The sequence below is a fragment of the Burkholderia sp. MSMB1498 genome (genome assembly GCF_001526245.1).
In the GTDB taxonomy this organism is placed as follows: Bacteria; Pseudomonadota; Gammaproteobacteria; order Burkholderiales; family Burkholderiaceae; genus Burkholderia; species Burkholderia savannae.
In genome coordinates this window covers 55,913-246,913 of record NZ_LOYJ01000124.1, presented here as the reverse complement: position 1 = coordinate 246,913, position 191,001 = coordinate 55,913, and the positions used below count along the sequence as shown (strand labels likewise).

157 protein-coding genes, 1 tRNA gene and 7 pseudogenes (1 of these 165 running past the window's edge) are annotated in these 191,001 nt (G+C 67.5%); 90 read left to right on the top strand and 75 right to left on the bottom strand.

Annotation, left to right across the window (positions count from 1 at the left end; all coding sequences use genetic code 11):
- Window positions 1–245: 245 nt before the first annotated feature.
- A complete protein-coding gene (gene prpR / locus WS91_RS30040) occupies window positions 246–2,267 on the bottom strand; it encodes a propionate catabolism operon regulatory protein PrpR (protein ID WP_059671569.1) in 2,022 nt (673 codons plus the stop codon).
- A gap of 217 nt (window positions 2,268–2,484) precedes the next feature.
- Here prpR and prpB point away from each other — a divergent pair, with 217 nt between their 5' ends.
- From prpB to prpF, 4 genes are all read left to right on the top strand, one after another.
- Window positions 2,485–3,378 carry a methylisocitrate lyase gene (gene prpB, locus WS91_RS30035; RefSeq protein WP_038744230.1) on the top strand — a complete coding sequence of 298 codons (894 nt, stop codon included), beginning with the start codon at window positions 2,485–2,487 and terminating at the stop codon, window positions 3,376–3,378.
- A 63-nt stretch (window positions 3,379–3,441) separates the two neighbouring features.
- Entirely contained in the window at window positions 3,442–4,614 is a 1,173-nt protein-coding gene (gene prpC, locus WS91_RS30030) for a bifunctional 2-methylcitrate synthase/citrate synthase (RefSeq protein WP_059671560.1), read from the top strand.
- Between the two features lie 73 nt (window positions 4,615–4,687).
- On the top strand, window positions 4,688–7,282 hold the full coding sequence (acnD, locus tag WS91_RS30025; RefSeq protein WP_059671559.1) for a Fe/S-dependent 2-methylisocitrate dehydratase AcnD: 2,595 nt from the start codon (window positions 4,688–4,690) through the stop codon (window positions 7,280–7,282).
- Between the two features lie 156 nt (window positions 7,283–7,438).
- The gene (gene prpF / locus WS91_RS30020) at window positions 7,439–8,629 is read left to right on the top strand and encodes a 2-methylaconitate cis-trans isomerase PrpF (protein ID WP_059671558.1); all 1,191 of its coding nucleotides are present in this window, start codon (window positions 7,439–7,441) and stop codon (window positions 8,627–8,629) included.
- A gap of 574 nt (window positions 8,630–9,203) precedes the next feature.
- On the opposite strand, the gene WS91_RS30015 is transcribed toward prpF, so the two are convergent.
- Complete coding sequence (locus WS91_RS30015) at window positions 9,204–9,647, bottom strand: PaaI family thioesterase (RefSeq protein ID WP_038754684.1); 444 nt, start codon at window positions 9,645–9,647, stop codon at window positions 9,204–9,206.
- Between the two features lie 13 nt (window positions 9,648–9,660).
- Window positions 9,661–10,185 (bottom strand): hypothetical protein, encoded by a 525-nt coding sequence (locus WS91_RS36535; RefSeq protein ID WP_156432562.1) that lies wholly within the window; start codon window positions 10,183–10,185, stop codon window positions 9,661–9,663.
- A gap of 380 nt (window positions 10,186–10,565) precedes the next feature.
- Between WS91_RS36535 and WS91_RS30005 the strand changes: the two genes are divergently transcribed.
- The 5 genes from WS91_RS30005 to WS91_RS29985 all read left to right on the top strand — a co-directional run bounded on the left by WS91_RS30005 (window position 10,566) and on the right by WS91_RS29985 (window position 15,454).
- Window positions 10,566–10,757 carry a DUF1843 domain-containing protein gene (locus WS91_RS30005; protein ID WP_038754687.1) on the top strand — a complete coding sequence of 64 codons (192 nt, stop codon included), beginning with the start codon at window positions 10,566–10,568 and terminating at the stop codon, window positions 10,755–10,757.
- Window positions 10,758–10,847: 90 nt separating this feature from the next.
- Complete coding sequence (locus WS91_RS30000) at window positions 10,848–11,486, top strand: DUF1842 domain-containing protein (RefSeq protein ID WP_038754690.1); 639 nt, start codon at window positions 10,848–10,850, stop codon at window positions 11,484–11,486.
- A gap of 52 nt (window positions 11,487–11,538) precedes the next feature.
- Window positions 11,539–12,129: a DUF1842 domain-containing protein gene (locus WS91_RS29995; protein ID WP_038754693.1), complete on the top strand. Its 591-nt coding sequence runs from the start codon at window positions 11,539–11,541 to the stop codon at window positions 12,127–12,129.
- Between the two features lie 78 nt (window positions 12,130–12,207).
- Entirely contained in the window at window positions 12,208–13,671 is a 1,464-nt protein-coding gene (locus WS91_RS29990; RefSeq protein WP_038754696.1) for a GDL motif peptide-associated radical SAM/SPASM maturase, read from the top strand.
- 169 nt (window positions 13,672–13,840) lie between these two features.
- Window positions 13,841–15,454 carry a methyl-accepting chemotaxis protein gene (locus WS91_RS29985; protein ID WP_038754699.1) on the top strand — a complete coding sequence of 538 codons (1,614 nt, stop codon included), beginning with the start codon at window positions 13,841–13,843 and terminating at the stop codon, window positions 15,452–15,454.
- A 288-nt stretch (window positions 15,455–15,742) separates the two neighbouring features.
- On the opposite strand, the gene WS91_RS29980 is transcribed toward WS91_RS29985, so the two are convergent.
- Entirely contained in the window at window positions 15,743–17,365 is a 1,623-nt protein-coding gene (locus tag WS91_RS29980) for an MFS transporter (protein ID WP_226383185.1), read from the bottom strand.
- Window positions 17,366–17,496: 131 nt separating this feature from the next.
- On the opposite strand from WS91_RS29980, the gene WS91_RS29975 reads away from it, so the two are divergent.
- Window positions 17,497–18,378, top strand: a complete 882-nt coding sequence (locus WS91_RS29975; protein ID WP_059671556.1) for a LysR family transcriptional regulator — start codon at window positions 17,497–17,499, stop codon at window positions 18,376–18,378.
- 455 nt (window positions 18,379–18,833) lie between these two features.
- On the opposite strand, the gene WS91_RS29970 is transcribed toward WS91_RS29975, so the two are convergent.
- Window positions 18,834–19,937 (bottom strand): AGE family epimerase/isomerase, encoded by a 1,104-nt coding sequence (locus WS91_RS29970; RefSeq protein WP_038754705.1) that lies wholly within the window; start codon window positions 19,935–19,937, stop codon window positions 18,834–18,836.
- A 108-nt stretch (window positions 19,938–20,045) separates the two neighbouring features.
- Between WS91_RS29970 and WS91_RS29965 the strand changes: the two genes are divergently transcribed.
- The 3 genes from WS91_RS29965 to WS91_RS37035 all read left to right on the top strand — a co-directional run bounded on the left by WS91_RS29965 (window position 20,046) and on the right by WS91_RS37035 (window position 23,273).
- Window positions 20,046–20,741 (top strand): MgtC/SapB family protein, encoded by a 696-nt coding sequence (locus WS91_RS29965; RefSeq protein WP_038754708.1) that lies wholly within the window; start codon window positions 20,046–20,048, stop codon window positions 20,739–20,741.
- Between the two features lie 97 nt (window positions 20,742–20,838).
- Window positions 20,839–22,926, top strand: coding sequence for a hypothetical protein (locus tag WS91_RS29960; RefSeq protein WP_156432560.1), 2,088 nt, complete (start codon window positions 20,839–20,841; stop codon window positions 22,924–22,926).
- 191 nt (window positions 22,927–23,117) lie between these two features.
- On the top strand, window positions 23,118–23,273 hold the full coding sequence (locus tag WS91_RS37035; protein WP_162836180.1) for a hypothetical protein: 156 nt from the start codon (window positions 23,118–23,120) through the stop codon (window positions 23,271–23,273).
- A gap of 309 nt (window positions 23,274–23,582) precedes the next feature.
- Here the strand turns inward: WS91_RS37035 and WS91_RS29955 are convergent, their stop codons facing one another.
- A complete protein-coding gene (locus WS91_RS29955) occupies window positions 23,583–24,785 on the bottom strand; it encodes an MFS transporter (RefSeq protein WP_082758420.1) in 1,203 nt (400 codons plus the stop codon).
- 600 nt (window positions 24,786–25,385) lie between these two features.
- On the opposite strand from WS91_RS29955, the gene WS91_RS29945 reads away from it, so the two are divergent.
- Window positions 25,386–25,865, top strand: a complete 480-nt coding sequence (locus WS91_RS29945; RefSeq protein WP_038754713.1) for a GNAT family N-acetyltransferase — start codon at window positions 25,386–25,388, stop codon at window positions 25,863–25,865.
- Between the two features lie 216 nt (window positions 25,866–26,081).
- Here the strand turns inward: WS91_RS29945 and WS91_RS29940 are convergent, their stop codons facing one another.
- Both WS91_RS29940 and WS91_RS29935 read right to left on the bottom strand, forming a co-directional pair.
- Window positions 26,082–26,510, bottom strand: coding sequence for a DUF4087 domain-containing protein (locus WS91_RS29940; protein ID WP_052145207.1), 429 nt, complete (start codon window positions 26,508–26,510; stop codon window positions 26,082–26,084).
- Window positions 26,511–27,013: 503 nt separating this feature from the next.
- Window positions 27,014–30,202, bottom strand: coding sequence for a heavy metal translocating P-type ATPase (locus WS91_RS29935; RefSeq protein ID WP_082758415.1), 3,189 nt, complete (start codon window positions 30,200–30,202; stop codon window positions 27,014–27,016).
- Between the two features lie 634 nt (window positions 30,203–30,836).
- Here WS91_RS29935 and WS91_RS29930 point away from each other — a divergent pair.
- The 4 genes and pseudogenes from WS91_RS29930 to WS91_RS29920 form a co-directional block, all read left to right on the top strand.
- Window positions 30,837–31,721 (top strand): annotated as a pseudogene (locus WS91_RS29930) (lysozyme inhibitor LprI family protein); the annotation flags it as partial.
- 431 nt (window positions 31,722–32,152) lie between these two features.
- On the top strand, window positions 32,153–33,589 hold the full coding sequence (locus tag WS91_RS29925; protein ID WP_059671552.1) for a DUF1254 domain-containing protein: 1,437 nt from the start codon (window positions 32,153–32,155) through the stop codon (window positions 33,587–33,589).
- Window positions 33,586–33,744: a transcriptional regulator gene (locus WS91_RS37030; protein ID WP_161788684.1), complete on the top strand. Its 159-nt coding sequence runs from the start codon at window positions 33,586–33,588 to the stop codon at window positions 33,742–33,744. Before WS91_RS29925 ends, WS91_RS37030 begins: the two co-directional genes overlap by 4 nt.
- Window positions 33,744–37,751, top strand: a complete 4,008-nt coding sequence (locus WS91_RS29920) for a DUF748 domain-containing protein (protein WP_059671551.1) — start codon at window positions 33,744–33,746, stop codon at window positions 37,749–37,751. Before WS91_RS37030 ends, WS91_RS29920 begins: the two co-directional genes overlap by 1 nt.
- A gap of 130 nt (window positions 37,752–37,881) precedes the next feature.
- Here WS91_RS29920 and WS91_RS29915 read toward each other — a convergent pair whose 3' ends face one another.
- From WS91_RS29915 to WS91_RS29895, 4 genes are all read right to left on the bottom strand, one after another.
- Window positions 37,882–38,103, bottom strand: coding sequence for a hypothetical protein (locus WS91_RS29915; RefSeq protein WP_038752168.1), 222 nt, complete (start codon window positions 38,101–38,103; stop codon window positions 37,882–37,884).
- 224 nt (window positions 38,104–38,327) lie between these two features.
- Complete coding sequence (locus WS91_RS29910) at window positions 38,328–39,989, bottom strand: alkaline phosphatase family protein (RefSeq protein WP_059671550.1); 1,662 nt, start codon at window positions 39,987–39,989, stop codon at window positions 38,328–38,330.
- Between the two features lie 697 nt (window positions 39,990–40,686).
- Window positions 40,687–41,076 (bottom strand): VOC family protein, encoded by a 390-nt coding sequence (locus tag WS91_RS29900; protein WP_038752177.1) that lies wholly within the window; start codon window positions 41,074–41,076, stop codon window positions 40,687–40,689.
- Window positions 41,077–41,203: 127 nt separating this feature from the next.
- Entirely contained in the window at window positions 41,204–41,494 is a 291-nt protein-coding gene (locus tag WS91_RS29895) for a hypothetical protein (RefSeq protein ID WP_186448634.1), read from the bottom strand.
- A gap of 540 nt (window positions 41,495–42,034) precedes the next feature.
- Here WS91_RS29895 and WS91_RS29890 point away from each other — a divergent pair.
- From WS91_RS29890 to WS91_RS29880, 3 genes are all read left to right on the top strand, one after another.
- Entirely contained in the window at window positions 42,035–43,105 is a 1,071-nt protein-coding gene (locus WS91_RS29890; RefSeq protein ID WP_081989950.1) for a phytoene/squalene synthase family protein, read from the top strand.
- A 206-nt stretch (window positions 43,106–43,311) separates the two neighbouring features.
- Complete coding sequence (locus tag WS91_RS29885) at window positions 43,312–43,830, top strand: ASCH domain-containing protein (RefSeq protein ID WP_231752111.1); 519 nt, start codon at window positions 43,312–43,314, stop codon at window positions 43,828–43,830.
- A gap of 308 nt (window positions 43,831–44,138) precedes the next feature.
- Window positions 44,139–44,333, top strand: coding sequence for a YqaE/Pmp3 family membrane protein (locus tag WS91_RS29880; protein ID WP_009914210.1), 195 nt, complete (start codon window positions 44,139–44,141; stop codon window positions 44,331–44,333).
- A 383-nt stretch (window positions 44,334–44,716) separates the two neighbouring features.
- Here the strand turns inward: WS91_RS29880 and WS91_RS34995 are convergent, their stop codons facing one another.
- The 3 genes from WS91_RS34995 to WS91_RS29870 are packed head-to-tail and all read right to left on the bottom strand — an operon-like array spanning window position 44,717 to window position 47,314.
- Window positions 44,717–44,887, bottom strand: a complete 171-nt coding sequence (locus tag WS91_RS34995) for a hypothetical protein (protein ID WP_162836177.1) — start codon at window positions 44,885–44,887, stop codon at window positions 44,717–44,719.
- Window positions 44,859–45,866, bottom strand: a complete 1,008-nt coding sequence (cydB, locus tag WS91_RS29875) for a cytochrome d ubiquinol oxidase subunit II (RefSeq protein ID WP_038752184.1) — start codon at window positions 45,864–45,866, stop codon at window positions 44,859–44,861. Before cydB ends, WS91_RS34995 begins: the two co-directional genes overlap by 29 nt.
- A 35-nt stretch (window positions 45,867–45,901) precedes the next feature.
- On the bottom strand, window positions 45,902–47,314 hold the full coding sequence (locus tag WS91_RS29870; RefSeq protein ID WP_059646268.1) for a cytochrome ubiquinol oxidase subunit I: 1,413 nt from the start codon (window positions 47,312–47,314) through the stop codon (window positions 45,902–45,904).
- Window positions 47,315–47,601: 287 nt separating this feature from the next.
- Here WS91_RS29870 and WS91_RS29865 point away from each other — a divergent pair.
- Both WS91_RS29865 and ltaE read left to right on the top strand, forming a co-directional pair.
- A pseudogene (locus tag WS91_RS29865) lies at window positions 47,602–47,952 on the top strand (hypothetical protein); the annotation flags it as partial.
- A 263-nt stretch (window positions 47,953–48,215) separates the two neighbouring features.
- Window positions 48,216–49,229 carry a low-specificity L-threonine aldolase gene (ltaE, locus tag WS91_RS29860; protein ID WP_038752190.1) on the top strand — a complete coding sequence of 338 codons (1,014 nt, stop codon included), beginning with the start codon at window positions 48,216–48,218 and terminating at the stop codon, window positions 49,227–49,229.
- Here the strand turns inward: ltaE and WS91_RS29855 are convergent.
- Window positions 49,198–50,169: an HTH-type transcriptional regulator ArgP gene (locus WS91_RS29855; RefSeq protein WP_038752193.1), complete on the bottom strand. Its 972-nt coding sequence runs from the start codon at window positions 50,167–50,169 to the stop codon at window positions 49,198–49,200. The two genes, ltaE and WS91_RS29855, sit on opposite strands and share 32 nt — an antisense overlap.
- Window positions 50,170–50,345: 176 nt before the next feature.
- On the opposite strand from WS91_RS29855, the gene WS91_RS29850 reads away from it, so the two are divergent.
- Both WS91_RS29850 and WS91_RS29845 read left to right on the top strand, forming a co-directional pair.
- The gene (locus WS91_RS29850; RefSeq protein WP_059671547.1) at window positions 50,346–52,466 is read left to right on the top strand and encodes a penicillin-binding protein 1A; all 2,121 of its coding nucleotides are present in this window, start codon (window positions 50,346–50,348) and stop codon (window positions 52,464–52,466) included.
- A 12-nt stretch (window positions 52,467–52,478) separates the two neighbouring features.
- Window positions 52,479–53,087 carry a trimeric intracellular cation channel family protein gene (locus tag WS91_RS29845; RefSeq protein ID WP_038752199.1) on the top strand — a complete coding sequence of 203 codons (609 nt, stop codon included), beginning with the start codon at window positions 52,479–52,481 and terminating at the stop codon, window positions 53,085–53,087.
- A gap of 27 nt (window positions 53,088–53,114) precedes the next feature.
- Here WS91_RS29845 and WS91_RS29840 read toward each other — a convergent pair whose 3' ends face one another.
- The 7 genes from WS91_RS29840 to WS91_RS29810 all read right to left on the bottom strand — a co-directional run bounded on the left by WS91_RS29840 (window position 53,115) and on the right by WS91_RS29810 (window position 61,824).
- Window positions 53,115–53,933, bottom strand: coding sequence for a heme ABC transporter ATP-binding protein (locus WS91_RS29840; RefSeq protein ID WP_059671567.1), 819 nt, complete (start codon window positions 53,931–53,933; stop codon window positions 53,115–53,117).
- A 291-nt stretch (window positions 53,934–54,224) separates the two neighbouring features.
- The gene (locus WS91_RS29835) at window positions 54,225–55,349 is read right to left on the bottom strand and encodes a FecCD family ABC transporter permease (protein ID WP_059671546.1); all 1,125 of its coding nucleotides are present in this window, start codon (window positions 55,347–55,349) and stop codon (window positions 54,225–54,227) included.
- Window positions 55,350–55,591: 242 nt separating this feature from the next.
- Window positions 55,592–56,518: a heme/hemin ABC transporter substrate-binding protein gene (locus tag WS91_RS29830; protein ID WP_059671545.1), complete on the bottom strand. Its 927-nt coding sequence runs from the start codon at window positions 56,516–56,518 to the stop codon at window positions 55,592–55,594.
- Window positions 56,515–57,657: a hemin-degrading factor gene (locus WS91_RS29825; protein WP_038752209.1), complete on the bottom strand. Its 1,143-nt coding sequence runs from the start codon at window positions 57,655–57,657 to the stop codon at window positions 56,515–56,517. The genes WS91_RS29830 and WS91_RS29825 overlap by 4 nt, the downstream gene beginning before the upstream one ends.
- A 56-nt stretch (window positions 57,658–57,713) precedes the next feature.
- Complete coding sequence (locus WS91_RS29820) at window positions 57,714–59,978, bottom strand: TonB-dependent hemoglobin/transferrin/lactoferrin family receptor (protein ID WP_038752212.1); 2,265 nt, start codon at window positions 59,976–59,978, stop codon at window positions 57,714–57,716.
- 565 nt (window positions 59,979–60,543) lie between these two features.
- Complete coding sequence (locus WS91_RS29815; protein ID WP_038752215.1) at window positions 60,544–60,771, bottom strand: hypothetical protein; 228 nt, start codon at window positions 60,769–60,771, stop codon at window positions 60,544–60,546.
- 156 nt (window positions 60,772–60,927) lie between these two features.
- Window positions 60,928–61,824, bottom strand: a complete 897-nt coding sequence (locus tag WS91_RS29810; protein WP_038752218.1) for a LysR substrate-binding domain-containing protein — start codon at window positions 61,822–61,824, stop codon at window positions 60,928–60,930.
- A gap of 166 nt (window positions 61,825–61,990) precedes the next feature.
- Between WS91_RS29810 and WS91_RS29805 the strand changes: the two genes are divergently transcribed.
- From WS91_RS29805 to WS91_RS29780, 6 genes are all read left to right on the top strand, one after another.
- Window positions 61,991–62,839: an ABC transporter permease gene (locus WS91_RS29805; protein WP_038752221.1), complete on the top strand. Its 849-nt coding sequence runs from the start codon at window positions 61,991–61,993 to the stop codon at window positions 62,837–62,839.
- A 4-nt stretch (window positions 62,840–62,843) separates the two neighbouring features.
- On the top strand, window positions 62,844–63,887 hold the full coding sequence (locus WS91_RS29800) for an ABC transporter ATP-binding protein (protein ID WP_059671544.1): 1,044 nt from the start codon (window positions 62,844–62,846) through the stop codon (window positions 63,885–63,887).
- 25 nt (window positions 63,888–63,912) lie between these two features.
- Window positions 63,913–65,007, top strand: a complete 1,095-nt coding sequence (locus WS91_RS29795; RefSeq protein ID WP_059575508.1) for an extracellular solute-binding protein — start codon at window positions 63,913–63,915, stop codon at window positions 65,005–65,007.
- Window positions 65,008–65,017: 10 nt separating this feature from the next.
- Window positions 65,018–65,845 (top strand): ABC transporter permease, encoded by an 828-nt coding sequence (locus WS91_RS29790; protein ID WP_038752230.1) that lies wholly within the window; start codon window positions 65,018–65,020, stop codon window positions 65,843–65,845.
- Window positions 65,826–66,371: an LOG family protein gene (locus WS91_RS29785; protein ID WP_038752232.1), complete on the top strand. Its 546-nt coding sequence runs from the start codon at window positions 65,826–65,828 to the stop codon at window positions 66,369–66,371. The genes WS91_RS29790 and WS91_RS29785 overlap by 20 nt, the downstream gene beginning before the upstream one ends.
- A 234-nt stretch (window positions 66,372–66,605) precedes the next feature.
- Entirely contained in the window at window positions 66,606–67,805 is a 1,200-nt protein-coding gene (locus tag WS91_RS29780) for a porin (protein ID WP_059671543.1), read from the top strand.
- A 66-nt stretch (window positions 67,806–67,871) separates the two neighbouring features.
- Here WS91_RS29780 and WS91_RS29775 read toward each other — a convergent pair whose 3' ends face one another.
- The 3 genes from WS91_RS29775 to rpiB form a co-directional block, all read right to left on the bottom strand.
- On the bottom strand, window positions 67,872–69,980 hold the full coding sequence (locus WS91_RS29775; protein ID WP_231752110.1) for a S46 family peptidase: 2,109 nt from the start codon (window positions 69,978–69,980) through the stop codon (window positions 67,872–67,874).
- A gap of 381 nt (window positions 69,981–70,361) precedes the next feature.
- A complete protein-coding gene (locus tag WS91_RS29770) occupies window positions 70,362–71,324 on the bottom strand; it encodes a sugar-binding transcriptional regulator (protein WP_038753067.1) in 963 nt (320 codons plus the stop codon).
- 34 nt (window positions 71,325–71,358) lie between these two features.
- Entirely contained in the window at window positions 71,359–71,853 is a 495-nt protein-coding gene (rpiB, locus tag WS91_RS29765; protein WP_038753069.1) for a ribose 5-phosphate isomerase B, read from the bottom strand.
- Between the two features lie 239 nt (window positions 71,854–72,092).
- On the opposite strand from rpiB, the gene WS91_RS29760 reads away from it, so the two are divergent.
- From WS91_RS29760 to dhaL, 7 genes are read left to right on the top strand one after another with little or no spacing between them, the layout of a single operon-like run.
- Entirely contained in the window at window positions 72,093–73,610 is a 1,518-nt protein-coding gene (locus WS91_RS29760; RefSeq protein WP_059575502.1) for a sugar ABC transporter ATP-binding protein, read from the top strand.
- Window positions 73,607–74,596, top strand: a complete 990-nt coding sequence (locus WS91_RS29755) for an ABC transporter permease (protein ID WP_197422295.1) — start codon at window positions 73,607–73,609, stop codon at window positions 74,594–74,596. The genes WS91_RS29760 and WS91_RS29755 overlap by 4 nt, the downstream gene beginning before the upstream one ends.
- Window positions 74,597–74,631: 35 nt before the next feature.
- Window positions 74,632–75,660, top strand: coding sequence for a substrate-binding domain-containing protein (locus WS91_RS29750; RefSeq protein WP_059671541.1), 1,029 nt, complete (start codon window positions 74,632–74,634; stop codon window positions 75,658–75,660).
- Window positions 75,661–75,671: 11 nt separating this feature from the next.
- Window positions 75,672–76,442 carry an SDR family oxidoreductase gene (locus tag WS91_RS29745; protein WP_038753077.1) on the top strand — a complete coding sequence of 257 codons (771 nt, stop codon included), beginning with the start codon at window positions 75,672–75,674 and terminating at the stop codon, window positions 76,440–76,442.
- A gap of 57 nt (window positions 76,443–76,499) precedes the next feature.
- A complete protein-coding gene (locus WS91_RS29740; RefSeq protein ID WP_038753079.1) occupies window positions 76,500–77,636 on the top strand; it encodes an MDR/zinc-dependent alcohol dehydrogenase-like family protein in 1,137 nt (378 codons plus the stop codon).
- Between the two features lie 3 nt (window positions 77,637–77,639).
- The gene (locus tag WS91_RS29735) at window positions 77,640–78,644 is read left to right on the top strand and encodes a dihydroxyacetone kinase subunit DhaK (RefSeq protein WP_059671540.1); all 1,005 of its coding nucleotides are present in this window, start codon (window positions 77,640–77,642) and stop codon (window positions 78,642–78,644) included.
- On the top strand, window positions 78,641–79,300 hold the full coding sequence (gene dhaL, locus WS91_RS29730) for a dihydroxyacetone kinase subunit DhaL (RefSeq protein ID WP_059575498.1): 660 nt from the start codon (window positions 78,641–78,643) through the stop codon (window positions 79,298–79,300). The genes WS91_RS29735 and dhaL overlap by 4 nt, the downstream gene beginning before the upstream one ends.
- A 10-nt stretch (window positions 79,301–79,310) precedes the next feature.
- Here the strand turns inward: dhaL and aac(6') are convergent, their stop codons facing one another.
- From aac(6') to WS91_RS29710, 4 genes are all read right to left on the bottom strand, one after another.
- Window positions 79,311–79,802: an aminoglycoside 6'-N-acetyltransferase gene (aac(6'), locus tag WS91_RS29725; protein WP_059671539.1), complete on the bottom strand. Its 492-nt coding sequence runs from the start codon at window positions 79,800–79,802 to the stop codon at window positions 79,311–79,313.
- Window positions 79,799–80,182, bottom strand: a complete 384-nt coding sequence (locus WS91_RS29720) for a DUF6232 family protein (protein WP_059575493.1) — start codon at window positions 80,180–80,182, stop codon at window positions 79,799–79,801. Before WS91_RS29720 ends, aac(6') begins: the two co-directional genes overlap by 4 nt.
- A 417-nt stretch (window positions 80,183–80,599) precedes the next feature.
- Entirely contained in the window at window positions 80,600–80,860 is a 261-nt protein-coding gene (locus tag WS91_RS29715) for a DUF2866 domain-containing protein (protein WP_038753088.1), read from the bottom strand.
- Window positions 80,861–81,068: 208 nt separating this feature from the next.
- Entirely contained in the window at window positions 81,069–82,217 is a 1,149-nt protein-coding gene (locus WS91_RS29710) for a porin (protein WP_038753090.1), read from the bottom strand.
- A gap of 303 nt (window positions 82,218–82,520) precedes the next feature.
- Here WS91_RS29710 and WS91_RS29705 point away from each other — a divergent pair, with 303 nt between their 5' ends.
- Window positions 82,521–83,330 (top strand): MetQ/NlpA family ABC transporter substrate-binding protein, encoded by an 810-nt coding sequence (locus WS91_RS29705; protein WP_038753092.1) that lies wholly within the window; start codon window positions 82,521–82,523, stop codon window positions 83,328–83,330.
- Between the two features lie 188 nt (window positions 83,331–83,518).
- On the opposite strand, the gene WS91_RS29700 is transcribed toward WS91_RS29705, so the two are convergent.
- Complete coding sequence (locus WS91_RS29700) at window positions 83,519–84,634, bottom strand: succinylglutamate desuccinylase/aspartoacylase family protein (RefSeq protein ID WP_038753106.1); 1,116 nt, start codon at window positions 84,632–84,634, stop codon at window positions 83,519–83,521.
- 268 nt (window positions 84,635–84,902) lie between these two features.
- Between WS91_RS29700 and WS91_RS29695 the strand changes: the two genes are divergently transcribed.
- Window positions 84,903–87,023, top strand: a complete 2,121-nt coding sequence (locus WS91_RS29695; RefSeq protein WP_059671565.1) for an acyltransferase family protein — start codon at window positions 84,903–84,905, stop codon at window positions 87,021–87,023.
- Window positions 87,024–87,473: 450 nt separating this feature from the next.
- Here WS91_RS29695 and WS91_RS29690 read toward each other — a convergent pair whose 3' ends face one another.
- Together WS91_RS29690 and WS91_RS29685 are read right to left on the bottom strand one after the other, a co-directional pair.
- On the bottom strand, window positions 87,474–88,256 hold the full coding sequence (locus WS91_RS29690; protein ID WP_038753094.1) for an ABC transporter substrate-binding protein: 783 nt from the start codon (window positions 88,254–88,256) through the stop codon (window positions 87,474–87,476).
- Between the two features lie 236 nt (window positions 88,257–88,492).
- Window positions 88,493–89,392 (bottom strand): LysR family transcriptional regulator, encoded by a 900-nt coding sequence (locus WS91_RS29685; RefSeq protein ID WP_059671538.1) that lies wholly within the window; start codon window positions 89,390–89,392, stop codon window positions 88,493–88,495.
- Between the two features lie 134 nt (window positions 89,393–89,526).
- On the opposite strand from WS91_RS29685, the gene WS91_RS29680 reads away from it, so the two are divergent.
- Both WS91_RS29680 and WS91_RS29675 read left to right on the top strand, forming a co-directional pair.
- The gene (locus tag WS91_RS29680; RefSeq protein ID WP_038753109.1) at window positions 89,527–90,714 is read left to right on the top strand and encodes a M20 aminoacylase family protein; all 1,188 of its coding nucleotides are present in this window, start codon (window positions 89,527–89,529) and stop codon (window positions 90,712–90,714) included.
- A 915-nt stretch (window positions 90,715–91,629) separates the two neighbouring features.
- Window positions 91,630–92,970, top strand: coding sequence for an MFS transporter (locus WS91_RS29675; protein ID WP_059671537.1), 1,341 nt, complete (start codon window positions 91,630–91,632; stop codon window positions 92,968–92,970).
- A gap of 480 nt (window positions 92,971–93,450) precedes the next feature.
- On the opposite strand, the gene WS91_RS29670 is transcribed toward WS91_RS29675, so the two are convergent.
- Both WS91_RS29670 and WS91_RS29665 read right to left on the bottom strand, forming a co-directional pair.
- Window positions 93,451–94,170 (bottom strand): TetR/AcrR family transcriptional regulator, encoded by a 720-nt coding sequence (locus WS91_RS29670; protein WP_059575489.1) that lies wholly within the window; start codon window positions 94,168–94,170, stop codon window positions 93,451–93,453.
- Window positions 94,171–94,477: 307 nt separating this feature from the next.
- Complete coding sequence (locus tag WS91_RS29665) at window positions 94,478–95,263, bottom strand: IclR family transcriptional regulator (protein WP_038753102.1); 786 nt, start codon at window positions 95,261–95,263, stop codon at window positions 94,478–94,480.
- Window positions 95,264–95,510: 247 nt separating this feature from the next.
- Between WS91_RS29665 and pcaF the strand changes: the two genes are divergently transcribed.
- The 4 genes from pcaF to paaK all read left to right on the top strand — a co-directional run bounded on the left by pcaF (window position 95,511) and on the right by paaK (window position 99,476).
- Entirely contained in the window at window positions 95,511–96,713 is a 1,203-nt protein-coding gene (gene pcaF, locus WS91_RS29660) for a 3-oxoadipyl-CoA thiolase (protein WP_059579917.1), read from the top strand.
- A 170-nt stretch (window positions 96,714–96,883) separates the two neighbouring features.
- Window positions 96,884–97,675 (top strand): 2-(1,2-epoxy-1,2-dihydrophenyl)acetyl-CoA isomerase PaaG, encoded by a 792-nt coding sequence (gene paaG, locus WS91_RS29655; RefSeq protein ID WP_038746542.1) that lies wholly within the window; start codon window positions 96,884–96,886, stop codon window positions 97,673–97,675.
- Between the two features lie 73 nt (window positions 97,676–97,748).
- Entirely contained in the window at window positions 97,749–98,141 is a 393-nt protein-coding gene (paaI, locus tag WS91_RS29650) for a hydroxyphenylacetyl-CoA thioesterase PaaI (RefSeq protein WP_081989482.1), read from the top strand.
- 36 nt (window positions 98,142–98,177) lie between these two features.
- Window positions 98,178–99,476 (top strand): phenylacetate--CoA ligase PaaK, encoded by a 1,299-nt coding sequence (gene paaK / locus WS91_RS29645; protein WP_059671536.1) that lies wholly within the window; start codon window positions 98,178–98,180, stop codon window positions 99,474–99,476.
- A gap of 304 nt (window positions 99,477–99,780) precedes the next feature.
- Here the strand turns inward: paaK and mltA are convergent, their stop codons facing one another.
- A complete protein-coding gene (gene mltA / locus WS91_RS29640; protein ID WP_052145048.1) occupies window positions 99,781–100,899 on the bottom strand; it encodes a murein transglycosylase A in 1,119 nt (372 codons plus the stop codon).
- A gap of 28 nt (window positions 100,900–100,927) precedes the next feature.
- Between mltA and WS91_RS37670 the strand changes: the two genes are divergently transcribed.
- A complete protein-coding gene (locus WS91_RS37670; protein ID WP_038746530.1) occupies window positions 100,928–101,071 on the top strand; it encodes a hypothetical protein in 144 nt (47 codons plus the stop codon).
- Window positions 101,072–101,112: 41 nt separating this feature from the next.
- On the opposite strand, the gene apaG is transcribed toward WS91_RS37670, so the two are convergent.
- Entirely contained in the window at window positions 101,113–101,487 is a 375-nt protein-coding gene (gene apaG / locus WS91_RS29635; protein ID WP_038746527.1) for a Co2+/Mg2+ efflux protein ApaG, read from the bottom strand.
- On the opposite strand from apaG, the gene WS91_RS37665 reads away from it, so the two are divergent.
- The 9 genes from WS91_RS37665 (at window position 101,413) to WS91_RS29595 (ending at window position 108,907) form a co-directional block, all read left to right on the top strand.
- Window positions 101,413–101,622 (top strand): hypothetical protein, encoded by a 210-nt coding sequence (locus WS91_RS37665; protein ID WP_081989475.1) that lies wholly within the window; start codon window positions 101,413–101,415, stop codon window positions 101,620–101,622. The two genes, apaG and WS91_RS37665, sit on opposite strands and share 75 nt — an antisense overlap.
- A gap of 45 nt (window positions 101,623–101,667) precedes the next feature.
- A complete protein-coding gene (gene rpe, locus WS91_RS29630; protein ID WP_038746524.1) occupies window positions 101,668–102,354 on the top strand; it encodes a ribulose-phosphate 3-epimerase in 687 nt (228 codons plus the stop codon).
- Between the two features lie 5 nt (window positions 102,355–102,359).
- The gene (locus WS91_RS29625) at window positions 102,360–103,076 is read left to right on the top strand and encodes a phosphoglycolate phosphatase (protein ID WP_038746555.1); all 717 of its coding nucleotides are present in this window, start codon (window positions 102,360–102,362) and stop codon (window positions 103,074–103,076) included.
- Window positions 103,077–103,435: 359 nt separating this feature from the next.
- Window positions 103,436–104,929, top strand: coding sequence for an anthranilate synthase component I (gene trpE, locus WS91_RS29620; protein ID WP_038746522.1), 1,494 nt, complete (start codon window positions 103,436–103,438; stop codon window positions 104,927–104,929).
- A gap of 13 nt (window positions 104,930–104,942) precedes the next feature.
- Window positions 104,943–105,533, top strand: coding sequence for an aminodeoxychorismate/anthranilate synthase component II (locus tag WS91_RS29615; protein WP_038746520.1), 591 nt, complete (start codon window positions 104,943–104,945; stop codon window positions 105,531–105,533).
- A 17-nt stretch (window positions 105,534–105,550) separates the two neighbouring features.
- Window positions 105,551–106,582 carry an anthranilate phosphoribosyltransferase gene (trpD, locus tag WS91_RS29610; RefSeq protein ID WP_059581548.1) on the top strand — a complete coding sequence of 344 codons (1,032 nt, stop codon included), beginning with the start codon at window positions 105,551–105,553 and terminating at the stop codon, window positions 106,580–106,582.
- Window positions 106,583–106,632: 50 nt separating this feature from the next.
- Entirely contained in the window at window positions 106,633–107,418 is a 786-nt protein-coding gene (gene trpC / locus WS91_RS29605) for an indole-3-glycerol phosphate synthase TrpC (RefSeq protein ID WP_038746513.1), read from the top strand.
- 12 nt (window positions 107,419–107,430) lie between these two features.
- On the top strand, window positions 107,431–108,072 hold the full coding sequence (locus WS91_RS29600; RefSeq protein ID WP_059642409.1) for a CYTH domain-containing protein: 642 nt from the start codon (window positions 107,431–107,433) through the stop codon (window positions 108,070–108,072).
- Window positions 108,073–108,118: 46 nt separating this feature from the next.
- Window positions 108,119–108,907, top strand: coding sequence for a uracil-DNA glycosylase (locus WS91_RS29595; RefSeq protein ID WP_059581554.1), 789 nt, complete (start codon window positions 108,119–108,121; stop codon window positions 108,905–108,907).
- A 393-nt stretch (window positions 108,908–109,300) separates the two neighbouring features.
- On the opposite strand, the gene WS91_RS29590 is transcribed toward WS91_RS29595, so the two are convergent.
- The 4 genes from WS91_RS29590 to WS91_RS29575 all read right to left on the bottom strand — a co-directional run bounded on the left by WS91_RS29590 (window position 109,301) and on the right by WS91_RS29575 (window position 113,972).
- Window positions 109,301–109,897, bottom strand: a complete 597-nt coding sequence (locus WS91_RS29590; protein WP_059581671.1) for an FMN-dependent NADH-azoreductase — start codon at window positions 109,895–109,897, stop codon at window positions 109,301–109,303.
- Window positions 109,898–110,035: 138 nt separating this feature from the next.
- Entirely contained in the window at window positions 110,036–111,865 is a 1,830-nt protein-coding gene (locus tag WS91_RS29585; RefSeq protein WP_059581558.1) for a M61 family metallopeptidase, read from the bottom strand.
- Between the two features lie 91 nt (window positions 111,866–111,956).
- Entirely contained in the window at window positions 111,957–112,685 is a 729-nt protein-coding gene (locus WS91_RS29580; protein ID WP_059581562.1) for a DsbC family protein, read from the bottom strand.
- 105 nt (window positions 112,686–112,790) lie between these two features.
- Window positions 112,791–113,972 carry a UbiH/UbiF family hydroxylase gene (locus WS91_RS29575; protein ID WP_038746501.1) on the bottom strand — a complete coding sequence of 394 codons (1,182 nt, stop codon included), beginning with the start codon at window positions 113,970–113,972 and terminating at the stop codon, window positions 112,791–112,793.
- Window positions 113,973–114,273: 301 nt separating this feature from the next.
- On the opposite strand from WS91_RS29575, the gene WS91_RS37830 reads away from it, so the two are divergent.
- The 3 genes from WS91_RS37830 (at window position 114,274) to ychF (ending at window position 116,843) form a co-directional block, all read left to right on the top strand.
- Entirely contained in the window at window positions 114,274–114,396 is a 123-nt protein-coding gene (locus WS91_RS37830) for a hypothetical protein (protein WP_081989481.1), read from the top strand.
- A 529-nt stretch (window positions 114,397–114,925) separates the two neighbouring features.
- Window positions 114,926–115,291, top strand: a complete 366-nt coding sequence (locus tag WS91_RS29565) for a hypothetical protein (protein ID WP_038746496.1) — start codon at window positions 114,926–114,928, stop codon at window positions 115,289–115,291.
- A gap of 457 nt (window positions 115,292–115,748) precedes the next feature.
- Window positions 115,749–116,843 carry a redox-regulated ATPase YchF gene (gene ychF, locus WS91_RS29560; RefSeq protein WP_038746494.1) on the top strand — a complete coding sequence of 365 codons (1,095 nt, stop codon included), beginning with the start codon at window positions 115,749–115,751 and terminating at the stop codon, window positions 116,841–116,843.
- Window positions 116,844–117,008: 165 nt separating this feature from the next.
- On the opposite strand, the gene gabP is transcribed toward ychF, so the two are convergent.
- From gabP to WS91_RS29545, 4 genes and pseudogenes are all read right to left on the bottom strand, one after another.
- On the bottom strand, window positions 117,009–118,412 hold the full coding sequence (gene gabP / locus WS91_RS29555; RefSeq protein ID WP_059671534.1) for a GABA permease: 1,404 nt from the start codon (window positions 118,410–118,412) through the stop codon (window positions 117,009–117,011).
- A 538-nt stretch (window positions 118,413–118,950) separates the two neighbouring features.
- Window positions 118,951–119,288: pseudogene (locus tag WS91_RS37660) on the bottom strand (MmcQ/YjbR family DNA-binding protein).
- A gap of 3 nt (window positions 119,289–119,291) precedes the next feature.
- A pseudogene (locus WS91_RS37655) lies at window positions 119,292–119,423 on the bottom strand (MFS transporter); the annotation flags it as partial.
- Window positions 119,424–119,818: 395 nt separating this feature from the next.
- Window positions 119,819–120,805, bottom strand: a complete 987-nt coding sequence (locus WS91_RS29545) for a glycerophosphodiester phosphodiesterase family protein (RefSeq protein WP_059671533.1) — start codon at window positions 120,803–120,805, stop codon at window positions 119,819–119,821.
- Between the two features lie 134 nt (window positions 120,806–120,939).
- Here WS91_RS29545 and WS91_RS29540 point away from each other — a divergent pair, with 134 nt between their 5' ends.
- Both WS91_RS29540 and ettA read left to right on the top strand, forming a co-directional pair.
- Window positions 120,940–121,254 (top strand): DUF3761 domain-containing protein, encoded by a 315-nt coding sequence (locus tag WS91_RS29540; RefSeq protein WP_038746487.1) that lies wholly within the window; start codon window positions 120,940–120,942, stop codon window positions 121,252–121,254.
- 612 nt (window positions 121,255–121,866) lie between these two features.
- Window positions 121,867–123,534 carry an energy-dependent translational throttle protein EttA gene (ettA, locus tag WS91_RS29530; RefSeq protein ID WP_038746484.1) on the top strand — a complete coding sequence of 556 codons (1,668 nt, stop codon included), beginning with the start codon at window positions 121,867–121,869 and terminating at the stop codon, window positions 123,532–123,534.
- Between the two features lie 353 nt (window positions 123,535–123,887).
- Here ettA and WS91_RS29520 read toward each other — a convergent pair whose 3' ends face one another.
- The 4 genes from WS91_RS29520 to WS91_RS29505 all read right to left on the bottom strand — a co-directional run bounded on the left by WS91_RS29520 (window position 123,888) and on the right by WS91_RS29505 (window position 127,291).
- The gene (locus WS91_RS29520; protein WP_038746478.1) at window positions 123,888–124,511 is read right to left on the bottom strand and encodes an HAD family hydrolase; all 624 of its coding nucleotides are present in this window, start codon (window positions 124,509–124,511) and stop codon (window positions 123,888–123,890) included.
- Window positions 124,508–125,059 carry an isochorismatase family protein gene (locus tag WS91_RS29515; RefSeq protein ID WP_059671530.1) on the bottom strand — a complete coding sequence of 184 codons (552 nt, stop codon included), beginning with the start codon at window positions 125,057–125,059 and terminating at the stop codon, window positions 124,508–124,510. The genes WS91_RS29520 and WS91_RS29515 overlap by 4 nt, the downstream gene beginning before the upstream one ends.
- Before the next feature lie 144 nt (window positions 125,060–125,203).
- The gene (locus WS91_RS29510; RefSeq protein WP_059581580.1) at window positions 125,204–127,018 is read right to left on the bottom strand and encodes an aminopeptidase P family protein; all 1,815 of its coding nucleotides are present in this window, start codon (window positions 127,016–127,018) and stop codon (window positions 125,204–125,206) included.
- Window positions 127,019–127,036: 18 nt separating this feature from the next.
- Complete coding sequence (locus WS91_RS29505; RefSeq protein ID WP_038746469.1) at window positions 127,037–127,291, bottom strand: hypothetical protein; 255 nt, start codon at window positions 127,289–127,291, stop codon at window positions 127,037–127,039.
- A gap of 162 nt (window positions 127,292–127,453) precedes the next feature.
- On the opposite strand from WS91_RS29505, the gene WS91_RS36520 reads away from it, so the two are divergent.
- The 7 genes from WS91_RS36520 (at window position 127,454) to WS91_RS29470 (ending at window position 133,222) form a co-directional block, all read left to right on the top strand.
- Window positions 127,454–127,813, top strand: coding sequence for a hypothetical protein (locus WS91_RS36520; protein ID WP_156432556.1), 360 nt, complete (start codon window positions 127,454–127,456; stop codon window positions 127,811–127,813).
- Between the two features lie 28 nt (window positions 127,814–127,841).
- Window positions 127,842–129,140 carry a glutamyl-tRNA reductase gene (gene hemA / locus WS91_RS29495; RefSeq protein WP_038746464.1) on the top strand — a complete coding sequence of 433 codons (1,299 nt, stop codon included), beginning with the start codon at window positions 127,842–127,844 and terminating at the stop codon, window positions 129,138–129,140.
- A 66-nt stretch (window positions 129,141–129,206) separates the two neighbouring features.
- Entirely contained in the window at window positions 129,207–130,289 is a 1,083-nt protein-coding gene (prfA, locus tag WS91_RS29490) for a peptide chain release factor 1 (protein ID WP_038746461.1), read from the top strand.
- A gap of 22 nt (window positions 130,290–130,311) precedes the next feature.
- On the top strand, window positions 130,312–131,169 hold the full coding sequence (gene prmC / locus WS91_RS29485; RefSeq protein WP_038746459.1) for a peptide chain release factor N(5)-glutamine methyltransferase: 858 nt from the start codon (window positions 130,312–130,314) through the stop codon (window positions 131,167–131,169).
- A 79-nt stretch (window positions 131,170–131,248) separates the two neighbouring features.
- A complete protein-coding gene (gene grxD, locus WS91_RS29480) occupies window positions 131,249–131,557 on the top strand; it encodes a Grx4 family monothiol glutaredoxin (protein WP_004186955.1) in 309 nt (102 codons plus the stop codon).
- A gap of 13 nt (window positions 131,558–131,570) precedes the next feature.
- A complete protein-coding gene (locus tag WS91_RS29475; RefSeq protein ID WP_038746456.1) occupies window positions 131,571–132,167 on the top strand; it encodes a UbiX family flavin prenyltransferase in 597 nt (198 codons plus the stop codon).
- A gap of 266 nt (window positions 132,168–132,433) precedes the next feature.
- Complete coding sequence (locus tag WS91_RS29470) at window positions 132,434–133,222, top strand: DODA-type extradiol aromatic ring-opening family dioxygenase (protein ID WP_038746453.1); 789 nt, start codon at window positions 132,434–132,436, stop codon at window positions 133,220–133,222.
- Between the two features lie 165 nt (window positions 133,223–133,387).
- On the opposite strand, the gene WS91_RS29465 is transcribed toward WS91_RS29470, so the two are convergent.
- Window positions 133,388–134,989 carry an APC family permease gene (locus WS91_RS29465; RefSeq protein WP_059671529.1) on the bottom strand — a complete coding sequence of 534 codons (1,602 nt, stop codon included), beginning with the start codon at window positions 134,987–134,989 and terminating at the stop codon, window positions 133,388–133,390.
- A 431-nt stretch (window positions 134,990–135,420) separates the two neighbouring features.
- On the opposite strand from WS91_RS29465, the gene WS91_RS29460 reads away from it, so the two are divergent.
- Window positions 135,421–135,624 (top strand): cold-shock protein, encoded by a 204-nt coding sequence (locus WS91_RS29460; protein WP_038746448.1) that lies wholly within the window; start codon window positions 135,421–135,423, stop codon window positions 135,622–135,624.
- A gap of 214 nt (window positions 135,625–135,838) precedes the next feature.
- Here WS91_RS29460 and WS91_RS29455 read toward each other — a convergent pair whose 3' ends face one another.
- The 3 genes from WS91_RS29455 to WS91_RS29445 form a co-directional block, all read right to left on the bottom strand.
- Window positions 135,839–137,101 (bottom strand): Hsp70 family protein, encoded by a 1,263-nt coding sequence (locus tag WS91_RS29455; protein ID WP_059671528.1) that lies wholly within the window; start codon window positions 137,099–137,101, stop codon window positions 135,839–135,841.
- A gap of 624 nt (window positions 137,102–137,725) precedes the next feature.
- A complete protein-coding gene (locus WS91_RS29450) occupies window positions 137,726–138,331 on the bottom strand; it encodes a nitroreductase family protein (protein ID WP_038746441.1) in 606 nt (201 codons plus the stop codon).
- A gap of 230 nt (window positions 138,332–138,561) precedes the next feature.
- On the bottom strand, window positions 138,562–139,845 hold the full coding sequence (locus WS91_RS29445) for an MFS transporter (protein WP_038746439.1): 1,284 nt from the start codon (window positions 139,843–139,845) through the stop codon (window positions 138,562–138,564).
- Window positions 139,846–140,006: 161 nt separating this feature from the next.
- Between WS91_RS29445 and WS91_RS29440 the strand changes: the two genes are divergently transcribed.
- Window positions 140,007–140,636, top strand: coding sequence for a TetR/AcrR family transcriptional regulator (locus WS91_RS29440; RefSeq protein ID WP_059671527.1), 630 nt, complete (start codon window positions 140,007–140,009; stop codon window positions 140,634–140,636).
- Window positions 140,637–140,789: 153 nt separating this feature from the next.
- Entirely contained in the window at window positions 140,790–141,395 is a 606-nt protein-coding gene (locus WS91_RS29435) for a DUF1415 domain-containing protein (RefSeq protein WP_059671526.1), read from the top strand.
- A 75-nt stretch (window positions 141,396–141,470) separates the two neighbouring features.
- On the opposite strand, the gene WS91_RS29430 is transcribed toward WS91_RS29435, so the two are convergent.
- The 4 genes from WS91_RS29430 to WS91_RS29415 form a co-directional block, all read right to left on the bottom strand.
- On the bottom strand, window positions 141,471–142,364 hold the full coding sequence (locus tag WS91_RS29430; RefSeq protein WP_059671525.1) for a class I SAM-dependent methyltransferase: 894 nt from the start codon (window positions 142,362–142,364) through the stop codon (window positions 141,471–141,473).
- A 135-nt stretch (window positions 142,365–142,499) separates the two neighbouring features.
- Window positions 142,500–143,639 carry a methyltransferase gene (locus WS91_RS29425; RefSeq protein WP_059642501.1) on the bottom strand — a complete coding sequence of 380 codons (1,140 nt, stop codon included), beginning with the start codon at window positions 143,637–143,639 and terminating at the stop codon, window positions 142,500–142,502.
- Between the two features lie 202 nt (window positions 143,640–143,841).
- Window positions 143,842–144,960: an acyltransferase family protein gene (locus tag WS91_RS29420; protein ID WP_038746426.1), complete on the bottom strand. Its 1,119-nt coding sequence runs from the start codon at window positions 144,958–144,960 to the stop codon at window positions 143,842–143,844.
- A 444-nt stretch (window positions 144,961–145,404) separates the two neighbouring features.
- On the bottom strand, window positions 145,405–145,911 hold the full coding sequence (locus WS91_RS29415; RefSeq protein WP_059671564.1) for an LEA type 2 family protein: 507 nt from the start codon (window positions 145,909–145,911) through the stop codon (window positions 145,405–145,407).
- A 606-nt stretch (window positions 145,912–146,517) separates the two neighbouring features.
- On the opposite strand from WS91_RS29415, the gene WS91_RS29410 reads away from it, so the two are divergent.
- From WS91_RS29410 to WS91_RS29380, 6 genes are all read left to right on the top strand, one after another.
- The gene (locus tag WS91_RS29410) at window positions 146,518–148,677 is read left to right on the top strand and encodes a M1 family metallopeptidase (RefSeq protein ID WP_059581600.1); all 2,160 of its coding nucleotides are present in this window, start codon (window positions 146,518–146,520) and stop codon (window positions 148,675–148,677) included.
- Between the two features lie 1,042 nt (window positions 148,678–149,719).
- A complete protein-coding gene (locus tag WS91_RS29400; RefSeq protein ID WP_038746422.1) occupies window positions 149,720–149,956 on the top strand; it encodes a hypothetical protein in 237 nt (78 codons plus the stop codon).
- Window positions 149,957–150,060: 104 nt separating this feature from the next.
- Entirely contained in the window at window positions 150,061–150,291 is a 231-nt protein-coding gene (locus tag WS91_RS29395; RefSeq protein ID WP_059581603.1) for a hypothetical protein, read from the top strand.
- A 626-nt stretch (window positions 150,292–150,917) separates the two neighbouring features.
- The gene (locus WS91_RS29390) at window positions 150,918–152,186 is read left to right on the top strand and encodes an HlyD family secretion protein (RefSeq protein ID WP_059671524.1); all 1,269 of its coding nucleotides are present in this window, start codon (window positions 150,918–150,920) and stop codon (window positions 152,184–152,186) included.
- Window positions 152,187–152,200: 14 nt separating this feature from the next.
- Entirely contained in the window at window positions 152,201–154,438 is a 2,238-nt protein-coding gene (locus WS91_RS29385; protein WP_059671523.1) for a peptidase domain-containing ABC transporter, read from the top strand.
- On the top strand, window positions 154,435–155,883 hold the full coding sequence (locus WS91_RS29380) for a TolC family protein (protein WP_059671522.1): 1,449 nt from the start codon (window positions 154,435–154,437) through the stop codon (window positions 155,881–155,883). Before WS91_RS29385 ends, WS91_RS29380 begins: the two co-directional genes overlap by 4 nt.
- 202 nt (window positions 155,884–156,085) lie before the next feature.
- Here WS91_RS29380 and WS91_RS29375 read toward each other — a convergent pair whose 3' ends face one another.
- Window positions 156,086–157,063 carry a hypothetical protein gene (locus WS91_RS29375; RefSeq protein WP_059671521.1) on the bottom strand — a complete coding sequence of 326 codons (978 nt, stop codon included), beginning with the start codon at window positions 157,061–157,063 and terminating at the stop codon, window positions 156,086–156,088.
- A 125-nt stretch (window positions 157,064–157,188) separates the two neighbouring features.
- On the opposite strand from WS91_RS29375, the gene WS91_RS29370 reads away from it, so the two are divergent.
- From WS91_RS29370 to WS91_RS29355, 4 genes are all read left to right on the top strand, one after another.
- A complete protein-coding gene (locus tag WS91_RS29370; RefSeq protein WP_059581615.1) occupies window positions 157,189–158,040 on the top strand; it encodes a M15 family metallopeptidase in 852 nt (283 codons plus the stop codon).
- Between the two features lie 297 nt (window positions 158,041–158,337).
- Complete coding sequence (gene tssM, locus WS91_RS29365) at window positions 158,338–162,261, top strand: type VI secretion system membrane subunit TssM (RefSeq protein WP_038746402.1); 3,924 nt, start codon at window positions 158,338–158,340, stop codon at window positions 162,259–162,261.
- Window positions 162,258–163,247, top strand: coding sequence for a type VI secretion system-associated protein TagF (gene tagF, locus WS91_RS29360; protein ID WP_059581619.1), 990 nt, complete (start codon window positions 162,258–162,260; stop codon window positions 163,245–163,247). Before tssM ends, tagF begins: the two co-directional genes overlap by 4 nt.
- Window positions 163,248–163,251: 4 nt before the next feature.
- On the top strand, window positions 163,252–164,178 hold the full coding sequence (locus WS91_RS29355) for an OmpA family protein (RefSeq protein WP_038746397.1): 927 nt from the start codon (window positions 163,252–163,254) through the stop codon (window positions 164,176–164,178).
- A 192-nt stretch (window positions 164,179–164,370) separates the two neighbouring features.
- Here WS91_RS29355 and tssA read toward each other — a convergent pair whose 3' ends face one another.
- The 9 genes from tssA to WS91_RS29310 form a co-directional block, all read right to left on the bottom strand.
- Window positions 164,371–165,495: a type VI secretion system protein TssA gene (tssA, locus tag WS91_RS29350; protein ID WP_059581624.1), complete on the bottom strand. Its 1,125-nt coding sequence runs from the start codon at window positions 165,493–165,495 to the stop codon at window positions 164,371–164,373.
- An 85-nt stretch (window positions 165,496–165,580) separates the two neighbouring features.
- Complete coding sequence (gene tssH, locus WS91_RS29345; protein WP_059671520.1) at window positions 165,581–168,244, bottom strand: type VI secretion system ATPase TssH; 2,664 nt, start codon at window positions 168,242–168,244, stop codon at window positions 165,581–165,583.
- Between the two features lie 33 nt (window positions 168,245–168,277).
- Window positions 168,278–169,378, bottom strand: coding sequence for a type VI secretion system baseplate subunit TssG (tssG, locus tag WS91_RS29340; protein ID WP_059671519.1), 1,101 nt, complete (start codon window positions 169,376–169,378; stop codon window positions 168,278–168,280).
- Window positions 169,342–171,180 (bottom strand): type VI secretion system baseplate subunit TssF, encoded by a 1,839-nt coding sequence (gene tssF, locus WS91_RS29335; RefSeq protein ID WP_059581637.1) that lies wholly within the window; start codon window positions 171,178–171,180, stop codon window positions 169,342–169,344. Before tssF ends, tssG begins: the two co-directional genes overlap by 37 nt.
- Window positions 171,181–171,258: 78 nt before the next feature.
- Window positions 171,259–171,741 (bottom strand): type VI secretion system baseplate subunit TssE, encoded by a 483-nt coding sequence (gene tssE, locus WS91_RS29330; protein WP_059642470.1) that lies wholly within the window; start codon window positions 171,739–171,741, stop codon window positions 171,259–171,261.
- A gap of 57 nt (window positions 171,742–171,798) precedes the next feature.
- The gene (locus WS91_RS29325; RefSeq protein ID WP_038746378.1) at window positions 171,799–172,302 is read right to left on the bottom strand and encodes an Hcp family type VI secretion system effector; all 504 of its coding nucleotides are present in this window, start codon (window positions 172,300–172,302) and stop codon (window positions 171,799–171,801) included.
- Between the two features lie 72 nt (window positions 172,303–172,374).
- On the bottom strand, window positions 172,375–173,865 hold the full coding sequence (gene tssC / locus WS91_RS29320) for a type VI secretion system contractile sheath large subunit (RefSeq protein ID WP_038746376.1): 1,491 nt from the start codon (window positions 173,863–173,865) through the stop codon (window positions 172,375–172,377).
- Between the two features lie 16 nt (window positions 173,866–173,881).
- Entirely contained in the window at window positions 173,882–174,400 is a 519-nt protein-coding gene (tssB, locus tag WS91_RS29315; RefSeq protein ID WP_038746373.1) for a type VI secretion system contractile sheath small subunit, read from the bottom strand.
- 39 nt (window positions 174,401–174,439) lie between these two features.
- Window positions 174,440–175,111 (bottom strand): tetratricopeptide repeat protein, encoded by a 672-nt coding sequence (locus WS91_RS29310; protein WP_052145047.1) that lies wholly within the window; start codon window positions 175,109–175,111, stop codon window positions 174,440–174,442.
- 375 nt (window positions 175,112–175,486) lie between these two features.
- Here WS91_RS29310 and tssJ point away from each other — a divergent pair, with 375 nt between their 5' ends.
- From tssJ to WS91_RS29280, 6 genes are all read left to right on the top strand, one after another.
- The gene (gene tssJ, locus WS91_RS29305; protein ID WP_038746367.1) at window positions 175,487–176,101 is read left to right on the top strand and encodes a type VI secretion system lipoprotein TssJ; all 615 of its coding nucleotides are present in this window, start codon (window positions 175,487–175,489) and stop codon (window positions 176,099–176,101) included.
- Between the two features lie 108 nt (window positions 176,102–176,209).
- Entirely contained in the window at window positions 176,210–177,556 is a 1,347-nt protein-coding gene (tssK, locus tag WS91_RS29300; protein ID WP_059671518.1) for a type VI secretion system baseplate subunit TssK, read from the top strand.
- On the top strand, window positions 177,553–178,338 hold the full coding sequence (locus WS91_RS29295) for a DotU family type IV/VI secretion system protein (protein ID WP_038746362.1): 786 nt from the start codon (window positions 177,553–177,555) through the stop codon (window positions 178,336–178,338). The genes tssK and WS91_RS29295 overlap by 4 nt, the downstream gene beginning before the upstream one ends.
- Window positions 178,339–178,635: 297 nt before the next feature.
- On the top strand, window positions 178,636–178,968 hold the full coding sequence (locus WS91_RS37015) for a hypothetical protein (RefSeq protein WP_059581644.1): 333 nt from the start codon (window positions 178,636–178,638) through the stop codon (window positions 178,966–178,968).
- Window positions 178,969–179,387: 419 nt separating this feature from the next.
- Window positions 179,388–180,839, top strand: a complete 1,452-nt coding sequence (locus WS91_RS29285; protein ID WP_197419428.1) for an MBOAT family O-acyltransferase — start codon at window positions 179,388–179,390, stop codon at window positions 180,837–180,839.
- Between the two features lie 7 nt (window positions 180,840–180,846).
- Window positions 180,847–182,448 carry an alginate O-acetyltransferase AlgX-related protein gene (locus tag WS91_RS29280; RefSeq protein ID WP_156432552.1) on the top strand — a complete coding sequence of 534 codons (1,602 nt, stop codon included), beginning with the start codon at window positions 180,847–180,849 and terminating at the stop codon, window positions 182,446–182,448.
- Between the two features lie 237 nt (window positions 182,449–182,685).
- Here the strand turns inward: WS91_RS29280 and WS91_RS29275 are convergent.
- A pseudogene (locus WS91_RS29275) lies at window positions 182,686–183,306 on the bottom strand (integrase core domain-containing protein); the annotation flags it as partial.
- Window positions 183,307–183,404: 98 nt separating this feature from the next.
- On the opposite strand from WS91_RS29275, the pseudogene WS91_RS29270 reads away from it, so the two are divergent.
- Window positions 183,405–183,722, top strand: a pseudogene (locus WS91_RS29270) (phage virion morphogenesis protein); the annotation flags it as partial.
- 650 nt (window positions 183,723–184,372) lie between these two features.
- Window positions 184,373–185,803: a sensor domain-containing diguanylate cyclase gene (locus WS91_RS29265; protein WP_059671563.1), complete on the top strand. Its 1,431-nt coding sequence runs from the start codon at window positions 184,373–184,375 to the stop codon at window positions 185,801–185,803.
- 227 nt (window positions 185,804–186,030) lie between these two features.
- On the opposite strand, the pseudogene WS91_RS29260 reads toward WS91_RS29265, so the two are convergent.
- Window positions 186,031–186,369: pseudogene (locus WS91_RS29260) on the bottom strand (integrase core domain-containing protein); the annotation flags it as partial.
- Window positions 186,370–186,392: 23 nt separating this feature from the next.
- Between WS91_RS29260 and WS91_RS34925 the strand changes: the two are divergent.
- Entirely contained in the window at window positions 186,393–186,791 is a 399-nt protein-coding gene (locus tag WS91_RS34925; RefSeq protein WP_082717525.1) for a tyrosine-type recombinase/integrase, read from the top strand.
- Window positions 186,792–186,837: 46 nt separating this feature from the next.
- Here the strand turns inward: WS91_RS34925 and WS91_RS36510 are convergent, their stop codons facing one another.
- The 6 genes from WS91_RS36510 to WS91_RS29230 form a co-directional block, all read right to left on the bottom strand.
- Complete coding sequence (locus WS91_RS36510) at window positions 186,838–187,473, bottom strand: hypothetical protein (RefSeq protein ID WP_156432550.1); 636 nt, start codon at window positions 187,471–187,473, stop codon at window positions 186,838–186,840.
- 58 nt (window positions 187,474–187,531) lie between these two features.
- Window positions 187,532–188,650 carry a hypothetical protein gene (locus tag WS91_RS29250; protein WP_063889464.1) on the bottom strand — a complete coding sequence of 373 codons (1,119 nt, stop codon included), beginning with the start codon at window positions 188,648–188,650 and terminating at the stop codon, window positions 187,532–187,534.
- Window positions 188,647–189,684 carry a hypothetical protein gene (locus WS91_RS29245; protein WP_226377191.1) on the bottom strand — a complete coding sequence of 346 codons (1,038 nt, stop codon included), beginning with the start codon at window positions 189,682–189,684 and terminating at the stop codon, window positions 188,647–188,649. The genes WS91_RS29250 and WS91_RS29245 overlap by 4 nt, the downstream gene beginning before the upstream one ends.
- Before the next feature lie 108 nt (window positions 189,685–189,792).
- Window positions 189,793–189,868 (bottom strand) — tRNA-Thr (locus WS91_RS29240).
- A gap of 20 nt (window positions 189,869–189,888) precedes the next feature.
- Window positions 189,889–190,422 (bottom strand): ClpXP protease specificity-enhancing factor, encoded by a 534-nt coding sequence (locus WS91_RS29235; protein WP_038754999.1) that lies wholly within the window; start codon window positions 190,420–190,422, stop codon window positions 189,889–189,891.
- Between the two features lie 71 nt (window positions 190,423–190,493).
- A protein-coding gene (locus WS91_RS29230; protein ID WP_004185176.1) for a glutathione S-transferase N-terminal domain-containing protein crosses the window boundary here: on the bottom strand, window positions 190,494–191,001 show its 3' portion. Its footprint extends 104 nt past the window's final position; the window shows 508 of its 612 coding nt (coding positions 105–612); the start codon falls outside the window, past its right edge; its stop codon occupies window positions 190,494–190,496.

Genomic DNA, 191,001 nt, shown 5'->3' with positions numbered 1-191,001 from the left:
AGACGCGAGACGCGAGACGCGAGACGCGAGACGCGAGACGCGAGACGCGAGACGCGAGATGCAAGTCGCAAGTCGCAAGTCGCAAGTCGCGAGATGCGAGATGCGAGATGCGAGACGCAAACCGCAAACCGCAAACCGCAAACCGCAAACCGCAAACCGCAAACCGCAAACCGCAAACCGCAAGAACCGAAGCGAAAGCGCTTCGCCGCAAGTTCCCGGTTGCGCGTCACACGCCGCCGCCGCGCTTACCGCTGCCGCGCTTTCCCTTCGTCGGCGGCGAGCTTGCGCCACAGCGTCGTCTTGCTGATGCCGAGCATCGCGCACGCGCGATCGCGATCGCCGCCGCATGCGTCGAGCGCGGCGCGGATTTCGTCGGCTTCCGCGCGCCGGCGGCGTTGCACGAGCGTCAGGCCTTGCGCGGCGTCATCGTCGCCACCATCGCCTGCATCCGCGTTGCCGCCGCGCTCGCCTTGGCCGCCCGCCGCGAACGCGTCGCTCGCGAGCACCTCGGGCGCGATCGCGCGCAGCGTGTCCACGCTCGCCGCCGCGTCGCCGCGCTCGTCGGCATCGGCGAGCTCCACCGCGATCCGCTCGATCACGTTTTGCAGCTCGCGCACGTTGCCGGGCCATTGATAGCGGCTCAACGCCGCGTTCGCCGCCGCGAGCGCGCGCGCCGCGTCGTGCGCGTCGCGTAGCCTGTCCGCGAGCCGCGGCTCGCGTTGCGCGGCCTGCGCGAGCAGCGTCGCGGCGAGCGCGGGAATGTCGGCCGCGCGTTCGCGCAGCGGCGGCAGCCCGATGTTCAGGATGTTGAGCCGGTAATAGAGATCCGCGCGGAACGCGCCCGCCTCGACGGCCGCGAAGAGCGGCCGGTGCGTCGCCGCGACGACGCGTATGTCGATCGGGATCGGCTCGGTCGAGCCGACGCGCACGACCTCGCGCTCCTGCAGCACGCGCAGCAGCCGGCTTTGCAGCGACGGCGGCATCTCGCCGATTTCGTCGAGAAACAGCGTGCCGCGATGCGCGGCCTCGAAGAGCCCCGCCTTGCCGCCGCGCCGCGCGCCCGTGAACGCGCCTTCCTCGTAGCCGAACAGCTCGCTCTCGAGCAGCGCTTCCGGAAACGCGCCGCAGTTCACGGCGACGAACGGATACTTGCGGCGCGCGGACAGCGCATGCAGGCTCTGCGCGATCATCTCCTTGCCGGTGCCGCTTTCGCCGAGGATCAGCACGGTCGCGTCCGATTTCGCGTAGCGCCGCGCGAGATCGCGCGCGTGCGCGATCGCGGGCGACGCACCGACGACGTCGTCGAGCCGGTAGCGCGCGGTGAACTGCTGCGCGTGCTGATGCGAGCGCAGCGTGCGGTCGAGCCGCTCGACCGCGCGCGATTCCTGGAACGTCAGCACGCTGCCGGGCGCGCCGCCGCTCGCGGCGAGCGGCCCGCGATGCACGACGTAGCGCACGCCGCGCAAGGTCGCGAGCGTGTCGCCGTCGGCCGCGCGCAGCGTGCGCAGCTCGGGCGTCAGCTCGTGCAGCGCGCGGCCGACGGCGGCCGACGGCTCGACGCCGAGCGCGAGCGCGAGCCGCTCGTTGATCGCCTCGACGCGCCCGTCGCCGTCGAGCGCGACGACGCCGTCGCGCAGATGCTGCAGCAGGTTGTCGAGGCGCTCGCGGCGCAGCGCCTCGGCGTGCGTCGCGTGCGCGACCTCGAGCGCGGTGTTGACGGCCGCGCGCACCGACGCGTGCGAGTACACGAACACCGCGCCCATCCCGACGTTCGCGGCGAGATCGGTGACGAGCCCCGGCCCGACGACGGTCTCGATGCCGCGCTCGCGCATTTCGAGCACGCGCGTTTCCGCTTCCTGCGCGCTTTGGTACGACGCGAACACGACGTCGAGCCCGTACGCGGCCACGAAGCTGCGCACCTCGGGCGGCGTTTCGCCGTAGCTGACGAGCGCGATCCGGCTCGCGTCGCGCCGCGCGCGGGCGAGCGCGTGCATCACGTCGAAGCCGGTCGGATTGACGAGCACGACGGGCACGCGCACGCGCGCCTTCAGGTAGGTGCCGTTCGAGCCGGCCGCGACGATCGCGTCGGGCCGCTCGCCGCCCGCCGTCGCGAGCGCGGTGATCGCTTCCTCGTAGCCGCGCGCGACGATCCGCAGGTCGGCGCGCTCTTCGTATTCGTCGGCGATGTCGCGAAAGAGGGCGCGCAGCCGGCTGATGCCGACCGCCCAGACGCGCGGGCGCACGCCGGTTTCGGGTAGGGTGCTCATGATCGAGACCGAAAGGCCGGGCGCGCGCGGCGCTCGGCCGGATGGATGACGATTCGCATTATCGCGCGCTGATTTCAAATATGGAATTTCAATTTCGAAATTGAAATTGTCCGACATGAGCGGCGAGCGCGGATTGCGCGCAGAATCAGCAGCTTAGCGGCCGGCGATCGGCCTGGCCCGGACCTTGCTCTTGACGAGCATCTTTCAGGAGGAGTCGATGGGCAACCCACAACTGATCAGCGCCGGCGCGAAGTTCCGCGCGGCGGTCGCGGCCGAGCAGCCGCTGCAGGTGGTCGGCGCGATCACCGCGTACGCCGCGAAGATGGCCGAGGCGGTCGGCTTCAAGGCGGTGTATCTGTCGGGCGGCGGCGTCGCCGCGAACTCGCTCGGCATTCCCGATCTCGGCATCAGCACGATGGACGACGTGCTCGTCGACGCGAACCGGATCACCAACGCGACGAACCTGCCGCTTCTCGTCGACATCGATACCGGCTGGGGCGGCGCGTTCAACATCGCGCGCACGATCCGCTCGTTCATCAAGGCGGGCGTCGGCGCGGTGCACCTCGAGGATCAGGTCGGCCAGAAGCGCTGCGGCCACCGTCCGGGCAAGGAATGCGTGCCGACGGGCGAGATGGTCGACCGGATCAAGGCGGCCGTCGACGCGCGCACCGACGAGACCTTCGTGATCATGGCGCGCACCGACGCCGCGGCGGCCGAGGGCATCGACTCGGCGATCGAGCGCGCGATCGCGTACGTCGAGGCGGGCGCGGACATGATCTTCCCCGAGGCGATGAAGACGCTCGACGATTACCGCCGCTTCAAGGAAGCGGTGAAGGTGCCGATTCTCGCGAACCTGACCGAGTTCGGCTCGACGCCGCTCTTCACGCTCGACGAGCTGAAGAGCGCGAACGTCGACATCGCGCTGTACTGCTGCGGCGCGTATCGCGCGATGAACAAGGCCGCGCTGAACTTCTACGAGACGGTGCGCCGCGACGGCACGCAAAAGGCCGCGGTGCCGACGATGCAGACGCGCGCGGAGCTGTACGAGTATCTCGGCTACTACGCATACGAAGAGAAGCTGGACCAGCTCTTCAGCCAAGGCCGGAACTGAAGCGCGGATGCGCGCGAGCACCGAAGCAGGGAATCACGGATTCGAACCCAGGAGAGTATAAGGATGAGCGAGACGAAGGAAGCGGCGGCGACGAACGCCGCGGGCGGTTTCAAGCCGAAGAAGTCGGTTGCGCTGTCGGGCGTCGCGGCGGGCAACACGGCGCTGTGCACGGTCGGCAAGACCGGCAACGATCTGCATTACCGCGGCTACGACATTCTCGACATCGCCGGCTCGAGCGAATTCGAGGAGATCGCGCACCTGCTCGTGCACGAGACGCTGCCGAACGTCACCGAGCTGGCCGCGTACAAGGCGAAGCTGCGCGCGATGCGCGGGCTGCCCGCGAACGTGAAGGCGGCGCTCGAATGGGTGCCGGCGTCCGCGCATCCGATGGACGTGATGCGCACGGGCGTGTCGGTGCTCGGCACCGTGCTGCCCGAGAAGGACGATCACAACCTGCCGGGCGCGCGCGACATCGCGGACCGGCTGATGGCGTCGCTCGGCTCGATGCTGCTGTACTGGTATCACTATTCGCACAACGGCCGCCGGATCGAAACGGAAACCGACGACGATTCGATCGGCGGACACTTCCTGCACCTGCTGCACGGCAAGACGCCGTCGAAATCGTGGGTCGACGCGATGCACACGTCGCTGATCCTGTACGCGGAGCACGAGTTCAACGCGTCGACGTTCACGGGCCGCGTGATCGCCGGCACGGGCTCGGACATCTATTCGTCGATCACGGGCGCGATCGGCGCGCTGCGCGGGCCGAAGCACGGCGGCGCGAACGAGGTCGCGTACGAGATCCAGAACCGCTACCGCACGCCTGACGAAGCGGAAGCCGACATCCGCCGCCGCGTCGAGAACAAGGAAGTCGTGATCGGCTTCGGCCACCCCGTCTACACGATCTCCGATCCGCGCAACAAGGTGATCAAGGAAGTCGCGCGCAAGCTGTCGAAGGAAGCGGGCGACCTGAAGCTCTTCAACATCGCCGAGCGGCTCGAATCGGTGATGTGGGAGATCAAGAAGATGTTCCCGAACCTCGACTGGTTCAGCGCGGTGTCGTACCACATGATGGGCGTGCCGACCGCGATGTTCACGCCGCTCTTCGTGATCGCGCGCACGTCCGGCTGGAGCGCGCACATCATCGAGCAGCGAGTCGACAACAAGATCATCCGCCCGAGCGCGAACTACACCGGGCCGGAAGACCTGAAGTTCGTGCCGATCGAGAAGCGCTGATCGGCGGCATCCGGCGGCCGGGCGCGACGCCCGGCCGTTTCGCGACGATCGTTACCCAGTCTGTCCCCACGCAATGAACACTGCCAACCGCAAACCCCTGCCCGGCACGTCGCTCGATTATTTCGACGCGCGCGCCGCCGTCGACGCGATCAGCCCGGGCGCGTACGACACCCTGCCGTACACGTCGCGCGTGCTCGCGGAGAACCTCGTGCGCCGCTGCGACCCGGCGATCCTCGCCGATTCCCTGAAACAGCTCGTCGAGCGCAAGCGCGAACGCGATTTCCCGTGGTTCCCGGCGCGCGTCGTGTGCCACGACATCCTCGGCCAGACGGCGCTCGTCGATCTCGCGGGCCTGCGCGACGCGATCGCGGAGCGCGGCGGCGATCCGGCGAAGGTGAATCCGGTCGTGCCGGTGCAACTGATCGTCGATCACTCGCTCGCCGTCGAATGCGGCGGCTTCGATCCGGACGCGTTCGCGAAGAACCGCGCGATCGAGGATCGCCGCAACGAGGATCGCTTCCACTTCATCGAGTGGACGAAGAAGGCGTTCGAGAACGTCGACGTGATTCCGCCCGGCAACGGCATCATGCACCAGATCAACCTGGAGAAGATGTCGCCCGTGATCCAGGCGCACGACGGCGTCGCGTACCCGGACACCTGCGTCGGCACCGACAGCCACACGCCGCACGTCGACGCGCTCGGCGTGATCGCGATCGGCGTGGGTGGCCTCGAGGCGGAGAACGTGATGCTCGGCCGCGCGTCGTGGATGCGCCTGCCGGACATCGTCGGCGTCGAGCTGACGGGCAAGCGCCAGCCCGGCATCACCGCGACCGACGTCGTGCTCGCGCTCACCGAATTCCTGCGCAAGGAAAAGGTGGTCGGCGCGTATCTGGAATTCCGCGGCGAGGGCGCGAAGAGCCTCACGCTCGGCGATCGCGCGACGATCTCGAACATGGCGCCCGAATACGGCGCGACGGCCGCGATGTTCTTCATCGACGGGCAGACGATCGATTATCTGCGCCTGACGGGCCGCAGCGACGAGCAGGTGAAGCTCGTCGAAACCTACGCGAAGGCGGCGGGCCTGTGGGCCGATACGCTCGCCAACGCGCAATACGAGCGCACGCTGACGTTCGATCTGTCGAGCGTCGTGCGCAACATGGCCGGCCCGTCGAACCCGCACAAGCGGCTGCCGACGTCGGACCTCGCCGCGCGCGGGATCGCCGGCCAGTGGGAGGAGAAGGCGGGCGAGATGCCCGACGGCGCGGTGATCATCGCCGCGATCACGAGCTGCACGAACACGAGCAACCCGCGCAACGTGATCGCCGCGGCCCTGCTCGCGCGCAACGCGAACGCGCGCGGCCTTACGCGCAAGCCGTGGGTGAAGAGCTCGCTCGCGCCCGGCTCGAAGGCGGTCGAGCTGTATCTGGAAGAAGCGAACCTGCTGCCGGAACTCGAGAAGCTCGGCTTCGGCATCGTCGCGTTCGCGTGCACGACCTGCAACGGGATGTCCGGCGCGCTCGATCCGAAGATCCAGCAGGAGATCGTCGAGCGCGACCTGTACGCGACGGCCGTGCTGTCCGGCAACCGCAACTTCGACGGCCGCATCCATCCGTATGCGAAGCAGGCGTTCCTCGCGTCGCCGCCGCTCGTCGTCGCGTATGCGATCGCCGGCACGATCCGCTTCGACATCGAGAAGGACGCGCTCGGCCACGACCAGGACGGCAAGCCCGTCACGCTGAAGGACATCTGGCCGACCGACGAGGAGATCGACGCGATCGTCGCGTCGAGCGTGAAGCCCGAGCAGTTCCGCCGCGTCTACGAGCCGATGTTCGCGCGCGCGGCCGACGCCGGCGAGCGCGCGGCGCCGCTGTACGACTGGCGGCCGCGGAGCACGTACATCCGCCGCCCGCCGTACTGGGAAGGCGCGCTCGCGGGCGAGCGCACGCTGCAGGGCATGCGAGCGCTCGCCGTGCTCGGCGACAACATCACGACCGACCACCTGTCGCCGTCGAACGCGATCCTGCTGGACAGCGCGGCCGGCGAATACCTCGCGAAGATGGGTCTGCCGGAAGAAGACTTCAATTCGTACGCGACGCACCGGGGCGACCACCTGACCGCGCAGCGCGCGACCTTCGCGAACCCGACGCTGATCAACGAGATGGCGGTGGTCGACGGCGCGGTGAAGAAAGGCTCGCTCGCGCGCGTCGAGCCGGAAGGCAAGGTCATGCGGATGTGGGAAGCGATCGAGACTTACATGAATCGCAAGCAGCCGCTGATCGTCGTCGCCGGCGCCGACTACGGCCAGGGCTCGTCGCGCGACTGGGCGGCCAAGGGCGTGCGGCTCGCGGGCGTCGAGGCGATCGTCGCGGAAGGCTTCGAGCGCATCCACCGCACGAACCTGATCGGCATGGGCGTGCTGCCGCTCGAGTTCAAGCCGGGCACGAACCGCACGACGCTTCGCATCGACGGCACCGAGACGTTCGACGTGATCGGCGGGCGCACGCCGCGCGCGGATCTCACGCTCGTGATCCATCGCGGGAGCGGCGAGCGCGTCGAGGTGCCCGTCACGTGCCGGCTCGATACGGCCGAGGAAGTGTCGATCTACGACGCGGGCGGCGTGTTGCAGCGCTTCGCGCAGGACTTCCTCGAATCGTCGAAGGCGGCGTAACGGTGCGGTGACGCGCGTTGCCGGGCGATGCGGCGACGCGCCGCCTTGCGGGGCCGTTCGCCGCGCGCGGGCGGCCCCGGCCCACCTGCATTGCATGAGATCGGAGTCGGTGCCGAAGCACTCGCTCCGATCGATCGACACAGGACATCACGAACCATGGCTCACCTCCCTCAAATCAGGATTCCCGCGACGTACCTGCGCGGCGGCACCAGCAAGGGCATGTTCTTCCGCCTGCAGGATCTGCCCGAGGCCGCGCAAAAGCCCGGCGCCGCGCGCGATGCGCTGCTGATGCGCGTGATCGGCAGCCCCGACCCGTACGGCAAGCAGATCGACGGGATGGGCGGCGCGACGTCGAGCACCAGCAAGACGGTGATCGTCGCGAAGAGCGCGCGTCCCGATCACGACGTCGACTACCTGTTCGGCCAGGTGTCGATCGACAAGCCGTTCGTCGACTGGAGCGGCAACTGCGGCAACCTGTCGGCGGCGGTCGGCCCGTTCGCGATCGCGGGCGGGCTGATCGATCCGGCGCGCGTGCCGGAGAACGGCGTCGCGATCGTGCGGATCTGGCAGGCGAACATCGGCAAGACGATCGTCGCGCACGTGCCGGTCACGCGCGGCGCGGTGCAGGAGACGGGCGACTTCGAGCTCGACGGCGTCACGTTCCCGGCCGCCGAAGTGCAGCTCGAATTCATGGACCCGGCGGCCGACGAGGAGGGCGCGGGCGGCGCGATGTTCCCGACCGGGAATCTCGTCGACGATCTGGAGGTGCCCGGCGTCGGCACGCTGAAGGCGACGATGATCAACGCGGGCATTCCGACGATCTTCGTCGACGCGGCGACGATCGGCTACACCGGCGCCGAGCTTCAGGACGCGATCAACGGCGATGCGAAGGCGCTCGCGATGTTCGAGACGATCCGCGCGCACGGCGCGCTGCGCATGGGCCTCATCGCATCGCTCGACGAAATCGCGACGCGCCAGCACACGCCGAAGGTTGCGTTCGTCGCGAAGCCGGCCGACTACGTCGCGTCGAGCGGCAAGCGCGTCGCGGCCGCCGACGTCGATCTGCTCGTGCGCGCGCTGTCGATGGGCAAGCTGCATCACGCGATGATGGGCACGGCGGCCGTGGCCATCGGCACCGCGGCCGCGATTCCGGGTACGCTCGTGAATCTCGCGGCGGGCGGCGGCGAGCGTGAGGCCGTGCGCTTCGGGCATCCGTCGGGCACGTTGCGCGTCGGCGCGGAGGCGAAGCAGGCGGGCGGCGAGTGGGTCGTCACGAAGGCGATCATGAGCCGCAGCGCGCGCGTGCTGATGGAAGGCTTCGTGCGGGTGCCGGGCGACGCGTTCTGACGCTTCGGCGCTTGGACGGGGCGATGACCGGGCGTTCGGGTGGTTAGTCGTGGCGCTGTTTCGATGATCGGGTGCTTCGGCGTTTTGACGTTCCTGCTTTCCGATGCCCGGAAGCTCCGATGCTCGAAGCTCGAAGCTCGAAGCTCGAAGCTCGAAGCTCGAAGCTCGAAGCTCGAAGCTCGAAGCTCGAAGCTCGAAAGTTCCGGAGTTCCTTGAATTTAGTGCTTCAAAGCTTCGACGTGCGGGCGGTTCGCCATCCGGGCGCTTCCGCGTCCCGATGCTGCGGTGATCTGAAGCTTCCATGATTTGGCATCCCGACGATCGCGCATGGTGGTGATCCGGGATGCCGCTATTCCGATGTTCGGCGCGACCGCTTTGCAACGGCGGATTCGCTGCCGTACCGTGCGCCACCCAAGCCACCCAAGCCACCCAAGTCACCCAAGTCACCCAAGTCACCCAAGTCACCCAAGTCACCCAAGTCACCCAAGCCGCGTGCCGTCTTCCACGCTCGCCCCGCCGTTTCACGCGGCCGACGAGGCCGCTCGCCTCCCCGCACGCGCAGCTTGCCGACGCGCTACGCCTTTTCTTCGACCGCACCCGGCTCGCGCCCGTCCCCGACACGGTTGATCGTGCCCTGAGCGACCGCGACGAGCCGTTCGTGATCGCCGTCGATCACGAACACGTGGCACTGGCAGGTCGCCTGATTCCGTCCCGCGTAAATCAGCTTCGCGCGCGCGATCAGCGTGCCGACGACGGCCGGGCGCAGGTAATTGATCTTGTATTCGCTAGTGACGACGCGCGGACCGAGCGCGAGCGCGCCGGCGAACGTCAGCGCGTTGTCGGCGAGATAGCTGATGACGCCGCCGTGGACGAAGCCGTACTGCTGCCTGAGCTCGTCGCGGATCGGCAGGCGCAGCGATGCCTCGTCGCCGCCGATGTGCACGAGCTCGGTGCCGAGCAGCATGCTGAAGGGTTGCGCGCGCAGGGCGCCGCGCGCGTGGTCCACGATGTCGGTCATCGACGTTCCTTCGCTATCGATTGAATTGATACGTTGAACAATGCGGTGCGATGCGCGCGCCGCCGATGCAATCCGGCTCTTTGCGCTCCACTCTAGGAAGGGGGCGGGCGATACGCAAGGAAATTCGTCGTGCCGGCGCACTATTGGCGGGGTTCGTTCGCCGAATCGCGCCGAAGCCGTGCCGAATCGCGCCGAAGCCGCGTTTGGCGGCGCGAAACCGGGGCATGCTCGAAGGCGGCGGCTCCCGACAATGCTGCCGCGGCTGGCGGCTGGCGGCTGGCGGCTGGCGGCCGGCGGCCGGCGGCCGGCGAATGGCGGTTGGCGAATGGCGGCGCGCGGCGCGCGGCGTGCTGCGTGCGGTGCGATGCACGGCGCGCGGCTTGCGATGCGCGATGCGCCGGCGCATCGTCGGACCGATGCCGAGCGGGGCGTCGGTCGCTGCATCGATCGCCGGCAGTTCGCCGGCAGTTCGCCGGCGGATCGCGCGCCGAGCCCGCGCCGACCGCGCGATGCAACGCTCGAGCCGAGCGTTGCGCATGCCTGGCGCCGGGCCGCTCGCTCCGCAGGCTCGGCATTCGGCAGACCACTACCAGTTTTGGTAGATAGCGAAAGCGCGCAGGCGACCTAACCTTAGTACGCAGACCCGCCGACGACGCGCAAGCGTCCCGCCTGACGGGCGTACGGAGACAACCGCGTTACCGCCGCAGAACAACGACGCGCCTGTTCAGAAGGACAAGTAATGGCAAATCACGGGCGGCAAGCGGCACGGCGCGGGACGCCGTGTCGCCGCATGGCGAGAAACGCGTCATTCATCGACGAAACTCCCGATCCTGCAGAACCACGACAGCCAGACGCATATCGCCGGTTGCAGGAGAGGGCACGGGGCTGTCGGCCATCGTCATTTTCAACGAGGAAATCATGAGTCAAGCACACGGTCATCCGATCACGCCGTATGGCGTGGCGATCCATCAGGCGATCGCCGGCGGCGATCTCACGCAGATGAAGTCGCTGCGCAAGCAGGCACAGACGCTGCTGAGCGAACAGGGCAACCTGGCCACGGCGCTCGAGCTGCTCGAGATCGAAATCGCCAAGCTCGAACAACGGAAGTAGCCGCGAGAGCGCCGCTTCGGCGCGCCGTTTCGCCGCGGCGGCGTTTCAGTGTTTCGTCGTCGTTCAACCACCCGCATCAAGGAGGCTCACATGTCCGAAGATCTTCGTGTCGGTTTGTTTCCGGTTCGCTACATCGTCGGCACCGGGCTGCCCGGCGCGCCGCAGCTCGTGCTCAATCTGGTGGTCGACACGGTCGACCATAGCGTCGTCGGCACCGCGACGATCTCGCAGGCCGTGAATCCGCCGCTCAACTTCCGCGCGGACGTCTGGGGCACCTACGTGTTCCGGCTCGGCCCGCCGCCGCGTCGCGACGGCCGCGGCGCGATCGTGCAGATCTCGCTGCAGGGCAACCAGGGCGGGCCGCACTCGAATTCGATGATCACGTTCTTCGGCGAGCTGCTGCTCAAGGGCGACGGCAAGACGGGCGTCGCGTCGTATCGCTATTACTCGAACGGCACCTGGCACGAAGTCGAGAACGTACCGGTCAAGGCCGATCCGGAAGTCGTGCCGCTCGAGCCCGGCCCGGTCATTCGCGAATCGTCGCGCACCCCTTACGGGCCGGTGCCGCTGTACGGGGTGACGATCCAGTATGCGGCCGCGTCCGGCGATCTCGCGCACATGAAGACGCTCGCCGCCTACGCGCGCCAGCAGCTGGAAAGCCGCGACGACATCGCGTCCGCGCTCGGCGCGCTGAAGGCGGAAATCGCCAAGCTCGAAAGCCGGCAGTGAGCGGCGCGGGCTTGCATCGACATCGTTCGTACATCTTCGTGGAGCTAACGTCATGGCTACTACCGGTCTGTTTCCCGTCCAACTTCGCGTCGCGACGCCCAATCTCGGCGCGCCGGTCCTCTGGTTGTATCTGCTCGTCAACGAAGTCGAGAAGATCGTCTCGGGCTTCGCACGCATCACCCAGCCGATCTATCCGCCGCTGCATTTCCGCGCACGCGTCACCGGGCAGTTCCATCTGATGAGGATCGACCCGCTGTCGCCGCCGATGATCGCGCTGAGCGTCACGGGCAGCCCGAGCGGTCCGGTCGCGCCGCAGGTGGTGATTCTGGAGTTCAACGGCTTGCTGACCGAGGACTGGCAGTCGGGTACGGCGAATTATCGCTACCTGCACGAAGGGCGCTGGCATTCGATCGAGCACGCGATCGTGTCGAAAGACAACTCGCTGATCCCGCTCGATCCGCCGCACGAGCACGTGGGCGTGCTGTACGGAGTCAGCCTGCAGGAAGCGCGGGCGTCCGGCGATCTGAGCCGGATGAAGGGGCTCGCGCAGCAGGCGGAGCAGCAACTCGCCGACCACGACGCGATTGCCGCCGAGCTCGACAAGCTCGAAGCGGAAATCTCGCGCCTGGAAGCGCGCCGCTGAGCGCGGCCGCGCGACTTGCCGCACGCGCGGGGGTGTTCCGCGCGTGCGGCGGCCACTGCCCCACGAGGAGACATCGACATGAGCACACTGGACGCGCGCCCGGCCCGCTACCTGGTCGACCGCGACTATCAACGCTTCGTCCCGGTTCATGCCGTTTGGGAAATCACGCTCGCCTGCGATCTCAAATGCCTGCACTGCGGCTCGCGGGCCGGCCGCCGGCGGACGAACGAGCTGAGCACCGCCGAATGCCTCGAGGTGATCGACGCGCTCGCGCGGCTCGGCACGCGCGAGGTGTCGATGATCGGCGGCGAGGCGTATCTGCGCAAGGACTGGACGCAGCTGATCCGCGCGATCCGCTCGCACGGCATGTATTGCGCGATCCAGACGGGCGGCCGCAACCTGACGCCGAAGCGCCTCGCGCAAGCGGTCGAGGCCGGCCTGAACGGCGTGGGCGTGTCGCTCGACGGGCTCGCGCCGCTGCACGACAAGGTGCGCAACGTGCCGGGCGCGTTCGATCGCGCCGTCGACACGCTGCGCCGCGCGCGCGACGCGGGCCTCGCGGTGAGCGTCAACACGCAGATCGGCGCGCAGACGATGGCGGACCTGCCCGCGCTGATGGACACGATCATCGAGCTCGGCGCGACGCACTGGCAGATTCAGTTGACGGTCGCGATGGGCAACGCGGTCGACAACGACGAACTGCTGCTGCAGCCGTACCGGCTGGCCGAACTGATGCCGCTCCTCGCGAAGCTGTATACGGACGGCCTGAGCCGGGGCCTGCTGATGAACGTCGGCAACAACATCGGCTATTACGGCCCGTACGAGCATCTGTGGCGCGGCTTCGGCGACGAGCGCGTGCACTGGAGCGGCTGCGCGGCCGGCCAGACCGTGATCGCGCTCGAAGCGGACGGCACCGTGAAGGGATGCCCGTCGCTCGCGACGGTCGGCTTCTCGGGCGGCAACGTGCGCGACCTGTCGCTCGAGGACATCTGGCGCACGAGCGAAGGCATCCATTTCGGCCGGTTGCGCTCGGTCGACGATCTGTGGGGCTTTTGCCGCAGTTGCTATTACGCGGACGTATGCCGCGGCGGATGCACGTGGACGTCGCATTCGCTGCTCGGCAAGCCGGGCAACAATCCGTACTGCCACTATCGCGTGCTCGAGCTGCGGAAACAGGGCCTGCGCGAGCGGATCGCGAAGGTGCAGGACGCGGGCCCGGCGTCGTTCGCGGTGGGCCGCTTCGATCTCGTGACCGAGCGCATCGAAGACGGCGAGCCGGTGTCGAGCATCGTCCGCTCGGGGCAGGTGATCGAGCTCGCGTGGAAGAACAGGGGCAAGCGCTCGCCGGACGTCGGGCGCGTGCCGCCGAGGCTGAAGCTGTGCCGCAACTGCGACGGCTACGTGTACCCGAGCGAGCGCACCTGCCCGCATTGCGGCAGCGACATCGAAGCGGCCGCGCGAGCCTACGAGCAGGAGACGCAGCGCCGGCACGCGCTGATGCAGGATCTGGAGCGCCTGCTGGGCCTGCCGGCGTCGACGTAGGGCGGCCCGCGCGGGCGGGCTCGCCCGCGCCTCGTTCGGCTCGCTCGGCTTGTCCGGCGGGCCTCGAGCGATCGAAGAGTCCCTACGCCGCATGCGTGATCGCTCAAGTCCGCCGCCGAAATGCCGCTAAAGCCAAGGCAGTATCTCTTCTTGGCTCTAACGGAAATTCATGTTCAGCAAAATCAAGCTCGCATCCGGGCTGCTCGGCGTGCTCGTCGTGTTCTGCCTGTTTCTGATCGCGGTCGAGGGGCTCGGCTTCTGGTCGCTGTCCGCGTCGCGCAGCAACGTCGACGATTTGTCCAACGTCGCGATCAAGCAGGTCGATGCCGCGACCGTCGCGACCCAGCACATGCTCGACGCCCGCACCAACCTGTCCCGCGCCAGCACGCGGATGGTGAAGGGCGATCCGATGCCCACCGAGACGCTCCAGCACGTGCGCGACCAGCTCACGCTCGCCGATCGCGCGTTCGCCGACTTCACCGCCGCGCCGACGATCAGCGCCGAGAACACCGAGCGCGCGGCGGCGCTCACCGACCGCTACCGCAAGTACCACGCGGCGCTCGTCGATCTCGTGCGGTTCCTCGAAACCAACAACATGCAGGCGTTCTTCGACCAGCCGACGCAGGAGATCCAGGACACCTATCTCGGCGAACTGCGCACGTTCTCGGACTTCAGCGGCCGGACGAGCCAGCACGCGCTCGGCATGATCGACACCGGGATGCGCTGGTTCGAGACCGTCGGCGTGGTGCTGCTCGTGCTGATGCTCGCGTGCATCGCCGGGATCTACGTCGTCGCGCGGCGCGCGGTGGTCGCGCCGCTCGCGCAGGCGTGCGTGCACTTCGACCAGATGGCGCGCGGCCGTCTCGACGAGAAGGTGACGCCGCACGGCGTCCATGAAATCGAGCGCCTGCTGCGCGGGCTCGCCGACATGCAGGCGAGCGTCGCGGGGACCGTGCGCACCGTGCGCAACGCGTCGAACGCGATCCACCTCGGCGCGGCCGAGATCGCGAGCGGCAACGCGGATCTGTCCGCGCGCACGTCGAGCCAGGCCGCGTCGCTCGAGGAAACGGCGGCGAGCATGGAGGAGCTGACCGCAACCGTGCGGCAGAACAGCGACAGCGCGCGCGCGGCGAGCGCGCTCGCCGACGATGCGTTGCAGACGACGAAGAACGGCGGCGCGATCGTCGACGACGTGATCGACAAGATGCACGCGATCGCGCACAGCTCGGGCCGGATCGCCGAGATCATCGCGGTGATCGACGGCATCGCGTTCCAGACCAACATTCTCGCGTTGAACGCGGCCGTCGAGGCGGCGCGCGCGGGTGAGGAAGGGCGCGGCTTCGCAGTGGTCGCGGGCGAGGTGCGCTCGCTCGCGCAGCGCAGCGCGCAGTCGGCGAAGGAGATCAAGGCGCTGATCGAGGAATCGGTCGCGCAGATCGACGGCGGCTCCGAACTCGTCGAGCGGGCGGGCGAGGCGATGCGCTCGGTGTCGGCGTCGATCGGGCGGGTCGCGCAGACGATGACCGAGATCACGGCTGCATCGATCGAGCAGAGCGCGGGGATCGAGCAGGTGAATCAGGCCGTCACGCAGATGGAGCAGTTGACGCAGCAGAACGCGGCGCTTGTCGAGGAAGTCGCGGCGGCGGCCGGGTCGCTGAACGAGCAGACCGAGCAGTTGCAGCGGTCGGTTTCGGTGTTCGAGCTGGGCGACGCGCGCGGACGCCGGCCGGCCGGCGCCGCGACGCGCGCCGATGCGGCCGAGCCGCGGCTCGCGGGCGCGTAGCGTCGAGCGAGCCGGGCGCGAGGCGCGAGGCGCGAGGTGCGAGGCGCGAGGTGCGAGGCGCGAGGTGCGAGGTGCGAGGCGCGAGGTGCGAGGCGCGAGGTGCGAGGTGCGAGGTGCGAGGCGCGAGGTGCGAGGCGCGAGGTGCGAGGCGCGAGGTGCGAGGCGCGTGGTGCGAGGCGCGAGGTGCGTGGTGCGAGGCGCGTGGTGCGTGGTGCGTGGTGCGAGGCACGTGAGCGGCACGGGCCTTGCCTCATCCGTCGCTCCGCTCGGGCCGCGACAGCGGCGCGTTCACGCGGCCCGCTTCGGCGTCGCGCCGACGAGCAGCCGCACCGCGACGGCCGCCGCGAGCGCGAATGCGCCGCTCACGCACAGCGCGACCGAAAAGCCGCTCGCGAAGCCGGACGGCGCGATCCGCGCGAGCGCCGCGCCGGCATGCGGCGAGAGGCTGCGTAACGCCTGCGCGAGGTCGCCCGCGAGCAGGCTCGACATGAAGCGCGCGTCGAGCGCGCCGAGCAGGTCCGGCGTGTGCGCGACGCGTTCGGCGAGCGCCGCGTGGGTCCGCGCGGCGAGCACGGCGCCGAGCACGCCGACCGACGTCACGATCGCGGAAAAGCGCGTCGTGGTGCTGATGCCCGACGCCATCCCGGTCCGCTCCGGCGGCACGCACGCCATGATCGCCTTTTGCGTGTCGCCGTTCAGGATGCCCGCGCCGCATCCGGTGATCAGCATGCCGAGCGCGACGAGGCCGTAATGCGACGCGCCCGCGAACGCCGCGGTCGCGAAATTCCCGATGCCGATCAGCGCGAGCCCGCAGCCGAGCACGGTCGCGGCCGGCGCGCGCGCCGACAGCGCCGCGCCGAGCGACGGCCCGACGACCATCGCGAGCGCGAACGGCAGCATGCCGAGCCCCGCGTCGATCGCGGACATCCCGAAGCCGATCTGCAGATAGAGCGGCAGGAAAGTCATCATCACCTGCGCGCACGCCGCGTAGCCGAACATCGCGAGCAGCGCGCCGACGAAGCGCGGTTCGCCGAACAGCGCGAGGTCGATCATCGGGCGCCGCTGCCAGCGCTCGACGCCGACGAACGCCACGACGAGCGCCGCGCTCGCCGCGAAGCGCGCGAGCGTGCCGGGCGCCGACCAGCCGAGCGACGGCGCGTCGATCAGCGCCCAGATGCCGATCGCGAGCGCCGAGCCGAACAGCACGCTGCCCGGCACGTCGATGCGCTTCGCGTGCGGGTCGCGCGATTCGTCGATCGTCGCGCGAACCGCCACGGCGAGCGCGATGCACACCGGCAGGTTCAGCAGGAAGATCCAGCGCCACCCGATCCATTGCGCGATCGCGCCGCCGACGAGCGGCGCGATCGTCGTCGCGATCCCCATGCACATCCCCCAGATCGCCCATGCGCGCGCGCGGTCGCGGCCGTCGGGGAAGCGGTTGGCGATCACGGCGAGCGCCGACGTGAGCAGCATCGCGGCGCCGACGCCCTTGACCGCGCGCGCGACGTTGAGGAACACGGCCGACGGCGCGAGCCCGCAGCCGAGCGACGCGACGAAGAACACCGCGAGCCCGGCGAGCAGCACGCGCTTGCGGCCCGCGCGGTCGGCGAGGCCGCCCGCCGGCAGCAGGCACGCGGCGAACGCGGTCATGTACGCGCTCACCACCCATTCGATGTCCGCGAAGCTCGCGTGGAACGTGCGGGCGATCGACGGCAGCGACACCGCGACGACGTTGGTGTCGAGCACGATCAGCGAGCAGGTCGCGGAGGCGGTCGCGAGCGCGCGCCAGGCGGTGCTGCGGTGCGCGCGCGGGGGCGCGGCGGAGCCCGGCGCGGCAATGGGCGCGGGGGCGGGCGTGATCGCGGGCGTGGGTGCGGCGGGCGACCCCGGCACATGAAGGATGGGCTCCATCGGAGCGGATCGAGAAGGCGAATCGTGCATGCCGGACACCGTGACGCGAAGGGAGAACGGCATGTTAGGCTGGTCGCCTATTGCACGTCATTGATATAGAAATTCATCTTTATTGCATCGTGGAGCAATAAATGGATCGCCTCGAACTGCGTCACGTCCGCGCATTTCTCTGCGTCGCCCGGCATTTGCACTTCGCCCGCGCGGCGGACGAGCTCGACATCGCGCCGCCCGCGCTGACGCGGCTCATCCAGGACGCGGAGCGGCTGCTCGGCGTGCGGCTGTTTCATCGCACGCGGCGCTCGGTCGCGCTGAGCGCGGCGGGCGCCGTGTACGTCGGCCAGGCCGAGGCGGCGCTCGCGCATCTCGCGCGCGGCCGGGAGCTGGCGGCGCTCGCCGAGCGCGGCGAGATCGGGCGGATCGAGGTCGGGTACGTGTCGTCGGCGGCGTACTCGGGCGTGCTGCAACGCACGATCGGCGCGTTTCGCGACGCGCATGCGGGCATCAGCGTGGACGTGCGGGAGGTCTCGATGGGCGCCGTCGCCGCGCAACTCGACGCGGGCACGCTCGACGTCGCGTACGTGCGTCCGCCGCTGCCGTTGCCGGACGGCGTGCTGACGCACACCGTGCATCGCGACGTGTTCGTCGCGGCGTTGCCCGCGCATTCGCCGCTCGCGGCGGGCGAATCGATCCGGCCGGCCGCGCTCGCGGGCGAGCGCTTCGTCGTGCCCGAGCAGGCGCTCGGCACGCTCGAAGTCGCGCGCCGCGGGCGTTTCGAGCCGATCGTCGCTGCGCGGCCGGGCGCGCTTGTCGCGGTGTTGGCGTACGTGTCGGTCAGCGGATTCGTCGCGGTCGTGCCGCAGGCGCTCGTCGGCTGCGTCTCGCTGCCGGGCGTCGCGTATCGGCCGATCGAGGGCAAGCCGATTCCGTCGGAAGTCGCGCTCGCGTACCGGAAGCACGAGAAGGCGCCTGCCGTGCGCGCGTTCGTGCGGTACGTGCGGCAGGCGACGCTTTAGCGGAGAGCCGAGTCGTGCGCGGCGGGGGATTCGGCGGTTGGGGGGATTCGTTTTCCGGGGCTCGATGCCGCGAGCTTGGGGGGCTCGGTTGGGAGCTCGGTTGGGAGCGCGGAATTCGGAACTTGCGGCTTGATGGTCGAGACGTGGAGCACGGAGCGCGAAACTCGGGGTTCAGGTTTCCGAACCGGGAACTCGGGACTCGGAGCCGGGTCCGGAGCTCGATGCTCGATGCTCGATGCTCGATGCTCGATGCTCGATGCTCGATGCTCGATGCTCGATGCTCGATGCGAGAGGCGCATGAACACACCTGCAGGCTTTGCGATATGAAATCGCGACTGCGCCGACGCAAATGCGCGGGCGCGCACGGCGGCGCGGCACATCGGCCTCTCGCGCCGAGGCGCCTTCGCCGCGCCCCGCGCCCCGCGCCCCGCGCATCAAGCATCAAGCATCAAGCATCAAGCATCCGCAGGCAGCGATGCGTACGCGGTCGCGAGGTGATACGGCGTCGTCGACGGCATGTCCGCGCGCGACACGTCGCCCTGCGCGGTCTTGCACTCGTACCAGCCGCGCGGATGCAGGAATCGCTCGGCGAAGCGGGCGATCTGACGGGCGAGCGCGTCCGGCTCGCCGCCGTGCGTCGCGAGCGCGCGCAGATATTCGGTCTGCGCCCAGATGCGCTGCGTGCCGTCGATGCATGCGCCGTGCTCGTCGGTCGCCGCGCGGACGCCGCCCGTGCCCGGATCGACGCCGTGCCGCTGCGCGAACGCGTACGCACGCGCGAGCGCGTCGGGCAGGCCCGTCGCCGCGAGCCGCGCGCCCGCCGCGTTGACGAGATAGAACCATTCGAACTGATGGCCGGGCTCGAAACGATTGTCGGCGCTGCCGAGCGGCAGCTCCGCGACGCAGCCGGTACGCGGATCGACGAACGTGCGCTCGACCGCCTGCGCGGTGCGCAGCAGCGCGTCGTCGAACGCGGCGTCGCCGAACGCGCGGCTCGCGGCGAGCCAGCCTTCCGTCAGATGCATCAGCGGATTCTGCAGCGGGCCGCCTGCCGTCGCGGCGAAGTCCTCGCCGCGTGCCGAATCGAGCAGCGCGCTGCCGGGCGCCGGCGCGAAGCGCTCGCCGATCAGCGCCGCCGTGCGCTGCGCGACCTCGCGCGCGTCGCGATTGCCGAACGCCGCGAAGTACTCGGCGCACGCGAACACGACGAACGCGTGCGTATACAGATCCTTGGTGCGATCGAGCGGCGCGCCCTGCGCGTCGACGCTGAAAAACCAGCCGTCGTGGCGAGGATCGCGAAAGTGGCGGCACAATGCGGCGAAGAGCGCGTGCGCGTGCTCGGCGTCGCCCGCGTGCGAGAACACGAACAATTGACGCGCGCACGCCATCGCGCGATAGCGGGTGACGGGCAGCGGCGCGTGCGTGTCCGGCGCGACGGCCTCGAACGGCAGTTGCAGCGCCTGGTTGAAGCCGGGCCCGCGCCAGAGCGGCAAGACGACTTGCGCGAAGTGGCGGCGCAACTGAGCGGCCTGGCCGGAAGCGGAGACGGGTGCGGACATGGCGAATGACGACGCGGTTGACGGTGGAAGAACGCGGCCCCGGACATGCGGGCCGAGCGGCAAGGATAAAGCATGCGGCCCGCCGCCGTCGAAAAAAGGAGAGTGCGGATGCTGAACAACGTCGAACTCATCATGCGGCTGATTCTCGCGGCGGCGCTCGGCAGCGTCATCGGCATCGAGCGCGAGCGACTTTCGTGGGCGGCGGGGCTGCGCACGCACATGCTCGTGTGCGTCGGCTCGGCGCTCATCATGATCGTGTCGGCGTTCGGTTTCGCCGACGTGCTGGGCGAGGCGCACGTCGATCTCGATCCGTCCCGGATGGCCGCGCAGGTCGTCTCGGGGATCGGCTTTCTCGGCGCGGGGTCGATCCTGCTGCGCGGCGAGATCGTCCGCGGGCTGACGACGGCGGCGAGCCTGTGGTCGGTCGCGGCCGTCGGGCTCGCGGTGGGCGGCGGACTGTACGTGGCGGCGATCGCGGCGACCATCATCATTCTCGTGATCCTCGCCGGCATCAAGCCGCTCGAGCGGCGCTACCTGACCGTGCGCCAGCGCCGTCATCTCGTGCTGCTGGTCGAGCGCGGCACGCTGACGTTCGATTCGCTGCACGCGGCGCTCGGCGTCGACAGCGCGCGCGTCAAGCGCTTCATCGTCCAGCAGAGCGAGGATGCGGCGGACAGCGACGAAGTGACGATCGCGCTTAGCCGCGTATCGGACGGCGAATACGAGAGCATGTGCGCGCGGCTGCGGCAATTGCCGGGCGTGAGGGGCTTCACCGAGCAGAAGAGCGGCTTGCCGGACGATTGAGGCACGGGATCGCGCGGCGGGCGTGAGACAATGCGGCCTTCCCGAAATTGTTCGCAGCACATGCCCGGCGCGCGTGCGGCGCGCCGCTGAACGATCCATGACCGATTCCGCAGCATTCTCACGTACTCGTTCCTCCCGTTCGTCCACGACCAGGCGGCGGCCGCGCGCCGCGGCGGCGAACGGCCGCGTGCAATCGCGCGCGGCGGTGCGCTCCGGTCGTGACGCGGCCTCGAGCGAAGCGTTTCGCGACGAGCACACGCTCGATCTGTTCGGCGCCGCCGCCGCGGGAGCGCGCGCGCAGACGGACGATGCGGCTGCCGGTTCGGGGGGCGACGGGAAGCGCGATGCGCAGGGGCGTGCGCAGCAAAGCAGTTTTGAGGGCTTCGATTCGCCGCGCGGCGAGGCCGACTTGCGTGCGGGGCATGCGCGGGACGCGGAGGGAGCGGCTCGTGGCGGGATGGCGGGCGGCTCGGCTGCTGGCGTGACGGTCGTGGAGGCGGCGGCCGATGCCGTGGCGGCTGATGATCGGGCAGGGGCTCGCGCCGATGCTCAGGCCGATGCTCGTACCGATGCTCACGCTGACGCTCGTACCGATGATCAGGCCAACGCTTGGGCCAATGATCAGGCCAACGCTCAGGCCAACACTCAGGCCAACGACGGGACAGCCAGCGCTCCAGCCGACGAATCGGCGGACCAGACGAAAACGGGCGTGTCGATGGCCGAGCCTGCCGACGAGACATCGGACGACGCAACGCGGAGCGCGTCTGCCGCGCCGCCGATCGCAGAAACGGCGGATGCCGTCGTCATGCCGCGTGCGGCGGGCGCGGCGACGTCGAACGCCAAGGCGGAAAGCGCGCGTCGCGCGCGTGAGACGGTGCGCGACGCCGAAAGCGTCGGCGAACGGGCGGATCTGCTGGGCGGATTCGCTGACAGCACGACCGCACATACGCAAGACGGCGCGCACGAGCGCTCCGCCGCCGAGACGACGGGCGACCGCCCGCAAGACAAGACTTCGGCGCATGAAGCGACAAGCACCGCAGCGAGTTCCATCGAGGCCGCATCGGCCGATGCGGCCCCTGGGCGGCGCGATGCATCCACCGTCGACATATCGGCCCCGGTGGCGCCGAACGTCGGCGCTGACGACGCGGCGGCCGCCCGGCCGCCCCGTTCGCGCCGTTCGTCTTCGCGTCGCGCGAACGGCAAGAAGCAGGCGGCCGAAAGCGGCACGCCTGCGCGCCGCACGCCTGAAGGCGATGCAGCTCGCGGCCAGGCGAGCGGAGGTCGAACCGTCACAGGCGAAGCGGCTCGAAGCCAAGCGTCGGCGGAATCGGTGCGGCAGGAATCGGTGCGGCAGGAATCGGCCGAACACGGCCGGGCCGCCGAAGCGGCCGCGAAGAAGCGCGCGGCGGATCGCGCGCCAACGAACCCAAAGCGAGCCGATTCGATCCCGGCGAATTTGCAGCCGGCATCGCCGGTTGCGATTCGAACGGCAAGCGCCGCGGCGCGCAGCGACGCCGCCGCGTCGGATGACGCACAGGCGCCGTCGCAATTGTCGAACGCGCGGCACGCAAACGGCAATGCGACGCCTGCCGCGTACGCATTCGGGGCGACGAACGGCGCCGGCGGCGTCGGTAATAGCGTCAGCAACGACAATTCCGACAATCCCGGCAATCCGCCCCATCCCCCCGCGACTGTCGCGCATTCCGGATCGCCCGCGTCTGGCGGAGCGTCGGCGTCTCCCGCACCCGATCGCCAGACGGCCGAGCCGCACGCGGCTCCCGCGCCGTCGAATGCGCCCGCCGCGCCGCTCGACCTCGACGCCCAGTTGCGTCCGCTCGCCGACCGCGTCCGCGCGCTCCAATCGGAAACTATCGATCTGCGACGGGCGGCCGATACGGAGATGCGCCGGGTCAACCGTCTGCTGCTCGCGCTCGCGGTGGTCGTGCTCGCGGCGATCGCCGCGCTGATCGTGCAGGCGATCCAGTCATCGCGGCAGCGTGATGAATATGCTGCGTTGCAGCAACGCATCGACCGACTCGTCGCCGCTCAGGCGACCCAGGAGGCAACGATCGCGACGCTGACCCAGCGCCAGGACGAGCTCGGCGCGCAGCTGGAACGCTTGACGACCCATCCTTACGGCGTCGCGACGCCGGCCAGGCGGCCACACCGAGGCCGCGGCCACTGATTGGAAAGGGACGGCTGGCCGATGCGGCGCGATGCCGCGCGCATGTTGCGAGAACGCGACGCGCCGGTTCCATTTGTGCGGAAAACGAACATTCCGCAGAGATTTTGCTGCGACGCACTAGCGAAATCTAGGGAAAACCCCTAGAATTTATCTAAGGGAAAACCCTAGACGCTAGCTGACAGGAGTCGCAAATGAGCCTCATCTTCGCACTGCTTCAAAAGATCGAAGACCTTTTCGCGTCGCCGCATCTGCCGCTCGACGCCGACTATTCGTACAAAGCCCGCCACGCCGAATCGGAGCGGGTGCGCAAGTCGCACGTCGCTCAGATCGGCCTGATCCGTCGCTGATTGACGCCGTCGGCGAGGTCGCGGCCCGTTCGCGCGTTCGCCAGCCGGCGGATGAGAAGCCGCATCCGGTGAAATGGCGGCCCGCGCCGGCAGGCACGACGCGCCCGGTCACGGCGAATTCAACGAACCGCCGCTGCGCCGAAAGCCGGCGGCGCAGCGCGCCTTTGCGCCAGCCGCGATCGACCGGCGTCTTTCGTCGCGTGCATCGCCGATCGCGCCGTGATGCGGCCGACGATCGATCGACGACGGTGCGGCAGCGGCCGCGCCAGCCTCGGTTCGAACCGCCGCGCGCCGCTTCTCGCTTGCAGCTCACTCGCCGCCTTGGTGGAGCGCAGCCTCGCCGCGATAGACCCTGATCGCCATCGCGATCGCGGCGAGGCTGCACACGACGCCGACGACGAACACCGCCGACGTGTCGGCGAATTTCGCGACCACGCCGGCAAGCGGCGCTGACAGGCCGATCGCGATGTCGAAGCATGCGTCATAGAAGCCGATCGCCATCCCGAAGTCGTGCCGCGCGATACCGCGAATCGCGACGAGCGCGAGCAGCGGATAAATCATCGACACGCCGAAGCCGCTCAGCGCGGCGCCGAGCATCGACATCGACGGGCTCGTCGACTGCCAGATCAGCAGTTGCCCGACTGCCTCGATCGACAACATCCCCACCGCCATCACGGGCGAGCTGTTCCTGTCCGTGCTCGAGCCGAGCAGCAGCCGTGCGCTCACGTAGCCGATCCCGAACGCGGACAGCGCATATTCCGCGCCCGACCAGCCCTTCTCCATGTATGCGATCGCCACGAACGACGTGACGGTCACGTAGCCGACGGTCGCGAGCCCGAACACGAGGCCGGGCCGCCAGATTTTCCGGATCGTCCGCAACGCGCTGCCCTTGTGACCGGCGGGCGCGGCAAGGTGCGCGTTCGGCAGCCGCACCGCGATGAGCAGGCCGATCAACGGAATGACCGCGGTCGCGAGCGCGACGATCGTGAAGCCGAACATCTCGTTGAGCGCGGCGGCGAGTGCCGCCCCGGCCGAAATGCCGGCGAACATCGCGATGCCGATCCACGAGAGCGCCTTGCCCGCGTTGCTCGCGCCGAATATGCCGATCGGCCAGGTGCTGCCGCCCGTGAACAGCAGGCCCTGCGCGAAGCCCATCGCGATCCGGCCGACGACGACGAGCGCGAGGCCGAGCGCCGGCGTCGCCGCGAATTCGCTGCCGACGAAGTAGAACGCGCCCGACGCGAAGCTGCCGATCAGGCCGATCGTCACGGCGATCTTGGGGCCCTTGCGGTCGGCGGTGACGCCGGCGAAGTGCCGCGTAAGCAGCGTCGCGACGGATTCGACGCCCATCACGAGCCCGACGACCGTCATTCCGTATCCGAGCTTCGCGTTGACGAATGCGGGGACAGATCCGAGCGGCATACCCATCGCCATCAGGCCGAGAAAGACGACCACTGCTATCGGAACGAAGCGGCTCAGGCGGGCCGGCTGCACCTCCATACATTCGCTCATCGATGTTCCTGTCGGAAAAAAAGCGTCGAGAAAACGCTCGCCGTGAGCGATCGCCTTCCATAAACGGACGCGTTGTGCAATGTCGTCGTTGTCGTGCCGACGCGCGGAGCCCGGTTTCCGACGGATTGTATCCGCTGCGGCGATTTTGTTCCGACGATTGATTCGCGCGGTGGAACGCTGCCGGTGTGACGGTTGAATTCGCGACGTCGAGGCCGTTTCGTCGGCGGACGGGCGGACGGGCGAGGAAAAGCGAGATCGCGTGGGAACGGGGCTAGACGGCGAACGAAGCAGCGAGCGAAGCAGCGAACGAGACAGCGGGCGAGGCAGTGAACGAGGCGGCAAACAAGAGGGCGGACGTGGCCGTGGGCACGGCGGGCACGCGGATCGCGCGAAGCGATGGGCGGAGACGCCGCCGGCGCGTTCGGCAAAAATGGGAAACGGACGGCCGCGTACCGAGCGCGCAAATCGACGCGCTCGAACACGATCGAGCCGACAGCGCGAACGCACGCATCCGGCGGCTCGCGAGCGAATTCCGATTCGCGCAATCTCCCGCCGCCCGCTACACTGGGTGATACACCGGCATCTTCGAAGAGGTGCGGCATGCTCCAGATGCGCCCGATGACCCAGACGGAATTCCGCGAATACCGGGAACGCGCCGCGCGCGGCTATGCGCGGGATCTGATCGAATCCGGCCAGAGCGAGCCCGACGAAGCCGACGAGCGCGCGCTTGCCTGCATCGACACGCTGCTGCCCGATGGGCTCCTCACCGACGACCAGGTGTTGCTCACGCTGCGCGAATCCGGCGACGGCGTCGTGCTCGGCCACCTGTGGTATGGCGTCGTCGCGGAAGGGCCGCACCGGACGCTCTTCATCTACGATCTCGAAATCGAGCCCGCCTTTCGCCGCCAGGGCTGGGCGACGCGCGTGCTGCAGGCGCTCGAGGACGATGCGCGGCAATTGCGCGTGAGCGAGATCGGCTTGTCGGTGTTCAATCACAACACGGCCGCGCTCGCGCTGTACAGCGAGCTCGGCTTCGCCGCCGCGACGACGACGTTCGTCAAGTCGATCGAACCGCTTTGAGCGGGCGGTCGCGCGGCCGCCGCGTGCGCGTCGCGCGTGGCGTATCGCCGCGCCGCCATCGTAGATTGCGGATCGCACGAATGCCGCCGATGTTGCCGATGTCGCGGGGCGGCGGCGCGAGGGGCCTTCGTCCTCGATGCGATTCGCGCCGTTTCCGCATGCGTTTCGATATTCGCGCGCCGCTGGGCGATGCCGCGCGCGTTCCTGCTCCCGCGCTTATTCCGGCTCCTTGAGCCGCTTGTCGCGCCGGCACCTCGAGAGCGGCAGTTGCTTTGCTTTCAGCACCTTCACGATCCGGCGTTCCTGCTTGTCGGTGATCACGGTGAGGCACGCGCATGCATAGCCGTGTGGGCCGTTGGTCTCGACGTACTGCTTGCCCGCCATGTCGGGAATCAAATCCATTCCTTCGGCTTCGGGGCCGCCCATCGTGCCGAGCGTCCATGAGCCGGTGCGGTCGTCGAGCCACCAGTTCGCGGGCGTCGGGTTCTGGAGCCAGCCGCAGCGGATTTCGGCGTACGCGTATTGAGTGCCGGCCAGCGCGAGGACGAGCGCGGCGAGCAGATGGCTTGCGGCGCGGCGCGATCGCGAGGTCGTCGCGATCGCCGGCGCGTGCTTGGCGTTGCGGTGGGTAGGGGATAAGGTCATGCTGCGTGATGCGCGGTGCGTTCGTCGGTCGCCGTCGTTCTATCGATGGATGAAGTCTAGCGCAGCCGCGCACGCGGGCGTGTCGCGATTTGTCGCGAGCGGTCGTGGCGAGCGGTGTGCGGTGCGCTGACGTCGAATGCGGAGTGCTGACCGCTGAGCGCTGAGCGCTGAGCGCTGAGCGCTGAGCGCTGAGCGCTGACCGCCGACCGCCGACCGCCGACCGCCGACCGCCGACCGCCGACCGCCGACCGCCGACCGCCGACCGCCGACCGCTGAAACGTTCAAACGTTCAAACGCAAAAGTGCAGAACCGCTCAACCGCGCCTCTCGCTTCACGCGCGGATCGCGCCTCTTCACGCTCAGAGCCCGTTTGAAAATTGATGAAACGGCGAATTCCAGCTCATCTGGTCCACGCCTGCATTCCTTGCCGACGGGCTACTTTCAAGGCAGCGCTCTACATCAGTGTGGCTACGAGGGCGGAAATTTGCATTTCCAAACGGGCTCTCAGCGCGCGTCGCCTTTCCAGCGCCGCAGCAGCAGCGCGTTCGTCACGACGCTCACGCTCGAGAACGCCATCGCCGCGCCGGCGATCATCGGATTCAGCCAGCCGAGCGCCGCGAGCGGAATCCCGACCAGGTTGTAGACGAACGCCCAGAACAGGTTCTGCTGGATCTTCCGATACGTGCGGCGCGAGATGTCGACCGCATCCGCGACGAGCGCCGGATCGCCGCGCATCAACGTGACGCCCGCCGTGTGCATCGCAACGTCGGTGCCCGTCGCCATCGCGATGCCGACGTCGGCGGCAGCGAGCGCGGGCGCGTCGTTGATGCCGTCGCCGACCATCGCGACGACGCCGTCGCCCGCCGTCGCCTTCATCTGCGCGACGACGCGCGCCTTGTCGTCCGGCAGCACTTGCGCGTGGACTTCGTCGATGCCGAGTGCCGCCGCGACGGCCGCCGCGCTGCCCCGGTTGTCGCCCGTCACGAGCGCGCTCCTGATGCCGCGCGCCGCGAGCCGTTCGATCGCGCGGCGCGCGTGCGGCTTCACCGTGTCGCCGAACGCGACGAGCGCGAGCGCCTCGCGCGGCGCATCGGCGCGCATCAGCCACGACACCGTGTTGCCCGCCGCTTCGAGCTCCGCTGCGCGGCGCGCGACGTCGGCGGGCACGGCGATGCCGAGCTCGTCGCGCCAGCGCGTGCTGCCGAGCGCGAGCAGGCGGCCGTCGACGTGCGCCTCGACGCCGCGCCCCGCGACCGCGCGCGGCGTGTCGGTACGCGCGGCGGCGAGAGGCGAGCGGCGCGCGTCGGCGTCGGCGTCGAACGCGGCGACGACCGCGCGGGCGAGCGGATGCGCGCTGTCGCGCTGGACGGCGGCCGCGAGTGCGAGCGCGTCGGCGCGCGCAACGCCGATCGCGTCGAACGCGGTGACGGTCGGCTTGCCTTCCGTCAGCGTGCCCGTCTTGTCGAATGCGACGATGCTCGCACGCTGCGCGAGCTCGAGCGCCTGCGCATCCTTGATCAGCACGCCGTGCCGCGCGGCGACGCCCGTGCCCGCCATGATCGCGGCGGGCGTCGCGAGGCCGAGCGCGCACGGGCACGCGATCACGAGCACCGCGACCGCGTTGAGGATCGCCGTCTCGACGCCCGCGCCCGCGACGAGCCAGCCGGCGAACGTGACGAGCGCGATCGCGACGATCGCGGGCACGAACACCGCGCTCACGCGATCGACGAGGCGCTGGATCGGCGCTTTCTCGGCCTGCGCGGATTCGACGAGGCGGATGATGCGCGCGAGCGTCGTTTCGGCGCCGATCGCGGTCGTCGCGACGGTGAGCGCGCCTTCGCCGTTGATCGAGCCGGCGGTCACGCGGTCGCCCGGCTCCTTCGGCACGGGCAGGCTCTCGCCGGTGATCAGCGATTCGTCGACGTGCGTGATGCCCGCTTCGATCCGGCCGTCGACAGGCACGCGCTCGCCCGGCAGCACGCGCACGACGGTGCCGATGCGCACCTGCGCGAGCGGGACGTCGCGCTCGACGCCGCGCTCGACGATGCGCGCGCGATCGGGGCGCAGCGCGTTGAGCGCGCGGATCGCATCGGTGGTCTGCCGCTTCGCGCGCGCTTCGAGCCATTTGCCGAAGCGCACGAGCGTGACGATCACCGCGGACGCCTCGAAATACAGATGCGCGGTGTGGCCGGGATCGCGCAGCATCAGCCAGATGCTCAGGCCATACGCGGCTGACGTGCCGAGCGCGACGAGCAGGTCCATGTTGCCCGCGCGTGCCTTGAGCGCGTGCCACGCGGCGCGGTAGAAGCGCGCGCCGAAGCCGAACTGCACGATCGACGCGAGCACGAGCTGCAGCCAGGCGGGCAGCGCGGCGTCGATGCCGAACGGCGCGGCGAACATCGGCAGCGCGAGCGGCGCGGTCAGCACGGCGGATGCGATCACGAGCGCGCGCTCGCGGTGCGCCTCGGCGCGCTTGCGGTCTTCGGCGGCGGGCGGCGCGGGGCGGGTCGGGGCGGCCGGTGCAGCCGGTGCGGCTGCGGCGGAGGCCGCGGGCGCGGCGCTCACCGGCGATGCGCGATAGCCCGCTCGCTTTACCGCGTCGACGAGCTGAGCGGCGTCGAGATGCGCGTCGGCGTCGACCGTCGCTTTCTCGGTGGCGAGGTTGACCGTCGCGCGGGTGACGCCGGGAATGTGCGACAGCGCTTTTTCGACGCGGCCGGCGCATGACGCGCACGTCATGCCGTCGATGTCGAATTCGAACGTCGTGTGCGGTGCGGGGGAGGCGGCGGTTTCCTGCGGTGCGAATGCGGCTGCCGAGTCGCTGCTCACCGGCGATGCGCGATAGCCCGCTCGCTTTACCGCGTCGACGAGCTGAGCGGCGTCGAGATGCGCGTCGGCGTCGACCGTCGCTTTCTCGGTGGCGAGGTTGACCGTCGCGCGGGTGACGCCGGGGAGGTGCGACAGCGCTTTTTCGACGCGGCCGGCGCATGACGCGCACGTCATGCCGTCGATGTCGAATTCGAACGTCTTGGCCGCCGCGCCGTGCGTCGCGGGAGCGACGGTTGCAGTCGTTTCGTCGGTTGCGAGCGCCGTGGGCGACGCGGGCGAGTGCGCCGCGTCGTCGAGCAAGCATGCGGGCGGCGTCGGCGAAGCCTCCGCATGCGCGTTGCGCACCACGTCGGCGCGATACCCGGCCTGCTCGACGGCCGCGACGAGCGTTCGCGGATCGGCGTCGCGCGCGATGCCGACCGTCGCGCGCGCCGTCGCGAGATCCGCCGTCGCGGCCGTTACGCCGCGCACTTTCCGGAGCGCCTGCTCGACGCGTCGCGCGCAGCCGCCGCAAGTCATCCCGCCGACGGTCAGCGTCACGGTCGCCGTGCCCGTCGCGATGGCGTCGCCGTCGCCTGCTTGCGCGCCTTCGCGTTGCGTATCCGCATCCCGGCGCGCGGCGGGGGGCGTTGCGACCGTCGCGCGGTATCCGGCGGCGCCGAGCGCGTCGATGAGGCGGGGCGCGTCGACGGCGGGCGTCGCGTCGACGGTCGCCGTGCCGGCGTCGAGGTCCACGGTCGCGCCGGTCACGCCCGGCACCCGGGCGAGCGCCTTCTCGACGCGCGCCGTGCAGCCGCCGCAATGCATGCCTTCGACGAACAGCGTCGTCGTGACCGATGGGGCGGGAACGAGCAGGTTTGTCATCTGCCATCCGATTCGATGAGGCGGACGATGCCGCCGATGACCCGAAGTATCAACTTTCCCATGATGGGAAGGTCAAGCGTGCGGTGGCGGGCCGATGGCGGTCGCGCGGAGGCGGGCGGAGCGGGGCGATCTCGGCCGAGGACCGCCGCGCGGCGCTGCGGCGGACGTTCGGGCGGCGGGCGCGGCGCCGTGGCCTTGAGCGACGCCACGGCGTTTGGCCGCGTATCGGCGGAGGCACGGGGACGGTCGGGACATTCGGCTTGGGTCTTGCTGCCTGCAACCGCCAACCGCCAACCGCCAACCGCCAACCGCCAACCGCCGACTGCCGACTGCCGACTGCCGACTGCCGACTGCCGACTGCCTACTGCCTACTGCCTACTGCCGACTGCCTACTGCCACTGCCCCTTGCGTGCCCACCGCTCCCAATGTGCCTAATTCGCCCAACGTGCTGAATGCCAACCGCCAAACGCGCCAAATTTCCCCGACGCACCAGCTCGCTGCCGTTGTCGCCACCACCGCTATATCCGCCATCACTGCCGCTACCATTGCTAGCCGCTGCCGCTGCCGCTGCCGCTGCCGCTGCCGCTGCCGCTGCCGCTGCCGCTGCCACCGCCACCGCCACCGCCACCGAAGCGCACCTCGCGAACGTTCGCCGCATCGCCGAATCGAAGCACCGCAAGGAGGAACCATGTCGACGAATACGACACGACTGATGGCCGCGGCGCTCGGCGTCGCGCTGACGTTCGGCGCGCCGTTCGCGCGCGCCGCGAGCTTCGACTGCGCGCGCGCCGCGAGCGCCGCCGAACGCGCGATCTGCAAGACGCCCGCGCTCGGCGAGCTGGACGTCCGCATGGACGCGTACTACGCGATCCTGCATAACGCACGTCCGGCCGACGAGGGAATGGCGTACCGCGAGTTCCGCGACGCGCTGCGCGACGAGCAGGAGCATTGGCGGCGGCGCGTGCGCGACGCATGCGGCGCGCGGACCGATTGCCTGACGAGCGCGTACACGGCGCGCATCGCCGCGTTGCGCGATGTCGCCGGCGAGCGGCTCGTGCTGCGAATGACGGGCGCGAACGCGTCGCCGCCCGGCGCCGCCGACGCGACTTACGTGATCGACGGCGAATCCGTCAAGCTGACGCGCGGCGAATCGGTGCAGGCGGCCGCGCCGGGCTCGGCGACGAAACGTGTGACGGCACTCGTCGCGCAGAGCGCACCGGCGACGATCGCCGGCCGCGCGGTGACGGCCGTCCTGTTGAGCGACGATCCGGGCGGCAGCGGCCGATTCCTGTATGTCGCGACCGCGCAGCCGGACGGCGGCGGCGCGCCGGCCGTGCTGCTCGGCGATCGGCTGACGCCGGTGTCGGTGTCGATCGAGCGCGCGGCGACGGGCGGCGCGCTCGTCGTCGTCGAATATCTGGACCGCCCGGAGGGCGCGCCGTTCGCGCAGGCGCCGACGGTCAAGGTCGTGCGGCGCTTCATGCTCGAGCGAGGCCGGCTCGCCGAGCGGCGCGGCTAGCCGAGTGCGCGGCCGGCGCGCACGGACCGGCGCGCATGCGAGGCTCACGTCATTCGGGCATTCGACTTGCGGCGCATGGGCGGCCGATTCCACCCGAACCGCGATGCGCCGCCGCCCATCGTTGATCGTCGGCCGCAACGCGCCGCCGCCCATCCGCTTTCCGCTGCCGCAATCCCAAATAGTGACCACGCGCCGCCGCAACCGTGCCGCCATCGCGCCGCGCCCCGTCTCGCGCCGCGCCGAATCGCCCTATTGTGCGATCAGGCATTGTTTTTGCCGGTGCGACGAGAGTACGATACTGCCGATCAAAAAATAAAGAGCTGATCAAGCAACAGCCGGCCGGCACGCACGCTACGAGGAAACCACCGCGCCCTACGCGCCGGCCGCCGATCAACACGCGCGGCCCTGCCGCGCGTTCGCCGTGCCACCGAATGACAACAAACCGACGAGAATCCGCTGTTTCTCTGCGGCGCGCTTGCGCGTCGCTTGCCGCGCTGGCGCTGCTCGCCGCCTGCACGTCGACGCCCGAGGCGATCCAGCGCAAGACGGGCTGGATGCGCAGCGAGGTCGCGGATTCCTATATCTACGCTTACCCGCTCGTGCTGATGGACGCCGCGAAGGAGGCCGCGACGGCCGACGGCGCGCCGGGCGGCACGCCCGTCAACACGCTGCGCCACGCGCAGGCGCTGCCCGCGCCGGGCTCGGCGAATCCGCCGCTCGCGAGCGTCGACCTGCTCGATTCGTCCGCCTGGCTCGACGTCGCCGACGAACCGGTCGTCGTCGTGCTGCCCGACACGCGCGGCCGCTATTTCGACGCCCGCGCGCTCGACATGTGGACCAACGTGCTGTGGTCGACCGGCCCGTCGGCGAATCCGCGCTCGGGCGTGAGCCGCGCGCGCGCGGTCGCGTTCGTCGGCGCCGGCTGGGAAGGCGCGCTGCCCGAAGGCGTCACGCGCGTCGACGTGCCCGCGCGCAACGCCTGGCTCGACGTGCGGATTCAGACGAGCGGCGGGCGCGATCTCACCGCCGTCAAGAAGCTGCAGCGCGCGATCCGCGTCGTGCCGCTGTCCGTCTACACGGGCGATGCGCGCGGCGCGTCGCGCGCGGTGCACGCGGGCGCGGCGTCCGCCGATCCGGCGTCGGAGGCCGCTTCGCCCGTTGCGCGGGTCGCGGCGCTCGATCCGCCCGCGTTCTTCTCGCGCGTCGCGCGCGCGTTGCAGGACAACCCGCCGCCCGCCGCCGACGCGCACGCGCAGGAAATCCTCGCCGACATCGGCGTGACGGCGGGCGCGCCCGTGCAATGGAAGGGCGACAAGCTGATCGGCGCGGAGAACGGCACGGCCGAGGCGCGCGAGCGGCTCGCCGCGCTGCCGCCGAACGTGCTGGCCGCGAACGGCTGGAACTGGCTCGGCGACAGCGCCGGCCGCTACGGCCAGGACTACGCGCTGCGCGCGTACGCGGCGTCGACCCAATTCGGCGCGGCGACGCGCGACGACGAAACCGTCGCCGTCGTGAAGACCGACAGCGCGGGCCGGCCGCTCAACGGCGCGAATCGCTATGTGATCCGCTTCGCGCCGAACGCGTTGCCGCCCGCGCGCGCATTCTGGTCGCTCGCGCCGTACACGCCGGACGGCGCGCTGCCCGATCTCGGCCGCGCGCGCCGCTCGATCGGCGAGCGCGACCGGCTGCGCCGCAACCGCGACGGCTCGCTCGAGATCGTCGTGTCCGCGACGCCGCCCGGCAAGGGCTACGCGTCGAACTGGCTGCCCGCGCCGCGCGCCGATTTCGCGCTCGCGCTGCGGCTCTACGCGCCGAAGCGGCAAGCCGCCGACGGCACCTGGCAGCCGCCCGCCGTCGTTCGCAAGTGAACGTTCGCGCGCGCCGTCCGGTCATAAGGCCGGGCGCTGCGCGCGCCGACGCCCGTCTCCCACGCTGCGTCGCGAAAGGCGCAGCGCCTATACTGGCGAAAGCCGGACGCTCCCGTCCCGATTTCCTCGCTGCCGTTCCCACGGCGATTCAGTAATGGCATTCAACAAAGAAACCGTCCAATCGACCTTGCAGAAGCTCGGCGCGGCCGCCCGGTCGCGTCGCGCGAAGCGCGCCGGCATCGGCGTGCTGATTTTTCTCGCCGTGTTCGGGCTGCTGGGCTTCTTCGCGGCGCCGCCGCTGATCCGGCACGTCGCCGAGCAGCAACTGAGCCAGCAGCTCGACCGTCCCGCGACGATCGCGCGCATTGCATTCAATCCTTACACGCTGCGGCTCGAGGCCGACGGCGTCCATGTCGGCGAGCGCGGCGGGCAGGGCGATTTCGTCGACATCGGCAAGCTCGTCGTGCGCGCGTCGTGGTCCTCGCTCGCGCGCTTCGCGCCGATCGTCGACGAAGTGCGGCTCGATCAGCCGCGCCTGCGGATCGTTCGCTACGACGCGCAGCGCTTCAACTTCACCGATCTGGTCGACAAGTTCTCGAAGCCTTCGCCGCAGCCGTCGACGAAGCCGGCGCGCTTCTCGGTGTCGAACATCCAGGTCAACGACGGCCGCATCGATTTCGACGACCAGGTGCTGAACGCGAAGCACGTCGTCGACCAATGGTCGCTCGGCGTGCCGTTCATCGCGACGCTGCCGTCGAAGACCGGCATCTTCGTCGAGCCGAAGCTGCGCGCGCGCCTCGACGGCAGCCCGATCGCGCTCGACGGCAAGACGAAGCCGTTCGCGCAGTCGCGCGAATCGTCGATCAACCTGAAGTTCGACGGCCTCGACGTGCCGCGGCTGCTGTCCTATGCGCCGACGAAGCTGCCCGTCGACGTGCGCTCGGGCAAGCTGTCGAGCGACCTCGACGTCAATTTCTCGATGGCGGGCGAGACGCCGTCGCTGCGCGTGTCGGGCACGGTCGATCTGAACGACGCGCAGGTGACGAGCCCCGCGAACGAGCCGCTCTTCGCCGCGCATGCGGTGCACGTGGCGGCCGCGCAGCTCGAGCCGCTGCGCAACGTGCTGCATTTCGACGACATCCGGATCGATCAGCCGGTGGTGTCGCTCGCGCGCGACAAGGCGGGCGCGCTGAACGTGATGAAGCTGGCGGGCGGCCCGGCGGGCGCGCCGGCCGCGGCGAGCGCCGCCGCTGCCTCGTCGTCGGCGGCTGCGGCAAAATCCGCGGCGGCATCGGCATCGGCATCGGCATCGGCATCGGCTTCGGCTTCGGCATCGGCAGTGGCTTCAGTTTCAGCGGCGGCTTCAGCTTCGTCCGACCCGGCCGCTTCGGCGTCGTCCGCATCCGGCGCGGCTGCATCGGCCGCCGCGCCGGGTCCGGCCGCGTCGAGCGCGGCGAGCGCCGACAAGGAAAAGGCGCAGCCGCTCGACCTGACGATCAAGCGCTTCGCGATCAACGACGGCCAGTTGAACCTGAACGACGCGTCGCTCGCGACGCCTGCCGCGATCTCGCTCACGCACGTCGCGACGACGCTCGCCGATTTCACGCTGGCGGGCAAGACGCCCGCGCGCTACACGCTCGCGACCGACGTCGCGAGCGGCGGCTCGCTGAAGGCCGAAGGCGCGTTCAGCCTCGCCGCGCGGCAGGCCGACACGAAGCTCGTCGTCGACGCGCTCGCGCTGCCGGTGGTGCAGCCGTACCTCGCCGGCGCGACGTCCGCACGCGTGCTCGACGGCGCGCTCAGCACGTCGATCAACGCGAAGGCGGACTGGTCGAAGACGCCGCTCGACGCGCAGGTGAGCGACAGCGAGCTCGGCCTGAAGTCGCTGAAGATCGCGCTGCCGAACGCGAAGACGCCGGCCGTCGCGTTGCCCGACGCCAGCGTGAAGGTGACGAAGATCGACTTGGCCGCGCGCACCGCCGAGATCGCGAGCGTCGACGCGACGGGCCTCGCGCTCGACGTCGCGCGCCTGCAGAACGGCCAGATCGATCTCGCGTCACTCGTGGGCGAAAGCGGCAAGGCGGCGGGCGCGCGTGCCGCCGCGCGCGGCGCGCAGCCCGCCGCGCCCGCGTGGCGCTACCGGATCGACGAGCTGAACGTGAAGGACGCGAAGGCGAACTTCACCGACCGCTCGACGCCGCGCCCCGTGAAGCTCGCGTTCGCGCCGCTCGCGCTGAACGTCAAGCAGATCAGCGAGGACTTGTCGAAGCCGCTGCCCGTCAGGCTGACGACGACGCTGAACCGCAAGGGCTCGCTCGACGTGTCGGGCAACGTGACGGGCTCGCCGCTGAAGGTCGGCCTGAAGCTGAACGGCAACCGGCTCGACGCGGCCGCGTTCGAGCCGTACTTCGGCAGCATGCTGAACGCGACGGTCGCGAGCGCGCTCCTGAACGCGAAGGGCGATTTGAGCGTCGAGCAGGCGAAGCAGTCGATGAAGGCGTCGTATCGCGGCGACGCGGCGCTCGTCGACGTGCGGATGCTCGACAAGGTGACGTCCGATCCGTTCGCCGGCTGGCGCTCGCTCGCGCTCGCGAACCTGAAGGCGAACTACGACGACGTGCGCGGCACCGACGTCGAGGCGTCGCGCGTGACGTTCTCGAACTTTTACGGCCGCGTGCTGCTCGACGCGCAAGGCAAGCTGAACCTGCGCGAGGTCGTCGCGAAGGAAAGCGGGCCCGCGCAGTCGCTCACGCGTGACGCGAGCGGCAAGGAGCCGGTGCCGCTCACGCCGCAGGCGGCGCCGGAAGCGAAGGCGGCCGTCGCGGCGTCGGCGCTCGAGCCGGCGTCGGCGCCGATGCTCGCGTCGGCGGCCGCATCGGCGCCGGCCGCACCGGCCGCGGGCGCGTCGGCCGCCGCGGCAGCGCCCGCGTCGGGCACCGCCGTCGTGCGCGCGGCCGCGCCGCCGCAGCATCCGGTGCGGCTGCATTTCGGCCAACTGCTGTTGCAAAGCGGCCGCGTCACGTACACCGATAACTTCATCAAGCCGAACTACACGGCGAACCTCGTCGCGATCAAGGGCACGGTCGGTGCGTTCGGCACCGATTCGACGACGCCCGCGCCCGTCGACATCGCCGCGAATCTGGCGGCGAACGGCCCGATCACGATCAAGGGGACGGTGAATCCGCTGATCGAGAAGCCGGCGCTCGACCTGACCGCGACCGCGCACGACATCGAGCTGACCAACCTCACGCCGTACTCGGCGAAGTACGCGGGCTATCCGATCACGAAGGGCAAGCTGAACGTCGATCTGCACTACAAGCTCGACAACGATCAGCTGAGCGCGAACAACCACATCTTCATCGATCAGCTGACGTTCGGCGAGCACGTCGAGAACGACACCGCGACGAAGCTGCCCGTGCGGCTCGCGATCGCGCTCCTGAAGAACTCGCGCGGCGAGATCGACGTGAACGTTCCGGTGTCCGGATCGTTGTCGAACCCGGAGTTCAGCGTCGGCAGCCTGATCTGGCGCGCGGTGCTGAACCTGATCGCGAAGGCCGTCACGTCGCCGTTCACGCTGCTCGCGCACGCGTTCGGCGGCGACGGCGAGGAGCTCGGCTACGTCGAGTTCGAGCCGGGCCTGGCGACGCTGTCCGACGCGTCGCAGAAGAAGCTCGACACGATCTCGAAGATGCTCGCCGAGAAGCCCTCGATCCGCCTCGACCTGATCGGCCGCGTCGATCCGGACAAGGATCTGCCCGGCCTGCGCGCCGCGTACGTCGAGCGGCTCGTCAGGCAGCAGAAGCTGAGGGACGTGGTCGGCCAGGGCGAGAGCGTCGATCCGAGGGCGGTGAAGGTCGATCCCGCGGAATACACGAAGTACCTGACGAAGGCCTACAAGGCCGCCGACTTCAAGAAGCCGCGCAACATGATCGGCTTGACGAAGACGCTGCCCGACGACGACATGAAAAAGGCGCTCGCGGATCACGCGAGCGTCGACGATTCGAGCCTGCGCACGCTCGCGCAGGACCGCGCGGAGGCGGTTCGCCAGTATCTGGAGGGCAAGGTCGATTCGAGCCGGATGTTCATCGTCGCACCGAAGCTCGACGCGAAGGGCATCGAGGACAAGGGGGCGACGACGCGCGTCGATTTCGGCCTGAAGTGACGGCGCGCGACGCCGGCGCGATGCGCGCGGGCGGCGTCGATTCGACGAAGGCGGTGCGGCTCGGTGCGCGCCGCCTTTTTTGTTGTCGCCGTGCTCGCGCGCGGCCCTCGCGCGCGGCGGGCGCGCCGCGTCAGCGCGTCGCCGCGACCGGATCTCGCTTGTCGCGCTCCTTGCGCGCGGCGAGCGGAATGCGCGGATCGTCCCATTCGGTCAGCCACTCGACTTCCTTCGCGGTGAACACCTGACCGTAGTTGCGCAGCGTGTACTGCAGCGCGTCGATGATGTGATGACGAATGATCTCGGGCGTGCGCGCGTCGTCGAGCACGCATCGGAAGGCTTCCAGCGTGGCCATCGTGATGCTCCGGATAAGGACGATCTTCTTATCGCATGACAATAGTCCGCAGCCAACCTCGAAAAAAAATCGCCCGGCGGGCCGGACGTGCGGGCGTCGCGGCGGGCGTCGGGCGGCAAGCCGCCGCAGTGGGCGGGCGGCGGACGCGCTGATGTGCGCAGCGCGGTGTTCGGATTAGACGAACCGGGTGGTTCGGATCGGGCGGGCGCGCCGCTTCCGCGCTGTCAGCGATCGAGGCCGAGGCCCGGCAGCACGCGCGTGCCTTCGAGCGCGACCGCGTGCAGCAGGCGCGGCTCGAGGCCGAGCGAGCGCAGGATCGTCGGCGCGACTTGCGTCGTCAGCACCGGCGCGTCGATCGTGCGGCCCTGATGGAAGCCCGCGTACGACACGACGAGGCCGAGATGGCTGTCGTCCGGCGCGTTGCCGCCGTGCTCTTCATCCTTCTTCTTGCTCGACGTGTAGATCACGCCCGGGTTCGGCTGCACGACGATGTCGGGCGTGCGGCCCTGCGCCGGATTGCCGAAGCGCTCGGCGACGCTCGCGCCGGACAGGATGTACGCTTGCGGGCCGTCCGCGCAGATCCCCGGCGCGTTGCAGCCGAGGTTCGCCTTCAGCTTCGCGATGACCGCGTTCAACTGGCTCTGGTCGCGCAGCCAGACGAGGCCGACGTCGTCGGTCTGCACGAAGCCCGTGCCGACGAGGCCCGTGCCGTCGTTCAGGTTGCCCGACGCCGTGTTGTTCTGGCCGAAGTTGCCGTTCGGGTCGAGGAAGTTGTTCGCCTCGAGGAGCGCCGTCAGCGTGTCGCCGTTCTTCACGAGCTTCGTGTGATCGGCCGGCGACTGGCCGTGCTTCGCGGTGACGATCACGACGGTCGAATCGTACAGGCCGCGCTGCTTGAGCTCGGAGACGATGCGGCCGAGCGAGCCGTCGACGTACGCGATCGCGTTCGCGACATCCGGCCCCGGCGTGAAGCTCGCGTCGAGATAGCCGCCGCCCGATGCGACGGTCGCCTTCTGCGCGACCGACAGCGTCTGGAAGTTCGTGCCGAACACGGTCGGCACGGGCGCGGCCGCGGTGCCCGTGGAGTTCTTGCCGTCGATCTGGTTGACGATCGCCTGCACGTGATAGTTGTCGAACTTCTCGGTGTGCGTGTAGATGTCGGTGTAGTTGCTGTTCGTCGCCGGATCGATCGAGTTGATCTCGGTGCGCGCGAGGTCGTCGACGCCCTTGCCCGACGGGCCGTTCACCCAGTCGTAGCCCCACGCGTGCTTGTCGGCCCAAGCGGTGTGCGAGCCGCGGATGTGCTCCTTGACGACTTCGAACAGCGTGTTCGTCTTCACGTAATTGTGCGGGTAGACGCTCACGCACTGGCCGTTCACGCGCGCATGCGGGATCGCCTGCGGGTTGAATGCGCCGCCGCCGTCGAGATGCGTGAGCGCGCCGCCGTTCTGCGCGTCGATGCCGGTGGTCTCGTCGAACACGACGTTCCAGCCTTGCTTGCCCGAGCACGTCGTATCCGACGGCGCGTACAGCGTGCGGTCGTACGACACGTCGTAGAAGAGGCCCGCGCTCTTCGGCGAGCCGCCCGTCACGAGCGCGGCGAGGCCCGGGAACGAATCCGACAGGCCCGGCGTGTGCGCGTTCGTGTACGTGACGCCCGATTTCGCGAGCAGCGCGAGGTTCGGGCACGTGTTCGCGCCGACGCAGCGCGCGAGGTCCTGCTCGTGCAGGCCGTCGACGCTGACGAGCAGCACGTGCTTCGCGTCGAGAGGGCGGCGATCGTGATCACGATCCTGCGCGGTGGCGGCCGAAGCCGCGCTCGCGAACGCGAGCGCGCCGGCGCCGAGCCACGCGCCGATTTCGAAGGACTTACTGTTGAGTTTCATCGTTGACCTCGTCGTTAGGACTGGCATACCCACACCCGGGGCTGCAATCTGCACGCGGATTGCGAACGTGTCGTGACGCGCCGCTTTCGTTTGTCTGTCGACGCGCGGCACGACGCGCGGCGCAAGCGAGACGGGCAGGGCGGCGAAGTTGTGAGAATTTGTTTCCGGGCGGGCGGCGCATCGGCGGCCGGGAGGGCGTTCGGGATCGGTGCAATGGGGCGCGGCGGCGCATTCGAGCGCGCGGGCCGATGTGCCCGGGGAGATCGCGTCGCGCACGCCCGCTCTTTGCGACGAGCGGGCCGCCGTTCAGCGCCCGACGGATGCGGCTCGCGCCGGGCGTCGTCAGGGATCGGACGAGCGATCGATTGCGAAGGATGCTTGATCGATCGCGGCGGATGCGCCGCGACGCATGCGAAACTTCGTGTCGCGAGGCGCTTTCGGCGCGTTGTCCGTCGAGGTCATTGCATCGGAGCCGATCGGGAATGCACGGCATTGCGGCGAAGCGGCGCGCGGCCGGCGCATCCGTCGCAGACGGCGAACGGCGAACTATGTCACCGGGATGGATGCGTGCGCAACGATCGCATGTTGCGCGTCGCGCCTGTTGCGCCGATGTCGCGCAGCACGATGCCCGGCGCACCGCACGACGCACCGCACGACGCAACGCGCGCCGCGCGCAAACGCGATCGCGCGCGAGCGCTCAGCTCGGCTGCGAGTTTTGCAGGACGATCCGGTAGCCGTCCGGATCTTCAAACGTCACGCCTTCGCGATCCCAGTACGGATTTTCCGAAGGGAGCGGCACGGCGCCGTATGCACGCATGCGCTCGACGGCCTCGGTCCATGCGCCGCGATCGGGCAGATAGAAGACGAGCAGATGCTCGGCGGTCGGTGCGCGCGCAACCGTCACGCCATGCTGATGCGTGAATTCGATTTGCCACGGATAGCCGGCGCGGCCGACGATCGCGCCGTCGAAGCCTTCGTGATTCTCGAAGCGGGCGACGACGTCGAAGCCGAGCGCCTTTGTGTAGAAGCGGACGAGCGAGTCGATGTCGTTGGTCGGTCGGGCAACGCGCAGGACGGGTGGATTCATCACGGCACTCCTGTATTAGAGGATTCGACGAGAGCAAGGATGCGGAGCTGCGTTTTCAGCATAGGTCGAAAATGCGCCGCGGGCCCTGCATGACGTCACCGTGCGCGTCGCGCGACGCTCGCGGCGTTTACTTCGCGGTTTCGTCGAGGCCGCGCTGCAACAGTTCGGTCAACAATCCGGTCATCCCGTCCGGATGCGCTGCGGCCCGCTCGTTCAGGTGCGCGACGAGTTCGATGTTGAGCTTGCAGGCGAACGGCACCAGGCCCTGCGCCAGTTCGAGCCTGCGCCGCTCGCGGCGGTCGGGCGCGGCTTCGGAGCTCTTGCCGAAGCGCGCGGATGTCGACTGCTTCATCGCGTGCGTCAGCTTCAACGCCTTGTTTTTTTCGAGATCGGTTTTCTTCATGGCCATTGCGTTCACCTCTTGCGGGAAAGGATGCGATTGTACGCATTGCCGCGCGGCGCGGATATCGATTGCGGCCTCGTCGGGAGCTGCGTTGCGCGGATGCCGCGTGCGATGCGGCGGCGCGCTCCGGGCGCGGATGGGTGGCCTCGGGGTGGCGGCTCCGGTGCGTTCTTGCAGACGGGCGTGCGCGGCGTTGTGCGGGAACGTCGTTGCGACGATGGGCGCTGCGGCCTATCCTTCGCGTCGCTGCCGGAATTCGTTTCCGACAGTCGAACGCCCGCGACTCTGAGTTCGTCTGCGGCAAGCCGCGAGCCGCGAGCCGCGAGCCGCGAACCGCGAACCGCGAACCGCGAACCGCGAGCCGCGAGCCGCGAGCCGCGAACCGCGAACCGCGAACCACGAACCACGAACCACGGACTGATAACCGAGAACCGAGAACCGCAATCGGCGAACCGCAAGCGCTGAGCCGCGCGCCGATCGGCACGCACCGCCCGCTGTCCGCGAATCGCCCGGCGAGCCACGCGCGTTTGCCGATACAATGCGGCAGCAAATCGTATGACCGACCTGATCCGATCCATGGGCAATCCCTCCCGGGCCTTTCTGCTGGGCCCTCTGCTGAAGGGCGTCTCGCGCTCCTTCTATCTGACGCTGCGCGTGCTGCCGGAAGGCATGCGCGACCCGATCGGCCTCGCGTACCTGCTCGCGCGCGCGGCCGACACGATCGCCGACACGTCGCTGATCCCGCCCGCGCAGCGGCTCGAACTGCTGCTGTCGCTGCGCGCGCAGGTGAACGGCACGCCCGATCCGGGCGCGCTCGCGCGGATCGCGGGCGAAGTCGCGGGGCAGCAGATGCAGTCGGACGAGAAGACGCTGCTCGAATCGCTCGGCCCCGCGCTCGCGGTGCTGTCGCAACTGAGCGCGCCTGATCGCGATGCGGTGCGCGGCGTCGTGACGACGCTCACCGAAGGGATGGAGTTCGATCTGTGCACGTTCCCGGACGAATCGTCGGGGCGGATCGCCGCGCTGCGCGAATGGCCGGAGCTCGATCGCTACACGTATCTCGTCGCCGGCTGCGTCGGCGAGTTCTGGACGAAGATGACGTGCGCGCATTTGCCCGGCCTGCTGACCGAGCGCGAGGACACGATGGCCGCGCGCGGAATCCGCTTCGGCAAGGCGCTGCAGATGACCAACGTGCTGCGCGATTGCGGGAAGGATCTGCGGATCGGCCGCTGCTACCTGCCGCAGGCGATGCTCGACGAATACGGTTTGCGCGCGGGCGATCTGCTGCGGCCGGACGCGTCGCTGCGCGCGCGGGCGCTGATGCATGCGCTCGTGCGCAGGGCGCTCGAGCATTTTCGCGCGGGCATCGATTACACGTTCGCGATTCCGCGCCGCGCGCCGCGCTTGCGGCTCGCCTGCCTGTGGCCGATCGTGATCGGGCTGAAGACGCTGGCGCTGCTCGCGTCGAACGATGCGTGGCTCGATCCGGCGCGCGCGTCGAAGGTGCGGCGCGGCGATGTCTACCGGATCATCGCGTATTCGCTGCCGCTCGCGATGTCGAACGGGGCGCTGCGTGCGTGGCTCGACCGGCTGGTCGCGGATGTCGAGGCGCGGCTCGTGGCGTGAGGGCCGGCGCTCGCGCGAGCGCGTCCATGCTCGCGCTTCGCATCGCGCAACGAGAAAGAAGAGGGGGCGCGTGTTGCCGATTTTCAGCGTTCCGCAGCGGGTCTTGCTCGTTGCCCCGTCGCCCCGTTGCCCCGTCGCAGCTTGCCCGGTCCGTCCGCCGGACGTCGGTTCAACGCTCAGGCCCGGACATTCGTTTCGCACCTGTCATGCAATCGCATGCGATTCATGACGCCACATCGCGTCTCGCCTCATTCATGCCCGATACGCCCGCACTGCCCGAGTTGATTGCAGCGTTAAGCGAACGCGGAATCGACTTGTCCGGAGCCAACGTTCGAAATGGCGGCTATGGCGACTCGGAGGAGTCGTCCGCCATGCTCATTGCATTGATAGCGGCTAGGGTGAAGCGCTGCACGTCCAGCCTGCTGTGGTCGTGGGAATTTGACGGCGAACGCCTGCCGCGGGAAGGGGACATCGAAATCGTTCTGGATTTTCGCAATCGTCCCGTTCTGCTGCTACGGACGACGAAAGTCGAGATCGTGCCGTTCGAGAAAGTCTCCGGCGAGTTCGCGGCGGCAGAAGGAGAAGGCGACCGCTCGCTCGAATGCTGGCGCGTGGAGCACTGGCGGTTCTTCGGCAAGGAGTGTGAGCGCATAGGGCGGCAGCCTGTCGCGTCAATGCCGCTCGTTTGCGAGACATTCGATGTGATCGCCGATTTGGGGCGATAAGCGCGATTCGATTGCCGCGGGCCCGCAGGCAGACATGCGCCGGGTGGTTTCCATGGATCGTCGTTTCCGACCGAACACGGGCGATTTGCCCCGTGTCCTCGCGCGATCCGCGATGCGCCCTTTTAAGGACCGTTTAATTCCGAGTCTGCTATAACGATCGCGCGGCGGCCTCGCACGCTGGGCGGCCGCGCGAACGGCGGGCGATTCGGCGAACCGCGTTGCGCGTGCGACTTGAAATCCGGCGCCGAATCGCCACCTATGCGCCGATCGACTTCGATCATCGGCAATCCGACCAAGAGGAAATCACGATGCGTCTTCTGCTCGCCTTGCTGCTGCCCTGGCTGCAGTTCTTCACGATCGGCCGCCCGTTCGCGGGCATCATCTGCCTGATCCTGCAAATCACGTTGATCGGCTGGCTGCCCGCCGCGATCTGGTCGGTGTACGCGCTCAGCCAGTACAAGACCGACAAGAAGATCGAGGAGGCGCTCGGCCGGCGTTCGTGATCGCGCGGCGTGCGCGTTTTCGCGCATTGTCGCGAGGCGGAGTGCATAGCTTGGACAGCCGATAGGGCGGACGCGGCGCGCAATTTTCCGGCGCGTCGCGCCCGCCGCATCGTCATGTCACGGCTTCGATCGTCGATTGCACCGACGTTGCGCGATATGGTCGTCGCGGCGCATCGCGCGGCGGCGCGTTTATCGCGCGCTTATCGCGGCGGCATCGTTGTGGAAGCGCTTTGCATGGCGTCACCGCGTTGCATTGAGGCGCGGTGCGGCGGCGACGCATCACGGCAAGCATCGCCGCCGCGCTGCCTCGCAGCCCGAACGAGCCGCACGATGCACGATGCCCGACGCCGCATCGCGCGGCGTCCTCTCATTTCCGCTCCCGCTCACTTCACGGCGAACAGCGTCGCATACATGAACAGCTTGAACGCATAACCGAGCGTCACCGCGCCGGCGACGCCGCCCATCCACAGCAGTCCGAACCACATCCAGCCCGGCAGCCGCGTGCCGCGCGCGGCGGCGTGCGCTTCAGTGGTGGTAGTAATGCTGGTCTTCATGGCGGACCTTTCCACGGAACACCCAATAACCCATCGTCGTGTACGCGAGGATGATCGGGATGATGACGGCCGCGCCGATCAGCGTGAACATCTGGCTCGAACGCGGCGCGGCGGCTTCCCACAGCGTCACGCTTTGCGGAATCGCATACGGCCACAAGCTCACGAGCAGACCGACGTAGCCGAGGAACACGAGCGCGAGCGCGAGCACGAACGGCACGGTGTCGTGGCGCTCGCGCACCGCGCGGCGCATCAGCACCGCGCAGCCGGCGACGAGGAACGGCACCGGCAGCAGGCGCCAGAACAGGCCCGACGCGAACCAGCGCTGCGCGATGCTCGGGTCCTGCAGCGGCGTCCACAGGCTCACGACCGCGATGAAGCCGAGCAGCACGACGGTGAGCGGCCACACGACGCGATGCAGGCGGCGCTGCAGATCGCCTTCCGTCTTCGCGACGAGCCAGCAACAGCCGAGCAGCGCATAGGTTGCGATGAGGCCCAAGCCCGTCAGCAGGCTGAACGGCGTGAGCCAGCCGAACGCGTCGCCGGCAAAGCGGCCGCCGTCGACCGGAATGCCCTGCAGGAACGCGCCGAGCGCCACGCCCTGGAAGAACGTCGCGCCCGTCGAGCCGCCGATGAACGCGAGATCCCACAGGTGCTTCGTGCGGCGCGCCTTCGCGCGGATCTCGAACGACACGCCGCGAAAGATCAGGCACACGAGCATGAACACGAGCGGCAGATAAAGCGCCGAGAGCACGGTCGAATAGACGATCGGGAACACCGCGAAGAGCCCCGCGCCGCCGAGCACGAGCCACGTCTCGTTGCCGTCCCACACGGGCGCGACGGTGTTCATCATCAGGTCCCGCTCCTTTTCGGCGGGAAAGAACGGAAACACGATGCCGATGCCCAGATCGAAGCCGTCGAGCACGACGTACATGAACAGGCCGAGTGCGATGATCGCGGCCCAGATTACGGTGACATCCATTTGCTAACCTCGCTTGGCTTTTTGGCGCGCCGGCTTCACGCGGCGTCGATCAACTGGTTCGCGGCCGACAGCGGGCGGCGGGCGGTGCGGTCGGCTCGCGCGTCGTGCGCGTCGTCGGGCGTGTCGCCCGGCAGCGCGGGGCCCTTCTTCATCAGCTTCAGCATGTAGTACGCGCCCGTGCCGAACACGAGGAAGTAGACGACGACGAACGTCATCAGCGATACGCTGACCTGCTGCGTCGACAGCGGCGACACCGCGTGCGACGTGCGCATCACGCCGTACACGACCCACGGCTGGCGGCCCACTTCGGTCGTCACCCAGCCGGCGAGCAGCGAGACGAAGCCCGTCGGGCCCATCGCGAGCGCGAACTGGTGGAACCATTTCGCTTCGTAGAGGCGCCCGCGCCGGCGCAGCAGCCACGCGGCGGCGGCGAGGCCGATCATCGCGAAGCCGAGCCCGACCATCACGCGGAAGCTCCAGAACACGACGGTCGAATTCGGGCGATCCTCGGGCGGGAACGACTTCAGCCCGCGGATCTCGCCGTCCCAGCTATGCGTGAGGATCAGGCTGCCGAGGTGCGGGATCGACACCGCGTAGCGCGTCGTTTCCGCCTTCATGTCGGGGATGCCGAACAGGTTCAATGCGGTGCCGCCCTGCTCGGTTTCCCACAGGCCCTCGATCGCGGCGAGCTTCGCGGGCTGGTGGCGGAGCGTGTTGATGCCGTGCTGGTCGCCGATCACGGCCTGCAGCGGCGCGAGCACGAGCAAGAGCCACAGCGACATCGAGAACATCTTCTTCACGGCCTTGTCGCGGCGGCCCTTCAGCAGGTGCCACGCGGCCGTCGCGGCGACGACGAGCGCGGCGACGATGAACGCCGCGAGCGCCATGTGCGCGAGCCGGTACGGAAACGACGGGTTGAAGATGATCGCGAACCAGTCGGTCGGCACGACCTGGCCGTCGACGATCTCGAAGCCCTGCGGCGTCTGCATCCAGCTGTTCGACGCGAGAATCCAGAACGTCGAGATGATCGTGCCGATCGCGACCATCAGCGTCGCGCCGAAGTGCGCGCGCGGGCTCACGCGGTTCCAGCCGAACAGCATGATGCCGAGGAAGCCCGCTTCGAGGAAGAATGCGGTCATCACTTCGTACATCAGCAGCGGGCCGGTGACGGAGCCGGCGAAGCTCGAGAAGCCGGACCAGTTCGTGCCGAACTGATAGGCCATCACGACGCCGGACACGACGCCCATGCCGAACGCGACGGCGAAGATCTTCGACCAGAAGAGGCAAAGGTTTTTGTAGTACGCCTTGCCGGTCTTGAGCCATCGGTATTCGAGCACGGCGATGAAGCTCGCGAGCCCGATGCTCAGCGCGGGAAAGACGATATGGAAGGAGACGGTGAATGCGAACTGCACGCGGGCCAGATCGAGGGCCGAAATAGCGGTTTCCATGCGGGTAGACCGAAGCTGACGACACCCGCCGGCGGGGCTGCCGGCGGCCCCTGCGCCGCGCGTGCAAGGCCGCGGCTGAAGAGTCGGTTCGGAGTATGGCGCTGCATGTTGCGGTGCGAAATGCGCCAACTCGTCGCAGATGTCCAGCGCCGCCGCGCGGTTGGTCGACTTAAATCGTTGATTGGTATCAAGTTTGAAGCGCTTTTGTGTGATAGCGCGGGGCGCGTCGGGTTGATGCGCCTGCGGCAATTGACCGCGCTGCGATTGCGCGGCCGGCGCGGCGCGAGCGCGCCGACGGCGCGAACTGCCGGCAGTTCGCGTTCGGGCAGGTGGGCGGCGTGAGCGCGAACCAGGCGTCGACGGCGAGCGCGCTCGGCAGCGCGGCGCTCGGCACGGCGCTCGGCGCGGGAGCCGGCCTTCGCGCGGGCGGCGTGGTTGGCGCGGGCACCGCGCAGGGCTCGGCGTACGAAGTGCAGCGCCGCTACGACTATGCGTACATGCAATGCATGTACGCGGCGGGCGACCGCGTGCCGGTGCCGGGCGGCGCGCGGCGCGGCGGTTATGGCGACGGAGGCTACGGAGGCGGCGGCTACGCGCCGGACGCGCCGCCGCCGCCACCGCCGCCGGGTGCGTACTGAGCGGCGTGCGGCGGGATCTGAGCGGCTCCGGCCGTCGGCATGCGCTGCCTGCCGGAGGTCGCGCCGGGCGCGGCGGCGCCACGGCTCGGCGGGCGAGAAGGCCGGCTCTCGCGCCGACCTCGCCGCGCCGGTCGTTCGTTCGCCGCACGCCGTTTCGCGCCGCCGCGCTCAGCGGCGCGCGGACGATTTGCGTACACTCGGAGTATCGCATCGCCGCGCGCGAGCGCCGGCGCTTCTTCGACGAGACTCCGACGGGAACCCAGATGATCGATTTACGCAGCGATACCGTGACGCGCCCGAGCGCGCCGATGCTGGCCGCGATGACGGCCGCCGAAGTGGGCGACGACGTGTGGGGCGACGATCCGACCGTCGCGCGTCTGCAGGCCGCCGTCGCGGAGCGCGCGGGCAAGGAGGCGGCGCTGTTCTTTCCGAGCGGCACGCAGAGCAATCTCGCCGCGCTGATGTCGCATTGCGAGCGCGGCGACGAGTACATCGTCGGCCAGGCCGCGCACACGTACAAGTACGAAGGCGGCGGCGCGGCGGTGCTCGGCAGCATCCAGCCGCAGCCGATCGAGAACGCCGCTGACGGCACGCTGCCGCTCGAGAAGATCGCGGCCGCGATCAAGCCGATCGACGATCACTTCGCCCGCTCGCGCCTCTTCGCGCTCGAGAACACGATTGGCGGCAAGGTGTTGCCCGCGGGCTACGTCGACGAAGCGGTCGCGCTCGCGCGCAGCCGCGGGCTCTCGACGCATCTCGACGGCGCGCGCGTGTGCAACGCGGCCGTCGCGTCGGGCCGCCCGATCGCCGAGCTGTGCGCGCCGTTCGATTCGATTTCGATCTGCTTTTCGAAGGGGCTCGGCGCGCCGGTCGGCTCGGTGCTCGTCGGCAGCCGCGCGCTGATCGACCGCGCGCACCGCTGGCGCAAGGTGCTCGGCGGCGGCATGCGGCAGGCGGGTGTGCTCGCGGCCGCGTGCCTGTATGCGCTCGAGCACAACGTCGAGCGCCTCGCCGACGATCACGCGAACGCCGAGCGCCTCGCGCAGGGGCTCGCGCGGATCGAGCCGGTGAAGGTGCTGTCGCAGGCGACGAACATGGTGTTCGCGCAGATCCCCGAGGCCGATTGCGCGCCGCTCGAAGCGTGGCTGAAGGAGCGCGGCATCCTCACGCAGATGCTGTATTCGTCGCGCTTCGTCACGCACTGCGACGTGTCGCGCGACGACATCGACACGGCCGTCGCCGCGATCAGCGCGTACTTCGCGCGTTCGCGCGCCTGACGGACGCGGGCCGCGCGGTCGCGGCGGCCGTCGCCCCGGCGGCGTGCGGCGGCGCGAGCAGTTGCCGCGCGGCCTCGACGACCCGCGACGACAGCGATTCCATCTTCGGCGACTGCACCGTCCACGCGTGCCAGTACAGCGACACGTCGGTCGAATGCGCGGGCGCGAGATCGACGAGCCCTTGCTCGGCGGGCGAGCCGGGGCCGAGCAGCAGCTCGGGCACCATCGCATAGCCGAGCCCGTGCCGCACGGCCGCGAAGTGCGCGTGCGTGCCCGGCACGTAATGGCACGGAAACGCGCCGTCCGGCAGGCCGAGCTTGTCCCTCAGAAACGACGACTGCAGCGTGTCGCGCCGGCCGTGCGCGACGACGGGCGCGTCGCGCGCGCTCTCGCGCGTCAGGCCGTGCGGAAACCAGCGCGCGGCGAATTCCCGCGCGGCGATCAGCCGGTAGCGCATCGTGCCGAGCGGCTTCGCGAAGCAGCCGCGCATCGGCTTGCTCTGCGTCGTCACGCAGCCGATCGCCATCCCGCTTTCGAGCAGCGCGAACGTGTGATCCTGATCCTCGACGATCAGCTCGAACAGCATCCGCTCGCCCGCGAGCACCGACGTCAGCGCGGGCAGGAACCACGACCCGAGGCTGTCCGAATTGAGCGCGATCGCAACCGCGATCGTCGAGCCGCGCTCCGCGTCGAGATCGGCCTGCAGATCCGCCTGCAACAGCGCCATGCGGCGCAGGTGCTGCAGCACGCGCTGGCCGGCGGCCGTCGGCCGGCACGGCCGCGTGCGCAGCAGGAGCGGCGCGCCGAGGCTCGTCTCGAGCGCGCGCACGCGCTGCGTGACGGCCGACGCGGTCACGTGCAGCCGGGCCGCCGCCTGCTCGAAGCTGCCGGTATCGGCAACGGCGACGAGCGCCGCCGCCTGTTTCGGATCGATCGTCATCTATGAATCGCGTTGCGCCGGCGAAACCGGCTTCCTAAATAAAATTTAGCGTAATCAACTTAAGCTAAATATTGTACCGATGTCTGTGTCCTCCCCGGACAATGCGCGCGTGCGCATCGTGCACTGCAACATTCGCACGACGCCGCACGCCGCATCTGCAAAGGAAGGATTTCGACATGACCGATTACACGCCGAACACGTCGCGGCAGGCCGCGCCGACGCCACCGCAGGAGCCCGCGCCGCGGCGCCGCCGCTATTTCCGCACGCTCGCGGGCCTCGTGCTCGGCGCGGCGATCGCGGGCGGCGCGGTCGGCACGTGGACGCTGCAGCGCATCTGGACGCAGTTGCCGTCCGTCGAGCCGCTCTCCGTCTACCGGCCGGCGCTGCCGCTGCGGATCTTTTCGCGCGACGGCGAGTTGCTCGCCGAATACGGCGTCGAGCGCCGCGAGTTCGTGCCGCTCGAACGCATCCCGCCGCTCGTGCGCCACGCGCTGCTCGCCGCCGAGGACGCGCAGTTCTACACGCACGGCGCGGTCGACATCGGCGGCCTCGCGCGCGCGACGTTCGCGAACGTCGTCACCGGCCAGCCGGGGCAGGGCGGCAGCACGATCACGATGCAAGTCGCGCGCAATTTCTTTCTCACGCGCGACAAGGTGCTGAGCCGCAAGCTCGCCGAGATCCTGATGTCGTACAAGCTCGAGCGCGCGTACAGCAAGGACAAGCTGCTCGAGCTGTACATGAACGAGATCTATCTCGGCGAGCGCGCGTACGGATTCGCGGCCGCCGCGTCGGTCTACTTCGGCAAGCCGCTCGATGCGCTCACGCCCGGCGAGGCGGCCGTGCTCGCCGGCTTGCCGAAGGCGCCGTCCGCGTTCAATCCGGTCGTCAATCCGGCGCGCGCGACGACGCGCCGCAACTACGTGCTCGGCCGCATGCGCGCGCTCGGGTATCTCGACGAAGCCGCATACCGGCAGGCCGCCGGCGCGCCGATCGCGCTCGCGACCACGCCGCCGCCCGGCATCGTCGCCGCGCCGTACGTCGCGGAGCGCGCGCGGCGGATGATGGTCGAGCGTTTTCATGACGATGCATATACGCTCGGCCTCGACGTGACGACGACGATCGCGATGCGCGATCAGCGCGCGGCCGAGGCGGCGCTCGCGCGCGGCCTCACGCGCGGCGGCCGGCGCGACGCGAAGGACGCGCTCGAGGGCGCGCTCGTGTCGGTCGACGCGGCGACGGGCGACATCCTCGCGCTCGCGGGCGGCGCGGATTTCGCGCGCAATTCGTTCGACCACGCGCTGCAGGCGTACCGGCAGCCCGGCTCGAGCTTCAAGCCGTTCGTCTACTCGGCCGCGCTGGAAAAGGGCATGTTCCCCGGCGTGCTCGTCGACGACGCGCAACGCACGCTGTCGCGCGAGGAGACGGGCGCGAACCCGTGGCGGCCGCGCAATTTCGGCAACAACTACGAAGGCTTCATTCCGGTGCGGCGCGGGCTGATGCGCTCGAAGAACCTCGTCGCGGTCAGCCTGATGCAGGCCGCGCAGCCCGACTTCGTGCAGCAGCACGCGGCTCGCTTCGGCTTCGAGCCGCAACGCAATCCCGCGTCGCTGCCGCTCGCGCTCGGCGCGGGCGCGGCGACGCCGCTGCAGATCGCGAGCGCGTACGCGGTGTTCGCGAACGACGGCGTGCGCATGGAGCCGCGCCTGATCGAATCGGTCCGGCAGCGACACGGCGGCATGCTGTTCGACGCGCAGCCGGCAACCGGCGTGCGCGTCATTTCGGAGCGCAACGCATTCGTGATGGACGACATGCTGCGCGACGTCGTGCGTCACGGCACCGCGCGCCGCGCGCTCGCGCTGAATCGTTCCGACGCGGCGGGCAAGACCGGCACGTCGAACGGCTCGAAGGACGTCTGGTTCGGCGGCTATTCGTCGGGCGTCGTGTCGGTCGTGTGGATGGGCTACGACGCGCCGCGCAGCCTCGGCCGCGCGACGGGCTCGTCGCTCGCGCTGCCTGTGTGGGTCGACTACATGAAGACCGCGATCGGCGGCCGCAAGGCGATCGACCGGACGCCGCCCGCGGACGTCGTGCTCGTCGACGGCGATTTCGTCTACGCCGAAGCCGCGAGCGGCAAGTGCACGCCGCCGCTGCCGCCGTTCGTTCGCAGCCCGTTCGCGTGCGACGCGGTGCGCCGTGCGCCGGCGGACGCCGCCGCGCTGGCGGGCGCGTCGACGCCGCCCGCCGTCGACGCGGCTGAACGCGCGCGCGTGCTCGAACTGTTCCGCACGGAAGACTGAGCGAGGGCACGCATGCATACGCTCTACCTGATCGCGATCGTCGCGGAAGCGATGTCGGGCGCGCTGATGGGCATGCAGCGCGGGATGGACCGCTTCGGCCTCGCGCTCGTCGGCGCGGTGACGGCGCTGGGCGGCGGCACCGTGCGCGACGTGCTGCTCGGCCGTTATCCGCTCACCTGGGTCGCGCATCCCGAATACCTGCTGCTGACGCTCGCGGCGGCGACCTTCGCATCGATGACGGCGACGCACGTCGCGCGGCTGAAATCGCTGTTCACCACGGTCGACGCGCTCGGGCTCGCGGCGTTCTCGATCATCGGCTGCGACGTGGCGGCGACCGTCAACGACAGCCCGGTCGTGATCGTGCTCGCGGGCGCGATCACCGGCGTTTGCGGCGGGATGCTGCGCGACCTACTCTGCAACGAGATGCCGCTCGTGCTGCGCAAGGAGCTGTACGCGAGCATCGCGTTGCTGACGGGCGGGCTGTATGTCGGCATGACGACGATCGGCGTCGCGCAAGGCATCGCGACCGTCGTCGCGCTGATCGCGGGATTCTCGGTGCGGATGCTCGCCGTGCGCCGCGGCTGGCGGCTGAAGGCGTTTCACGCGGCGGACGCGGGCTGAGGCCCGCGCCGCATGCGCGCGGCCCGCTCATGCAGGCACGATGACGGGCGCGACGCCGTCGCCCGCGTCGACGAGGCGCACGCGAAAGCCGTAGCAACGCTCGATCGCATCGGGGCGCAATACGTCGGCGGGCGCGCCGTCGGCGACGATCGCGCCGTCCGCGAGCATCGCGATGCGATCCGCGTGGCGCGCGGCGAGATTCGGATCGTGGACGATCGTCAGCACGCCGATGTTCCAGTCGCGCGACAGGCGTCGGACCGTGTCGAGCAATTGATGCTGGTGCGCGAGATCGAGCGCGGCGGTCGGTTCGTCGAGCAGCAGGTAGCGCGGCGCGCGCGCCGTGTCGCCGGACGGCCAGAGCTGCGCGAGCACGCGCGCGAACTGCACGCGCGCGAGCTCGCCGCCCGACAGCGTCGTCACGTCGCGCGCGTCGAGCGCCGAAGCGCCCGCCAGCGCGAGCGCCTGTGACGCGATCTCGTTGTCCTCGCGCGCGGGCGCGCCGGTGCGGCGCGTGTGCGGATAGCGGCCGAGCAGCACGACGTCGAGCGCGCTGAACGCAAACGCGGGCTGCGACGCTTGCGGAAGCACGGCGCGCAGCCGCGCGAGACGCGGGGCGTCGATCCGGCCAAGCGGCTCGCCGTTCAGCGTGACGTCGCCGCGCACGGTCGCGCCGCGCGCGCCGCCGCCCGTCGACAAGTCCCCCGCGAGCACCTTGAGCAGCGTGCTCTTGCCCGCGCCGTTGCGCCCGAGCAGTGCGGTGACGCGGCCGGGCGCGATCCGGACCGACAGGTCGTGAAGGATCACGCCGCCGGCGCGTGCGACGTGAAGGCGATCGGCGATCAGCATGGCGTTCGATGCGGCGTCGAAGTGCGATTCGATATGCGATTCGATATGCGATTCGATATGCGATTCGATATGCGATTCGATATGCGATTCGATATGCGATTCGATATGCGATTCGATATGCGATTCGATATGCGATTCGATATGCGATTCGATATGCGATTCGATATGCGATTCGATATAGCCGATCGCAAAGCGGCGCGTAAGTTCACCTTCGAGATCATATCGATGTGACAAATCGACCGGCGCGCGAAGAGGCGTGCGACATGCCGACCATGAAATCTCATGCGCATCCTACGCCCCCAGTGCGCCGCGCCGCTTCCACAGCAGCGCGAGAAAGAACGGCGCGCCGATCAGCGCGGTCAGGATGCCGAGCGGAATCTCCGCCGGTGCGGCGAGCGTTCGCGCGGCGAGATCGGCGGTGACCGCGATCAGCGCGCCGAGGAGCGCCGCGCCCGGCATCGCGATTCGCTGATCGGGGCCGGCCGCGAGGCGCACGCAATGCGGCGCGACGAGCCCGATGAAGCCGATCGCGCCGGTGCACGACACGAGCGCGCCGACGCACATCGCGGTTCCGACGAGCACGCGCCGCTTCACGCGCTGCACCGGCACGCCAAGATGCAGCGCTTCGGTTTCGCCGAGTTGCAGCGCGTTCAGCGCGTGCCGCTCGCGCGCGAGCAGCGCGCAGCCGGCGAGCGCGAACGGCGCGACGGCGGCGATCGCGCGCCACTGCGCGCCGCCGACGCTGCCGAGGCTCCAGAACGTCAGCGAGCGCAATTGCGCGTCGTCGGCGACATACGTGAGTAGTCCGATCGCGGCGCCGGCGAGCGCGTTGATCGCGATGCCCGCGAGCAGCAGCAGCGGCAGCGCGAGCCGGCCGCGCGAGACGGCGAGCCGGTAGACGAGCGCCGCAACGGCGAGCGCGCCGCCGAATGCGGCGACGGGCAGGAAGCCGAGCGCAACCGGAGCGGCCGCGAGCGGGCCGAGCACGATCAACGCCGATGCGCCGAGCGCCGCGCCGCTTGATACGCCGATCAGGCCCGGATCGGCGAGCGGATTGCGAAACAGCGCCTGCATCGCGGCGCCCGCCGCGCCGAAGCCCGCGCCGACGAGCAGTGCGAGCACGACGCGCGGCGCACGGATGTCGAGCAGCACAGCGCGCGCCTGGCGCAGCGCGGCATCGCTCGCGAGCCGCGCATCGGTCGCGGCGAGCGTGTCGAGCAGTTGCGCGGGCGTGAGCCGGTACGCGCCGATGCAGAGCGCGGCGATCGACGCGGCGGCGAGTGCGGCGATCAACACGGCGAGCGTCCACGTCGCGCGCCGTCGGCGGAGCGCGGCGGCGATCGACGACGCGAACGTCGGCCTGTGCGCGGCGGCGCGCGCGGGGTCGACTGACGGAGAACGGGCGGCGATGGTCATCGTGAGATATCGAACCGGTGAGACGGCGAGCGCGTCGACGCGGGCGAGAAACGGCCGACGTCCGCCGCGTGCCGTGATGCGGCGGACGCTTCGTGGCGCGCGAGGCGTGGCGTTTCGATCGCGCCGCCCCGGGGGGCGCGCAAGTGCGGCGAAGACTTCAGGAAACCGAACGATTGCGTGCGATCGACGCGCGACGCGATGCGCCGCGGCGATCCGGCGCGGATGTCGTCGATCTCGCATGTTCAGGCGAGCGTGCTGTTCAGCCGGCGTTGCAGCGCGGCGACCGCCTGCGGCAGACGCGGCCCGAAGCCGAGCAGGAACAGCGCGTCGAGCGACACGACGCGCCGCGCGCGCCCGGCCGGCGTCGCCGCGAAGCCGGGCGCGGCGAGCAGCGCGTCGCGCCCGCCCGCCGCGTGCAGCCCCTCGTCCGAGATCAGCACGACGTCGGGCTCGGCCGCGACCAGCGCCTCGGCGGTCAGAGGCTTGTAGCGATCGAATCCCTGCATCGCGTTGTGCGCGCCCGCGTAGCGGATCATCGCGTCGGCGGCCGTCTGCTGGCCGGCGACGAGCGCCTGGTTGCCGGTGTGGTTGAGCACGAACAGCACGCGCGCGGGCGTATGCCGCGGCGTGCGAGGCGGCGCGGCGTCGACCGCCGCGCGTGCCGCGAGCCAGTCGCGATCGAAGCGCGCGAGCAGCATGTCGCCCGCGCCCTGCAGCGACAGCGCCTGCGCGATGCCGCGGATCTTGCGGCGCACCGATTCGACATCGTGCGCCTCGTCGAACGCCGTGACGGCCACGCCCGCGCGCGCGACCTGCGAGAGCGCGGCGGGCGGCCCCGCTTCCGCCGACGCGAGCACGAGATCCGGCCGAAGCGACAACAATCCTTCCGCGGACAACGCGCGCTGATAACCGATCTTCGGCAAGCGCCGCGCGGCTTCCGGATACGTGCACGTGGTGTCGGTGCCGACGAGTTCGTAGCGCGCGGTCCGCGCGCCGCCCAGCGCGTAGATCGTCTCGGCGAGCGCGCCGCCGATCGCGACGACGCGCTTGGGCGGCCCGCTCGCCGGCGTGCGCGCGAAAGCGCCCGCATGCGCGGCCGCGAACACGAGCGCGCCCGTGCCCGCGAGCCATGCGCGCCGGCGTGCATCGATGCGCGAAGACCGGCTCATCGCGCGACCTCGGCGTCGGTCGAGTCGGGCGCGCCGGCCACGTCCGTCGCGTGGGCCGCATCCGCGGCGTCGATCGTCGGCAGCGCGCGCACGAGATCGCGCCAGCCCGCGAGCTCCGGCTGTCCCGGCTTGCGCGCGCCGAACAGCATCGCGATGTTGTCGCCCGCCGCATCGAACAGCTCGACCGACGTGACGACGCCGTCGCTCGTCGGCTTTCTCACGGCCCAAGCGGACGCGACGAGATCCTCGCGCAGATGCAGGTTGAAATCCTCGTCGAGCACGTTGATCCACGAGCCCATCCGGCGGATGTTCGTCACGGTCCCGGTGTGGATCTGAATCATGCCGCGATTGCCGACGAACACCATGATCGGCAGCCGCGTCTGCGAGGCGCGCTCGAGCACGCGCCGCATCGCATCGGTCGCGACGCGATGCGCGCGCTTGTCGCCGGCTAGCCGCAACGCCTGCGTGCGCGCGACGCCGAAGCGGCGCACGATGCCATGGAACTGGTGCGTGTCGGTCATCGCGTCCCACGCGGCGCGCAGGCCCGCCGCGTCGATTTCGCCGTCTGGCCGCTCGACGAACGCGAGCGGCGCGGGCGCGGCCTCGAACGCGGGCGATTGCACCGGCATCCGCCAGCGCGACACGAACGCGTCGAACGCATCGTGATCGCTGTGCTTGCGCAAATAGACCTTGTGCACCGCGTCGCCTTGCGCATCGAAGAACTGCAGGCTCTTCATCACGCCGTGCGCGGTCGGCTCGTACACGGCGAAGCCCGCCGCCCAGTTGCGGTAGAAGATGCGCAAATCGATCGCGCCGAGCGCGAGCCCGACCGGGCCGTCGTGGCTCATCTGCTCGAACGCGCCGTCCTTCTCGTGCACGGCGGCCGCGTTGCGCGTGAGCGCCATCACGGCGCCCAAGCGCGGCATCTCCTCGAACAGCTCGACGAAGCTCGGCTCGAGCCGCACGACGCGCTCGCCCGCGAACGCCGCGAGCGCTTCGCCTTCGCTGATGCCGAGCAGGTGCGCGACATCGCGGTTGCGCAGCTTGCGGGTTTCTTTCAGATGCAGGAACGCATCGCGCAACTCGGCCGGCGCGAGCGCGCGGGGCGACGAAGAGGCGGGAGCGGCGGTGTTCATCATGACGGAGATCCTCGATTGCCGGACGGGCCGGATTGGGAAAAGGCGTGCGGGCCGCATCAGAAATCCACCTTCATGCTGACCGCGACGCTGCGGCCCGGAGCCGTGTATGCGTCGAGCACGTTCGAATCGGCGGCGATGCCGCGCACGTCCGACCAGTTCCAGTACTTGCGGTCGAACAGGTTGTGAATGCCGAGGTACGCGCTCACGTGCTTGTTGAAGCGATAGCCGCCGCGCACATCGACGACGAACGACGAAGGCGGCGTGAAGCACGTTTTCTTCTGGCACGCGGCCGACGACACGTCGCGGCCGCGCTTGGCCGCCTGGAACAGCAGGTCGGCCTGCGCGAACCAGCGCTCGCTCGGCTCGTAGCGCACGCCGAGCACGGCGGAGAACGGGTTGACCGTGTCGAGCGGCTCGCTCGCCGCGCCGTTGTCCTGCGTCGTGCCCTTCGTGAACGCCATCGCGGTCTTCAGCGTGAAGCCGTTCGGCATCACCCACTCGGCGCGCCCTTCGAAGCCGTGGATGCGGGCGTTCGCGAAGTTCACGTACTGGAACACGAGCGGATCGTTCGGCCGGCCGCTGCCGCCGATCGTGCGTTGCGAGATGAAGTCGCGATAGCGGCCGGCGAACGCGGCGACGCTGTAGCGCAGCGGCCCGTAACCCGTGCCGAGCGTGCCGCGCAGGCCGGCTTCGACGGTGTCGCTCGTCTCGGGCTTCAAGTTCGGATTCCCGATCGACGTATAGCCGTAGAGCGGATTCGAGAAGCTGTTGTTGACCTGATCGGGCATCGGCGTGCGGAAGCCGTGCGCATACTGCGCGTACGGAATCAGCGCGGGCGTCACTTCGTACAGCACCGCCACGCGCGGCGAGAGCTCGTGATCGCTCGAGCTGACCGTCTTGCCGGTGAAGAGCGGATCGCCCGACGTCGGGCTCAGCCGATATGCGTCCAAGCGCAGCCCCGGCGTGACGAGCAGCTTGCCGAAGCCGATCTGGTCCTGCACGAACGCGCCGAACAGCGTGTAGTCGGTATCCGGAAACGCCTTGTTCGGAAACGATTCGCCTGGGCTCGCGACCGTGCCGTCGCGCAGGCTCTTGATCCGGTCGATGCTGCCGTCGACGCCGTACAGCAGCTTGTGCGCGAGCGGTCCGGTCGAGAAGCCGCTTTCGGCGAACGCGGAGCCGCCGAACGCGCGCTCGCTGTAATGGTTCGAGCGTGAGCGCGACTGCAGCCGGCCGCCGCGCGTCTCGAACGAATCCTGATCCTGCGTCGATTCCTGATAGTAGAACTGAACGTGCGCGGTCTGGAACCAGCGTGCGGCGTCGTCGCGGAAGTCGTAATCGACGCTGAAGCGGTTGCGCTCGAGCTTGTCGTTCGCGGTGAGGCCGAGCGTCGTCGGCGGGTTGATCGCCGACAGCACGTTCGTGTCGACTCGGCGCCGCATCGTCTCGGCGGTGAACTTGAACGTGTCGCGCGATGTCGGCGTGATCGTCAGCTTGCCTAACAGCGATTCCGTGTAGACATCCTGAGGATTCGCGGTCGTGCGCTTCGTGCTCGCGGAATTGTCGCCGCCGTGCGTATCCACTTCGTGGCCGCGGCGGCCGGATGCGATCAGCATCCCCTGCACGCGATCGTTGCCCGCGGCCGCGGACACGGTTGCGCCGACGCTGCGGTCGACCGAGTCGTAGCTCGGCCGCAACGAGAAGTAGGTCTTCTTGCGATAGATCGACAGCAGGTCGGACGGGTCCTTCGTGATGAAGTTGACGGCGCCTGTCAGGCCGTCGCTGCCGTACAGCGACGACGCCGGGCCGCGCAGGATCTCGATGCGTCGGAGCGTATCGAGATCGGCGTAATCGCCGCGGCCCGCTTCGAGCGGGCCGAACGAAAACGCGCTCGGCAGCCGGATGCCGTCTTCCATCAGCAGCACGCGATTGCCTTCGAGGCCTCGGATGTTGATGCTCGAATCGCCGTCGCGGCCGCCGCCGAGCGCCGCCGTTGCCGGGCGGTACGCGGTGCGGCGCACGGTGACGCCCGGCTCGTAGCGCAGCGCGTCCTTGATGTTGTCGGCTTGCTGTTCTTCGAGGTCCGAATCGGTGATCACCGACACGCTCGCCGCGGTGCGGCTCGCAGCCGACGCGGTGCGCGTCGCGGTGACGGTGATCGGGTCGAGCGCGCGCGCGCCGGCGATCGCCGCATGCGGCGCGGACGCGGCGGACGGCGGCGCGGCGACGGCGGGTTCGGAGGCGGCGCCGGCGGCGCGCGCGGCTGCCGCGTAGATGCCGAAGGCGCCGAACAGCGCGGCGCGAAGCGGCCGCCGCGCCAACAGAGGTTGATGCACGGTTTGGTCTCCCAGTGACGTATGAGCCCGGAGGCTGGCTGGGTGACGCGTGCACCTGGCTGGCGCCCGCGCGCCGCGAACGGCGCGGGCAGGTTGAAAGGAAAGGTTCGTCGAAACGAACGCAGAGTGTAATTGAGAATCATTCGCAATTCAATTCGAGAAACGGCCTCGCTCATCATGCGGGAAGCCGGTCGATGTGGCGGGCGACGTCATGCCGTCATGTCTGCGAGCGCTTATTGTCCGCAACTAACGGTCTGCGCCGGTCAACGCCTTCGAGGATGAGCGCACGCGGGGCTGCATCCAGCGCGAGCGCTGAACGGCGCCCGCCTTCGGCGTGCATGCGCGCCTCTCGACGCGGCGAGCCGATGCGGTTTCGATGCGGTTTCGATGTAGTTTCGATGTGGCTTCGATGTGGTTTCGCAGCAGCGGCCGCGCAGGCGGCACAATCAGACGGCATCGGCGGCCGTCGCCTAATGGCCTTCCGCGTTTTCTACCGCGGCGGCTCGCGGCGATTCTCCGCGATTCGTGGCGGGGGCTGCGCGCGCGCCGATTACGCCATCGATTCGAGCCGGATCAGCAGCTTGCGCACGTGCGCGAGAAACGCCTCATGCGCTTCTCGATCGCGCGGCGAGTCGAGATGCGACGATTCCGCGAGCTGGATCTGCCGGTCGAACTCGTCGGCGAGCGCTCGGCGCGTGTCGACCGGAAGCGCGCGGATCAGCGAGACGAGCAGCAATTCCTGAGCGTGAAGCATGCCGGACAGCGCCTGGACGTTCATGCCGACCTCCGTCGAAGAAAGCGAGGCGGCGCCGCGGGATCGCGGGCCGCTCACCTTTTCATACTAGGTCCGCCGCGCGCAAAAGCCGAGCGGCGCGCGCATTCGTCGCGACAAGGCGCCCGCGATGTGCGCGCGCACGAAACAATCCGGAGCGCATCACGTGCGTGCGCACTCGCCGAGCATCCATGCGCGCAAGCGCCGCAACGACTCGCTCGTTTCCAGCCGCTCGGGCGCATAGCACAGATAGTGGCCTTGCTCGTCGACGTCGACGGGCGCGTCGAGCGGCTGCGCGAGCGTGCCGGCCGCGAGCTGATCGCGGATCAGGAACGCCGGGACGAGCGCGATCCCGAGCCCTGCCTGCGCCGCCTGGATCAGTACGGAGTACTGCTCGAAGCGCGGCCCGGCGAGTGCGTTCATCTGCGTGACGCGATGCCGGTCCGCCCATGCGATCCACGCGCATTCGGCCTGCTCGTGCACGAGCCGCGGCGCGTTCGCGACGTCGGCGGGCGCGCGCAGCGCGTAGCGCTCGGCGAATTCGGACGCGCACACGGGCACGAACGTGCGGCCGTCGAGATAGTCGCATCGAACGCCTTCCCAGCGGCCGTCGCCGTAGCGGATCGCCGCGTCGAGCCCGAGCGGGAACGGGTCGCCCGGTGCGAGATGGCGTCGAAAGCTGAGCGTGACGTCGGGTGCGGTCTCGAGAAAGTGCGGCAGACGCGGCACGAGCCATTTCGTCGTGAACGTCGGCACGCTCGCGATCGTCAGCAGGTCGCTGTCTTCGCGCGCGCTCAGCAATTCGAGCGATGCATTGCCGATCTCGCGCAACGGCCCGGCGACGCGCGCCTGGTAGACCTGGCCCGCGCGCGTGAGCGCGAGGTTGCGGCCCTCGCGGACGAACAGCTTCACGCCGAGCAGCGCCTCGAGGCTCGCGATCTGCCGGCTGACCGCGCTCGGCGTCAAGCCGAGCTCGCGCGCCGCGTACGAAAAGTTCAGATGTTTCGCAGAACTGGCGAACGCATGCAGCTCGGCGACGTTCGGGTACAGGTGCTTCATCGCGAAGTGTTCCGTCGGTGCAAAGAGCGATGCGGAGTTTGTACGTTTTTTTCATGACGATGCCATGTCGCGCACACACACTGGCGGCCGTCGTCGCGATGCGCGCAACGCCTGCTCCAGCGGGCGTTGCACGCGCCGCATCCCTTCGTCGCCTGCGAGACCAGTCATGCGCTCAACCACCGCCGCGGCCATTGCCGACGGTATTCCGTTTCGTCGCGGCAGAAGCCGTCCGTCGCTCGGCGCGGTCGTCGTCAACGGCACCGTCGCGCTGTTCGCGCTGTATCTGCTGATGCCGATCGTGCTGCTGCTGATCGGATCGGTCGGGCAGAGCTGGACGAACACGCTGCTGCCCGTCGGCTTCACGTGGCGCTGGTTCGCCGAGCTGGCCGCCGATGCGAGCTTCAGGCGCGCGTTCGGCGTGAGCTTTGCCGTCGCGCTCGCGTGCTGCGGGCTCGACGCGATCGTCGGCGTGCCGCTCGCGTATGCGCTGCATCACCGCGCGCTTCGCGGGCGCGGCATCGCGGCGCGCATCGTGATGCTGATGCCGATCGGCGTGCCCGCGCTCACGCTCGGCTTCGGCTACATCGTGATCTTCGGCGGCGATGCGCTGCCGTGGCTCGGCACGCTGCCGCTGATGATCGCCGCGCACGCGGTGCTGACGCTGCCGTACCTGCTGCAGACGCTGCTGAGCGACCTGCGCCATCTCGATCTCGCGAAGCTCGAAGCCTCGGCGGCGACGCTCGGCGCGCCGCCGTTGCGGCAGTTCTTCACGATCGTGCTGCCGAACCTGCGGCAGAGCCTGTTTTCCGGGCTCGTGATGGTCGCGGCGCTGTCGATCGGCGAGTTTCAGGTATCGAACCTGATCGCGGGCTTTCGCTATCGCAATTTCCCCGTCGTGCTGCTGCAGGCGTTCTACGGCGCGTCCGGCATCGCATGCGCGGCGACCGTCGTGCTGCTGCTGCTTGCCGTGCTGGCGACGCTCGCATCGATCCATTCCGTGCAACGACTGAAGTGAAGCCATGAGCCTCGAATTCGACAACGTCAGTTTCAGATACCCCGGTGCGGCGCACGGCGTCGACGCCGTCACGTTGCACGCGCAGCCCGGCGAGCTGCTCGCCGTGATCGGGCGCAGCGGCTCCGGAAAATCGACGCTCCTGCGCCTGAGCGCGGGGCTGCTGAGCGGTTACGACGGCCGCGTCGCGATCGGCGGGATCGACATGGCGGGCGTGGCGGTGTGGCGGCGCGAGGTCGGCATGGTGTTTCAGCAGTACGCACTGTTTCCGCATCTGTCCGTCGTCGACAACGTTGCGTATGGCCTGCGCATGCGCGGCGTCGCGGCCGCCGCGCGCCGGCGGCGCGCGCTCGAGATGCTCGAGCGAGTGGGGCTGGCGGCGCATGCGGCGCGCAGCACGACGCAGTTGTCGGGCGGTCAGCAGCAACGCGTCGCGCTTGCCCGCGCGCTCGTGATCGAGCCGGCCGTGCTGCTGCTCGACGAGCCGCTCGCCGCGCTCGACGCGGGCATCCGGCATCAGCTGCGCGACGAGATTCGCGCGCTGCAGCGCGCGTGCCGGGCGACGACGCTGTTCGTCACGCACGATCAGGACGAGGCGCTCAGCATGGCGGATCGCGTCGCGATCGTCGACGGCGGGCGCGTGCTGCAGGTCGGCACGCCGCGCAATTTGTACGAGCGACCTGTATCGACGCAGGTCGCGCGTTTCATCGGCCACTCGACGATCCTGCGCGCCCGCGTGCTGGCGAGCGACACGATCGACGTGCGCTTCGCGACGCTGCGCGCGGATACGGGCTCGCATCGGCCGGGAGACGAGGTGGACGTGCTCGTGCGTCCCGAACACGTGGAGCCCGATCCGGCCGAGCACAGCGTGAACCGCATCGGCGGCGCGCTCGGCGAGGTTCGTTACTTCGGTGCGACGCATCGCTACGACTTCGTGCCGCACGGCGCAATGGAGCCGCTGCTGTGCGAGGGCCGCGTGCTCGCCATGCGCGGCATCGCGATTGATCCTCGCCATCTGCTCGTGCTGCCGGCGCAGGCCGGCGCGCAATGATTGTTTCGTTCAACGGAGATTCACGATGTTTTCAGGTCGACAAATCCTGACGGCGCTGCGTCGCGCCGCATGCGCGCTTGCGCTCGGCGCCTGCGCGACGCTCGTCGCGAACGGCGCGCAGGCCGCGCCGCTCTACGCGGGCGAAGACGCGCTTTATGCGAAGGCCGCCGACGAGGGGCTCGTCGTGTCGTTCGACACGGGCCCCGAGTGGGCGAACTGGAAGGCGCTGTTCGCGGAGTTCCGCAAGCGCTACCCGAAAATCGAGCTCACGTACAACGACATCGGCTCGGCCGCGACGGTCGTCGCGCTCGACAAGTCGCGCCGCCGTCCGCAGGCGGACACCGCGTACTACTTCGCGGCGTCGGCGCTCGACGCGGCGGGCAAGGACGTCGTCGCGCCGTTCAAGCCGATCAACTTTGACAAGCTGCCGCCCGTGTTTCGCGAGGCGGACGGCCGCTGGTTCACCGTGCATTCGCTGAACGTCGCGTTCCTCGTGAACAGGAAGCTCGTGAAGGACGTGCCGCAGCGCTGGTCGGATCTGCTGAAGCCGGAGTACAAGAATGCGGTTGTCTATCTCGATCCGCGCTCGACGGGGCAAGGGCAAGTCGTCGTGATCGCGGCGGCATCCGCGTTCGGCGGCGGCGTCGACCATCCGAAGCCCGGCGCCGATTTCTTCGGAAAGCTGAAGAATGCGGGCAACGTGTTGCGCATCGAGGGCACGACGCCCTATGCGAAGTTCGTGAAGGGCGAGATCCCGATTCTGATCGGCTACGAGAACGACGGCCTGAAAGCGAAGTACGCGGACGGCATGGGCGACGCGGTCGACGTCGTGATTCCGCAGGACGGCAGCGTGTCCGCGCCGTACGCGATGAGCCTCGTGAAGAACGGCCCGAATCCCGCGGCCGCGCAGCTCTGGCTCAACTTCGTGATGAGCGATGCCGGCCAGGCGCTCTTCGCGCGCGGCTACGTGCGGCCCGCGGTGCCGGGCGTCGCGCTCGCGCCGGACGTCGCGGCGAAGATGCCGAACGCGCCGCAGGTGCACCCGCTCGACGTCGTGAAGGCCGCCGCGCGCAAGGCTGAAGTCGACAGGCTGTGGTCGCAGGCGACGCTCGGCCAATAAGGAGCGCGACGTGCAACGATCGTCTCTCGAAGGCGGCCTGCTGCGCCGCTTCGGCGCGGCCCCGGCAGGCGGGCTGCTCGCGCTCTTCTTTGTGCTGCCGCTCGCCGCGCTCGTGAGCGCGGCGTTCGCGGAAGGCGGCCGCGCGTTCGGCGCCGTGCTGCGCGATCCGCTCGTCGCGGACGCGATCGGCCGCTCGGTCGCGCTCGCGATCGGCACGGGCACGCTGTCGACGTGCGTCGGCATGCCGCTCGCGATGTCGCTTGCCGATCAGACGCCCGCGCGGCGCCGCTGGTCGCTCGCGCTGCTCGGCGTGCCGCTCGCGTTCTCCGGGCTCGTGATCGCGTACGGCTTCATCCTGACCTTCGGCCGCGCGGGCTTCGTCACGACGCTGCTCGCCGGCCTCGGCGCGGACGCCGCGAAAGTCGGCGGCGTGATCTACACGACGTTCGGCCTCGTCGTCGCATACGCGTACTACCTGATTCCACGCGTCGCGCTGATGCTGTTTCCGGCATTCGCGAATCTCGACCGCAGGCCGCTCGAAGCGGCGATGTCGCTCGGCGCGAAGCCGTGGCGCGCGTGGCTCGACGTCGCATGGCGCGAACTGTGGCCGTCGATCGCGGCCGCGTGGTGCCTCGTGACGGCGATCGCGCTCGGCACGTACGGCACCGCGCTCGCGCTCGCCGGCACGCAGATCAACATCCTGCCGCTCCTGATGTACCTGAAGCTGTCCGACGGGCAGACCGATTTCTCGCAGGCCGCCGTGCTGTCGATCGTGCTGACGGCGCTGTGCACGTGCGTGCTCGCGATGGGGGAATACGTTGCGCGACGACATCATTGAACGCACGCCGGGGGCGAACGTTGCGCTCGCGCGCGTCGCGCGGCGCCAGCAGGGGCCGCGCCGCCATCTGATGCCGGTCGGCCTGATCGGCCCGCGTGACGCGACCGATGCGCAGCTGCACATCGCGGAGACGATCGCGCATGCGCTCGCCGCAGCGGGCATCGCGATCGTCGGCGGAGGCAAGGGCGGCGTGATGGAGGCGGCGGCGCGGGGCGCGCGCGGCGCGAATGGCCTCGTGATCGGACTGTTGCCCGAGGACGATGCGGCCGGCGCGAATCCGCATCTGAGCGTCGCGCTGCCGACGGGGCTCGGCATCACGCGCAACGCGCTGATCGCGCGCGCGTCGCTGTGCCTGATCGCGGTCGGCGGCGGGCTCGGCACGTTGTCCGAGATCGCGCTCGGCCTGCAGTGGGGCAAGCCGGTTTTCACGATTTGCGATGCGCCGCAAGTGACGGGCGTCGAGAACTTCGGCGCGCCGGAGCCGCTGCTCGCGCGCGTCGCGCAATGGCTCGTCGATTCGGTCTAGGGCCTGTTCCCGTGATCGAAAAAATCCGTCGAGGGGCTGGCCGCCAGAAGGGCCGATCGCTGCGTCATGCTCCTCGCGAATACGTCGAGTATTCGCTTCGTCGCAATCCTTGCGCTCAGCCCTTCTGGCGGCCAGCGCAAGCCCGTTATTAGCGGGAACAGGCCCTAGCCGCGTCGAGGTTGGGAGAGGAAGGCGCTTCATTCGTTTTGATCCTATTTGACAGGAATCCTATTCATGAAAAAGGCGGCAGCAGCATTGTTGGTGACGGGGAGCGTGTGCGCGGGCGCGCATGCGCAGGGCACGGTGACGCTCTACGGGATCGTCGATGCGGGGCTCGGCTATACGAGCGATCAGCGCGTCGCGCAGAGCAAGGGCGCGCTCGGCTCGCCAGTCAGCTATCGGAACGCGTCGAGCTACAGCTTCGCGAGCGGCACCTGGTCGGGCAGCCGCTGGGGGCTGAAGGGCAAGGAAGATCTGGGCGGCGGCCTCGCCGCGGTGTTCCAGCTCGAGAACGGCTTCAACATCGGCACGGGCCAGGCGGGGCAGGGCGCACGGATGTTCGGCCGACAGGCGTGGATGGGGCTGTCGAGCGAACGCTACGGCACGCTGACGATGGGCCGCCAGTACGATCCGATCGTCGACTTCGTCGGCACGATCAGCGCGGGCACGTTCCTGACCGGCATGGGCGCGCATCCGGGCGATCTCGACAACATCGACAACCAGTCGCGCGAGAACAACTCGATCAAGTACGTGAGCCCGAAGTTCGGCGGCTTCACGCTGGGCGCGTTGTACGGTTTCGGCAATCAGGCGGGCAGCGTGAAGAACCAGAACACGTGGAGCGTCGGCGGCCAGTACGTGAACGGGCCGTTCTCGATCGGCGCCGCGTACCTGTACGCGACGAACGCGTACGGCGCGAACGGCGGCGCATGGACGGGCTCGTACGACGGCACGTTCGCTTCATCGATCAACGAAGGCTTCGCGTCGGCGAAGAGCATGCAGATCGTCGCCGCGGCGAGCACCTATCAGATCGGCGCGGTGACGCTCGGCCTGTCGTACAGCAACACGCGGTACAAGTCCGGCTCGTTCTCGACGTTCAACGGCGCGGCGACATACAACTCGATCGGCGGCACCGTGTCGTGGCAGGCGACGCCGGCGCTGCGCGTCGCGGCGGGCTACGATTTCACGCGCGGCAGCTCGATCGACGGCCAGCCCGCACCGAAATACCATCAGCTGAACTTCGCGTCGTACTACTACCTGTCGAAGCGCACCGCGCTGTACGGCCTCGTCGGCTATCAGAAGGCGAGCGGCAAGACGCTCGATCCGTACGGCAACGTCGTCGCTGCGACGGCGTCGGTCGGCGACGTCGGCAACGGCATCTCGTCGGCGGGCGATACGCAGACGCTCGTGCGCGTCGGCGTGCGCCACACGTTCTGACGCGCGATGCGTGCGCAGCGCCGGCCGTCTCGCACGGGCCGCCGGCGCTGCGCGCTCGTGCCGCGATCAGCGCGGCACGCTCACCCGCATCTCGCTCAGCAGATTGTCCGCGTGATCGAGATGATGCATCACCCACAGCATGTAGCGAACGTCGACGTGGATCGATCGATCCATGTCCGGCATGTAGCGCCAGCCGGAGCTCACGCCTTCCCACGTGCCGTCGAACGCGAGGCCGACGAGCCGGCCGTTCTTGTCGAGCGTCGGCGAGCCGGAGTTGCCGCCCGTGATGTCGAGATTCGCGAGAAAGTTGACGGGCAGCGTGCCGAGCGCCGGCGACGCGAAGCCGTCCAACGCGCGCTTGCGAATCGCATCCAGCTGCTCGGCGCTCGCATTGAACGGCTCGACGCCCGTCTGCTTTTGTGCGATGCCGTCGACGGTCGTGAACGGCGCATAGCGAACCGCGTCGCGCGGCGCATATCCCTGAACCGTGCCGAACGTCACGCGCAGTGAGCTGTTCGCGTCGTGATAGACGGGGCGGCCGCGCGATTGCTCGAACGCGATCAGCGCGGTCATGTAGCGCGCCCGCAGCCGCGAATCGTCGGCGGCGATCGCCTTCTGCTCGCGCTCGTACGCGAGCAGGTCCGGCATCAGCGCGCGCATCAGCACGAGCCAGCCGTCGTCGCTCGCGGCGATCTGCGCGGGCGTCGCGTCGAGCCAGCGCATTCGCGTCGCGGTATCGGCGAGCTTCGAGCCGCGATAGAGATCGGCGACCTTGCTCGCGATCGACGCATCGTCCGACGCGCCGGCGAGCCAGCGATCGAGCGCGGCGAACCGCTGGCCGGCCGGCAGCTTCATGTGGCGCTCGAGCGCATAGACGAGCATCTGCTGGTCGACGGCCGGATTCATCGTGCGTTCGAGCCGCTGCGCCTCGCCCGCGATGCGGATCTCGTCGCGCTTCTGATAGCCGGTCTCGCGCTCGATGTCGTCGGCTTTCTGCTTTTCGTCGGCGAGCCGGACGATCTTGTAGGACGCCTGATACAACCCGACGTTCGACAGCAGCTCGCTGACGAAATCGCGCTCGCGCAGCGCGTTGCGCCGCGCGACGAGCTGCCGGAGCGCAGCGAAATCGGCCTTCAGGCCCGCGCCGTCGAGCTTGCCGCTTTCGGGCCGGGCGGCGAGCCAGCGATCGAGCGCGGCCTCGTCGGCGCGCTTGTCCGCGAGCGCGGAACTGTGCGCGAGCCCGTCGAGGTTGCCTTCGAAATTCTTCATCCTGTTGTTGAGCCCGGCGACGCGGTTCGCGTAGAGCACGCCGACCGCCGGATTCTTCTTGTTCGCCGCGTCGATGATCGCGAGGTTATCCTTCGCCATCCCGATTTCGGTCGGATAGCGCCAGTCGATCGCGTTCTGCAACTCGTCGGCGAGCCGGTAGCGCTCGGTGCGCCCAGGGTAGCCCGCCACCATCACGAAATCGCCCGCGTTCACGCCGCCCGGATTGACCGTCAGCCAATGCGCGGGGCGATACGGTACGTTGTCCTTCGAATACGGCGCGGCGCTGCCGTCCTTCGCGACGTACGCGCGCAGGAAGGTGAAGTCGCCCGTGTGGCGCGGCCACGTCCAGTTGTCGACGTCGCCGCCGAACTTGCCGATCGACAATGGCGGCGCGTAGACGAGCCGCACGTCGCGCAGTTCGCGCTGCCGGATCAACTGGTAGCTGTAGCCGCCGCTGAACGTGTAGACGTCGCAGCGGTAGCCGGGCTGTTCGCAGTCCCGAACGAGACGCTTCCTCGCGGCGTCGATCGCGACGTAGCGCGCGTAACCCGCCATGCCAGGCGTGAGCGCGGCTTCGATCTTGCCGGTGACGTCGCTGATCCGCTCGGTGACGTACACGCGCTGAGTCGGGTCGGCGGGCAGCTCGTTGCCGCGTTGCCGCGCGAGAAAGCCGTTTTCGATCAGGTTGTTCTGCGGCGTCGAGTTGTATTGCAGCGCGCCGTAGCCGCAGTGGTGGTTCGTGACGATCAGCCCGTCGGGCGACACGAACGACGCGGTGCAGAAGCCGAGGCTGACGACGGCGTCCATCGGCCACGCGGTCAGCGTCGAGAGCGTGTGCGGGTCGAGCGCGAGGCCGCGCTGTTCGAGCGTATCGGCGAGGCCGGGAAGCTGGGGCGGTTGCCACATGCCTTCGTCGGCTTGGGCGGCGCTCGCTGCGAGCGCACAGGCGAGAAGCAGGGAGCGGGCGACTGACGGTGCGGGTGACGCGGGTGATCGCATGTGTTCCTCGGATGGTTCTTCGCATGCGGGCGCCTGCGCGCGGATCGGCGCGCGGGCGGGCGGTGCCGTGCGGCCGGGTAGGCCGCGGCGGCTCAAGCTGACGAAGCGAAAGCTGGGTGCAGCGCGCGGGGCTTCGCCGCGCGACAGTGTAGCGGCTGTGCGCGCATTTTCAATTTTCGCTCGTCGATCGAGCGATGCGCCGATGCGCCGATGCGCCGATGCGGCCCGCGTTCGGGCGCGCGAGAAGCGGCCGCCGAGAGCGGCTCGCCGCCGCCGTGCGAAGCGCCTCTATTCCGCTGCGGCCGTCTCGGTCGCCTGCGCGAGGCTCAGCACCGTTTGCGCGATCGACTGCGTGGTCGCGAGCGTGTTGATCACGCCGGAGCGCAGCGCGCCGAGGATGCCCGTCGCCTTCGTCGGCTCGCTCGCCGTTGCGATCACGTTCGGAATTCGCTTCAGGTCTTCGAGCGTGAGGCCGATCACGCGGCCGCGCAGCATCGTCGTCGCCGGGCGGCCGTGGATGTCGATGAAGTCGTAGCCCATGATGTCGCCGACCGCGCCCGCGCGCTTCGCCTCCGCCATCTCCTCGGGCGTGAACCAGCCCATGCGGACCATGTTGCTGTCCTCGAGGATGTCGCCGATCCCGACGAGCGCGATCGACGCGCGGCGCGCCTTGTCGAGCGACTGGCGCACGACGTCGTTCTCGAGCAGCGCGGAGAAGAGTCGCGCATCGTTGACGAGCGCGGGCGCGTACAGCGTCTCGCTCTCGCCGCCGAAGCGCGCGGCGAGGCGGCGGCAGATGTGATCGGCGTTCATCGTCTCGCCGCCGCGATACGAGCCGCCGATCGCGGACACGAACGAGCAGTTGCGCTGCGTCGTCGACACCGCGTGGCGCGACACCGCGCTCACGTTGCGGCCCATGCCGACGGCGACGATCGCGCCGTCGGCGAGCACGCGGTCGAGATAGCTCGCGACGAGGCCCGCGAGCAGCTCGCGCTGGCTGTCCTGATCCTTGTGGTCGACCGAGATGATCGCGCGCTGGATGCCGAAGCGCGCGACGAGTTCCTGCTCGAGCTCCTGCACCGCGCGCGGATGATGGCGCACGCGGATCTCGACGATGCCCTCTTCGATCGCGCGCTTGAGCAGCCGGCCCACCTTCGGGCGCGAGATCGCGAACTTCTGCGCGAGTTCTTCCTGGGTCAACCCGTCGACGTAATAGCACTTCGCGAGTTGCGTGAGTTCTTCGTTCGTCATGTCGTTATCGAGTGGGGCGGCGCGCGGCGCGGCGTCATGAACCGCAGTGCGCGTCGTTCGGGCCGGCCTGGGTGAGGCCGGTCCGGCGTTCGTAGTCGGCGATCCGCTGCACCTTCGGCTGCGAGCGGCCGCCGTCGAATTCTGCCTTGAGCCACGCGTCGACGATGCTGTTCGCGAGCTCGGTGCCGATCACGCGCGCGCCCATCGTGATGATCTGCGCATCGTTGCTGCGCCGCGCGCGCTCGGCCGAATAGGTGTCGTGACACTGCGCGGCGCGGATGCCCGGCACCTTGTTCGCGGAGATCGCGACGCCGATGCCCGTGCCGCACAGCAGGATCGCGCGCGGGAACTCGCCCGCCGCGACCCGCTGCGCGACTTCGATCGCGATGTCGGGATACAGCACCGCCTCGTCCGCGCTGTGCGTGCCGAAGTCGGCCAGCTCGACTTCGGGATGCGCCGCGCGCAGGTGCCGCTTGATCGACTCCTTGAGCGCGTAGGCCGCTTCGTCGCAGCCGATCGCCACTTTCATGGTGGACCTCCGGAGGGCAGGGTGAGATGCGCAAATGCGCAGGGTTGAGCAATTATAAAGGTCTGTCTGAACATTTGGCAAAGGATGAAATTTTGCTCACTGATCGCATTACATTGAATATTTCCATCAAAATCAACAGAGTATGGGTATTTTGGCGATGGTGGCTAGCGTTTACCAGTAATTGACACACCAAAAAACCGATGATTACCATGCCGTCACGCTGTATCAAATCATCGTGAATGAACAAAAGTTCAGTCACCATCCGGGATACGACAGTGACTCCTGTTCTGCTCGAAGCAAGTCAGGTAGCGAAGCGGTTCAACGGCGTGAGCGCATTGCGCGACGGGCGATTGAGCCTCATGGCCGGGCGCGTGCACGCGCTGTGCGGCGGCAACGGCACCGGCAAATCCACGTTCCTGAACATCCTGATGGGGCTTCTGCGTCGCGACGAGGGCACGATCCGGCTGAACGGCCGCGACGTCGATTTCGCGTCGCCCGCCGAGGCGCTCGCGAACCGCATGGCGATCATCACGCAGGAGTTGTCGCCCGTGCCGGGGATGACGGTGGCCGAGAACCTGTACCTCGGCCGCGAGCCGACCCGCGCGCGCATCGTCGTCGACTTCCGTGCGCTGACGCGCCGCGCGCAGGCGCTGCTCGACCGCCTCGGCTTCGCGATCGACGCGGGCGCGCCGATGCATCGGCTGAGCCTCGCGCAGACGCAACTCGTCGAGATCGCGAAGGCGTTCAGCCACGACTGCCAGGTGATGATCATGGACGAGCCGACGTCGGCGATCGGCGAGCGCGAAACCGAGACGCTGTTCGCCGCGATCCGCAACGTCACCGCGCACGGCACCGGGATCATCTACGTGTCGCATCGGCTGAGCGAGCTGTTCGATATCGCCGACGACTACACGGTGTTTCGCGACGGCGCGTATGTCGAGAGCGGCAGGATGGCCGACATCGATCGCGCGCATCTCGTGCGCGCGATCGTCGGCCGCGAAATGCCCGCTGTCGACAAGGCGCGCCGGCCCGCGCACGGCGAGCCTTGCCTGCGGGTCACGGGCCTCGCGCGCGCGGACGAATTCGAAGACGTGAGCCTCGACGTGCGGCGCGGCGAGATCCTCGGCATCTACGGGCTGATGGGCTCGGGCCGCAGCGAATTCCTCAACTGCGTGTACGGCTTGACGCGGCCCGACGCCGGCGCCGCGACGCTCGGCGGCGCGCCGCTGCCGCAGGGCGATCCCGCGCGGGCGATTCGCGCGGGCATCGCGCTCGTCACCGAGGACCGCAAGGATTCGGGCCTCGTGCTGACGGGCAGCGTGCAGGAGAACATCGCGATGGCCGCGTACCGGCGCCTGTCGCGCGGCGGCGTGATCCGGCGTTCGCGCGTGCGCCGCCTCGCGCAATCGATGGTCGAGCGGCTGCGGATCAAGGCCGCGTCGCTGCGCATGCCCGTGTCGGCGATGAGCGGCGGCAACCAGCAGAAGGTCGTGCTCGCGAAATGCCTGTCGACCGAGCCCGTGCTGCTGCTTTGCGACGAGCCGACGCGCGGCATCGACGAAGGCGCGAAACAGGAAATCTACCGGCTGCTCGATGCGTTCGCGCGCGACGGCGGCGCGGTGATCGTCGTGTCGTCGGAGGCGCCCGAGCTGCTGTATCTGAGCGATCGCATCGCGGTGTTCAAGGGCGGCCGCGTCGCGGCGATCTGTCCGGGCGACGGCGCCACTCAGGAATCCCTGCTCCATCTCGCTTCATGAACAAGACCATGAATACCCAGACCCTGTCCCGTCTCGATGCGGCGCCGAAGCGCGTGAATGTCGCCGAGCTCGCAAGCCGCTTCGGCATCCCGATCATCTTCGTCGCGCTGTGCGTCGTGCTCGCGTTCGCGAGCCCGTACTTCCTCACGTGGCGCAACTGGAGCGACATCCTGCGGCAGACGTCGATCAACGGGATTCTCGCGATCGGCATGACATACGTGATCCTAACCAAGGGCATCGACCTGTCGGTCGGCTCGGTGCTCGCGCTCGCCGGCATCGTGAGCGGCCTCGCCGGCGCGGCGGGGCACGGGCTCGCGGCGTCGCTCGCAACTGGCGTCGCGTGCGGCGCGGCGCTCGGCGCGATCAACGGCGTGACGATCGCGCGCTTTAACGTGCCGCCGTTCGTCGCGACGCTCGGGATGCTCAGCATCGCGCGCGGCGTCACTTACATCGTCAACGACGGCAGCCCGGTCGCGAACCTGCCCGACGATTATCTGTCGCTCGGCGTCGGCAAGCTCGGCCCGCTCGGGATGCCGGTGCTGATCTTCGCGGCGGTCGCGCTCGCGTGCTGGTGGGTGCTGCGCTACACGACGTACGGCCGCTATCTGTATGCGGTCGGCGGCAACGAGAAGAGCGCGCGCACGTCCGGCATCGGCGTGCGCAAGGTCGTGTTCTCGGTGTACGTCGTGTCGGGCGCGCTCGCGGGCCTCGCCGGGATGATTCTCGCCGCGCGCACGACGTCCGCGCTGCCGCAGGCGGGCGTGTCGTACGAGCTCGATGCGATCGCGGCCGTCGTGATCGGCGGCACGAGCCTGTCGGGCGGACAGGGCGGCGTCGTCGGCACGCTGTTCGGCGCGCTGCTGATCGGCGTGATCAACAACGGGCTGAATCTGCTCGGCGTGTCGTCGTATTACCAGCAGATCGCCAAGGGGCTCATCATCGTGCTGGCCGTGCTCATCGACGTGGCCCGCAAACAGCAGCGCTGACGCAGCGCATTCCCATCCGGACGGAGGAGACGACAATGCAAACACGAAAGACCTGGTTCGGCCGCTTCGCGGCCGCCGCGGCGCTCGGCGCGACGCTTGCGATCACGGCGGCGCCGGGCGCGGTGCACGCGGCGAGCGGACCGTATCGCGTCGGCGCGGCGGTCTACGGGATGAAAGGCCAGTTCATGCAGAACTGGGTGCGTGAGATCAGGGCGCATCCGGCCGTGAAGAGCGGCGCGGTGCAGCTCACGGTGTTCGACGGCAACTACGACGCGCTCACGCAGAACAACCAGATCGAGACGATGCTCACGCAGCAGTACAGCGGCATTCTGTTCGTGCCGATCGACACGAAGGCGGGCATCGGCGTGGCCACGCGTGCGGCCGCGTCGGACACGCCGCTCATCGCGTCGAACACGATGCTCGCGACGCCGAAGGTGCCGTACATCGGTAACGACGACGTCGAGGGCGGCCGCCTGCAGGCCGAAGCGCTCGCCAGGCAGATCGGCGGCAAGGGCAACGTCGTGATCATCCAGGGGCCGATCGGCCAGTCCGCGCAGATCGATCGCGAGAAGGGCGAGATGGAAGTGCTCGCGAAGTATCCGGGCATCAAGGTGATCGAGAAGAAGACCGCGAACTGGTCGCGCGCGGAAGCGATGAACCTGATGGAAGACTGGCTCAACGCGCATCCGAAGCAGATCAACGGCGTGATCGCGCAGAACGACGACATGGCGCTCGGCGCGCTGCAGGCGGTCAAGAATCGCGGGCTCACGCCGAAGGACATCCCGATCACGTCGATCGACGGCATGCCCGACGCGATCCAGGCGGCCAAGCGCGGCGAGATCACGACGTTCCTGCAGGATGCGCAGGCGCAGTCGCAAGGCGCGCTCGATCTCGTGCTGCGGCAGTTAGTCGGCGCGAGCTACAAGCCGCAGTCGGTGATCTGGCAGCGCTACGCGAAGGATCTGAAGTGGGACGGCGGCACCGCGAAGCGCTACATCCTGCCGTGGGTGCCCGTCACGCCGGTGAACGCCGATCAGCTGTACAAGCAGGTCACGGGCGGTTGAGCGAGGCGGCCATGACGAATCTCTGGGACAGGGCGTTCGATCTGACGGGCCGCGTCGCGCTCGTGACGGGCGGCGCGGCGGGCATCGGGCACGCGTGCGCGAAACTGCTCGCACAGCGCGGCGCGAGCGTCGCGCTCGTCGATCGGCATCCCGAAACGATGCGGATCGCCGCGATGCTCGAAGGCGGCGCCGCGCGCCATAGCGGGATGTCGCTCGACCTGCGCGACTGCTCGGCCGCGCAGGCTGCCGTCGAGCTCGTCGCGTCGCGCTTCGGCGGCGTCGATCTGCTCGTCAACAGCGCGGGCGTCGCGCTGCTCGACAAGGCGCTCGACGTCGGCGAGGCCGCGTGGGACGCGACGATGGCGATCAACGTGAAGGCGTCGTTCTTCGTCGCGCAGGCGGTTGCGCGGCAGATGATCGCGGGCGGGCGCGGGGGGCGGATCGTCAATCTCGCGTCGCAGGCGAGCGTGGTCGGGCTCGACAGGCACGCCGCGTATTGCGCGAGCAAGGCCGCGATCGTCGGGATGACGAAGGTGCTCGCGCTCGAATGGGCGCCGCACGGGATCACCGTGAACGCGGTGTCGCCGACGATCGTCGAAACCGAGCTCGGCAAGCAGGCGTGGGCGGGCGAAGCCGGCGAGCGCGCGAAGCGCGAGATTCCGGCCGGCCGCTTCGCGCAGCCGGACGAGATCGCCGCGCTGGTGCTTTATCTGCTGAGCGACGCGGCCGCGATGATGACGGGCGAGAACGTCGTGATCGACGGCGGCTATACCGCGCGTTGAAGCGGCGGCCGAGCCGCCGTCTGAACAACCGACCGACGAAAACATAGGAGACGTTGCATGTCGTCGATAGCCGAAGCGCCGCCGCAACGCGCGGCCGAGCGCAGCGACGCGGGCGCGCTGCCCGCCACGATGCGCGCCGTGGTCTGTCACGGCCCGCAGGATTACCGCCTCGAGCAGGTGCCCGTGCCGAAGCCGGGGCCCGACGAGATTCTGACCGAAGTGGAGCGCGTGGGCATCTGCATGGGCGACATCAAGACGTTCCGCGGCGCGCCGTCGTTCTGGGGCGACGCGGTGCAGCCGCGCTACGTGAAGCCGCCGATGATTCCGGGCCACGAGTTCGTGTGCCGCGTCGTCGCGCTCGGGCCGCTCGCCGAGCGGCGCGGCGTGAAGATCGGCGATCGCGTGATCTCCGAGCAGATCGTGCCGTGCTGGGGGTGCCGCTTCTGCGGGCACGGCCAGTACTGGATGTGCCAGAAGCACGATCTGTACGGATTCCAGAACAACGTGCACGGCGCGATGGCCGAGTACATGATCTTCACGAAGGAGGCGATCGTCCACCAGGTGCCCGATTCGATTCCGGTCGACGAGGCGATCCTGATCGAGCCGCTGTCGTGCTCGCTTCATGCGGCCGATCGCGCGAACGTCGGCTTCGACGACGTGGTCGTCGTGGCGGGGGCGGGCACGCTCGGGCTCGGCATCATCGGCGCGGTGCGGCTGCGCCATCCGAAGAAGCTGATCGTGCTCGACATGAAGCCCGAGCGCGCGGCGCTCGCGCTCGGAATGGGCGCGGACGAAGTGTGGAATCCGGGCGAGGAGAACGTGATCGAGAAGATCCGGTCGATCACGGGCGGCTACGGCTGCGACATCTACATCGAGGCGACGGGCCACCATCGCGCGGTCGGTCAGGGCCTCGCGATGCTGCGCAAGCTCGGCCGCTTCGTCGAGTTCAGCGTGTTCAACGACGACGCGGCCGTCGACTGGTCGATCATCGGCGACCGCAAGGAGCTCGACGTGCTCGGCTCGCATCTCGGCCCGTACATGTACCCGCGCGCGATCGAGTTCATCGGCTCACGCAAGATCGACGTGCGCGGCATCGTCACGCACACGTTCCCGCTGTCGCGCTTCGCGGACGCATTCGCGGTGATGGAGCGCGGCGAGCAATCGTTGAAGGTCGTCCTGGACCCACGAGGTTAATGCATGAATCGTGTCATCAATCATCCCGACTACGTCGTCGAGGATATGCTGCGCGGGATCGCCGCCGCGCATCCGGAGCTCACGCTCGATGCGGACAATCCGCGCGTGATCGGCGTCGCACGGCCGGCGGCGGGCAAGGTCGGCGTCGTCACGGGCGGCGGCTCGGGCCACGAGCCGGCGTTTCTCGGCTACGCGGGGCCGGGGCTCGTGGACGCGGTCGCGGTCGGCGAGATTTTCTCGTCGCCGACCGCGAAGAGCTTTCTCGACGCGTTCCGGCGCGCCGATCGCGGTGCGGGCGTCGCATGCCTGTACGGCAATTACGCGGGCGACAACATGAACGTGAAGATGGCGATCAAGATGGCGGCCGCGCAGGGCATCTGCGTGAAGACCGTCGTCGCGAACGACGACGTCGCGTCGGCGCCGCGCGACGAACGCGCGAAGCGTCGCGGCGTCGCGGGCGAGATCCTGATGTGGAAGGCGGGCGGCGCGCGCGCGGCGGCGGGCGGCGATCTCGACGCGGTGATCGCGAGCGCGCGCAAGGCGATCGACAACACGCGCTCGGTCGGCATCGGGCTGTCCGCGTGCACGATTCCGGCGAACGGCAAGGCGAATTTCCACATCGCCGACGGCGAGATGGAAGTCGGCATCGGCCACCACGGTGAGCACGGCGTGCGCGTGATGCGCACGGTGAGCGCGAAGGACATGGCCGCGATGATGCTCGACATCGTGCTGCCGGATTTTCCGCTCGAACGCGGCGAGGAGGTGGCCGTGCTCGTGTCGGGACTCGGCGCGACGCCGCTGATGGAGCAATATATTCTGTATGCCGAAGTAGCGGAGCGGCTCGCGGCTGCCGGATTGAAGATCGGCTTTCGCCTCGTCGGCAATCTGTTCACGTCGCTCGAGATGATGGGCGTCACGCTGACGATCACCCGGCTCGACGACGAGCTGAAGCAACTGTTCGCCGCGCCGTGCAGCAGCATCGGCCTCACCGTTGGAGGCCGCGCATGAACGCCGCCACCCTTCAGAGCCTGCCGCTCGCCGGCGCCGGTTTCGTCGTGCGCGAGCTCGTCGACGTGATCCGGCGCAATCGCGATCAGTTATCCGAAATAGACGCGGCGATCGGCGACGGCGATCACGGCATCAACATGAGCAAGGGCTTCGGCCAATGCGGCGAGCGGCTCGACGCGCGCGGCGCGACGAGCCTGCCGGATGCGCTCGATATGTTGTCGACCTCGCTCCTGGACGGCATCGGCGGATCGATGGGCCCGCTTTACGGCAGCTTCTTCATGGATTTCGCCGTGGTGCTGAAGGGGCGCGACACGCTCGACGCGACACTGTTCGGCGAAGCGCTGTCGGCGGGGTTGGCGGGCGTGCAGGCCATCAGCGACGCGAAGGTCGGCGACAAGACGCTGATCGACACGCTCGCGCCGGCCGATGCCGCGTTTCACGAAGCGCTGCGCGCGGGCGACGATTTTCGCCACGCGCTCGCCGCGATGAGCGCGGCCGCGGAGCGCGGCAAGGAGTCGACGCGCTGGCTGCAGGCGAGGATCGGACGGGCGGCGCGGCTCGGCGAGCGGTCGGTCGGCACGCTCGATGCGGGGGCGGCGTCGTGCTGCCTGATTCTGTGCAGTATCGCGAGCTCGATCGGCGCGCGGCTGAACTGACCGGGCCGAACTATCCGGATAAGCCGCCGCGTCGGCGCTGGAGCGCCTTGCGAAAGAAGACCGCGCGCTCGGTTTCGGCGAAGCCGAGCGCGCGATGCAGCGCGTGCGACGCGGCGTTCTCGAGCGGCGCGTCCGACGCGAATTCGGCGCAGCCGCGCGCCTCGCCCCACGCGGCGGCGGCCGAGCACAGCGCGCGCGCGACGCCGCGGCGGCGCGCGGCCGGAGCGACGAAGATGCCTTCGAGAAACAGCACGGGCGACGTATCGCAGCCGTTCACGTAGTCGCGCCGAACAGCGACTTCGGCGAAGCCGAGCGCGGCGCCATCCGCCGCCGATGCGATGAAGCAGGCATGTCGATCCGGCGCGCCGAGTTGTCGCGCGATGTCGCGCGCGTGTGCGGCGTCGTCGGCATGCGGCCACAGCGCGCACCGAAGCCGACGCCATGCGTCGTCGTCGGACGCCTCGGCGGCGCGAATCGTGAAATGCGCAAGCGAGTGCGTCAAGTTGCCGCAGCCGCCGCGCGTGCGGCGTTCACCGCTTGCGCGACGCGCTCGACGAATTCGCGGTCGACGCTCGTGATCGCCTCGCGCTTGCCGTCGGGCATGTCGACGATGAGCCGATGCGTGACGTCCTGCGTGGTCCACGCGAGATAGCCGACGACGACGAGCATCACGCCCGCGACGAGCGTCGCGCTCGAGCCGAGCGAGCCGCCCGCGACGGCGGCGGCGACGCCGATCAGCGAGATCGCGTACGGAACGATCTTGTTCTTCCTGACGGTGAGAACCTCGACGCCGCGAATCTCGCGCAGCGCGAAGATTTGCCCGGCGGCGGACAGGCCGTTGCGCGTGACCATGACGCCGTGTTCGTTGAAGGCGTTTTCCATCAAAAGGGTGTCAATCGAAAACGCGCAGCGTAGCAGATTTGACCGATGCGCGAACGAGGCCCGCTGACGCACGACGCCGACATCGGGAACGCGCGTCGCGCGCGGCGAACGGGCGAATCGGCAAGGACTGCCGGCCACGGCGGCGGGAACGCGGCCTGGCCGGCGCGGTTCGCGAATGCGACGAACGGGGAGCGGCTCGCGAGCGCGGCGGGTCACGCCGGCTCATCCGGCGAAGCGGCGAAGCGGCGAAAGAAGGGATGGAACGTGAAAAGCGAGGGAAGAGAGAGGCAAGCGCGCCGGCAGCGAGCGAAAGCCGCGCGTTGGCGCGGGAGCGCCGAAGCGCGCGCGGCCGGGGCGTGCCGCGACGTGTGCGCAGGCCCTCGTCGCGCCGAGCGGCGAACGAAGCCGCGGCGCTTGTCAGTAGAGCGCGGTGCCGCCTTCGTACAGACGCCCGGGCACGTGCGACGCGACCGCCTCGGCGATCTCCGCCTCGGTGCTCTCGGCTGGCACGACCTGGCGGCGCGCGGGCGCATCGAGATGCATCGTCCATTCGACGAGCCGATACGGGCGCCCCCACGGGCGCTGCATCGCAACCGACACGCGGCAGCTTTGCACGGGGAACGCGTGTTCGTGCGTGAGTAACGTGCGCAGGCCGCTGAAAACGGTATCTTCGACCATCGTTTCCTCCGATCCTGTCTTGCGTTGGACGGTCTACGCCGCCGCAATCCGGGTAAAAAAAATGCCGCCGATGCTCAGGCGGCCAACAGGGGGGGTGTGAGCATCCTCTCAACCCAGAATTAAACGAAACTTAAAAGCAGCAAAAAAAGCGCCCCGCACGAGGCGGGGCGCTTTTGCCGTAGTGTGCCGCGAGTTGTCGAGCGAATGCTCAGAACTTGTGGCGGATACCGACGCGCGCGGCGATCTGGTTCTTCGAGCCGGTGCCCGACGTGTTGAAGTAGCTCGTGCTCGAGCCGATCTGCGCTTGCAGGCCCTTGCCCGACGCCTGCTGATAGACCGCGAGCAGGTAGACGTCGGTGCGCTTGCTGAGCGCGTAGTCGAGCGCGCCGTTGACCTGGTTCCAGTGGCCCGAGTTCGCCCCCGACACGCGCGAGTACGTGTAGCCGACGCCCGCCGACAGCGCCGGCGTGAACGCATACTTGCCGCCGGCTTCGTATGCGTTGTACGTCGTGCTGCCGCCCGTGACCGGCTCGAGGCGCGTGTTCGTCCACAGCGCCCAGACGGTTGCCGGGCCCCAGATGTAGCGGCCGCCGACGCCGAGGCTGCGCAGGTCGCGGACGTTGTTGATCGTCAGGTTCGCGATGTTGGTCGTGAACGCCGGCGTCGATTGGCCCGGATAGCGGATGTCGGTGTACGCGGCGCCGAGGCCGATCGGGCCGTTCGCGTAGTTCAGGCCGAAGCTGTACGCGCGCGACGAGCCGGGCGTCGTCGTCGTGCCGTTCGTCGTCGCCGGCGCGCCGGCGAACGACGTCGAGTTCGAGAAGCCGTACAACGCGCCGAACGTGAAGCCCGAGTAGTTCGCGCTCTGGAACTTCACCGCGTTGTTGATGCGGCTCGACGTCAGCTGGTCGATGTCGTTCACGTGGTACGCGTAGTTGCCCGCGACCGTGTTGCCGCCCGTCGAGTAGTTCGAGCCGAGGATGTCGGTCGAGAACGAGTACTGACGGCCGAACGTCAGCGTGCCGGCGTCCTTGTGCGACAGGCCGACATAGGCCTGGCGGCCGAAGATCGCGCCGCCCTGGCCGATCGTGCCGTTGCCGCTGTTGAAGCCGTTTTCGAGCACGAAGATCGCCTTCAGGCCGCCGCCGAGGTCTTCTGCGCCGCGCAGGCCCCAACGGCTGCCCTGGGCGATGCCGTCGTCGTACTTGAAGAGCTTGCTGCTGCCGTTGGCGCTCTTGCTGTGGTTCACATAGCTGACGCCGGCGTCGATGAGGCCGTACAGCGTGACGCTGCTTTGTGCGTGAGCCGCGCTCGCGGTCGCGGCGAGGATAGCGGTGGTCAACAGTTTCTTGTTCAAGGCAAATCTCCGAGCAGTAAGAATGTTTGCGGTTCCGCTGCGCTCTTTAAGGCGTTTGGAAGGGGAACGGAAGCGCACTGTATCGACGGGGCGCTTAATGAATATGACAATTGCGGACATGTTCACGGTGTGTCGCGCCCACGCCACACGTGATGATGGCGACTTGCGCCGGCCGCGTTATACCGATTTGGCCGGTTGATTGACCGGGCGCAGGAATATATGTATGAAAATTGCTTGGTTTGTCCCTTCGACGCCACATGCGACGATGCGCGCTTTCCACATGACGGGATGCGAGGACAAGCCATGCAACGATTTGTTTCGATCTTCCGCCGGGCGGCCGGCGGCGCGGCGTTTGCAATCGCGGCGACGCTCGCGCACGCGGGCGGCCCGGCGCTGAAGATCGGCACGATGAGCGGCCCGGACGCGCAGATCTGGACGGAGGTGACGAAGGTCGCCGCGCGCGACGGGCTTGCGATCAAGGTGATCGAATTCAACGATTACGTGCAGCCGAACGCGGCGCTCGACGCCGGGGATCTCGACGCGAACGGCTTCCAGCACCAGCCGTTCCTCGACAGCCAGATCAAGCAGCGCGGCTACAAGATCGTGAGCGTCGGGCTCACGTACACGTCGCCGATGGGCTTCTATTCGAAGAAGCTCAAATCGCTGAAGGATCTGCCCGTCGGCGCGAAAATCGGGATTCAGAACGATCCGTCGAACGGCAACCGCGCGCTTCTGCTGCTGCAGAAGTACGGGGTCGTCAAGCTGAAGCCGGGCGCCGGCGCGAACGGCGTGAACGCGACGCCGCTCGACGTCGCCGAGAATCCGAAGAAGATCAAGCTCGTCGAGCTCGACGCCGCGCAGCTGCCGCGCGCGCTGCCGGATCTCGACGCGGCGTCGATCAACACCGACTACGCGGTGAAGGCGGGGCTGTCGCCGGTGAAGGACGCGATCGCGATCGAGGACCTGAAGGGCCCGTACGCGAACCTGATCGCGGTGCGTGCGCAGGATAGGGACAAGCCTTGGGTGAAGAAGCTCGTCGCCGCGTACGAATCGGACGACGTGCGCAAATTCATCGAAACGAAATTCAACGGTGCGATCATTCCGGCGTTCTGACGAACGAGGCCGACAGGGGCGGGCGGCGCGCGAAGCGTGCGCCCGGAAGCATCGCAGCGAGCGGTGCTCATAAAGGCTCGGGCGGGACGCGCCCGTCCATTCGAATAGAGCCGGTAAGCAACTCGCCCGCATTGCGCGGGCGAGTTTTTTTCACGTGACGGTTCGACGCACCGCCGCCGCTCGCGTGCTCAGGCCGACAGCAGCGATCCACTGCGGATCGGCGTCGCGCCGGCGATGCGCGCGACCTCCATGCCGGCCGTCGCGAAGCGCGCGATCTGCCGCGCGTACAGCACGCCGGACACGCTGCTCTTGAGCGTGACGACGCGGTCGGTCAGCGGATCGACGATGTCGGCCACTTCCTGACCCGCTTCGATCCACACGCCGACCGGCGTGCGGAACACGATCACCCCCGACATCGGCGCGACGAGCGGATCGGTGCCCGCGAGCGGCGTCGCCGCGAATTCGAGCGGCGGCTGCGGCGCGGGCGCGCCGTCGATCGCGCCGCGCAGCGTCAGGTATTCGATCAGCGCCTGCGCGTCGTGCTCGGCGAGCTCGTACGACACGTCGCGCTCGCTGCGCAGCTCGACCGTCACCGAGATCGTGCCGTTTGGAATCGGATGACGCTCGCCGAAGCGATGGCGCAGCTCCGACCAGCAGAAGCTGTGGATCTCGTCGAACGGATTGCCCACCGAGTTCAGCGCGAGCAGCGACGCCTTCGCGCCCAGATAGCGCGACAGCGGCTCGACGTCTTCCCACAGGTCCGGATTCGTGTAGATGTGCATCACCGCGTCGCAGTCGCAATGCAGGTCGAGCACGATGTCGGCGTCGTGCGACAGCCGCTGCAGCGCGAGCCGCTGCGATTCGAGCTCGGTGCGCGGCTGCTGCTCGTCGAGCGCCTCGCGCATCGCGCCGCGCACGGCGGCGAGGTTCGCGGCCGCGTCGTGCGTGAGGCTGCCCTCGATGCGCGGGATCACGAGCGCCGCGAGGTCGTGGAAATTGCGGTTGAAGTTCTGCATCGAGCCGAGCTCGAAGCGGCCGAGGTGATCGCCGAACACGTGCTGCGCGAGGCCGATCGGATTCGCGACCGGCACGACGACGATCTCGGCGCGCAGCTTGCCCGCCGTCTCGAGCGCCGCGAGCTTGCGGCGCAGCAGCGTCGCGACGAGCATGCCGGGCAGCTCGTCCGCGTGCAGCGACGCCTGGATGTACACCTTCTTCCCGCTGCGCGGGCCGTAATGGAAGCTCGTGATGTGGCGCGCCGTGCCGACGGCCGGCGAGATCAGCGGATGGGTCTGCGTTTGCATGATGGGAATGAGCGGCGCAGCCGCCGCGCGTCGTTCGATGTCGGTGAATCAATGATTGTACGTGGATCGTCGCGGATGCACCAAACCTGTGCTGTATGCGCACGGTTTTTCTGTTCAATCAATGACTTGCGTCGAAATTCGCGCATTCGGCGGATCAAAATTATGGCGATTTTTTAATCGATACACTGTTGGCCGCAGCGGGTGCGGGGCGTCGATTTTTTTTAGCGTGAGCGCGCGTGCGGCGAAGGCGCGGCCGGGGGGCGATCCGATGACAGTGAGCGAACTGCAGTTGACGGGCAGCCGGGCGGGCTTGCCGGGCGCGCGCGAGACGAGCGCCTACTTGCCGTACGTCGACGGCCTGCGCGCATGGGCGGTGCTGTCCGTGGTGCTGTACCACCTGGACGCGCGCTGGCTGCCGGGCGGCTTTTCCGGCGTCGATATCTTTTTCGTGATTTCCGGCTTCGTCGTGAGCGCGTCGGTCGCGAACCGGGGGCCGATGTCGTTCGGGCAATTTCTTTTGTTTTTTTACGCCCGGCGCATCCGGCGAATTCTGCCGGCGCTCTTCGTGGTCTTGCTCGCGACCGGCCTGCTCGCGGCGCTCTTCATCCCGGCTTCCTATCTGAGCGACAGAAACCAGAAAACCGCGCTGCTCGCATTCTTCGGCTCGAGCAACGTGATCCTCGGCGCGACGGGCGGCGATTATTTTTCGCCGAAGGCGGAATTCAACCCGTATACGCATACCTGGTCGCTCGGCGTCGAGGAGCAGTTCTATGCGATTTTCCCATTGCTGTTCTGGCCGTGGATCGCGGGCAGGGACCGCCGATACGTGTCGACCGCGCTGTTCGCGGCCGGGCTCGGCGCGTCGCTCGCGTGGGCGCTCTGGACGGGCCCCGCGCGGCACGCGCAGGCGTTCTATTTCATCTTCGGGCGCTTCTGGGAACTTGCCGCGGGCGTCCTGCTTCATCAGTGCATGGCGTGCTTCGGATTCGCGTCGGGCAAGCCGGCGCGATTGCCGGCGACGCCCGCGATCCGGGCGGGCGCGTGGGCGTCGGCGGCCGCGGTGCTGGCCGGATTCGTCGTGTCGAGGCCGGCGCTCTATCCGTTTCCCGGCGCGATCGTTCCCGTCGCCGGCACGCTGGGGCTGCTCGGCTTGCTGCACGGGCGCGGGCATGCGGGACCGATCTCCACGGCGCTCGAGAACCGGGCGCTGCGCTTCGTCGGCAGGATTTCCTATTCGCTTTACTTGTGGCACTGGCCGATCTTCGTCGTGCTTCGCTGGACGGTCGGGCTCGATTCGGCCAGCAGCCGCGCGTGCGCGCTGGTGCTCGCGTTCGCGCTGTCGGCCGCGTCGTATCGCTTCGTCGAGACGCCGTTTCGGCGCGGAGCATCCGCGCGGCGGGCGCCGCGCTTCGTCGTGCTCGCGTGCACGACGGGCGCGATGGCGGCGGGCGCGGCATTCTCATCGATGCTGGCCGCCGCGCAGCCGCAGCTATCGCTCAGCACCGTCGCGCGAAATCGGCTCGACTGGTATCCGTACGGCGCCGACACGAACGCCGCGTATCCGGGTTGCGTCGCGGATGTCGACAGCGCCGACGTCGACGGCGGCAAGCTTTGGATCTATTCGCGCAAGCACTGCGACCTGCGGCCGGCAAGCCGGCATCGCGTGTTCGTGATCGGCGATTCACACGCGATGGCGTATGCGGGCATGTTCAAGCAGTTCGTCGTGCGCACGGGCATCGCCGTCTATTCGTACAACAACGCGGGATGTCCGTTCGTCAGTCTGCAGCCGTGGCGCGAGCGCGGCGATCCCGGATGCCGCCGGTACGGCGACGCGGCGCGGCTGGACATGCTGTCGAAGCTCGAGCCCGGAGACGTCGTGTTTCTTCCGTCGCTTCGCCTGCCGCGGCTGACCACGCAGTGGGCGTTCGTCGGCGACGAAGCCGCGCGCCGCCTGATGTTCGGCGGCGATGCGGCCGAGCAGCGCGATCGGGCCGTTGCGGCCGCCATCCCGGTATTGCGGGACATCGAGCGACGCGGCGCGCGGATCGTGCTCGAAGCGCCGCCGCCGGTTTTCCGGATGGTTCCGTACCGCTGCTCGGACTGGTTCAATCGACGCAACGCGATCTGCGCGCACGGCCCGCTCGTCGGCCGCGGCGAGATCGACGAACTGAGGGCGCCCGTGCTGGAATCGTACGCGCGGATCGCCGCCCGGGTGCCGGACGTCCGCACGTGGGACCCGCTGCCGCTCCTGTGCGGCGCGAAGACGTGCTCGGCGTACGACGGCGGGCGGCCGTTGTTCTTCGACGGCGACCACATCAGCGGCTATGGAAATTCGCGCGTGCTTCCGGGTTTCGAGGCGTTCATGCGTCAGATGATGGGCGCTGCGTAGCGAGTTGCTTGCGCCGTGCCGATCGGATCGAGGCGCGAGGCGCGAGGCGATCGCGAGCGCCGACGGTCGATGAAGGGAAGGCGCGCCGCGATGGGCCGTCTCGATAGCGCGACGTGACGAGACTCGCGACGAGCCGGCGCGGCAGGTGGATGAAAAACGGGCGGACAAAAATCGCGCAGACAAAAAGCCGGCAGACAAGAAGCCGGCAGGCGAAAGGCAAGCTGTCGGCGGCCGCTTCGTCGGCAGACTCGCGCGCCGGGACATTCCGATCCGGCTCACGTCGAGCGGCTCCGCTGTCCGACGGCGACGCGTGCCCGATGGCGACGCGTGCCCGATGGCGGACACCGGCGCGGCCGCGCGCAAAAAAACGGGCTTCGCCGCGAAGCGAAGCCCGTTTTCGCTGCGAACCGCGGCGGCGCGCCCTGCCGGACGCGCCGCGCGCGAGCCGGCTTACTTGCCGTACACGTTGAAGTCGAAGTATTTCTTCGCGATCTTGTCGTACGTGCCGTCCTTGCGCATGTCGGCGATCGCCTTGTCGATCTTCGCCTTCAGATCGGTGTCTTCCTTGCGCAGGCCGATGCCCGCGCCTTCGCCGAGCGTCTTCGGATCGTCGAGGTCCGAGCCGGCGAACGCGAAGTCCTTGCCGCGCGGCGTCTTCAGGAAGCCGATGTCGGCCTGCACCGCGTCTTGCAGCGCCGCGTCGAGGCGGCCGGCGATCAGGTCGGCGTAGACCTGGTCCTGATTCTGGTACGGCTGGACCTTCACGCCCTTCGGCGCCCAGTAGGTCTTCGCGTAGGTTTCCTGGATCGTGCCTTGCTCGACGCCGACCGATTTGCCCTTCAGCGAATCCGCCGTCGGCATCACGTTCGCGCCCTTCTTCGCGACGAGGCGCGTCGGCGTGTTGAACAGCTTCGACGAGAACGCGATCTGCTCTTCACGCTGCGGCGTCATCGACATCGACGACAGCACGCCGTCGAACTTGCGCGCCTTCAGCGCGGGGATCATGCCGTCGAAGTCGTTTTCGATCCACACGCATTTGGCTTTCACACGCTTACAGATCTCGTTGCCGAGATCGACGTCGAAGCCGACCACTTTGCCGTCCGGGCCTTTCGATTCGAAAGGCGGGTAGCTCGCGTCGACGCCGAAACGGATCGTCGACCAATCCTTCGCCTGGACGCCGCCTGCTGACACGGCCAGCAGGGCCACGGTCAAAGCCGCCAAGAATTTTTTCACTGTTATTCCTCGTGTAGTTCGATGGTTGCGCGCGGTCGTGCCGCGGATGCGCTTGCTGCCCGGCGCGGCAGCGGCCGGGCTGACTGGTGCCCTCGTCCGGTGCGGGGGACGAGCGGTGCGCCAAGCTTACCAAGACAAAATAGCGCGAGGCTGCCTAGTGGAAGACCCGATAGCGGTCCGGCGCGCGCCGAGGCGGTTTGCGCGGCACGGCGCGACGTTGCCGCTCGAGGAATGATTTACGTCAACGTTTCGTCGGCCGCCTGGCGAAGACATGCGATGAACTGCGTGACGGCGGGCGTCGGCAGCAGGTCGCGGCGCGACAGGATCGACAGGTCGTAGCTCGGCAGCGTGTCGTCGAGGCGCGCGGCGCGAATGCCGAGCGGCGCGACCATCGCCGCGAGCGGCTTCGTGAAGCAGCCGATCACGTCCGAGCGCGCGACGAGCCCGAGCGTCACCGCGAACGACGACGGCGCGCGCAGCAGCCGCTGCGGCAGCGGCAGCCCGTGCGCGTTGAACATCGACATCATCACGCTGTGCGGAAAGTGATCGGCGCCGACCGTGACGATCCATTCGGCGTCGAGCAGCTCCGACAGCCGCCGCGCGCCCGCGAGCGGATGGCCTTCGCGCATCGCGACGACGAACTCCGTCGAGCACAGCGGCAACTGCGTGAAGTCGCGCTCGAGCGCGGGAATGTGATGGATCGCGGCGATGTCGAGCTCGCCGTTGCGCAGCCGCGCGAGCGCGTCGGGCACCGTGACTTCCTCGAGCGACAGGCTCACGCGCGGCATCGTCGCGCGAAACTTCATCACCGCGCGCGGCAGCGCGGTCAGCGCGATCGACGGCATCGTGCCGACCGCGACGCGCCCGGACAGCTCGCCCCTCACCTGCTCGACCGCCTCGACGGTGCGGCGCATGTCGCCGAGCAGTTGTTCGGCGCGCGGCAGCAGCGCATGGCCGCACGCGGTGAGCTCGACGCCGCGCACGCTGCGCACGAGCAGCTCGGCGTTGAGCGCGCTTTCGAGCTCGCGGATCGTGTGCGTGATCGCGGGCTGCGTGACGCCGAGCTCGCGCGCGGCGGCGCGCAGGCTCTTGTGGTGGGCGGTGGCGACGAACGCCTGCAGTTGCTGGAGCTTCATGGCGGCGAGGGCGGGTGATAAACGTAGTTTATCGCGGTGAAAAAAACTGCATCTTATTGAATCGTTATGGCGTGGCTATAGTGGCCCGCTTCTGCGCGTCCGATTGTCCGGGCGCCGCCGTCACGGAGCCTTCGATGAACGACGCACGCTTGACCGGGGTCGACGACCTCGCCCCGCTCGCCGACGAATTGCGCGAAATCCGCCATCGCATTCACCGCCATCCGGAGCTCGCGTACGAGGAGCTCGAGACCGCCGCGCTCGTCGCCGGCAAGCTCGAGGCGTGGGGCTGGCAGGTGGCGCGCGGCGTCGGCGGAACGGGCGTCGTCGGCACGTTGCGCGCGGGCGACGGCGCGCGCCGCGTCGGCGTGCGCGCGGACATGGACGCGCTGCCGATCGTCGAGGCGACCGGGCTGCCGTACGCGAGCGCCGTGCCCGGCAAGATGCACGCGTGCGGCCACGACGGCCACACGACGATGCTGCTCGGCGCCGCATGGCGGCTCGCGCAGACGCGCAACTTCTGCGGCACCGTCCATCTCTATTTCCAGCCGGCCGAGGAGCACGGCGTCGACAGCGGCGCGAAGCGGATGATCGACGACGGCCTGTTCGAGCGCTTCCCGTGCGACGCGGTGTTCGGGATGCACAATCATCCGGGCGTCGAGCCGGGCGTGTTCCTCACGCGGCGCGGCGCGTTCATGTCGGCGGGCGACAAGGCGGTGATCGAGATTCACGGCGTCGGCGGCCACGCGGCGCGGCCGCATCTCGCGGTCGATCCGATCGTCGTCGCGGCGAGCATCGTGATGGCGCTGCAGACGATCGTCGCGCGCAACGTCGATCCCGCGCAGCCTGCCGTCGTCACGGTCGGCTCGCTGCACGCGGGCACCGCGAACAACGTCATTCCGAACGGCGCGCGGCTCGAACTGTCGGTGCGCTCATTCGATCCGGCGGTGCGCGCGCTGCTCAAGCGCCGCATCGCGGCGCTCGTCGACGCGCAGGCGGCGAGCTACGGCGCGACGGCGAGCGTCGAGTACATCGAAGGCTATCCGGTCGTCGTCAATTCGGACGACGAAACCGATTTCGCCGCGCAGGTCGCGAAGGAACTGGTCGGCGAGCGCAACGTCGTCGAGCAGGCCGACATCCTGATGGGCAGCGAGGATTTCGCGTTCATGCTGCAGCGGCGGCCGGGCTCGTTCGTGCGGCTCGGCAACGGCGCGGGCGAGGACGGCTGCATGGTGCACAACCCGAAATACGACTTCAACGATCGCAATCTCGTGATCGGCGCGGCGTTCTGGGCGCGGCTCGTCGAGCGGTATCTCGGGCGGTAGGCGTGCGCGTCGGCGGCGCAGACGCGTTTGCGGAGCGCCGGTGGGGCGGCCGGGCGGCAAATCGGCGGATTGGTGGATCGGCGGATCGGCGGATCGGTGGATCGGTGGATCGGCCGGGTGCGCGGTTCGCGACTGATGCGCGGTGCGCACGGGCGGGCGTTGCCGACCGACGCGGGCGGCGCGCGCGACGCCTGGACGGTTGCCGCGCGCCGCTTCCGCCGATTCGATGGCTTCGATGCCGGCTCGCCGGACTTCGTTGCTTGGTGTCGCTACGCGTCGCTTCGAATAGGCCGTGTTTGTCGGCTCCGCGAAGCGGCGTGCGAATGGGTTGCAAGTTGGCGTGCGAATCGGTGTGTGAAGCGGTGTGTGAGTCGGTATGTGAAGCGGCTTGCACATTGATATGCGAGGCGCGACGGCAACGCGCGGTTGCGCCTCGCGACGCGCGGCGAGTGGTTTGCATTCGCGGCTCGCGGCTTGTGGCGTGCGGCTCGTGGCGTACGGCGTGCGGCTTGCGGTTCGCGGTCGTGGCCTGGCGTGAGGAAATCGGGCATGCGGATCGCTAGTTTGGGTTGGCGGCCGGCGGGTAACGCGACTGCGGCCGCGGCGCGCGTTTCGTCGCCCGTCTCGACAGCGGCGCCGAGGCGGCGCTGACCGGCTGCCGGCGACGATGCGAAGCCACGTGTCTCGTCGCTTGCCGCGCGGCACGAGAGGAACACGAATGACGACGGCCGGCCGATTTCGGCTGACCGCTCGCGAGCCGATTGCGATCGCAGCGAGCGACGCGCCGCTCGCGCCGGCGAGGGGCGCGAGGAGCGCGAGGAGCGCGAGGAGCCGGCCGGCCGAAGCGGGGCGGCCCGTCGGCTGCCGATCGCGGTTCCGATTCGGTTCCGAGATATTCCAGGAGGAGACGACGACATGCATGAAGACAATCTGACGATGCCCGCCGCCGACCGCGCGGGCGCCGCCGCAGCCGCATCCGCGCCCGCGGCGACCTCTCGCGCCGCGCGCGGCGGTGCCGTCGCGGCGGCGGTGATCGGCAACTGGCTCGAGTTCTTCGATTTCACCGTCTTCGGCTTTTTCGCGGTGATCATCGGCAAGCTGTTTTTCCCGTCGCACGACGCGACGACGTCGCTGCTGCTGTCGGTCGCGACGTTCGCGGCGGGCTTCTTCACGCGCCCGCTCGGCAGCGTCGTGCTCGGCGTCTACGCGGACCGCCGCGGCCGCAAGGCGGCGCTGAACCTGACGATCATGCTGATGGCGCTCGGCACCGGGATGATCGCGCTCGCGCCGACCTACGCGCAGATCGGCGTGCTCGCGCCCGTGATCGTCGTCGGCGTGCGGCTGATGCAGGGCTTTTCGCAAGGCGGCGAGTTCGGTGCGGCGACGTCGACGCTCGTCGAGCAGGGCGGCGCCGCGCGCCGCGGCTTTCGCGCGAGCTGGCAGCTCGCGACGCAGGGCGGCGCGGCGCTGATGGGCTCCGGGTTCGCGGCGCTGGTGTCGAACACGCTCGCGAAGGACGCGCTCGAGAGCTGGGGCTGGCGCGTGCCGTTCGCGCTCGGCGTGCTGATCGCGCCCGTCGGCATGTATCTGCGCCGCCGCCTCGCCGACGACGCGCCGGGTGCCGGCCATCACGGCGTCGACGGCGGCGTGCTGCGCGAGCTGTTCGCGCAGCACGGCCGCACGGTGCTGCTGCTGACGCTCACGGTGATGGGCGGCACGGTGTCGACGTACATCCTGACGTTCTACATGCCGACCTACGCGATCCACACGCTCGGCTTGCCGATGAAGCTGTCGATGTTCGTCGGCGTCGCGTCGGGCTGCGTGATGCTCGTCACGTGCCCGCTATTCGGTTGGCTGTCCGACAGGATCGGCAGCCGGCGCCTGCCGATCTTCGTCGGGCGCGGCGTGCTCGTCGCGCTGCTGTTTCCGGCATTCGTGCTGATGAACCGCTATCCGTCGCTTGCGGTCGTGATGCCGCTCACGGCGCTGATGCTGCTGTTCTATTCGATGGGGTCGGCGTCCGAGTTCGCGCTGATGTGCGAATCGTTTCCGCGCCGCGTGCGCGCGACCGGCATCTCGATCGCCTATGCGCTCTCGGTGACGCTGTTCGGCGGCACCGCGCAGCTCGTCGCGACGTGGCTCGTGCGCGCGACGGGCAGCAAGCTCGCGCCCGCCGCGTACGTGGCCGCGTGCGTGACCGTGTCGCTCGTCGCGGTCGGGATGCTGCGCGAGACGGCGGTGGAGGCGGTCGATTGAGTGCGTGACGGCGCTCGGCGGCGCGGCGCGCGAGCGGTTCGCGGTGCGCCGTCGCCGGCCGGACGCGGCCGACAAATTGGAAGAGAAGATGGGGGCGGCAGCGGCGTGTCTTGAATCTCGACCCCGAGCTCCCACCGAGTCACGAGCTTACCGAGGCCGTTTTTCAAGATTGAAGTGAGCCGAAGAAATCGGGCGGGGCGCTCGGAGGTCGAGGCCTAGCGTCCGAATCACAAAGCCCCGAGGCAGCGCCCGAGTTCGAGCCCGAGCCCTGAGTCCCGAGGTCGGGCCTAAGCCTCGAGCCTCGAGCCTCAAATCTCAAATCTCAAATCTCAAATCTCAAATCCCGAGCTCGAGCCCGAGCCCGAGCTCGAACCCAAGCATCGGGCTCCAAGCCAAGTGCCGAGCCCAAAGCCGAGCCTCGAGCCTACGCCCAAGGCCAGCGAACCCTGAACCGCCGCCGGTCCCGCTCGCCGCGCCAGCCTACGCCCGATTCCGTGCGTGCGGCGACCGCGCGCCGCAAGCGCGCAGGATCAGCCGCACGACCTCGTCGGTCGTCGCGTCGAACGCCTTCGCCGACAGCGCGCGCTTGCCGGACAGCGCGACGATCTGCGCGTCGAAGTCCGCGTAATGCTGGGTCGTCGCCCAGATCATGTAGAGCAGCGTCTTCGGCTCGACCGGCTCGACGAGCCCGCGCGCGATCCAGCGCTCGATCAGCGCGAGCCGCGTCTGCATCCACGGCTTCACGCGCTCGAGCAGCAGATCCTGCATGTGCTCCGCGCCGCTGATGATCTCGTTCGCCCACACCTTCGAGCCGAGCGGCCGCTTGCGCGACAGCGCCATCTTCGCGCGCACGTATCCGCCGAGCGCGGCGACCGGGTCGTCGCCGACGTCGAAGCTGTCGGCGGCCGCGTGCCAGTCCTCGAGCAGATCGTCGAGCAGGCGCCGGTACAGCGCGAGCTTCGTCGGAAAGTAATAGTGCAGGTTCGCCTTCGGCAGCCCGGCGCGTTCCGCGATCAGCGCGGTGCTCGCGCCCTCGAAGCCGCGCTCGGCGAACACGGCTTCCGCGCACGCGAGCAGGTGCGCTTCGTTCAGCTCGCGAATGTGCGCCTTGCGCGCGCGGCTCGGCGCGCGGGCCGCCTGGGTTCGCGCGCGGGGCGCGGGCGTGTCGGGAGGCGTCGTCGTCGGATCGTCGTGTTGCATGGCGTGCGCTCGTGGTCTGGCGGCAACGGGAGGCCGTCATTGTAGACGCCGCGCCGGCCGGCCGGCGCATCGCGGCCCGTCGGCGGCCGTTTCGCCGCGGTTGCGCGACATCCTTTTTTTAATTCATTGAATTCACGGCGCTAATGCGCTATAACCTGACCATTCGGACAGGATTCGATCGGCGAGCGGCGCTGCTTGATAAAGCAAAACAAAGATAGGGCCGTGCAAGCGCCGCCGTGCCGTTCTGGCCGAAGATGAAGCGGAGAGTGCGCGCTTGGGGGCAGGGCGGCTCCCAAGCGCGCCAATGTCAGCCGCGGCGCGCGACGAGCTGCGACACGGTCTGCGAGGCTTCCAGCAGCGGTTCGAGGAACGCCTTCACCATCTGCTTCGCGGTGTGCCGCTGCGCATTGCCGCTGATGTTCATTGCGGCGATCACGTGGCCGCGCCGGTTGCGGATCGGCGCCGACAACGAAATCAATCCCGCTTCGAGCTCCTGATCGACGATCGCCCAGCCCTGGCTGCGCACCTGCGCGATCTCTTCCTTCAGCGCCGCGGGCTCGGTGAGCGTGCGCGGCGTGTACGCGCGCAGCGTGCTTTGCGCGAGCGTGTCGTCGAGCGCGGCGTCGTCGAGTGAAGCCAGCAGCACGCGCCCCATCGACGTGCAGTAAGCCGGCAGCCGGCTGCCGATCGACAGGTTGATCGTCATGATCTTGTGCGTCGGCACGCGCAGCACGTAGACGATCTCGGTGCGGTCGAGCACGGCTGCCGAGCAGCTTTCGTGGATGCGCGCGGACAGTTGCTCCATCACCGGCTCCGCGAGATTCCAGAACGGCATCGACGTCAGATACGCGAACCCGAGATCGAGGATCTTCGGCGTGAGGCGGAACAGACGGCCGTCGGCCTCGACATAGCCGAGCGTCTGCAGCGTCAGCAGGATGCGCCGCGCGCCCGCGCGGGTCAGGCCGGTCGCGGCCGCGACCTCGGTCAGCGTCTGCTCGGGATGCTCGGCGTCGAACGCGCGAATCACCGCGAGTCCGCGCGCGAACGACTGGACGTACGAGTCGCCGGGTTTTGCCTCAAATTCTGTGCTCATGGCCGGTTGGAATAATGTGCAGCGGAGAAGATTAGCGCATGGGGTCGGGTTGCGCCAACCCGCGCCCCGCATGGCCACGCGCTTGACGGGAACCGGTGCGCTCCCTATGATCGCACGGGAACGTTCGATTGACGATCTTAAGTTCATGGATCGAACAATCGTCGGGCGATTATCGCGACATTTTCGAGGCGAGCGGGGCGGCGCATCACGCCGGGCGGCTCGCGGAACCAGACCGACCGGAGACGACATGACCGAAGCATTCCTGTGTGACGCAATCCGCACGCCGATCGGCCGCTACGGCGGGGCCCTCGCGCCGGTGCGGGCCGACGACCTCGGCGCCGTGCCGCTCAAGGCGCTCGTCGAGCGCAACCGCGACGTCGACTGGGCCGCCGTCGACGACGTCATCTACGGCTGCGCGAACCAGGCCGGCGAAGACAACCGCAACGTCGCGCGCATGTCGCTGCTGCTCGCCGGCCTGCCCCAGGCCGTGCCCGGCTCGACCATCAACCGCCTCTGCGGCTCCGGGATGGACGCGATCGGCGTCGCCGCTCGCGCCATCAAGGCCGGCGAGGCCGGCCTCATGATCGCGGGCGGCGTCGAGAGCATGAGCCGCGCGCCGTTCGTGACCGGCAAGGCGACGAGCGCGTTCTCGCGCCAGGCCGAGATCTTCGATACGACGATCGGCTGGCGCTTCGTCAATCCGCTGATGAAACAGCAGTACGGCGTCGATTCGATGCCGGAGACGGCCGAGAACGTCGCGACCGATTACCGCGTGAGCCGCGCCGACCAGGACGCGTTCGCGCTGCGCAGCCAGCAGAAGGCCGCGCGCGCGCAAGCCGACGGCACGCTCGCGCAGGAGATCGTGCCGGTGACGATTGCGCAGAGGAAAGGCGAGCCGGCCGTCGTGTCGCGCGACGAGCATCCGCGCGACACGTCGCTCGACGCGCTCGCGAAGCTCAAGGGCGTCGTGCGGCCGGACGGCACGGTGACGGCGGGCAACGCGTCGGGCGTGAACGACGGCGCGTGCGCGCTGCTCGTCGCGAGCGAGGCGGCCGCGCGGCGTCACGGGCTCGTGCCGCGCGCGCGCGTGCTGGGGATCGCGACGGCGGGCGTCGAGCCGCGGGTGATGGGCATCGGCCCGGCGCCGGCCACGCACAAGCTGCTCGCGCGGCTCGGGATGACGATCGACCAGTTCGACGTGATCGAGCTGAACGAGGCGTTCGCCTCGCAGGGGCTCGCGGTGCTGCGCCTGCTCGGCGTCGCGGACGACGATGCGCGGGTGAATCCGAACGGCGGCGCGATCGCGCTCGGGCACCCGCTCGGCGCGTCCGGCGCGCGGCTCGTGACGACCGCGACGTATCAGCTGCATCGCACGAACGGCCGCTACGCGCTCTGCACGATGTGCATCGGCGTCGGTCAGGGGATCGCCATCGCGATCGAGCGCGTGTAGGGCCGACAAACCGACGAAGTGCTCATCCGGTTCATTTCGAAGGCAGACGGCTCACGGGCTCGCAGGAGACGCAAGCCGAGCCACGGCGGCCAGCCGGTTCGAGCGCGCCCCGCGACATCCGCTCAAACTTCTGAAGTTTGAACCGAATCGAAAACATAAGGAGACAGCCGATGTCCTACCAAGCGATTCGCATCGAAATCGATCAGGCGACACACGTTGCGACGATCACGCTCGATCGCCCCGACAAGCTCAACAGCTTCACGCGCGACATGCATCGCGAGCTGCAATCGGCGCTCGGCGACGTGCAGGCCGCGAACGCGCGCGCACTGATTCTCACGGGCGCGGGGCGCGGCTTCTGCGCGGGCCAGGATCTCGCCGACCTCGATTTCACGCCGGGTGCGACGACCGACCTCGGCACGATGATCGAAGAGCACTTCAATCCGCTCGTTCGCCGTCTGCAAGCGCTGCCGCTGCCCGTCATCGCCGCCGTGAACGGCACCGCGGCGGGCGCGGGCGCCAATCTCGCGTTCGCATGCGACATCGTCATCGCGGCGAAATCGAGCAGCTTCATCCAGTCGTTCGTGAAAATCGGCCTGGTTCCCGATTCGGGCGGCACGTGGTTCCTGCCACAACGCGTCGGCTTCGCCCGCGCGCTGGGCCTCGCGCTGACGGGCGACAAGCTCGGCGCCGAGCAGGCCGAGCGCTGGGGGCTCGTGTGGCGCGTCGTCGACGACGCCGAGCTGCCAGGCACCGCCACCCAGCTCGCCCGACAACTCGCACAACAGCCGACGCGCGCGATCGCCGCGATCAAGCAGGCGATGCGCGCGGGCATCACCAACACGCTCGACCAGCAGCTCGATCTCGAACGCGATCTTCAGCGCGAGCTCGGGCAATCGTACGACTACGCGGAAGGCGTGCGCGCGTTCATCGAAAAGCGCGCGCCTCGCTTCGAGGGGCGCTGAGATGGCTGCGCACACCCCATCGGCCGCCGCCGAACGCTCCGCCGAAGCGCTCGCCCGCGCGACCGCGGAAGCGATGTATACAGCAGACGCGTGCAGCCGCGAGCTCGGCATGGAGCTGCTCGAAGTGCGGCCGGGCTATGCTCGCTTGCGCATGCCGGTGCGCCCCGATTTTCTGAACGGCCACCAGATCTGCCACGGCGGGCTCATCTTCGCGCTCGCGGATTCGGCGTTCGCGTTCGCGTGCAACTCGTACAACATCAATACGGTCGCGGCCGGCTGCTCGATCGAATTCCTGCGGCCGGTCGCATGCGGCGACGTGCTCACCGCCGAGGCGACGGAGCAGACACTGAACGGCCGGCACGGCATCTACGATATCCGCGTGACGAACCGGGCGGGAGAGCCCGTCGCGATGTTCCGCGGCAAATCGACTCAAATCAAAGGGACGGTGATCCCTGCAGACCATTAGCGTCCACGCAGCCCACATAAATATATTGGAGACATCATGGCAACCTCGCTTCCGCTCGAGCCGATCGAACGAGCGAGCCGCGACGAACTGCTCGCGCTTCAGCTCGAACGCTTGAAATGGTCGCTCGCGCATGCGTATGAGCATTCGCCGGTCTACCGGCGCAAGTTCGACGAGGCGGGCGTTCATCCGAACGATCTGAAAACGCTCGCGGATCTGAGCCGTTTTCCGTTCACGACGAAAAACGACCTCCGCGACAACTACCCGTTCGGCATGTTCGCCGTGCCGCAACAACGCATCTCGCGCATTCACGCTTCGTCGGGCACGACGGGCAAGCCGACCGTGGTCGGCTACACGGCGCACGACATCGATACGTGGGCCAATCTCGTCGCCCGCTCGATTCGCGCGGCGGGCGCACGGCCGGGCGACAAGGTTCACGTGAGCTACGGCTACGGCCTTTTCACGGGCGGGCTCGGCGCACATTACGGCGCGGAGCGGGCCGGACTCACAGTGATTCCGTTCGGCGGCGGGCAGACGGAAAAGCAGGTGCAGTTGATCCAGGACTTTCGGCCCGACATCATCATGGTGACGCCGAGCTACATGTTGTCGATCGCCGACGAGATGGAGCGCCAGCACCTCGATCCGGCTCGGTGCTCGCTGCGAATCGGCATCTTCGGCGCGGAGCCGTGGACCAACGACATGCGCGCCGCGATCGAGAAGCGCATGGGCATCGACGCAGTCGACATCTATGGGCTCTCCGAAGTGATCGGCCCGGGCGTCGCGTCGGAATGCGTCGAAACGAAGGACGGTCCGACGATCTGGGAAGACCACTTCTACCCCGAAATCATCGACCCCGACACGGGCGAAGTGCTGCCGGACGGCGAGTTCGGCGAGCTCGTGTTCACGTCGCTCACGAAGGAGGCGATGCCGATCGTCCGGTACCGGACCCGTGACCTCACGCGCCTGCTGCCCGGCACCGCGCGCACGATGCGCCGGATGGAAAAGATCACCGGCCGCTCTGACGACATGATGATCGTGCGCGGCGTAAACGTGTTTCCGACTCAGCTCGAGGAACAGCTGTTGAAGCAGCGCGCGCTCGCGCCGCACTATCAAGTGATCTTGACGAAGGACGGGCCGCTCGACGTGCTCACGCTCAACGTCGAGCCCTGCCCCGAGACCGCGCCGGACGCGGCCATGATCGACGCCGCGCGCAAGGCGCTCGCGCACGACATCAAATCGTTGATCGGCGTGACGGCGATCGTCAACGTGCTGCCCGTCAACGGCATCGAGCGCTCTGTCGGCAAGGCGCGGCGGGTGGTCGACAAGCGGCGGCCGTGACGATCGTGTGCGACGGCGGGGCGGGCCTCCAAGCGTGGCGCTGCCGTCCGTCGCGCGCCGTTCGCGCGGCTTGCACCCGCATCGCCGGACGCACAAAGCAATGCATGCCGCGCCGCCCGGCGAGCGGGCAAACGCAGTGCGCAATTTGGGGGCCTACCTGCGCAATCCGGCGCCTACGGAACGCAATGCCCGAACGCAACGTTTGCGCGACGCGATCATGAGATCGCACGCCCACGCGGCCAGCGGCCGCGCGAGACGAATCGACGCTCACTGCCCGCACGCTCGCGCCCGGATCAAGTTCGGATCATGAATTCGGAAAGAGCAACCACATCCGCCCGGTCTGCTTCATCCGGCCGGCCTGATCGCCCGCGTCGTCGCCGAGCCCCCAGAAGTAGTCGGCGCGCACGCCGCCCTTGATCGCCGTCCCGACGTCCTGCGCGAACACGAGGCGATTGAGCGGCGCATTCGTCATCGGACGCGTCGTTTGCAGGAACACCGGCGTGCCGAGCGGAATCGACGACGGATCGACCGCGATCGAGCGCTCCGGCGTGAGCGGCACGCCAAGCGCGCCGACCGGGCCGTCCGCGCCGCCGTGCGGCACGTCTTCCTGCGACGGCATCTCGCGGAAGAACACGAAGCGCGGATTCGTGTCGAGCAGCGCGTCGACCCGCGACGGATTCGCGCGCGCCCACGCCTTGATCCCCTGCATCGTCGCCTGCCCTGCGCCGAGCTCGCCGCGGTCGAGCAGCCACTTGCCGATCGAACGGTACGGCTGGTTGTTGGTGCCGCCGTAGCCGACCCGCATCACCGAGCCGTCGTCGAGAACGATCCGGCCCGAACCCTGCACCTGCAGGAAGAACGCCTCGATCGGATCGTCGACCCACACGAGCTCGTTGCCGCTGAGCGCGCCCGAGCGCACGAGTGGCGCCCGCGCCGGCATCGACGCGCCCGCGCGATAGCCCGCGGGCCAGCGGTAGAGCGCGTACTGATACGGGCCGCGCCGCACCCGCGAGCCGTGCAGCAGCGGCTCGTAGTAGCCGGTCACGAGGCCGTCGAGCGTGCCGTCGTTGTTCGCGAACTGGAACGGCGTGAAATACGTCTCGAAGAAGCTGCGGGCGCTGCCCACGTCGAGATCGTCGATCCGCGCGGCCGCCGCGCACGCGCGCTGCCAGTTCGCCTGCCGCGCAAGGCGCGCGCAGTTCTCGCGCAGCGCGATCGTCGCGCCGATCAGGCTGTCGTCCTGCCAGCCCGGCACCTGCTGCCACGCGACGGGCGTGAGCCGCGCAGCCGCGATCTGCCCTGGTACGATCGCGGCACCCGCGGGCCGCGAGGCCTGCCGCAGCGGCGTGCCGCCGCACGCGGCGAGGAGCGCCGCGGCCGCGACGGCCGCCGCCCACCCGGCAAGCCGCCGGCTAAAACCCATACAATGTCCGTTGATGATGGAAACCGCCATGTCCGATCTGCTCGACCAATACCCGATGCTCATCTTCGCGCTGGAATCTTTGCTGGCGCTCGCCCTGCTCGTCTTCATCGTCGTCTGGACGGCTTCGGGCAAGAAGAAGCAGCCCGGCCGGCACGACAAGCCCCAGCGCTGAAAACGCCTTTGAATCTCCCGCGCCCCCGCGATGCCGCACGCTCAATGCAGCGTGCGCGGCATGTGCAGCGCGAATTCGTCGACGGGCGCCTCGAAGCGCTCGCCGTCCTCCGCGACGCAGAAATACGCGCCGCGCATCGTGCCCACCGGCGTCGCGATCACGGCCCAACTCGTGTACTCGAACTGCTCGCCCGGCTGCAGCAGCGGCTGGTGGCCGACGACGCCGAGCCCCTTGACCTCCTGAACCTGGTTCTCGCTGTCCGTGATGATCCAGTGCCGCGCGATCAGCTGCGCCGCGACCTGGCCCGTGTTTCGGATCGTCAGCGTGTACGCGAATGCGTATTGACGGTTCTCGGGGTCGGATTGTTCCGGCAGGTAGCTGGTCTTCACCGACACGCTGAATCGATACTGGCTCATGATGGTCCCGTCGAGGTCGCCCGCCGCAGCCGACGCCGAGGCGCCCGCCCCGTGCGGCCGACGCGCCGCTTTGGTTCGGCATTCTGCTTGATGAGGCCGCGGCCCGCAACCGGGCGGCGCGCGCCGCGGCGGTAGAATGACGTTTTTCGTATCGCAACGCTCCCCACGCGCTTTCCGCTCATGACGCAATTCCGCATCGCCCCCAGCATTCTGTCGGCCGACTTCGCGCGGCTCGGCGAAGAAGTCCGCAACGTGGTCGCCGCCGGCGCCGACTGGATCCACTTCGACGTCATGGACAACCACTACGTGCCGAACCTCACGATCGGCCCGCTCGTCTGCGAGGCGATCCGTCCGCACGTGCAGGTGCCGATCGACGTGCACCTGATGGTGCGCCCGGTCGACCGGATCGTGCCGGATTTCGCGAAGGCGGGCGCGAACCTGATCAGCTTTCATCCGGAGGCGTCGGATCACGTCGACCGCACGCTCAGCCTGATCCGCGATCACGGCTGCAAGGCGGGCCTCGTGTTCAATCCGGCGACGCCGCTCAACTATCTCGACCACGTGATGGACCGCGTCGACCTCGTGCTCATCATGTCGGTGAACCCGGGCTTCGGCGGCCAGTCGTTCATTCCCGAGGCGCTCAACAAGCTGCGCGACGCCCGCGCGCGAATCGACGCGTACACCGCGCGGACGGGCCGCGAGATCCATCTGGAAGTCGACGGCGGCGTGAAGGCCGACAACATCGCCGAAATCGCCGCGGCGGGCGCCGACACGTTCGTCGCGGGCTCGGCGATCTTCGGCAAGCCCGACTATCGTCAGGTGATCGGCGAAATGCGCGACGCGCTCGCGACCGTCAAGCGCGCGTGAGCACGATGACGACGACGCCCCTTTTCGGCGCGCCGCGCATCGACGCGGCGCTCATCGACCTCGACGGCACGATGGTCGATACCGCAGACGATTTCACGGCCGGCCTGAACGCGATGCTCGCGCAGCTCGACGCGCAAGAAACGACGCGCGAGGAGGTGATGCGCTACGTCGGCAAAGGCTCGGAGAACCTGATCCAGCGCGTGCTGACGCCGCGTTTTTCGGAAGACGAGGCGAAAGCGCGCTTCGACGAGGCGCTCGCGCTCTACCAGGCCGAATACGCGAAAATCAACGGCCGCCACACGCGGCTCTACCCGGACGTCGAGGCAGGCTTGCACGCGATGCGCGACGCGGGCGTCAAGCTCGCATGCGTGACGAACAAGCCGCACCGGTTCGCGGTCGAGCTGCTCGCTCAGTACGGCCTGCGCGACTACTTCGGCGCGGTGTTCGGCGGCGACAGCGCGCCGCGCAAGAAGCCCGACCCGGCGCCGATGCTCGCCGCGTGCGTCGCGCTCGGCGTCGCGCCGCGCGCGACGGTCGCGATCGGCGATTCGGAGAACGACGCGCTCGCGGGCCGCGCGGCTGGCATGGCGACGCTCACCGTGCCGTACGGCTACAACCATGGCAACGCTATACAAACGATCGAATCGGATGGTATAGTCGATTCGCTTTTCGCCGCCGCGCAGGTCGTCATCGCGCATAATTCGGCAAAATCAGCCGTCTGACTTTTTCTTCCATCCGCATGTTTCTGAACAGAAAACGGAGTCTGAGCAGCATCGACCGGGGAGCCTGGCCCTGGCGTCGCTGGTCGCGCCAACCTCGATGAGGTACGCTGAAGCTCGCCTTCAGCCCCGTTTTTTGTTTCGCTGCGCGTCCGCGCCCCGATCGTCGTCCAACTTGCCGGTGTTGCCGCCGTCGAACGCTTTGCGTTCGGGCTGACGCCGGCACGCGGCGCACGATCGCCAGGCACAGCATCCGCCGGTTCGTCCGACCCGCCCCGCGAGGGGCGGCGCCCCGGGCGCGAGCGCAGCGCCACGCGATTCCCGGCGCGCCGCGCCGATTGTCCCGACGACAGGACCGGAACATGACTGAACTCGAATTCCAATCGCTCGCCAACGAGGGCTACAACCGCATTCCGCTCATCGCCGAAGCGCTGGCCGACCTCGAAACGCCGCTTTCGCTGTATCTGAAGCTCGCGCAGCCCGAACGCGGCGGCGCCAACTCTTTCCTGCTCGAATCGGTCGTGGGCGGCGAGCGCTTCGGGCGCTACTCGTTCATCGGCCTGCCCGCGCATACGCTCGTGCGCACGAAGAACGGTGTGTCGGAAGTCGTGACGGACGGGCAAGTCGCCGAAACGCATGAAGGCGATCCGTTCGCGTTCATCGCGACATTCCAGAGCCGCTTCAAGGTCGCGCAGCGCCCCGGCCTGCCGCGCTTCTGCGGCGGGCTCGCCGGCTATTTCGGCTACGACGCGGTGCGCTACATCGAGAAGAAGCTCGCGCACACCGCGCCTCGCGACGATCTCGGCCTGCCCGACATCCAACTGCTGCTGACCGAGGAAGTCGCCGTCATCGACAATCTCGCCGGCAAGCTCTACCTGATCGTCTATGCCGATCCGACGAAGCCCGAGGCGTACACGAAGGCGAAGCAGCGGCTGCGCGAGCTCAAGCACCGGCTGCGCGCGAGCGTCGTACCGCCCGTCACGTCGGCAAGCGTGCGCACCGAGATCTATCGCGAGTTCAAGAAGGAAGACTATCTGGCCGCCGTGCGCCAGGCGAAGGAATACATCGCGGCGGGCGAGCTGATGCAGATTCAGGTCGGCCAGCGCCTGACGAAGCCGTATCGCGACAATCCGCTGTCGCTGTACCGCGCGCTGCGCTCGCTGAACCCGTCGCCCTATATGTATTACTACAACTTCGGCGAATTCCACGTCGTCGGCGCGTCGCCCGAGATCCTCGTGCGCCAGGAAAAGCGCGGCGACGACCAGATCGTCACGATTCGCCCGCTCGCCGGCACGCGCCCGCGCGGCAACACGCCCGAGCGCGACGCGGCGCTCGCGACCGAGCTGCTCGGCGATCCGAAGGAAATCGCCGAGCACGTGATGCTGATCGACCTCGCGCGCAACGATGTCGGCCGCATCGCCCAGATCGGCTCGGTCCGTGTGACCGACAAGATGGTGATCGAGAAGTACTCGCACGTGCAGCACATCGTGAGTTCGGTCGAAGGCAAGCTGAAGCCCGGCATGACGAACTACGACGTGCTGCGCGCGACGTTCCCGGCGGGCACGCTGTCCGGCGCGCCGAAGGTGCGCGCGATGGAGCTGATCGACGAGCTCGAGCCGGTCAAGCGCGGGCTCTACGGCGGCGCGGTCGGCTATCTGTCGTTCTCGGGCGAGATGGATCTCGCGATCGCGATCCGCACGGGCCTCATCCACAACGGCAATCTGTACGTGCAGGCGGCGGCGGGTGTCGTCGCCGACTCGGTGCCCGAATCCGAATGGCAGGAGACCGAGAACAAGGCGCGCGCGGTGCTGCGCGCGGCCGAACAGGTGCAAGACGGCCTCGATTCCGACTTCTGACCGGAGACTGACCATGCTGCTCATGATCGACAACTACGATTCGTTCACCTACAACCTGGTTCAGTACTTCGGCGAGCTCGGCGAAGACGTGCGCACCTATCGCAACGACGAAATCACGCTCGACGAGATCACGCGCCTGAACCCCGCTTCGATCTGCCTGTCGCCCGGCCCGAGCAACCCGCAGCACGCGGGCATCACGCTCGACGTGCTGCGCGAATTCGCCGGCAAGAAGCCGATCCTCGGCGTGTGTCTCGGCCATCAGGCGATCGGCGAGGCGTTCGGCGGCCGCGTCGTGCGCGCGAAGACGATCATGCACGGCAAGGTGAGCCGGATCGAGACCGACGGCCGCGGCGTGTTCGCCGACTTGCCGAAGCACTTCGACGTGACCCGCTATCATTCGCTTGCGATCGAGCGCGAATCGCTGCCCGATTGCCTGGAGATCTCGGCGTGGACCGACGACGGCGAGATCATGGGCGTGCGCCACAAGACGCTGCCCATCGAAGGCGTCCAGTTCCACCCGGAATCGATCCTGTCGGAGCACGGCCACGCGCTCCTCGAGAATTTCCTGAAAGAGGCGCGGCAAGCGGCCGCTCATTCAGCCTGACGACGGCGGACCGAATCATGACGATCACTCCCCAGGAAGCGCTGCAGCGCACGATCGAGCATCGCGAAATCTTCCACGACGAAATGCTGCACCTGATGCGGCTCATCATGCGCGGCGACATGTCGCCCGTGATGTCGGCCGCGATCATCACCGGCCTGCGCGTGAAGAAGGAGACGATCGGCGAGATCGCCGCCGCCGCGGCCGTGATGCGCGAGTTCGCGCGCCACGTCGAGGTCGCGGACAACGCGAATTTCGTCGACATCGTCGGCACGGGCGGCGACGGCTCGCACACGTTCAACATCTCGACCGCGACGATGTTCGTCGCGGCGGCGGCGGGCGCGAAGGTCGCCAAGCACGGCAACCGCGGCGTGTCGAGCAAGTCCGGCAGCGCCGACGTGCTCGAGGCGCTCGGCGTGAACATCGATCTGCAGCCCGACGAGGTGGCCGCGTCGATCGCCGAAACCGGCATGGGCTTCATGTTCGCGCCGAACCATCATCCGGCGATGCGCAACATCGCGCCCGTGCGCCGCGAGCTCGGCGTGCGGACGATCTTCAACATCCTCGGGCCGCTCACGAATCCGGCCGGCGCGCCTAACCAGCTGATGGGCGTGTTCCATCCGGATCTCGTCGGCATCCAGGTGCGCGTGATGCAGCGCCTCGGCGCGCAGCACGTGCTCGTCGTCTACGGCAAGGACGGGATGGACGAAGTGTCGCTCGGCGCGGCGACGCTCGTCGGCGAGCTGCGCGACGGCGAAGTGCGCGAGTACGAGATCCATCCGGAGGACTTCGGGATGCAGATGGTGTCGAACCGCACGCTGAAGGTCGAGAACGCCGAAGAGTCCCGCGCGATGCTGCTCGAGGCGCTCGGCAACAAGCCGGGCGTCGCGCGCGAGATCGTCACGCTGAACGCGGGCACCGCGCTCTATTCGGCGAACGTCTCGGGCTCGATCGCCGACGGCATCCAGCTTGCGCGCGAAGCGATCGCGAGCGGCCGCGCGCGCGAGAAGGTCGACGCGCTCGTGCGCTTCACGCAGCAGTTCAAGCGCTGATCCGGCGCCTGGCGCCTCAACCGAATCCGTATCAAGCACGCAGGACACCCATGAGCGACATCCTCGACAAAATCATCGCGGTCAAGCGCGAAGAGATCGCCGCCGCGCTCAAGAGCGCGCCGCTCGAAGAACTGAAGCTGCAGGCGTCGGCGCGCGATTCGCGCGACTTCGTCGGCGCGTTGCGCGACAAGCACGCGGCGGGGCGCGCGGCCGTCATCGCCGAAGTGAAGAAGGCGAGCCCGTCGAAAGGCGTGCTGCGCGAGCACTTCGTGCCGGCCGACATCGCGCGCGCGTACGCCGCGCACGGCGCCGCTTGCCTGTCGGTGCTCACCGACGAGCAGTTCTTCCAGGGCAGCGCGCGCTATCTCGAAGAGGCGCGCGCCGCGTGCAGCCTGCCCGTGCTGCGCAAGGACTTCATCGTCGATGCGTATCAGGTGCTCGAAGCGCGCGCGATGGGCGCGGACGCGATCCTGCTGATCGCCGCCGCGCTCGACACGCCGCTGATGCAGGATCTCGAGGCGTACGCGCATTCGCTCGGCCTCGCCGTGCTCGTCGAAGTGCACAACCGCGACGAGCTGAACGAAGCGCTCACGCTGAAGACGCCGCTCATCGGCATCAACAACCGCAACCTGCGCACGTTCGAGACGACGATCGATACGACGCTCGGCATGCTCGACGCGATTCCCGGCGACCGGATCGTCGTCACCGAATCGGGCATCCTGTCGCGCGCGGACGTCGAGCGGATGGAGGCGGCGGGCGTGCACACGTTCCTCGTCGGCGAGGCGTTCATGCGCGCCGAGAATCCGGGCGCGGAGCTCGCGCGGATGTTTTTCTGAGCGCGGCGCACGATGGCGATCGAACAGGAGATCAAGCTCGCGCTGCCCGCCGCGCAGGTGGACGCGGCGCGGCGCTTTCTCGACGCGCGCGCCGGCGCGCCGGGCCGCGAGATCACGCTCGTGAACGTCTACTTCGACACGCCGGCGCTCGCGCTCGCGCGTGCGAAGAGCGCGCTGCGGCTGCGGCTCGCGCCGCAAGGCTGGCTGCAGACCTTCAAGACGGTCGGCGCGGCCGTCGGCGGGCTGCATCGCCGCCATGAGTGGGAGATGCCCGTCGCGGGCGAGGCGCTCGAGATCGACGCGCTCTGCGCCGCGTGCGACGTCGCGAGCGCGGCCGACGCGCTGCGCGCCGCCGCGCCGCATTTGATCGCGCTCTTTCGCACCGATTTCTCGCGCACGCTGTGGCACATCGAGCACGCGGGCGCGACGATCGAGGCCGCGCTCGATCGCGGCGAGATCGTCGCGCAAGTGAACGGCGACGTGCGGCGCGAGCCGATTTGCGAGATCGAGCTCGAGCTCGTCGAAGGCGACGCGGCCGCGCTGACGTCGCTCGCCGAAGCGGTCGCCGCCGCGGTGTCCGACGTCGCGCCGGACAACCTGAGCAAGGCGCAGCGCGGCTACCGGCTGCGCGGCGGCGATCTGCGCGCCGACTGACCGCCCTGCTTCCCGCATGACCAAAAAGACCTCGTCACCCCGCCCGATGCGACAATCCTCACTATTCGACGAACCCGCCGTACCTGCTCCGCCCCCGGCGAACGACGGCGCCTGCGCGTCGCCCCTCGAATCGCAATTCGACGCGCTGCCGCCCGACTGGCGCGCGATTCTCGAGCCGTTCATCGCGAGCGACGCGTACGCGCCGCTCTGCGGCTTCGTCGACGGCGAGCGCGCGGCGGGCAAGGCCGTCTATCCGGCCGACGTGTTCCGCGCGCTGCGGCTCACGCACCCGGACGACGTGAAGGTCGTGATCCTCGGCCAGGACCCGTATCACGGCGAGGATCGCGGGATTGCGCAGGCGCATGGGCTCGCGTTCTCGGTGCCGCCCGGCGTGCGGCCGCCGCCGTCGCTGCGCAACATCTTCAAGGAAATCTCGGCCGACTTCGGCTACGACACGCCCCGCCACGGCTGCCTCGACTCGTGGGCGCGCCAGGGCGTGCTGCTGCTGAACACGGTGCTGACGGTCGAGCGCTCGTCGGCCGCGAGCCATGCGAAGCGCGGCTGGGAAAAGTGCACCGACACGCTGATCCACGAGCTCGCAACGCGGCATCGCCACCTGGTGTTCATGCTGTGGGGCGCGCACGCGCAGGCGAAGCGCGCGCTCTTCGACGCGCGCGAGCATTGCGTGCTCGAGGCGCCGCATCCGTCGCCGCTGTCCGCGCATCGCGGCTTCCTCGGCTGCCGCCATTTCGCGCTCGCGAACGATTACCTGACGCGGCACGGACGCGAGCCGATCGACTGGCGGCTGCCCGACGAGGCCGAGACGCTCGCTTGAGCATCGAAGCTCGCATTGCGCATTCCGCTTCGTCCGGAGCGCCGGCGAAGGAAAGGCCCGGCGCGCGCCAGCCCGTGCGCGGCGTCGGCCGGATTCGATGCAGGCGCGACGGCGACGTGCCGACGCGCTGATGATCCGACGCGCCGCGCTTCACCATTCACCGCGATACCGGATTCGATGCCGCCCGCCCCTCCCGCCGCCGGCCCTTCGTCAACCGTCGCGCCGCCGCTCGACGGCTTGCACGCAAGCCGCCATACGCGACGATTCGTTCACGCCGCGCGCGAACATACGCCGCGCCGCGATGCGCCCGCTATCCGGCCTTCGTCGGCACGAGCAAAAACGCCGCGAACCTTCCGGTCCGCGGCGTTTTTTTCGGCGATCGAGCGAGGACGCTCAAACCGCGGCGATCACCTCGCGCGCGCTCGCGAGCGCCGCAGTCGCCGCATCCGGCCCGAGCGCGAGACCTTCCGCGTAGACGAACGTCACGTCGGACATGCCGATGAAGCCGAGGAACGTCTTCAGGAACGGCGTCTGGCTGTCGGTCGGCATGCCGACGTGCTTGCCGCCGCGCGCCGACACCACATACACCTTCTTGCCCTTGATCAGCCCTTCCGGACCTTGCGCCGTGTAGCGGAACGTCACGCCCGCGCGGGCGATCCAGTCGAAATACGTCTTCAGCTGCGACGACACGCCGAAGTTGTACATCGGCGCGCCGATCACGATCACGTCGGCCGAATTCAGTTCGTCGATCAGCGTGTCGCTCTTCGCGACGATCGCGTTCTGCTCGGCGGTGCGCTGATCGGCCGGCGTGAAGAACGCGCCGAGGACTGCGTCGTCGAGGTGCGGCAGCGCGTCGGCAAGCAGGTTGCGGACCTTGACGGTCGCGCCGGGGTTGCTGCGTTGCAGCTTGGCCGTCAGTTCGTCGGCGAGCAAAGTCGACTGGGCGCCTTGCGAGCGGGCGGCGGAATTGATCTGAAGAATGGTCGTCATGTCGGGCTCCGTGGGTTTGGTTTGCGCCAAGTGCAGCGCGAGTGACGCCATTGTGCGGATTGCCGCCGCCGCGAAAAAGCGGCGGCCGGGTGACGGATTGTTGCAATAGCGAAACAATCCGCGCCCGGTTCAGTGCGCCTATCGCCGGTCGCGCGCCGCCGGCAGCCCGAGCCATGCGTCGCGATGCGCGCGCGTCGCGGCGGGCTTCGGCTGGGCGGTCAGCTTGTAGCGCGCGATTTCGGGGCCGTCGAGCTTGAGCTGTGCGGCGCGCAGCTCGTCGCGCCGGAACGCGTGGATCTCGACCTTGTCGCCGGGCCGGTAGCGCGCAAGCAGCGCGTCGAGGTTCGAGCCCGTCACGCGCAGCCCGTCGACCGCGACCAGCGCGTCGCCCGCCGACAGCCCCGCGCGATGCGCGGCGCCGCCTTCGTACACGGCCGCGAGCGTGCATTCCGCGCCGCCTCGCGTGCGCGCGCCGAGCGTCGGCAACGGGCGCGCATCGGCCGAGCCGTTCGCGCCCGTGTCGGGCGCGAGCGTCACGCCGAACGGCTCCAGCAGCTCGGCGAGCGGCAGGTCGCGCGTGCCGGACACCGCATCGTCGAACAAGCGGCCGAGATCGACGCCCGTCGCTTCGGCGATCAGCGCCTTCACGTCGTCCTCGCCGACGCCGTGCGGCCTGCCGTGGTAGAAGTCGCGCCCAAAGCGCTGCCAGAGCAGCCGCATCACGTCGTCGAGCGACTTGCGATGGCGAGTCTGCGCGCGAATCGCGAGATCGAACGCGAGCGCGACGAGCGAGCCCTTCGTGTAGTAGCTGACGATCGCGTTCGTCGCGTTCTCGTCCTGCCGGTAATACTTGATCCACGCATCGAACGAGCTTTCGGCGACGCTCTGCTTGAGCCGGCCAGCGCCGCGCTGCACGCCCGCGATCGTGCGGCCGACGAGCGCGAAGTAGTCGCTCTGCGAAATGAGGCCGCTGCGCACGAGCATCAGGTCGTCGTAGTACGACGTGAAGCCTTCGAAGAGCCACAGCAGCGACGTGTAGCTCTCGCCGGACAGATCGTACGGCGCGAACGCGGCCGGCTTGATCCGCTTCACGTTCCACGTATGAAAGTACTCGTGGCTGCACAGGCCGAGATACGTTCGATAGCCTTCCGTTTTCTCCGGACGCCCCTTCACCGGCAAATCGGCGCGACTGCAGATGAGCGCCGTCGACGCGCGATGCTCGAGCCCGCCGTATCCGTCGCTCACCGCCTGCGTCATGAATACGTAGCGGGACATCGGCGCGCGCTTCGTCTTCGGCTCGAAGAGCGCGATCTGCGCTTCGCACACGCGTTTCAGGTCGGCCGCGAGCCGTTCGAGATCGAGGCCCGTCACGCGGCCCGCGATCGCGACGTCGTGCGGCACGCCGTGCGCCTCGAACGTCGCGAGCGCGAATTCGCCGAGCGTGACGGGATGATCGATCAGCTCGTCGTAGTTCTCCGCGCGGTACGCGCCGAAGCCGTAGCGCTTCGTGCCGTGCGCCTGCGGCAGCGCGGTCGCGACGCGCCAGCGCCGGTACGCGTCGCCCGCCGGGCGCTCGATCGTCACCTCGCACGGCGCGTCTTCATGGCCGAGCGGCGCGAGGAACACGCTCGTGCCGTTGAAGAAGCCGCCCGTGTCGTCGAGATGCGCGGCGCGCACCGACAGATCCCACGCGTAGACGTCGTAGCGCAGCGTGATCGATCCGGACGTCGGCGCGGCCTGCCAGGTCTGCTTGTCGAGCTTGCCGATCCGCAGCTTGCGGCCCGCTTCGTTGAACGCGCGCAGCGTCACGATGTTGCGCGCGAACTCGCGCACCATGTAGCTGCCCGGAATCCAAACGGGCAGCGAGAAGCGCTGCCCGGCCGGATCGGGATCGGCGAGCGTGAGCGTCACTTCGAACAGGTGGGCGGCGGGGTCTTTCGGAACGATCGTGTAGCGAATCGGCTTCATCGTCGGAATCGGTCGGGGCAAGCGGGAACGGATACGAAAAGAGGCGCCGGCCGAGCGCCGACGCCTCCTTCGCGATGCGAGAAATGCCGCGTCACTTGACGCCGGCGAGCGCCTGATTCAGTTCGTCTGCGGACACGGCGCCCGGCAGGCGGCTGCCGTCGGCGAGGAACACGGTCGGCGTGCCCGTCACGTTCATCCCGCGGCCGAGCGCGAGATTCTTGTCGAGCGCGGTCGTGTCGCAGCTCGCCGCCACCGAGGGCGTGCGATGCTCGAGCATCCATGCCTGCCACGTCTTCACACGGTCGCTCGCGCACCAGATCGACTTCGACTTCACAGTCGAATCGGGCGACAACACCGGGTACAGGAACGTGTAGACGGTCACGTTGTCGACCGACTGCAGCGTCGTCTCGAGCTTCTTGCAGTACGGGCAGTTCGGATCGGAGAACACCGCGATCTTGCGCGCGCCGTTGCCCTTCACGACCTTGATCGCATTCGAAAGCGGCAGGCTCGCGAAATCGATCTTGTTGATTTCGGCGAGGCGCTCGGCCGTCAGGTTCTTGTGCGTCTTCGTGTTGACGAGCTCGCCGAGCAGCACGTAGTCGCCCGATGCATCGCTGTAGACGATCTGCGAACCGAGATTGACTTCGTACAAGCCCGCGATCGGCGATTTCGTCACGCTCTTGATCGGGGCGTCGGCGCCGAGGCGCGACTGCAGCGCTGCCTTCAGCTTGTCGGTGGATTGATCGGCCTGCGCGGTGCAGCCGAGCGTCGCCGTCGCGGCGGCCAGCGCGAGCGCGGCGATACGAATTGTCTTTTTCATGCAAATCATCCTTCAAAGCGTGCGTGCACCGTCACAGTGTACGACCGTGGTCAAGCAGAGTCGGACCGCCGCGCCGCGCGAAGGTTCGCCGGACGCGCCGGTCCGTCAGCCGAGCGCCGACGCGACCAGCCAGCGCTTGACGAGCGGCTGCGCGCCGACGAGCGCCATCCCCGTGTTGCGCACGATGCGCGCAACCGCGCCCGGCAGCGAGAAGAGCCGCTGCAGGCCGTCGGTCGCGATCATCAGCGCGCGAATGTCCTCGCGCCGCGCACGCTCGTAGCGGCGCAGCAGCACGGTGTCGCCGAGATCGCGGAACGCTTCGCGATTCGCGAGCGTGTCCGCGAGCGCGGCGACGTCGCGCAGCCCGAGGTTCATCCCCTGGCCCGCGAGCGGGTGAATCAGGTGCGCGGCGTCGCCGACGAGCGCGACGCGCGGCGCGATCAGCCGGTCCACCGTCTGCAGCGCGAGGGGGAAGCCCTTCGCGGGCGTCACGCACTCGAGCGCGCCGAGGCGGCTCATCGTCACGCGCTCGACCTCGGCCGCGAGCTTCGCGGGATCGAGCGCGAGCAGCTCGTCGGCGTGCGCCGTGTTCGCGGACCAGACGAGCGACACGTGGCCGTCCGGCAGCGGCAGCAACGCAATGATCTCGCCGTCGCGGAACCATTGGTATGCGGTCTCGCGATGCGGGTGCGCGGCCTTGAAGTTCGCGACGACGCCCGTCTGCCGATAGTCGCGCCGCTCGACCTTCGAGCCGATCTGCGAGCGCACCCACGAATGCGCGCCGTCCGCGCCGACGACGAGATCGCACTCGATCACGTCGCCGTTCGCGAGCGCGAGCGTGGCGGCGTCCGGCTTCACGTCGAAGCCCTGCGCGCGCGCGTCGAACCACGTGAGGTTCGGCTGGAAGCGCAGCGCGGCGTCGAGCGCGCATTCGATCAGCGACGATTCGCCGATCCACGCGAGCTGCGACACCGCCGCCTGGAACGCGGAGAAATGCAGCTCGGCGTGCGCGTCACCGTACACGCGCATGTCGTAGACGGGCGCGAGCCGGCCGTGGTCGAGCGCCTGCCACACGCGCAGCCGCTCGAGAAGCGCCTGCGAGCTCGCCGACAGCGCGTAGATGCGCGAGTCGAACGCGAGATCGGCGGGACGCGGAGCGGCCGGCTGCGCGAGCAGCGCGGTCTTGTGGCCCGCCTGCGTCAGCGCGAGCGCGGCCGTCTTGCCGACGAGGCCGCCGCCGACGACGGCGACGTCGAAGGTCTGATGGTAGGCAGTCATGGCGGGCATTATAGCCGGGAGGGCCAGGCCGTTTCGCTCGGGGAATTTGCGGTGAATCAGGGCACGCGACACGGCGACGCACGCGCCGGACCGGTTCCGCGGCGATCGTTCGCCGCGGGTTTTCACGTAAGGACGAACGCCGCGCGCCGCGGCTAGCGCGCCGCACGTGCGCGGCGATGTAACCGGCGCGCGCTCGCCGCCGCACGCTATCGGGAGCGCGCATTACGCGTCACACGTTTCCTTACAAACGCACACCGCTTGTCATGCGGGCCGCCGCTACAGTGAGCCGACGCAACAACAGGAGATGTCGATGAAACGGATCGCGGCTCTCGCCGCCCTCGCCGTCGTGCTGGGCAGCGTGCTCGGAGGATGCATCGTGGTGCCGGAAGGCGGCGGCTACTATCATCATCGCGATTACTACTACCGGTATTGATGCGCCGTTCGGCGTCGGCTGTGATTCGGCTGTGATTCGGCTGTGATTCGGCTGTGATTCGGCTGTGATTCGGCTGCGATTCGGCGGCGATTCGGCGGCGATTCGGCGGCGCGCCGCTCGCGACGCGCGTCGCCGGTCGCATCGCGCATGAGCGGCGACGCGAACGCCCGCGCGTGCCGGCGCATTCGGCGCGCGGCCGAGAACCGGCGCGCCGCCGCGCCGAGTCCGACGCGATCTCGCCGGGCCGATGCCCGAGCACCGACGCGCACGCACGCGCCCGCCGCCGGAAACGGCCGCACGAGCGAGCGCCCTCTCCCCCTCCGATCCGCCACCGCACCGGTCCCGCATGCGACGCGTCGCGCGCCGCCGCACCCGCCCTGCGCAAGCCGCCGCGCTCGAACGCCATGTGCGTTCCGCCCCACCGAACGCTTGTCTGATTCCGCCCATCGCGTGCTATCGTTTCAGTGACGACGCGATCACCCCGAAAGCGCCGGAAAAACAGGTCTCAACCATCTTCGTGAGCCCGGCCATGAGCGACCTGCGCCACCATCTCAATCAACAGGACCGAGTGGAGCTGCTCTGCTGGCTCGTCGTCGGAAATCTCGGCGCCTTCTACCTGAACGAGAGCTGGCCAGGCGCAGCCTTTCAGGTCCAGTCCGCGCACAAATGGCTCGACCGCCACGCGCGCGAGGCCGATTGGCTGACGCTCGCGAAGCTCTCGCTCATCGCGCTCGACATCGCGAAGAGGCATGCGGACTTCGTCAACGCGTCGTGGGCGCGCGATGCGGTGGAAGAAATCATCGACACCGACGATCTGAACTACGGCGCGCGCCTCGCGCAGCTGGTGCTGGACGACTGCCGCGCGGCGCTCGCCGACCGGCGAATCGCCGACTGACTCGCCGGGCACGCACCGCGAAGGGCCGCAAAGGCCCGCTCGTAACGCGGCATGCATCGGCCGGCCGACGCGCGGCCGGCGGCGCACCAACGCCAATGCCGACACCGACGCGTGGCGCCGCCGCCCGCCGGATAGCGCCGCCGGCCCTCCCTCGAAGCGCATCTTTGCGGTTGCCTCCCACGTTGCCCCGCGTGATGCGCGTTCCTCCGTGCGCCAAAGTCGCCGCGCCGCCGGCCGCCGGCCTCGCATCGGCCGGCCGACGCGCGCCGCCGCTCGAGCCGCCGGTTGCCTTGATGCGCGGTCGAACGAGTTACAATTGCCGCTTTTGGTGGCAACGCAGGTCTTGCCCGCGCCCGGGCGTCCGGCCGGGCGCTCATGCCCGGCCCCGGTGCGGCCCGCAAAGCGCGCGGACGAGCGCCCCGCATCACGCACAACCCATTGAATCCCGAAGGAACCCATGAGCCTCAAATGCGGCATCGTCGGCTTGCCCAACGTCGGCAAGTCCACCCTGTTCAACGCGCTGACGAAGGCCGGCATCGCCGCCGAGAACTACCCGTTCTGCACGATCGAGCCGAACGTCGGCGTCGTCGAAGTGCCTGACGCGCGCCTGAAGGCGCTCGCCGACATCATCAAGCCCGAGCGCGTCGTCCCGGCCGTCGTCGAGTTCGTCGACATCGCGGGCCTCGTCGCCGGCGCGAGCAAGGGCGAGGGCCTCGGCAACCAGTTCCTCGCGAACATCCGCGAAACCGACGCGATCACGCACGTCGTGCGCTGCTTCGAGGACGAGAACGTCATTCACGTCGCCGGCAAGGTGAGCCCGCTCGACGACATCGAGGTAATCAACACCGAGCTCGCGCTCGCCGACCTCGGCACCGTCGAGAAGGCGCTCGCCCGCTATTCGAAGGCGGCGAAGTCCGGCAACGACAAGGAAGCGGCGAAGCTCGTCGCGGTGCTCGAGAAGGCGCGCGCGCATCTCGACCAGGGCAAGGCGGTGCGCGGCCTCGATCTGTCCGACGACGAGAAGGCGCTCCTCAAGCCGTTCTGCCTGATCACCGCGAAGCCGGCGATGTACGTGGCGAACGTGAAGGAAGACGGTTTCGAGAACAATCCGCACCTCGACGCGGTGCGCCGGTACGCGGACGGCGAGAAGTCGCCGGTCGTCGCCGTGTGCGCGGCGATCGAGGCGGAGATCGCCGATCTCGACGACGCCGACAAGGAAGCGTTCCTCGCCGACATGGGCATGGACGAGCCGGGCCTCGACCGCGTGATCCGCGCGGGCTTCAAGCTGCTCGGCCTGCAAACGTACTTCACCGCGGGCGTGAAGGAAGTGCGCGCGTGGACGATCCACATCGGCGATACCGCGCCGCAGGCGGCGGGCGTGATCCACACGGATTTCGAGCGCGGCTTCATTCGTGCGCAGACGATCGCCTATGACGACTTCATCGCGTACAAGGGCGAGCAAGGCGCGAAGGAAGCGGGCAAGATGCGCGCGGAAGGCAAGGAATACGTCGTGCACGACGGCGACGTGATGAACTTCCTGTTCAACGTCTGAGCCGCATCGCCGGCCCGGCGGCCGCAGGCGGCGCGTGACATCGCCCGCCGCCTGCGGCCGCCGGGCCGTTTCGCATTCGCGCGCATCGCGCGACTCAGATCGTCGAGCCGAGTGCGGCCGGCACGCAGGCAGTGGCGGCGCGCCGCCGCCGGGCCAGACGTCGCTTCACCGCAAATTCGCCGACACTCGCGACGCCGCGGGCGCCGGCTCGCCGCCGCCGCGCGCACGCCGGTTCATCCACGACGCCGCGACGACGGCGAGCGCGAGCACCGCGGTCGAGCCGACTTCCATCCGGTGATCGTCGCGCAGCAGCATCACGACGAGCACACCGCAGATGAACAGGATCACCGCCCACGTGAGCCACGGGAAGCACCACATCCGCAGCGGCAGGCGCTCGCCCGTCGCGTCGAGCGTCGAGCGCATCCGCAATTGCGAAATCGCGATCACGAGATAGACGAGCAGCGCGATCGCGCCCGACGTCGCGAGCAGGAAACCGAACACCTGCTCGGGCATCACGTAGTTCGCGATCACGGTCAGAAAGCCGAACGCGGTCGACGCTAGCACGGCCGCGCGCGGCGTGCCGCTCGCGTCGGTGCGGCGCAAAAGCGCGGGCGCGTCGCCGCGCGTCGACAGCGAGAAGATCATCCGCGACGCCGTATAGAGCGCCGAATTCAGGCAGCTCGCGACCGATACCAGCACGATCACGTCGATGATCGCCTTCGCATGCGGCACGCCGATCAGCTCCATCGCGCGCTGATACGAGCCGTGCGCGGGCAACAGCGCGTCGTTCCACGGCACGAGCGCCGCGACGACGAAGATCGAGCCGAGATAGAAAAGCGAGATGCGCCAGACCACCGAATTCGTCGCACGGACGATCTGGCGCTCCGGATGCTCGGATTCGGCCGCGGCAATCGTGACGATCTCGGTGCCGAGGAACGAGAACATCGTCGTCAGCATCGCGGCGAGCACCGCGCCGACGCCGTTCGGCATGAAGCCGCCCGCGTTCACGAGCCGCGCCACGCCCGACACGTTCGAGCCCGGCAGCACGCCGACGATCGCCGCGCCGCCGATCACGAGGAACACGACGATCGCGACCACCTTGATGAGCGCGAACCAGAATTCGAATTCGCCGTAGTTCTTGACCGAGAAAAGATTCGTCACGGTGAGCAACGACGTAATGCCGAGCGCGAAGATCCATGTCGCGACGCCGGGAAACCACGCGTTGAGGATCGTCGCCGCGGCCGTCGCCTCGATCGGGATCACGAGCACCCAGAACCACCAGTACAGCCAGCCGATCGTGAAGCCGGCCCAGTGGCCGATCGCGCGATCGGCGTAGGTCGAGAACGAGCCGCTGTCCGGCTGCGCGACCGCCATCTCGCCGAGCATGCGCATCACGAGCACGACGAGCAGCCCGGCGATCGCATAGGCGATCAGCGCGGCCGGGCCGGCCTCCGCGATCGCATGCCCCGAACCGACGAACAACCCGGCGCCGATCACGCCCGCGATCGACAGCATCGTGACGTGCCGCGGCTTCAGGCCGGTTCCGAGGCCTGTCTGTCTTCCTTCCATGTCTCCCTCCAAAAAAACGGTTCCGGTATGGCCGGGCATCGCGTGAAGGCGGCGCGGGGGCTTTGTTGTTATCGAACCGTGCGCGGCGCGGCGGGCGTCGCGCGTCGATCGGACGTCATGCCTGCGGCCACTCGGACAGGTTCGCCACGCAGAGCTGCGAGGCCGCGTTTGCAGTGCGCCGCGCATGCGGCGGCGCATTGCGGCGCGCCTGTCGTCGGCATCGTGATCGGCCGCCTTCGAAGCGAAGCAGTGTAAGCATCAAACGGTTTGTGACTAAGAACCAATTAACGAATTTCGATAGAACCACTTGCCGCATCGCCATGCGCGCGAACGTCGAGCGGCCCGTTCGACGCGGCCGCGCGGCCCGAAAAGCCGTGCGCAAAACGCGCCGGACGCCCGCGCGCGATGTTTCGTGAAACACACGTCACAGCAGCGGAAAACGCGCGTCATCGACAATCCGATCATGCGGACCCGTGCGCCCTGTCGTCTCGCCCTGTCGTCTCGCCCTGTCCCCGCACCCTCTCGTCACGCCCTCTCGTCACACCACCATCCCGTCGCGCCATTTCACCGGCACGAGCGCACGCCACTCGCGCAGCAGCAGCGCCTTCACGGTGTCGAGGTGCGCGGCCGACCGGCGTACCCACACGATCGGCCATCCGACGTATTGATCGGTCACGTGGAACTCGTCCGACGCCGACTCGATCACCCATGTGCGCTCGTCGGGGCTGACGCCCTTGACGACGCGCGCCGCTGTCATCGCGTCATCACGTCATCGCACGCACCATCACACCATCGCGCAAGCAGCCTGCCGCGCGCCTTGAGCGCCGGCGTGCCGTACGGCGTGTCGTCCTTGACGCCGCGCCACGCAAGCGCGATCTCCGTACTGCCGACGCCGATCGCGCCGAGCAACATCACCGCCGCCGCGGGCTTCACACCGTGGTCGAGCACATGGGGCGCGAGGTGAACGCACGCCGCGAACACGCCGAACGAGCGCGCGACGCAAAGCGCATACCATCGAACGCCCGCGACGGAGACGGACCGAAGACGAATCGCGCGGCCGCCCGGCGCGCAGCCCGTCGCCAGCCACATCGCAACGACGAGCCGCCGAAGACGAGGAACCAGCCATAAGCCGCAACGAACCGCATCATGTCGGCCGATTCTGTCGAAAAACATCGGTCCGAGCGCGACCGGGCCGCCGTGCGGATCATGCGCTTCCCGGACCGTTTCGCGAGCCGCGAGCGCGCGTCGTTCGAGAAAATCGGTAAAGCAACGCCGCGCCACGGCCATCGAATCGCCCAACGAAATCGCCCATTTGTCGACATTGCGATACGGCCCGCTCCCGACCGAGCGATCCGGCGTGCCCCCGCCGCGGCCAGCCGCGCGCCGCTGGCCGCCGGGCGACTCGCCTATCGCGATGCCGCCCGCTCGCACTGCAAAGGCCGCGCCTTCAGGGCCGACTTGATCTCGGCCATCTTGCGCGGCGAATCCGCGAGCACCGCATCGATCCCGAGGCACGCCGCTGCACGATAGTCGTCGGCGTCGTTCACAGCGATCGCGAGAATGCGGGCGTTCGCACGCCGCCTGAAGCACGCGACGGTCGCGGGCGTCCATAGCGTCGCCGTCACGTCCGATACGCCTTCGCCCAACGTGAAGCGCTCGGTCACCGTCAATTTCCGGTGCATCTCGAAACCGGTCCACACGGGCGCGCCGGGCGCACTGGGCGCTTGCGGCGCGCCTTCGCACGCGCCGCCGAGCAGCACGCTCACGAGCCGCGCTCGCGTCGCATCGCGCGACTCGAAGAGCCGCGCCTGCGGATACGACACGAACGCCGCCTGGTAAGCCGCGTCGGTCGAATAGATCGTCACGCGCGGCCATGCGGCCTCGCTCGTCAGCACGTCCGCGACCGCCTTCGCCTGCGGCCCGGCGGGCAACGCCTTCATGTCGAGCACGACGGGCAGCGCGGGCGCAATCGCGCGCAGCGCGTCGCGCAGCGTCGGAATGCCGGCCGGACGGGCGCGATACGGATAGCGCCCGCTCGCGTCGCGGAAATTCCAGCCGGCGTTCATCCGGGCGAGCTGCGCGGCGGTGTACCGGGCGACCGGGCCGCTCGACTGCGTGAGCGCCGACAGATCGGCGGGCCGGTACAGCACCGGGATGCCGTCGCGGCTCAGTTGAACGGTCAGCCAGATCGCGTCCGCGCGATTCGCCGCGGCCTCGCGAATCGCCTCGAGCGTGTTCTCCGGCGCGTCGCCCGTGCCGCCGCGGTGCGCGACGACGAGCGGCAGCGCCGCGGGCGCTTCGCCGATCGGCCCGCCGCCCGCGCACGCGGCGAGCCCGATGGTGACGCCCGCGAGCGCCGCCCGCCATCCCATCCAGCTGATCAATCGACTCATCGGCTTGCTTCCCCCATCAAAATGCCTCCCCCTCTTGATCTGACGATGCGCGGCGGATTTTCTTCAGCGCTTCGCCGCGGTTAAGATGCCGTCGGGCCATCGGCCACCATCGACAACGACAATCGAGAGAGACCATGTTCAATCCGCTGCCGCACGCGGCGCGGCGCATCGCTGTCGCGCTGACGATCGCGGCGCTTGCGCTCGCCCCCGCCTTCGCCCCCGCCTTCACTTATTCGCCGAGCGCACCCGCCGTCGGCGGCGAAGCCGACCTCGACCGCCACGACACGTACCGAAACCGCGACGGAGAAACCGTGCACGCGCCCGCGCATTCGAAATCGGGCCGCGCCCCCGAAGGTGCGACGGCCCGTTGTCGCGACGGCGCATACAGCTTCAGCCGGCATCGACGCGGCACGTGCTCGGGGCACGGCGGCGTCGCCGCCTGGCTCTAGGCGGCGACGCGACGTCGCAAAGCGGTCGAGGCGCAGTCCGAGCATCGCGGAATCGGTATCGTGCTCCGCGATGCACGCTCGACGCGCCGCATCCGCGACGGGCGACATCATGGCAGCGCCCGGCAGCCGCAACGCATCTTCTCGACACCGGTGCCGACACGGGCACTGCGTTTGCCTTTGCCTTTGCCTTTGCCTTTGCCTTTGCCTTCGCCTTCGCCTTCGCCTTCGCCTTCGCCTTCGCCTTTGCCTTCGCCTTTGCCTTCGCCTTCGCCTTCGCCTTCGCCTTCGACTTCGACGCCGACTTCGACGCCGATTCAGCCGCCCGCCACGCATCGCGCCGCCGCTCGCGCATCACGCCGGCGTCGCCGCAAGGCGTCGCGCGTGCGCGCCGCCGCCGCGCTCCCCGCGCCCGATTGAAGCGGCCCCAAAGCGCGCCCGGCGCGCGAGCGCACCGCGTCGAAGTACAATGGCGGTTCGCGCCGCGCAGCCGCGGCGGCACCGCCGGCACGCGCCGCGGCCGCTTCCACGAACCGAACCGAATCGCACACGCCGCCGCCTGCCGCCAGCCGGCGCGCGGCCGCGTGAACTACTTCCACTCTTTCAATCACGCAGATGGCCCAATACGTTTTCACGATGAACCGGGTCGGCAAGATCGTGCCGCCCAAGCGCCAGATTCTGAAGGACATCTCGCTGTCGTTCTTCCCCGGCGCGAAGATCGGCGTGCTCGGCCTGAACGGCTCGGGCAAGTCGACGCTGATCAAGATCATGGCGGGCGTCGACAAGGACATCGAAGGCGAAGCCACGCCGATGCCGAACCTGAACATCGGCTACCTGCCGCAGGAGCCGCAGCTCGATCCGACCAAGACCGTGCGCGAAGCGGTCGAGGAAGGCCTGGGCGACCTGTTCCAGGCGCACAAGAAGCTCGACGAGATCTACGCGGCCTATGCCGAGCCGGACGCCGACTTCGACGCGCTCGCCGCCGAGCAGGCGAAATACGAGGCGATCCTCGCCGCGAGCGACGGCGGCAGCCCCGAGCAGCAGCTCGAAGTCGCGGCCGACGCGCTGCGCCTACCGCCGTGGGACGCGAAGATCGAGCACCTGTCGGGCGGCGAGAAGCGCCGCGTCGCGCTCTGCAAGCTGCTGCTCGAAAAACCCGACATGCTGCTGCTCGACGAGCCGACCAACCACCTCGACGCCGAATCGGTCGACTGGCTCGAGCAGTTCCTCACGCGCTTCCCGGGCACCGTCGTCGCGGTCACGCACGATCGCTACTTCCTCGACAACGCGGCCGAATGGATTCTCGAGCTCGACCGTGGCCACGGCATTCCGTGGAAGGGCAACTACAGCAGCTGGCTCGACCAGAAGGAAGACCGCCTGAAGCAGGAAGAAGCGTCGGAATCGGCGCGCCAGAAGGCGATCAAGAAGGAACTGGAGTGGGTGCGCCAGAACCCGAAGGGCCGCCAGGCGAAGTCGAAGGCGCGCATCGCGCGCTTCGAGGAGCTGAACAGCCAGGAATACCAGAAGCGCAACGAGACGCAGGAAATCTTCATTCCGGTCGGCGACCGCCTCGGCAACGAAGTGATCGAGTTCAAGAACGTCAGCAAGGCGTACGGCGATCGCCTGCTGATCGACAACCTGAGCTTCAAGATCCCGGCCGGCGCGATCGTCGGCATCATCGGGCCGAACGGTGCGGGCAAGTCGACGCTGTTCCGGATGCTGACGGGCAAGGAACAGCCGGATTCGGGCGAAGTCGTGATGGGGCCGACCGTGAAGCTCGCGTACGTCGACCAGAGCCGCGACGCGCTCGACGGCTCGAAGACGGTGTTCGAGGAAATCTCGGGCGGCGCCGACGTGCTGACGGTGGGCAAGTACGAGACGCCGTCGCGCGCGTACATCGGCCGCTTCAACTTCAAGGGCGGCGACCAGCAGAAGATCGTCGGCAACCTGTCAGGCGGCGAGCGCGGCCGCCTGCACCTCGCGAAGACGCTGATCTCGGGCGGCAACATGCTGCTGCTCGACGAGCCGTCGAACGACCTCGACGTCGAAACGCTGCGCGCGCTCGAAGACGCGCTGCTCGAATTCGCGGGCTCGGTGATGGTGATCTCGCACGACCGCTGGTTCCTCGACCGGATCGCGACGCACATCCTCGCGTTCGAAGGCGATTCGCAGGTCACGTTCTTCGACGGCAACTACCAGGAGTACGAGGCCGACAAGCGCGCGCGTCTCGGCGAAGAAGCGGCGAAGCCGAAGCGCCTGCGCTACAGGCCGATCAGCCGGTAACGAACGGCGCGCGAACGCGTTCGCCGCCCGCGAGGATCGACGCCGCGCGGGCGGCGAACGCTCCCGCGGCCGGCGAGCCGCGAACGCCGCGGCAACGGCCGGCGTGCAATGCGCAACGGAACGACGCCGCGACGCGCGCGCCGTATCGCGCGCAACGCGACACATCGCCGAACAAAAAAACGGGCGACGTGAATTGCAACCTGAAGGTTCGATCAGCGATCGACCTTTTTGAGGTGCAATTCACGTCGCCCGTTTTTTCATGCGCATCGCCGACGCGCCCGCCGACGGCGCCCACGCGCAACAGCCCGCCGCGGCAGCGGCCCGAACCGCCACGCCGCCACGCCGTCGCTTCGTCAGCCGAGCACGCCCAGCTCGCGCAGCCGCGCCTCCGTCGTCCCGGCGCTCGTATGGTGAATCCCGTGCCAGCCGAGCGCGGTCGCGGCCGCCGCGTTCTTCGCGTTGTCGTCGATGAAGACGAGCTCGTGCGGCGCGACGCCCGGCAGATGCGGCTCGATCCGCGCGCGCATCTCGCGGTAGATCGCCGGATCGGGCTTCACGAGCTTCACGCGCCCAGACACGACAATGTCCGTGAAGCGCCGCAGCACCGGAAAGTTCTCCCACGCGTACGGAAACGTCTGCGCGGACCAGTTCGTGAGGCCGAAAAGCGGCATGCCGCGCGCATCGAGCCTGTCGACGAGCGCGGCGCCGCCCGCGAGCACGCCGCCGATCATCTCGTGCCAGCGCGCGTAGAACGCGCGGATCAGCGCCTCGTGCTCGGGAAACTGCGCGACGCGCTCCGCGGTCGCCTCTTCGAGCGTCTGGCCGCCGTCCTGCTTGATGACCCAGTCCATCCCGCATACGTGCGTGAGAAACCAGCGCCGCTCGGCTTCGTCGGGAATCAACTGCTTATACAGATACTCGGGGCTCCAGTCGATCAGCACGCCGCCGAAATCGAACACGACTGCCTTGATGGTCATGCGAACTCCGTGACGAGCACATCGTCGAGCGGCCGCGGCGCGACGCCGTTGCCCGAGAACGTGCAGTTGCGCCAGATGAAATTGTGATGCGCGACGACCTGCGCCGCGCTCAGGTGCGCCCGATCGTTCGTCGTGTGCAGATCGGAGACGACCGTCGTCCGGTAGCCGAGGAGCGCCGCGCGGCGCGCCGCCGAATCGACGCAGAATTCCGATGCGTAACCGCAGATCACGACCGCGTCGATTCCGTGCGCGTCGAGCTGCGCGGCGAGCGGCGTGTCGTGGAACGCATCGCTTTCGCGCTTGCGGACCCGCCAGTCGGCATCCGCGCACACGAGCTCCGCGTGCAGCCGCCAGCCGGGCGTGTCGGGCACGATGTCGTCGGCCGCGTCGCCGTCGTGCTGCACGAAGCACACGGGCGCGCCCGCCGCGCGCGCCGCCGCCGTCAGCCGGTTGATGCCCGCGACGACCTCGTCCAGCCGATGCGCGGGATTCGCCCGCTGCAGCAGCCCGCGCTGCATGTCGACCACGATCACCGCTACGTTCGCCATCCGTCGCCCTCCGTCGTTGTCGTTCGATCGTGCCGGCCGCCGGTTGCGGGGCGCTCGTTGCCGGCCGCCGGTTGCGGATCGCTCATCGCCGGTTTTCAACTGCCAGCCGCCGGCCCCATCGGCCGGCATCAAGCGCCGCGCGCGTCAGATCGGCTGCGTGCGCGCGTCGAGCCACGCCTTCGCGTCGCCCGACACGTGCTTGCCGACCCGCTCGCGCACCGCCGCATGGTACGCATTCAGCCACGCGCGCTCGTGGTCGTCGAGGAGCGCGGGCAGCACGCAGCGCGTGTCGATCGGGCAGAGCGTCAGCGTCTCGAATTCAAGGAAGTCGCCGAATTCGGTCTGCCCCGCCGTGCGGTTCACGACGAGGTTCTCGATCCGCACGCCCCACTTCTGCGGCCGGTACACGCCCGGCTCGATCGACGTGATCATTCCCTCTTCCATCGCCGTGTACGGCTCCGCGGGCGCGTAGTGCGAAATCACCTGCGGCCCCTCGTGCACGTTCAGGAAATAGCCGACGCCGTGCCCCGTGCCGTGCCCGTAGTCGAGCCCGGCCGCCCACATCGGCGCGCGCGCGATCGCGTCGAGCATCGGCGAGCGAATGCCGCGCGGAAAGCGCGCGCGCGACAGCGCCATCATCGCCTTCAGCACGATCGTGAAATCGCGCCGGTGCGCGTCGCCGATCGCGCCGACGGGCACGACCCGCGTGATGTCGGTCGTCCCGCTCAGATACTGGCCGCCCGAATCGATCAGCAGCAAGCCGTCGCCTTCGATCGTCGCGTGCGCGGCACGCGTCGCGCGGTAGTGCGGCATCGCGCCGTTCGCGTTGAAGCCCGCGATCGTCGCGAAGCTCGGCGACACGTAGCCCGGCCGGCGCTCGCGCGCGGCGGTGAGCTGTTCGTCGATCGTCAGCTCGGTGATCGTCTCGCGGCCGAGCGCGCCTTCGAACCACGCGAAGAACTCGGCGAGCGCCGCGCCGTCGAGCTCCATCGTCGCGCGCACGTGCTCGATCTCGGCGGGCGTCTTGCGCGACTTCGCGAACGTCGACGGATTCACCGCCTCGATCACGCGCACCTGCTGCGGCACCGCCTGCAGCAGCCCGTACGTGACGCGGCGCGGATCGATCAGAAGCCCCGCGCCCTCCGGCAGCGCGGCGAGCGCCGCGGCCGCCGCGTCGTACGGCTGCACGTCCACGCCGTCCCGCGCGAGCGACGTCGCGAGTTCGGCCGACACCTTGCCGTCGGCGACGAAGAGCGTCGCGCGCTCGAGGCCGACGAGCGCATGCGCGACGAACACCGGGTTGTAGTTCACGTCTGCGCCGCGCAGATTGAAGAGCCACGCGAGATCGTCGAGCGTCGAGACGAAGTGCCACTGCGCGCCCTGCTCCTGCATCGCGCGGCGCACCTGCGCGAGCTTGCCCGCGCGCGCCGTGTCGGCCTGCGGCGCCGCGTGCTCGAACACCGCGTCGGCGGGCAGCGACGGGCGCTGCGGCCAGATCGCGTCGAGCAAATCGAGATCGGTGCGCAGCACGATGCCGCGCGGCGTGAGCGCCGAGGTCAACGCGCGCGCTGCCGCGACGCCGAGCACCGCGCCGTCGACGCCGACCGTCGTGCCCTCGGGCACGTGCTCGGCGAGCCACTCGACGTGCGGCTGCGTCTGCTGGCCGCCCATCATCTTCATCAGCTCGACGCCCGTGCCGGCGAGCTGCGCTTCGGCCTGCACCCAGTAGCGGCTGTCGAGCCAGAGGCCGGCGAAATCGGCGGTCACGACAAGCGTGCCCACCGAGCCGGTGAAGCCCGACAGCCATTGCCGCGCCTGCCAGCGCTCGGGCAAATACTCGGACAAATGGGGGTCGGCGGACGGCACCACGTAGGCGGCCAGATCCTCGCGCGCCATCGCGCCGCGCAGCAGGGCAAGACGCGCCGGCACGGGCGACGGGTCGGGGAGTCGGGCATTCATGATTTCACCTGCAAACGTTCAGCGGCGGGCCAGAAGGCCCACCGTCACGGCAACGGCGAGAAGCGCGGCGGCCGTACAAACCGGCCATTCGAGCGTCTCGCCGTCGTAAAAGAGTCCTGTCACATTGCCGGCCATCTTCGCGGCCGCGGCGCCCAGCAGGCCCGCCGCGACGGCGAGCCACAGCGACGCGCGACTCAGGCGGCGCAGCGGGTTGAGCGCCCAGCCGAGCAAGCCGACGGCAAAGCCCAGCACGACGATTCCAAACCAGTTCATTCAACGCCTCTTCTGCTGTCGGACTCGCCCCATCGGCACGAGCGGCGCGGCAAACGCCATGCTTCGCGCCATCGACGGCCGGCGGCGCGGCGGCGCACGAAACGACCGCCGCCCACCCGCCGTGCAGGCCGCCCGCACGACGCGACGACGGAACAACGTCCGATGCGATCCGGCCTGATCGCGGCACCGCTCGTTGCGGCGGCGCCGACGCGCCGAGCCGCTCGTTCGATCCCGCGCCGCGCGCCGCCGCAGCGGCGCCCCCGTTTCGCAGACCATCATTTTCGCACCGTTTCGGGGTCGCTTTTCAAAAAGGCGCGGCATGACGTCGCGCCCGGCAGACGATTCGCCGCCGCGACCGCGGTTTCGCCCGCCTGCGGCGGGCAGGCGCGGCCCCGGCCGAGCGCGGCGGGCGCGGTTCGCCGTGCCCGCCGCGCGGACGCGAAGACGGCGCGCGGGCCGCGCGGCCCGCGGAAATGGGTCGCCGCGCATGCCGGCCATGGATTTGCCGTCAAAACGCTATAATATGGGACTAAACGATAGCCTCTTGGACATGCAGCTCCTCACGATCGGAATCAACCACCACACTGCGCCTGTCGCCCTGCGCGAACGCGTGGCGTTTCCGCTCGAACAGATCAAGCCTGCACTCGCGACGTTCAAGAGCGTCCTCCTCGGCCACCCGGCGCCGAATTCGCCCGAAGCGGCGATCCTGTCGACCTGCAACCGCACCGAGCTGTACTGCGCGACCGACGATCGCGCGGCGCGCGACGCCGCGATCCGCTGGATGTCCGACTATCACCGGATTCCCGCCGACGAGCTCGCGCCGCACGTGTACGCGCTGCCGCAGTCCGAGGCGGTGCGCCACGCGTTCCGCGTCGCGTCGGGGCTCGATTCGATGGTGCTCGGCGAAACCCAGATCCTCGGCCAGATGAAGAACGCGGTGCGCACCGCGTCCGAGGCGGGCTCGCTCGGCACCTACCTGAACCAGCTGTTCCAGCGCACGTTCGCGGTCGCGAAGGAAGTGCGCGGGACGACCGAGATCGGCGCGCAGTCGGTGTCGATGGCGGCCGCGGCCGTGCGGCTCGCGCAGCGGATCTTCGAGCAAGTGGCGCAGCAGCGCGTGCTGTTCATCGGCGCGGGCGAGATGATCGAGCTCTGCGCGACGCACTTCGCCGCGCAAGGCCCGCGCGAGCTCGTCGTCGCGAACCGCACCGCCGAGCGCGGCGCGAAGCTCGCCGAGCGCTTCGGCGGCCGCGCGATGCCGCTCGCCGACCTGCCCGCGCGGATGCACGAGTTCGACATCATCGTGTCGTGCACCGCGTCGACGCTGCCGATCATCGGCCTCGGCGCCGTCGAGCGCGCGGTGAAGGCGCGCCGCCACCGGCCGATCTTCATGGTCGACCTCGCTGTGCCGCGCGACATCGAGCCCGAAGTCGGCGAGCTGAAGGACGTGTTCCTCTACACGGTCGACGATCTCGGCGCGATCGTTCGCGAAGGCAACGCGTCGCGGCAGGCGGCCGTCGCGCAGGCCGAGGCGATCATCGAGACGCGCGTGCAGAATTTCATGCAGTGGCTCGACGCGCGCAGCATCGTGCCCGTGATCCGCCACATGCACACGCAGGCCGACGCGCTGCGCCGCGCGGAAGTCGAGCGTGCGCAGAAGATGCTCGCGCGCGGCGACGATCCGGCCGCCGTGCTCGACGCGCTGTCGCAGGCGCTCACCAACAAGCTGATCCACGGCCCGACAAGCGCGCTGAACCGCGCGAACGGCGCCGATCGCGATTCGCTGATCGAGCTGATGCGCGGCTTCTACCAGCACGCGCCCCGCTCGTCGGACTCGTCGGGCCGTTAGCGGCGCCGGCCAGTCCGTCCCCTCCTTCCCCTTTCGAACTCTTCCCCGGGAGCGTCGCTCCGCACCATGAAGACGAGCATGCAAAGCAAGCTCGACCAGCTCACAACCCGGCTGGCCGAACTGAACGACCTGTTGAGCCGCGAGAACGTCACCGCGGACCTCGACCAGTACCGCAAGCTGACGCGCGAGCACGCGGAAATCGGCCCCGTCGTCGAGCATTACGCGCAGTGGCGCCAGGCGCGCGCCGACGAGCTCGCCGCGCAGGAGCTGCTCGGCGACGCGTCGATGCGCGACTTCGCCGAGGACGAGCTGCGCGGCGCGCGCGAGCGGATGGGCCGCCTCGCGAGCGAACTGCAGACGATGCTGCTGCCGAAGGACCCGAACGACGAGCGCAACATCTTCGTCGAAATCCGCGCGGGCACGGGCGGCGACGAATCGGCGCTGTTCGCGGGCGATCTGCTGCGGATGTACCTGCGCTACGCGGAGCGGCAGCGCTGGCAGGTCGAGATGATGTCGGAGAGCGCGTCGGATCTTGGCGGCTACAAGGAAGTGATCGTGCGGATCGCGGGCTACGGCGCGTACTCGCGCCTGAAGTTCGAATCGGGCGGCCACCGCGTGCAGCGCGTGCCGGCGACCGAGACGCAGGGCCGCATCCACACGTCCGCGTGCACGGTCGCGGTGATGCCGGAAGCCGACGAGATCGGCGAAGTCGAGATCAATCCCGCCGACCTGCGGATCGACACCTTCCGCGCGTCGGGCGCGGGCGGCCAGCACATCAACAAGACCGATTCGGCGGTGCGCGTCACGCACATCCCGACGGGGATCGTCGTCGAATGCCAGGACGACCGCTCGCAGCACAAGAACAAGGACCGCGCGCTGAAGGTGCTCGCCGCGCGAATCAAGGACAAGCAGTATCACGAGCAGCACGCGAAGGAAGCGGCCACGCGCAAGAGCCTGATCGGCTCGGGCGACCGCTCCGAGCGAATCCGCACGTACAACTTCCCGCAGGGCCGGATGACCGATCACCGGATCAACCTGACGCTGTACAAGCTCGAGCAGATCATGGACGGCGATCTCGACGAGCTGATCGCCGCGCTCGTCAGCGAGCATCAGGCCGAGCTGCTCGCGTCGCTCGGCGACGCCGAATGACGCGGCCCGCCAAGCGCGCACGATGACCACGACGAAGCCCACGCCCGCCACCGCCGCCGAGCTGCTGCGCACGTCGCCGCTCGACGCGGTCGACGCGCGAGCCCTGCTCGCGCACGCGCTCGGCTGGACCCGCACGCAGCTGATCACGCGCGCCGACGAGCCGCTCGACGCAGCCGCGCTCGAGCGCTACCTCGCGCTGCAAGCGCGCCGCGCGGCGGGCGAGCCGGTCGCGCAGCTCACCGGCGCGCGCGAGTTCTTCGGCCTCGAATTCGACGTGACGCCGGACGTGCTGATCCCGCGCCCGGAAACGGAGCTGCTCGTCGAGACCGCGCTCGACGCGATCGACGGCGTGCCGTCGCCGCGCGTGCTCGATCTCGGCACGGGCAGCGGCGCGATCGCGGTGTCGATCGCATCCGAGCGGCCCGACGCGCGCGTATGGGCGCTCGACCGCTCGGCCGCGGCGCTCGACGTCGCGCGCCGCAACGCGCGCAAGCTGCTCGATCCGGCGCGGCCGGGCGGCCCGCTGCAGTTTCTCGAAAGCGACTGGTACGCGGCGCTCGATCCCGGCCTGCGCTTTCACGTCGTGGTCAGCAACCCGCCGTACATCGCGCGGCACGATCCGCACCTCGCCGAGGGCGATCTGCGCTTCGAGCCGCGCGGCGCGCTCACCGACGACGACGACGGGCTCGCCGCGATCCGCGCGATCGTTGCGGGTGCGCATGCGTTCGTCGCGCCGGGCGGCGCGCTGTGGATCGAACACGGTTACGATCAGGCGGCCGCGGTGCGCGCGCTCCTCGGCGCGGCGGGCTTCGCCGACGTCGAATCGCTCGCGGATCTCGCGTCGATCGAGCGCGCCACGGGCGGCCGCCTGCCCGGCTGACGCCGCGGGCGGCGCCCGCCGCTCCAGATGAAATCCAGTATCATTTCTCTTCTCACGCCCCGCTACAGCAAGGTCACTCATGGACACCCAACAACGCATCAAGCAAATCGTCGACGAAAACCCGGTCGTGCTCTTCATGAAAGGCACCGCGCAGTTCCCGATGTGCGGCTTTTCGGGCCGCGCCGTCCAGGTGCTGAAGGCGTGCGGCGTCGACCAGTTCAAGACGGTCAACGTCCTCGAAGACGAAGAGATCCGCCAGGGCATCAAGGAATTCTCGAACTGGCCGACGATCCCGCAGCTCTACGTGAAGGGCGAATTCGTCGGCGGCTCGGACATCATGATGGAGATGTACCAGTCGGGCGAGCTGCAGCAGCTCTTCACCGCCTGACCCATCCCCTTCGATGGAGCCTCGTCCGGCGCCGCCGCGACGCCTGATCATCGCGATCACGGGCGCCACCGGCGCGATCTACGGCGTGCGCATGCTCGACATGCTGCGCGCGTCGGGCGGCGTCGAGACGCACCTGCTGATCTCGAGCGCCGGCTGGCTCAACATCCAACACGAGCTGCAACTGCCGAAGGACGACGTCCTGGCGCGCGCCGACGTCGTCCATTCGGTGCGCGACGTCGGCGCGAGCATCGCGTCCGGCTCGTTCGCGACCGACGGCATGGTCGTCGCGCCATGCTCGATGAGAACGCTCGCGAGCATCGCGCACGGCCTGTCCGACAATCTCATCACCCGCGCCGCCGACGTCACGCTCAAGGAGCGCCGCCGCCTCGTGCTGCTCGTGCGCGAGACGCCGTTCAACCTCGCGCATCTGCGCAACATGACGGCCGTCACCGAAATGGGCGGCGTGATCTTTCCGCCGCTGCCCGCGTTCTATGCGATGCCGAAGACGATCGGCGACATGGTCGACCACACGGTCGCGCGCGTGCTCGACATGTTCGCGCTCGGCGCGCCGCGCACGGCGCCGTGGCAGGGGTTGCGCGAGCCCGGTTGAAGTCGGGCGCGGAGGCCGGCCCGGCGACGCTTTTCCGCGTCGGCGCATCAAGCGGGCGCGCGCCGCGCCTGTTGCGCCCGTCGCGCTCATTGGCGCGCAATCCCGCGTCGCGGCGTCGCGACCACTCGCCGCCACTGGCCACCGCGTTATCGCCTCCCGCGATTAACAACATCCAATACACAATCAAATCCGTTTTTCATATTTATCAATGAACGGTGCGAGCCTATAGTCGTAGGCAATATCACTTCGCAGAAGTCCCGATCGCCATGAACCGCCTTCCGTCCCTCTACCTGTCGCACGGCGCCCCGACGCTGCCGATCGATCCGACGCTGCCGTCGGGCGCATTCACCACGCTCGGCGGCGAGCTGCCGCGCCCGCGCGCGGTGCTGATGTTGTCCGCGCACTGGCTCACGCAGCAGCCCGTCGTCAGCACGGCCGAGCGGCCCGACACGATCCACGATTTCTACGGCTTTCCGCGCGCACTCTACGAGATCCGCTATCCGGCGCCCGGCGCGCCCGACGTCGCCGCCCGCGCAGCCTCGCTGCTCGGCGACGCGGGCATCGAGACCGCGGCCACGCCGCACGGCCTCGACCACGGCGCGTGGGTGCCGATGCTGCTGATGTTCCCGGACGCCGACGTGCCGGTCGCGCAGTTGTCGATCCAGCCGCGCGCCGACGCGGCGCACCACTTTCGCGTCGGTCGCGCGCTGCGGTCGCTGCGCGACGAAGGCGTGATGGTGATCGGCTCGGGCCAGATCACGCACAACCTGCGGGCGGCGGATTTCTCGGCCGCGCCCGAGGACGCGGACCCGCGCGTCGCCGAATTCACCGGCTGGTTCGAGGAGAAGCTCGCCGCGCGCGACGTCGACGCGCTGCTCGACTACCGCCGCCAGGCGCCGCACGCGGCGCTGATGCATCCGACCGACGAGCACCTGCTGCCCGTGTTCGCGGCGCTCGGCGCGGCGGACGACGATTACCGACTGCGCATCCAGTCGCTCGGCACGTACCAGCGCATGCTCGCGATGACGAATTACGTGTTCGACTCGGCGGCCTGACGGGCGCGGCGCCGGATTCCGGCGTTCCGGAAAGCTCGGGCTTGCGGGCTGCGGCGCTCCGAGAATCGCCCGTAAACGACGAAGCCCGCCCGGGGCACCCCAGGCGGGCTTCGCGCAAGCGATCCGGCATCCGCCGCCGCCGATCGCGGGCGGCGGACGGTGCGATTACGCGCCGACTCCTTCGAGGATCTCGTCGCGCGATTCGCGCTCGTCGAGATATTCGGTGCGATAGCCGGTGTTCACGCCCCAGTAGTAGAACACGAGCGAGATCGCCGCGACGACCAGCATGTCCCAGCCGTACGGCAGCACATTGCGGCCGCCGAACTCCTTGCTGCCGATGAGCGAGAGCACGGCCATCGTCGGCAGGTACGCGACGAGCCACCACGCGGCCTTCAGGTCGCGGCCCCAGCCGCTCCAGCCGGACTTGCCCTGGAAATAGAAGTAGACGGGCAGCGCGACGACCATCAGCAGGATGATCTCGCCCGTCAGCGGCCACTTCGCCCAGTACAGGATCAGCGACGCGCACACGAACGCGAACGGCGCGATCAGCTTCATGCCGGGGATCGACAGCGGACGCTCGAGGTCCGTCGCCGCGCGGCGCAGCGCCATCAGGCTGATCGGGCCCGTCAGGTACGAGATCACGGTCGCGACCGAGATCACCGCCGCGAGCGAGCTCCAGCCGCGGAAGAAGAACAGGAAGATGAACGACACGAACAGGTTGAACCACATCGCGGGGCGCGGCACGCCGTAGAGCGGATGCACGCTGCCGAAGATCTTCGGCATCGTGTTGTTGCGCTCCATCGCGTAGATCATGCGGGTCGTCGTCGCCATGTAGGTCGTGCCGGTGCCGCTCGGGCTCACGAACGCGTCGACATACAGCAGGATCGCGAGCCAGTTCAGGTTCAGCGCGATCGCGAGCTCCGCGAACGGCGAAGCGAAGTTGAAGTGCGCCCAGCCCTTCGCGACGTCGGCCGGATTCACCGCGCCGATGTACGCGACTTGCAGCAGCACGTAGATCACGAGCGCGATCAGGATCGACGAGATCACCGCGAACGGCACGCTGCGCGACGGATTGCGCGCTTCGCCGGCGAGATTCACGGGGCTTTGGAAGCCGTTGAACGCGAACACGATGCCGCTCGTCGCGACCGCGGTCAACACGGCCGACCAGCCGTACGGCGCGAAGCTCGACGAGCCGCCCGACGTGCCGAGGTTCTCGCCGTGGAAGCTCGACAGCATCAGGCCGAGGATCGTGACGCCGGGAATCAGGAACTTGAAGATCGTGATCGCGGTGTTCGCGCGCGCGAAGAGCTTCACGCCCCAGTAGTTGAGCAGGAAGTAGATGACCACGAGGACGGCGGACAGCAGCAGCCCCGGTGTCGTGAGTTCGCCGTTGACGAACAGCGCGTGCGCCCACGCATACGGCCAGGTGCTCATGTACTGGATCGACGCCTCGGCCTCGATCGGAATCACCGAGACGATCGCGATCCAGTTCGCCCACGCGCTGATGAAGCCGACGAGCGAGCCGTGCGAGTAGCGCGCATAGCGAACCATGCCGCCCGATTCGGGGAACATCGCGCCGAGTTCGGCGTAGGTGAGCGCAATGGCGAGAATCACGACCGCGCCGATGATCCACGCGCAGATGGCGGCCGGCCCGGCGATCTTGGCGGCTTTCCACGCGCCGAACAGCCAGCCCGATCCGATGATCGATCCCAGCCCGGTCAGCATCAAGGCGAACGGGCCGATGTTCCGTTGAATAGAACTCTTCACAACCTCTCCTATGTCTCAACAAGCAAGGTCGGCGCCGCCAGGGATCGAGCCGGACGGCACCGCGCATGCATTCTTGGGGGACAGGTTGCCCGATCGGGAGCAACCCATCCGCGCGCGGCGCGTAGTTTAACGGTTGCACCGGTCGATGGACGCAAAAAATCGATCGCGCCTACAAAAAATTCATGACAATGGCAAGCTTTGTAAGCTCTAATGTCTCGTTTACTAGGCAATAACCCTGAGACATGATGGAAGAGGATTGACCGCCGAATCGAATAGTCGTATAAACGATGGGGCAGGATTTCAAGCGGCGAGTGAATAGGTTCTTTCGTAGTTCGCCCATCAACGGTACTCCGGTTGGTCCCATTACCCCTTCCTTGATTTTCATGCGCTCCCCGGGCTTTGGCCCTGTTTTACATTTTTAGGAACAAGTTATGGCAACCGGTACCGTCAAGTGGTTCAACGACGCTAAGGGTTTTGGTTTCATCACGCCGGAAGGCGGTGGCGAGGATCTCTTCGCGCATTTCTCGGAAATCCGCACCGAAGGCTTCAAGACGCTGCAAGAAAACCAGAAGGTCGAATTCGAAGTGAAGACCGGCCCGAAGGGTCTGCAAGCAGCGAACATCAAGCCGCTGTAAGCGCAGCACGAGATTTCGCAGCACAGTAAAAAGCCCCGCTCAGGCGGGGCTTTTTATTTGTCCGGCTCGCCGGCGTGTCCGGCGCGCCTGCGGGCAGCGCGACACGCGCGCCCGCGCGGTGTTCGGGGCGTTCGGGCGTTTTTGGTCGCTCGAACGCCCGCCGCGCGGTCAGCGCTCGAGACGCCCGACGTCGAACGCGCGCCGGCGAGCCGCGTCAGCCGCCATACACGCGCTGCGCGTGGATGCCGAGCCCCGTCGCGACGCTCGCGAGGCGGTCGCCGTACACGGGCTGCGCGTCCGGGAAGGCCGCCGCGAGCGCGCCGGACAGGAACGCGAGCCCTGTCGAGCCGCCCGTGAAGTACAGCGCGCCGACGTCGTGCGGCGATATCCCCGCGAGCCGCACCGTCTCGCGCGCGGCGTCGACGATTCGCGTAGTCTCGTCGCGGCTCGCGTCGATCAGTTGGTCCGCGTCGAATGCGATCAGCAGATCCTCTTCGACGTCGTTCAGATCGATCATCGTCTCGCCGCCCGCCGACACGCCGATCTTCGCCTCCTCCGCGCGCGCGGCGAGCGCGTGGCCGAGCCGCTGCTCGACGACGCGCAGCAGGCGCTCGAAATGGCGCGCATCCGCATACAAATGCTTCATCAGCTTGAGCTCGCCCACCCGCTTCGGCGTGTAGACGGTGTTGATCAGGTGCCAGGTCGCGAGATCGAAATAGATCCGGTTCGGCAGTTCGCGGCCTTCCGGATCGAGCGCGCGGTAGCCGAACGCGGACAGCACCGCCGTCAGCTCGACGCGCCGATCGTAATCGGTGCCCGCGACGTGCACGCCATGATGCGCGAGCACGTCGTCCTTGCGCTCGAGCCGGCGCATCCGCTCGGGGCCGACGCGCACGAGCGAGAAATCCGACGTGCCGCCGCCGATATCGGCGACGAGCACGAGCCGCTCGGCGTCCTGCCGCGATTCGTAGTCGAACGCGGCGGCGATCGGCTCGTACTGGAACTGCACGTCGGCGAGCCCCACCGCGTGCGCGGCCGCCTCGAGCTGCTGCTGCGCGAGGCGGTCGGCGCGCGGATCGTCGTCGACGAAAAACACCGGACGGCCGAGCACCGCGCGGCCGATCGCGCCGCCCGCGCACGCCTCGGCCTTGTGCTTCAGATGCATCAGGAAGAGCGCGATGACGTCGGTGTACGCGATCGCGGAGCCGTCGCCGAGATCGGTCGTCGTTTCCGCGAGCGGCGAGCCGAGGATGCTCTTCATCGAGCGCATCAGGCGGCCGTCGAAGCCGTCGATGTACGACGCGAGCGCCGAGCGGCCGTATTCCCGGCTGCCTTCGTCGGTGTTGAAGAAGATGGCGGTAGGCAGCGTCAGATGCTCGCCCTCGACGGGGGCGAGCCGCATCCCGGCCGCGCCGCCGTCGCGCGGCAAAGCGACCGCGGAATTAGACGTGCCGAAGTCGATCGCGCAGTAAGTCATGGGGCGGGCCGCCGGATGGCGGTGCGAAAACGGAAGGACCGGCTTTTTATCACGAAACCGCCGCGCGTCACAACCGGGGCGCGGCCGGATGCAGGGGGCATGCGGCGGGACGATGCGCCCGACGCCGGCGGGCAGGCGCGGACGCGCGCGGCGGCGAGAGAGGGAAGCCCGTGTTCCGGCGTTCGTGCGCGCGGCTCGCCGGAATCGAAGGCGGCTTCCCGTTCAGACCCGGACGGACCCGGACGCAAAGCGAAACGCGCGCTCGGCCGCAGCCGGATCGGGACTCGGAATCGGACAAATGCGGCGCGTGGCGCCGCCGCCGGCCCCGAATCGCCCCACTGGGATTGCCCCGACATCGGCGCAGCGGCCTCCGCGGGGCGATCGCGGCGCGAAACCGTGGCGCGCAACAAGTTGCCGCGCCGCTCGACGGCCGCTTCACCGCATCGGCCGCCCAGAAGCCGCCAGCCACATCGGCGCCGGCTTCCGCCGTCACGGGCCGCGGCGCGGCACGCCCGCCGCCGGTCATGACCGCCGCCGAACGCGGCCGCCCCGCATCGGCAACGCACGACGCGCACAGCCGGGCCGCTGCGCACGCCGCACGCGCCCGATACGCGTTCCGCTACGTCACGCCGCCGACGAGAACGGCTTTTGCCACGCGTGCTCGTAGATGACTTCGCCGATCGGATGACGCGTGCGCGGCGCGCGCTCGCGCTCGCGCAGCACCGGATCGAGCTTGTCGGCATCGCCGTAGTGACCGATCGAGATGATCGCGAGCGGCTCGACGTCGGCGGGAATCGCGAACGCGTCGCGGAACGCCTTCGCGTCGAAGCCGCTCATCTGGTGCGCGGCGAGGCCGAGCGCATGCGCCTGCAGCACGAGCGACATCGCGGCGGCGCCCGCGTCGTAGAGCGCCGTCGGGCTCGGCTCGCCCTTCGACGTCAGCGTGTGCGCGGTCACCGCGATCAGCACCGGCGCGGGCGCGTTCCAGCCCTGGTTGAACGGCACGAGCGTCGCGAATGCTCGCTTGAACGCGACCTCGTCCTTGCTGCGGTCGAACACGATGAAGCGCCACGGCTGCGCGTTGTACGCGGACGGCGCCCAGCGCGCGGCCTCGAGCACCGCATGCACATGCTCGGCGCTGACGGGTTCGCTCGAATAGGCGCGCGGGCTCCAGCGGCCGGCGATCAGATCGTGGATCGAAACGGAAGTGGGAGCGGGTTTGACGGACATGCGTTTCCTCACCAATTTGAAAAAAGGGCTCGGTCGCCCGGAAAAAGAAACGCCAGCATAACCGCTTGTCGATGAACTTGCCGGGTCGCGCGCGCAAATGCAAATCGACGCTTGCGCAAAGGGGCGCCGGGCGCGGCCGCTCGGCCGCCGAAACGGCGTCGGACCGTCGACAAACCGGGCACGCCGGGCACGCCGAAGAACATGTCGGGCATCCGCCGCCGCCCGGCCGTTCACGCCGCGCTCGCCGACACCCGCGCCGTCCCGCGATTGATCCGCAGCACGATCAGCGAGCCGACGATGCACAGCCCGCCCGAAATCATCGACGCAACCGTGTACGTGCCGAGGCTCGCGCGCAGCATGCCCGCGCCGAGCGCCGCGAACGCCGCGCCGAGCTGGTGGCCCGCCACGATCCAGCCGAACACGACGGGCGCCGCGTCCTTGCCGTACACGTCGGTCGCGAGGCGCACCGTGGGCGGCACGGTCGCGATCCAGTCGAGCCCGTAGAACACCGCGAAGAGCGGCAGCCCGAAAAAGTCGATGCCGAACGCGTGCGGCAGATAGATCAGCGACAGCCCGCGCAGGCCGTAGTACCAGAACAGCAGCATGCGGCTGTCATAGCGGTCGGACAGCCAGCCGGACATCGTCGTGCCGATCAGGTCGAACACGCCCATCGCCGCGAGCAGCGACGCGCCCTGCACCTCCGTCATCCCGTAGTCGCTGCACATCGCGATCAGGTGCGTGCCGACGTAGCCGTTCGTGCTCGCGCCGCAGATGAAGAAGCTGAAGAACAGCAGCCAGAAGTCGCGCGTCTTCGACGCCGTCGCGAGCGTGCCGAACGCGACCGCGATCGGGTTGCGCTTCGCGCCGTCGTCCGCGCGCGGCGCGCCGGCCGGCTCGCCGTACGGGCGCAGCCCGACGTCGGACGGCCGCTCGGGCAACAGCAGCGCGACGAGCGGCACCGCGATGGCCACCGCAATCGCGACCGTCAGCACGACGGGCCGCCAGCCGTGACGCTGCGCGATCGCCGCGAGCATCGGCAGGAACACGAGCTGCCCCGTCGCGGAACTCGCGGTCAACAGCCCCATCACGAGGCCGCGCCGCGCGACGAACCAGCGCGTGACGAACGTCGCCGACAGCGTGAGCGCCGCGACGCCCGTCGCGCCGCCGACCAGCACGCCCCAGATCAGCACCATCTGCCACGTCGCCGTCATCGTCGACGACAGCGCGACGCCCGCGCCCATCACGGCGAGCGCGGCGAGGATCGTCGGACGCACGCCGAAGCGCTGCATCGCGGCCGCCGCGAACGGCCCGATGAGCCCGTAGAGCGCGATGTTCACGGAGATCGCGAGCGAGATCGCCGCGCGGCTCCAGCCGAATTCGTGCTCGAGCGGCACCATCAGCACGCTCGGCGTCGCGCGCGTGCCCGCCGCCGCAAGCAGGACGAGGAACACCACCGCCGCCGCAAGCCAGCCGTAATGGAAACGCCCGCCTATCCGCTTTGCCGCCCAGTTCATTCGAATCGCTCCTGACGCGGCACGCCGCCGATCGCATCGGCATGCCGGAGGTTGAGGGGAAATCGCGCCGATCTTTGTTACCAGTCGGTCACAAGTCGTTGCGATCCTAGTGACCGATCGGTAACATGTCAAGCATTCAATTTTCGTAGTCGGGATCGAGCATGACCACCATCGTCGCCAAGGCCGCCAAGCCGGCCGCCCGTCGCACACGCAGCACGCAGATGGCGGGTTCGGAAGCGCAGCAGCACCTGCTGCGCGCAGCGCAAGAGCTGTTCTATCAGGAAGGGATTCGCGCGGTGGGCGTCGAGGCGGTCGTCGAGCGCGCGGGCGTCAACAAGATGAGCCTCTACCGGCAGTTCGCGTCGAAGGACGAGCTCGTGCTCGCGTACCTCGACCGGATGGACACATGCTTCTTCGAGCGCTTCGACGCAAGCGCCGCGAAGCATCCGGGCGATCCGAAGGCGCAGCTCGTCCAGTATTTCGACGACCTCGCGCAGCGCGCGTCGCAGCCCGGCTATCGCGGCTGCCCGTTCCTCAACGTCGCGACCGAGTTTTCGAATCTCGAGCACCCGGCGCGGCTCGCGGTCGCCGACAACAAGGGCCGGCTGATGGCGCGGCTCGTCGCGCTTTCTGAAGCCGCGGGCGCGCGCGAGCCGCAGGCGCTCGCCGACGCGCTCGCGCTGCTGATCGAAGGCATATACGCGGCGAGCCAGACGTACCGGCCGGGCGCATCGCCGATCGGCGGCGCGCCGCGCGCCGCGCGGCAGTTGGTCGACGCGGCGTGCGCATGATGCGGCGGCGCGCGCGGCAGGCGCACGCGCGACGCGCGACGATCTTCGCGCAATCGCCGCTTCGCAGCCGATCGATGCGGCCGGCGGCGCCGACGCATCGCGCCCCGCCCGCGCCCGCTACAATCGCGGCTTGACCGCCACGCCGTTTCCGCCATGATCGAAGTCTCTCCGCCCGACGCCGACATCCTCGCCGCCACGCGCCACTGGCTCGCGCGCGCGGTGATCGGGCTCAATCTGTGCCCGTTCGCGAAGGGCGTGCACGTGAAGCGGCAGATTCGCTATGCGATCAGCCGCGCGGCGTCGCTGGAAGCGGCGCTGACCGATCTCGAAAGCGAGCTGCGGCGCCTCGAGGCCGCCGATCCGGACGAAATCGACACGACGCTCGTGATCTTTCCGAACACGTTCGACGACTTTCTCGACTACAACGACGCGCTCTGGTTCGCCGATCGCCTGCTTCAGCAACTGCGGCTCGAAGGCACGCTGCAGATCGCGAGCTTCCACCCGCGCTATCAGTTCGACGGCGCCGGGCCCGACGACATCGAGAACTACACGAATCGCGCGCCGTATCCGATCCTGCACCTGCTGCGCGAGGCGAGCATCGAACGCGCCGCCGACGCGTTCCCGGACGCGGCCGACATCTACGAACGCAATCAGGCGACGATGCGCCGCCTCGGCCATGCGGGCTGGCGCGACTGGATGGCCCAGCGCGACGCAGACGAAGGGAACGAAGAGAACGAAGGGAACAAAGAAGCGAAGTAGCGCGATGCGGCGCGAAACGCCGGCGCACCGTGCGCTCGCCCCGCACGCCGCGAGCGCCGCGTCACGCGGCGAAGATCACGCGCGCGGCTCGGATTCGGCGGCGTCCGGCTTTGCGCTCGCGCCGGCGGCCGCCTGCGCGGCGGGCGCGAAGAAGCGCTCGCGCAACTCCGCGAGCCCGAACATGTCGAGGATCTCGCCGAGCCGCTCGCCCGGCTTGCGTTGCGGCAGGTTCTTGTATTGCGCGATGATGAGCTCGTTCTTCATCGAATGCTCCCAGCCGACGAGCTCGGTCACGCTCACCTGATAGCCGTGCGCCTCGAGTTGCAGGCAGCGCAGCACGTTGGTGATCTGGCTGCCGAACTCGCGCGTGTGCAGCGGATGCCGCCACACTTCCGTCAGCGCGTTCGCGAGCGATTTCCCCTTGCTCTTGCGCAGCACGCCCGCGACTTCCGCCTGACAGCACGGCACGAGCACGATGTGCCGCGCGTGCTTGGCGAGCGCGAAGCGGATCGCGTCGTCGGTCGCGGTGTCGCATGCGTGCAGCGCGGTGACGATGTCGACCGTTTCCGGCAGTTGCGGCGACGTGATCGAATCGGCAACCGACAGATTCAGGAACGACATCCCGCCGAAGCCGAGCCGCGCGGCGAGCTCGGTCGAGCGCGCGACGAGCGCCTCGCGCGTTTCGATGCCGTAGACGTGCGAGCCGGCGAGCGGACGCTCCTTGAAGAACAGGTCGTACAGGATGAAGCCGAGATACGACTTGCCCGCGCCGTGATCGGCGAGCGTCACGCCGCCCTTTTCCCGCGCCACGTCCGAGAGAAGCGGCTCGATGAACTGGAACAGGTGATAAACCTGCTTCAGCTTGCGGCGGCTGTCCTGATTCATCTTGCCGTCGCGCGTCAGGATGTGCAGTTCCTTCAGCAGTTCGATCGACTGGTTCGGGCGGATTTCGTAAGTCTTGGTCGACATCGGGAGACAGGCCGGCTGCCGTTCAGGACCGAAGTCAGGCGGCGGCAGACGGCATCAAAGCGTGCGTGGAAGTGTCACAGTTTACCGAAAACCGGCCGCCTCGCTCCTCGTACCGAGCCGCGCGCGCCGGCCGGCTCAGCCGCGTGCGGCGAGACGCCAGAGCGACGTCGTCTCGGCCGCACGCGCACGATGCAGCGGATCGGCGGGGTCCGACGCCTTCGGATGCACCGGTTTGATGTCGTCGCGGCCGACGACGCTCAGGCCCGCCGCGTCGATCCAGCCGAGCAGTTCGTCGCGCGTGCGCAGGCCGAGATGCTCGGCGAAATCCGACAGGATCAGCCAGCCTTCGCCGCCCGGCGAAAGATGCGCGGCGAGCCCCGCGAGAAAGCCTTTCAGCATCCGGCTGTCCGGATCGTAGACCGCGTATTCGAGCGGCGAGCTCGGCCGCGCGGGCAGCCACGGCGGATTGCAGACGACGAGCGGCGCGCGCCCGTCGGGAAACAGATCGGCTTCGACGATCTCGATGCGCGACGCGTAGCCGAGCCGCGCGACGTTCTCCGCCGCGCAGGCGCGCGCGCGCGCGTCCTGATCGGTCGCGACCACGCGCTCGACGCCGCGCGACGCGAGCACCGCGGCGAGCACGCCGGTGCCGACGCCGATGTCGAACGCGAGCGACGTCGACGGCAGCGGCGCACGCGCGACGAGATCCACGTATTCGCCCCGCACGGGCGAAAACACGCCGTAGTGCGGATGAATCCGCTCGCCGCCGAGCGCGGCGAGCGGCACGCCCTTCTTGCGCCATTCGTGCGCGCCGACGATGCCGAGCAGCTCGCGCAGCGACGCGATCGAGCGCTCGCCGCCCGCCGCGCCATAGGCTTCTTCGCATGCGGCCCGCAGATCCGGCGCACGTCGCAGCGCGATCGAATAGTCGGCTTCGAGCGGGATCAGCAGCATCCCGAGCGTGCGCGCGCGCTGCGCCTGCGCCATCCGGTGGAGATTGAACGCGTCGACGGGCGTCGCCGCGGGCTTCGCCTTCTTCGGCTTGCGATCGATGCGGCGCGCGAGCGCCTGCAGCAACTGGCGCGCGTTCTGGAAGTCGCCCTGCCAAATGAGCGCCGTGCCTTCGCACGCGAGGCGGTAGGCGGCATCGGCCGTCATGCGATCGTCGGCCGCGACCGCGCGGCGCGGCGGCGGCGAGCCGGCTTCGGAGCGCCAGCGAACGGCGTGCTCGACGCCGTCGGCGTCGGTCCATTGGAATTCGGGAAAAGCGGTCACGAGGAATCGGAAATCGTTGAGTCGATGGGCGGCGCGACGCGCCGCGGACGACACAGTACCGCGCTTTGCGCCGGCCGGCAAAATGCATCGGGCGCGCGGCGGCGGATCGCGACGCCGTTGTGCGTCGACAATCGGCGCGGCGATCGACGAAGGCGAGCAACGCGCGTCGCTCGCAGCGCCCCTTTTCTCAGACCTTCGCCGCTCAGACCTTCGCCGTCATGGCTTCGGCGCGGCGCTTCGGCGTCAACGCATGCGCGAAGCGCACGAACGGCGCCTCGCAGAATCGATAGCTCGCCCACGACAGCGCGATCGCCGGCAGAATCGGCAAGGCCATGTACACGCCGAGCGGCTGGTCCGTGATTCCGTATCGTTCGCACACCCACAGCAACAGATACAGCGGAATGCCGTGCAGCAGATAGATGGAGTAGCTGATCTCGCCGAGCCACGCGAAGAACCGCAGGCGAATCTTCAATACCGTTGCGAGCGCAACGAAAATCGCGATGCCGAGCACGTAGCCGAACGATGCGGACATGTGCACGAAATCGCGGTGTCGCCAGTTCGCCGCCGCCATCAGCAGCGAGATCGCGACGATGAGCAGGCCGAGCGCGATCGTCGCCGCGCGATACGAGACCGGCAAGCGGCCGCGCATCAGGTCGAACGTCTTCGACGGCGTCTCGTACGCTTGCCGGAAGCACGCGCCCCAGAACATGATCGCGAGGTGAAAGAGCATCCCCTTGTACTGGCCGAGCGCGCTTGCCGGAACGATCCGCAGCGCCGACGTGACGACGAAGAGCACGCACAGCCCCGCGCACACCGCGCAAAGGTCGCGCATGCGATGCAGTGCGCCGATGCTGAACAGCAGCACGCACAGTACGTAGAAATACAGCTCGGTTTCGAGCGTCCAGTAATGCCCCATCACCGGATCGCTGCCGAACGCCGTCGGAATCATCGTCACGTTCGCGAGCAGGCCGGACGCCTCCATTCGCAGCCCGAACAATAGCCAGTACACGAGATAGCCGAGCGGCAGCGACAGCCAGAACGCCGGATAGAGCCGGAAAAAGCGACGCACGACGAAGCGGCGCGTGCCCTCCGCAGGCGCGCCTCGCAGGCTCGTCGGAATCAGCATCCCGCTGATGCAGAAGAAGATGACGACGCCGATGCGCCCGAAGTTCACCGAACGCTGCACCGCGTCGAGCACGTGCTGCGAGCCTGCGAGCTTGTCGAAGAGCTCCGCGTAGTGCGTCCACATGACGAACAGCACGGCGACGGCGCGCATCGCATCGACATGCGCGAAGCGGCTCGGGCTGGTGGAATCGGACATGGCAGGATAGATCGTACGGCTGGCGCTGCGCGCAAAACGGCGACGCGCGCGAACCCGACGCACACAAGCGCGCCGAGCGGCATCGCCCCTCGTCACGCTACCGTAGCGCGCCGCGCGCGCGCTTTCCGTGCGGCACCGCACGCAACGAGCCGGTCGATGCAATCGATCAGCGGGCCCATGACGCGTCGCGTTCGAAGACGCATGCGCGCGGCACGTCGCGTCACGTGATACGGGCATGCAATACGACTGGCTGCGTAAGATGCGTCTCGCGGCGCGCTGCGCGCCGCACGTCGGCCGATCGGGACAACGCTGCCGAAACAGCGCGCGCACTACTCGCGCGCTTGCATTGCGGCGGCCTCGAACGGCGGACGAACTCTCACGCGCACGGCAATCGATGCGTGCCCGCGCTCAATCGCCCGCGACTCTCGCACTTCGCATCCAATTTCAATAGCCGCGCCCGTAACCGCCCGACGATGCGGGCAAGCTGAGCGTGCCCGAATCGGTGAAACGCACGCTGCCGAACATTCCACCGGCGAGCTTGCCGCGCAGCACGTAGGGCAGCTTGCCCGATTCCGTCACGTCAGCGAGCCCGAACGCCTGCCGCGCGGCCGCAAACGCGGACACCGTGACGGGCACGCTCAGCACCTGTTCGCCGAAACGCGGCACCGTCCCGCGCACGTCGCTCACGCCGCTCGCGAACGGCCTGCCGTTCAGCTCGAGATCGAGCGCGACGCCGTCGTAGTCGATCGGCGCATCGTTCGGATTCTGGAGCCGCAGCTTCACGTCGAAGCGCATTTCGAGCCCCTGCCCGACGAGCGGCTCGATACCGACGACGCTCGCGCGAACCGGATCACGCGCGGTCAACGCCGCGCAGCCGCCGAGCGCGAGCAGCACGACGAATGCGGCGAACAATCGACCAACGAACGAGTGGGAACGGTGCAAGGCATGCATCGACGGCAACTCCTCGGGGCAAGACACGGGAGCGGCCATTGTAACCAGCGGCGGCTCGACGACCGCCGAACCGCCCGCGCCGCCCCCGATGCGCAACGCTCATCTTTCGTAGTCCTTCGATCGACTTTCCGCGCCTTCCGGCCGCGCACTACGAATGCTCAATTAGCTTTATTTGAGAATTAATCATTCCAAAAACGGAATTAGAAGAAGGCATCGAAAAACCACTTCCCATCAAATTTTTTTTGATTCCTTTACGTTAATCCATCAAGTATATTGAGCAATCTTTCGAATCGCCTGACATTCCTTAAAGCCGCATGACGAAGCTGACGTTCCGCCTGGAGGCGGAAAAGCCCGCCTCGCCCGGCCGATCGGGGTCGTACGGGCGACGAAAGCCGCCGGCAAGCGTTTCCCGCCGCACCGGCCATTCTTCACAAACCAGAATCCGAAGGGGGCACCCAACCATGATTACTTTCACGTAAGCACGCAGCAATCTTTCCGAATATAACCGGGGTAATTCATTTCGCTGTCGATTGACGGCGAAGGCGAACTATTGCCCGTCGAATTCATGCAGGACCGAATGATTATCTTTTCAATTCGAGGTTCAGTATGTGGATAAACAATCGTAGATTGCGATATCTGTCCCTGCTCGGCGCGCTCGCGCTGGCCGCCTGCGGCGGCGACGACGGCGGCACCGGCTCGGCCGTGTCGCTCGGCGCCGCGCACAGCCCGTCGAACGGCGCCAACAGCGCGAACGGCAACGCGACGGCGCCCGCCGCCGCGGTCGACAAGAGCACGAAGCCCGTCGAAATGCCCGACACCGTCGTGCCCGTCAACTACAAGCTATGGTTCCGCCCGAACGCGGACCTGAACCAGTTCAACGGCCGCGCGGACGTCGAGATCAAGGTGCTCAAGCCCGTCAACGCGATCGTCGTCGCGGGCCACCGGATCCAGTTCGCGAACGGCAGGATCACGCTGCAGCCCGGCAACGTGCAACTGATCGCGACGCCGCAGGACAAGGGCGACTTCTATCAGCTGCGCCCCGCGAGCGGCCAGATCGCCCCGGGCAACTATTCGCTGCATATGGAGTGGCAAGGGATCATCAACTTCAAGTCGTACGACGACCCCGTCAACCACACGGGCGGCAGCTGCGGCAATGATCCGTATCCGGGCTGCTCGGCGGCGGAAGGGATCTTCCGCGTCGATCTGAAGAGCACCGACGGCACGACGAGCGGCGCGATCCTCACGCAAGGCGAAACGAACCTGTCGCGCCAATGGTTCCCGGGCTGGGACGAGCCCGCGTTCCGTCCGACCTATGAAGTGACGGCCGAGGTGCCGCAGGCCTGGCGCGTCGTGTCGAACGCGGCCGAATTGCCGGCGGTGAACGTCGGCGGCGGCTACAAGCTGGTGTCGTTCGAGAAGACGCCGCCGATGCCGTCATATCTGGTGTTCTTCGGCGGCGGCCTGTTCGACGTGCTCGAAGACGACTTCTCGAGCCCGCTGCCTGACGGCCGCGGCCTGCATCTGCGCATCTTCACGCCGCCCGGCATGCGCGAATGGGCGCGCCCCGCGATGCAACGCACGAAGCAGGCGCTCGATTACTACTATCGTTACACCGGCATCCCGCTGCCGCTCAAGAAGTTCGACACGGTCGCGGCGAACGACGCCTTCAAGGACCAGAAGGGCCTGAATTTCGGCGGCATGGAGAACTGGGGCTCGATTCTCGAGTTCGCCGACGACATCCTGCCCGAACCGGGCAAGCCGATGTCGCGCTACGGCAACCAGGTGCTCACGCACGAAGTCGCTCACCAATGGTTCGGCGATCTCGTGACGACCGACTGGTGGGACGACGTTTGGCTGAACGAATCGTTCGCGCGCTTCTTCGAAACGAAGACGACGATCCAGTTCTTCCCGGACGAGTTCAACTGGCTCGACCACATCCGCTCCAAGTATCGCGTGATCAACAAGGACATCAGCCAGGACGCGTTCCCGATTCAGCCGAATTTCAACGGCTGGGCGTCGAACGATTTCGTCGTGAGCGCGAGTTCGTTCGTCTATAACAAGGGCGGCATGGTGCTGAAGATGCTCGAGGGCTATCTCGGCGAAGAGACGCTGCGCAAGGGCCTTCAGCAATACCTGAACGACTACGCGTTCGGCAACGGCACGCCGAAGCGTCTGTGGGACACGCTCTCCGCGGCGAGCGGGCAGCAGGTCGGGCCGATCGGCGACAGCTTCGTGCGTCAGACCGGCGTGCCGCTCCTGACGCTCGATACGCAGTGCGATCTGACGAAGAACCAGAACGTCGTGACGCTCAAGCAGTCGCCGTTCCCGAACAAGAACAAGTATCCGGGCGCGCAATGGACGATTCCCGTGACGCTCGGTTACGGCAACGGCCTCGTCAATCGCAAGACGCTCGCGCTGAAGGATACGCAAACGCAGATCCGCCTCGACGGCTGCTCGGCCGTCGTCGCGAATCCGAGCGGGTTCGACTACTACGTGACGAACTACAGCGACGCCGCATGGAGCGCACTCCTCACGCAAATCAACGCGTCGACGGACCCGGTGCTGCTCCTGAACCTGAAGAGCGAGGCCGCGCTGCTCGTCGCATCGAATCTCGCGCCGCCGTCGCGCGAGACGAGCATCTCGTCGATCAACTCGCCGGCCGCGATGAAGCTGCGTCAAGTGCCGTCGATCTTCGAGACGCCGAAGGAACGTCCGCAGTTGCGTTACCAGGGCGAGTTCACGCCGCGGCAACAACGGACGCAATAAGCCGAACGCGAACGTCGCCGCCTGCATCGCCCGTCGCCGCGCAGCACGCGGCGACGGCAACCGCGAAGCGGCGGCGCACGACGCAATGTGCGCCATGCGGGCCTCCGATCGGAGGCCCGTTTTTTATCTTCGCCATTTCGTCAAAATCGACGCTCGAGCGGCATGCCGAAACAAAACCGATGCGCGCGTCGCGCGAATACGAATCGACTCGGCGCTCGCCTATTTTCGGAATACGATATTATTTTAAAATATTTAACAATTATTCTTGCGACGGGTGAATCGAATCTCCCCGCCACCCTATCGGCCACTCGCTCGAATAACCCCTCTACGCACGCGTCATGGCCCTGACACGCGGCGATGCCGAGCGACGCCGCTCCGCGCGGATCGCACGCTCGACGCTCCGATGCCGGTCTCGCAACTTCATCCGCGCGTAATCTCGAATCGTTCGATCGTTAGAACTCGTTCATCGTGTTTTTTGACGTGCTTTAAACAACGATTAAACCGCCGAGCGCACCGCGTTGATGAGTACGCTAGCGAACTTAACAGATCAAACCGAACTTTGATAATTGCCCCACGACAACGCGAGCATCGAAACATGCCGCCGTGTCGTAGCGAATCCGCTGAACCTGCGCAACCGCATTCGTTCGATCCCGCGCGACGTGCCGCACGACGGCCGCGTCGCAACCGGTCGATACGCGTTGCCTCCGGCTCGGCGCCGTTCGTCGACGATCGACCTGCAATGCTCGACGACGAACGAACGTTGCTATTCATCCAAGAGCATGTTCGGGGGCCGACTGATGACGAAGGCATGGGAAGACAGCGTGGGTCAGGCGTTAGGCGCATCGCGACCTGCGTCGACGATGCGCCGGATACGAAGATGAGTCGACCATCGGGCGTCGCGAGCGGATCGGTGCACGATGCATCGATCCGCTCGCCGCGACGAGCGATGGTCGAAGACCGGATTGATTTGCAGCGCTTCACGAACGGCGTCGCAGATCTGCCCCGCCAGATGGGCCATCTGGCAATTACTTGGAGAAAAGCAATGCAAGAACTCAACCAACAAGAGATCGATCTCGTCGGCGGCGCAACGGTGGGCGGCGGCCTGATCGGCGGCCTCACGGGCCTGATCGGCGCTTACGGCGGCGCGCTGTACGACCTCGGCGCAAACCTGACGAACGATCTCGTTGGCTTCGCGACGGGCGTGGTCCAGATCGGCGAAACGCTCGTCGGCGGCACGCTCGCCAACATCGCGAGCATCATCACCGGCCCGTCCGCGTAATAGCGGCGCACCGATGATCAATTGAGCGCCGACGGACACTTCTCTCCTTCTCTCGGCCGCTCGATGGATTTTCCAGCCACCTGCACATCATTCGGAGATTCACAATGCAAGAACTCAATCACCAAGAAATCGCCATGGTCGGCGGCGCATCGCTGCTGACCAACCTGGTCAGCGCCATCGGCAACGAAGTGCTGCTGCTCGGTCAGTCGGCCTACAACTTCGGTGGGAACCTGACGGACAGCGCAGGCGCGATCCTGACGCACACGGTCGACGGCATCGCCGGCGCGCTGACCAGCACGGTCGGCATCATCCAAGGCGTGCTGACGGGCAGCTGATCGCGTCTCGACGCGACGACTATCGAAGCGACGACGACGAACGATTCACAGTCGTCGACCACTTGATTAGTCATGCTTAGTGCGTGCCCGGTCCCGTCACCGGGCACGCAGTCCGAACGCCCTCACATCGCGCCCGGCGCGATACGTCACGCGCAACGCACACGCGATCCGCAGCCAACGGCAATCGCACCCGCCCCTCTCATCGCCCATCCGCTCGAATCATCGCGCACGTTGGGGGAAAGACTTCAAAGATGGTCAAAACGTAGGCCAACGCGCTTTCCTGTTCGGCCCCGCTCCGATAACTTCTGATGCGACGCCACCGAATTTCGAATCGCCCGCATCCGAGGCCAGGGCCGCGCGCTTCAGCGAGCGACCGCTGCGGACGATTCGCCGATATCACGCCGAGCACCGCATCGCTTTGCGGCTTCGTTCGCCGCGAGATCGTGACGACATCCATGACGAGCTAGACATGCACGACCCGACTCGAGCACGACTCGAAGCCACCACGCGCGGCAACCGCCCACTCGACGCGAAACGCACGCCCATTTGCCGCGGCGCTCGAGCGGCATGACGCCGCCGCGACGCAACTTCGCGCCGACCTACACGCTACTTTCGGCAGTCCTTTCATGACGCCCAATACTCCACTCTTTCGTACCGCCGCACAGGAAGCGCAGCGCACGCAGACACTCGGCGAGATCGTGCTGATTCGCCCCGTGACGTTCGCCGTGCTCGCGACCGCCGCCGCGAGCATGGCGCTCGGCGTGATCCTTCTCTTCACGTTCGGCACCTATACGCGCCGCACGACGGTTGACGGCGTGCTCACGCCGGATACGGGCCTCGTCAAAGTCTATGCGCAGCAGACAGGCGTCGTGTTGAAGAAGAACGTCGTCGAGGGGCAGCACGTCACGCGCGGACAGGTGCTCTACACGGTGTCCACCGATCTGCAAAGCGCGGCCGCCGGGCAGACTCAGGCGGCGCTCATCGAACAGGCGCAGCAACGCAAGACATCGCTGCAGCAGGAGCTCGACAAGACCAGGAGGCTGCAGCAGGACGAGCGCGACACGCTGCAATCGAAGATCGCGAGCCTGCGCGCGGAACTCTCGGGCATCGACGATCAGATTGCCGCGCAACGCACGCGCGCGTCGATCGCGGCGGATGCGGCGTCGCGCTACGCCGGCCTGCTGGCGCAGGACTATATCTCGAAGGATCAGGCGCAGCAGCGCCAGGCGGATCTGCTCGATCAGCGTTCGAAGCTGAACAGCCTGATGCGCGATCGCGCGAGCACCGCGCAGACGCTGAAGGAAGCGCTCAACGATATGTCGGGGCTGTCGCTCAAGCAGCAGAACCAGTTGTCGCAAATCGATCGCAGCGTGATCGACGTCGATCGCACGCTGATCGAAAGCGAAGCGAAGCGCGAGTTCGTCGTCACCGCACCGGAAACGGGCACCGCGACCGCGATGATCGCCGAGCCGGGCCAGACGGCCGACACGTCGCACCCGCTCGCGAGCATCGTGCCGACGAACGCGCACTGGCAGGCGTATCTGTTCGTGCCGAGCGCCGCGGTCGGCTTCATTCATGTCGGCGATCGCGTGCTCGTTCGCTATCAAGCGTACCCGTATCAGAAGTTCGGCCAGTACGAAGCGAGCGTCGTGTCGATCGCGCGCACGGCGCTGTCGGCGGCCGAGCTCGCGACGAGCGGCGGCCCCACCGCGCAAACGGCGAGCGGCACGTACTACCGGATCACGGTCGCGCTGAAGTCGCAAAGCGTGACGGCCTACGGTAAAGCGCAGCCGCTGCAAGCCGGCATGGCGCTGCAAGCCGACGTCCTGCAAGAGCGCCGCCGTCTGTACGAGTGGGTGCTCGAGCCTCTTTACAGCCTGACCGGCAAACTCTGACGCGATCCCAGCCTATGTCACTCCTCGATCGTCTCTCGTTCGGCGTCGGCAGCAAACTGCCGATGCTCCTGCAGACCGAAGCCGCCGAATGCGGCCTCGCGTGCCTCGCGATGGTTGCCGGCTTTCACGGCCATCACGTCGACCTCGCGACGATGCGCAGCCGCTTCCCCGTGTCGCTCAAAGGCGCGGGCCTCGGCCGCGTGATCGACATCGCGCAGCGCCTCGATCTCGGCACGCGCGCGCTGAAGCTCGAACTCGATCAGCTCGGCCAACTGCGCGTGCCCTGCGTGCTGCACTGGAATTTCAACCACTTCGTGGTGCTGAAGGAAGTCAGCGGCAAGCACGTGATCATCCACGATCCGGCGCAGGGCGTGCGCAAGCTGTCGCTCGACGAAGTCTCGCGTTCGTTCACGGGCGTCGCGCTCGAGCTGTGGCCGACGGGCAGCTTCAAGCCGCGCGAGGCGTCGCCCGCCGTGAAGCTGCGCCAACTGCTCGGCCCCGTGTCCGGGCTGTCGCGCTCGCTCGGTCAGATCATCGTGCTCGCGATCGCGCTCGAAGTGTTCACGCTCGTGTCGCCGTTTTTCCTGCAATGGGTGATCGACGAGGTGATCGTCAGCGCCGATCGCGACCTGCTGACCGTGCTCGCGCTCGGCTTCGGCCTGTTGCTGCTGATGCAGCGGGCGACGAGCGCGATCCGCGCGTGGGCGCTGATGTATCTCGGCACGACGCTCAACGTGCAATGGCGCGCCAACGTGTTCACGCACCTGCTGAGCCTGCCCGTTCAGTATTTCGAGCGCCGCCATCTCGGCGACGTCGTCTCGCGCTTCGGCTCGATCGACACGATCCAGCAGACGATGACGACGTCGTTCCTGTCCGCGGTGATCGACGGGCTGATGACGATCGTCACGCTCGCGATGATGTTCGTCTACAGCCGCACACTCGCATTCGTCGCGCTCGGCGCGATGGCGCTGTATGCGCTCTTGCGCTGGCTCTGGTATCGGCCGCTGCGCCGCGCGACGGAGGACCAGATCATTCACACCGCGAAGCAGCAGAGCCACTTTCTCGAAACGGTGCGCGGCGTGAAGACGATCAAGCTGTTCAACCGCCAGACCGAGCGCCGTTCGAGCTGGCTCACGCTGCTCGTCGAGCAGATCAACGCGGGCCTTCACGTGCAGAAACTGCAACTGCTGTATCAGCAGTTGAACGGCCTGCTGTTCGGCATCGAAGGGCTCGTCATCATCTGGCTCGGCGCGCGCCTCGTGATGGACGGCGAATTCACGGTCGGCGTGCTGATGGCGTTCAACGCATACAAAGGGCAGTTCGACAGCCGCGTCGGCAGCCTGATCGACAAGTTCTTCGAAGTGAAGATGCTGCAGCTTCAGGGCGAGCGGCTCTCCGATATCGTATTCGCGAAAAGCGAATCCGATGCGGGCGAGCGGCACGTGCCGGGCGAAGCGGAGAATCTCAGCGCCAGCATCGAAGCCGACAGCCTCATGTTCCGCTACGCCGAAGGCGAGCCGACCGTGCTCGACGGCGTGTCGCTGAAGATCGAGCCGGGGGAATCGGTCGCGCTGATCGGCGCGTCGGGCTGCGGCAAGACGACGCTCGTCAACGTGCTGCTCGGCATCCTCGAGCCGACGGGCGGCAAGATCAAGATCGGCGGCGTCGACGTCGAGCGCCTCGGCCTCGACCGGCTGCGCTCGCTCGTCGGCACCGTGCTGCAGGACGACGTGCTGTTCGCCGGCTCGATCGCCGACAACATCAGCTTCTTCGATCCGGATGCCGATCCGAAGTGGGTCGCCGAATGCGCGCAGCTCGCCGCCGTGCATGCGGACATCGTCGCGATGCCGATGGGCTACAACACGCTCGTCGGCGACATGGGCACGGTGCTGTCGGGCGGGCAGAAGCAGCGCGTGCTGCTCGCGCGCGCGCTCTACAAGCGCCCGAAGATTCTCGTGCTCGACGAGGCGACGAGCCATCTCGATCTGCAGCGCGAACGGCAGGTGAACGCCGCGGTCAGCGCGCTGAAGATGACGCGCGTGATCGTCGCGCACCGTCCGGAGACGATCGCGTCCGCGTCGCGCGTGATCATGCTCGACGCGGGCAAGGTCGCGCTCGACAAGCCGACGGCCGCGCTCGCCGCGGCGCCGAAGCCGGCGGCCGCTCCGGGCACGGCACCCGCTGCGGCGACGGCATCGGCTCCGGCCGCGGCGCCCGCGCCGGCAGCAACGCAACCCGTCACGGGACGATGATCGCGATGAAATCCGCACGCACCCTCGTCACGGCCGGCGTATTCGCGCTCTTCGCGTCGCACGCGGCGCACGCGCAGTGGCTCGATATCTATGGAACCCGAAAGAACGTGTCGGCGTCGCCCGCCGCGCCGATGCTGAAGAACGCCACGTGCCAGCCCGAGCTGGCGAACCGTCCGATCGAACTCGAAGACGCGATGCTCCAGGCGATCTGCGCGAATCCGCAGGCGCGCCAGGCATGGGCGAACGCGCGCGCGCAGGCCGCGCAGGTCGGCGTTAAGGAAGCCGCGTATTTGCCGGCACTGAACGCAACGGCCGGCGTTCAGCGCAACTGGCAATCGACGACTTATGAAGCGAATTTCGGCTCCATCACCGCGAGCGATACGCAAAGGCAAACCCAAACGAGCCGCTACGGCGCGCTGAACCTGAGCTGGGTGCTGTTCGATTTCGGCAAGCGCAGCGCGGCGCTGCGGCAAGCACGCGAGCTGCTCGCCGCCGCCAATGCAACGCAGGACGACACGCTGCAGACGATCCTCTTCAACGCCGCGCAAGCGTATTACACCCTGCGCGACGCGCAGGCGTCGGTCGATGCGGCGCGCACGATCGAACGCGCGGCGCAGGACAGTCTCACCGAATCCAAAGCGAAGCACGACGCCGGCGCGGGCACGCTGAGCGACCAGTTGCAGGCGCAGACGAGCTACCGCCGCGCGGTGCTCGATCGCGTGAGCGCCGAAGGCGACGTGCAGAACGCAGCAGGCACGCTCGCCGTTGCAATGGGGCTCGACGCGAACACGCCGCTGCAAATCGCGCCCGCCGAGGCGGCCGTCAATCGCAACGAATTCGCGGAAGGCGTCGCGCAGTTGATCGACGAAGCGAAGCGGCAGCACCCGAAGCTGGTCGCCGCGCGCGCGAAGCTCGACGCGGCGCGCGCGAACGTCGACGCGGCGCGCGCGCAGGGCCGCCCGACCATCTCGTTGACCGGCAGCCTCAGTCGCAACAGTCCTTCATATCAGCAGCAGTTCGGTATCCAGACCACCGGAAGTCACGGCAGCATGATCGGCGTGCAGGTGACGATCCCGCTCTTCGAGGGTTTCGCGTCCGGCTACCGCGTCGAGACAGCCCAGGCACAGGCCGACGCGCAGGAAGCCGACGTGCAGAACACTGAGCTGAACGTATCGCTCGACGTGTGGAAGAGCTATCAGAGCCTGCAGACCGACACCGCGAATCTCGATAACTCGAAGGACCTGCTCGGCGACGCGCAGCACTCGCTCGACATCGCGCGAGGCCGCTACAAGGCGGGCGTCGGCACGTTCACGGAGCTGCTCAATGCGCAGACAGCGCTCGCCGACGCGCAGAAGCAGCGCGTGCAGGCGCTATCGAAATGGCGCACCGCGCGGCTCAAGCTCGCGGCGAGCCTCGGCAGCATCGGCTTGTGGTCCGCGCATTGAACGAACGTGGCCGCGATGCCGCCGCATGCATGATCGGGATGGCGAAACGATTGCCGAACGAATCGCAGAGCGCGACGACGCGCGCCGCGATTCGGCATCGATCTTGAAAAACGAAAGATTGAAAAACCGCCGCAGGGCTCCGGGCTGACGCGCGGCACATTACATGCGTGTCGCCGCGAGCACGCCGGACGTCACGCGCGCATCACGGTTGACGGTTCTGCGTCGCGGAGGTCGGGCACGCCGGGTCCTTGCCCCAGTGGTTCTCGCACACGCGCCAGCGGCAGAGCTGATCCTCGAAGAAACCGCGCTCGCCGCACGCTTTCACGCGCGCGGCGAGCGACGCATCGGCCGATGCGGACGTCGCCGCCGCTACCGTTTTCGTCGCCGCATTCGCGCTCGATTTCGCCGCGTCGGCGGCCGGCTTCGCCGAATCGGCCGGCTTCGTTCGCGCGACGAGCGCGGCGAGCAGATCGGCATCCGGATCGTCCTTCCCGTTCTTCCCGCTTTTCTTCGCGACGGCCTCGCGTCGCGGCTTCTTCGCCTGCGCGGCTTCGACGGCCTGCGCTTTCTCGCGACGCTTGCGCGCCGCGGCCTCCGCCTTCGCGTGCGCCGCATCTTGCTTCGCAGTGCTGCTCTTCAGCGTGCTCTTCTCGGCGCTCTTCGCCGGCTTCACCGCCGCAATCGCGGCAGCGGCCGTGGCCGCTCCTGCGGCGGCCTCGGTCGCCGACACGTCGGATGCGCCGTTCGCGAGCGCGCGCGACAAACGGCTCTCGCCCGCCGCCGACGCGGCCGGCTTCACGTCGTTCGCGACGCTGTCGTCGTTGACGATCGTCGCGGGCTGCGGCGCCGATGCCTGCGCGATCTGCGTCACGCTCGCGGTCGCAGCATGGCTCGCGGGCGCGGCCGCCGCCACGGGCGCCGACGCGGCGGCCGCGACTTCGCCTTGTTCAGTGGAAGACTGCTGCAATCGCCATGCACCCCACCCGGCTACGGCGACGACTGCGAGCGCGACGAGCGCGATCGGGCCTTTGCGCGAACGCGGTGCGTTTTCGGGCTGGGGGGAGACGCGACCTTCAAGATTCGCGAGAATACGCGAGTTGTTCGCACCGCTTTCTTTGCCGGCATCGGAGGAAAGCAGGCTAGGCGGGGCTTTCGAATTCGAATCGTCCGGCGCGCTCATTCAGTGTCTCGTTGAATCCTGGTTTAATTCGCCGCAATAATATTGTCCCGGCCTTCGCGGAAGCAGGCCTGATTCTAAGATCAAGCATTGCAAATTACAATCGATTCCATATTCCGGGGTTTTCTTTGATTGCCGTCGTTCTAGTCGCATATTTCGCCGTCGCCGTCCTCGCCGCGGCGCTGCTGTTATTACCGGCAGTGCGCGCAACGGTATTCGATTCGGTCGCCCAATTCCACGGCCGAATCAGCCGGCGCGCATCCGATCGCGCCGCCCGTGCGCGCGCGCGTCTCGAGCAATCGGCAAAAATGTCGCGCTCGACTTTAAGCGGCATGCAAAATTTACTAGTGCGGCGGCGCTTGCTGATTGCGACCACGACAGGTATTCTTGCGACGCCTCCATTGATTGCTATCGCGTTACGCGGTCGGCAACTATTCCAATACGACGACACTTTACGCGCGCCGGACGAGAAAATTGCCGCGCTTTTAAAAGGCGAGCAGCTCGTTCCGCCGTTGCCGCTGCCGCCCGAAGTCTTCGCCACTCGCGAGGTCGAGCAGGTCCGGCCCGCGCTGAAGGACGCAAGCCGCGATTGGAATTTGCTCGATACCGATTTCAGAACGCGCCTGTTGCTCGCCTACAAGATCATGCACGAGCGATACGGCTATGAAATGGCGCTGCTCGAAGGCTATCGCAGCCCCGAGCGGCAAAACCGATTGGCGCAAATGGGCGGCAACGTCACCAATGCGGCGGCGTTCCAGAGTTATCACCAATACGGTCTGGCGGCCGACAACGCGTTCCTGCGCGACGGCAAGCTCGTCATCTCGGAAAAAGATCCGTGGGCCATGCGAGGCTATCAGTTGTACGGACAAGTCGCCGAAGAGGTTGGCTTGACCTGGGGTGGCCGATGGAAAATGATGGACCTCGGACACGTCGAATACCATAAGCCCGGCTTCAAGCTCGGGCGCTCGTCCGCTCGATAAAGGACGAGCAGGAAATAATGAGGGCGGCATGGGGCAACCGAACATCGCGACAGGAACACAATCCTGCATTCATTCGATCGGCGCGCGCCGGCCGACGATCGCACCGCGCACGAACGCGCCGTCGCCGGCCTCGCTGCGGCGGCCTTTCCTCTCCCCACATGCATTCGCGACAACGTGACGTCACTCGAAGCCGTCACGCTTGTCGCCGCGGCATGCGCCCACCGCGCGCGCACGCGGACCGCGTCGTCGCCTAATTCGCCTTATTGAATCTGAATCGCACCGGAACCTGAACGTCCTATGCAACGCTTCCTCAACGTGTTGACTCACCCTCGCACGCTCACGATCGTCGGCTTCGCCGCGCTCGCGGCGGTTCTGTTCATCGCGGCCGATGCGCTACAGACCGGCTTCGTGTGGGCGGCCGCCGCGTTCGCCGCCGCGCTCGCGCTGTGGCTCGCGACGAAGCTCTGGCGCCGCTCGCGCGTGCGCCGCGCGAACCGCCAGCTCGGCGACATCCTCGAGCAGCAGGCCGAAACGGGCAAGGTGTCCGCCGCCGCGGCCGAGCCCTCGAAGCCGGCCGATCTCGACGTGCTGCGCCTGCGCCTCTCCGACACGGTGAAGACGATCAAGACGTCGAAGATCGGCCAGGTGTCGGGCGGCTCGGCGCTGTACGAGCTGCCGTGGTACATCGTGATCGGCAATCCGGCCGCCGGCAAGAGCAGCGCCGTCATCAATTCGGGGCTGCAGTTTCCGTTCGCGGACAAGAACAGCGCGGTGATCCACGGGATCGGCGGCACGCGCAACTGCGACTGGTTCTTCACGACGGAAGGCATTCTGCTCGACACAGCGGGCCGCTATTCGGTGCACGAGGAAGACCGCAGCGAATGGCTCGGTTTCCTCGATCTGCTGAAGCGCCATCGTCCGAAGGCGCCGATCAACGGGATCATCGTGACGGCGAGCATCGCCGAGCTGACCGGCAACCGTCCCGAGTTCGCGATCAACCTCGCGAAGAACCTGCGCCAGCGCGTGCAGGAGCTCACCGAGAAGCTCGAAGTGTTCGCGCCCGTCTACGTGATGTTCACGAAGGCCGATCTGATCACGGGCTTCACCGAATTCTTCAGCAGCAGCGACCGCCAGGAATACGACCGCGTGTGGGGCGCGACCCTGCCGTACGAGCCCGACGAGAAGCGCGACGTGGTCGCGCTGTTCGACGAGCGTTTCGAAGAACTGTACGAAGGGCTCAAGGAGATCAGCGTCGCGCAACTGTCGCTCAGCCGCGGCAACAAGCTTTCGCCCGGCCAACTGAGCTTCCCGCTCGAATTCTCGACGATCAAGCCCGCGCTGCGCTCGTTCCTCGCGACGCTGTTCGAGGACAATCCGTTCCAGTACAAGCCGATCTTCCGCGGCTTCTACTTCACGAGCGCGTTGCAGGAAGGCGAAACGAACAGCGCCGCCGCGCAGCGGATCGCGAATCGCTTCGGCCTCGATGCGCAAAGCCTGCCGAAGCCGCACAGCGCGTTCTCGAAGAACGGCTTCTTCCTGCGCGATCTGTTCTCGAAGGTGATCTTCGCGGACCGCCAGACGGTGCGCCAATTCGCGAGCCCGACGAAGACGCGCATGCGCTACGCGACGTTCTTCGGCTTCGTCGCGGCGCTCGCGCTCGCGCTCGGCGGCTGGACGTGGTCGACGATCGGCAACCAGCAGCTCGTGTCGAACGTGCAGGCCGATCTCGACAACGTGACCCGCTTGCAGCAGAACCGCAACGATCTGCAATCGCGCCTTCAGGCGATGGACATTCTCGAAGACCGGATCGAGCAGCTCGAGCAGTTCCGCCGCGACAAGCCATTGTCCGTATCGCTCGGCCTGTATCAGGGCGACCGGCTCGAGCAACACCTGCTGACCGAGTACTACAACGGCGTGCGGCAAATCCTGCTGAACCCGGTGTCGGACAACCTCGCATCGTTCCTGAAGGACGTGAATACGCATCCGGACCAGCTCGCGCCGATGACGCGCGCGCCGGAATCCGGCGCCGTTCAGGCGGGAGCGGGGGCGGCACCGGCGGGCCCGATGGCGGTGTCGGCGAACGCCGCCGCGCCGGGCGCGGCGCCCTCCTCCGCCGTCGCGCAGAATCGGCAGCAAGGCGGGCTCTACAACGACGCGTCGCCGACCAACGTCGAGGACGCATACAACGCGCTGAAGACCTACCTGATGCTGTCCGACAAGCGGCACGTCGAGCAGGCGCACCTGACCGACCAGGTCGCGCGCTTCTGGCGCGGCTGGCTCGAGACGAATCGCGGCAACATGCCGCGCGACGAGATGATCAAGAGCGCGGAGCGGATGATCACGTTCTACCTGTCGCGCGTGTCCGACAACGACTGGCCGATGATCGAGGCGAACCTCGCGCTCGTCGACCAGACCCGCGAGAACCTGCGCCGCGTCGTGCGCGGCATGCCGGCCCGCCAGCGCGTGTATGAAGAGATCAAGGCGCGCGCGTCGACCCGCTTCGCGCCGATGACGATCGCGCGCATCGTCGGCGAAGGCAACACGGGCCTCGTCGCGGGCAGCTACGCGATTCCCGGCACGTTCACGCGCGAGGCGTGGTTCCAGTACGTGCAGCCCGCGATCCGCGACGCCGCGACGAAGGAACTGCAAGCGAAGGACTGGGTGCTGAACACCGCGACGGCCGACGACCTCACGCTCGAGGGCAGCCCCGAGCAGATTCAGAAGACGCTCGTGGCGATGTACAAGACCGAGTACGCGCAGCACTGGCAGAAGTTCATGCAGGGCATCGCGGTGCAGGGCTTCGGCAACTTCACGCAGGCGGTGGACGCGATGAACAAGCTCGGCGACCCGCAGGATTCGCCGATCCGCAAGGTGCTCGAGACCGCGTACGACCAGACGTCGTGGGACAACCCGTCGCTCGCGAACGCGACGATCAAGAAGGCGCAGACGGGCGTCGTGAACTGGGTCAAGCAGTGGTTCACGCGTCAACCGGGCGGGCAGATCGCGGCGAACGTCGACATCAACGGCAATCCCGCCGACGCGCCGATGGGCCCGATCGGCCAGGAGTTCGTCGGGCTCGGCCGGATCGTCGCCACGCACGACGGCACGTCGATGCTCAAGGGCTACATGGATACGCTGTCGAAGGTCCGCACGCGCTTCAACGTGATCAAGAACCAGGGCGACCCCGGCCCCGGCGCGCGCCAGCTGATGCAGCAGACGCTCGACGGCAACGGCTCGGAGCTCGCCGATTCGCTGAAGTTCGTCGACGAGCAGATGCTGACGGGCCTGACCGATTCGCAACGCAAGTCGCTGCGCCCGCTGCTCGTGCGCCCGCTGATGCAGGCGTTCGCGGTCGTGATCCAGCCGGCGAGCGTCGAGGTGAACAAGGTGTGGAACGCGCAGGTCTACCAGCCGTTCCAGGGCTCGCTCGCGAGCAAGTATCCGTTCGCCGCTGGCGCCAAGGTCGAGGCGGGCGCGAGCGAAATCGCGCAGGTGTTCGGCCCCGACGGCTCGATCGCGAAGTTCGTCGGCACGACGCTCGGACCGCTCGCGGTGCGCCGCGGCGACACGCTGTCCGCGCGCACCTGGGGCGACATGGGCCTCGCGCTCACGCCGGACTTCACGAACGGCTTCGCGCGCTGGGTCGCACCGCTCGCGGGCGGCGCGGCAACAAGCGCCGCCGCGTCGTCCGAGCCGCAGACCGTGTTCCAGGTGTTGCCGCAGCCGAGCAGCGGCACGACCGAGTACACGATCGCGATCGACGGCCAGCAGCTGCGCTACCGCAACACGCCGCCGCAATGGACGAACTTCGTGTGGCCGAACCCGCAGGGCTCGCCCGGCGCGACGCTGTCCGCGACGACGTTCGACGGCCGCACGGTGCAGCTCGTCAACGAGCCGGGCCGCTACGGCCTCGAGAAGCTGATCAACTCGGCGCAGCGCAAGCGCCGCCCGGACGGCACGTTCGATCTGACGTGGACGCAAGGCAACGTCAGCGTGTCGGTGACGATGCGCATCATCAGCACGTCGCAGCCGACGGGCGGCGGCGGCGACCAGCCGCAGCAGCAGAGCCTGCGCGGCCTGCGCCTGCCGTCGTCGGTCGCCGACGCGAGCGCGGGCGGCGCGCCCAACGCGGCCGCGCAGCCGGGCCCGGGCGTCGTGGCCGCGGCGCCGCAGGCCGCCGTCGCGGCGGCTTCCGCATCGAACGCACAGGGGGCGCAATGACGCAAACGGTCCAGGCTCAGATCGCGTACTTCGGCAAGATCCCGTCGCGCGGCGACTTCGTCAAGAGCGCGCACAATCCGCAGCTTCTGCAGACGCTCGACCACTGGATCGCGCGCGCGATGGAACTCCTCGCCGACGACCCGCGCTGGAAGATCGTCTACGAAAGCGCGAAGCCGATGCACTTCGCGTTCCTCGGCTCGAAGAGCCGGCTCGCGATCGCGGGCCACATGATCGCGAGTCACGACGCGTCGAACCGGCGCTTCCCGTTCCTCGCGGCAACGGCGCTCGAAGTCGAGCGGCCGCTCACGTTCCTCGCGCGCAGCCCGCTCGCGTTCGCGCGGCTCTGGTCGCGCGCCGCCGCGCAGATGCAGTCGCTCCTCGGCCCGCAGGAGCCGCCCGGCGCGCTGCAGGTGCTCGGCGACACGCAGGTTCCGATCGACACGGGCGGCCCCGGCAGCGCGCACGACGGCACGTTCAACGATTTCGTCGAGCACCAGACCCTGTACGGCCTCGAGCAGATGCTGCTCGCGAGCGGCCACCCGGTGAAGCTGCGCGGCGCGATGCTCGCGCTCGGCTCGCTGCTGCGCCCGGTGATGCAAAGCGGCACGTCGCACATCGAGCGCGGGCTCACGCTGCCGCTGCCGACCGATCCGTTCTACCGGAGCCTCGTCGCCGCGTTCTGGCTCGAGCTCGTCGCGCCGTTCGTGTCGCGCGCCGACTTCGAGCTCGCGATCTTCATCGGCACGATCGCCGAGCGCGAACGGCTCATCATCGGCTTCAACGGCGCATCCGCGAAAACCCTGCACAGCGTGGTCGATCCGCAGACTTACGCCGAACACAACATCGACATCGACGATCCGGAATGGATCGACGCACATGCGCAAAACGACCATGGGATCAGCAAGCTCGTCAGTTATCTCGAACAATCGCAACTGTCGCTGCGCGTGTGCATCGACACGTTCCATGAAGCGTTCATCGGAGCGTGACGCAATGACGAAGCCGCTCGCCTCCTCCCGCTTCAGGCTCGCGCTCGCCGCGCTCATGCTCGGCGGCGCGCTCAACGGCGCGGCGCTCGCCGACAACGTCGGCCCCGCGACCGTCACGCCGATCGACGCGGGCGGCGTGCCCGTACGATCGACGCCGCTCGCCGCACCCGCCATCGCCGCGGCAAGCGGCGCGGGCGGCGGCGCGACCGTGTCGTCGCCGCCGCCCGCGAACGCGGCGCCAGGTCAGGTCGTCGCGGGCGGCAAGGTCGCCGACGAAGCGACGAAGGCCGCCGTGCTGCAGCGCCTGCGCGACGCCTACGGCGCCGCGAACGTCGTCGACCAGATCGAAGTCGGCGACGTCGCAACGCCGCCGAACTGGTCCGCGAACGTGCAGAAGCTGATCGGCCCGCAACTGAAACAGATCAGCAAAGGACAGCTGAAGATCGACGGCACGCAGATCGACGTGAAGGGCGAAGTCCACAACGAGGCGCAGCGTCAGCAGCTCGCGAGCGACATGGCGAACGCGCTGAACCCGACCTACACGATCAAGAACGGGCTGCGCGTGAGCGCATCCGAGCAGGGCCTGCTCGACCAGACGCTCGCGAACCGCACGATCGAGTTCGAGACCGGCAGCGCGACGCTCACGCCGCAGGGCCGCGCGATCCTCGATCAGATGGCGAGCGCGCTCGCGAAGATGACGAACCGCACGGTCGAGATCATCGGCCACACCGACAACTCGGGCAACCGCGCGTCGAACATCGCGCTCAGCCAGGCGCGCGCGGACGCGGTGAAGGGCTACCTGGTGACGAAGGGCATCGCGTCGCAGCAACTGACGACGACGGGCGTCGGCCCCGATCAGCCGATCGCGTCGAACGACACGAGCGACGGCCGCGCGCGCAACCGCCGGATCGAATTCCGCGCGGGGCAGTAAGCGGCGCGGGCGCGAACGGCGGCGGGCGAAGCGCTCGCCATGTGATCCATGTGATGGTACGGGCGTTACGGCAGCACGCGGCACGCGGCACGCGGCACGCGGCACGGCACAATGAAAAAGCGACGGACGGCCCTTTCGAGCCTCCCGTCGCTTTTTCTTTTGCGGGCCGGCTTTTCGCGCGCCGGCCCGCGCTCACGCGTTGTCGTCCGGCTTCAGCCCGAGCAGCTCGCGAATGTGCGCGAGCGAGCCGTCGTCCTTGACGACCGACGCGAGCCACTGATGCAGCGGCATGTCCGCCCACTCGGCGGCCTTGTCGGCGAGATACGCAACCGGGCTGTGCGGCTCCGTCCCACGGAAATACTTCGCGACCGCGCGCAGTTGCTCGACCGCCTGCGCGCGATTCTGAATGCCGGCGATCACGATCGGCGCGGGCGCTGACGGCGCATGTCTCTGCACGTGCTCCTCCTGGGAAAGCGGCGTCCTGAAGCTCGGCTCCGCGCGCTCGGGCGGCGCGCCCGGCGCATTCTGCGCGCCGGCCTGCGGCTGCGCGTCGGCCGAGTAGCCCTGCTCTTTCGCGAAGCGCTCGGCGAGCCGGTAGACCGTTTCGTACGCGTCGCGCGCCTGCCTGAAGCTCGGCGCCGCCTCGCCCGCGCGCTGGTCGAGCTCCTGCTCGAGCGCGTCGAGCGCCGTCCGGAACGCGTTCAGCTCGCCGAGCAGGCGCGCATAGAACGCGACGGACGTCATCCGCTTGGACGCCTCGATCTGCTCGACCGACGGCTTGCCGCGCGCGATCTCGTCCGCCTGCTCGGGGTCGCGCCGGATCGCCTGCACGACGTGCTGCGCGACGTCCCAGTCGAGCTCGCTGAACGCGTTCGACGCGCCGTCGGTGAGCGGCACCGCGCGCAGCAGATCGGCGGTGCGCCCGGCGAGCCACGCGACGTTGCCGAGCCGGTATTCGGCGTCGTCGCCGTCCGGCAGCGGATGCACGTGATCCCAGAATTGCCGGCAAAGGCTCGCCAGCAGCTCGTAGCCCTGCGTGAGCCCGCCGATGCCGTCCTCGAGCGCGAGCGCCTCGGTCAGCCACACCGCGAGCCGCAGGTCCTTGGTGCGTTCGCGCAACAGCGCGCTCGATTGCTCGACGACGAAGCCCCAGTCCGCTTCCTTGATGTCGGTGATCCACTCGCCCTGGTCGAGCGACGGATCGTCGAACTTGCGCGCGTGCTGGATCGCGTCGAATTCGGCGGAGAACAGGAGATCGTCGCCGCACGGCGACGCTTCGCTGATCGGCGTCAGCAGCTCGGTGAGGTTGATCGGCATGGTCGAATGCTATGTCAGTGCGTTGCGGCGTCCATCGTTGCTTGAAGACACGCGCGGCGCGTGACGCGCGCGCCGCGCGGCGGCCTTACTCGACCGCGTACTCGAATTCGCCCGTCTCGGCCGCGCGCGCGGCGATGCGCGCGATCGCTTCGCCGTCGGCGATCCGCGACAGCACGTGCTCGGCGATCTCCGGCAGCAGCGTGCCGTTCAGAATGTGATCGACGTTGCGCGCGCCCGAATCGACTTCGGTGCAGCGCGCGAGCACGGCGTCGACGAGCGACTCGTCCCACTCGAACGCGGCCTTGTGGTTCGCCTCGATCCGGCCGCGGATGCGTTCGAGCTTCAGCTCGATGATCTCGGCGAGCACGTCGTCGGAAATCGGATAGTACGGAATCACCTTCATCCGGCCAAGGAACGCGGGCTTGAACGTCTTGTAGAGCTGCGGGCGCAGCGTCTCGGCGAGCGCCTCGGCGTCGGGCAACTCCTCCGGCGTCTTGTTCAGGCACGCCTGCATCACCGCCGACGAGCCGACGTTCGACGTCAGGATGATCAGCGTGTTGCGGAAGTCGATCTCGCGCCCTTCGGCGTCGTCCATCGCGCCCTTGTCGAACACCTGGAAGAACATTTCGAGCACGTCCGGATGCGCCTTCTCGACTTCGTCGAGCAGCACGACCGAATACGGATTGCGGCGCACCGCTTCCGTCAGCACGCCGCCCTCGCCATAGCCGACGTAACCGGGCGGCGAGCCCTTCAGGCCCGACACGCTGTGCGCCTCCTGATACTCGCTCATGTTGATCGTGATCATCTTGCGCTCGCCGCCGTACAGCACGTCGGCGAGCGCGAGCGCGGTCTCGGTCTTGCCGACGCCCGACGGCCCGACGAACAGGAACACGCCGCGCGGCTTGTTCGGGTCCTCGAGGTTCGCGGTCGCGGTGCGCACGCGCTGCGCGATCGCGTCGAGCGCGTGGTCCTGGCCGATCACGCGCGCGCCGATCAGATCGCGCAGATTGAGCACGGTCTCGATTTCGTCCTTCACCATCCGGCCGAGCGGAACGCCCGTCCAAGACGCGACGATTTCCGCGACGACATGCCCATCGACCTGCAGCGGCACCATCGGCTGGTTGCCCTGCAGCGCGCGCAACGCATCGACGCGCCCGGCGAGCTTCGCGCGCGTCGCGTCGGCGTCCGCCGGCTTGCCGTCGGCGGACGGCTCGCGCGCGGCGTCGAGCTCGGCGCGCAATGCGCCGATTTCGGCGACGAGCGCGCGCTCCTCTTCGTAGCGCGCCTCGTCATCGGCGAGCGCCGTCGAATCGGCGTCGCGCTCGTCGCGCAGCGCGGCGAGGCGCTCGTCGTGCGCGGCGCCGCTCGCGGCTTCGCGCTCGAGCGCCGCGATCTCCGCATCGATCCGCTCGATGCGCTTCTTCGTGTCGTCGATCGCGGCGGGCGTCGCGCTGTGCGCGAGCGCGACCTTCGCGCATGCGGTGTCGAGCACGCTGATCGCCTTGTCCGGCAACTGGCGGCCGCTGATGTAGCGATGCGACAACCGCACCGCCTCGGTGATCGCGTCGTCGAGAATGCGCACGTTGAAGTGCTTCTCCATCAGCCCCGCCATCCCGCGCAGCATCGCGGCGGCGAGCGGCTCGCTTGGCTCCTCGATCTTCACGACCTGGAATCGCCGCGCGAGCGCCGCATCCTTTTCGAAGTACTTCTTGTATTCGCTCCATGTCGTCGCCGCGATCGTGCGCAGCTCGCCGCGCGCAAGCGCCGGCTTCAGGAGATTCGCCGCGTCGTTCTGGCCTGCCTGCCCGCCCGCGCCGATGATCGTGTGCGCTTCGTCGATGAAGAGGATGATCGGGTGCGCGCTCTTCTTCACCTCGTCGATCACGCTCTTCAGGCGATTCTCGAACTCGCCCTTCACGCTCGCGCCCGCCTGCAGCAGGCCCATGTCGAGCACGTGCAGCGCGACGCCGGAGAGCGGCGGCGGCACGTCGTCGGCCGCGATGCGCAGCGCGAGCCCTTCGACCACGGCCGTCTTGCCGACACCCGCCTCGCCCGTCATGATCGGATTGTTCTGCCGGCGGCGCATCAGGATGTCGATCGCCTGGCGGATTTCCGCATCGCGGCCGATCACGGGGTCGATCTTGCCTTCGCGCGCGCGCTGCGTGAGGTTCGTCGTGTACGTGTCGAGCGCCGGCGTCTTCGACGGGCCGCGCGGCGCGTTCGCCGCCGCGCCGTCGGGCACCGCGACTTCGGCCTCCGCGTGCCGCGGCTCGGCTTCGGGCGAGCCCGCCGTGATCTCGTCGAACTTGTGCTTCAGGTCGTCGACGCGCACGCGCGCGAACTGGGACGACATCCGCTGCGCGAACTGCGCGAGATCGGGCCCCGTCAGCAACGCGAGCAGCAGGTGGGTCGAACGAATCCGGCCGATCTGCGAATCGAGCGACGCGATCAGCCACGCCTGCTCGAACAGCTCCGTCAGATGCACCGAGAACACCGGCGTACGCGTGTTGCCTGTCTTCAGTCCGTCGAGCTCGCGCTCGAGATCCGCGCGCAGCGCGTGCGGATCGACGCCGCTCGCGCGCAGCACGAGCGGCACGTCGCCGGTCGATTCGTCGAGCAGCGCGAGAAACAGGTGTTCGAGATCCACTTCATAGTGACCGCGCGCGAAACAGTGGCTGGCGGCGCGCTCGGCGGCCTTCCGGCACACCGGATTCAGTTTCGCGATCAGGGTCTTCAGGGGCGTGCTCATCGGTTACGGTCCACTCAGGTTCGATCGTTGTTATCAATGAATAACGTGCAGCTCGTAGCGCGCGTCGGCGCGATCGCGCTCGGCTTCTCGCGTGCAGAGGAACGCGTCCCAGCCGAGCCGCGCGCCCGCGCCGAGGATGCTCGCGCCGACTTCCGTGCGGCGCAGCACGAGCGACACCTCGTATTCGAGCGTCACGCCGGCGAGCAGCGTCAGCATCCGCTCGAGCGCGACCGCGCGCTCCTCGCCGGGCAGGAACGCTTCGTAGTCGCGTTTCGACAGCGGGCCGACGACGAGCCGCGCGCGCATGTCGCGCTGCCACACGCGTTCGCCGACGAGCGCCGTCGCGCCGAGCGTCACGTTCACGTCGCCGAGCACGCTCAACTGATCGTGCGGCACGTCGTACCACTTGCCGACGAACTGCTCGATGCGGATCGGCACGCGGAAATACTCGGACAGCGTGCGCTGCAGATACGCGGCCGACACGGGCCGATGCCGCGCGGCGAGCGCATAGCCCGCGATCGCCTCGTCGAGCAGCGCGCCGCGGCCTTCCTGCACGGTCGAGCGCGCATCGTCGTTCGCGACGCCCGCGAGCGCGAGCAGCAGCGGCAAATAGCGCTCGTCGCGGTCGAGCTCGTAATGCAGCGGCAGCCGGTATTTCTTCCAGGCCGCATAGAACAACGCGGTCGCGCGGTTCGAGAAGACGTCGAAGAACGCACGCGCCGCGTGATCGCGCTTCAACTGCTCGCGCGCGATGATCTGCTCGGTGTAATGCAGCGGCAGCGCGCCCTGGCCGCCCAGCAGCCCGAAGAACGCCGGCGTGAGCTCGACGCGCGACAGCGCGCCCGCCGCGAGCGCCGCGTTGCGCTGCGCATCGTCCTTCAGCGCGTCGCCCGCTTCGTCGTACGACTGCGCGCGCTCGATCTCGCTTGGCGGAAAACCGAGCGACAGCGTGTTTCGAAAACCGATCCGGCGCGCGACGATCTCGCCCGGCCGGCTCGCCGCATGGCGCTGCGGATCGCGCTTCGCGAACCAGGTCTCGAGCAGCCGCACCGCCTGAAAAAACTCGAAGCGATGCGGCTCGTCGAGCAGCCGCTCGACTACGCCAGGATCGATTCGCCGCTGCGCGGTTCGCATCGCATGATCTCCTCGCCGGTGCGCTTCGACACGACGATCAGTTGAACAAAGCTGTTGAGGTGCACGTACAGCCCGAAGAATGCATCGATCATCCGCACGAACGTCGCGAGGCTCGAGCCGACGAAATGCTCGTCGTCGATCGTGAGCCGAATCTCGACGCCGCGCACGAACGTCGCGAACGGCTTGCCGGGCAGCCACTGCACGGCGCTCTTCTGCTCAATGCCGACGATCCCGTCGATGTGGCGCGTCGACACCGCGGATCGCCTCAGATCGTACAGCACGAGCACTTCCTTCAACGCGGCGAGCCCTTCGTCGGCGAGCGACACGTGATTGAGCGCCAGATGCGACACGAGACGCCAGTGCGCGGCGCGGCCGCGCTCGAAGCGCGCGCTCGGCGTGGGCCGTCGCAGCAGCGCGACCGGGCCCGGCTGCTCGCCGCCGTCGATGAAGAGATCGCCGCCGTCGAGCCCCGTCGCGAGCGAGGCCGGCAAGTCGCGGTTCGTGCAGGTGAGCTCGAGGCTCAGCGTGTCGGTCTGCGGCGCGCCGGGCTCGAAATCGATGTCGACGACCGAAATCTCGGTCTCATAGCCGGGGCTCTTGCGCGCGACGCCGTCGTTGCGGCGCGCGAACCAGTAGTGGCCGGCCTGCGCGGCCTCGCCGTGATGCAGCGAATAGAACGGCCGGAATTCGACAACCGTTTCGCGATCCGCGCGCTGCCGCACGAGATGCACGGAATCGATCGAATACACCTCATACGCGAACGCGCGGCGCGCATCGCCGATCACCGGATACGACACCGCCTGATGGCTGATCCGGATCGGCTCTCCGTGCTGCCGGAACAGGTTGACGACCGGCGTGCAAAACAGCCGCAAGTGGCTCGCGGTCAGCAGATCGAGCAGCCGCGCGACATGCGAATCGCTGCGCACGTCGCGCAGCACGACATGCAGCGTCAGTTGCCGGCAACCGCCCGCGCGGCGCGTCAGCGCGCCCAGGTCGAAGTCGACGAAATTGAATTTGTCCGGGAATGCGAAGTATTCGGTCAGCAGACGATACGCCGGATGCGAACGTGCCGGATAGTCGATCAGCGCGTCGGCCTCGTCGAAACCCGCGTGCTCGTACGGCGCCTTGTCGAGCGCAATCCAGCGGCCGCTGCGCTCGGGCTCGACGTAGAACGCGAGCGCGTGCGCGAACAGGCAATCGGCAAGCGCGGCGACGAACGACTGCTCGCCGTGCAGATGCGCGCGCAGCGTGCCGAGCTTCAGCGCGGCGAGATCGAGCTGCGGCGACGTCGATTCGAACGCAATCGAGATCACGCCCGTCGCGTTGCCGGGCAGCAGCGTCGTGACGGGCGCCGCGGCGATCGATCCGTAGCGCGCGTCGGCGAGCCTGATCGGCGCAAGCGTTACGTCGTACGCGGTGCGAAAGCGGCATTGCACGCCGCGAATCGCGCGGCTCCTCAGCTCGGTGCCGCGCTCGACGACATGCGGCCCGGCCAGTTCGGCGAACGACTGCGGCGCACCGAACTGCGCGATCGAGCACGACGGGAACGGCCGCAGATAATGCGGATAGAGGACTTCGACGAGCGCTTCGGTGAATTCGGGATACTCATCGTCGAGCTTCTTGTTGATCCGCGCGCCGAGGAGCGCGAACGATTCGATCATCCGCTCGACGTGCGGGTCCTCGCAATGCTCGCCCGTCTGCGACAGGTGCGCGGCGATCTTCGGGTACCGGTTCGCGAATTCGAGCGAATAGCGCCGCAGAAACGACAGTTCGCGCTCGTAATACGGCAACAACTCTTCCATCGACGATCCCCGAAACCTGACGCCCTCTTGCCGGGCGTCTCACTGCCGCGCGGCGCCCGGCGGCTCACGCGACACGGCTCAAACCTTGGCGGCGCGCGAACGCGTCACCGAATATTGCAACGTCGACGGCTGCAGCATCGCATCGAAGGTCACCGGCTCCTCGGCGGGATGCACGACGAGCAGCGCCTGGATCGCGAAGTAGAGCGCGTTCGTCGACTGCTCGTTCAGCTCGAACGTCACCGACACCTGCTGCAGCCTCGGCTCGTGCCGCGTGATCGCCTGCTGAATCGACTTGCAGATGAACGTGCGGTCGTAGTGGCTCGCGAGGCTCAGGCCGGCGAAATCGTTCAGCCCGTAGGTCAACACCGAACGCTGGCATTCCGGCAGCGCGGCGAGGTCTTCTTCGGTCAGCGCGATGCGCGTGTTGAGGATCGCCTCGACGTCGCGCGCGACCGTGTTCTTCAGTTCTTCCAGCGACAATTGCCGCATTGCGGCGGGTGCCGGCACATGCGGTTCGTCGTCGAACAGCTTGTCGAGGAAGCTCGGTTCGAAGCGTTTCATCGGGCTCCACGCAAAACGAGAACGGGGCACGCGCCGTGCCCCGTTCCCGCATCGAACTTAGACCGCGTAGGTCTTGTCGTTCTTCGTGAGGCTCCAGGCGCCCTGCGTGTTGCCGCCCTGGTTGCCGCCGATCTTCTGCTGGGTCTGCTTCCACTGCACCGCCGCATACTTCAGCGAGAAGGTCTCGATCGGCAGGCCCTCGTTATGCACGCTCGGCGCGATGCTCGAGATGATCACGTACTTCAGCTTGATCTCGAGATACTTCACGCGCTCGCCTTCGCCGTCCGCGCGCAGAAAATCGATCGTCACTTCGTCGAACGTCGTGCCGCCCGACGCGTGCTGATACAGCAGCGGGCTCGACGAATCGATTTCCTTCGTGAACACCATGTCGCCGTGCTCGCAGCGCGTCGACGTGTGGCCGCCCGCGGTCGAAGCGGTTGCCGAACGCGGCTGAACGATCGAGTGATCCCAGGATTTCAGTTCGATCCAGCCGGCGTGGTCCTTGTCCGCGGACTCGCCCTTGATGGCCGGATTACCGAACTTCAGATGCATGTGTAACATGGTCTTTCGACTCCCCAAAGAGGTGGTTTTAACGTCCTACCCAGGCGGCCCGCCCGGGCGATCTCAGCTCGCTTATGAATTTGCCGGTTTGGGCAAGTCAGCGACAAGGCGCAGAGAAATCGACAATTCGTCGAGCTGGAAGTGCGGACGCAGAAACGCGACCGAACGATACGCACCCGGCTTGCCCGGAATCTCTGACACTTGTACGGAGGCTTCGCGCAGCGGGAACTGCGCCTTCTGTTCCTGGGTCGCGTCGTCGTCGAGCAACACGTACTGCGAGATCCAGCGATTGAGGAACGTCTCGACGTTCTGCGCGGACGCGAAGCTGCCGATCTTGTCGCGCATCATCGCCTTCAGATAATGCGCGATGCGCGATACCGAGAAGATGTACTGCAGCTGAGCGGACAGGACGGCGTTCGCATTGGCGCTGTCGGTGCTGTATTTCTTTGGTTTCTGCACCGACTGCGCGGCGAAGAACGCGGCGTAATCGGAATTCTTGCAATGCACGAGCGGGATGAAGCCGAGGTCGCTCAGCTCCTTCTCGCGGCGGTCGGTGATCGCGATTTCGGTCGGGCACTTGAGCGCGATTTCGCCATCGTCCGTCTTGAACGTATGCGTCGGCAGATCCTCGACCAGGCCGCCGCCCTCGACGCCGCGAATCGCCGCGCACCAGCCGAAGTCGTCGAACGCGGCCGTCAGGCGCGCCGCGAACGCCCAGGAGGCGTTGCACCACAGGTACTTGTCGTGATCGGTGCCGTCGACGTCCTCGACGAAGTTGAAGCTCTCCGCGATCGCGCCGTCCTTCGGATTGAACGGCAGGCGGCCGAGGAAACGCGGCAGCGTGAGGCCGACGTAGCGCGAATCCTCGGAATCGCGGAACGACTTCCACTTCGCGTACTCGACGGTGTCGAACACCTTGCCGAGATCGCGCGGCTTGCCGAGATCCGCGAACGACTCGAGGCCGAGCAGCTCGGGCGCCGCCGACGCGACGAACGGCGCGTGCGCGGCCGCCGCGACGTGCGACATCTGCTCGATGAAATACTGGTCTTCCGGCTGGCGCGAGATCTCGTAGTCGCCCACCAGCACGCCGAACGGCGAGCCGCCGAACGTGCCGAACTCTTCTTCGTACACCTTCTTGAAGAGCGCGCTCTGATCGAACTCGGTCGCGTTCTTGAAGTCGCGCACGAGATCGCGCTTCGGCGCGTGCAGTGCCTTGATCTTGATCGTCGAGCCGGTGTTGCTTTCCTTCACCAGATAATCGAGCCCGCGCCACGTGCTCTCGAGACGCTGGAACTCGGCCGCATGCATCACGGCCGAGAGCTGCGACGAGATCAGGCGGTCGAGCTCCGCGACGCGCGCGTCGATCGTCGCCGACAGGTTGTCCGATACGACCACCGTGCCGTCGAGCACCTGATTGACGAGCTCGCCGATCAGGTCCTTCGCGCGCGCATGCTCGGATTCGGATTTCGCAACCTTGCTCTTCTCGACGATCTCGTCGAGCAGCGTGGATTCCGTGCCGGCTTGAGCGCCGGTCGATTGGGCCGCAGCCGTTTGCTGGTTCATATCGCCACCCCGTTACTCATTCGCCCTGCTTATCGCCGCCGTCCGCGCTCTTCTTCAGCGCTTCGAGCTGCTGCGTGTTCGACAGCACCTCGCTCAGCAGATCTTCGAGCTTGTCGTTGCCGGCGAGCTTGTTGCGCAAGTCGGCGAGCTTCGAGCGCGCCTCGAGCAGGCGGCGCAGCGGCTCGACCTGCCCGACGACCTCGTCCGGATTGAAATCGTTGATCGATCGAAACTTCAGATCGACCGCGAACTTGCCGCCCGCGTCGCTCAGGCGGTTCTCCACCTGGAACGTCGCGCGCGGCTCGATCGCCTTCATCACGTCGTCGAAGTTGTCGCGGTCGATGTTGACGAACTTGCGATCGCGCAGCTTCGGCTGCTCGACTTCCGACTGCCCGGCCAGATCGCCGACGACCCCGACGACGAACGGCAGTTCCTTGATCTCGATCGCGTCGCCCCGTTCGACTTCGTACGTCAGTTGGACGCGGGGCGGCCGCACTTTCTGCAAGCGCTTTTGAATGCTTTCTTTCTTCGCCATCGACGGCTCCCGTTTGGTGTGTGGATCGAGCGCGGCGGCTTAACGCAGCGCGCTGAACGGATCGCCGCCCGCCGCCTTGGCGGGCGCCGACGTGGTGGCAGGAGGCGCGACGGGCGCGGCGGGGGCGGCGGGCGCCGTGGGCGCTGCCGCCGTCGCGTTCTCGACCGGCGCGGCCTCGTGCACGGGCTTCGCGCGGCGCACGATACGGCGCTTTTTCACGACGGGCTTCGTCAGCTGCTGCTCGGGCGGGAACAGCGCGGCCTCGCCGAGCGTATCGCGCAACTGCTTCGCGAGCGCTTGCGCGTCCGACTTCGCGTCGCCCGCGAGCGACGAATCCTGACGCAGCTCGCCGAGCGATTCGGTCGCGATGCGCAGGCCCGCAACGGCGAGCACGCTCTTCGCCTGACGGTCGGTCTTGTCGCGCTGCAACGCTTCCTGTGCGGCGACGATCGCCTGACCGTAGTGACCCTGCTGGAACTGGATCTGCGCGATCCGCGACCACGGCTCTTCGCGCGTCGGATCGGATTTCGCGAGTTGCTGGTAGAGACCGATCGCGCGGTCCTGATCGCCTGCCTTCGCCACCGCGTCGGCATCCGCCAACGACTTGTTGAACGCTTCGGCCGTCGGCGGCGTCGGCTGCGACGCGCAACCGGCGATGATGCCGCAGGCCAACACTACCCCAGAAAATTTTGCGAAGAGACGGTCTTTCATCGTTTATATCCCCGGCGCGGGAGTTTTAAATCGTTGAGAATTCGTGATTTTGCTTTGCTACAAGCGCGCGGGTATAGTACCGATCAATTTTTCATAATTCAATGTTCGCGTGAAGGGCGGCCGTTTTAAAAGCCGCGCAGCGCGCCGCCCGACACGGCCGCGCACGCTCGGGGAATCGCACGTGTACCGCTTCCAATGCAATTATTGCCGCAAAGCAATTCTATTTTGCCCATTCAGTGGAAAATTTTTCCGAATGTCGCGGCATTGATCGCGATCCGTCGGGCATTTGAAGAGGCAGAATTTTTGTGCCGCCAAATCGGCAAAGCAACTGATAGTTTTGACAGGGAACGAAGGGCGCCGCGCCCGGAAAAATCGATGAATCCGCTTGTGACTCGTTACGCGCTGCCGCTCGCCGCCTGCATCCTGCTCGGCGGCTGCGCGGCCGCCGTGCCGCTCCTCGGCTCGGCGGGCAGCGCCGCGCTGCAGATGGTGGGCGTCGGCAAGCCCGACGTGCCCGATTCGCAGAAGCCGCCGCGCAATCTCGGCCTGACGCTCTACGCGGCGCCGAACCTCAACGCCGCGAACGACAGCCGCCCGCTCGCGCTCGTCGTGCGCCTCTACGCGCTGAAAGATCCGACGTCGTTCCAGCAGGCGCCGTTCGACAGCTTCACCGATCCGGCGAAGGAAAAGACCGCGCTCGGCGCCGATCTGCTGAGCGTGCGCGAAATCACGCTGATTCCCGGACAGCGCTATAACGCGACCGAAAAGGTGTCGCGCGAAGCGCAGGCGTTCGGCGTCGTCGCACTCTTTCGCGACCCGGCGCTGCAGCGCTGGAAGCTGACTTTCGATCCTGCGAAATCCGAGAAATCCGGCATAATCATCGGCCTGCACAACTGCGCGATGACCGTGACGGGCGGCACCGTCATTCCTTCGCAGCAAGGCATGCCGACCGAGCGGCTCGACTTGCTCTCGTCGGTGAACTGCGGGTGAAATTCGAGATGACATTTAAAAGTCATTTGACAAAGATTAACGATTCGCTCGCCGAATGCGGCGCGAATTAACCGACCAACGGCCCAATCACATTTAAGCGGATTTGACATGAGTTATTCGGCCAAGGTGCTCTGGGGGGAAGGCCTCTTTCTGAGGCCGCAGCACTTTCAGCGGCAGGACGCGTATCACGAGGCGCGCCTCTTCGAATCGATTCAGGCGATCCAGCCGTACAACTGGGGCGCGCGTTCGGTGCGATTCGATCGCGACGCGCTCGGCAGCAACGTACTGCGCGCAAGCGAACTGTCGCTCGTGTTCCCGGACGGCGCGCTCTACTCGGCGCCGCAAGCCGACGAGCTGCCGCCGCCCATCGCGCTCGACACGCTACCCGAGGGCATCAACGAATTCACGTTCTACCTGGCGCTGCACCCGCTGCGCGAGACGGGCTCGAACTACGCGGAGAGCCGCGACGCGGGCTTCGTGTCGCGCTTCGTCAGCGATCGCGCGAGCGTCGCAGACCACTTCACCGATGCAGCCGAAGCCGACATCACGTTCCTGAAGACCAACGTCAAGCTGATTGCGCACAGCGAGCCGCGCGATCAGTTGCTGTCGATTCCGCTCGTGCGCGTGCGCCGCACCGCGACGTCCGGCTTCGAGATCGACGACAGCTTCGTGCCGCCGTGCCTCGCGATCGAGGCGTCGCCGATCCTGCATCAGCGCCTGCGCCAACTGATCGACGCGCTGCAGGCGAAGGTGAACGCGCTGTACGGCTTTCATCGCGAGCCGACGAAGAACATCATCGAATTCCGCTCGGGCGACATCGCCTCGTTCTGGCTGCTGCACACGGCGAGCGCCGCGTTCGCCGCGCTCGCGCACCTGCATCAGCATTCGGCGCTGCATCCGGAGCGGCTGTTCCAGGAGCTGTTGCGCCTCGCCGGCCAACTGATGACGTTTTCGAAGGGCTACGTGCTCGCCGATCTGCCCGCCTATCGGCACGACGATCCGGGCCCCGGCTTCGCGCGCCTCGACACGATCCTGCGCGACCTGCTCGAAACCGTGATCTCGACGCGCTACTTCGCGATCACGCTCGAGGAAGTGCGGCCGTCGTTCCACGTCGGGCGGCTCGATTCCGGCAAGATCGACGACAAGACCGCGTTCTATCTCGCGGTGTCGGCCGACATGCCGTCGGTCGAGCTCGTCGAGGCCGTGCCCGCGCGCTTCAAGGTGGGCGCGCCGGACGACGTCGACAAGCTCGTGCTGTCCGCGATGCCGGGCGTGCGCCTTTCGTACACGCCGCAGGTGCCGCCCGCGATTCCCGTGCGCCCGGGCGCATGCTATTTCGCACTCGATGCGCGCAGCCCGCTCTATGAGCGGATGCTGCAGGCCCAGTCGGCGATGATCTACGCGCCGTCCGGAATCAACGATCTCAAATTTGAACTGATCGCCGTCACGTCATGAGCTACGCGCCCTCCCTCTTCGGCGGCAACACGCCGCCTCCCGCGCCGCAAACGGTGTCGTCGACCGACGCCGGCTTCCAGGCGCGCTCGCTCCTCGATCTGCTGTACGACGGCTTCTTCATGCTGTTCTTGCTGAAGAACGGCCGCGAGCCCGGCAACGCGTCGGAGTTCGGCACGCGCATCCAGGAATTCCTCGGCGATTTCGAGCGCGGCGCGAAGAAGCTCAACATCGCCGCCGACGACGTGTATGCGGCGAAGTTCGCGTTTTGCGCGGCGATCGACGAATCGGTGTTGTCGTCGCAGTTCAAGATCCGCGCGGACTGGGAACGCCGGCCGCTTCAGCTCGTGCTGTTCGGCGAGCAGCTCGCGGGAGAGAAGTTCTATCAGTACCTCGAAGAATGTCGTGCGCAGGGCGCGGCGCGGCTGCAATCGCTCGAGGTGTTCCACATGTGCCTGCTGCTCGGGTTTCAGGGCAAGTACCTGCTCGAAGGACCGGAGAAGCTCGCGTATCTGACCGCGCGGCTCGGCGACGAAATCGCGAACATGAAGGGCAAGCGCGCGCCGTTCGCGCCGCATTGGCCGCTGCCGGACCAGATCTCGCATCGGCTCAAGCGCGAGGTGCCGCTGTGGGCGATCGGAGCGGTGTTCACGCTCGTCGGATTGCTCGCGTTCGTCGGGCTCAATACGTACCTGAAGGGCAGCACGGTGCGAGCGCTCGCGCCTTATTCGCAGGTCATCAAGGTCGGGCCGGAGTCCGCTAATTTGACGATTTCGTTGCCTTGATCGTGGGGAGCCCGGGGGATGCCGGGCTTTTCATTCTGTCGACGCAAGTTCTCGACCATCGATACTGAACGCGTCTTCGAAAGCAACCGCTACCACCAAGGCTCGTACTCCGTGAATCGCCGTTCGACGCGCGCTAACGTGTCGTCGTCTATGATTGAACGATAGCTCGCAGTCGACACTACCCCGACGGCATCGAGCCTCTCCACTACCCGCCGAATCCCCGATTTTCCAGAAGCCGCATGGGGCCGCACGCATAAAGTATCCGCCCATGTCCTTGACGGCGGCCTCGGCTCACGCTTGCTCGGCGATCAGGCTCTGGCGTACGGCGGCTATGCGTGCCCGCTCGACGGCGACATGCTCTCGAGCGTCGGCCAGGCACTGACGCTCGACGAATACGTTTCGCCGGGACATGTTCTCGTGTCGCCCGGCGGCGTGGTCGGCATCGTCGACGAAGCGCTCGCCGCGCTCGGGCTCAAGCGAAATGCGATCGCGCCGACGGCGCACTTTGCCGCGCTGCCCTTTCTGCTCAAAGGACCGCGGACCTTCGCGACCATTCCGGCGCATGCCGCGGCGGCAATCGCGGCCGTGACGGGGCTTCGGCTCGTTGCGAGTCCGGTGAGTCTTTCCTAATATCCGATCGAATTGGATTGGCGGAACAGTTCGATGCGAAACGCGGCGGTCGCGAAAGTACGTGCGGCGGTCACGGAGTGCTTTTTGCACTTCCTGCTGTGTTGAACTGCGCTTCGCTCCGTCCAACACCACCGGAGTCCCAAGCATCGACGCATCAAGCGACATGCATGATGCCGCAACCTCGAGCGGACACCATTAATCCGACAATTATTGGAAATCAAAAGACTCGACGGCAAACGCTTGATCGCACGTCCGGGACAGCCTGCCGGATACGTCGCTGCCTGGCTCGAGTCGCAGGAACCAGCCGTGTATTATAATCCGCCAACATTTTCAACCGCTGGCGTCCGGCAACGAGGCCCGCTCGCCTAGCTCAGAAATACGGGGACCACGTGGTTTTTAGCTCGGCAATATTTCTCTACGTGTTTCTGCCCATCACGCTGGGGCTCTATTGGGCACTGACATACCGGCTTCGCAACATCTGGCTGCTGATTGCAAGCCTGACTTTTTACGCATGGGGCGAGCCAAAATATCTGCTGTTGATGGCGGCATCCATCATCTTCAACTGGATCATCGGCCTCCTTATCGCCCGCGCTAGTTCACGCAAGCTACAGTTCGTGATATTGACATTCGGCGTCACGATCAATCTTCTCGCACTCATCTACTATAAGTATGCATTCTTTTTAACAAGCAATTTAGATAGCCTAATCAATTTCCTACTCGGAAAGCATACCAGCATCGTCGAAACCGTATTGCCCATCGGCATTTCTTTTTTCACCTTTCACTCGATTTCATACATTGTAGACATATATCGGAAGGAAGCAGACGCGCTACGCAACCCTCTTGACATGGGGCTTTATATCTCCCTATTTCCTCAACTGGTTGCCGGGCCGATCATTCGCTATCACGATATAGCCGAGCAGATTTTGCATCGACGCAACACACTCGAGCGCTTCAGTTCGGGAGTCGAGCGTTTCGCGTTCGGACTGGGCAAAAAGGTATTGATCGCAAACGTCCTGGGGCAGGCTGCGGACAGCATCTTCGCCCTTCCGCCGGAGGGCATCTCAACGCCCATGGCATGGTTCGGCATCGTCTGCTACACGCTTCAGATCTACTTTGATTTTTCAGGATATTCCGATATGGCAATCGGGCTCGCCCGAATGTTCGGATTCGAACTCACCGAGAACTTCAATTACCCCTATATCTCAACCTCGGTACGAGAATTCTGGCGCCGGTGGCATATCTCGCTATCCACGTGGTTTCGCGACTACCTTTACATCCCGCTTGGCGGTAACCGCACATCTCCATTGCGCATGCGAATCAATTTGTTCACGGTTTTTCTGCTGTGCGGGCTGTGGCATGGAGCAAGCTGGAACTTTGTCTTCTGGGGCGCGTTCCACGGATCATTGCTTGTGCTGGAACGCACCCGAATCGGTAAATGGCTGGATGCGATGCCGAAATTTGTCGGCTGGATTTACACGATCATGATGGTAATGATTGGCTGGGTGTTCTTTCGGGCGGACAGTTTCTCTTACGCATGCTCTTACGTGGCCGCCATGTTCGGATTTACCAAAGCCAGTTGGTTCACTCCGCAAATTGGCTTCTATTTGAATGCACAGGTTTTTGCAACCATCGCCCTGGGTGCCATCCTGTCGACTCCGCTTGCAATTTCGCTTGCGAGAGATTGGCGCGAACGAAGATTTCCTTCGCATTCGAATGAACCGCTGCCGGCGAACATTCTGGCGTTATCGGCATTCGCACAGAATCCGAATTACGTTTACATTCGCTTGATCGCGGTGCTTGCTATATTGACGATCTGCGCCGCCGAGATGGCCGCCGGAACGTATAACCCGTTCATCTATTTCCGCTTTTGACTTGAGTATGCGCCGCAAGAGACTGGTCAATCTGATCATGGCCGCCGCCTTCGTAGCGGCCATTTCCGTCCCGTTCGTTACCATGTGGTTCAGCGACGGAAAGAACTCGGAGGAACGGAGGCTAGCGACGTTTCCTTCCATGGAGTTCAGCACTCACGGGCTTGAAAGCTTCCCCAAAGACCTCGACGCATACGTTAATGATCGCTTCGGGTTCCGAAATGTCTTCCTCAGCCTGCACAGCTACTTGATGTATAAGGTGTTCCATCTGTCTGGAACACAGCAGGTGATCGCCGGCCACGGCGACTGGCTTTTTATCTCCGACGTGGGAAGCCGCCCGGATATCGAGCGTACGGCTCGATTTTCGGGCACTGAGCTCCGTGATTGGAAGCTGGCTCTTGAGCAGCGTTACACGTGGCTCAAAGATCAAGGTATCGGCTATCGCTTCATGGTCGGCCCTGACAAGAACACGATCTATCCGGAATACCTGCCACGACAGGTGCAAGGGAAAGGGCCGTCCAGACTGCAAGAACTCGAAGGCTATCTTGGAGAGACACCTTATTTCATCAATCCAAGCCAGTCACTGATTGCCCACAAATCGGATGGAAACCCAGATCTCTTCTTCCATACCGATACCCATTGGACCCCGTACGGCGCTTATATTGGATACCGTGATCTCATGCAGTCCATCGGATCACCCCATCCCTATGCGTACGAAAACACGACTTTTATGACTGTGGCGCCCTCGGCTCAATCGGACATTGGAAGCACGGATATGTCGCGAATGATCCGGATTCCTGTCGTGGAAACGACGTATCAGCCGAAGAAGCTCCTTTCGCCCGAATGCACGATCCATCGCCAAGCTCAATGGCCGTTGGGCTTCTCGATGCCGAACTATCCGACGAGCCTTTTCGCGACAACCTGCCCCGGCAAAAGTGGAACTGTGCTGGTATTCAGAGATTCGTACTTCAACTCCGTCATTCCGTATTTTTCGCAGAATTATGGACGAGTCGTGTACGCATGGACCATACCGAACTCCGACATCCTCGCAAAAATGGTGGCTCAGGAAAAACCTGAACTCGTCATTGAAGAACGCGTCGAGCGATCGATGTACGCAGTCCCCAAGCCCGACTTATACGAAACGATCGACAGAATTCATCACGACCGAAAGTTCACCACCACGGAAAGGGATACACATCGCCGAAGCAACGAATTCCTCGGAGCCGACGTCCGCGTCGTCTCGAATGGAGGATCGATCAAATTCCTGGCCGGGGGCCGAATGCTAGCGTCGGCTTCCGGCACTCAAGGGGCCGGCGGCAACATTGACGCCGTGACCACAACGGCAACAGGCATCACATACTCCGGCTGGGCGGCACTTCGAGACGGTGGGCTAGCCGCCGAGTTCATCGTCGCCACCTCGGGAAATCGCGTCATCAACGTCGCACCCTCACAGCAGTTCGAGCGCCGCGACGTCGCCACTCACTACGATTCCGACTTGCTTCTGCGATCGGGCTTTTCCTTCGAGATTCCTAATGACTTTACGCATCCCCAGGTCCGTCTCTATGCAGTGAATGGTAATAAGGCTGCGCCCATCGGCATGCCGATCAATTGAAACGATCGCTCGTTCAAAACTCGGGCGACATTCGAAGTCTTGATTGCCGCTCATTTCTTGATTTCATTGACGACTGCTATCGGAGATTTTGCTTCCCCCGATCTCATTGAACCTCGCATTGCGGTACTTGGCGTCGGTAAGAGGTCCAGCTTTCGTTCCGAATCGGGGGTATGCCATACGCGCAAATTGCGAAACCATCCCCCCTGACCTGCCCGCTTCATTAGGGCCAACGGTCTTCTAGTAAAGCTCCTTTACCAGCCCCTGGAACACGGCAGGAGCATCCGCTGCCCGATGCTTCGCCGCAAACGCCGCAGGCGAAAGGTAATTCGGTGCGTTCCTCGTTGTAGTCCAGGCGTCATGCCGCGATGACCGTCGCGAGCATGCGCGAGGCTCGTGAACCAGTGCTTGTTTAGGCATTCATCGCGGAACTTGCCATTGAACGATTCGATGTACGCATTCTGCGTCGGCTTGCCAGCTTGAATCAATTTCAACGTCACGCCGTTGGGTAGGCCCATTGGGCGAGCGCACGGCTCGTAAACTCGGGTCCCAGGCTCGTTCGCAGCGCTTTGGGATAGCCTCGGAAACGCACTGCACTGCCCAGCACTCGAGCGATATACAAGCCCGAGATGCCGTCGTCCACGACGATATCGACAGCCTCCTTTATGAAATCGTCGACGATGGTCAAACACTTCACACGCCACCCGTTCGAAGTGCGTCCATCACGAAATCGATTGGCCCAACCTCGTTGGATCTATTCGGCAAAGCCGGCTGCGCGCGTTCAATCATCACGCCGTGGCGCAGGCGACGACGCCGCACGGCCAGTCCCGCTTCACGGTATAGGCGGCAATGCACGCGCTTGTGGTTCGCGTGGATGCCCTCGCACTCCACCAGAATGTGTAATCGCCGATAATTGATGCACAAGCGCTGGCGCAAGACGGACTTCGGCACGCCGTCGAGCATCAGCGTATGCGCCTCGGAAGGTGAAGCTCGGCGGCAAGCACTCGCGCGACAAAGCCGGCCGCGTGAAGTACGAGGCGAAGTTTCGGAAGCTGCGCACGGCGCGGTATCTGTGCATCGACGTAGACGACGCGGGGCTCGCGATCGGCTTCGACGAGCGACTGTCGCGCATCGCGCGTGTCCGCCAGGAAGGCCAGAAAACGCCCGCCGAGCCGGGCGGCCCGCTCGCGCAGCATCCGGGTCGCGTCGTGCTTGGTCTCGCCGACGCCGATCGCGAGTTCGTGCGCAATCGGCCGTTACGCTCCGTGAACCGCTGAACCGTTTAACCGCTCGCATCGGCCACTGGTTGAGAAACCGGAATTAAGGGCGCACGGTTACGGTCTGTAACCTTGCTTGCATTCAGCCGACCGTGATTTCGATTCCATCGCCGCCGACTCGCGTTATTCATATGGCGTTACGCCCCTGAATTCCACTTCAGGGAGTCGGGATTGTTTGCTCTGCCTGGTCCATAGTCTGACAGGGAAGACGAGGGCGATTCCGAACCGTCGGGAGATATCCGATTTCTGTTCGTCCTGCGTCCACCAAACCTTCGTCTGTTGAATTATCGAGGACTACAGGTTGCAAGGCACCGGCGGAACGGCTTCAAGAGACGGCCACGGCAGGTGCTGGAAGGCAAACCCATCGCACATATAATATGAATAAACCAAGCAGACCCAATTGCCGATAATGCCGCGGGAACCAATCCGATCCGCGGCTCTTTCCAAGGAGGGACTGAAAGGCCGTTCAGCGTCTTCCAATCGACGCAAGGCTTCTTGTTCCGGCAAGCGTCGCGTCCGTGCAGACCGATTTGCGTGAAGGCTTCGAGGGGATATTGGAGACCATAACGAAAGAGAACTGGGGGCCTCCGTCCTTTTCCGGTCGCTTGCAGCGCGGCCGGCTGGCGCCGCTGGCGATTCTTTGTGGCGGGATGTTCTTCGCGTTGGTCATGACCGCCTTAAGCGCAACGGTACTGTACCAAGGTCGGCTCGACGCAATGGAGCGCGCCCGCGAAACGTCGCGCAACCTCGCGCTGATTGCCGAGCGGGATATCGAACGCAATTTCGAGTTGTATGCCCTGTCCCTAGAGGCGGTGGTCGACGGCATGCGCGACCCGGACATGCTGGCGTTGCCGCCTCGTCTGCGCCGCGAGCTGCTGTTCGATCGGGCTGCAACCGCGAAATATCTCGGCTCCGTGCTGGTGCTGGATGCGGCGGGCAACATCACGATCGACTCGGGCAGCGACGTACCGCGCAAGGGCAACTTTGCCGATCGCAAGTATTTCATCATCCAGCGCGACAATCCGGATGCTGGCTTGTACGTTAGCGCTCCCTATCATTCACGGTTGCGCGGCGGCTCGCCAAGCATCGCGCTGAGCCGGCGCCTGTCGCATCCGGACGGGTCGTTCGCCGGTATCGTACTGATCGCGGTCAATCTCGAGTACTTCCACGCGCTGTTCGCCGGGCTGTCGCTCGGGCCGCACGGAGCCGTGTCCCTGATCGGCACGGACGGCATCATGGTGATGCGCCAGCCGTACGACGTACACACGATAGGGCGCGACATCAGCAAGGCCAGCACGTTCCAGCGTTTCAGGTCGGCACCAGAAGGCAGCTTCTCGGACACGGCGTCGATCGACGGCGTGCGCCGCCTGTACTTCTTCCGAAATTTCCCGCATTTGCCGCTGATCATCATGGTGGCCGAAGCCGAGCAAGACATCTTCGCAGCCTGGCGCAAGCGCGCTCTGACGATCGGCTCGCTGATGGTTGCATTCGGCCTGAGCTTCGTCGCGCTGTCCTTCCTGATGGGCGCCCAGTTGCGACGCCGGATGCTCGCGGAATCCGAGCTGCAGCTCCTCGCACGGATGGACGGACTGACCGGACTCCATAACCGCCGCACGCTAGGCGAGATTCTTGATCACGAGTGGCGCCGCGCCTGCCGCACTCGCAGCGTGTTTTCGCTGCTGTTCGTCGATATTGACTGGTTCAAAGCCTTCAACGACACCTACGGGCATCAAGCGGGCGATGACGCGCTGGCTGCGGTGGCACGATGCATCGGGGAGAACATCCGGCGCCCGGCGGACACCGCAGCACGGTACGGTGGAGAGGAGTTCGTGGTGGTGCTGCCCGACACCCCTCCTGCGGGTGCCGCGCTGATCGCCGAGCAAATCCGCACGGCGATCAGCGAACTGGCGATCGAGCACGCAGGCAGCGAATACGGACGTGTCACCGCCAGCATCGGTGCGGCCAGTTGGGCGCCGGAGCAGGACGGCGATGTGAGCGCGGTGATCAAGGCCGCGGACGAGGCGCTGTACAACGCCAAGGCGACCGGCCGAAACAAGGTTTCGCGGGTCTCCCCCACATGATTGGGTTCCCGTCGGCAGTCGCTCGCATCCGGCCATTCGCCTGGTCCGGTTTCGAATGCAAGCAGCTGCGGTTAGTCGCCGAACGTCAGCTGGTTTTCGTTGCCGTTGAATTGATACCCAAGCCGCCACTTCTTTGAACCGCCGGGACGCAGATCCGGAAACAGGCCGCCGCCGTCGAAGAGTTTGTTTCCCCTGAGCGGTACCGGCTTTCAGTGCCAGCAGCAATGTTAGTCTTCGGCTTTCTGTTGGTCCGTCAGTTGGGCCTGCAGGCCCAACTGACGGGCGTATTCGGCAGGCGCCACTTCACCGAGAGCCCTGTGAGGCCGACTCTCGTTGTACTCGACCCGCCATCGCTCAATCTGCGCCCTGGCATCGGCCAACGATGTAAACCAGTGCGCGTTCAGGCATTCATCGCGCAGCGTGCCGTTGAACGACTCCACGAATGCGTTGTCCGTTGGCTTGCCGGGCCGACTGAAGGCAATCTCGACCTTTTGATGGTAAGCTCACAGGTCCATCACCTGACTCGTAAATTCCGAGCCGTTATCACACAACAGTGTACGAGGGGCAACGGCCGGCCGACGTATTGAAGATGGATAAGCGAGACGTTCGCGACGGCGTGGTCTGGGTCCGACAGAATAAAACCGGGGCGCGTCTGCGCATTGAAGTTGTCGGCGAACGTGCCGAGCTACTTGCACAACTTGCTAGTAGAAAAACCGCACACAACCCTAGGTCAACACGCCTTATCGTCGACGAACATGGGCGGCCACTGGGACGCTCAGCGTTACGATTTCGATTTGACCGCGCACGGGATGCAGCCGGTATCGCGAAAGAAGCGTTTCAGTTTCGGGACCTGCGGGCCAAGGCGGGCACTGACAAAGAAAGCGCAACCGACCTGCGAAGCGCACAGGCCCTGCTCGGGCATGGGAGCGTAGCGATGACCGAGCACTATGTGCGAAAGCGCGGCGCTAAGATCACGCCAACTAGGTGAACCACTTGCAAGCTTGGCTGCCTGTGAGACCCGCTAGCTCGTCACTTTAGCGGGACTCGGCGATTTCCTCTATCGCGCCTTCAAAGAAATCGAGGAATTGCGGAGCAAGTCGGTCCGTCACTTTTACCAACCCTCCTTTGCTAAACGACAATTGACCTTTGATCATACGGGCCGTCACTTCGTACGTCGCCGTGTCGACCACATAGGTCTTGCCCGTGGTTTCCCAAATTGCCTTGAGGTCGATTCCCTCCTTGGAGGCGAGTTCGACCCGCCCGACCACGTGCCGGTCAAATACTACGTTGATTAGCTTCAAACCCACCAAGCGAATTTGATCAAACTTATCAAAGAATGGCGGCGTCCTAGAATCACCGAAAACCATGGGTTGAATTGAAAATCCATATCCCGCGATTCGCCCCAATTCGTTCATAAGCGTCTTCACCGATTTCCCCGGGTTGTCCACCCGCAGAAACACTGCTTCGCCTCTCGAAAAAAATTTGATGTCTACAAAATTAATCGTAGATACGGACTCGGCACGGGGATTGCCATCTTCATCGAACGCAATCGCAGATACTGTCGAGCGCCATGCGAAACGAAGGCAATCGCCGGTCTCGTCTGATTTTCTCGGGCGAAACCCGCAATCCGATTCGGATGTGAGCGGAAAATTGAGAAGCTCACGAACCAAGTTCGATACTCCGAAAGGAAGCGCGAGCCTATACCATTTGAATCGCAAGGTCATGATGTCAAGTCTTCGGAGGGGTCGATTTAGTCCAAATATCTTCAGCGCACTTCTTGGACGCTTTCTCGATGAGTGACGATAACCGCTCAACCTCGTCTGGTCTCGGACTGCGGCGTTTTTTGCTGACCATCCCGTCTTCGCACGGGTAAACGCCGCGAACAAGATATGAGAATCCAGTGCAGTCTCGCGCATTTGCAAAATGTGCATCAAGTTCGAAAACGTGTCCCTCGCCCATTGCTTCCCTAACCTTCCACACGGTTCGAATCGTGTAGAAATCTGCGGACTTGCTAATGATGTCCTTCAGTTCCTGCGACTGCTCCACCCCTTTTCCGCGCAATGCAATCCGCTCGATTCGGCTGTCCTGCACCTCATTGTTACCGATGTCATCGTCGGAAAGCTCCTGCTCATCGTCTTCGTCTGACTCTTCTGGAGTATTGCGGTATACGTACAGCTCGGTTACATCGTACTTACCCATTCCTTCGATGCCGTGAATCAAATTATAGAAAAATTCACTTCTCAAGCTAGGCAACACCACGTCATACAATGAAACGACGCGGCGATCCAGCTTTATGGAATTTCTCTTTTCGACCGAAGAAAAAACAGCCTCTCGAACTTTGTTTATGTATTCATTTTGCGAATTTCTAACAACATACGCACCATCCTCTTTCTTGAACTGAATTACACCGTCCTTATGCTGAACCTGCTTGAATTCAGTTTTAGCGTAATCCACCTCGGAATACTGGACAACCAATGCGATGTCATCTCCGTCTCTGGTGATCAAAACAACGTCGCCTTCCTTCTCTAGTTCGACCTTGATTGCAGAAATAGCCGTTTCGATCTGATTCACATCAATGGGCGTTGTAATCTCTACCGCAGTCACCTTTTCTCGGCGATTAGCAACGCCGAGGCGAGCTGCTATTCGCTGATGATCCTGATAATCATGCACCAGCCTGCTGAAGTATTTCGCGAGTTCCGACTTATCGGTATACTTCGAAACCAAAACATTTCTGTCGGCAAACAATTGACGTATCGTCGCTTGATCAACCCGATGTTGATTCAACGCATCGAACACATTCTTGTCCGTTGCGTAATAAATCGAGGGTCCATGAGGCGGCTTTTTCATCCATTTTCTCCATCGCGCCAACCGAGCTTTGCAGGAGAATAATTGTCCGTGACGGCGACAACGTGTTCGAGCTTAATGGCGTCCAGTGTTGCCGCCCTTGTCGCCTCGAAACCCCATGCCTTGCTGTATCGGTGCTTGGCTACCAAAAAATTACTTTGAATCTGATCGCTCGGCTGCTTATGACTCACGCGAACGCGCACCTGTGCGTCTTTGTCCAGCAATTGCAGTCGAGACAGACTGTCGAGAAAATACTCGAACTCCATGGCCGAATCACCCGGCCGGTTGTAATAGATCACGTAGCCAGGCTTTCCCTTATCCGTACCATTGTGTTTAATTACGCAGTACGGTGCGTTCAGGGTTTCAACTGTCGCGGCTTGCCCCCAAACCTCGCCGTGCCGACGCCATAGAACGAGGTCTGGATAATAGAACGTGTAGTCGTCGGATATTTCCTTGCGCTGCAACAGACGACTCAGGTCGTTTGCAACTGAGTACAGGCGATTGATATCCAGTGGCCCAAGCACATGCAGGTATGTGTTTTCCGCGATGGGCAGGGCGGAAACATCGATCTTGCGCATGGTTTCCGCTAGGTCATGCTTGAAGTCATGATCGTGGTTATGCAGAAAAAGCAACCCGCGAACCTCATAGGGTTCCGAGACATCCACCACATGCCTCGTTCGCCACTCGTCCGAAGCGCACGCACACTGGACGGAAATCGCTAAAGAACGCAGTGCATTACGCAATGTGCTCTGGTTGATAGATGACTGTCCGTAGCTTTTGAGATCGGTGTTCAGATAGACCTTTCGGCCCAGATACGGATCGTCGTAATAGAAGACGACATCGGTCGGGTGCGTCTGCTTCTTTGATCCACCCGCGGTCTTATGGTCGTCGTTCAGGCAGGCAAAATTGTGGTTGGTGGCGGGGTGAATATTCCACCTGAAGTACTCGAAGATATCTTCGGATACGCGCGTCGCGATTTCCCCGATGTTGTAGGTCTCTGCCATATCGATGACGCTTATCAATTGTTGGTCGGTCACTTACATGGGCAGTATGCCATCCCGATGTGCTTTTTGTCGTTTTGTAGAACGTGCGTGATTTTGTAGAACAAAAAAAACGGGCCCCATCTCTGGGACCCGCTTCGGTATTGGTGCCGGCTGCAGGACTCGAACCCGCCACCTGATGATTACAAATCAACTGCTCTACCTGATGAGCTAAGCCGGCGTGGAATCGAAAATTCTACCTCATTTCACGATCTTGAGGCGAGGCCGGTTGCCTTTCGCGCCATCGTCATCGCCATCACCGTCGCCGTCCGACTTCGGCGCGTCGTCCGCGCGATCGCCGGGTTCCGGCACCGCCTCGTCCTCGCCCCGCGCACCGATGCCCGCAACCTGCCCGCCGGCATCGCCGCCGTCTTCCGCCGCGGCAAGCGCCTCGCCGCCGTCAGCATCGCCGGAGTCCGCCGCGGCGTCGACCTGAAACGCCATCCCCTGCCCATTCTCGCGCGCGTAGATCGCAAGCACGTTCGCGATTTGCACCTCGATCTTGTGCGCCTTGCCCGAGAACCGCGCGGTGAACTCGATCCATTCGTTGCCCATCTGCAGCTGGCTCGTCGCCTCGAAGCTGATGTTCAACACGATCTCGCCGTCGCGCACGAACTGGCGCGGCACGCGGGTCGACTTGTCGACCCGCACCGCGATGTGGGGTGTATATCCGTTGTCGGTGCACCACTCGTAGAGCGCGCGCAGCAAATACGGCTTCGTGGAAATCTCTTGCATCGCCATCCTCGAACGGAAACGGACACGGCGGCGCCTCGCCGCCGCATCTGCTCCCCAGTCACATACCGCTCTTAACGACGCATGACCTTTTCGGACGGCGTCAGCGCTTCGATATAGGCAGGACGGCTGAAGATCCGCTCTGCATACTTCATCAGCGGCGCGGCGTTCTTCGACAGCTCGATCCCGTAATGGTCGAGGCGCCACAAGAGCGGCGCGATCGCGACGTCGAGCATCGAGAATTCTTCGCCGAGCATGTACTTGTTTTTCAGAAAGATCGGCGCGAGCTGCGTCAGGCGATCGCGAATCGCGAGACGCGCCTTCTCGTGGCTCTTTTCCGCCGCCTTGCCCTTCTCGTTCTCGAGCGTGCTCACGTGCACGAACAGTTCCTTCTCGAAGTTGAGCAGGAACAGGCGCGCGCGCGCGCGCTGCACCGGATCGGCCGGCATCAGTTGCGGATGCGGGAAACGCTCGTCGATGTACTCGTTGATGATGTTCGATTCGTACAGGATCAGATCGCGTTCGACGAGAATCGGCACCTGTCCGTACGGGTTCATCACCGCGATGTCTTCTGGCTTGTTG

What these genes read in the sequence shown, in the direction of transcription:
- WS91_RS29795 (WP_059575508.1), top strand. Translation starts at nt 63,913, where the DNA reads ATGTTTTCAGGTCGACAAATCCTGACGGCGCTGCGTCGCGCCGCATGC.
- WS91_RS29880 (WP_009914210.1), top strand. Translation starts at nt 44,139, where the DNA reads ATGCGTCTTCTGCTCGCCTTGCTGCTGCCCTGGCTGCAGTTCTTCACG.
- WS91_RS29965 (WP_038754708.1), top strand. Translation starts at nt 20,046, where the DNA reads ATGCTGAACAACGTCGAACTCATCATGCGGCTGATTCTCGCGGCGGCG.
- WS91_RS29775 (WP_231752110.1), bottom strand. Translation starts at nt 69,980, where the DNA reads ATGTGGCAACCGCCCCAGCTTCCCGGCCTCGCCGATACGCTCGAACAG.
- WS91_RS29380 (WP_059671522.1), top strand. Translation starts at nt 154,435, where the DNA reads ATGATCGCGATGAAATCCGCACGCACCCTCGTCACGGCCGGCGTATTC.
- prmC (WP_038746459.1), top strand. Translation starts at nt 130,312, where the DNA reads ATGACCACGACGAAGCCCACGCCCGCCACCGCCGCCGAGCTGCTGCGC.
- WS91_RS29390 (WP_059671524.1), top strand. Translation starts at nt 150,918, where the DNA reads ATGACGCCCAATACTCCACTCTTTCGTACCGCCGCACAGGAAGCGCAG.
- WS91_RS29505 (WP_038746469.1), bottom strand. Translation starts at nt 127,291, where the DNA reads ATGAACTGGTTTGGAATCGTCGTGCTGGGCTTTGCCGTCGGCTTGCTC.
- prpB (WP_038744230.1), top strand. Translation starts at nt 2,485, where the DNA reads ATGGGCAACCCACAACTGATCAGCGCCGGCGCGAAGTTCCGCGCGGCG.
- WS91_RS29735 (WP_059671540.1), top strand. Translation starts at nt 77,640, where the DNA reads ATGAATCGTGTCATCAATCATCCCGACTACGTCGTCGAGGATATGCTG.
- prpR (WP_059671569.1), bottom strand. Translation starts at nt 2,267, where the DNA reads ATGAGCACCCTACCCGAAACCGGCGTGCGCCCGCGCGTCTGGGCGGTC.
- prpF (WP_059671558.1), top strand. Translation starts at nt 7,439, where the DNA reads ATGGCTCACCTCCCTCAAATCAGGATTCCCGCGACGTACCTGCGCGGC.
- WS91_RS37035 (WP_162836180.1), top strand. Translation starts at nt 23,118, where the DNA reads ATGAGCCTCATCTTCGCACTGCTTCAAAAGATCGAAGACCTTTTCGCG.
- WS91_RS30000 (WP_038754690.1), top strand. Translation starts at nt 10,848, where the DNA reads ATGTCCGAAGATCTTCGTGTCGGTTTGTTTCCGGTTCGCTACATCGTC.
- WS91_RS29325 (WP_038746378.1), bottom strand. Translation starts at nt 172,302, where the DNA reads ATGTTACACATGCATCTGAAGTTCGGTAATCCGGCCATCAAGGGCGAG.
- WS91_RS29670 (WP_059575489.1), bottom strand. Translation starts at nt 94,170, where the DNA reads ATGCAACACGACGATCCGACGACGACGCCTCCCGACACGCCCGCGCCC.
- WS91_RS29810 (WP_038752218.1), bottom strand. Translation starts at nt 61,824, where the DNA reads ATGAAGCACCTGTACCCGAACGTCGCCGAGCTGCATGCGTTCGCCAGT.
- WS91_RS29475 (WP_038746456.1), top strand. Translation starts at nt 131,571, where the DNA reads ATGGAGCCTCGTCCGGCGCCGCCGCGACGCCTGATCATCGCGATCACG.
- WS91_RS29715 (WP_038753088.1), bottom strand. Translation starts at nt 80,860, where the DNA reads ATGGTCGAAGATACCGTTTTCAGCGGCCTGCGCACGTTACTCACGCAC.
- WS91_RS29980 (WP_226383185.1), bottom strand. Translation starts at nt 17,365, where the DNA reads ATGGAGCCCATCCTTCATGTGCCGGGGTCGCCCGCCGCACCCACGCCC.
- trpC (WP_038746513.1), top strand. Translation starts at nt 106,633, where the DNA reads ATGAGCGACATCCTCGACAAAATCATCGCGGTCAAGCGCGAAGAGATC.
- WS91_RS29580 (WP_059581562.1), bottom strand. Translation starts at nt 112,685, where the DNA reads ATGAAAAAGACAATTCGTATCGCCGCGCTCGCGCTGGCCGCCGCGACG.
- prfA (WP_038746461.1), top strand. Translation starts at nt 129,207, where the DNA reads ATGAAGACGAGCATGCAAAGCAAGCTCGACCAGCTCACAACCCGGCTG.
- WS91_RS29520 (WP_038746478.1), bottom strand. Translation starts at nt 124,511, where the DNA reads ATGACCATCAAGGCAGTCGTGTTCGATTTCGGCGGCGTGCTGATCGAC.
- WS91_RS29400 (WP_038746422.1), top strand. Translation starts at nt 149,720, where the DNA reads ATGCAAGAACTCAACCAACAAGAGATCGATCTCGTCGGCGGCGCAACG.
- WS91_RS29435 (WP_059671526.1), top strand. Translation starts at nt 140,790, where the DNA reads ATGATCGAAGTCTCTCCGCCCGACGCCGACATCCTCGCCGCCACGCGC.
- ltaE (WP_038752190.1), top strand. Translation starts at nt 48,216, where the DNA reads ATGATCGATTTACGCAGCGATACCGTGACGCGCCCGAGCGCGCCGATG.
- rpe (WP_038746524.1), top strand. Translation starts at nt 101,668, where the DNA reads ATGACGCAATTCCGCATCGCCCCCAGCATTCTGTCGGCCGACTTCGCG.
- WS91_RS29910 (WP_059671550.1), bottom strand. Translation starts at nt 39,989, where the DNA reads ATGAAACTCAACAGTAAGTCCTTCGAAATCGGCGCGTGGCTCGGCGCC.
- WS91_RS29590 (WP_059581671.1), bottom strand. Translation starts at nt 109,897, where the DNA reads ATGACGACCATTCTTCAGATCAATTCCGCCGCCCGCTCGCAAGGCGCC.
- tssA (WP_059581624.1), bottom strand. Translation starts at nt 165,495, where the DNA reads ATGCCGATCAACCTCACCGAGCTGCTGACGCCGATCAGCGAAGCGTCG.
- WS91_RS29585 (WP_059581558.1), bottom strand. Translation starts at nt 111,865, where the DNA reads ATGAAGCCGATTCGCTACACGATCGTTCCGAAAGACCCCGCCGCCCAC.
- WS91_RS29915 (WP_038752168.1), bottom strand. Translation starts at nt 38,103, where the DNA reads ATGGCCACGCTGGAAGCCTTCCGATGCGTGCTCGACGACGCGCGCACG.
- WS91_RS29890 (WP_081989950.1), top strand. Translation starts at nt 42,035, where the DNA reads ATGACCGACCTGATCCGATCCATGGGCAATCCCTCCCGGGCCTTTCTG.
- WS91_RS37670 (WP_038746530.1), top strand. Translation starts at nt 100,928, where the DNA reads ATGTCCGATCTGCTCGACCAATACCCGATGCTCATCTTCGCGCTGGAA.
- WS91_RS29280 (WP_156432552.1), top strand. Translation starts at nt 180,847, where the DNA reads ATGCGCCGCAAGAGACTGGTCAATCTGATCATGGCCGCCGCCTTCGTA.
- WS91_RS29265 (WP_059671563.1), top strand. Translation starts at nt 184,373, where the DNA reads ATGTTCTTCGCGTTGGTCATGACCGCCTTAAGCGCAACGGTACTGTAC.
- WS91_RS29355 (WP_038746397.1), top strand. Translation starts at nt 163,252, where the DNA reads ATGACGAAGCCGCTCGCCTCCTCCCGCTTCAGGCTCGCGCTCGCCGCG.
- WS91_RS29510 (WP_059581580.1), bottom strand. Translation starts at nt 127,018, where the DNA reads ATGAATGCCCGACTCCCCGACCCGTCGCCCGTGCCGGCGCGTCTTGCC.
- tssH (WP_059671520.1), bottom strand. Translation starts at nt 168,244, where the DNA reads ATGAGCACGCCCCTGAAGACCCTGATCGCGAAACTGAATCCGGTGTGC.
- WS91_RS29780 (WP_059671543.1), top strand. Translation starts at nt 66,606, where the DNA reads ATGAAAAAGGCGGCAGCAGCATTGTTGGTGACGGGGAGCGTGTGCGCG.
- WS91_RS29720 (WP_059575493.1), bottom strand. Translation starts at nt 80,182, where the DNA reads ATGGAAAACGCCTTCAACGAACACGGCGTCATGGTCACGCGCAACGGC.
- WS91_RS29665 (WP_038753102.1), bottom strand. Translation starts at nt 95,263, where the DNA reads ATGAGCACAGAATTTGAGGCAAAACCCGGCGACTCGTACGTCCAGTCG.
- cydB (WP_038752184.1), bottom strand. Translation starts at nt 45,866, where the DNA reads ATGGATGTCACCGTAATCTGGGCCGCGATCATCGCACTCGGCCTGTTC.
- tssM (WP_038746402.1), top strand. Translation starts at nt 158,338, where the DNA reads ATGCAACGCTTCCTCAACGTGTTGACTCACCCTCGCACGCTCACGATC.
- WS91_RS29615 (WP_038746520.1), top strand. Translation starts at nt 104,943, where the DNA reads ATGCTGCTCATGATCGACAACTACGATTCGTTCACCTACAACCTGGTT.
- tagF (WP_059581619.1), top strand. Translation starts at nt 162,258, where the DNA reads ATGACGCAAACGGTCCAGGCTCAGATCGCGTACTTCGGCAAGATCCCG.
- apaG (WP_038746527.1), bottom strand. Translation starts at nt 101,487, where the DNA reads ATGAGCCAGTATCGATTCAGCGTGTCGGTGAAGACCAGCTACCTGCCG.
- WS91_RS30005 (WP_038754687.1), top strand. Translation starts at nt 10,566, where the DNA reads ATGAGTCAAGCACACGGTCATCCGATCACGCCGTATGGCGTGGCGATC.
- WS91_RS29740 (WP_038753079.1), top strand. Translation starts at nt 76,500, where the DNA reads ATGTCGTCGATAGCCGAAGCGCCGCCGCAACGCGCGGCCGAGCGCAGC.
- paaI (WP_081989482.1), top strand. Translation starts at nt 97,749, where the DNA reads ATGTATACAGCAGACGCGTGCAGCCGCGAGCTCGGCATGGAGCTGCTC.
- WS91_RS29960 (WP_156432560.1), top strand. Translation starts at nt 20,839, where the DNA reads ATGACCGATTCCGCAGCATTCTCACGTACTCGTTCCTCCCGTTCGTCC.
- WS91_RS29900 (WP_038752177.1), bottom strand. Translation starts at nt 41,076, where the DNA reads ATGAATCCACCCGTCCTGCGCGTTGCCCGACCGACCAACGACATCGAC.
- WS91_RS29395 (WP_059581603.1), top strand. Translation starts at nt 150,061, where the DNA reads ATGCAAGAACTCAATCACCAAGAAATCGCCATGGTCGGCGGCGCATCG.
- WS91_RS34995 (WP_162836177.1), bottom strand. Translation starts at nt 44,887, where the DNA reads ATGAAGACCAGCATTACTACCACCACTGAAGCGCACGCCGCCGCGCGC.
- WS91_RS29850 (WP_059671547.1), top strand. Translation starts at nt 50,346, where the DNA reads ATGACCGATTACACGCCGAACACGTCGCGGCAGGCCGCGCCGACGCCA.
- WS91_RS29460 (WP_038746448.1), top strand. Translation starts at nt 135,421, where the DNA reads ATGGCAACCGGTACCGTCAAGTGGTTCAACGACGCTAAGGGTTTTGGT.
- WS91_RS29935 (WP_082758415.1), bottom strand. Translation starts at nt 30,202, where the DNA reads ATGACAAACCTGCTCGTTCCCGCCCCATCGGTCACGACGACGCTGTTC.
- WS91_RS36535 (WP_156432562.1), bottom strand. Translation starts at nt 10,185, where the DNA reads ATGCGCAACGCTCGGCTCGAGCGTTGCATCGCGCGGTCGGCGCGGGCT.
- WS91_RS29760 (WP_059575502.1), top strand. Translation starts at nt 72,093, where the DNA reads ATGAACAAAAGTTCAGTCACCATCCGGGATACGACAGTGACTCCTGTT.
- WS91_RS29595 (WP_059581554.1), top strand. Translation starts at nt 108,119, where the DNA reads ATGCGACAATCCTCACTATTCGACGAACCCGCCGTACCTGCTCCGCCC.
- WS91_RS29545 (WP_059671533.1), bottom strand. Translation starts at nt 120,805, where the DNA reads ATGAGTCGATTGATCAGCTGGATGGGATGGCGGGCGGCGCTCGCGGGC.
- WS91_RS29705 (WP_038753092.1), top strand. Translation starts at nt 82,521, where the DNA reads ATGCAACGATTTGTTTCGATCTTCCGCCGGGCGGCCGGCGGCGCGGCG.
- WS91_RS29830 (WP_059671545.1), bottom strand. Translation starts at nt 56,518, where the DNA reads ATGAGCCGGTCTTCGCGCATCGATGCACGCCGGCGCGCATGGCTCGCG.
- rpiB (WP_038753069.1), bottom strand. Translation starts at nt 71,853, where the DNA reads ATGAAAGTGGCGATCGGCTGCGACGAAGCGGCCTACGCGCTCAAGGAG.
- WS91_RS29600 (WP_059642409.1), top strand. Translation starts at nt 107,431, where the DNA reads ATGGCGATCGAACAGGAGATCAAGCTCGCGCTGCCCGCCGCGCAGGTG.
- trpD (WP_059581548.1), top strand. Translation starts at nt 105,551, where the DNA reads ATGACGATCACTCCCCAGGAAGCGCTGCAGCGCACGATCGAGCATCGC.
- WS91_RS29885 (WP_231752111.1), top strand. Translation starts at nt 43,312, where the DNA reads ATGCAATCGCATGCGATTCATGACGCCACATCGCGTCTCGCCTCATTC.
- WS91_RS29920 (WP_059671551.1), top strand. Translation starts at nt 33,744, where the DNA reads ATGGCATTCAACAAAGAAACCGTCCAATCGACCTTGCAGAAGCTCGGC.
- WS91_RS29805 (WP_038752221.1), top strand. Translation starts at nt 61,991, where the DNA reads ATGCGCTCAACCACCGCCGCGGCCATTGCCGACGGTATTCCGTTTCGT.
- prpC (WP_059671560.1), top strand. Translation starts at nt 3,442, where the DNA reads ATGAGCGAGACGAAGGAAGCGGCGGCGACGAACGCCGCGGGCGGTTTC.
- tssG (WP_059671519.1), bottom strand. Translation starts at nt 169,378, where the DNA reads ATGCGAACCGCGCAGCGGCGAATCGATCCTGGCGTAGTCGAGCGGCTG.
- WS91_RS29770 (WP_038753067.1), bottom strand. Translation starts at nt 71,324, where the DNA reads ATGACGAACGAAGAACTCACGCAACTCGCGAAGTGCTATTACGTCGAC.
- WS91_RS29945 (WP_038754713.1), top strand. Translation starts at nt 25,386, where the DNA reads ATGCTCCAGATGCGCCCGATGACCCAGACGGAATTCCGCGAATACCGG.
- WS91_RS29975 (WP_059671556.1), top strand. Translation starts at nt 17,497, where the DNA reads ATGGATCGCCTCGAACTGCGTCACGTCCGCGCATTTCTCTGCGTCGCC.
- WS91_RS29250 (WP_063889464.1), bottom strand. Translation starts at nt 188,650, where the DNA reads ATGAAAAAGCCGCCTCATGGACCCTCGATTTATTACGCAACGGACAAG.
- WS91_RS29675 (WP_059671537.1), top strand. Translation starts at nt 91,630, where the DNA reads ATGCATGAAGACAATCTGACGATGCCCGCCGCCGACCGCGCGGGCGCC.
- WS91_RS29755 (WP_197422295.1), top strand. Translation starts at nt 73,607, where the DNA reads ATGAACAAGACCATGAATACCCAGACCCTGTCCCGTCTCGATGCGGCG.
- ychF (WP_038746494.1), top strand. Translation starts at nt 115,749, where the DNA reads ATGAGCCTCAAATGCGGCATCGTCGGCTTGCCCAACGTCGGCAAGTCC.
- WS91_RS29815 (WP_038752215.1), bottom strand. Translation starts at nt 60,771, where the DNA reads ATGAACGTCCAGGCGCTGTCCGGCATGCTTCACGCTCAGGAATTGCTG.
- tssJ (WP_038746367.1), top strand. Translation starts at nt 175,487, where the DNA reads ATGAATCCGCTTGTGACTCGTTACGCGCTGCCGCTCGCCGCCTGCATC.
- WS91_RS29385 (WP_059671523.1), top strand. Translation starts at nt 152,201, where the DNA reads ATGTCACTCCTCGATCGTCTCTCGTTCGGCGTCGGCAGCAAACTGCCG.
- WS91_RS29825 (WP_038752209.1), bottom strand. Translation starts at nt 57,657, where the DNA reads ATGATGAACACCGCCGCTCCCGCCTCTTCGTCGCCCCGCGCGCTCGCG.
- WS91_RS29295 (WP_038746362.1), top strand. Translation starts at nt 177,553, where the DNA reads ATGAGCTACGCGCCCTCCCTCTTCGGCGGCAACACGCCGCCTCCCGCG.
- ettA (WP_038746484.1), top strand. Translation starts at nt 121,867, where the DNA reads ATGGCCCAATACGTTTTCACGATGAACCGGGTCGGCAAGATCGTGCCG.
- WS91_RS29955 (WP_082758420.1), bottom strand. Translation starts at nt 24,785, where the DNA reads ATGAGCGAATGTATGGAGGTGCAGCCGGCCCGCCTGAGCCGCTTCGTT.
- gabP (WP_059671534.1), bottom strand. Translation starts at nt 118,412, where the DNA reads ATGGAAGGAAGACAGACAGGCCTCGGAACCGGCCTGAAGCCGCGGCAC.
- WS91_RS29430 (WP_059671525.1), bottom strand. Translation starts at nt 142,364, where the DNA reads ATGTCGACCAAGACTTACGAAATCCGCCCGAACCAGTCGATCGAACTG.
- WS91_RS29925 (WP_059671552.1), top strand. Translation starts at nt 32,153, where the DNA reads ATGACAACAAACCGACGAGAATCCGCTGTTTCTCTGCGGCGCGCTTGC.
- grxD (WP_004186955.1), top strand. Translation starts at nt 131,249, where the DNA reads ATGGACACCCAACAACGCATCAAGCAAATCGTCGACGAAAACCCGGTC.
- paaG (WP_038746542.1), top strand. Translation starts at nt 96,884, where the DNA reads ATGTCCTACCAAGCGATTCGCATCGAAATCGATCAGGCGACACACGTT.
- WS91_RS29800 (WP_059671544.1), top strand. Translation starts at nt 62,844, where the DNA reads ATGAGCCTCGAATTCGACAACGTCAGTTTCAGATACCCCGGTGCGGCG.
- WS91_RS29745 (WP_038753077.1), top strand. Translation starts at nt 75,672, where the DNA reads ATGACGAATCTCTGGGACAGGGCGTTCGATCTGACGGGCCGCGTCGCG.
- tssB (WP_038746373.1), bottom strand. Translation starts at nt 174,400, where the DNA reads ATGGCGAAGAAAGAAAGCATTCAAAAGCGCTTGCAGAAAGTGCGGCCG.
- WS91_RS29310 (WP_052145047.1), bottom strand. Translation starts at nt 175,111, where the DNA reads ATGAAAGACCGTCTCTTCGCAAAATTTTCTGGGGTAGTGTTGGCCTGC.
- WS91_RS29565 (WP_038746496.1), top strand. Translation starts at nt 114,926, where the DNA reads ATGAGCGACCTGCGCCACCATCTCAATCAACAGGACCGAGTGGAGCTG.
- WS91_RS29420 (WP_038746426.1), bottom strand. Translation starts at nt 144,960, where the DNA reads ATGTCCGATTCCACCAGCCCGAGCCGCTTCGCGCATGTCGATGCGATG.
- WS91_RS36520 (WP_156432556.1), top strand. Translation starts at nt 127,454, where the DNA reads ATGCGATCCGGCCTGATCGCGGCACCGCTCGTTGCGGCGGCGCCGACG.
- tssC (WP_038746376.1), bottom strand. Translation starts at nt 173,865, where the DNA reads ATGAACCAGCAAACGGCTGCGGCCCAATCGACCGGCGCTCAAGCCGGC.
- WS91_RS29940 (WP_052145207.1), bottom strand. Translation starts at nt 26,510, where the DNA reads ATGACCTTATCCCCTACCCACCGCAACGCCAAGCACGCGCCGGCGATC.
- WS91_RS29575 (WP_038746501.1), bottom strand. Translation starts at nt 113,972, where the DNA reads ATGCCCGCCATGACTGCCTACCATCAGACCTTCGACGTCGCCGTCGTC.
- WS91_RS29855 (WP_038752193.1), bottom strand. Translation starts at nt 50,169, where the DNA reads ATGACGATCGATCCGAAACAGGCGGCGGCGCTCGTCGCCGTTGCCGAT.
- WS91_RS29625 (WP_038746555.1), top strand. Translation starts at nt 102,360, where the DNA reads ATGACGACGACGCCCCTTTTCGGCGCGCCGCGCATCGACGCGGCGCTC.
- trpE (WP_038746522.1), top strand. Translation starts at nt 103,436, where the DNA reads ATGACTGAACTCGAATTCCAATCGCTCGCCAACGAGGGCTACAACCGC.
- WS91_RS30015 (WP_038754684.1), bottom strand. Translation starts at nt 9,647, where the DNA reads ATGACCGACATCGTGGACCACGCGCGCGGCGCCCTGCGCGCGCAACCC.
- WS91_RS29870 (WP_059646268.1), bottom strand. Translation starts at nt 47,314, where the DNA reads ATGGAAACCGCTATTTCGGCCCTCGATCTGGCCCGCGTGCAGTTCGCA.
- WS91_RS29680 (WP_038753109.1), top strand. Translation starts at nt 89,527, where the DNA reads ATGAACGACGCACGCTTGACCGGGGTCGACGACCTCGCCCCGCTCGCC.
- WS91_RS29985 (WP_038754699.1), top strand. Translation starts at nt 13,841, where the DNA reads ATGTTCAGCAAAATCAAGCTCGCATCCGGGCTGCTCGGCGTGCTCGTC.
- WS91_RS29515 (WP_059671530.1), bottom strand. Translation starts at nt 125,059, where the DNA reads ATGGCGAACGTAGCGGTGATCGTGGTCGACATGCAGCGCGGGCTGCTG.
- WS91_RS29695 (WP_059671565.1), top strand. Translation starts at nt 84,903, where the DNA reads ATGACAGTGAGCGAACTGCAGTTGACGGGCAGCCGGGCGGGCTTGCCG.
- WS91_RS29540 (WP_038746487.1), top strand. Translation starts at nt 120,940, where the DNA reads ATGTTCAATCCGCTGCCGCACGCGGCGCGGCGCATCGCTGTCGCGCTG.
- tssE (WP_059642470.1), bottom strand. Translation starts at nt 171,741, where the DNA reads ATGAAACGCTTCGAACCGAGCTTCCTCGACAAGCTGTTCGACGACGAA.
- WS91_RS29835 (WP_059671546.1), bottom strand. Translation starts at nt 55,349, where the DNA reads ATGACCATCGCCGCCCGTTCTCCGTCAGTCGACCCCGCGCGCGCCGCC.
- WS91_RS29235 (WP_038754999.1), bottom strand. Translation starts at nt 190,422, where the DNA reads ATGCAAGAGATTTCCACGAAGCCGTATTTGCTGCGCGCGCTCTACGAG.
- WS91_RS29470 (WP_038746453.1), top strand. Translation starts at nt 132,434, where the DNA reads ATGAACCGCCTTCCGTCCCTCTACCTGTCGCACGGCGCCCCGACGCTG.
- WS91_RS29990 (WP_038754696.1), top strand. Translation starts at nt 12,208, where the DNA reads ATGAGCACACTGGACGCGCGCCCGGCCCGCTACCTGGTCGACCGCGAC.
- WS91_RS29700 (WP_038753106.1), bottom strand. Translation starts at nt 84,634, where the DNA reads ATGCAAACGCAGACCCATCCGCTGATCTCGCCGGCCGTCGGCACGGCG.
- WS91_RS29415 (WP_059671564.1), bottom strand. Translation starts at nt 145,911, where the DNA reads ATGCATGCCTTGCACCGTTCCCACTCGTTCGTTGGTCGATTGTTCGCC.
- acnD (WP_059671559.1), top strand. Translation starts at nt 4,688, where the DNA reads ATGAACACTGCCAACCGCAAACCCCTGCCCGGCACGTCGCTCGATTAT.
- dhaL (WP_059575498.1), top strand. Translation starts at nt 78,641, where the DNA reads ATGAACGCCGCCACCCTTCAGAGCCTGCCGCTCGCCGGCGCCGGTTTC.
- tssF (WP_059581637.1), bottom strand. Translation starts at nt 171,180, where the DNA reads ATGGAAGAGTTGTTGCCGTATTACGAGCGCGAACTGTCGTTTCTGCGG.
- WS91_RS29750 (WP_059671541.1), top strand. Translation starts at nt 74,632, where the DNA reads ATGCAAACACGAAAGACCTGGTTCGGCCGCTTCGCGGCCGCCGCGGCG.
- WS91_RS37830 (WP_081989481.1), top strand. Translation starts at nt 114,274, where the DNA reads ATGAAACGGATCGCGGCTCTCGCCGCCCTCGCCGTCGTGCTGGGCAGC.
- WS91_RS29845 (WP_038752199.1), top strand. Translation starts at nt 52,479, where the DNA reads ATGCATACGCTCTACCTGATCGCGATCGTCGCGGAAGCGATGTCGGGC.
- mltA (WP_052145048.1), bottom strand. Translation starts at nt 100,899, where the DNA reads ATGGGTTTTAGCCGGCGGCTTGCCGGGTGGGCGGCGGCCGTCGCGGCC.
- WS91_RS29445 (WP_038746439.1), bottom strand. Translation starts at nt 139,845, where the DNA reads ATGAACTGGGCGGCAAAGCGGATAGGCGGGCGTTTCCATTACGGCTGG.
- WS91_RS29375 (WP_059671521.1), bottom strand. Translation starts at nt 157,063, where the DNA reads ATGAGCGCGCCGGACGATTCGAATTCGAAAGCCCCGCCTAGCCTGCTT.
- paaK (WP_059671536.1), top strand. Translation starts at nt 98,178, where the DNA reads ATGGCAACCTCGCTTCCGCTCGAGCCGATCGAACGAGCGAGCCGCGAC.
- WS91_RS29995 (WP_038754693.1), top strand. Translation starts at nt 11,539, where the DNA reads ATGGCTACTACCGGTCTGTTTCCCGTCCAACTTCGCGTCGCGACGCCC.
- WS91_RS29410 (WP_059581600.1), top strand. Translation starts at nt 146,518, where the DNA reads ATGTGGATAAACAATCGTAGATTGCGATATCTGTCCCTGCTCGGCGCG.
- WS91_RS29840 (WP_059671567.1), bottom strand. Translation starts at nt 53,933, where the DNA reads ATGCTGATCGCCGATCGCCTTCACGTCGCACGCGCCGGCGGCGTGATC.
- WS91_RS29970 (WP_038754705.1), bottom strand. Translation starts at nt 19,937, where the DNA reads ATGTCCGCACCCGTCTCCGCTTCCGGCCAGGCCGCTCAGTTGCGCCGC.
- WS91_RS29685 (WP_059671538.1), bottom strand. Translation starts at nt 89,392, where the DNA reads ATGAAGCTCCAGCAACTGCAGGCGTTCGTCGCCACCGCCCACCACAAG.
- tssK (WP_059671518.1), top strand. Translation starts at nt 176,210, where the DNA reads ATGAGTTATTCGGCCAAGGTGCTCTGGGGGGAAGGCCTCTTTCTGAGG.
- hemA (WP_038746464.1), top strand. Translation starts at nt 127,842, where the DNA reads ATGCAGCTCCTCACGATCGGAATCAACCACCACACTGCGCCTGTCGCC.
- pcaF (WP_059579917.1), top strand. Translation starts at nt 95,511, where the DNA reads ATGACCGAAGCATTCCTGTGTGACGCAATCCGCACGCCGATCGGCCGC.
- WS91_RS29455 (WP_059671528.1), bottom strand. Translation starts at nt 137,101, where the DNA reads ATGACTTACTGCGCGATCGACTTCGGCACGTCTAATTCCGCGGTCGCT.
- WS91_RS29450 (WP_038746441.1), bottom strand. Translation starts at nt 138,331, where the DNA reads ATGTCCGTCAAACCCGCTCCCACTTCCGTTTCGATCCACGATCTGATC.
- WS91_RS29440 (WP_059671527.1), top strand. Translation starts at nt 140,007, where the DNA reads ATGACCACCATCGTCGCCAAGGCCGCCAAGCCGGCCGCCCGTCGCACA.
- WS91_RS34925 (WP_082717525.1), top strand. Translation starts at nt 186,393, where the DNA reads ATGGATAAGCGAGACGTTCGCGACGGCGTGGTCTGGGTCCGACAGAAT.